The sequence below is a fragment of the Kiloniella sp. EL199 genome, assembly GCF_900313065.1.
Taxonomy (GTDB): Bacteria; Pseudomonadota; Alphaproteobacteria; order Kiloniellales; family Kiloniellaceae; genus Kiloniella.
The window spans coordinates 171441-402126 of the sequence record NZ_OMPU01000006.1 but is presented as its reverse complement, the minus strand read 5'-3'; the positions used below and the strand labels follow the sequence as shown (position 1 = coordinate 402126).

Genomic DNA, 230686 nt, shown 5'->3' with positions numbered 1-230686 from the left:
AGGCTTCACGCCAGCTCAATAAACTCAGCAACCATATCGTCAACAAGGGCAAACTTGCTTCGCCTAGCGAAAGGCCTAACGAGGCAATAGAAATCGCCCGCCCTCTGTTATCGTGAAAGTACCGCGCCATTGCCGTTACAGAGATATGACTCATAAGGCCTTGCCCACATAACCGAACAAGGAAAAACAGTGGTAAAATCAAAAAGGGCAAACCTGAAGGGATGAAAGCCAGACCCAATGCAGCTACACCCAGCCCAATGATTACCAGGTAGCTGTAGAGCCGCAAATCCATATGGTCAATCTGCTTGCCAAACCAGATAACAGCAAAACCACTAATCAAAGTCGCAGCAGAATAAAATGCTCCAAAATCACCATGAGATAAGTTTAGTTCGGTACGAATTTCCTGATTAAATAAAGAAACGTAAAACGTTTGTCCAAAACTTGATGCAAAAGCGATAACAAAACCAAATGCCAGAAACCGTGCATTTGCCAAAATAAAATTGACCATGATTAAGCCTGTGGATTAAGCCTGAAGGAAGACGTTCTTTGCCGACAAGGGAAACCGGCCCAAAAGAATGTTATAGGCCAAAAGGTACATTCTAAATTGAGAATAGCTTGAATTGCTCAATGAGCAAGGTTTTCCGGGCCAAGATAAAAATCAGATCCAAAACGCCGCGAGCTGTTTTGTCAATAAACTGTGAAAGTTAAATTGCTATTATCTCTGATAATAACCTTTGGTTTGCATACAGCGATTGAAGTGAATAGCCTGTCTTTTCTTAACATCTTTTCTGTCGATATTCTGACGTAAAGTTAAAAGAGAAGAAGTTCCCCCACCAAGACTGTCACCAAAGCTGCCACCACGGTCATCTTCAATCCGCGCATCATGTGCAACAAGGCCTCTTGCATAGTAATGACAGGACGCAACATCATTCTCGTGATCTGTTTGAGTTTTGGGTGTTTCTGCAGAGTACAACTTGCCATCAGGTGCCTTGATAATCGGTTGCCCCTGAGGTGCTGCCGGTGCCGGGGCTGGTTCTGCAGAACCATAAGGGTAGCTATTCGTAACCGGCTGGTCACTAATACTCAGGCTATCCCCAGTCTGATTTACTGTGCCTGTCACATTTTGATTAATAACTTCGTTCGAATTACCACTTGGCGGAACAGCCAAAGCAGGAGAAGAAGAATAGGTCTTCGGCTGCTTTGGAGCCGCTTGTTCGCTTTTACCACCAAAAGCACACCCTGAAAGCAGGATTGCAACTGCAGAAGCGGTAAGAACATGGCGGCAATTCATAAAAATTCTCCCGATAACGTAATAGATAAATCAATGGACAAATAAATAGCTGTTATTAAACAGGCTTGGCATAAATAACAGCGTATGAAACGTTAATAACACCTTGTACTGGCTTCCAAGTCTTTGGCAAGTGATATAAATGGTACTTGAGCACCTTTTCGATAACACCGCCCTATCTTACACAACATATGTGAGTTCTTTATTAATTTCCCTTGCTATAAAAAGTTCGAAACGACTAAGGTCATAAAAAAGAGGATCTTATGAAATTTGATACCCCCCTAATTCCCGGCAAACTCGTAAAAAGATATAAACGCTTTTTAGCTGACGTAGAGCTGACAGACGGCACCATTGTGACTGCACATACTACAAACACAGGTTCAATGCTCGGCCTTGTCGAGGCTGGCTCATCTGTATGGCTTTCAGAGTCAGACAATCCGAAACGAAAGCTAAAATACACCTGGGAAATCGGGGCCGCCGGAAAAACACCTGTAGGGGTTAATACAGCCATTCCCAACAAGCTTGTCTTCGAAGAGATCTCTGCGGGGAACATTCCGCTTTTGACAGGCTATACAACAATCAAGCGTGAAGTTAAATACGGTAAGAATTCTCGAATTGATGTTTTTTTGCAAGCCGAAGACAAAGCGGATTGTTATGTTGAAATCAAATCAGTCACTCTGAGCAGAGAACCCGGTGTGGCAGAATTCCCGGACGCTGTCTCTAGCAGAAGCACAAAGCACCTTCAGGAGCTGGGCGACATGGTAGAAGAAGGCCACAGAGCCGTCATGTTCTACCTTACACAACGTGGGGATTGCACCCAATTTGTTCCCGCCAAAGACATTGATCCGGTTTATGCTGACGCCCTGAAAGTTGCAATGTCACGGGGTGTTGAGATTATCGCCTATAGCTGTAATGTAACGCCAGAGGGAATTCACTTGGATAAGCCGCTAGAGCTAGGTATATAGGCGTGCATTATCATATTATAGAATACTGTACGTAATAAACGACGTATTGGTAAGACTCGTAAGAAATGGAAGAGATAACGTGATCGACAATCTGACACGTGAAGAACGACAGTTTGTAACCTACACAGAAGAAGATTTTACTGGTATGCGCAAAGCCGGACGGCTGGCTGCGGAAACCCTGGACTTCATTACACCTTATGTACAGCCAGGCGTGTCCACAGGTAAGCTCAATGATCTCTGTCACGAGTTTATTACCTCACATAATGCAGTTCCAGCACCGCTGAACTACAAAGGTTTTCCAAAATCAATCTGCACTTCAGTCAACCATGTTGTTTGTCACGGAATTCCGGGTGAAGATAAAATCCTGCGTGATGGAGATAGTCTGAACATTGATGTCACGGTTATTTTGGATGAATGGCATGGCGATACCAGCCGCATGTTTTTTGCCGGCAAACCAAACGTGAAAACCAAGCGTCTTAGTGAAGTCACCTACGAATGTTTATTGCGCGGCATTGAAGTGGTTAGGCCCGGTGCAACACTGGGGGACATTGGCCACGCCATTCAAACCTATGCCGAGGCAAATCGCTTTTCAGTCGTCGAAGATTTTTGTGGCCACGGCATTGGTCGTAGCTTCCACACACCACCCAGCGTCTTGCACTATGGCCAAGCTGGAAAAGGGGCACGCCTGTTAGAGGGAATGATCTTTACCATCGAACCCATGATTAACGGGGGTAAATATGCGGTCAAAGTTCTCAATGATGGCTGGACAGCCGTCACCAAGGATAAGTCTCTCTCAATGCAATACGAACACACGCTGGGCGTAACTGCAGATGGATGTGAAATTTTCACCCTCTCCCCCAAAGGCTGGCATAAACCACCTTACGATTAAATATTCTTAATTCTGGTAAATATTCTTAAATTTGGACTTACTCGGGCATTGGTTTGAAAACAGAAAAACCTCATTATCATGGTCATCGCGATAGGTTGCGCCAGCGCCTGTTGGAAAAAGGTGCTGAGAGCCTTGCTGATTATGAGGTGCTTGAGTTTCTCCTTTTTGGTGTTAATCCGCGTGGGGATACAAAACCCCTGGCTAAAAAACTAATCGAAACGTTCGGATCTTTAGCCGAAGTTTTTGCAGCTTCACCAAATGAACTTAAACAAGTGACCGGTGTGGGGGATGCAGCTGCATCACTTCTTAAGCTCATTCCCGAAGCTGCCCGGCGTTTGACTAAAGATGCTATCCTTGATCATCCGGTAATTGATACCTGGGACAGACTGTTAGAATACTGCAAGATCATTATGGCCCGAGAAAAAGTTGAACAGTTTCGGCTTCTTTTTTTGGATCGAAAAAATCGGCTGATTGCTGATGAAATCCAGCAAAAAGGCACAATAGACCACACCCCTGTTTACCCACGCGAAGTCGTGAAAAGAGCTTTAGAACTCAGCGCCTCTGCCTTGATTATGGTTCATAATCACCCCAGCGGAGATCCTTCACCCTCGCCAGCAGATATAACCATGACAAAAGAAATCAAGGAAATTTGTGGAAAGCTTGGCATTGAACTGCATGATCATTTAATCATCAGCAAAACTGGCAACAGCAGCTTCCGACATCTCGGGTTACTGTAAAACAAAGCACCAATAAAAAGGTCACCCATAGACGACCTTTTCCGAGAACAAGTGTTCAATTTACGATGCTCTAGTTTGACGCAAGCGATACCAGAACGAAAAGAGATAGAAAAATAAGAAACAAGCAACATAAAACTCGCTTAGTTCGTTCAAATCCATATCAAAATACATATGCTCATCTAGCCGGGTCCACTTCTGAAAAAGCTGCCTCAGCACACGACTGACAAGGCAATAAATAGTAACTGGCAAGCCAACAACGGTTGGAAACAGCCAGTAAAGAGCACTTCCCATAGCTGGTTTTGCCATATACCCGAACTTGATAATAAGTGGGATAACAATCGTCCCGATCGCCATACCGATCATGATAATTGATTTTATTGTTGTATCATGACCGTTAAGCGTATTGTGGAAATTGGTTTCATTATGATCATTAATGGCAGCCAAGCCTTCTGGTGTTTCCCACTGGAACCAATGTTGCCCCCAACTTGCTTCCTCACCCGCAGCGATAAAGACTGCAATAGTACAAAGCATTAACCAGTAGCCAAGGTATTTTGACGGTAGAGCATCGCGCATGCGCCAAGCCAGGAAACCGAAAATAACTGCTGGTACCAACATAACAAAAGCAGCATTCTCAACAATGCCGCGTCGTTCACTCTCAATATAGTATTCGTACTCTGCCCAGTCCGGGAAAACTGTACGACCGATAACCATAACCACTACCATTAACAATGGTAGCCACTGCCAATAAAGTTTGGAAAAATCAGTTAGGTTATCAGCATTATTTGCTGAATTTTGTGTCACATCCGCCTCAATGAATTTTTCATTAATTTTTTATGGTCGAGGGCTATAGCACAAGAAAGAGGTTGTTAAAAGACAGGAGCATTAGGACATAAAGTTGTATGTATATACAACGCTTATTATCAAACTCAGCCATAGTTAGATAGGCAGAGCGACATTGTCCCAGGGAGAAAGAAGAAGATAAATTCACTATAACAGTTGACAGAAGCTGACAACTTCGCTTGTTTCACCCTGAGATTGTTGGCAATAAAAATTTGCCATAACTTTGTGCACTTTCCCAAAGGAACAAAAGCACCATGATCCCACGTTATAGTCGCCCAGAAATGACTTCAATCTGGGAAGCAGAAAATAAATTTCGTATCTGGTTTGAAATTGAAGCACATGCTTGTGACGCCCAGGCATCTCTGGGTGTTATCCCTAAAGAAGCTGTGGCCATCATCTGGGAAAAAGGTCAAAAGCCTTATACTCCGGAACGCATTGCACGCATTGATGAAATCGAAGTAGAAGTCAAACATGATGTCATTGCCTTCCTGACTGAACTTGCGGAAAACGTGGGTGAAGAATCCAGATTTGTACATCAAGGCATGACATCCTCTGATGTGTTAGATACCTGCCTGTCCGTTCAAATGTCACAGGCTGCAGATATTTTACTTGCCGATATGGATCGTCTGTTGGCTGCACTGGAAAAACGTGCCAAAGAAACAAAACATATGGCTTGTATTGGTCGTTCGCACGGCATTCATGCAGAGCCAGTTACTATGGGCCTTAAGTTTGCTCGTTTCTTTGCGGAAATGGATCGTAACAAAAAACGTCTGCAACAAGCACGTGATGAAATTGCAACCTGCGCGATTTCGGGTGCAGTCGGTACCTTTGCCAATGTTGACCCGTCTGTAGAAGAACATGTAGCCGAAAAAATGGGCCTGACGCCTGAGCCAATTTCAACTCAAGTTATCCCACGTGATCGTCATGCAAATTACTTTGCAGTTCTGGGTATCATCGCTTCTTCTATCGAAAACATTGCCACTGAAATTCGTCATTTACAGCGCACAGAAGTTCGTGAAGCACAGGAATATTTTGCTCCGGGCCAAAAAGGTTCTTCTGCGATGCCTCACAAACGTAACCCAATTCTGACAGAGAACCTGACCGGATTGGCACGTATTGTTCGTTCCGCAGTAACACCTGCGCTGGAAAATGTTGCCCTATGGCACGAGCGAGATATTTCGCACTCTTCCGTCGAACGTATGATCGGTCCAGACGCGACTGTAACGCTTGATTTTGCACTTAATCGTCTGGCTGGCACCATTGAAAAGCTTGTGGTCTATCCGCAAAATATGCTGGACCATATGAACAACTTCGGCGGGATCCACGACGCCCAGCGGGTATTACTTTACCTCACTCAGAATGGCGTCAGCCGCGAAGATGCCTATCGCATTGTTCAACGCAACGCCATGCGTGTATGGAAAAGCTATGGCATTGATCCCGACAACCCGGATTCCCCAGCGGAACTTGATGCCGTGGAAAAAGAGGCACAAGAACACGACAATCGTTTCTTCTTCTTTATGTCTAAAGACGAAGGCTTGATGGAAATTCTGAGTGTTGAAAAACTCAGTAAACTTCTGGATGAAGATTCAATCAGCTATCACACCAAAAATGTTGATCGCATTTTCGAGCGGATTTTTGGAAAATAAGTATGTGAGAGATCACTATATGATCTCAAGTTGCATTACCTAATGAAAAGAAAGCTCTGAAATCGGGGCTTTCTTTATATGCTTCTTCCCCAAAGTTAGTACCTACTCAATTTTTACCAATTCTAAAGCTTGATTCATGAAATCCTGAATTTGTCGCTCAATACGATGTTCGGATTTATGAACTCCATACCGTGTAAAATCGTCAACAATCTTAACCTGCAAACGATCACGTCCAGTATCTTTGATATGTAATTCCACCAGCTCTTCTGCGTACGTCTCGGCGTCACTGGCTGAGAGTTCCATCAATTCAGCAGCCCAAAGCCCGACTAATCTGTTTCGGCGAATTTTGGCCTTAAAGAGGATATCCTGCTCATGTTTGAACTTGTTTTCATGAGCTTCTTTCAATTCCTGTAATGCATCCATGTTCTACATTTCCCTAAATAGAGACTGAAATATAAAAGATCCTGAAACACACTTTTATATTTCAATATAGAGGCAACTTAATAACCAAAAGTTTATACGTTAATTTTAATCAGCCACTGGAGTAAAAGAGATTGAGATCCCTAAAAAGCAAAAAAGGAGCTTCCGTGGGAAGCTCCTTTTGAGTAGTAAAGTACCACAAGCTAACAGCCTGTTATTCACTCATTAGCTGTTTTTTAGCTTCTTCCATCAAGTCAGCCATTTGACGCTCTAACTGATGGATTGATTTATCGATATTACGACTCTGAAAATCCTTCAGAACTTTTTGTTTTACATCCTCGTCACCGGGTTCAATCAAGTCTGCTTTAATAACTGTCTTTGCATATTCCTCAGCAGCATCTCCGGTAAGTCCCATCAAATCAGCGGCCCATAGCCCAAGAAGTTTGTTACGGCGTGCTTCTGTTTTGAACCGCAACTCTTCATCATGCTGGTATTTGTCTTCAAATGCCTTTTCGCGGTCACTAATGTTAATCATAAAACAAAGACTCCTTGCCTGAACTTAATTTTTTACTCTTGAACTTAAAACTGGTGGTTATTTCAGTACGAAATCAGTTTACAAAATTACTGAAAGCCATTCATTGAACCATCTGTTATATATTTTGTCATACCCCTTCACTTCTGCAAGGGAAACTCACTAATTTTATGAATATAATTCCATTTTATAGCAGGAACCCATTTTATAGTAGGAACTATGTGTACCGTTACCCTTCTTTCTCGCCCGGGTCATAAATGGCCCCTTTTATTTGCAGGCAATCGAGATGAAATGAATGATCGTCCCTGGCTTCCCCCTGGGCGACATTGGCATGATCGACCAGAAATTGTGGCTGGCCTGGATGAACTTGCTGGGGGTACCTGGCTGGGGACAAATGATTACGGCCTTCTTTCCTGCGTCTTAAATCGCCGCGGAAGCTTAGGCACTCAAGTAGATAAACGCAGCAGAGGCGAATTGGTTCTGGAGGCTCTGGATCATGCCGATTCTTATGATGCCGCGATGGCACTTGCTGATTTAAATACTGCAGCATACAGAAGCTTCAACTTGATTATTGCAGATTATAAAAAAGCTTTCTGGTTACGTAATGATACAGAAAATGGCCCCGGCGCAGTAGAAGTATTCCCCATCCCCAAAGGAATTTTCATGATCACAGCTGGTGATGGCAACGATGATAGCCCGCGTATTACAACTCACAGACAGGATTTTGCGAACTCTATTCCCGATGTTGACGCAAATGATTGGTCAGGCTGGAAAGAAATTTTGGCTCGGAAAAACCCTTATCCCAAGGCAGCAATGACAGTAGAAACGTCAACAGGTTTTGAGACAACCTCATCCTCTCTTATCGCCCTTCCCGCCCCAAAGGCCATGACAGCGAAAGGGACTCCAGAAAAAATAAAGTGGTGGTTTGCCAATGGTAAACCCAGCGACATACCTTTTGAAGACGTAGAGATATAAAGCCTATTGAAGTTACTCAATCATAAAGCATCAACTAAAAAACAACATATTCAATCAGAATGATCTGTAATATTAAGTAGTTAATCCTGCTAAACCAAAAAGAATTTTTTCTTATAAAATTCTATATAAGTACAAAAGCCAAACTAGGATTGTCTTCTATAGCACAGACTGCTATATGGACCGCGAATGTATAGGAATGGAAACAAGCATCCATCCTTTGTTATCTCTTTCTGGGTAGAAACCCAAGGGACTGAGCGAATGCCGGGCAAGCCGTTTTTCAAAGGCAAACCATTGGCCTCTTTAACGGGCACATTACACTATTGCCTGTCACCCTTGCCTGCTGGCAGTGGATCAGTTCTATCGTATCTATCTATAAGAAATTCCCTCAATAGCCTGATAACTTTTGCTTACGATAAAAGAACAACAGCCATGCAGAAGCTTACGATGTTTCTTCGTACATTGTCGGGCAGAATTGAGAATGAAATCTGAACCTAAAGGTTCATTGTAGCGGGGGCCTTTAAAAGGTCCCCAAGTTGTTTAAACGAAAGTAGCTTATCAGAGGCCATAAAAGCGGTTTCTGTTCGCAACTGAATAATGGAGAATACGGGTGAAAGCGCGCATCCATGTCACTCTGAAAAACGGAGTCCTAGACCCTCAGGGCAAAGCGATTGAACACACACTGGGCTCCTTGGGCTTTGATGGTGTTAACGAGGCACGCCAGGGAAAATTCATCGAACTTGACATCCAAGAGACTGATGAAGCAAAAGCACGCGAAACCGTTACAGCCATGTGCGAAAAGCTTTTGGCAAACACTGTGATCGAAAACTATTCCATCGATCTGGAACAGTAAGTTCGTGCTTTTGCAGAAACACATTTCTGCAATCACGACTGAAAGATCTGTAATGGCTTACTGTAATTTCAAACTACGAGGAACTTGCCAATGAAAGCGGCGGTTATCGTTTTCCCAGGATCCAACTGTGACCGAGATATTCAGGTCGCGTTGCGTCAATCCATGGGATCTGAACCCCAGATGGTCTGGCATAAAGATGCCGACTTTGATGATGTTGATCTGATTTGCCTTCCTGGCGGATTTTCCTACGGCGATTATCTTCGCTGTGGAGCGATGTCAGCGAAATCACCCGTTATGAAAGAAGTTGTCGCCCGTGCCAACAAAGGTGTCCCAGTTTTAGGTATCTGTAATGGTTTTCAAATCCTGACAGAATGTGGTCTGGTGCCCGGCGCACTGATGCGTAACAGCAACCTAAAATTTGTCTGCCGGGATATTCATCTCAAAATAGAACGCAACGACACAGTCTTCACAAAGCAATATCAGGCAGGACAAAACATCCGTATCCCTGTTGCCCATCACGATGGAAACTACTTCGTGGATGCAGAAAGCTTAAAAACCTTGGAAAACAATGGACAAGTTGCCTTTCGCTATAGTGCCGAAGATGGCAGTGTTAGTGATGCAAGCAATCCGAACGGCTCTCTGAATAATATTGCTGGCGTTTATAACGAAAAGGGCAATGTTTTAGGCATGATGCCTCACCCTGAACGCCTTTGCGAGGATGTTCTGGGCGGTACAGATGGACGCCCCATGTTTGATAGCCTTGTTGCGGCACTTTCATAAGGTGATAAAAGAATGAGTGAAATTACCCCTGAAATCGTCGCTGAACACGGGATCAACAAAGAAGAATACGCCCTTGTTCTCGAAATTATGGGTCGTGAACCCAACCTTCTGGAACTGGGTATCTTCTCAGTTATGTGGTCCGAGCACTGCTCTTATAAATCATCAAAAAAGTGGCTTAAAACTCTTCCTACCGAAGGGCCACAAGTCATTATGGGTCCCGGCGAAAACGCTGGTGTCATCGATATTGGTGACGGCAATGCTGCTATCTTCAAGATGGAAAGCCACAATCATCCAAGCTTTATCGAACCCTATCAAGGTGCAGCAACAGGTGTCGGTGGTATTCTGCGTGATGTTTTCACCATGGGTGCCCGTCCAATTGCCAATGTGAACGCACTGCGGTTTGGTGAACCTGATCATCCCAAAACACGTCATCTAGTATCTGGTGTTGTTGCCGGTGTTGGTGGCTATGGTAATTGCGTTGGAGTTCCAACAGTTGCTGGTGAAGTTGAATTTGATCCTTCTTATAACGGCAATATCCTTGTAAATGCCATGACGGTCGGTTTGGCAAAAGCTGATCGTATCTTTACAGCTCAGGCATCTGGCGTTGGTAATCCCGTTGTTTATGTTGGTTCCAAAACAGGCCGCGACGGTATTCATGGTGCTACCATGGCTTCTGCTGAGTTCGATGATGCATCGGATGAAAAGCGCCCTACCGTACAGGTTGGTGATCCCTTTACAGAAAAATTACTCATAGAAGCCTGCCTGGAATTGATGCAGACAGATGCCATCGTGGCTATTCAGGATATGGGTGCTGCTGGCTTAACCTCATCTTCCTTTGAAATGGCTTCTTCCGGGGACATGGGTGTCGAACTGGATCTGGATCAGGTTCCCCAGCGCGAAGAAGGCATGACGCCTTACGAGATGATGCTTTCTGAAAGCCAGGAACGCATGCTGATCATCCTCAAGCCCGGGAAAGAAAATCTTGCACGCTCTATCATGGAGAAATGGGATCTTGATTTTGCTGTTATCGGAAAGTTGACTGATAGCAAGCGCATGGTTCTGAAGTTCCACGGCGATGTCGTTGGTGATCTGCCGATCAAACCATTGGCACATCATTCTCCGGAATATGATCGCCCGTGGGTACCAACACCAGATTCAAAAGACGTACTTGCAAGTGACATCAAAGAAGCAAGTGATACTACAGACGCTTTGAAAACCTTGATGAGTTCCCCGAATATGTCCAGCCGTCGCTGGGTGTGGGAACAGTACGATCACATGGTTATGGGTGATACAATCCAACGCCCGGGTGGTGATGCAGGCGTTGTTCGTGTTCACGGTACCAACCGTGCTCTTGCTGTGACTTCAGACTGTACACCACGCTATTGTAAAGCAAACCCGGTTCGGGGTGGTGCACAGGCTGTTGCCGAAACCTATCGCAATATCACAGCGGTTGGCGCAACACCTTTGGCTATTACCGATAACATGAACTTTGGCAACCCGGAACGCCCGGAAATTATGGGACAGTTTGTAGGCTGTATCGAAGGCATGCGCGATGCTTGCCTTGCGCTGGATTACCCAGTCGTATCCGGTAACGTTTCTCTCTACAACGAAACCAACGGTAAAGGCATTCTGCCAACACCTGTAATCGGTGGTGTCGGTCTGATTAAAAATTCGGACAAAACAGCAACAGTTGCCTTTGGATCCGAAGGGGAAAGTCTGGTTCTCATCGGAGATTCAATCGGACATGTTGGCATGTCCATCTATCTTGATGTGATAGAAGGACGTCGCGAAGGAAATGCACCGATTGTTGACCTTGCCGCCGAACGTAAAAACGGTGAGTTTGTCAGATCACAAATTGAAGGCGGTTTTGTAAAAAGCTGTCACGATTTATCCGATGGCGGCCTTGCTGCTGCTGTTGCCGATATGGCCATTGCATCAAACATGGGCGTAGAAGTAATCAAACCAGCAGAAGTTGAAACACCGACAACGGCTTGGTTATTCGGTGAGGATCAAGGTCGTTACCTGATTTCTATTAGTGATGCCGAGAGCTTTCTTGAAGCAGCCGAAGAAGTAGGCGTTTCCGCCGTTGTCGTTGGTTGTACAGGCGGGAATGGCTTGACGCTACCAGGTGGAAGTACCATATCCGTAACAGAGCTTCGTGCATGCAACGAAGCATGGATGCCAAACTATATGGCCGGATAACTTTATTCACCGTCGGAAAGAAGTTTTGACGCAGGAGAGGATTTAAAATACCTCTCCTGTAGATCTTTTCGAACAAGCTTTGTAGTGTGGTACCTGAAAAGGATTGAGAATCGAGAACAAGCTTCTCAATCTGAACCGGAGAAATGAGAACAAGGACAGTATTTATGCCGATGAACCCTGCAGAGATCGAAGCATTGATTCGGGATGCACTGCCCGAAGCAGATGTAACCATTGAAGATCTTCGTGGTGATGGTGATCACTATGCAGCTTACGTCGTTTCGCCTGCCTTTGAAGGGAAAACCCGCGTGCAACAGCACCAGATGGTTTACCAAGCCCTCCAAGGACGTATGGGCAATGAGTTACACGCGCTGGCTTTACAGACTTCTGCCCCGCAGACCTAAGCCATCTTACTGAATTAATACGATCAAGGAATAAACCTTATGGATAACGTTGTCGCTGAACGCATTCGTCAGGAAGTAAACGAAAACGACGTTGTACTTTTCATGAAAGGTACACCTGTGTTTCCGCAATGTGGGTTTTCCGCAACTGCGGCACAAATATTGACCCATCTTGGTGTTAAATTTACTGGTATTGATGTTTTACAAGACCCAAGCATTAGACAAGGCATCAAAGATTTCAGTAACTGGCCAACCATTCCTCAGCTCTATGTCAAAGGTGAGTTTGTTGGCGGTTGCGATATTCTACGTGAAATGTTCCAGACTGGTGAACTTCAACAGTTCTTCAAAGACAAAGGACTTGAGGCACAGGAACAAGCTTCCTAAGCTTCTGTCATTACAAAAGATCGTCTATTGAAAGGGTCGCCGATGGCGGCCTTTTTTATCGACTCAGCCTGAAAATCTCACATCACTGTGATAGCTTTGAAAACTCAAAGCAGGTGTACATCAATAATACCTATTCTCAGCGAGAAAATTAATTAAGGCATTATATATAAATACTTAGAAAGAATTACATCTACCATATTTGAAAACCGTTCTGAACTTTTTCAACATATAGAGTTCCATATGGTATTTATTAAACTCAAAAAAACATCACAATAAGATGATATTTTTAGTTCCAATCAAACATTTAAATCTCTTTAGCTACAACCACTTATAAATCATCTACCCCCCGACAACGATACCTAAAGAGATGACGATCAATGAAATACTTTACCTTCACAGCTTTCGCTTTGAGTACTACTCTTACTCTGAGTAATACCATAGTGTCGCCTACACATGCGGCAGCGCCAAATCCCTACCCAGATCAGATGCAAGAAGTACTTATCAAGTACAATATTGACCAGAATACCATCAAATCCCAAACCACACTCGAACGTGGTATCAGCAATAGCAGAAGACAGCGTATCCAAGGCTATGACACCTTTATTCGCTTCCATGACTGCAAAGGATATCTAAAAATAGTCCAACATCGCTTTGGTCATGTAAAACAGGTTTTCACAAGAGGCGAATGCACAATTCCAGGGATTGAAAGCTTTTAGCTAAACATCCCGAGGAGCAATATAGACATACTAGAGAATATAAGCTTTGAGTTCACTCAAACAAAAAAGGTTGCCAGTAAAACTGACAACCTTTTTTGATAACCATTTAATGTCAACAAAGCTGCCGACAGAATTTTCGTCCCGATTAGCGGGAGTAAAATTCGATGATCAGGTTTGGTTCCATTTGAACTGGATAAGGAATATCAGCAAGTTCAGGAACGCGAACGAAAGTAGCTTTCATCGCTTTCAGGTCGGAATTTACATATTCTGGAACTTCACGCTCAACAGATTCAACAGCTTCCAGAACCATAGGGATCTGACGGCTTTTCTCTTTAACTTCGATCACATCGCCTTCTTTAACTTGATAGGAAGGAATGTTCACTTTTTTACCATTAACAGTAACGTGCCCGTGGTTCACGAATTGACGCGCAGCAAATACTGTAGGTACGAATTTCGCACGATAAATAACGGCATCCAGACGACTTTCAAGAATGCCAACAAGGTTCTGACCTGTATCGCCTTTACGACGGTTGGCTTCTGCAAAGTAACGACGGAACTGTTTTTCACCGATGTTGCCGTAGTAACCTTTGAGCTTCTGTTTGGCCATAAGCTGTGTACCAAAGTCAGAAGTCTTACCTTTGCGGCGTTGGCCATGCTGACCAGGGCCGTAGTCACGACGGTTTAGGGGGCTTTTTGGGCGACCCCAAAGATTAACGCCAAGACGGCGGTTAATTTTATATTTAGCAGCGATACGCTTGGACATTTCGATATCCTATATATTAAGTTTGGTGTCCCGGTAGTTCCAATCAAGGACGGGGAACAGGCCTGTGGCCGCCCCACTTTCCCGGGAATGCAGGCGCGACTATACGGATACACATCCAAAAGTCAAACCTATTTCTCGCTGTACAGATTGCAAAGCCTGCGTAAGATACATTTCTATATCTTTCCTGCAGGTCAGCAGAACTACCCATTTTACGAGGTTAAGCCAATGGCAATCCACTTTTCCGAAGAAGAACTGGCCCAACGCCGTCAAAAAACTATTGAAGAGATGGTAAAGCGTAACTTGGACGGGATGCTTATTTTCCGTCAAGAATCAATGTTTTACCTAACTGGATATGACACTTTTGGTTATGTTTTCTTCCAGTGTCTTTATCTCGGTTCCGACGGAACAATGACGTTGCTGACCAGATCGGCAGATCTACGACAAGCAAGGCATACATCCATTATCGACGATGTCAGAGTATGGGTTGACGGCCCCGATGCAACACCCGAACTGGACCTTCGAAAGATTCTCGAAGAACATGGTGGGAAAGATAAGACCTTTGGAGTCGAGCTTGAAGCCTATGGATTAACAGCACGAAACGGTCGCCGTCTATATGCTGCACTGGACTGTTTCTGTCGTCTGGAAGATGCTTCTGACTTGATAAGCCAGCTCAGGGTAATAAAAAGCCCTGCAGAGCTAGGATATGTACGTAAAGCGGCTGAGTTGGCTGACAATGCCCTGCGTGAAGCAAATGCACTTTGCGTGCCCGGTGCATTTGAAGGTGACATTCTCGCGGCCATGCAAGGAGCTGTCTTCAAAGGCGGCGGAGATTATCCCGGCAATGAGTTTATCATTGGCTCAGGGCAGGATGCTCTACTCTGTCGTTATTTCACCGGTCGCCGACATCTTGATGCCGAAGATCAGATTACACTGGAATGGGCTGGAGCCTATCGTCACTATCACGCCGCCATGATGCGTACGATCGTAATCGGTACACCAACCGTTCACCAGATTGAAATGCACAAGGTAGCAACGGATGCCATGGCTGCTTGTATGGAAACACTCAAACCCGGCGCTGCTGTCGGTGATGTTTTTGATGCCTACGCGCGGGTCGCCGATGAAGCAGGGATGCAGGAACACCGACTTAACGCCACCGGATATAGTCTTGGGGCAACATTTGCGCCGAACTGGATGGACTGGCCGATGTTCTATCATGGCAATCCCGTGGAAGTGCAGGAGAATATGGTATTCTTTCTCCACATGATCCTGATGGATAGCGAAAACAACACCGCCATGTGCCCCGGTCAGACAGTCGTTGTCACTAAAGACGGCTGTGAAAACCTCTCGAAAATGCCACTTGATCTAATTTCGAACGGGTAAACCTAAAAGCGCGCAAGGCTGAAAGTTTAATCACGTCACCTTGCGCTCTTTTTTCCGAGAAAAAATTACTTTCTCGGCTTTTGCACCCGAGGACCAAGCTGTAACGTCTTGACCACACCGTGCAACGTATTGACTTCCTGATCTGTTAAATGCGCGCGTTGGAAGATATTCCGCAAGTTTCGCACCATGTTTGGACGTTTTTCCGGCGGCCAGAGGAAACCTGATTCATCTAAGGCTGCCTCAAGACGTTTGTAAAAATTTAACAACTCGTCCTTTGTGGCTAATGGTGAACTACCAAGCAAAAGTTCTTCATCCGGGACATCTACCCCCTGTTGAAACCATTCATAGGCTATCAACAAGACAGCCTGCGCCAAATTCAAAGATGAAAACTTGGGATTCAGCGGAACAGAGATCACAGTGTCAGCCAGAACAACATCATCATTATGCAAGCCAGCTTTTTCCGGGCCGAAAAGAACGCCAACCTTCTGATATGATTGATCAAAAACGCGCATTTCCTTGGCCGCATAATGCGGGACTGCAACCGGTTTTGTCATATCCCGTGTTCGGGCCGTCGTGGCATAGACTTTATGCAGATCGGCAATTGCCTCTTCTGTCGTTTCGAAAACCTGTGCTTTTTCCAAGACCTCAATTGCACCTGCCGCTGATGCCTCTGCAGCAGGGTTCGGCCAACCGTCCCTCGGCTTTACAAGGCGCAATTCTGTTAACCCGTTGTTCAACATGGCACGGGTTACCATCCCTATGTTTTCACCAAGTTGAGGCTTGACCAGAATAATCGCCGGACCACCTGTGTTTGAAGGTTGAGCCAAATCCGGTTGCGTGGAATCAGTACCCGCCACTGTATTCTCCATTTTCGAAATCAAACCTTAGACTAAATGCTTTTGGGGTTTAAATGCTTTTGGCTTTTTCATGGAAAAGCTTCCATGTAATGCCATCATTAATCGCATTATAAGACGCATCAATGATATTTGGCGACACACCTACTGTTGTCCACCTACGTCCTGTGCCGTCCCCCGATTCAATCATCACACGGGTCACCGCGCGCGTTCCATCCTGTGGCGTTAGAATGCGCACCTTATAATCAAGCAGGACCATGTCCTCAAGTTCCGGATAGAACGGCAACAACGCTTTCCGTAGGGCACAATCCAACGCGTTTACCGGACCGTTACCAGTCGAGACTTCCATGATTTCATTCCCGCCAACGTCCAGACGGACTGTGGCTTCTGATTCAGTCACAAGGTTATGCTTTGCATCCCAGCGCCGATCATCCATGACCCGAAAGCGCGAAAGAGAGAAATATTTCGGCACTTCACCAAAGGCACGTCGTGCTAATAACTCAAAGCTGGCCTCAGCACCATCATAGGAATAGCCTTCGTATTCCCGATCTTTTACCCGCTGCAGCAAGGTTGTCATCTTGCCGTTATCCTGAACATCAAGATTGATATTCATATCCCTGAACATCGCCAAAACGTTTGAACGGCCTGCTTGATCCGACACGACAATATGACGCCTGTTACCAACATCCTCAGGATTTATGTGTTCGTAGGTCTTCGGGTCTTTCTCAACAGCCGAAACATGTAAACCACCTTTATGGGTGAACGCAGACTGTCCGACATAAGCAGCATTACTGGATGAAGCACGATTCAAGCGTTCATCCAACATATGAGAAACAGAGGTCAAACGCTTGAGCTGTTCATCACTAACACCAATGTCATAAGACGTTTTAAGCTTTAGTGATGGTATCAGCGAGACAAGATTTGCATTGCCACAACGTTCACCCAATCCATTAAGAGTCCCTTGAATTTGACGGGCACCTGCTTCAACCGCGGCCAGAGAGTTCGCCACAGCATTTTCTGTATCATTATGACAATGAATGCCAAGATGCGTGCCGGGAATTTTATCCGTCACCTCGCTGACAATCTGGCGAATTTCCTGCGGCAAAGTTCCGCCGTTGGTATCGCAAAGAACGATCCATCGAGCTCCAGCGTCGTACGCAGATAACAGGCAATCCATAGCGAATTGTGGATTTGCCTTGTAACCATCAAAGAAATGTTCCGCATCAAACATCGCTTCGCTTTTACGCGTTTTCAGAAAGGCAATGGACTCACCAATCATGTCGATGTTTTCTGTTCTTGGAATATCCAGCGCCACATCCACATGGAAATCCCACGTCTTGCCCACAATACAAACAGCATCCGCAGCCGAATTGACCAACGGCGCAAGTCCCGGATCATTTTCAGCGGATCGCCCGGGGCGGCGTGTCATTCCAAAAGCAACGAATTGCGCCGCTTTCAGATCGGGGCGTTCATTAAAAAACTCGTTATCCGTGGGATTGGCACCGGGCCATCCCCCCTCAACGTAATCAACGCCAATCGTATCCAATCCCATCGCAATCGCAATTTTATCAGCAACAGAGAAATCCACTCCCTGTGTCTGCTGACCATCGCGCAGCGTGGAATCAAATAGAAAAACGCGGTTTTCGTTTACGGATCCTGACGACATTTTATTACAAGTTTCTTTGTGAAATTGATTTATATCTGCTTTTGACCATACAGATACGAAAAGGTCAATGTTGCAGCCCTTGTAAACAAAGATCTTTCTTAGTGGTCATACAAATTTTCCAGGATAGAATTACAACTATAAAGATGTTACATATGCACATACTAAAACAGTGTTATTCAGTTAATATACAGAGTTAGGTTTTTATGACAGATTCCATAATTGTAACAGCCACCTGTGGCTTCAAGTAATCAAGAATTCTCCTGGAAATGGTTCTTATTCTCTTCAAAGGGCCGGATTACAAGATCAGATTATTGGTTACGATATTTTTTACCGTACCTTTTTACCTATATTGTACTTATCATTATCGACATTGCTTTAGGGACATTTGACGATGCTTCGGGATATGGCCTTATAAGCAGTATATTCATGCTGGTATTTCTATACTCATCTGTTGTTGTTCAGATCAAGCGATGGCACGATCGAGATAAGAAAGGTTGGTGGATATTTATCAATTTTATCCCTTTTATTGGTACAATTTGGGCTCTTGTCGAAAATGGCATATTAAAAGGAACAAAAGGTCCTAACCGCTTTGGTCCATCACGCTTGCCGGAAGAACAAGATATCAACGAAATTTTTGAATAAAGCCTTCATCGTTACTGCCAAAGCGTACAAAACAATAGAATCACAACTATAATAATGTTATACAAATCGCCAACTTAAATCGTTTTTAAGTTAGCTTATATTTTGTTCAATGAATCTGGGGGGATTTTTTTATGACAGATTCCACAATGACACAGCCACCCGTGGCTTCAGGTAGCCAGGACTTTTCCTGGAAATGGTTTTTACTTTCTCCAAAGGGACGTATTTCGCGGTCTGATTATTGGCTAAGATACGTTTTACCATATTTCATCATCAACATCGTCCTCATCGCTTTGGACTTTATGATTGGCACCTACAGCATCGAAGCTGGCGGTGGTTTATTTAGCACTATATTCGCAATCGTTGGCCTCTATCCTTCTATCGTCGTCCTCATTAAACGTTGGCACGATCGAGATAAAAGCGGCTGGTGGACCCTTATTATTTTTGTTCCAATCATCGGTGCTTTCTGGGTTCTTATTGAATGTGGCTTCTTAAGAGGAACAGCAGGTCCAAATCGTTTTGGCCCATCACGTTTCCCGGAAGAACAGAATATCAACGAAGTTTTTGAATAAAGCTTTTCATTGATCATAAAGCCCGTAGGATAAATGAGATCTTACGGGCTTTTTTTTTATGAGTCATAAACATGCCACAGCTTCTTCCCGACTTGTCATTACTTATTCCCTTCATTCTTGCGGGGATTGCCCTGAACTTAACGCCCGGCGTTGATATGGCCTATGTCCTGGCAAAAACAACTCATCAGGGCAAGAAAGCCGGGCTGTTGGCTGCTTTGGGAATTAGTTTGGGGTCAATGGTGCATGCCACGGCTTCCGCATTGGGAATATCAGCACTGCTCGCCGCCTCTGAAACCGCTTTTCTGACACTAAAAATTGCTGGTGCAATCTATCTTTTTTACATCGCCTATAAAATTCTAACCACCCCATCACAAAGCCCTACCAAAAACGGAAAACAATCACACTCACCCAGATATAAAAATGGTCGTATTATCATGGAAGGTGCTATGACCAACCTTTTAAACCCCAAAATCGGCCTTTTTATGCTCGCCTTTCTTCCTCAATTTATTGATGCAGCGCCTCAGGACGTGGTGTGGCAAACACTCGCCTTAGGACTTCTGTTTAATATCAACGGCTACATTGTTTTTGTTGTGCTTATCCTCTTTACCTCTTTCGCGGCAGCAAAGGTGAAAGCAAGTCAGCGTGTCAAAACATTGCTGCGTTGGGCGACGGCAACAATTTTAGGCGGCATGGCTATTCGTATTGCCTTTACGAATAACTAGCCCCACTCCCAAAAATCGAGATTTTTTCGAACAATTGTTATTCGGCATCTTTTTCCCAGGAATTTATGCTATGTCAGGGAAGTAAATCCCATAGCCTTAATGACCTGAAAAAGATCAATAGCTTGGCATTATTGGCACAAAAAATGCTGCATTATGCATACCTGTTCCTTAAGGAAAAAGCTTATGCATATAAACCTATTTCATAATATAAACAGAGCTAATGCCGCTCCAAGAGTTCCCCCCAAACTCTCGACGTACGATCACCCGCGATCAAGTGAAACGCCACCGACAAACCAGCCTAGATCACCAGACAAGGTTACCCTTTCGCAAGAAGCCTTGAAGGCACTACAAATTGACTATCGTTCTCAAGCAAACAATCCATCTGTAAAAGACAATGATAAAAAGATCAACTCACTGGAAAAATGGGTCCATAAAGCAGTCACAAAGACAGAAGCCAACAACGGAAAAATTCCCTTTGGCATGGAATGGAAACTGGAATACGTGAATAACCGGATCACAAAGGCCCTTAAGACTGATATTGGCCCCAATGGTCACACCTTAAATCTTACCGAAAACCAGCAAGAAAAGCTAAGCCGGATTAACAATATAATTAATGAGCTATTATCACCAACTTCGAATGACGAAAATGTAGCCAAGACAGAAACTTCAGTTGGCGAAAGCTCTTAAACTATCACGCTAGAAGAAAGCCTCTTTTATAAATCTCTTGAGCAGAAACAACATAAGACGTTAATAGAGATTGCACCTGAGGTTATTTTCGTCTCCAGGTCGTTCCTGTGGGGCTATCCAACAACTCAATGCCCTGAGCTGCCAGTTCATCACGAATGGCATCTGCACGGCGAAAATCTTTGGACTTTTTGGCCTCGATACGCTCTGCAATCAATGCCTCAATATTCTGGCTGTCATCACCCTCGCCCTTAAACCAGACGTCCGGGTCTTGCTGAATAATACCCAACAACTTGCCACCCGCCAAAAGCTGCCCTTTGAGCTGAGCGATAATCTTGCGGTTCTTTTTACGGTCGTCCGTGGTTTTATTCAGCTGCGTGGTAATGTCATGCAACACAGACAAGGCCAGTGGCGTATTCAGGTCATCTTTCAGAGCATCGAGAAAAGCGTCTGAAACCTCTTCGGTTGAGGCTTCAATCTTTTCAACGGCCTGTATAGCCCCATAAAAACGATCAAGCTGTGTCTTAAACTCAGCAACTTTTTCACGCGTGATGTCCAACGGCTGGCGATAATGACCAGACAACAGGGTCAAACGCAACGCTTCGCCGTTCAGACCTTCGTCCAGAAGTTGCCGAACGGTAAAGAAATTGCCAAGAGATTTGGACATCTTCTCGCCGTTGACCACTACATAGCCATTATGCATCCAGTAGCGAACATACGGTTTCTCATTGCAGCATTTGGACTGCGCAATTTCATTTTCATGATGCGGAAAGGTAAGATCCAATCCACCACCGTGAAGATCAAAAGTTTCACCCAAGTGAACGCGTGACATGGCAGAGCATTCGATGTGCCAGCCTGGACGACCTTTGCCCCAAGGGCTGTCCCAGCCAGGTTGTTGATCATTACTCGGTTTCCAAAGCACGAAATCAGCAGGGTCTTTTTTATAAGGGGCAACCTCAACACGGGCACCGGCAATCATATCCTCGCGATTGCGACGGGATAGCTTGCCATAATCCGCCATAGACTGAACAGAAAAGAGCACGTGGCCTTCAGCCTCATAGGCATGCCCTTTTTCAATCAGCTTTGCCGTCATGTCGATCATTTCCTGAATATGATCCGTTGCTCGAGGCTCAATATCAGGTGGAAGTGCCCCAAGTGCTGCCATATCATCATGATAGGCCTGCGTTGTGCGTTTGGTAATACTTTCGATCGGATCACCCGATTTCAGAGACGCTTCAATAATTTTGTCTTCAACATCTGTGATGTTACGGGCATAGGTCACATGTTCCGCGCCATATACGTAGCGTAGCAGACGTGCAAAGGTATCAAAGACAACAACAGGGCGGGCATTTCCAACATGCGCCAGATCATAAACGGTCGGCCCACAGACATACATGCGCACATTTTTAGGATCGATTGGCTCGAAATCCTGCTTTTCACGCGCAAGAGTATTGTGGACTTTAATCGTCATCGTCTTTTCCCGAAATCTAGGGGTTGAATATAGTGATTGTATAAAAGAAAGAGATTTATATTAAACCTCTTTCTTGGATATACACCAATAATTTTAAGCAATCGCTATAGCGACGACTATCATCACAGCCGTTATCAGGCTGTTTGCCCATTCAAGCGTGCTTCAGCACGTTCCCGTCCGATAACAGGCAGTAGCTGTGCCAACTCTGGGCCATGTTGCTGACCAGTCAAGGCTTTACGAAGCGGCATAAATAGCTGCTTACCCTTACGGCCAGTTTCATTTTTGAGAAGGGTGGTCAAAGCTTTCCATGTGCCCTGATCCCAATCTCCTGCAGGTAATTTTTTAGCCGCCAGTGTCAGAAATTCAGCATCTTCGTCAGCAATATCAGGTGTCACAGCACCTCGACAGATATCAAACCAGGATTGTGTATCAGACAATTTTTCGAGATTTGGGCGCACAACTTCCCAAAGCTCTTCATCAAAACCATCCTGCAAACGGGATTTGATAGATGCAAAGTCTGCATCATGCAGAACCTTGGCGTTCAAATGTCCCAGTTCAACAGGATCAAAGCGCGGTGTCGCACGACCAAAACGTGCGATATCAAACAGTTCGGTCAACGCCGCAGGCGTCTGACGAACTTCGATCGGATCAGGCGTGCCAAGACGTGCCAAATAGCTATTCAAAGCCATTGGCTCCAGCCCTTCTTCTTCACGAAGAGACCCAAGACTCAAACTACCAAGGCGTTTTGACAGGCCAGAACCGTCAGCACCAACCATCAGCGAAATATGTGCAAATTCTGGGACCTTGCCACCAAGTGCTTCGAATAGCTGAACTTGTACTGCAGTGTTGGACACATGGTCTTCACCACGCAACACATGCGTTACCTCAAGTTCAATATCATCAACACAGGATGTCAGCGTATACAAAGGCCGGCCATCTTCTCTGATAAGTACGGGATCAGTCAGATGTTGCCCTTCAAAATGAACGTCGCCGCGCACAAGATCTGTCCAATCGATATCCTTGTGCTCCAGCTTGAAACGCCAGTGAGCCTGACGTCCTTCAGCTTCGTATTTGGCAATATCTTCGGGTGTTAACTTCAGAGCTTCGCGATCATAGATCGGTGGACGACCAGCCTGTAACGCGATCTTTCGCTTTAGACCAAGCTCATCTGATGTTTCATAGCAAGGATAAAGACGACCATCTGCTTTCAGTTTTTCCGCTGCAAGCTCATAACGATCCATACGATGAGACTGAACAGCAAACTCATCCCACTCAAGACCCAACCACTTTAGGTCAGTTTGAATGGACTGTGCATATTCTTCTGTTGAACGTTCAGTATCCGTATCATCCAGACGAAGCAAAAAGCTTCCACCTGCTTTTTTGGCCATAAGCCAGTTCAATACCGCAATACGGGCGTTTCCAGCATGTAGGCGACCCGTTGGGCTAGGAGCAAAGCGTACTTTCATGAATTCGTCTTTATCTCTAATTTATCTGTTTGTAAGACCGCGAAATGCATTCGTGATCGGATAGCGTCTATCACGGGCAAGGTCGCGAATTGTCACGCGAACACCCGGCGCGGATTGACGGCGTTTATATTCTGCAAGGTCTAACATACGCCAGACCCGACGAACAGTGCTCTCGTCATATCCCCGTGCAAGAATATCTACAAGGGGTAATTCTTCTTCGATGAGGCATTCCAGAATACCATCCAACACATCATATTCTGGCAAACTGTCCTGATCTGTCTGATCAGGTTTTAACTCTGCAGAAGGCGGCTTGGTGATAATCCTGTCCGGCATCACAGCACCATCGGGTCCAAGAACGTCATCCGGCTTGTGTTCATTACGCCAGCGTGAAAGGGCAAAAACCTTGGTTTTATAAACATCTTTCAGGGCGTTATAGCCACCACACATATCACCATAAAGCGTTGCATAGCCAACCGACATTTCTGATTTATTGCCTGTGGAAAGCACCATAAAGCCAAGCTTGTTGGAAATCGCCATTAGCGTTAGACCACGTGATCTCGCTTGAATATTCTCTTCTGTTGTATCCGCCTCGGTACCCGCCATCACCGGAGCCAGCATTTCGTCAAAAGCCTTCATCGCCGGGCCAATGGAAATAGAATCGTACTTCACACCCAGAAGTTCAGTAGCAAGCTTTGCATCTTCCAAGCTTTCCCGAGATGTGTAGGGCGACGGCATCATGATACAACGCACCCGCTCCGGACCAATCGCGTCTACTGCGATTGCGGCAGAAAGCGCGGAATCAATCCCCCCAGACATACCAATGACAATACCGGGGAAACAATTCTTCCGGATATAATCACGAACACCCAGTACCAAGGCACGATAAATAGCGGCAAGTTCTTCTTCGGGGGCAACAGTCTGTGCCGGTTGGCATTCCCACTCCCCATCAGCATTTTTAAGCCATTCGGTCACCATAAAGTGCTCATCGAACATCGGGGCCTGTGCCTTGAGGCTACAATCCGCATTCAGAACAAAAGACCCACCATCAAACACAATGTCATCTTGTCCCCCAACCATGTTCAAATAGGCCAGCGGCAGCTCACATTCCTTGATGCGCTCTATGGCTAAAAGCTGGCGCGTATCTGTTTTTCCTGCGTTGAACTGGGATCCATTGATTCCAATCAACATCTCTGCACCAGCTTCGGCAAGTGTTTCGCAAACATCCGCATCCCACATATCTTCACAGATAAAAACACCAATACGGACACCACGGAATGAAAACGGTCCTGTCAAAGCACCCTGTTTGAAAACACGCTTTTCATCAAAAACACTATAGTCACAGAGAAAATGTTTTCCCTTCCATCCGACAAGGCTACCACCATCCAGAAGAACAGCGGCGTTATAGATTTCTGATCCAGTTGTCGTGAAGGCTTTCTTGAAAGGGTTTTCCTGTAGCTTTACATCGGGCATCGGCGCCCCAACCAGTATTCCCGGTCCACCATCAGCCGTATCTGCCATGAGGCTACGTAGTTCGGCTTGCGCTTCCAGCAAGAGTTCTGGCTTTAGAACAAGATCTTCCGGCGGATACCCCACCAAGCTGAGTTCTGGAGTAACCAGCAAATCTGCCCCGGCATCAGCAGCTTTCTTGCGGGCAGCACGAATTAGATCAGCGTTCCCACGGATATCGCCGACTGTCGGGTTCATTTGCGCAAAGGCAATTGTCAGTTTTTCGCTCATGTCAGCTTATTACCTCTATATATACAGGTATGGTAGCAGAGATACGTGCAGCCTCTTTATCTCAGAGAAGCTATATATACTCTTTATGAGTATATATAGCTTCTCTGAGAGCAAAAACAAGTTACAAGATGATGTAGGCAAATATTTCACTAACAAGATTGTTAATCGCAACAATAGCTCTCAGCTGTTGCCTGAATGCGTTTTACCATCGCGTGCAAACCATTAGCGCGATTTGGGCTAAGATGCTGTGAGAACTCTAGCCGAGCAAGGATATCATCGATATCAATCGACTTGATTTCCTGAGCCGTTTTATTGGAAAAAATCATTAAAAGAACAGCAACAAGCCCTCGTACAATGTGGGCATCACTATCAGCAATAAAGCTCAACTTCGGTGGTGTGTTCTCATCCACATTACAAACAAGCCACACTTGGCTGGTACATCCCTGCACACGTGAAGCTTCTGTCTTGAGAGCATCATCCATTGAGGGAAGCTTTCGCCCCATCTCAATGATATAACGATATCGTTCTTCCCAATCATCAAGGAATTCAAAGCTGTCAATCAGATCTTCGATGGATGTGTCTGATGATGCATCCTGAACCATTTCAGTCATTATTGCCTATTTACTTTCTAATCAGGAATTCGCGTCCAACCTTCACACGGGGGACGTTGTCATATTCTACAATATCAGCCGTTGCATAGGTTTCAGACCAACGATTAGGCAGATAACTTCCCGTGCCAACGACATCAAGTGGCGCCTCGGCCTCGGCCATCAAGCGGCATTTGGCCGGACTAAAGCCAGACGAGGCAACAATCTTGACCTTGGTAAAGCCCTCTTGATCCAATGCTTCACGCATTGTCCAGATTGCCGCAGCTGACACGCCCGGCCCCACCAGATAACGGAGTTCTTCTTCGTTTCGATAGCCACGGATTGCCCGTGGTACATTGCGTTCAAGCACCGCGTAAGAACTTGGCGGATCGAGTGTTTCTACAAAACGACTTCCTGCCGTATCCAGGCGAACAGACAACAAACCTTGGGCAGCACGCTTCGGAAAGCGACGGCAAACCGTCAAGGCATCTGTAATCTCGCGGGCAAAATAGTCCACAAGAACAGTCATAGGATCACCCGGAAAGGTCTCATCGAACATTTCCGCAGCTTTCAAAGTAGAACCCGCATAGCCAATCAAGGCATGTGGCATTGTTCCCATGCCACTATCCTGCCCAAAGTAGTGCGCGGTTGCATCTGTCGCATTACCAATGAAACCAATCGCCCCGTTTTTACGCTTGGCTCGATCAGCACCGACAGAAGCCGCATAGGCCATAATTTCGGCCATGTCTGTTCCGGCACAATGACGGGCATCCATTGCCAGAAAGGCAACAGAATGCAGATCAGAGCACATTGTAAAGGCATTGTAGGCAGCAACACAGGCAGGGCCAAGTCGCTGTAACAGCAAGGTTTCCAGATCAACCAAATGTCTGAGAGATCCGGTCAGGTACATAATGGGTTCACCCGCACCAACCCAGCGCCCTTCGGCATAACGAAGATCTATTTCCAGATCAAAATCACGCTTGCGCGCCATCTCTTCCAGCCACTTGATAACCAGACCGGGCGCGGACACAACAGGGCGGCGCATAAAGATGGCATAGGTCACCTTTTGATCGCCAAACTTTTCAACGACCTTTTTACTTCGGTTGAAATAATGGTCTGTCCAGGCTGTGATGTCTTTATCTTCAACAGGCCAGAGGGAGGATCGCTCCTCCCTCTGGTGCTTGTCCTGCTGATGTTTTTTATGTTCGCGTTTCTCTTGCGTACTATCAGGCATTAAGCTTACCCGCTAATCATCAGAACCTTAAGACGCTTGTGCCACAGGCGAAGATAAACGGCTTTCACGTTCTTCTTTCAGCTGTTCCGCAATCAGGAAGGCCAATTCCAAAGATTGGCTGGCATTCAAACGTGGATCGCAATAGGTGTGATAGCGTGCAGAAAGATCTTCATCTTTAATCGCCTGTGCGCCACCAATACACTCAGTCACATCCTTACCAGTCATTTCAAAATGAACGCCACCAGCATAGGTGCCTTCAGCTTTATGAACGGCAAAGAAATTACGAACCTCGGCCAATACACGATCAAATGGACGTGTTTTGTAGCCACTGGAAGACTTAATGGTATTGCCATGCATCGGATCACATGACCACACCACTTTTTTGCCTTCACGTTCAACAGCACGGATCAGCGCAGGAAGATGCTCTTCGACTTTGTCATGGCCCATACGAACGATCAGGGTCAGACGTCCCGCGTCATTGTTCGGGTTCAAACGATCAATAAGCTTCAGAAGATCATCAGGGTTTGACGTTGGACCACACTTCATACCGATTGGATTGTGAATACCACGCATAAACTCAACATGCGCTTCATCCAGATGCCTTGTACGGTCACCAATCCATAGCATGTGTGCAGAACAATCGTACCAATCACCGGTCAAGCTATCGACACGTGTCAGAGATTCTTCGTAATTAAGAAGAAGAGCCTCATGGCTGGTGTAGAAATCAGTTTCACTGAGCTGAGGTACCTTGTCTTCGGTCAAACCACAGGCTTCCATAAAGCCGATGGCTTCGTCGATACGTTGCGCCAAGGCTTCGTAACGGTCTGACTGTGCAGAGTTGCGAACAAAATCATGGTTCCAGTCGTGAACCTTGCGAAGGTTCGCAAAACCACCCTGAGCAAAAGCCCGTAACAGGTTCAATGTCGAAGCAGACTGATGATAGGCTTTGATCAAGCGCTCTGGATCGGGCACACGCTCTTCTTTGGTAAAGCCGATACCATTGATGATATCACCACGATAGCTTGGTAGCTCGATGCCATCGATTGTTTCTGTCCCGGCTGAACGCGGTTTGGCGAACTGCCCCGCCATACGGCCAACTTTAACAACAGGGCAAGCCGCCCCAAAAGTCAAAGCCACAGCCATCTGTAGCATTACCTTAAAGGTATCGCGGATATTATCGGGATGAAACTCGGCAAATGCCTCTGCACAATCGCCCCCCTGAAGCAGGAAGGCGCGGCCTTCGGCCACTTCACCAAGTTGTTTACGTAGTCTGCGTGCCTCGCCTGCAAAAACCAGTGGCGGTTGGCCCGCCAAGGTTTTCTCCACGGAATCTACAACAGCAGAATCCGGGTATTCGGGCACTTGCCGAATATCCTTGGCGCGCCAGGAATTAGGTGTCCATTTCGCGCTCATTTACTATACCTCTAAATTACACAATATAATTTCACGTTTGACAGTTTTAATCGTCTTTTCTGTCCTTTACCAGCACAAAGCCTTACTTATCTTATATATTCATCAAAAATACATATCTCGGGCATATACGCAGCACAGAAGATACTCTCGATATAGGCATTTATTATTCGAATTTCACCAGAATTTCATTTGCGATAAAGCCTATTGATGGTTAATTGATAGCGATTCGCATTTATAGCTACTGTCATTTGAAACAGTTCAGGCGGCGGGCTATAAACTTGGATCAAACATTTGCCAGATTTAAAAATCACACCGCAATAAATCTACACGAGACATTTACTCAAGTAGTTAGCGGTTAGAAGCTAAGGGTCATTAAATGAGCGAGAAACAGATCCGCAGATTATTACGGGTAATCATTCCGCTGGCGATCCTCCTCTACTTTATCCCTCTCTTGACCATAGCCTTTATCATTATGGGGCTTCTGGATGTCGGACGCCATCATCAGGTTACCGCAGATCTGGCAAAGAAATATTTTACAGGTAATGGCATGCTTACCTGGGCCTTGTCACCAATCAATCTGTTCCTTGATCTCATTTCTGATCGGAACAGATACGTATACAAACTGGATGATTTTCCCGAAGGACACCGCAACGAAATCGCAAGTGTCCTGAAAGAATTTGATGATAATAAAGAAGAAATCATCAACGACATTCGGGCACAGCTAGGTGGTGAGAGCCGTGGCATGCTGTTTTACAAATGGTATGGCAAAAACACCAATGATGCCGTTCCTGCCTTTAACAAGGAATTTACCTATATCAAAACCATTGGCGTGTCTGTTTTTAATAAAAAGAAATCGACGTCACTGCATTTCGGCCCCTTACGCCTGACACTACGTGTTCTTTACAATCTGACACCGATTAAAAGCGATAATATCTATATCGAAGTGGATGGCAAAAAACACTACTGGCATGATGACCCACTTTTTATTTTTGATGACACAATTCAACATCAATCCATCAATGAAGAAGATCACGAACGCTATTGCGTCTTTGTTGACGTTCTGCGTCCTTCAGTCTTCACAGGGCTTCAAAACGTCTTTATGCAAATCATGCAGACAGTCTTTATTAACTTTAATGGCATTTTCTACAAAAACTGGACCTTCCTTAAATAGGTAGAAGGTCCGAAAACTTCATAAAAAAAACCAAACGTAAAGGGCTGCACGAATCTCGCGCAGCCCTTTTTAAGTCAATCACTACCAGCGTAACTTTAAGTTTATTTCTTCACAGGCTCACGCATGGTAACAAATTCTTCCGCAGCCGTTGGATGTATTCCCACCGTTGCGTCAAACATATCTTTCGTCGCCCCGGCTTTAATAGCAACTGCAAAGCCCTGAACTATTTCAGGTGAATCAGCCCCGACCATGTGAAGCCCAACAACCTTCTTGCCATGTTTTTCAACAATCAGCTTCATCAAAGCTCTCTCGTCGCGACCGGATAGAGTGTGTTTCATGGGGCGGAAAGAAGATTGATACACGTCAACATCACTATAACGATCCAATGCCTGTTCTTCGCTCAGGCCAACCGTACAAACCGGAGGATGACTAAAGACAGCTGTTGCAACATTATGGTGATCCATCGCACGTGGCTTGCCCTTGAAGGCTGTATCAACAAAAGCCATTGCTTCTTGAATGGCAACCGGTGTCAGGTTGATCCGGTCAGTTACATCACCAACAGCATAGATATTTTTTGCTGTCGTCAGGGAAAACTCATCAACCCTAATTGCACCCTTGCTGTTTAGCTCAACACCAGCCTTTTCAAGGCCAAGCCCTTCGACATTAGGTTTACGTCCTGTCGCCGCAAAAACAGCATCTACTTCGACCTTGCGACCATCAGAATAGGTAACTTCCAATCCACCGTCTGTTTTTTCTATATTCTCAATCGTCAGATTAAGTTCTAGCGCAATTCCTTTTTTTGTCATCTCGGTGCCGAGAAATTCCCGAACGTCACGGTCAAACCCACGTAAAAGCGCATCACCGCGATAAACTTGTGTTACTTCAGAACCAAGGCCATTGAAAATACCGGCAAACTCGACAGCGATATAACCACCACCATAGACAATCACCCGCTTGGGCAACTCATCCAGATGAAAAGCTTCGTTAGAGCTGATCGCATGTTCCCAGCCTTTTCCTTCCGGGAAAACAACGTGCCCACCAGGCGCCAATAAAATTTTGTTCGCAGTAAAGGTCTGATCGCCAACACGCACCGTATGCCGATCGTCAAGAACAGCACGCCCGTCATACCTTGTCACATTTGCATTCTTTAAAATGCTCTTATAAATGTCCTCAAGGCGATCAATCTCTTTATCTTTATTGGTAATCAACGTTTTCCACTCAAAAGAACTATCACCAACGGACCAGCCAAATCCGGCAGCGTCTTCGAATTCTTCATGGAAATGGCTTGCATAGGAAAAGAGTTTCTTGGGAACACATCCGCGAATAACGCATGTTCCGCCATAGCGATACTCTTCTGCCAAGGCAACTTTAGCCCCTGTGGCTGCGGCCATTCGTGCACCACGAACACCACCGGAACCTCCACCGATCACAAACAGATCGTAATCATATTGAACATCATCATCGTGATAGGTCGGCATGCAACAGGCTCCTGAAAGATAAAGCTATATTATTGATACTATAGTTGTTTAGCATAATTCTTGCTCTAGGCGTGAAGAGTGAAATGTAGATTTCTCTACATGAACGATGAAACAACCCGCGAGATACTAGAGCAGAAAGAGTTTAAGCTAAACGACTATAAATACTTAGGACAGACTAGATAGAAATAAAAGGAACGAATTTAAAGAGTGGGCAATCATGTTATCTATAGAAGGAATAGGTAACTCACCTTACGCCTTCCATAACTCACTAATTTTTATACATATTTCAAATATCACAAGATCGTGACAAGGTAATAGCTTTCGAAAAAGCTATAAACAAATCATCTCAATTATTACTTCTCAGTAAGGTAACCTGCTCATGAGGTTTTATAGATACGCCTTTGTTATTATCCCCCTCTTCTATGTGCCAGCACTTGCACACAGTGAAGAAAGAAAATTATCTGGTGATGAAATAAGGCAATATCTTATGGGTAAAAAAAGTTGTTCATCGCCAAGGTGCTTCCAATGGTTTCGAACAAACGTTCCATGTCTCGGGCATAACCCACTATCAAGCAAGAGGGAGAGAAACCGAGCAAGGGAAATGGAGTATTCAAGCTGATCAGTATTGTTCTCAGTGGGGACCTTTTGGATGGACTTGCTATCCCCAAGGCAACCTCATAACCTGGATATCCAAGGAGGGTACGCTTTATAAAGGCCGGATCACAGAAAAATAAAGGTCACAACAAAGGGCCAATGAAGAGGTAACTATGCAGGAAACGCCTCCCATCTATCGCCAGCACTTCTAAAAAAACCACTACAGCTTGACAATAACCTTACCTTGGTTCGTTCCGGCCAGTAGGCTTTCCAAGCCTTTAGGTGCAGACGATAATCCATCAAAAACCTCTTCGCTAAAGCTCAATTGACCGTTTTTGAATAGGGGCAAAAGTCCTGACACAGCTTCGGAGAGACGGTGCATATGGTCAAAAATCAGGAACCCCTGCATTTTGGCGCGCTTAACTAACATGGTTCGCGATACCCGTGGGCCATTTACTTGATCGGGAGAAATGCCGATTACGCCACACACTGTCATTCTCGCCCCAATATTAAACAGGTTCGTGACAGCATCAGTAATCGGACCACTGACATTATCAAAATAGACATCAACACCATCAGGACAAGCTTTGGCAAGATCACCCGCCAAATCTGTTGTCGTTTTGTAGTTCAATGCAGCATCATAACCAAATTCCTTGAGGCATCGCGCAGCTTTTTCATCACTTCCCGTAATACCAACAGTGCAACAACCTCTGGCTTTGGCAATTTGTCCAACCATCGATCCCACAGCCCCCGCAGCCGTCGAAACGACAACAGTCTCCCCTTTTTTGGGATCACCAATTTCGGTTAATCCAAACCATGCTGTTGCACCTGTCATCCCCAGTACGTGCAGGTTTATAGACAAAGGACCATCCGAGGGATCAACCTTGCGCTCAATATCCGAACCATCACTTACCGCAAATTCCTGCCACCCAAACAGCCCATAGACAAACTCACCAACGGCATAATCAGGATGCTTGCTATCAACTACCTCACCCACTGCAAAACTACGCATCACCGAGCCAATCTCAACCGGGGGAATATAGTTCGGCATATCCGTGACCCACCCACGCATTGCAGGATCAACAGAAAGATAATGATTCTTGATCAGAAATTGACCATCAGACAAAGGCAGAACCTGCCCTTCTTCCAATTGAAAAATATCATCCGAAATTGTTGGGCTTGGACGAGCTGCCAAAACAAGTTTATTATTCTTCATAGGAATACCTTTATCGGGGAATGCCTTTATCGGTTTGTTTCAGCTACTATAAATTTAGAACACAGATATTAAACAAAAAAATAACCTGCCACTGTAAACAACAATGACAGGCTATAAACCAAAACAAGATTGTATCTTTATTTGATCTGCTCAAAAACAAAGCGATAACTGACAGGAATTGCCGTTGAAATTGAGCTCAGCTCCATAATCTCTCGCAAGATTTCAACACCACCTTCCAGATTGAACTCTTCCGCATCAAGCATCACAAGCAAATCCGGCTGCACCATAATCCGTGTCGGGCTAAGGCGTGTCACCACAACTGAACTTGTAATTTCACTCTCAACACCCGCAATTGACACACTGGTATCAACGTCTTCCAAAATCTTCACTTCGCCTGACTTCAAGTTTGACAAAGAAGCCATATCCACATCCATGGCAAGTGATGCCTGCGGCCATGAAGCGATTTTAAAGACATGTTCTTTGAGGCGATCATTTCGAATATCAATACCTGTCTGGACAGAAGCCAATTCAATCTGAATTGTCGCCTTTCCCTCAGCATTCACACCGCCCTTTAAGTCAGAGAAGTAATTACTCTCCCCGACAGATGCCTTCTTGATAGAGCCAAAACTTAATCGCGAACTATCATTATCAAGTTGCCAGTCACTGGCCGTCACCTTCAAAGGCAATAAAATCAAAGCCAAAGTAAATAGAAAATTGATTGTATATTTTAACATTATAAAAGCCTTAAATTTTGTTAGTCCTGATTATAAAACACGCAAGAGCAACTTTTATTCATGACTAAAGAGGTTTTGTTTCAAATTACCCCTCTAACCCCATATTAATATACTTGATCTCCAGATATTCCTGAATGCCGTATTGACCTCCTTCACGACCAATCCCAGACTCTTTAATGCCCCCAAAAGGTGTCGCTTCGGAAGATAAAGTCCCCGAATTAGCCCCAATCATGCCGTAATCCAAAGCTTCTGATACACGCCATACCCGTCCAACATCACGGGAAAAGAAATAGGCCGCCAAGCCATAGCGTGTGGCATTCGCCAGCTCAATAGCTTCGTTCTCATGCTCAAAACAGTAGAGCGGCGCGATCGGGCCAAAAATCTCTTTATGGAAAACCTGCATATTTTCAGTAACACCCGTCAGCACTGTTGGTGCATAGAACTGATCGCCAAGAGCCATTGTCGTCCCTCCGACAAGTGCCTTCGCGCCCTTGGACAAGGCATCACGGACCAAGCCATCAACCTTATCAATGGCTCGGTCGTCAATAAGTGGCCCCAACTCCACGCCTTCGCCCTGGCCAGCACCAACCTTTATTTCTTTGACAGCCTTGGCCAGTTTTTTCGCAAAGGCATCATAAACACCTTTCTGGATCATGATCCGGTTGGCACAGACACAGGTTTGCCCTGCATTGCGAAACTTGCTTGCTAACAGGTGCTTTACCGCAAGATCAAGATTGGCATCATCAAAAACGATAAAAGGCGCATTCCCACCAAGTTCCATAGAAACCTGTTTCACGGTCAAGGCACACTTTTCCATCAGTACCTTGCCAACAACAGTTGACCCGGTAAAAGAGAGTTTGCGAACCGCATGGTGGGATGTCATTTCATCCCCGATTTCACCAGCCTTGCCCGTCACAACGTTAAAGACCCCATCTGGTAAACCAGCTCGCTGGGCAAGAACAGCCAGCGCCAGAGCAGAGTATGGTGTCTGTGGTGCCGGCTTCACAACAACGGTACAGCCCGCAGCCAAGGCGGGTGCACACTTGCGCGCAATCATTTGCGCCGGAAAATTCCATGGTGTAATCGCCGCAACAACACCAATTGCCTGTCGAATGGTCAGAAGCTGTTGATCGCGACGTCCAGCCGGAATTGTTTCGCCATAGATCCGTTTAGCTTCTTCAGCAAACCATTCGATATAGCCAGCAGAGGACTTTATTTCGCCTCTGGCTTCGTCAAGTGGCTTTCCCTGTTCGGCTGTCATAATCCGGGCCAGATCATCCTGATGCTCCAACATCAGATCGTGCCAGCGCCTCAAAACATTAGCGCGCTCTTTTGCTGTTTTAGCCTTCCAGCTTGCAAGTGCTTCTTTCGCACTTTCTATAGCCCTTCGCGTTTCTCCTGCCCCCATCCAGGGCATTTGCCCCAACTCATGTCCTGTTGCCGGATCATATACAGACGCTGTTCTTTTGGAATCCGCATCAACCCATTCCCCTGCAATAAAGGCCTGTTGTTGCAAAAGTGATTTATCCCGCAAAGAAAGAGGCATGACGAATGTCCTAAAGCATGAGGCAAACCCAACATAAATTTCGGTTCAACACCATAATATAGATCTATGAATAAGATTGAACGCTATCCAAGCCATCTGTCAGGTACAAGTACCAATTCTGACTTTCTCTCTTTGTCAGGGGACATTGTTCTTTTTGTTTCAAATGGTTTAAGTCCTGCTTTGGCCTACCACCAATCTGTCGTACATAGACCTTGATGACAGAAATCAAATCGTCAAATAATAAAAGTAGTGATCGGTCTCGCGTTCAAATCCGAAAGATTCGTAAAGTGCCTGCGCTTTCGCGTTAAGAATATCAGTTTCAAGCAAGATACCTTTGGAATTCACCTTTTCCCCGTGATCACGAGCAGCCGTTAACAGCTTTCTGGCAACCCCTTGTCCGCGCGCTTTCTCATGCACAAACAGATCATTCAAGATCAAATCTCGTCTGAGAGAAACAGAAGAAAATGTTGGATAGATCTGAGTGAAACCAAGAATATCACGTTCACTGTCCTGTGCATAAAACACGACAGATTCAGAACTGGCCTGACGCGCGGAAAGAAAATCTTCGCAGGCTTTAAGATCACTTTCCTGCCCATAAAACTGACGGTAAAGATCAAAACATTCCACAACTTTATGAATGGTCTGTGTATCGGCTTGCAAGATCTCTATTGTCATTTTATCGCTCTAGCTTTGTGATGCCAGAGCATTTTATAGAGATATTTTCAAAGGACATCAAAGGCTAAGATAATAATAACGTCGCTCTTTATCATGTTTAAAGCCCAGACCTTTATATAGTTTTTGGTATATAATTTTTGGGCTTTTTATTATCCAACTCTGTCGCAAGCAAAGTTCCTTTGGAATTTAGCCTGACCACGTGTTTTTATGACCCCTAATACGATTATTCAACAGTCACCGACTTCGCAAGATTTCTGGGTTGATCCACATCTGTCCCCTTTAACACAGCCGTATGGTAAGCCAGAAGCTGAATGGGGAGGGCATAGAGGATCGGCGCAACAAAGGGATCAACCCTTGGCAAGACAACGCTGTGTTTGGCGATATCTCCGGCCCGGGCAACGCCCTCTTCGTCAGAGAACAGAATGATTTGTCCGCCACGCGCATGGACTTCCTGAAGGTTGGAAATGGTCTTTTCCATCATCGGGCCGCTCGGGGCACAGGCAATAACCGGAACGTTTTCATCAATCAAAGCAATGGGACCATGCTTCATTTCACCCGCCGCATAACCTTCGGCATGAATGTAGCTGATTTCCTTGAGCTTCAATGCTCCTTCCATCGCCATGGGATAAAGATTACCACGGCCAAGATAAAGCACATCGCGCGCTTCACTGACATCAGCAGAGATTTTACGAATAGCGTCATCCGTATTCAGGATTTCAGTAATCCGTGAAGGAATTTCAGTCAAAGCCGAAGACAGCTCGGCTTCGCGTTCCGGCGAAATGGTTCCTTTGGCACGGCCAATACCAATAGCAAGGCAGGCAAGAACGGTAAGCTGTGTGGTAAAGGCTTTGGTCGATGCCACGCCAATTTCAGGTCCGGCCAAAGTAGGCAACACCATATCTGATTCACGGGCAATGGTCGATTCAGGCACATTGACAACAGAGATGATCTTTTGCCCCTGTTCCTTGGCATAGCGAAGCGCAGCCAGGGTATCAATTGTCTCACCGGATTGAGAAATAAACAGGCTGACACCATTTTCTGGCAAAGGAGCTTCGCGATATCTGAACTCGGACGCAATATCAACTTCGACCAGCTGACGGGCTTCCTGCTCTAGCCAATATTTAGCAACCATCCCCGCCAGAGATGCCGTCCCGCACCCGACAATGGTCAAACGGGAAATATTGGCTAAATCGAACGGAAAATCCGGCAGTTGAATTGAACGCGCCAAGGGATTAAAGAAAGTATGCAGCGTATCCCCAACCACTGCTGGCTGTTCATAGATTTCTTTCTGCATGAAATGGCGATATTGGCCTTTGCCAATCATGGCACCGGACACAGCAGTCTGAACAACTTCACGGTTCAAAAGGTTTCCGGCAAGATCCCGGATGGTCGCGCCATTATTATCCAGAACGACCCAATCCCCTTCTTCAAGATAGCAAATTTGATCGGTCAGGTGAGAAAGCGAAAGAGCATCAGAACCCAAGTACATCTCGCCATCACCATAACCAACAGCCAAAGGGCTACCACGACGGGCGCCAATCATCAGATCCTCACGACCGGCAAAAACAATTGCCAGAGCAAAAGCCCCTTCAAGACGCTTCAAAGTCGTGTGGACAGCATCTTCGGGTGACAAACCATCCTTCAGATAATTTGTGATTAAGTGCACCACAACTTCGGTATCGGTCTCAGTTTGAAAAACTTGCCCCTTGGCATCCAGTTCCGCACGAAGTTCCTGAAAATTTTCGATAATACCATTGTGTACCAGCGATACTTTGTCACTGGCATGAGGATGAGCATTGATTTCATTCGGGCGACCATGTGTTGCCCAACGGGTATGACCAATTCCTGTCATACCGATAATAGGGTCTTCTTCGACACGGTTTTGTAAATTAATCAGTTTACCCTGAGCGCGACGTCTTTCCAGACCGCCATCAACCAGTGTCGCAATACCCGCGGAATCATATCCGCGATATTCCAAACGCTTTAAACCATCTAGTAAGAGAGGGACGACAGGCTTTGTGCCAATAATACCAATAATGCCACACATAATGCTTTAGCCTTTTTTCTCTTCTTTAATCTTTTTGCGACTGGCGCGGAAACTTACCCCGGCACCGGCCTTGTCAATCAATCGTCCCCGTACGACAGCCATGGCATCGTCAGAAACTGATTTTGTAACGGTCGATCCAGCCCCGACAATTGCGCCTGCACCAATATCAACAGGGGCAACCAGCGCCGTGTTCGAACCAATAAAGGCGCCTTCACCAATAGAGGTCTTCCATTTATTGAAACCGTCATAGTTACAGGTAATCGTTCCTGCACCAATATTAGCTTTGTCGCCAACTTCGGCATCACCAATATAGCTCAGATGATTGGCCTTGGCGCCTTTACCAAGAACAGCATTCTTGGTTTCAACAAAGTTACCAACCTTACCGCCTTTTCCGATCACTGTGCCCGGGCGTAATCGTGCGTAAGGGCCAATTGCAGCCCCCTCATCAACAATGGCACCTTCAAGATGACTAAACGCTTTGATGTGACAGTTATCCGCAATAGATACCTTTGGCCCAATAAACACAGATGGTTCTATAATGATATCCCGCCCAAACTCAGTGTCCGTTGAAAGCCATGTCGTATCGGGGTCCATTAAGGTAACCCCCTGTGCCATGGCCTTCACCCGCAAGCGTTGTTGTAAAATACCTTCGGCAACCGCAAGCTCCTGGCGGGAATTAACCCCCATGACTTCTTCTTCGCTTGCCTCAACCGAGCGGGTATCCAAACCTTCCGCATAGGCAAAGTCAAAAATCACCGGAAGATAATATTCACCTTGGGCATTGTTGTTATCCAGCTGATTGATCAACTGATGTACTGTAGATCCCTCGCCCAGCAAAATCCCGGCATTGCACAGATCAATCGCGCGTTCTTCCTCAGTCGCATCAGCATATTCAATAATGCCCATAACGCGGCCATCACTATCCTGCTTAACCCGGCCATACCGCCCGGCATCTTCAGGACGAAAAGCAAGGCCGATAAGCTTGGGTCCATTTTCGGCACATCGTTGCGTTCGCATGATTTGATAGGTTTCTGGTTGAATAAGCGGTGTATCCCCAAAGATCACCATAATATCGGCCTGATCATCCTGATCACAGAAACCATCCAGAGCAGTAAAGGCCTGTTTTACTGCATGCCCTGTTCCCAAGCGATCAACTTGAACGACCGTCTTATGAGGTGCCGCCGCTTTTTCTACAGCCTGAGCATTCGGGCCAACGACAACCACAATGCGGTCAGGGGAAAGCGCCTCAACGCCATCCAAAACATGTGACAACATCGGTTTTTCTGCCAGACAGTGAAGAACCTTTGGCAAATCTGATTTCATTCGAGTGCCCTGGCCAGCAGCCAACACAATCACAGCGAGTTTACGTTTGGTCATCAATCTCTAATATTCATCAACCTCGGGGGTCCCAAGGATCACAGTTGATTAAATGTTTTCACAGTGCTTACCCCCTGCCCCTCTTGGGATCAACCATTAGAATATGTCCTAACAATAAAATCAGGCGAAAATATAGCGAGCAAAAACTGACACAGAAGAAATTACAGCTCAAATCACCTTTTATTTCTGTGTGTTACACAATGTTTCGATTTATTACAGAGTTTCAATTTATTGCAGCACAATAATTTCTATAACTTTCTCAGATTGAGAATGGAGAGTTCTTGTAGAAAAGGATAATCCTGTTTAGCTTTTGCCAGTGAGTTAACCGCATAATATACCAACTATCAAAGCAAACTTAATTATCATGACCAAACGCAATGTCCTTGTCTTCGATCTGGACGGAACACTAATCGAAAGCGCGCCCGATCTTGCTTTATCTTTGCAAATCCTCTTGAAAAGCGAAGGACGTCAAAAACCAAACCTTATCGAAGTTCAGTCAATGATTGGTGACGGCGCAACAAAACTGGTTGAACGCGGTTACGCCGCAACGGGGTCTGCTCTTTCAGAAAATGAACTGAAAGGAAAAGTCAAAAAATTTCTCGAAATCTATTCAGAAAACCTGGTGGTTGAAACTCATCTTTACGAAAACTGTCGTACTGTACTCTCAAACCTGAAAGTAAAGGGCTGGAAACTTTTAATTTGTACAAACAAACCCTATGCACCAACTTTGGAAATTATGAACAAGCTCGACCTTAATCATCTATTCGACAAAGCTGTTGGCGGCGATAGCTATGCTATAAAAAAGCCCGATCCTGATCACATCGTTAAACTTCTGGATGAAACAGGGGCAAGTACAGAACAGGCTATTATGATCGGCGATGGCGTCAATGACGTACTTGCCGCAAAAAACGCACAAATACCGTCAATTCTTTTCACCCATGGTTATGGTACCGAGGCCGCGAAAGCACAAAACCCTGATATTGTCATCGACACTTTTCTTGAACTTGAAGACGCCATTAACAGGCTTGCATAAAACTGCGACATTACCGCACGCACCAACAAAATTACGATGAAAAAACTCGTCAGCAGGATAAAATTGAGCATAATCAATTCTTAAACAGATCTATTGGTCTAAGTTGCAACAAGACAGCTAGCCAAAATTTCTTTAATGTTTAAGGTTCGCTAAGTTATTCTGGACATAGTGTTTAATCGACAGAACTAAACGACGTATACAATTCAGGAGAGAGTAATTATGGCAAAAATCGCCACCATGGCCTTGGGCCTTGTTATTGGATTAGGTCTTAGCCTTAGTGCCGCCCAAGCTGGCGATGCTGCCGCGGGCAAGAAAGTTTTCAAAAAATGTAAAGCTTGCCACACTATCGATGCAGGCGGGAAAAACAAGGTTGGGCCGAATATTCACGGCATCGTTGGCAAAGCCGCCGCATCCGTAGAAGGATATAAATATTCCAAGGCGATGAAGGCATCTGGCATAACATGGACAGAAGAAAATCTCGCAGAGTTCTTTAAAAAACCTAAGAAGTTCATACCAAAAACAAAGATGTCTTTTGGTGGCCTGAAGAAAGACAAACAGATTGAAGATCTTATCGCGTATCTAAAAGAGAACAGCTAAATTTCTCTCGTGCCATTACACACGAAACCCGGGCTTCTGAGCTCGGGTTTTTGTTTATACAGCAATTATAACAATTGCTCGCGCGCTATCACGTGTTCGCGAGACCTTACAGACAAATTAACTTTTCTCTCCCATGATAGCCTTATCAATAGTGCAGGTTTAAACCTCAAATACTCTGAGGCAAGCCATATAACAAATGAAAGCTGCCTAATCAGCTTCAATCAGGAGAGAATAACTTTGTCGATATTTACACGTAACAAATTTTTTGCTCTTGCAATGAGCCTTACCGTAGCCTCATCACTTTATCCGGGACAGGCTGCCGCAGGGGATGCTGCCGCGGGCAAGAAGGTTTTTAACAAATGTAAAGCTTGTCACACGGTAGGAAAAAGCAAAATTGGGCCCGATCTGGCCGGGTTATTTGGCCGTCCTGCCGCCAGTGTCGAAGGGTACAAATATTCCAAAGCCATGAAGGCATCAGGAATTACATGGACGGAGGAAAATCTGGCTAAATTCCTGAAGAAACCAAAGGCATTTGTCCCGAAAACCAAAATGTCTTTCGGCGGCCTGAAAAAAGAAAAACAGATTGAAGACCTACTGGCTTATTTGAAAGAAGCCACTGCTCAGTAATCACGAGAAGCAAGCAATACGACATCCTTCTCGTTGAATTGAAAACTGATACTTTAACAAAGCCAGCTGTATCACTCAGCTGGCTTTGTCATTTTCTTCCTTTTTTCTGCCATTTACTTGTCACGTGACATTCTTTGGCCTTATCTGCGAAGTATGCTATGAAGCCTGTACATTTTTTTGTATTATCGCTTAATTCTTGAAATATTTAAGATTATTTCACTTAAAAACGAAGGATTAAGCGGTCTTACTCAACTATTCGTTAACCTTAAACAGGCAAGCTAAGTTTAACTATTAAGGTCAACAGATAGATCATGTGATTTTACATCAAGGCCCTACACTCCCTTAGGGTCTTGAATACTGTTTTTCGGGGGAAACGGGGATAGAATGAGTTCTGAGAATACAGCGAGCAAACCCAAGAGTGGTAAAAAGGTTTCCGCAAAAGAGAAAAAAGCCGACGAGCAAGCCAAGCAACAAGCTACAGATGCACTGAAAGCTTCGGAAGTGATCGAAGGCGGCGTCCCACCTAAAGCTGAATGGCAAGTTGATCCTGGCTCTGTAAACTTCGAAGATCCACTGCTTGAATGTGTATACATGCTGGCCTCAATGATGCAGAGACCTATCTCGGTCGAAGCATTGAAAGCCGGACTTCCGCATAGCGATGCACATTTCACACCTGATCTGGCAGTGCGCGCCGCAGAACGAGCAGGTTTAACAGCAAGAACCGTTCGCCGGGCAACAATCGAAGACATTCAGCCGGTGACGCTTCCCTGTATTGTCCTGCTTAAACAAGGCGGAGCCTGTATTCTTCTCAACTACACCAAATCCGGCAAGGCTAATATCGCCATTCCTGAAGGGCGCGGTCAGAAAGAAATTACAGTCGCCGAACTGCAGGAACAGTACACTGGCTATGCCATATTCGCCCGAACTGAATACAAGTTTGATTCACGTGCATCGGATATTCAGCTAAAGAAACCCAAAGCATGGTTCTGGGGAACACTACTTAAATTCTGGCCGATCTACAGCCATGTCATGTTGGCATCCATTTTGATCAACCTGTTCGCTATCGCCAGCCCTCTGTTCGTCATGAACGTTTATGATCGCGTTGTACCAAATGGCGCCAGTGCAACCCTTGCCGTTCTGGCAATCGGGGTGACAACTGTCTTCCTCTTTGAATTTGTAATGAAAAACCTGCGAACATATCTGGTTGATGTCGCAGGTAAAAATGCTGATGTTATCATCGCCAGCCGCCTGCTTGAGCAGCTTATGGCAATGAAACTTTCCAGCAAACCCCCATCAACCGGGGCCATGGCAAACAACCTTCGTGAATTTGAATCACTCCGTGACTTCTTTACATCCGGTACTCTGGTTGCGCTGATCGATTTACCTTTTATTTTCCTCTTTATCTGGATTATTTCGGTTGTCGCAGCTCCGCAAGTTGCTGTGATACCATTGATTGTTGTACCGCTGGTCATTCTCGTCGGCGTATTTCTTCAAATTCCCTTGCGGAAAGTTATTGAAAAAACCCACAAGGAATCCAGTCAAAAGCATGCTCTGCTGGTTGAAACAATTGATGGTCTTGAGACGATCAAAACAACAGCAGCAGAAGGGCGCATTCAGCGTTCGTGGGAACGCTTTGTCGGCTTGACAGCAGACTCAGCAGGTAAAGCAAAACTGCTTTCCGGTATTTCAACAACCTTTGCACAATTGGCTATTCAGATGACAACTGTTGTTGTTGTTATCGTGGGTGTCTTTTTGATTATTGAAAAAGAGATGACCATGGGTGCCCTTGTTGCTTCCAGTATGTTGAGCGGGCGTGCTCTTGCGCCTCTTGGTACCATTGCGGGTATGCTCACAAGGCTTCAACAATCACGTGTCGCCTTGAAGTCACTTGATAACATCATGAGCTCGGAAGTAGAGCGTTCCGAAGATAAAACGTATCTTCACCGCCCGCGACTGAGTGGTGAAATTGAACTCAAAAAAGTAACCTTCAATTATCCGGGGCAGGAAATAAAAGCACTGGATAACGTGAGTCTCAAGATCAAACCGGGTGAACGTGTTGGTATTCTCGGGCGTATCGGGTCCGGCAAATCAACCATCGCACGTCTATCACTGGGGCTTTACGATCCAACAGAAGGTTCCGTTCTTGCTGACGGTACTGATATTCGACAGATTGATCCCGCTGATTTACGCAGAAACATCGGGTATGTTTCACAAGATAACTATCTCTTCTTTGGGTCCGTAAAGGAAAACATTTCTTTTGGTGCTCCACACGTAGATGACCAGACAATTCTGCGCGCCGCATCCCTTGCAGGTGTCACCGATTTTCTGAAAACGCATCCACATGGATTTGACCTTCAGGTCGGGGAACGTGGTATGTCCCTTTCAGGTGGCCAGCGTCAAGCCGTTGTTATTGCCAGATCGTTGCTTCTTGATCCACCAATTCTGCTGATGGATGAACCAACAAGTGGTATGGACAACTCGTCAGAAGCTGCGTTCAAACAACGCCTGTCAAAAGCTGTTATTGGTAAAACGCTGGTTCTGGTCACACACCGAAGTTCATTACTTACGCTGGTTGATCGCCTCGTTATTGTCGATAGTGGCCGAATTGTCGCTGACGGACCGAAAGCTGAGGTTCTTGAAGCCTTGAAACAGGGTCAAATCCGCGCCAGCGCCGGATAAAATCCTTGATAAGATAAACCATTGAGAACCATCAGATAAAATAAAGACACAAGGAAAAGGCCCATCATGTCTTCCATGTCTAAAAAAGACGAAGATCTATTATTTACACCGGATCTACATGCCGCAACCCTCAGAAGAGGGCGTCGCATCGCCTATACCCTTACTTTCACAGCATTTTTGTTTTTCCTCGTTTTTGGTGCATGGGCAACCATGGCTGAATTAGACGAAGTAACGCGTGGCGAAGGCACCTTTATACCTGCGCAAAAAACCCAAATCATCCAGAACCTCGAAGGCGGTATCATTACCGAACTTATGGTTCAGGAAGGTGATATCGTTGAAAAGGGAGATATTCTTCTCCGGATTGACAATTCCCAAGCAACATCAACGGTGAAAGATTCTAACGAGCAATTGAAAATTCTCTCTGCTACAGTTAAGCGTCTGACAGCCGAGCTTAACGATACTCCGCTCGAGTACACAGAAGCCGAACGAGAAACTGCACCGGACCAAATTGCAGATCAAACATCCCTTTACAATGCGCGAAAACTGCAACAAGGGGCACAAATCAAAGTTCTTGAAAATCAATCAAGACAACGTCGTCATGAAGTATCTGAAGTAAAAAGCCGCATAGGGCAGCTTAGAAACTCTCTTGCGTTGGCCCGGGAAGAACGCAATATCACCAAACCCCTTGTCGACAAGGGTATTTCTCCTCGGCTAGAGCTTATTCGCATTGATCGCCAGGTTGCCGATCTTGAAGGTGAAATCAAAACGTTGCGTACAAGCTTGCCGCGTCTGGAAGGCGCTGTTCTAGAAGCCAAGCAACGTATTGAAGAAATGGTCCTGACAACAAAAGCCGAAGTATCAGACGAACTCAACAGATCTCGCGCAGAGATGAAGTCTCTCAGTGAACGCGTTGCAGCAGGTGTTGATACTGTTCAGAGAACAGATATCAGGTCGCCTGTACGCGGTACAATTAAAGAGCTCAAGCGTAACACTGTTGGTGGTGTTATCCGCCCGGGTGAAGACATTGTTGAAATTGTGCCGCTTGATGACACTCTTCTTGTTGAAGCTCAAATTCGTCCATCTGACCGTGCTTTTCTTCGCTCGGGTCAAAAAGCTACTATCAAAGTTACGGCCTATGACTTCTCTATCTATGGCGGGTTAGAAGGAAAGCTGGAACGTATTTCAGCCAGTACCATCAAGGATGAAGAGGGAGAAAGCTTCTATCGTGTCTATCTGCGTACTGCTGATAATAAAATTGTCAGTAAGGGCAAGGAACTGGAGATCATTCCCGGTATGACAGCAAATGTGGAGATTCTGACGGGAAAGAAGACCGTTATGGATTATCTGCTAAAACCAATCCTGAAAGCCCGTGATTCTGCCCTTCGGGAAAAGTAATAGTTTATCTTAAATTTGTGATGGTGAGTATCTATTCAGGCACTCACCATCAATACAACGTGAACGCGACAAATTTACCCTTTTCATACTACTAAAATTAAGACTCTGTTAAGCGGTTCTTTGCCATTTTAAAGACTGCATAATTTTACTTTTTTGGCGAACGCGACGCAGCTCTTGACCGAATTCAAGCCGTTACAAGTTATCAAAAAGGCCGCATTAATCGCTTCCTTGGCTTCTGTTCTTGTGAACACGATTCCGATGGATGCTTCGCATGCCCAGTCACTTGGTGATTTAGCCAAGGCTGCCAAGGGCAAGGGAACTGCTCTGTTCAGAACAGTTGAATTCAGGTCCAAGTCATTTAAAGCTCTGCCGCAATGGGCCCGCGTATTAAAGAAATCCAAACCTGAAATCAGATCATTTAACGCCTGCGCCAATAACATTGCCAATTGTAAAACACCCCAGCAAAAATCATGGCGAAAAATAATCCATGCCGCCAAAAACATGTCTCGGCGGCAAAAGCTTGATACAGTGAACAAGTTCTTTAACCGTTGGCCCTATAAACTTGATAGAGAAGTTTACGGTGTTAGCGAATATTGGGCATCACCCAATCAGTTCATGCGAACATCCGGTGACTGTGAAGACTATTCAATTGCCAAATTTTATGCCCTGAAGGAACTTGGTTTTAAAGATAACGAAATGCGTATTGTAATATTAAAGGACAGTATCCGTGGTATTGGGCACGCAGTACTGGCAATATATGAAAAGAACGATATTCTGATACTTGACAGTCTTTCAAACTTGATACTGACACATACAAAATATCGTCATTACATACCTCAGTACTCTATGAATTCGACGACACGTTGGGCACATATTAAATAAGATGATGAAAGACACAAATGCTCCCCGGGGGACAGAGCGGAAAACGATGAAGAAAAACGGTAAAGAGAAATTTGAATTTCACGCCATAAACGATATGGCTGCATCCGAGCGCCCCGCTAATCGGCGAACTGTTATTACCGCCGCTCTTGTTATTGGTGCCCTCGTACTCATGTCGATCATTGTGCCTGGCCTGATCATTAATGACAGGAAATCTACTGTCATAGCCAAGGTTCAGGATAGACAGGAAATTCTCGCCTCAGGCCGTAGCGAACTTGTTCAGACCTGGCTCGATTCTGTCCGGGCACAATCCGACAGGCTTGTCTCCAATGAACTTTTCCGTCTCTTTGCCTATGAAGTAGATCTTGCGGGTGGCGACTTCACCCAGATTGTTCCACCAAAACCGGATGAAGATCCTGATTCAAGCCTTGGAGTTTCCCTCTTTGAACAACTTCCCTTTATGGAACGTGTTCTCACAGATTTTACTATTAACAGTGATTTCACAACCAGTTACCTGTTCGGGAAAACTGGTATTGCCTATCTAACCAGTGGTGGTGCGGACCCTGTAACCGAGCAACAAAAGCAACTCGCCATGTCTGCATTCGGGCGTAAGGAAGTAACGTTTGGTCCTGTGCGTGTTGATTCATCAGGCCTTGTAATGGACTTGCTTTTACCTGTGTTACCAGCTCAGTCAGAAGCGGATCAGGAAGAGCCCGTCGGCTTGATGCTCCTCACCTTCCCGGTAACAACAAAATTCGGTGAATTCCTGTCGCAACGTGCTTTGTCTGAAGAAGGCGAAGTGACCAGAATGGTTCAAATTACCAACAAGGGTTTTCAAGAAATAACGCCACAAGATCCAGAATTCATTCGCGAGGTTACACTGACATCTGACAACGACGACATCTTTGCTTTCGCCCTTCGCCCGACGATCGGGATCGCAGCCAAAGAGGTCTATTCTGTTGGCTCTCCCTTGATCCCTGATCAGTTGTGGATCTTTCAGGAAGTTGACCGCGCAAGCGCAGAAAAAAGCCTGATCGAATTCAGGAACATTGCCTATCTCCTGGCCGGATTTATCGTTCTTATCGTTGCAGCTGTCTTCCTCGCCTTCTGGTGGCGCCTGAACAGCGAACACAACGGTGCGCTGGCAAAACAGTTCAAAGACCTTGCCACCCGTATTCACGCACAGAAACAATTGCTGGACAAAATCAACGGTTCCATTGCCGATTTCATTGGCCTCAAAGCCGTTGATGGTCGTTATCGTTATGTCAACCCTGCCTTTGCCAAAGGTGTGGGGAGAGAGGACGATCAACTTCTTGGCATGGATGATGCCGCTATCTTTGGAACCGGCACCGCAGCAAGAATGTCTATTTCAGATCAACGGGCAGTTTCTTCCGGAGGTGTTGTCACCAACAACGAACGGGTTTTTCTGAACAACAAAGAACATCATCTGCAAATCAGCAAAGTACCTTTTGTTGGCGAAGACAATCAGGTTTCCGGCATTGTCTCTGTTTTCCGGGATGTTACTGAAATCGTCGAAGAACAGCGCAAAAAAGAAAAAGCTGTCAAGCAAATGGTAACTGCACTGGTTCGTGCTGTGGAACTTCGAGACCCTTATCTTGGCGGACACTCTCGTCGAGTGTGTCTCTTTGCCCTTATGGTCGGCAAGCGCATGAATTTAAGCGAACTTGAAATTTCTACGCTTGAGGTTTCTTCAAATCTTTCACAAATTGGCAAACTCGCAATTCCACGTAGCATACTGAACAAACCGGAACGTCTAACGCCCGAAGAGATTGCTGAAATTCAAAAACACCCCGAGCACACACAACAATTACTCCGCGGGATTGATTTTGACTTACCTGTTCTTGAAACCATCATGCAGATGCACGAGCGCCTAGATGGAAAAGGATATCCCAAAGGACTATCCGGTGAAGAAATCCTTATCACTGCCCGTATTCTGGGGGCATGTGATGTCTTTTGTGCACGAATAGAACCTCGCTCTTACCGTCATGGCCTGGAACCTCTGCTCGCGCTGGACATTCTGGAAGAAAATAATGATCGCTATGACATGAATGTCATTAACGCGCTAAGGGATGTTGTTAATTCTGTCGAGGGCGAAAAGCTCATCGCGTCTATTCAACACTAGGATTTGTTGATGCGATTGAGATCCGGGCTGATGAAAACTTTGTGCGTAAAAGCGTGGTTGTTTTTAACAGCCCTAGCCGCCCTTCTCCTTATGAACACCCCAAGCACAGCTTCCCAAAAGCTGGCTGCGCGTGAACGCATTCTTGTCAATGCCATGGAATATCCGTGGAGTACAATTGGCAGACTCAATGCTGCAGGACGTGCCCATTGTACAGGGGCGATGGTCAGCGAGCGTCATGTATTGACCGCCGCCCACTGTATATACGATGCAAAAACAGGGCGATGGCTTGCACCTCAAGAACTACATTTCATTGCTGGCTATCAACATGATCAGTACAAGATACATTCCAAGATTAAATCCTATCGAAAATCTTCGCGCTACAAACCCAAGAACGAAGCTTCAGCCAGGAACACAGAAACTGATTGGGCGCTACTTGAGCTTGTTGATCCAATAGGCACACAGACGGGATGGTTAAAGCTGTCCGTATTGGATAGTGATATCAGGAACAGAATAAATACCAGACAAGCCACCTTGCTCAGTGCTGGCTACCGGGCTGGTGCACCGCATGCACAGACTGTTGATTTTAATTGTAAACCACCCGGAAAATTCAAAAACAATGACGGTATTGCCCATCGGTGTTTTTTGCAAAAAGGAGATAGCGGTTCACCGCTGCTGCTTTATGACAAACAGGGTTTCTCTATTGTCGGTATTAACGTTATTGGATTTGAAACCGATACACGTGGTGTTAATCAATATGTTGGCGCGCTGAATGCCCTGCGGTTTCATCCACAACAGGGAAAAGACGATATAAAACCCGGTATCGGTAAACTCAACTTCCTCTGGGACAAAGGTGCCCTCCCCACCTCGGGAAGTGAAGCTTCAAAGTCTCCGAGGCAAACGATTGCAATCTTGCTTTCCCGCAAGGGTTATCTCGCAGGCAAGCCACAAAACGCAACTCCCGATGCAGTTACAGCAGCAAAAAATCGCTTCAAAAAAGCTCAAAAAATCCCGCCGAACCATACAGATTTAAAACTATTGGGTGACCTGATTCTTTCGTTAAAGTAAAATAAACCGGATCTGCTTTATTTTACAAACAAACAAGATTTTCTGCATAACCTCATCATGTTTGCGCTTCATTTGATCTCTGTCTTGTTATTCTGCGCTTATAAAGTTCAAACGAGAACAGATAGAAACAAACAAAAGACTGTAGAAATAATGTACAAACATATGAACAACTATTGTTAAAGGATTTGAAATCATGGAACATGTATTCACAGATGGCGTTGGCTCCATCACGGTTGTTAACGGTAATGTTCGCATTGAACTACGCCAAATCGTCCGCGATCCGAACAACGTCGGCAAGTTGGTTTCCGAGCCGACAACAACCCTGATCATGCCGCTCTCCGCCCTCAAGGATGCCACCGTTAAGCTTGCCAACACCATGGAAAAAATCCAGGCCGACGAAAAAGCCAAAGCCCAAATGGACAAACAAGAAGACGATGAAGATGCTTTAACGCAGTTGTAAATTGATCAAAACAAGTCAGTCATTCCTTCACAGTAAATATAGAATCCCAAAATAAAACTTCCCAGTCTCAGTGAGGCCGGGGAGTTTTTTTATGCTCAAGACTCTGCATTCAATCTATATAAATCCAAAAAAACAAAGGGCGCCAGAAGCGCCCTTTGTCATCATTCCACAATGAAATGATCCTTCTTAATCAACAACAAGATTGTGATTATCAAGAAGTGTCTTGATCGCATCATGTTCAGAAGCACCACCCAGAAGATCAACATTATTCAGGGTTATAGTTGCCACATCACCAGATCCAGTTCCTTCTTTGTCACTATCAATCGTGATCACAGTATTGGCACCATTCGTCTGAATACGAAGATAATTCTCTAGCGCAGTAGCAAGATCATCATTATTTGCTGCCCCGGCGAGAGATCCATCATCCGTCAACAACTCAGCGAGGTTCAATACATCACCCTCAGAGGTTTTGAAATCAGTAATGGTGTCAAAGTCACCCAGATCCGCTTTTGTAAAGACAAAGGTATCCGCACCAGTACCACCTGTTAGAGTGTCGTTGCCAGCTCCACCAATAAGGATATCATCGCCACCATTGCCAATAAGGATATCATCCTCATCGCCACCGATCAGAATTTCTCCTTCATCCTCACCTTCTATAGTCGCACCAGTAGAATATTCCACACTGACATTTGCAACATCACTACTATTCCCATCATCAGCAGTATAATCAAAATTGCCATCTTCTGGTACTGCAATATCGGTACTGTCTATTGAGAGTTTCAAGCTATAATTTGCATCTGAAATCACTCCCGGCGAGCTTACATCAATATAATAAATTCCATCAACAGTTGCTTCAAATGGACTATCAAGATTAGCGACAAAATTACCATCTTCATCAACAACTCGATAGATAACTCCAGCAGGAACACCTCCAACCCACGCAGCAGACAGGAACTCACCATTTTTGAGTGAAATTGAGATCCTATCATTATCATGATTTTCCCAATTAACATCAGATTTACTTTTCCAACGATTACCCTGCCACTTCCAACGCTTATAACTACCTTGAGCCTCCTCAATCTCACCCGTAATTATCAAAGAATGTATAATACTTCCATCCGTTGTAGCTTCAGGGTTCCAATCCTTACGATCAGTCAGGTTCTCAGCATTATTGTCATTACCGTTATTATTACTACCACTTGGCTTCCAGCCCCAATGATACCAATTATTACCTGCAAAACCATTAAAGAAAGATCTATCGAACCCATCACTTAGATTTTCAGTATGCACTTCGATTGTACTATCGGAACCAAAGCCGAGGTCCACCGGATCAGGCGTAAAGAAGATGTCATCAGATTGAGTAACTTCACCATTAACATCACTATCGGGATCTACTGTCACAGAAGTACCTAAATTGGTCTCATCATTCGCCAACAAAGCCCATTCAGGAATATCAATGTCACCAGAAGTGATATTGGTAAGCACTTTGTCATTTACAGCATTAACAAGGTTATTAACCGTTACGGTCAAGCTCGATACCGCCGTATCGCCATCGCCATCCTGTATAACATAATCGAATGTCTCAACGGTTGTTTCTTCAACGGATGGTGCGGCGTAAGTATAGGCACCCGTTGCAAAGTTAATTGATAACTGTCCACCAGCATCTGTTTTCACTGTTAATGTCGAGCCAACTTTACTCAAGACATCCCCACCAACATCAGATGCATTCGTATAAACATCATCACCAACCTTTATTGATTTTAGTGCCGTATCACCTCTACCATCTGCGCCAAAACTATCATTGGCCAAAAGATTTCCAGACGTTGAACTTGGCAAGGTTGCCAACAATGTTGGTAACAATTCATCGCCAGGAATAACCTGAGCACCACCCGTGTTATCAATTGGTGTAAGATTATCAACTGACAACCCGGTACCAACACCAACAGCGTGAACATCTATTCCTTTAACATCTATTTCTTCTAATCCGGCAAACCAGGCAGCAGAATCCCCAGCATCAATTCCGGCACCAGGAGTTCCAGCAACTTCAGTGTTTCCATTAGAAGAATTTGGCATTCCGTCTGAAAGGAAATAAACAGCCTTCTCGCCAGCAAGCTTGAGAACTTGTTGATTTGTAAGAGTCTGCTTTAAGCCCGCGTCATAGTTAGTAAGCCCACCTGCACCTACACCGTTGAAGTAGGAAGTCACTTCACCAACATTTGTAAGAACACCAGAGATAGACGATGCAGCGCTCAGAGTATCGCCTGAATCAAAGGTGACGATCTGAATATTTACACCCCCCTGTGCTTCGTAGCCTGCAATCAATTGGGTGATCGAATCTTTCGCAAGGTTTAATCTCGTAATAGGGCTTCCATCGTTATTAACAGCCCCTGAAGAACTATTCATACTTCCAGACGTATCCATAATAAATACAAGATTATAAGTCGCTGCTGTTGGTTCATCCAAAGCTACGGTCTCAGGATCACCAACAACGGGTCCATCATCATCAACAGTCACTGTAAATTTACCAGGAACAGAGCTATCATCACCATCCTTCGCTGTAAAAGCAAAGGTCAGGTCAATATTATCTTCTGTATCTGCTGTTGGATGATCCAGTGGTTTTACTTGTGTAAAGTTATAGGACCCACTTCCCGAATTGTTCAATGACGCATGGAAAACCACAGACCCCGCAGTTGTTGATGTCGGAGGCGTATCGCCAGTATAGGCGACAAGAGCACCATTTCCATTATCAAGAACCACAAAGTTGACATCTTCGCCACCAGATTTGAGGCCAGAGAAATCAATTTCTGAAGGATCAAAAGTCACAGCACCAGCCCCGTCAGGGCCAAAGTTGATATCGAGATCTACATTGGATACGGAAGTATCTGAACCATTGGTGTCGCCATCGTATTGATCATCAACATTGCCGTTACTCAAACCTTCTTCATCAACAATACTGTTCACAGGTTTCCCGACGACAGGTCCTGCATCAGTAATTGTTACTTTCAGAGTACTGGTCGATGGCGATCCATCGCTGTCAACAATCGTATAGCTTATCGTATCAACAGGATTGCCGTTTGAATTATCAACATTTGCTGGCGGTGTATATTCATAAGTACCATCAGCATTGATTTTAAACGTGCCGCCTGCAGTTCCAGTGATTGGCTTGCCAATATTGTCACTATCACCATTAACCTTTGATACCTTACCACGACCGTCACTACCAAAGTCATCATTTGCCGTGACATCACCAGTAATCGTAGCTGCCCCTTCGGCAACACTTTCAGTATCTTCAACTGCCAGAGGTCCGGTATCCGATACCTTCACAGTGATATCAGCAGAAACACTGTCCTTGTCAGCATCTGTCAAGGTAACTTTGAAGACAACATTCAAATCAGCAGAATCCGTGTGATCCAACGGGGCCATGCTTACAAATTCGTATTTCCCTGTTGAAGTGTCGAAAACAAGTTCATAGACAACTTTATCCCCGGCTGTACCCGTGACGGTAATAATACCATCATCTGTAGAAGAAGTCGCAACCACATCGGTTTTACCAGATTTTATATTGGTTGGCCCTGTGATTTTGAATGTACCCGGCGTATCGGCCCCGGTATCAAATGTAACCTGACCAAAGGCAGAATTTTCAGTGATATTTACCTGAAGGTTAACATCATCGTAATCTTTATCGCCAACATCAATATTTAAATCTTCCCAATTTTGATTACCTGGCGCTGTAATCAGATCCTGCACATGCAAGCCAGATGGTAGAGGACCAGCCCCATCAGGATCGCCATCGGGGTTAAGTGCCGGATCACTGAAGTAAAGCTTCTCTGCTTGAGAAGAGTTCAGGGTTATTCCATCTTTAACTACAGACCATTTATTAGATCCCGCAGGTGCATCTTCTACAAACGTAACCGGCCCGCTTGTGAGGCCAGTATTTGCTTCCGCACCATTCGGGATCAGGAAGAAGCCAATTGAAACAGCACCCACAGTCGCCGGGTCAACATCAAATGTAACCGGAGAACCAACATCAAGATCTTTTTCGTTTGGTACAATAATCTCACCACCAATTGGCTTTCCATTTGCATCCGCATAGTAGAAACCAAAACTGTTTTTATAATCAGCTTCTGTTTCACCACGGGATGTGACAGTTACAGGTGTAACCCCGTTCAGATCCTCCAATTGATAACCAACAATGGACGTTACATGGGTTTCTGTCAGACAAATAGTACTACCGGTCATGGTTGGACCATCATCCAGAACTTCTACAGTAACATCTGCATCCGCTTTCGTACCGTCACCGTCTGTCAACTCAACGTTGACGGACAAACCAGCCGTTAGATCTTCGTTGTGGTTGGTCGGGTGATCTGGATGTTCCAGTGCTGCATACTGTTTGTATGTATATTTACCGTCTGGGGTAATACCAAAAGTGAAAACTGTCTCGCCCGTGGTCAGATCCGCACCTGTATATCCGTAAAGTACATTACCAACCTGAACCGTATTGACAGGAAGATCGCCATTAGATGTCGTAACGCCAGTTGTATTCAGGCTAAGGGCAATAGACGCAATTCCATCCAGACCGCCACCAAAGGTGCCAAAACTGCCTGTGTCAGTAATGGCGGTGTCATCACTATCCCCATCATTATTGGCATCAGTTCCTTCTGGAAGATGACTTTCGTCGACATTCAGTTTCTCAGGAGTACCAATCTCTGGTCCTGTATCCTTAATATCAACGGTGAAATTATAGACATCAACATCTTCGTTATTTGTAAGCGTAAGATTGCTATCTGTTTCAGTGTCAACAGTTGTTGTCGTTACCTTGACAGCAATTGACGTTGTCTCACCACGATCAGGTAGAACTTTCAAGCCCTCAATCCAGGTATTTACTGCATCAGGCGTCATACCCGATGTATCGAAAGTCCAGATTGTTGTCTCACCAGAACCCGAAACTTCACTTACAAGTTTTGGTTCTGTTGGATTAGCGGTGCCGCCCCCAAAGTTCTGGAGAACGCCATCTGACAGTTCAATAACTATCTGAGTAATACTCTCGGAACCATCAGCATCTGTTCCCCCCTGAGCAGCAGGCTGATCAACATCAGCAGCAGCCCCGGGCGCTTGGCTTGTCATATCTCCACCAAGCCCAATCGTCAGACCAAGAGAGATTGGACCATTATCAGAACCACTCAAGTTACCGTAGCCAAGTTCAGAACCATCAACAACTGCATCAACTGTAATCGGTGTTGCTCCATTCGTACTGATTGCTTCGAGACTGCCATCAATAACAACAGCATTACCGGTAATTCCGATATCCTCATCACTATTTAGCGGAGCCTTCGCATCAAAGGTCACAACAACCTCATCAGTTGTCGCAGTATCAAGTGTGATCGTGGTAAGAGTGCCTGTATGGTCGAAAGTAAAGGCCGTAGTTTCAACGCCATTAACCGTAACAACAAAACTTCCCGCAACAAAACCGCCATCAACAGATACGTCAGCAGGGGTATCGATCAGAACTTTGGATACCTGATCATCACCTACTGAATTTGCTGTGACTTTGATTTCCCCAAAAGTATCCTCGTAAAGACCACCATTAGCGCTGGCCTCGACAGTAACTTTAGGGGGTGAAATCAGATTTCCCAAGTCTATTGTCAGTGTCGCCGTGTCTGTATCACCATCACCATCAGTCAAGGTATAGGTGAAGATCTCTTTTTCCCCGGCAGGAATATTCTTTGCCGTTACTTCGTAAGTATAACTTCCATCGGCGCTAATCGTGATTTTACCGTAAGTACCATTTGCAGTTAATGGTTTAGAATCACCATCATCACTACCTGATCCGGCAATACCCGTTACGGTAGCACCGTCAGCGCCCTCGGTATCTTCTCCACCACCAGCAGTGCCAACTGCGGTCATCACATTACCTGTCGCAGTATTATTACCACTGTCCGGTGTATCATCAACTAGGTCAGTATCATTAACAGCTGTCGGAACATCATCAATAATCTGGATAGCAAGTGTCGCAGAGACTTCATCGCCATCAGTATCTTTGACTGTTAACGCGATATCATCAAACAATTCATCCGCACCCGGCGCATGATTTTCACTATCTTTCAGCTCATAACTATAGCTAACAACACCAGTGGTTGAATTGTACCCGGTAATTGTCAAAATGTTACCGAGTTCAGTCGTAATTGAAACAGGTGTGGTTCCAGAAGCTAATAATTCTGCTTCTGTGACAGTTATGTCTCCAGATTCTCCTTTGATAATAATACAATCAAGACCATCTTCAGCCGTAATCTTGAAATCACCCGTTACTGTAGTTGATTCCGGCGTATCATCACTTCCATCAAGAAGATCATCTTCATCAACACTTGCATCACCACCCAGCAATGCAGGCGTCAGGTCTGTAATATACACACCATTATCATCAACACAGACACAGATATCAGCTGTATCCGTATCTCCATCAGCATCCGACATTGTGTAGGTAAAGACATCTTTACCATGTACATCCGGATTGGTTGTGTACTCGATTGCGCGAACAAAATAATCCGAAGAATCCCGGCCAGAAACGCCACCATTTTCATAGTTGGTTGCTTCAAAAACAAGATACTGGAAATCTGCAGGCGGGTTAATTGAAATAGTGGCAACATTATTATCGGCAAAATCAAGTGACGAACTATCAAGTACGCCAGCACCAACTACATTACCGTCCGAATCATAGGCTTTCCAGGTTCCCTGTTCATGCCCGCCAGAACCACCTTCGTCTTTAAAGATGTTAGACAGCGTAATTGTAGCGCGATCTACACCCTCTTCGAAATCAACCACCAACTTCTGGCTATCATCAGTATTCAGGTCATGATTAATTTGATTCTGGCTTCCGCCACTGGTTTGAGTTCCTTGAATACCAATACCACGACCAGTGAAAGTAATGTCCTGATTTTCCGGTGGTAGAGAATTGAAATTCAAGCTTTCATTGACATCAAAAGCATAAAGCTTCACGTCATTCCAATCGGCAGAAGAACCTGAAGTTCCAACGTTACCAACAGTGTTTGTAACCTCAAAGTGATCTTCTTCGTATGCAGTGTAAGTTCCCTTACCATCTGCCCCGATTTCCAATGAACCAAACTCACTTTTGATAATTTTTGTTCCCGTGGCAGGAACATCATAATCCTGACCATCAAAAGTAACTTTCGTCACTGTCGCAGGATCATCAGCACCAACACTATCGTTGGCAAGAACATCAACATCAACAGAGCTTGTCAGTGTGAGGCAATCGTCACCCTTATTAGTGTAATCATCATCATTCGCTACTGGAATATCATCTTCAATCGTAATACTCAGCTTGCCTGTCGCATCAACATAATCACCATCCGCATCCGTAACACGGAACAGCTTGCCAAAATCAATCGTTGTTGTCTGAGTATCATCATTTCCACCAAGTGGCGTATGATCAATCTGGTCAATAAGCGTGAAGGTATAAGTTCCATCACTCTCAAGCGTTAGGGTAAACACAGAACGTTCTGCACCACTGTTCACATCCGTTGCTGTCGCGGTAAGAACATTACCATCAACATCATACGTAACAGYATCTCCACCTGAGGTCAGAACAGGCAGAGAACCCGTCATACCGTTCAGACTGTAAACACCTTCCTCGTCTGCACCCACAGAGAACAGGCCTGTAACAGAACCCGTCGCAGCTACCTTCTGGGCCGGATCGGTGACTTCATTATTCCCGTCACCCTGGCTGTTATCCAATGCATCTTCATGAACAATGCCACCATCAATATCTGCATCGTCAACAACAACCGGAATATCATCTTCAATCGTAATACTCAGCTTGCCTGTCGCATCAACATAATCACCATCCGCATCCGTAACACGGAACAGCTTGCCAAAATCAATCGTTGTTGTCTGAGTATCATCATTTCCACCAAGTGGCGTATGATCAATCTGGTCAATAAGCGTGAAGGTATAAGTTCCATCACTCTCAAGCGTTAGGGTAAACACAGAACGTTCTGCACCACTGTTCACATCCGTTGCTGTCGCGGTAAGAACATTACCATCAACATCATACGTAACAGYATCTCCACCTGAGGTCAGAACAGGCAGAGAACCCGTCATACCGTTCAGACTGTAAACACCTTCCTCGTCTGCACCCACAGAGAACAGGCCTGTAACAGAACCCGTCGCAGCTACCTTCTGGGCCGGATCGGTGACTTCATTATTCCCGTCACCCTGGCTGTTATCCAATGCATCTTCATGAACAATGCCACCATCAATATCTGCATCGTCAACAACAACCGGGCCATCATCAAGAATATTAATTCTCAATTCGCCTGATGCAGAATCTCCTTCATCATCAGTGATCGTGTACGGCAGATTAAGGGTAATCGGCGTATTCTCTTCTTCGCCTTCATTCAAAAGGCCTTCGTTGTGATCATTTGTGTCAATATGCTCAATAGCCTGATATTGTATAAAGGTAATAGCACCATTGTGTGATCCATCACTTAACGGTCCATCTAGATCAGCCGTGTCTTCTGAAATAATCGCAGCAAAAGCAACGTTACCAGCAGAATCAATACCCCAGACAATGTTGTCATTATTAACATCATTATAAAGTGTAATCGGGCGATCACCCTGAGACGTCATCAGTCCGCTTGATTTTCCATTGATACTGTCGTCAAAAGAAATATTCTCAAGACCATTGTAGGTATCAACCGTGCCACCAGCTTCTGTACCTTTAGAATCAACGCTCTGATTTCCATCAGAGTTGTCACTCTCATCGTTGGAACCATCAGATTTAAGATCGTAAGAAAATGCCGTATTTTGTGCTGTACCAACAATTTTCGTACCTAGGCTAGTTACAGTAATCGTCTCACCAGCTTCGTTCTTAAGGACTGGCGCAGCCCCCACGTCAACCCCGGTCAAAGCAGCAACTTGCTCAGCAGTTAAAGTGACATCATTCGTTCCATCTTGTATTCCACCTGTTTCATCATGAACAAGCTCAACAACACCAGTTATTGTCGGCACATCTTCTTCAATAGAGATATGAACTGTTGCTGTATCTGTAATAGCCTGATTATTTTCATCAACAGGCGTTCCATCTGAATCTGTAAGTTCTAAGCCGGAACCTTCCGGAACAATTTCAGTTGCAACAGCACGAACTTCAATTGTGACACCCGGATTTTTGGGATCAACACTACCGTGCTCATCACCATTAGCAAAACGCGTATTCGTCCAGTCATTGGGATCAAAGGAAATATTCGTGGTCAAGCTTCCATTTCCATCATTGGAAGAGTCCGAATCATTCCCGTTATTTGCACGATCAACAAGCTCGGAAACATCAATGAAGTAGCGAACGAATTCATCCGTTCCAACCTCATCACCAATAGGCTCACCATCAGGGCCTAAGCCTGATGTATTACTTTCCAGAGAAAATTCACCTGCTGCACGAGGAGCACCACTTGCCAGTTCAATCTGATATTGTAGGGAAGCAGGAAGAGCTGATAGATTATCCGTCACATCTTCCAGTAGCTCGCGACCTTCACTATCAAAGGTTACAGCAAAAACTCTATCCCCTTGCATCTGCCAAATCTTTGCAGACACAGAACCATCGCCATTTGTTATAGCTTTGATATCCCAATCTTCGGGAACACCATCAATAATGATTTCATGTGCTTCAGAATCATCTTCATAATCAGCAAATGCAACTTTGACTTCAACAGATACTAGTTGTTCTTCTGATTGTTCGATATTCAAATCAGGCTGTTCATTGCCAGAACTAACGGTTTTAGTAACAGGGCCTGAATTAGTATTATCTGCAGAAAAATCTACGTTATCTACAGAAGAATCCGTAACAGGGGTTCCATCAGAGATCTCCAGCCCAGTTGGGACATCAGCCACAGCATCAACAATAGCAACTGTTGAATAATCGAGTGTCGCAGTTTCACCAGAATCCGGGTCAGAAATTGTTGCAGAACCAGTAATTGTTATATCCGCATCAGAATGTTGCGGAGGGAGAACGTAAATGTCTGCAAAATCAGAAGGAGATACAGTTACAGGGAATCCGCCTGTATATTCATCACCTTCATCACTGCCACCAATAAACAGGCGCACCCCTTCGGGCAGTTCATTAATAACAACAGAATCAAGAGTTTCATTATCAGCAGGAACGAAAGTCAGCACCATACGCATAGGTGCAGCATAGGTTTCAAGAGAACCACCCTCAAAAGGATCACTATCGTCACCAACATCACCATCAGCCAAATGATGGTTAGGAAGCCAATCCTCAAAACCTCCACCAAAGGAACCTGTAATTCCACCTTCAGGGCCTTCTTCAACTTCGGTGACAGCAGTAATAAAGCTGATCAGCAAAGTCCCTTGAGCGGGATCGGTAATGTCTTCTTGACCGCCAAGCAAACCGAACTGGAGCTCTGTCGGGTCAAGAACACCTTGTGCATTCAGGAGATCAATCGCACTACCGAGATCATCACTGTAGACGCTTCCGCCACCGCCTGCAGGGCCAGCACCAGCACCAGCTGCTGTTTCAAGGGTTTCGCCTTCGGCAAGCGCCTGTGCCTGACCGATCAAAAGACCGGCTGACAATTCAACGCCGCCAATAACAAGAACAGGCGCATCCGCGCCCTGAGATTCTTCAACCAAGTTCTGGAAAACAATTCGACTGTCGGCTTCCCCGTCGCCGTTTGTGTCGAATATCAAAACAAAATCATTTCCGTCAACAATTGGCGTTGCAGCAGTTGCATCGAAGTTGAGATTGGCGGTCTGTCCTTTGACCAGAGAAACATTTACTGTTTCCCCTGCACCCGGTGCTGAAACATCAACTGCCCCCGCAGCCTGTCCGACCAGCGCATCACGCCCAGTTCCCCCAACGACATTTACATCATTTGTATCAACCATTGCTTCACCATCGTTACGATTAAGATCATCAGTCATTTGGAATCCCCCTTAAGGTTCCTATGTCTTGTGCCCCTATTAAGTACAATTCCGTACAGCACATATTTTTAGAAGGCGCACTACGCCCATTAATCTTTGAATTAATAGTACTGGGTAGTGAGTTCAACTCAAGCAAATGATTTCAAAAAACTACACTTATATGTATGAGTTTGCCATTTTTGTCACAAATAATAACCTTCGATTCCACATATTTTCTCTATACAGGGCATTTATTAAGATATTTAAACCAAGAAAGAGCTAAAGAATCCTTTCCGAAGCATTACTATCAGGAGATGTGCACCGAATACCGATATAGTGACCCGTCCTGAAATAAGTTGACGGTTTTTAAGTTATAGCCAGGTGTGTATTGCAGCTGGCTTTTTTGTGCACCTGTTCAGGTGTTTTCATACCCAGGCTCAAGTGCGGTCTGAGTTGATTGTATATTGTAATGGAYTGAGCAACCAGCTTCTTCAGTTCAGCCAAGGTTTTGCATTTATAGAGCAGGAACTCTTGTTTGAGGATCCCGTTCACTCTCTCAGCCATTGCATTCTGATAGCAATCATATCCATCTGTCATAGAGGGTGATATCTTTTGTTGGGCTAGGAGTTTTTGATACTCACCAGAACAATATTGCAGTCCGCGATCAGAATGATGAATAGCAGGTTTATCTGTTCTTCTCTGTGTCATTGCCATCTTCAACGCCTTGATCACATCGCTTGTCTTCATTTCATTACTGACTTCATAGCCCATGATCTTTCGAGAATAGGCATCGGTGACCAGAGACAGATAATGTGTTCCCTCATCACTCTGGAGATAGGTGATGTCACTCACAAAGACCTGTTCAATCTGATCCGCTTGACGATCCTTCAAAAGGTTAGGATGTTTTCTGAGCCAGTGCTTACTCTGTGTCGTTTTCTGGTAACTCCTGCGAACAGGAACCAATAAACGCTCGTTCTTCAAATAAGAGAACAGCCCGTCACGCCCCAGCTTGATCCCCTGAGTATCAAGTTCAGACTTGATCAGGTGATAGAGCTTACGCGTCCCAATTCGAGGCATAAAACGACGCCAGTAAAGAACCAGATCTTTGACCGGGGATAAAACACGATGACGTTCTGCAATCCGACCTCTCCATTGATAAACCGACTGACGGCTTCTCTCAAACAAAGGGCACACCCTTGCGAGCTGGATCAGTCCTTTTTCTTTACTGACCCAGAGAGTGTGCTTAAGTACTTTTTTCGCAGATCAATCCCGTATTCTTCGTGAATAACATTCATCATTTCCCCATAAACAATGTTCTTGAGCTGTTCATCCTCAAGAGCCCGTTCAAGGCGTTTGATCTTCTGGGCGGGAGTTTCTTTGTTCTTTGGCATGGCTAAATGGTTCAAAGGTTTCGACCAATCAAGTTTACCATGCTTGCGAAGCCACGTTAAGCAAGTACTCCGGCCTTGAATGCCATAAAGATCCTGAGCTTGCTTATAAGTCAGATCGCCTTTTTCTATCTCATCAACAACTGAAAATTTAAAGCCTAAAGGATAATCCTTTTGACTACGCCTAACCCGCTCTGTCTTTGAATGTCCCATTATAAGTCTCCAATATGTAAACTTATTTCAGGACGGGACAGGTCACACAAAAAAAGCCGCTCAGAAGAGCGGCTTTTCAATAGCACATGCCTATATAAACTTACAGATTAGCAATCCGCGCCAAAGCTTCGTCCAGTTTTATTTTCACTGACATGAACTCTTCCCGGCGGGTTTTCTTTTCCGCAACAACGTGTTCTGGCGCGCGAGAAACAAAATTTTCGTTTGAGAGTTGCTTGTCAATTTTTGCAATCTCTTCCAGCGTTTTTTCCATTTCTTTATTCAGGCGAGCCGTTTCCTGTTCAACATCAATAATGCCTTCCAGCGGTAGCGCAAAGGTCGCATCATCCAGAACAATCTGAATAGCTCCCTGTGGTAGATCTTCGTCTGTAAAATCTACAGATGAAAGCCCAGCCAACCACTTCACAACATCTTTGTATTGATCAACTTTTGCCTTAACGGCCTCAGACCCATCTTTAAGTAAAAGCGGCGCCTTTAAATTTGGCGGCGTATTAAGCTCTGCACGTGTTGCTCGAATATCAGAGATAAGTTTGATAACCCAATCCATCTCTTTTTCAACATTCACATCCGTATGACGCTCATCAAACTTTGGCCAGGACGAAGAAATAAGCGGTGTCGCCCCTTCATTGCCAAGGTTTTCCCAAAGTTCCTCGGTAATGTACGGCATAATCGGGTGTAACAGGTGAAGTGTCTGCGCCAAAACCCAGGCAATTGTTGCTTTAGTCTCAGTATTTGTTGCTTCATTCCCCACAGCCAATACAGGCTTTGTGAATTCTACATACCAGTCACAATATTCGTTCCAGAAGAAACGATAAAGCGCATTGGCCGCATCGTTAAAGCGGTAATCATCCAACGCTTTGTCAACAGCTGCAGTCGCAGCAGCAACACGTCCAACGATCCATTTGTTGATCGGCTCGTTACAGCTAAGTGGATCAAAGTTCGGGTCGTAAACAGCGCCATTCATTTGACTATAAATCGACGCATTCCAGAGCTTGGTTCCGAAATTGCGATATCCTTCAACACGTGAAGACGCCAATTTGATATCACGACCAGGTGCCGCCATTGCCGCCAGCGTAAAACGCAAAGCATCACAACTATATTCAGAAATCACTTCCAATGGATCAATAACATTCCCCTTGGACTTGGACATCTTCTGTCCGTTTTCATCGCGAACAAGAGCGTGGATATAGACAGTTTTGAACGGCACTTCTTTCATAAAGTGCATGCCCATCATCATCATTCTGGCCACCCAGAAGAAGATAATGTCAAATCCGGTAACCAGAACATCACCGGGATAATAGCGTTCCAGTTCTTTCGTTGTCTCTGGCCACCCAATTGTAGAGAAAGGCCAAAGAGCAGATGAGAACCAGGTATCCAGAACATCTGGGTCACGAGTTAATTCAACTTCTTTACCAAAATGTGCAAATGCGGCAGCTTTGGCCTCTTCTGCAGTCTCTTCAACAAAGATTTCGCCATCAGGGCCATACCATGCCGGGATCTGATGTCCCCACCATAGCTGACGGGATACACACCACGGCTGAATGTTGCGCATCCAATCGTAGTAGGTATTTTCCCACTGTTTAGGAACAATTTCGGTTTTGCCAGTTTCAACAGCTTCCAAAGCCGGTTTAGCAAGTGTCGCTGCATCCACATACCATTGATCAGTCAACCAAGGTTCAATTGGAACGTTTGATCTGTCACCATAGGGAACAGAATTCAAATGATCATCAATTTTGTCGAGAAGTCCAAGTTCTTCAAACTTGGCAACAATCTTCTTACGGGCAACAAAACGATCCAGCCCCTGATAATCATCCGGCGCATTTTCGTTAATATGTGCGAACTTATCAAAAACGTTGATCATTGCCAGATTACAGCGACGTCCAACTTCGAAATCGTTGAAGTCATGAGCCGGTGTAATCTTTACCGCACCGGAACCTGTTTCAGGATCAGCATATTCATCTGCAACGATCGGGATTAAACGTCCAACAATTGGTAGCTTCACGTGCTTGCCAACCAAGTCTTTGTAACGATCATCATCAGGATGGACCGCAACACCAGTATCACCCAACATTGTTTCCGGACGCGTGGTTGCAACAACAATGTACTTACCGTCTTCACCATCAATAGGATAACGGAAATGCCAAAGCTTACCGTTACTTTCTTTTTGAACAACTTCAAGGTCAGAAATCGCGGTCAGAAGTTTTGGGTCCCAGTTTACAAGGCGCTTGTCTTTATAAATCAACCCTTCTTTATGAAGCTGAACAAAAACCTTGCGAACGGCCTCAGAAAGCCCTTCATCCATAGTAAAGCGCTCACGTGGCCAATCAGCAGAGGCGCCCAAATGGCGAAGCTGTTTAACAATCGCCCCACCGGACTCTTCTTTCCATTCCCAAACAGAATTCAGGAATTTTTCGCGGCCAAGATCGTGTCTAGAAATTCCCTTTTCAGCCAGTTGGCGCTCAACAACCATTTGTGTCGCAATACCTGCGTGATCAGTACCTGGTTGCCAGAGGACATCGTGACCTTTCATGCGCTTGTACCGCACAAGGATATCTTGCAGGGTAAAGGTCAAGGCATGCCCCATGTGCAGATTTCCCGTGACGTTCGGTGGCGGCATCATAATGGTATAAGGGTCAGACGGGGAATTAGGATCTGCGGAGAAAGCTCCGGACTTTTCCCAACGCTCGTAATGCTTTGCCTCGACTTTTTCAGGGCAATAGGTTTTGTCCAGCATTACTGGGTTCCTCTTAACTAAATATTCTATGTGAAATAATGCTAGCATTTGCTAACAGTTTCGGAAGAAAAAAGAAAGTCCGGGCCTTATAAATCTTCGGCCCGGCGCACCATCTTTTTAATTTCTTCACGGACTATCCGCTCAACCATTGGGCCTAGGCGGACGTCAAGCCACGCTTTGAGCTCGGGAACAAGCGCTTCACGAACGATATCTTCCAGTGTTTTCCCGGTGCCAATGGCAAGGGAACGTTGGACAACAGCTGCACGCGCGATTTCAGATAGTGCAGAAGATGTTGAATCCTGTGTTTCTTCCTGAAGGATACTTTCAGCATCTGGTGCATCCAGATCAATATCATCACCGATATCAATATCAACATCATCTTCAACAACAGCAGCGACTTCGACCTCATCCTCAACTTCATCAAATGAGATATCACCGATGTCATCTTCTTCAACAGCTTCCAGACCAGATTCTGGTTCAGGTTCCTCGGAAACCTCTTCAATTTCGTCTTCTTCGGGCTCCTCCATCGACGACCTGAAATCATCTTCAATCGAATCTTCTTCAGAAACAGCTTCAATAGATTCTTCTTCGACGTCAGATTCTTCAGCCACACCCTCTTCATCTTCAGCAACCTCATCGGTTAACTCAAGTACGTCATCATCGTCTGCTTCAGGTTCTTCCACCTGTGCTTCCCCGCCTTCTGGCGCTTCACCTTCGGGGTCGTCTTCAGAAATAATCCGGCGAATTGACGCCAGAATCTCTTCCATTGATGGTTCACCCTGGGCTTCTTGATCACTCATTGAAATGCTGTCCCACCGCTTCCTTAACTGCGAACATTACCTGTTACCAATACAATTTCGGTAATATAAGTTAGATATTATTGAAAAAGAAGGGCTTTTGCACGTCTAATTTTCAATACCCAACCCAAACCACTTATCTCTTACATTATTATAGTCTTCTGCCGGATCAAAGACATTCACAGGCAAACCAATGTACTGCGCTGTCATTTGGCCCATTGTGCTCAGAACCTGATAAGTCGCAACAACTTCATCTCGCTGGGCACGCACAAGGTTCACCTGTGCATCCAGCAATTCCTGTTCTGCGTCAAGGACATCCAACACGGTTCTTTCACCAACTTCCTCTTCCTGACGAACACCGTCCAGGGCTATTTCTGCGGCATTGACTGAAGAAGTAAAGGATTTGATCTGTGCCTGAGAGCTAACAAGGTTTTCCCAAGATGAGGTTCCCTGCTGTTCAACAGCACGCATCTGCTCAACAATCTGGATTCTACGCTGATTTGCAGTTTGCTTGGCCTGACGAACCCGGCTGCTAACCAACCCCTGTTGATAAAGAGGCACAACAAGTTGCGCAATAATCTCACCAGATGTGCTATCAATGTCTTCACCAGATGTTTCATCAGAACGACTGACACGCCCTACTAGCGATAAATCCGGGTACAGTTCGCCGGTTATCTCTCTGACTTCATTCTTGGAAGCCATTTCGTTATATTTCGCAGCAAGAAGAGCCGGGTTATTTTCCAGAGCAACACCCAACAGTTCATCTTCGCTCGTCGGCAAAATTGCAAAGGGATCTGGACGATCCAATGCTTCATTGGGATATTCGCCAATAACTTCTTCAAAGACGGCCTTTGATGAATTTAACGTTCCTTCAGATGCAATGCGCTGTGCAGTGGAAGTTGAATATCTGGATTCTGCCTGTGCAACATCGGTTCTGGTTAGCTCACCAACATCAAAACGGTCGCGTGTTGCTTCAAACTGTCTGGCCAAAACCTTTTCATTATTAATGTTAAGTTCCAGAATAGCCTGATCCCGCCAAACATCTGCATAGGCCGTTACCGCCCGTAACAAAACATCCTGTTCAACAGACGTGACGGATGCACGTTCTGCCAAGACCAGATTTTCAGCCTGCTCCGTCGCGGCCTGTGTTTGCCCCCCCTGATAGAGAGATTGCGTCACCTGCAACGTCGCATTCAAAGGTTGCGTTGTATCAGTAGAATCACCGGTGGGGGTATCTGTATCAGTTCGACGAACGCCAGCTGAAGATGTAATACGAACATCCGGACGCCATTCAGACAGCGCTTGCGGAACACCTTCGTTAACTGCTTTCAAGCCTGTTTGGGCACTAGTGAATGATGGATTGGTCTCATAGGCCTTAACCAAGGACTCATTCAACGTTTGAGCCATGACACCACCAGAAAAGCCGGTGTAAACTGCAACACTAACAATGGCACATCGACTTAAAAGCGCTTTTTTTGTGTTTCCGATAGATTTGATCATCACGTTGTCCAAAATTAATCCAATGCCAAACTTGATCTAAAGAACGGTCCCGCATTGCGCGGTTACCTAATAGAATAAATTGAAACCGTATATGTGGTTTATATCTGTGTCTTTTAAAGAGCATACAAAAAGTTATTAAACAGGTCACAAGCTATTTACAACTTTTTGTATATAAAAAGGACTGGCACAAATTGCGCCAGTCATCATAAAAACTTTAACGTACGATCCCAGTGCAATCTGTCGCCAATATACTAGAACTTTATATTAAAAACCAAAGCACACTCAGGATTAACAAATCAGAATGAAAATGTTTCTTTGGCCTCAAAGCCAGGTAACAAAGGTGTGTTAGCATCAAAAACCACGCGCCCGGAACAATTTCCTGCATGCTTCTCAATCAACGTGACATGTCCCAACGCCTGTTTATCCTTGGCATTTACGTCTTGAATGACTGCAATCAAACGCCCTTTTTCAGCCAACTGCTTTAACAGTGTGTCTGGTATTTCAGATACAGAACCACCGAAAACGATTAAATCGTAAGGCGCCTGTTTAGAATAACCTTCAGTCAAATCAGCCTTAACCGCTACCGCGTTTTCTGTACCATGTGATGTAAAACGTTCGTTCATCGATTCAACCAGATCCTCTGTATCTTCGATTGCTACGACAACACTGACAAGCTTGGACAACACAGACGCTGTGTAACCAGTTCCAGCACCAACAACCAATGCCGTATCATTTTCCTGCGGATCAATTGACTGAAGCATCCGTGCGAGAACCATCGGTTCCATCAAATAGCGACCATGTTCCAGCGCCAAATCTTCATCCACATAGGCAATAGCTTTTGAAGCTTCCGGTACGTATTCTTCCCGTGCCACATTTTCAAACGCTGACAATACACCATCATGCGTCACCTTATTCGTGCGCAACTGGCAATTAATCATGTTCATGCGGGCTTGTTCAAAGTTGTTCATCGTTAGAAACGCCGATTATCTGTAAAAATTTTATGGGATAATAACCAAGTGACCCCAACCTTTCCAGACAAAGTATCCGCTTTTATTATTTTTATCTGGTTAATATAAAGAATCTGGCTGGATATAGATCTAACAGTGAGCACCCCTTCCCCACTTTTTTAGGCAAATCTTATTAGAGTAAACCAAAGGTAAATATATAAATGAAACTGGAATCGGGATTGATCTCTTGACCTGCGCCATAACCGCTACTATACACTGCGGCACTACCAACGAATGAATATTCGTCAGGATGGCCCGGTGGCAGAGTGGTGATGCAGAGGACTGCAAATCCTTGTACGTCGGTTCGATTCCGGCCCGGGCCTCCATATTTTATCCATCGCAGTAATTTCCAAGCTCCTAAAAAAAGCCAAACAGTTGACCTGAACGCCAGATAGATTTACTGGTAACAACAGTACGCTTGCTGACTTCAATTTATCAGCGACATTAGCATTAAAGATTATCAATAAGTCAGCCACACTAGACCTCCCCCCTCTAACCTTTTACGTAAAAACAAATTCTTTAGCGAATCAAAATACTCCCATGATTCACACCCAAATTCCTATCAGACATAAGAACAAATACCTCCTCTCTTCAGCTTCTTCCTTTTCTCAAAAGCAAGAAATCAAAGACAAGAATCTATTTTTCACCTGCGGCAAAACCAGAGAAGTCATAAACACCACAAGCCTTTGATTTAAAAGGAACAAAAAAAATTAAAAAAAATGCATAAAAGCTATTGCCAGCATGTAACACCGCTGTTATAACCCAACCCGTCGTCAACGAGGCGGCACAAACATTGATCCGCGATAGCTCAGCTGGTAGAGCAGGTGACTGTTAATCACCCTGTCGCAGGTTCGAGTCCTGCTCGCGGAGCCATTACGAAAACCCTAAATCATTGAATATCAATGAGTTAGGGTTTTTTGTTGCCATATTACTTGAAGATTGCACCCATTTTTGGGTAACAAAATACTCTTAATTACCGTAAAGTTTTGACCAAAATTCACGACAAGCAACGAGCATCTTTAGAATTCCCCACTTACACAGCAATAATATAGCTCTATTTGAGAACTATTATGACAGACACAACAAAAAATAACTTCAAGTCAGATGATCACTAATGTATTTGGAATTTTGACGCTTTATCCTTGTTTTGCTGTAACCATTAAACGATTTCACGACAGAGGCAAATCAGGATTCTGGTCAATCCTTGGTATTTTACTACTTATAGGCTGGCTTTGGGTTCTAATAGATTGTGGTTTTCTGAAAGGAACTGAAGGTCCCAATGACTATGGCCCTGATAAAGACAAGGAAAAGCAGATAATTAAAGTGTTTGAGTGAAAAACTAACTCCATCACCATGCCTAACTCCCCAAATCGATTACCCATCTACTTAATTACTACATAAAATTTAGCTCCGTGACGCCCTCTTAGTATAAAACATCACATGTTTGACAAAATTAAGCGTTATTTTTCCCACACCTCTAGTTATATAAAACTTAAATGAGTCCGCCCTAATGTATAATATTCACTCACTATGAAAATTTCAATTTTGCAATCTTCCTATAGAGTTATATAAAGATGAAAATTCGTTAACTATGTTTTCAGAGTCTATGATCAGCGACAGACATATGGTGTTTAAACTCTTCAAAAGCTCTGCCTTGGCTTTCTCTCTTGTGACCACCCTTGCGCATACCGCAGCACTTGCTGACGGCATTCTTTTTGCGCGGGCAGCACAGGAAGAGCAGGATAATGGTAACCTTGAACAGGCAATAGAGTATTACACAGATGCCTTGAACGAAGGCGATCTGTCAAAAAAACATCAGGCTTATGTCCTCAACAATCGCGGAACACTCTTTTTAGATCTGAATGTTCCTCAAGAAGCGGAACAGGATTTTATACAGTCTGTTGAGTTACTGCCGACCTATGGGGATGCCTATTTTAATCTGACGTCTCTCTACATAACACAGGATAAAAACGACAAGGCTTTCTCTTGGCTGAACAAGGCGTTGATTGAAATTCCTGAAGACGCCGAGCTTTTGCTTAAAAGAGGCACTCTCTATAGAGAGCAAAACGAAATTGAAGCTGCTCTTCAGGATGTATCACAAGCTATTTTGATAAAACCCGAGCTTGGGAAAGTTCTGATCAGTGAAAGCAACCCGTATCTCGGCAACTATATAGAATACGCAACAATTGATCATTTTATTACCATTCTATCCGAAGAGCCTCCGTCACTTGATGCCTATATAAAGCGGACAAAAGCCTATCTAAGCACCGGATTTCTGGAACAGGCCCTCATTGATGCAGAATACGTCATTGAATTAGAACCTAAATCTTTCGATGCCTACGAAGCCAAAGCGATTATTCTCTTTTCGCAGGGTGCCTACGATAAAGCCATTCGCGCTTTTGATCTCGCCCTGCATTATGCGCCCAATAACCCGGAGATTTTTTATAACCGGGGGCAACTCTACAAAAGTCTCGGTGATAACAACAATGCTTCGTTTGATTTTCAAATGGCCTATAGCATTAACAGACAAGAGAAAAAGTATCGGAAAGAATTGAAAGAACTGGGCCTAATCAGATAATCGCCATGTCAGATAGCCATTAACCTGATAACTTCAGCGGCTATTATTTTTATCGAAAAGTTTGGCAATACGGCGTTGTTGCGTGACACTGAGCGTCGGCCAAATCTTGTCCATATTCTCTTTGGCTTCTTTGGCTCCAGCCAAATAGGCCCGTCCGTACCAAATATAAGCAGCTTCATTTGGGTCCAGCTCTTTATTGGTTTTTGGCATCATGCCCTGAACATACATCCAGGCCAATAATTCCATAGCTTCTTTATCGCCCGTATTGGCCTGCTTGCTAATGGTTATCAGATCCTGTTTATACAGCTTTCCACCTTGGATATTCCTTGCGGCACCTACTCTTGTTTCCAATACCTTAGCTGCTTTCAGCATTCTTTCAGCTTCAGCTTTTTTATTATTTTCAAGAGTATCGCGATAGTTGGTATAGGACTTATCCAGATCAATTTCTTCTGGCAGATCAGAACACCATTCCGGTGGCGTATAGTCCGCACCACATTGATCCCAATTCTGTAACAATGATGATTTTCCCCAAACTTCAGAATTTGAAGATTCAGACGCGCTCACGTTTCCTGCAAACGCCGAAAGCAAAAGCGCGAAGGACACTGAAGACCAAGTAAAGGTACAAATTTTCATCACATCTAACATAGTTGTTAATTCTATCAGAACCAAAGCTAAGATATTGTAAACGAGAAAACACTTTATACTGAAGTAACGATGGAACACAAAAAAACAATAAGGTTCCGATCAGGTTCTATGATACTTCTGGATTGGTGACATTTATAATTTAGCTCTCGTGATCGCTTTGTATTTATTGTCACCGATGAGAATGTCGTGCAAAAATGTGGAAATTTGAATGAAAGAAGATAACAAGCACAAGCTGGATCGTGTAAATCAGATTTGGGTTGATGAATCTGTGACTTCTCATCGCAACTATCTGGATGGACGGGTTGGCGGTGCACGATTGTTTCTTTCCTTCAAAGATGCAAGAAAGCTCAATTTTTCTGATCTCGTGCTTGATACCGCAGAAATGGTTGGGGCCGACCTTGTGGATAGTAATTTTAATAAATCCAAATTAGAGCGGGTCAATCTTTTTGGGGCAGATTTGTCCGGCGCAGATATGAAAGATTGCTCATTAAGGAAAAGCGATCTACGTGGTGTCTGCCTAGAAAATGCGGACCTTGAAAACGCTACCCTATCCGGTGCAGATATTCGAAATGGTTTTATTCTCATAAGAAAGCCCGATGGCACCTATGTTCCAGTGAAGCATGACGAAGAATCCAACTTTGACGGAATCAACTTGAAAGATGCAGATTTAAGCGATGCCAAGCTTGGCCGCGTCATTGGTCGCAGAACAAATTTGACCAACGTAAATTTCAAAAATGCCGACTTGTCCGGGGCTGTGATGGTCAATTCAGACGTGAGTGGGTCCGTTTTTACAGGTGCAGATTTAACGGACGCAGATTTTAGTGGTTGCGTGTTTCACGGCGCAAACCTAAGCGGTGCTTTACTGAATAACACCAATATGGAAGGTGCCGATCTGACAGCAGCACATTTCAGCAACAGTGATATGACCTACGCCAACACACATCAGGCTAGCCTGCCCAGAAGCATAGAAGATTTGAATCGATCAATTCGGGATATCCTTGAAGACCATCTTGCCTGGATAAACTCTCTCGGGAGGCAGGGGAAGCAAGCAATTTTGACCGAATACGACTTACAAGCCAATGATCTGGCAGGCATCAATCTACAGGCCGCAGAATTGTCTTTAACCAACCTGTCTAACTGCACTTTTCTCGCCAGCCGTCTCAACATGGCCAATATGACTGGTGTCATGGCTTTAAATTCAGACTTTAGTGATGCTGATCTACGCGGTGTAAAGCTGGAAAAAGCAAACCTGACGGGGGCGAGCTTGCGACACTGCCGCCTCTCCCCCATGATGATTTTGGGCACACAAGGCAGTTCAGTTTCAGCAAATCTAAAGAATTGCTGTCTAGATCAAACAGATCTTGAGAACGCCAATCTTCGTCATGCAGATTTAACAGGTGCCCGGGTCCGCTTTGCGAACCTAACCAATGCAGATCTATCAAATGCAAAATGTGTCGATGTCGATTTTACAGGAGCCGATTTAAGGAGTGCTAATCTCGATAAAGCCGATTTACGCGGTTGCAAAGGATTGGTTTTGGAGTAATCACATATATTTTTTGTACAACAAAACAAACCACATTTTCTATTGTAATTTACAAATAAGACCCCTAATTTCTGATCATGGATAGAACAGCACAAAAAATCGGTGAATTGAACGAAACCGGGCAGGTAGAAGTCGTTGAAAAAACAACCTCATTCAAAGGTTATTTTCAGGTTGATTCCTACCGCTTTCGCCACACTCTGTTCGAAGGCGGAATGTCACAGGAAATTCCACGTGAAATTTTTGAACGCGGCCACGCTGCGGCTGTGCTTCCCTTTGATCATGAAACCGGCGATATCATTCTAATCGAACAGTTTAGACCTGGTGCCTTCGCAGCATCTCAGGATCCGTGGCTACTAGAGGTCGTTGCAGGCATTATCGAAGAGAATGAGAACCCGGAAGAACTAAGCCACCGAGAAGCCATGGAAGAAGCTGGCTGTACATTGGGACGCTTGAAAAAAATTGGCACCTTTCTCATGACACCCGGCGGCTGTTCAGAAACAATTACTCTATTCTGCGGTGAAATTCTGAGCCACGAGAAACAAGATTCTTATGGCCTGGATCATGAAGGCGAAGATATTCGCACCCACACAATGAAAGCGGAACAAGGGTTTGAGCTTTTGGCCGAGGGAAAAATTACCAATGCCATTACCGCAATTGCACTTCAATGGTTGGAATTAAACCAGACATCACTTACATCTCTGTGGTCTAATGAAACAAAAAAATATCTGACCACTAAAGAAAAGTAATAGTAAATACGAATTCAACTTATACCTACGGACGACAAAAATGGATATTCGCGACGGATTTATAGACAGCATTGGTAACACGCCTCTCATCCGCCTGAAACGGGCATCAGAGGAAACAGGTTGTGAAATCCTTGGAAAGGCCGAGTTCCTGAACCCCGGCGGATCAATCAAAGACAGAGCCGCGTGGGCCATTGTTAAAGATGCCGAAGAAAAAGGTATACTGAAACCCGGTGGCGTAATCGTTGAAGGCACAGCCGGTAACACCGGTATTGGTCTCGCCCTCGTCGCTCGCGCACGTGGTTATCGCTGCGCCATTGTCATTCCGGAAACGCAATCACAAGAAAAGAAAGATATGCTGCGCCTCAGTGGCGCAGAGCTCTACGAAGTACCCGCGGCACCTTACAAAGATCCGAATAACTATGTTCATTACTCCCAAAGACTGGCACAGGAACTCGCCGGACAAGAACCAAACGGCGTTATCTGGGCTAATCAGTTCGATAACGTAGCCAATCGTCAGGGACACATTGAAACCACAGCCCAGGAAATCTGGAAACAAACCGATGGTAAAGTCGATGGTTATGTCAGCGCCGTTGGTACCGGCGGTACACTGGCGGGTGTTTCAATGGGACTGAAAGAGCATAATAAAAACATTCAAATCGCGTTGGCTGACCCTCATGGTGCGGCTCTCTATAGCTACTACAAACACGGTGAACTGAAATCCGAAGGGTCTTCTATTACAGAAGGTATCGGCCAAGGGCGTATCACTGCTAACCTGAAAGGTGCAGTGATTGACGAGGCGTTTCGTATCAGTGATGAAACAGCTATTCCACTGGTCTTTAACCTCTTTGAAGAAGAGGCACTGTGTCTTGGCGGGTCGAGCGGTGTAAACATTGCCGGCGCAATCGAGCTTGCCAAAAAAATGGGGCCAGGCCACACCATCGTTACCATGCTTTGCGACCTAGGAACACGTTACACCAGCAAACTCTATAACGCAGAGTTTCTAAAAGAACGTGGTCTCCCTGTACCCAAATGGGTTGCATAGAGCGCTTAAAGTTTACAAAACTTCCTCTAAAGGCCGCTCTTTGAGCGGCCTTTAGTGTATCAGGACAATATTTTCCCAAAAATAGCGCCTTAAAGCTACACCTTCATATAAGCTCATGATAACTTCATGAGAAATAAATAACAAAATCTGCCAAACTCCTTTGAGGTACCCCCATGGACTTGCTCTTTTACAAAGACGCGTATCAAAAATCGTGTGAAGCAACTGTAACCTATTCTGAAAATGGTCAAGTTCGTTTGGATCAAACATTGTTTTATCCAACAGGCGGTGGACAGCCTGGGGACAGTGGGTGGTTAGAACTGTCTGATGGCACAAAAAGCAAAGTGATTGAGGCCAGAAAAGGAGAAAATCACGAAGATGTTGTCCTTCACCTTGAAGAAGGTGCTGTTGCTCCACAGGCAGGAGATAGAGTAACCATCTTTCTGGATTGGGATCGCCGATACGCACACATGAAAATACATTCTTGTTTACACCTGCTGTGCGCCTCTGTTGTGGGTGACGTGACTGGCGGACAAATCAGCGATGTAAAAGGGCGTTTGGACTTTAATCTCCCCGATACTGCAATTGATAAAGCCACCCTTGAAGGAAAAATTAATCAGCTGATCGCAGAAAATTACCCGATAACGCAGAACTGGATTTCAGACGAAGAGCTGGATAACAATCCGTCTATGGTACGTACAATGTCGGTAAAACCACCGCGTGGATCAGGGAAAATACGTCTGGTGAAAATTGGTGATGACGTTGATCTGCAACCCTGTGGCGGAACGCATGTAAAATCAACGGGTGAAATTGGCCCAATCAAAATTGGCAAGGTTGAAAACAAAGGCAAACAAAATCGTCGTATCAACCTGACATTTGCATCATAATACAGAGAAAATATTATCTTGGGGGATACTAAGTTGTCTGAAAATTTTAATTCCATCGTATCAACTGAATGGCTTGCTGATCACCTTGATGCCCCGGATGTCAGAGTAGTTGATGGCACTTATTACCTACCCAATGAAAATAAAGATGCACGCACTTTATACGAAGAAGCACACATTAAAAACGCGGTATTCTTTGACATTGATGATATTTCAGATACTGACAATCCTCTTCCCCATATGATTCCCAGTGATATTAAATTCGCATCAAAGGTAAGGAAACTAGGTCTGGGTGATGGCAACAGAATAGTTGTGTACGATCAGCGAGGTTTGTTTTCAGCCGCACGTGTCTGGTGGATGTTTCGGCTATTTGGACACAAAGATATTGCTGTTCTGGATGGGGGCCTTCCAAAATGGCTATCAGAGCATCGTCCGGTTGATGACAACACGGTTCACCCCGGTGAACGACACTTTACACCACGCTTCAACAGTTTTCTCATTCGCGATAAGGAACAACTTCTTCGCAATATTGAAATCGGTAAAGAACAAGTTCTTGATGCACGGGCAAGCGGACGATTTAAAGGCGAAGTACCCGAACCGCGTGCAGGTATTCGTTCAGGCCATATACCTGATTCATATAGTCTTCCCTTCACAAATCTCTTTAAAGAAGATGGCACTTTAAAAGAACTTCATGAACTTAAGAATGCCTTTGAAAAAGCCGGAATTGATTACAACAAACCTGTCGTCACTTCTTGTGGTTCCGGGGTTACGGCTGCTGTATTGAGCCTCGGCCTGGAGCTTACAGGACACAAAAAAACATCACTTTATGATGGATCCTGGTCCGAGTGGGGATTAGAGGGTGATACGCCTGTTGCAACCGGATAAGTATCCTTATTTTTGAAATACTTACCGTCTATATCTGAGACACCTTGATTATTGGATCTTTCTAACATTGGGCGTTGCAAAATTCGCCAATTATGCTTGGCATCAAAATAAAATTATGAAATGAAACCAGATTCCACAAAAAAACAAACCAGTTCAGAGCAACAAGAAGAAACGATAAATGCCCGCTTTGTAACAGGAAGCATCCTTCGACATGTAATCAATATGACAGCAACAACCTCTGTTGGTCTGATGTCGATCTTTTTTGTCGAATTGGTTGATATGTATTTTATCAGCTTGCTGGGTGAAGAATCTCTCGCAGCTGCAATAGGCTTTTCCGGCGCGATAACCTTTTTCATCTTCTCTATCAGTATAGGACTATCAATTGGGTTAGCGGCCGTTGTCGCCAAAGTTATCGGCGCAGGCCAAGGTGATCAAGCCAAGAGGGTCATCTTTAATGGCCTCCTGACCTCATTCGTTATGATGTCCATTATTGCAATTCCGGTTTATCTTTACACCGAACAGCTTTTGTTCCTAGTTGGTGCCGAAGGGAAAACACTGGAATTCGCGGTAAAATACATGAAGATCACCGTGATCTCGTTGCCCATCATTTCCATTGGTATGTCTATGGGAGCTGTTTTACGGGCAGTTGGGGCAGCCAAAGCCTCCATGATTTCAACCGTGTTAGCAGGTGTTGTAAATATCGTACTTGACCCGCTTTTTATTTTTACTCTGGATTTTCATATAGAAGGTGCGGCCTATGCAACCTTGGTTGCTCGCCTGACGATGGCAATTGTCGCCGCATGGGTATTGGCGCGTCAGCTTGGTCTATCTGTGTTCAAGTTTCAGGGTGGATTAAGCGGTGATATCACTTCAATTTCAAAAATCGCCATCCCTGCAGCCCTGACAAGCTTGGCAACGCCCTTTGCCAATTCTTATGTTACAACATCTGTTGCCGGCTTTGGCGCGGATGCGGTTGCCGGCTTGGCAATTATTGGACGGATCACTCCCTTTGCTTTTGCAGCTGTATTTGCATTGTCAGCAGCGATTGGCCCCATTGTTGGCCAAAACATTGGGGCAGCACAAACGACACGAGTTAAATCAGCTCTCAATAGTTCACTTCTTGTCATTTTTGTCGTCGTTTGTGCCACATCACTCATCATGACAATCTTTGCAGACACCATTGCAAAGATCTTTAATGCCTCGGGCCTAAGTGCGGATCTGGTGGTATTCTTTTGTGTTTTCACCTCTTGGAGTTTTATCTTTAGCGGCGCACAATTCATAGCCAATGCTGCTTTTAACAATATGAACAAGGCAACCTGGTCAACCTTTGCCAACTGGGCAAAAGCGACAGTTGGCACAATTCCGTTCATCTGGTTTGGTGGTGAATTGGCGGGGGCAAAAGGTATAATAGCGGGTCAGGCTTTTGGTTCCATTCTTTTTGGCATTATCACTATTATCGTTGCCTACAAAATAGTAAGTAACCCTATCAAACTCACAGAGAAACGGGATGACAGGACACGCTATTTCGGGGCATGGTTGCCTGCAATTTTACCTCAATTCGGGTGGCAAAGATTTATGGAAGAAAGATGGAACGCAGACCAACGTGATGAGAAGAAGAATAGATAGCTTCCAGAAATCAAGTTAGATATAACTAATTAATATGATTAAGTATTGTACACGAGAAAGATTGAGTAGATGACAACAGTTCCACAAATTGAGGTAACGATTTCTTATCTCGAAATGGAAGAGAGGCCGAGCAATTTACTTTTGCACTCTCCAAGAGGAAAGAAAACATCACTCATTCGTGCTTATAAACCAACCGTATCTTTCTATCGGTACATCTATAATACAATCGGTGAACCCTGGTTGTGGTGGGAAAGGCGTGTATTGTCTGACGATGAATTATCCCTGATAATTCAGGATGATAATGTAGAAATCTACGTACTCTATTACGATGGTGTTCCTGCCGGATATGCAGAGCTTGATCGCCGTAAACCGAATGAAATTGACCTTGCTTACATGGGATTAATACCGGATTTTATCGGGCAAAAATTAGGTCCCTATCTTCTGTCAGCCATTATAGATATTGCATGGTCTTACGAACCAACACGCTTAACGGTTAACACCTGTAGCCTTGATCATCCAAAAGCACTGGGCATATATCAAAAATGCGGATTTAATATATATGACAGAAACGTAAAAACGATCGACGATCCAGGACATAACGCCCCATAGAATAGAATGTCAAAAGCATTCCTAACGCAACTCATTAACGACCAAAGCCCCACCTTTTGCCGTCGATTGATTTGATCCTCTTTTCAGCACAATTTCATTGTTGTTAAAGTGACGATTATAAATTTCTTGATAGTTGCCGTAGCTTTGTAACACTCGATAAAACCAATTGTTATCAAGTCCAAAATTTTGCCCAATTGAGCCTTTGACGCCCAGTAATTTCTGAATCTCAGGATTTGCTGTCGACGAAGCAATATAATCAACGTTTTGAGAAGAAATCTCTCTACTCTCACTTTCCAATAAAGCATGACTATAAAGTCCAACAATATTCTTCCATTCTTCATCCTCAGAAGAGACTAGCATTCCGAGGTTATTATCTGCAGATGACGAACTTAAAATTAATGGCACAGGGAAAATACCAGACACCTGTTTCAGAAAAATTGCCTGCTCCACTCTGGGTAAGGCCACTGCCCTGCACCCATGGCTTTTCACAGCATTCAAAAGCTCTTGTTCGGTCCGATAACTCAAGACACCAAAACTGATCTGATGCTTTTGCCCGAATATTGCCAGACTTGTTTTATCCACCCAATCAAGCGAGCAAATTTTCTTACCACCCAAATCCCGGACTTTATAGCCTTTGAACAAAATAGAGATATCGAGATTATTCACAAAAAGGGAGGTTGTATTTACATGATTCAGCTGATGTGATAGCCGTTTTTGATTAGCTAGCGCAATGATATCAACACGATTTTCTGCCAGTGCCTGACCGGCTTCCTGCTCTGTCAGAGAAACAAGTTTAACTGCCTTCGGATCAGGAAACAATGCTAACCCAAGGCCTCGACATAAATCCTCGCCCATCTCTTTGATTGGTGATTTGTTTAAAAAAGCAGTTTGGATAACACCACACCGAAGATAACCTCGATCCTCAACATTATCCCGGACATCACCTGCACTAGCATCCCCAATAAAGTTAAAAAATCCACTCAATGCCAATATAGTCGATCTTATATATTTAAAACATTTCAAAGGCATGCATCAATAAATCATCAAGAGTTTGCAGGAAGGCGTATTAAAAAATTATCGCCAGAATCACTTCTTTTCAATAAGTTCGATTTTATATCCATCAGGATCCTCAATAAAGGCAATTACGGTAGTGCCATGTGCCATTGGGCCAGGCTTGCGAGGAATACTCACACCTTCTTTTTCAAGTAATTCACAAGTTTTATAGATATCCGGTACGCCAAGAGCCAAATGCCCAAACCCGTTCCCGAGTTCATAAGCATCCGCTTGCCCCCAATTATGCGTAAGTTCAATAACAGTATTACTGTTTTCATCGCCATACCCCAAAAATACGAGGGTAAACTTTCCAGATGGATAATCATTTTTCCGAAGAAGCTTCATACCGAGATGACGCGTATAAAAATCAATGGATTTTTCAAGATCCATAACTCTGATCATCGTGTGCAAGAAACGAAAAGACGCATTATCTGACATTTTGCTTCCTCAAAATAAAGACTATGAACATAAAAAACTAATGATTAGCTTTCGCTATTATTCGCTATAACTGATAAAATTGTCTTGGCTGCTTTAGTACTCGGCATGTCATTTCCGGCTTTTAACATAGCAACCGATTGTATGTAGCCAGCAATTTGTTCCTCTCTTTTCCCTTTGTCATGAAAGAGAGATGAGAGGCGCTCAACCAAATTAGGAACGTTACACTTTTCCTGTATCAATTCTGGTTGCACTTCTCGATCCAACAGGATATTTGCAAGACTTGCATATTTTATCTTCAAAAAAAACTTGGCCAAAAAAGCCGTTACTGGAGCAACTTTATAGGCCACAACAGTTGGCACGTGATCAACCGCCAATTCCAAAGCAACGGTACCTGAAGCAGCTAAGGCAACATCTGAACATTTAAATGCTTTGTGTTTGCCAGCAACACCTTCAATAACACGAACCGGTGTTGGCCAGTTCTCTGTCAACTCATCAATGGCTGGGCGAACATTTTTTACCGTGGGGATTACGCATTGTAAATCTGGCAGCACCTTAACCAATTCAGCAACAGTGTCTCTAAAGACAGGTCCAAGTCTTGAAACTTCTCCTCGGCGGCTACCAGGTAATACAGTTAGAGTTGGCGCTGATGGATCAAAGGAAATCTCTGAGCATATTTGATCTCTGCTAATTCCCGCCAACGATTCTCCCTCGAGAACAGGGTGACCAACAAATGTTGTCGCTAACCCATGCTTCTCAAAATATGGAGGTTCAAAAGGAAGAAGTGTCAGCAAATGATCCAGATACCTCGAAATCTTCTCTGCTCTCTTTGGTTTCCACGCCCACACAGACGGCGCAACATAGTGGATAAGAGGAATAGACTGCCCTTTAAGACCTTTGCTTACTTTTAAACTAAAGCCCGGCGCATCAATTGTGACAAGCGCAGATGGTTCTATTTTAAGAACATGCTCTTTTGTTTGTTTAATACGTCGAAGGATATTAGGAATATGTGGCAGCACTTCTGCCAACCCCATCACAGATATCTCGGAAATTGGAAAAAGGCTTTCCAGTCCCTCAACGGACATGCGTTCCCCGCCAACACCTGCAAACCTTACGTTCCCCCCAGTCTCTTCTTTCAGGGCAGTCATAAGACGTGCCCCCAATTGATCGCCCGAAGGTTCTCCGGCAATGAGGTAGATTAAGGGAACGCCTCTGGTTTCAGTCATAATCTGTGGGTTCAATACCGATGAGAAAAAACTCTGCTTCATTAGCAAGTTCAACGACAGCCCCCCGGTCAACAACCAATGCACCGCCGGCCTCAATAGCAATGCCTCTTAATCCTGCCTTAACGGCTCTTTTAACCGTTTCAATACCAATCGTAGGTAAATCAGCTCGTCTTTCCTGTTGCGGTTTTTTTAACTTAACCAACACACCACCCGCAGCATCGCGCTTCAGTGCTGCACAACGATCAATGAGAGCATCTGTTCCCTCAATTGCTTCGACCCCGAGAACAAGTCCCTGCTGAACAACAACTGACTGCCCAACATCAGCCAATCCCATCATACGCGCAACTTCAACACCGCGCTTGATATCTGCTTGCGCCTGCTCATCAGGAGAAAATTTGCCGTAAATTTCTTTGGTAGCCAAAAGGTCGTGCAAAATATCGTCAACTCCCAAAAGGTTAAAACCTTCAGCTTCAAGGGCTGATACAACCGATTTTAAAAGGCCATCATCCCCAAGACTCTTCGCGCCTATCTTTGCAAAAAACTGCAAGGCACGCCAGTCAGGACGCAGTTCTGCCATGGAAGGTCTTTTGACAGGACCTATCATAACAAGGTCTGTCACCCGTTCATCTTTTAACTTGGAAATTATTTCACCAGCGGCCCCCAACCTGGACCAAAGATGATCTACGCCGATGGTTGTTTTTCTATCGGTTTGCCCTTTGAAGGCAATAACATAAAAATCTTGTCCGGTATCTTGGCAAAGTTTAATCAGGCGCCGAGGAAGCTCCCCTCCCCCGGCCAGAATTCCTAATTTCCCAGGCATCTATTTTGGTTGACAAATAGCACGCGAGGAATCTGTACCAATAAAATCCAGGACTTCTCTCGCAGTTGCATTATCAGGATAGGTTTTCTTTGCCCTTTCAAGGCGTTCAGAAAGAGTTCCTTCATCAGAAAAAAGCATCTTGAAAACAGATTGCAGGCTGGAAATATCCTCCCTTGGTAGTCCATGGCGTTTCATGCCAACCAGATTGAGACCGCTCAATCTCGCCCGTTCCCCCATAACCATACCAAAGGGAATAACATCGTTTTCAACACCAGACATACCACCAATCATCGCATTGCGCCCAATGCGCACAAACTGATGTACAGCAGAAAGTCCACCGATGATGGCAAAATCATCAACCGCAACATGCCCCCCCAATGTCGCATTGTTCACCAATATCACGTTGTTACCAATGATACAGTCATGCGCAACATGAGCTGACATCATCAAAAGACAGTTATCACCGACCTTGGTAACCAATCCACCACCAGTCGTTCCGGGATTAATTGTTACGTGTTCACGGATACGGTTATTCTTGCCAATAATCAATTCTGATTTTTCGCCATCGAATTTAAGATCTTGAGGTTGATGCCCGATTGAAGCAAAAGGAAAAACAACAGTTCCCTCGCCAATAGAGGTATTCCCCGCAATCACAACATGGCTGTGCAAAACAACATTTGCATCAAGCTTTACGTTTGAGCCAACAATACAATATGGCCCAATTTCAGCTGTTTTATGAACTGTTGCACCATCTTCAATAATAGCGGTGGAATGAATAGTCACAATCAGTCGTCCATAATCATTGCAGCAAATTTGGCTTCGGCAACAAGTTTTCCATCAACCATCGCCTTACCTTCAAATTTCCAAACTGCGCCACGGCTACGTGTTTTGGTTACATGAATTTTCAACTGGTCACCAGGCGTGACCGGCTTACGAAAGCGAGCTTCATCTACCGTCATAAAATAGACCAGTTTACCTGCTGCCTCACCATCAAGTGTTTCAACAACAAGTACTGCAGCGGTTTGGGCCATTGCTTCAACAATCAAAACACCAGGCATAACAGGTTGCCGGGGAAAGTGCCCTTCAAAGAATGGTTCATTAATGGTCACATTTTTGAGACCAACAGCACCTTCGTCTTTGATAATATTATCAACACGATCAATGAGTAGGAAAGGGTAACGATGGGGAATCATTTCCTTGATTTCAAGGATGCCTACTGAGCGCCCCTCACCCGTTGTTACAGCTTCTTCACTCATTTAATTACCTTTCTTCGTCTTTAGTTGCTTTTGCCAAATGGTGCAAAGCCTGAAAAAGTCTTTTATGGGCATAGCTGGTGCTCCTGCAACAGATTGTCCTGCTTCTACAGATCGCATCACACCGGCTTTACCAGCAATACGGGCACCTGTCTCGACTTTAATATGTCCATTAATCCCGGATTGAGCACCCATTACAACATAGTCTTCAAGAACACTGCTGCCCGCAACACCCGACTGTGCAACGATCACACATTGTTTGCCAATTTGAACGTTATGACCAATTTGTACAAGATTATCGATTTTTGTGCCATCACCAATCACAGTATCTGGCCCGGCCCCTCTATCTATTGTCGAGTTGGCACCAATTTCTACATTGTTGCCGATGATAACACGCCCCAACTGTGGAACATTTACATAGCCATCCGGTTCCATGGCAAAACCAAATCCGCGATTGCCTATGCGAACTCCAGAGTGGATCTCGCAATTATCACCAATAAAAGAGTATTCAACAGTTGCATTTGCCCCAATAGAGGTATTTTCACCAACTCTGCAACCATCATGAATGACAACATTGGGTGCCAACTGACAACCATCGCCAATTTCCACATTATTGCCGACAATAACGCCAGCTGAAAGAACACAATTTTCACCGACGGTTGCTGTTTCCGCAATAACAGCCGTTGCATGAATCGAACTCGATGAAGCAGAAATCGACGGATAGAATTTTTGTGCAATTAAAGCATATGCTTTATAGGGCTTACTGGTCAGAATAAGTGAAATTCCTTTAGGGGCTTTCCCTGCGAATTTCTCTTCCAGAATACACACACCAGCTGATGTATTTGCCAAGGCGGAAACATATTTTTTGTTATCCAAAAAGCTGATCTCATGCCCTTTGGCATCTTCAAGAGATCCAACATCTTTGACAACCAGATCAGGATTTGAATCATCTGAAAGCTTGGCACCGACATGATCACAGAGTTCTTGCAAGGTAAAAGGGCCCGCATTAAGAAAAAACCGAGAATCAGCCATAATGGAAAAGCCTTAAAATTATTTAATTGTCAAAGCAGGTAATGAAGTATTTAAATTTTTAGTAACTTCATCTGTAATATCCAAACTGTTTCCTGAATATACAAGCGATGTTTTTGCCAATATTAAATCAAGCTTCTTTGCTTCCACAATGCGTTTGATAACAACATCAAGGTGTTTCTTGATTTCATTCAAGCCTGAATTTCTAAGCTGAGTAAGTCCTTTATTTCTTTCTTTGGCTTCACTGCGAATCATTGCTGCCTGTTTATCCAAATCCGCTTTTTTCTGTGCAAATGCTTCCGGCGAAAGAATGGACTTTTGACGAACAAGTTCCTGATGCTGAGTTAAAAGCCCTTGCTCTTTTTGCCTGAATTCTTGCTGAAATTGGTTCTTTCTTCCTGTAACAGTCTGGTTCACCTGCTTCATAGCTTGCGATTCTTGCAAAACTTTTTTTGTATCAATCACAGCAATTTTAAGCTGCAAATTTTGTGCACTGGCCCCAGATACGAAGTTCATACCGTTTGCAATAAACGCAAGAACAAAAACGGCTAAGAATATATTTTTGAATCGAGTATGTATCACTTAGAAATTAGTCCCAAAGCTAAAGCTGAAAATTTCGGTTTCGTCATAATCTTCTTTTAATGTGGCAAAACCAAGATCCATCGCAAGTGGTCCAAAAGGAGAATTCCAGGTTACCCCCGTACCAACAGAAACCCTTGGATTTGAGGAATCATCTACCCCGGAATCGTTTCCATCAATATTCCAGGTCGCACCAAAATCTGTAAATACACGACCTTTAAGGCCAAACTCTTCCGGTAAACCAAGAGGGAATGTAAGTTCTAGACCGCCATTATAAAAATGCTTTCCGCCCAAAGCATCATCACTAGCTCTGTCTCGGGGACCAACACCACCACTTTTAAAGCCTCTAAGTTTATCTCCACCAAGGAAGAACCTGTCAACGATCCTCGTATCTTCATCAAGACCAATTATGTTTCCGACTTCAGCGCGTGTTCTCAGTATAAACTCTTCATTAAATGAGTAATAATGAGTTCCACCTAGAGACACTTTCAAATGCTGGACATCACCACCAAGACCAGCAACTTCATTCTCTAATGTAAGAAGATAGCCATCAGTTGGATTGACCCGAGAATCAAGCTTGTCATAGGTAAGAGTTGATGAAATAGCAGACTTGATGGTAGTTCCTTCTTGCTCTTTAACAAGAGACGCAGCATCTCTATCAATATCATCGATCTCAATATGTTCGAAACGATACCGAAGAACCTGTCGCAATTCTTCTGACAAGTCATAACCAACACGCAGTGCACCACCGGTTTTCTTTTCTTCAAAAGAAAGGCTGTCCTCATCCCTTGTCACACGGAAGATATCGAAACCAGCTGCGATCTCTTTATCCAGGAAATAAGGCTCGGTAAAACTAACATCCGCTTCGGAACCAGACCCCGCCAATGCAATATTGAAACGAAGATCTTGTCCTCTTCCAAGTAAATTTCTCTCTCGAATACCAATCGAACCCAAAGGCCCTGATGATGAAGAGAAACCCGCCCCAAATGTAAGTTCACCTGTGGATTGTTCTTCGACATCAACCTTAATAACGGTACGATCTGGTGTGCTACCGGGCTCATTATCAACATTGACCGACTGGAAAAAACCAAGTCTTTGAATACGTGTTCTGGATCGTCTCAGCTTTGAGCTGTTAAAAGCATCGCCTTCGACAAGTCTAAACTCACGACGAATAACTTTATCAAGCGTTCGGCTGTTACCTTCAATGTCAATACGTTCGACATATACCTTTGCACCTTCAGAAATACTGAAGACAAGATCAATAACCTTGTTCTCAGTATCTTTGTCAGGTTGTGGCTTAACATCGACAAAGGCATACCCTAAATTACCGACAGCATCTGTTAAATTATCAACTGTTTTATCAATAAGATCAGCATTAAACCATTCACCTTGCTCAGGCAAAATTTGATCTTCAACAGTTGTTGGATCAAAATCTTTTAACGCACTGTCAACTTCTACTGCACCAAATGTATATCTCTCACCCTCTGAGATAGTGAAGGTAACAACAAAAGACTCTCTATTTGCAGTTAACTCTGCAATGACAGATTGAACCTCAAAATCTGCGTAGCCTTCTTTCAGATAGAATCTGCGAAGAAGTTCCCTGTCAAAAGTCAAGCGATCAGGATCATAGGTATCGCTATCGGTAAGGAAATTCCAAAAAACAGTTTCCGAGGTCGAGACGACATCTTGCAACTTACCGTCAGAGAATTCCCTGTTGCCAATGAAGTTGACAGTTGTCACATAACTACGATCGCCTTCACTGATTTCAAAAGCCAAATCAACCCTGTTTTGGGGTAGTTGGATAACTTTGGGCTCAACAGTCGCAGCAAATCGGCCAGATCGGCGATAAAGCTCGAGTATCTTTTGAGCATCCGCCTGGGCTTTAGTACGTGTAAACACGACTCTTTCACGCAGGGACGTTTCAGATGAGAGTATATCATCTTTAATACGTTGATTACCCTCAAAGGCAATCCTGTTGATAATAGGATTTTCAACGACGACAACAATAAGATCGCCCCCCTGACGTTTCAGAGATACGTCTGCAAAAAGTCCCGTCGCAAAAATACTTTTAAGAGAACGGTTTAAAAGAATCGGATCGAAGGTATCGCCAGGGTTTACTTCCATATAGGAGCGAACAGATTCAGGCTCGATACGCTGCGTTCCCTCGACAATAATATTATCGATGGTTCCACCAGACATAAGCGCCTGCGCGAAAGCTTTTTGGCTATTCCCAGCTTCAACAACCAGAAACAATCCCCCAATTAATAGCAAAAAAAGCGTCTTACGAAACACATTTACCCCCGGGTAACCCGTATGATCTTAACTTCACAAGCAGATTAGAACGACTTACATAATCCATAAATCGTTCCAGGTCACAAATAACATTAAGCTCAATACCAGAGTCAGTCCTATTCGGAAACAATATTCTTGAGCTCGTTCATTTAGCGGTTTACCAGAAACCGCCTCAATTATATAAAACAGCAGATGTCCACCATCCAACATTGGAACAGGCAACAAATTCAAGAGGCCTAAATTAATAGACAACACTGCCATCCAACCAATGTAGTATTCAATCCCGGCTTCGGCTGCCATTCCTGATATTTTAGCAATTTGGATTGGTCCACCAAGTTCTTTAACAGAGCGATGTCCATTAAATATTTGCCCAATTGCTTTGAATGTACCTATAGAAACATCATATGTTTCAACTACTGCTGCACGAAATGCAGATAAAAAATCGTGTGCTTTAACAGATGATTGATCGCTCTGGATACCAATTAACCATCTTTTAGCTTCACGCCCATTATGGTCGGTATAGATATCAACCTTTGGCTTGACCGTCAGATTAATAACACTACTATTCCTCTCAACAACAACATCAATTGGCTCTCCTGATCCTAACTGAACAAGTCGTTGTAATTGCTCAAAGCGGTCTATTTTTGTACCAGCAGCTTCAATAATTTTATCATTGATTTGAAAACCGGCAGCCTCTGCCGCACTGTTTTCCATAACTTTGGCAACTACAGCTGCAGAATAAGGCTGTCCCACAAAACTATACAAGCCCGTAAAAAGAACAATTGCTAAAATGAAGTTAGCAATCGGTCCTGCAGCAACAATAGCAGCACGCTGCCCAACAGATTTATTCTTGAAAGTAGTTTTAAGTTCTTCAGGGGATAATGCAGAATTTTCAGCAGATGTTGAGCTAGTAACATCTGCATCCCCAAACATCTTCACATAACCACCCAAGGGGATAATACTGAACTTCCATCGTGTCTGATTTTTATCATAGAACCCGAACAGTTCAGGGCCAAAACCAACAGAAAAAACATCTACCTTTACGCCATTCTTTCTCGCAATCCAGTAGTGGCCGAGCTCATGAAAGAATACCAAAATTGTCAAAAGTATTAAAAAAGCGGGAATAGACGAAATAATTGTCATTAGATATGTCTTGTTACCGTTGTCATTATAATCATGTTGTTCAAGAGGCACGGCATACTAGCCTTTTGCTCTCCTATTCAAAAGCTTTTTTGCTGCACAAATTCCGCAAAAGGATCAATTTATCTGTATCTTACTCCAGTTGCGAACCTCTTTATCCAGCATTTTAACAGATTCAAGAGTGATCGTGTCAATTGAATCAAAAGAATCAATTGCCTTTCTGACAAGCTCTGGAATGCCCAAGAAAGACAACTTTGCTTGTAAAAATGCTTCCACAGCAACTTCGTTTGCCGCGTTGAAAACAATAGTTTTATGATCTCGCAATGCTTCTCTCGCAATCTCAAGAGCTGGAAATTTATCCTCATCGGGTGTTTCAAAAGTAAGTTTGGATATCTCTGCCAAATCAAGTTTTTTAACAGGCGTATCCATTCTTTCAGGCCAAGACAGCGCACAAGCTATAGGCGTTCTCATATCCGGGTCGCCTAATTGGGCAAGAACCGATCCGTCAATATAGCTCACTGTAGAGTGAATAATCGATTGTGGATGGATAAGAACCTTTATCTTATCCTCAGATAATCCAAACAGATATGCTGCTTCAATTAGTTCTAGCCCTTTGTTCATCATCGTAGCAGAGTCGATTGAAATCTTGGCCCCCATATCCCAGTTAGGATGAGCAAGCGCTTGTTGCGGCGTAACAGCTTCCATTTCTTGCTGTGAAAAACATCGAAATGGACCGCCTGATGCCGTCAAAGTAATGTGATCAACACCAGATTTATGTTCAAAATCAAAAACCTGAAATATAGCGCTATGTTCTGAATCCACTGGCAGAAGAGTCGCGTTATTTTTACGGACTTCCTCAACCATCAAATCCCCGGCACAAACAAGTGCTTCTTTATTTGCCAGTAAAACGGTTGCACCTCTTTGAATTGCGGTCAGCGTCGGTGCTAACCCTGCAAAGCCAACGATAGCAGCCATAACCTGATCAGAAGGACGTGCTGCTGCTTCCAGCAACGCATTTTCACCTGCCGCAACTTCTATATTTCGACCAGATAAAGCAGATTTCAGATCTTTGTATGCTTTCTCGTCGGCCACAACAGCCATTTTTGCACCGAGTTCAACGGCTTGCTGCGCCAGCAAATCGACGTTTCTATTCGCTGTTAAAGCCTGAACATCAAACAACTCTGGCGATCGTTTTAATAAATCAATGGTACTGGAGCCAACTGACCCTGTAGAGCCCATGACAGTTATAGATTTTCTCACCGCAGTACCCTTACCTTAAGACGACTTGTGTTTGATTAACGCACATAACGACGGCTGCTTTAGTACACAAGATGAATAAGAAAAACCAAAAGCGAGCACGCCAAAAGCCCATCGACCCGATCAAACAAACCACCATGCCCAGGAATAAGGTTACTCGAATCTTTTGCGTCAAACCTGCGCTTAATATGAGATTCGAAAAAATCACCCATTTGAGAAACAACAGCCAAACTTGCCCCGAAGATACTTAGGATCAATGGATCATAAAGTTCTGTAAATTCAGCAAAAATATAGCTAATTACAGCAGCAGAAATCATCCCACCGATTAAACCTGCCCATGTTTTCTTTGGACTTATACTTGGCGCTATCTTGGGGCCGCCAATCGATTTTCCAAAAAAATACGCCCCAATATCCGTCAACCAAACAACAAGCAAAATCCAGAGAACAGTTTCAAAACCGTTTCCAGAGCTATTGCGAAGCCAAAGTAAGGCGTATGTTGTTACAGAAAGATAACATAACCCCAACGTCAACCAAAATGCCCGATCAGAGTTCCGAGTGACAAATCGCATATACAAATAGAGAAAAATTGTACAAGACAAAAGGGCCGGGGCAAAAAGACCAACGTACCCAAAAGCACCAAGCATCAACAACCCAGCAATAGAAACGATCAAAAACCACCCCGGCGCTTCAATCCTACGCCGATAACACAGCGCAGCCCATTCCCACGCTAGAATAACCCCGGAAACAATAATCAGCACATCACTATAGGGAGAGCCCAGATAAACAGCAGCAAGAACAGGTGGTCCAAGAACAATAGAAGAAAGCGACCGAACCAGAAGGTCGCTTTTTTTAGGCCGTTTCGGCTGCGGATCCATAACGTCGTTCACGTTTCTGGTACTCCTCAATAGCCAAAATCAAATCTTTTTCAGAAAAATCGGGCCAATATTTTTCAATGAAAACCATTTCGCTATAGGCAAGCTGCCATAGCAAGAAATTACTGATACGCATCTCGCCACTAGTACGTATTAGTAGATCGGGATCAGGAATATCCGACGTATACAACTCCTGCCCAAAGGAGGATTCTGTAATTTCATTACTCTGAAAATCACCGTTTTTAACTTTATTGGCGATCTTTCTTGCAGCGTCGACAATTTCTTGCCGCCCGCCATAACTCAAAGCCATGACAACTGTCATCTTAGTATTGTCGCGGGTTTGCATTTCGGCATCTTCAATCAGACGCACAATGTCCGTTGCAAGCTTGGAGCGATCCCCGATGACCTTTAAACGAATACCCGCTTTATGGAATGTTGCCAATTCACTTTGCAGATACCTGCGCAACAATCCCATGATATCATTGATTTCACTTTCAGGACGATTCCAGTTCTCTGACGAGAAGCTGTAAAAGGTCATATAAGGAATACCAATTTTTATTGCAGATTTAAGGAGTTCACGTAAAGCTTCCGCGCCTTTGCGATGCCCGAATGCTCTGGGCAAATGTCTTGCATTAGCCCAGCGCCCATTGCCATCCATTATGACGGCAATATGCTTTGGTATTCCCTTTGTCATCGCTAGATCAGAATAATCATGCAGCCTTAAACCTGCATGATTTCCTCTTCTTTTTGCGCAGTTGCTTCATCAATTTTCTTGATATGAGCATCTGTTATTTTCTGGATTTCATCGCCCCAGCTATGCATTTCATCCTGAGAGATTTCACCATCTTTTTCCATCTTCTTCAGAGCTTCCATGCCATCACGGCGCACATTCCGTACAGCTACTTTTCCCTGTTCGGAATACTTACCAGCGATTTTTGTAAGTTCTTTACGGCGTTCTTCAGAAAGTGGTGGGATAGGGACACGAACAAGCTGTCCATCAGGAGATGGATTCAAACCAAGACCAGATTCTCTAATTGCCTTTTCAACAGCACCAACCATTGATTTATCCCAGACCTGCACAGCAAGCATACGGGATTCAGGTACAGTTACAGTACCAACCTGATTAAGAGGCATGGAAGCGCCATAGGCATCAACCATAATCGGATCAAGAAGCGCAATAGACGCACGACCTGTCCGCAATCCGGTAAATTCCTTGTTCAGCGCTTCTAGCGCACCATCCATACGACGTGATAAATCTTTAATGAGGGCATCTTGCGACACAGCCTATCCCCTTCTTATTTAATAATAGTAAAACAACCTTCACCGCCAACAGCTTTGGCGAAAGAACCTGTTTCATAAATAGAAAACACAATAATCGGTATATTATTTTCCCGCGTCAGTGCAATAGCAGAATGATCCATAACACCTAAATCATCTGTAAAGACACGCTTATAGGAAAGAGTTTCAAAGCGTTCTGCTGTTGGGTCTTTCACAGGATCAGCTGAATAAACACCATCAACCTTTGTGCCTTTAAGTAAGACCTCACATCCCATTTCCGAGGCGCGCAAAGCAGCAGCCGTATCGGTTGTGAAATAAGGATTACCTGTACCAGCACCAAAAATAACAACCCGCCCTTTTTCCAAATGGCGTTCTGCACGTCTACGAATATAAGGCTCAGCAACGGTATCCATAGGAATAGCTGTTTGAACACGGGTTTCAACACCGACCTGTTCCAGAGCATTCTGCATTGCCAACGAATTCATCACTGTTGCAAGCATTCCCATATAGTCAGCAGTCGAGCGCTCCATACCAGCAGCAGCTCCTGAAAGACCGCGGAAGATATTTCCACCACCAACAACAACACAGACCTCTACGCCCATTGTGACGACTTCTTTAATATCGAGCGCAATCTGATTTACAGTTTCAGGATCAAGCCCGAACTGACCATTCCCCATAAGCGCCTCACCAGAAAGCTTCAAAAGAACACGTTTATATTTGGGTGCGTCTGTCACAGAGATCTCCTTTGTCCACTGCGATACCAAATCATCCTGTTATCTGAACACTATTCTTATCGTAAAAATGTGCTCTAAAAAAGACAATCCTAGTGGAAGCAAGTGATTTTGAATACAAAAATGGCCCCGACCTCTCCCCCTTTGGGTAGAAAAGATCGCGGCCAAATTCGTGATTTACTTAGTTACCGAGTGTCGCAGCAACTTCAGCAGCAAAGTCTTCTTCTTTTTTCTCGATGCCTTCACCAAGCTGGAAACGTACGAAACCAGTTAGTTTTACAGGAACACCAAGTTCTTTAGCAAAAAGCTCTACAGCTTTACCGACAGAATTTTCACCATCGATAACATAACCCTGCTCTAGCAAGCATACTTCTTCGTAATACTTACGAAGACGACCAACGAGCATTTTCTCGATGATTTCTTCTGGCTTACCAGAAGCACGTGCCTGATCAGAAAGAACTTCTTTCTCGCGCTCAAGAGCAGCGACATCAACAGAATCACGATCAAGTGCCTGTGGATTAGCGGCAGCAACATGCATTGCAACCTGCTTACCAAATGCTTCAAGCTTGGCTGCATCACCAGATGATTCAAGCGCAACCAACACACCAATTTTACCAAGACCAGGAGCAGTCTGGTTGTGGATGTAAGAAGCAACAACACCTTCACTAACTTCCAAAGAAGCAGTGCGACGCAGGCTCATATTCTCACCGATAGTAGCGATGTTTTTCGTCAATACGTCAGCAACCGTACCTTCACCACCTGGATAAGCAGAGTTTGCAAGAGCATCGACATCACCGTTAGCAGTCAGAGCTTGCTGAGCAACAGCTTTAACAAAAGACTGGAACTGTTCGTTACGGGAAACAAAGTCTGTTTCAGCGTTAACTTCTACTACAGCACCTTTGGCACCATCAGTAGAAACAGCAACAAGACCTTCTGAAGCTACACGGCCAGCTTTTTTAGCAGCGGCAGCAAGGCCTTTTTTACGAAGCCAATCAACGGCTCCTTCTAAGTCACCATCAGTTTCGGCAAGGGCTTTTTTACAATCCATCATGCCGGCACCGGACTGATCCCGGAGTTCTTTAACCAGAGCAGCAGTAATCTGGGCCATTTTCTATCTCTTTTCAGAAATTAAATATCAAAACATAGACACAAGTACGAGAACGGCGGCATAGGAGCCGCCGTTCCAATCGTTCATTTGCGAACAGCTTAAGCTTCGGCAGCAGCAGCTTCAGCAGTAGGCTTCTCTTCAGAATCAGCTTCAGCGGCTGGCGCTTCAGCAACAGGTGCTTCTTCAGCAGTTTTCTCTTCAGGCAGCTGTTCAGCAGGAGCTTCTTCAGAAGCACCAACATCTACACCAGAAGCAGTCAGCTCTTGCTGTAGACCATCGATAACCGCATCAGCAAAGAGATCACAGTAAAGGCTGATCGCACGGATTGCATCATCGTTACCAGGAATTGGGAACGTGATATCAGCTGGATCAGAATTTGAATCAAGGATACCAACAACAGGAATTTTCAATTTCGCTGCTTCAGCAATTGCAAGGTGTTCCTTGTTTGTGTCGATAACAACGATCACATCAGGAATGCCACCCATTTCCTTAATTCCGCCAAGAGCGCGCTCTAGCTTATCGCGCTGACGAGTAAGATTAAGAAGTTCTTTTTTAGTCAGGCCACCCTGATCGTTCTCAAGACGCTCATCAAGCTCTTTCAGACGACGGATAGAGTTAGAAACTGTTTTCCAGTTAGTGAGCATTCCACCCAACCAACGGTGGTTAACATAGTACTGACCACAGCGTTTTGCTGCTTCAGCCATTTTCTCACTTGCCTGACGCTTTGTTCCAACGAACAGAACGCGACCGCCACCGGCAACAACTTCACGTGTAAAGGCAAGACCTTTGTGGAGCATTGGTACGCTCTGCTCAAGATCAAGAATATGGATGCCGTTACGTGCACCAAAAATGTACTGAGACATTTTCGGGTTCCAACGACGAGTTGTGTGACCGAAGTGAACACCAGCTTCTAGAAGCTGACGCATTGTAAATGTAGGAAGCGCCATAGAATAAAACCTTTTCTCTTCCGGTTAAACTTCCGTAAGCCGTAATCTCCATCCAGAATGGAAACACCAGAAACGACGAACAAATTGCTCTCGTTAGACCTACGTGTTGTCTTAGTGATGTTGCGGGTGATACTCTTCTAGAGCAAAGGATGCAAGTCTTTTCTCACCCATAAATGCATTCATCATAATTATATCATGAAAAGTATCAGATATAGGGAACTAAACCTCTTCCAGATCTATACCCTCGATCGCTTTGATCGCCTGACGAATAGAAGGCGAAACTGTATAGCCTTTTGGGAGTTCCAATTCCAACTCCTGACCGTCTTTCAACCCCAGAACGACTGATATCCGCCCTCGTCCCTTTACCGCATGATTGTCTAGTATCGTTTTGAGCGGCTCCAGAGGTTTGTCAGAGTTAATATACAGTTTCAGGCCCGTATCCGTTAAGGAAGCCGCATCATCAAGTGGCGTGACTGCCTGAAGAAGAAACCTGGGTTCATCATCGTCCGGCTTCACTTCTCCTGTAAGGATCACCAACAAAGGAACGTTGCTTTCCAGAATTTCGCGGCTAGCCATCAGTACATTCGAAAAGACCATTGCCTCAATCGTACCATGTGCGTCAGAAATCTGCACAAAAGCAAATTTAGAGCCCTTCTTGGAAATACGCTCCTGTTTCCCAACAACAATGGCACCAATTTTAAGAGGACCATCCTGCCCTTTGTATTTCTTGGTCTGGTCAATAGCCTCCGCAATATTAACAGCGCGCAAACGCTTTAGAATTTGAGTATAGGTATCAATGGGATGTGCAGAGAGGTAAAAGCCAATAGCATCAAATTCATGTTTCAGCTTTTCCAGATCAGGCCAATCCGGCACCTTCGGCAAAGCCAGATCAATCATGGTCGTGTTATCATCACCACCAAATAGATTAACCTGATCACTCTCTCGCTCCTGTGCTGCCGCAGAAATATTACGAACAATGTTCTCCGCCCCCAGAAAAACCTGTTGCCTGTTAGGTGACAGACTATCAAAAGCTCCGGCTTTAGAGAGGTTTTCAACAAGTCGTTTATTGATCGTCTTTGAATCGACACGACCAACAAAATCAGTCAGGTCTTTAAAGGGACCATTTTCCTTACGCTCGTTTGTGATGTTCTCAATGGCTTGCTCACCGACATTTTTAACCGCAGCCATCGCATAACGAACCGCTTTGTTGCCATCATCCATAGTTTCAACCATGAACTCGGCATAGGACTTGTTGATATCCGGCACCAGCAACGGAATTTCAAGTCGTGACAGTTCTTGCCGGAATATATTCAATTTATCTGTGTTAGAGATATCATAGGTCATGGTTGCCGCCATGAATTCCACAGGATAATTCGCCTTTAGATAAGCCGTATGATACGCAACCAGCGCATAGGCCGCGGCGTGACTTTTGTTAAAACCATAGCCAGCAAACTTATTGACCTGATCAAAGATCTCGTCTGCCTTCTCGGCCTTCACATCGTTCTTAACCGCACCCTCGACAAAGATCTTCCGCTGCGCATCCATTTCAGCCTGGATCTTCTTACCCATGGCACGACGCAAGAGATCCGCACCGCCAAGGGAATAGCCAGAGAGCTTCTGGGCAATCTGCATCACCTGCTCTTGGTAGATCATAATCCCGTAGGTTTCTTTCAGGATATCTTCGATCAAGGGGTGCATGTAATCAGAGGTCTCTTCGCCTTTTTTGCGAAGAATATAACTTGGGATGTTCTCCATCGGTCCTGGACGATAGAGGGCCACGACCGCGATGATATCCTCGAACCTGTCGGGTTTCATGCGCTTGAGAACATCGCGCATACCAGTGGATTCCAGCTGGAAAACACCAACGGTATCTCCACGCCCAAGCAAATCAAAAGAAGCTTTGTCATCCAGTGGTACTTCACTGAGATTAATCGGCGTTCCCGCAGAGCGAATAAATTCGCAAGCGCGCTCCAACACAGTCAGAGTTTTCAAGCCAAGAAAATCAAACTTCACCAACCCGGCTTGCTCAACAAACTTCATGTTGAACTGGGTCACCGGCATATCTGAACGCGGATCGCGATAGAGTGGCACCAACTGATCAAGGGGCCGATCCCCGATCACAACACCCGCAGCGTGGGTTGACGCGTGACGGAACAAACCTTCGATCTTTTGCGCAATGTTCAAAAGATTATCAACGGTTTCATCCGTTCTGGCCATTTCCCTGAGCTGAGGCTCCTGTGCAATCGCTTCTGGCAATGATGTTGGTTTGGCCGGGTTGTTTGGTACAAGCTTACACAAGCGATCTACCTGCGGGTAAGGCATCTGTAAAACTCGCCCGACATCCCGCAATGCCGCCCGAGCTTGCAGTTTACCAAAGGTAATAATTTGCGCGACCTTATCCCGCCCGTATTTATCCTGTACGTAGGTAATAACCTGATCACGCTTGTCCTGACAGAAATCCACATCAAAGTCAGGCATAGACACACGTTCCGGGTTCAAGAACCTCTCGAAAAGCAATCCCCAGCGTAGCGGATCAAGATCGGTAATGGTCAGAACCCAAGCCACCACGGACCCTGCCCCTGATCCACGTCCGGGGCCAACCGGGATATTGTGGTCTTTGGCCCACATAATAAAGTCGGCAACAATAAGAAAGTAGCCGGGAAACCCCATCTGTTCGATAATCCCCAACTCATAATCAAGACGATCGCGATAGGGTTTTGCAATTTCTTCACGCTTTGCCTCGTCCATATCAGACGTAAAGACGTGCTTTTCCAGACGACCTTCCAATCCAACTTCGGATTGATGGCGTAACTCTTCGGTTTCTGAGCGCCCATCCCCCGTATCAAATGGCGGCAGGATCGGGGCAATAGGCTCGACAAACCACGAACAACGCTGCGCAATAACCAGAGTGTTCTGAATAGCCTCTGGTATATCTGCAAAAAGCCGCTTCATCTCATCGGCAGATTTAAACCGATGCTCAGACGTCAGCCGACGACGCTCACTTTGTGAAACATACGCCCCTTCCGCGATACAAATCAGGGCATCATGCGGAAGGTACATATCATCAGCAGCAAAAAAGGCTTCATTTGTTGCGACCAGCGGTACGTCATGTTTGTATGCCAGATCAATCAAACGATCTTCAATTTCTTGCTCTTCTGCTAATCCATGACGCATCAACTCAGTATAAAAACGGCCCTGAAAAATACCTGCCAGTTGCGTAAAAATAGCCTCAGCATCAGCATCCCTGTTTTCGTACAACAGACGTCCGACAGCCCCTTTTGGCCCCGCACTCAGGACAATCAGCCCCTCATTACAGCGTTCCAAATCCACCAGAGTGACCTGTGGCGTCAGACCAGTTTCCGTCTCCATGAAGGCGTGGGAAATCAGGTGCATCAAATTCATATAACCCTTTTGATTTTGGGCAATAAGAACGAGTTGATCTGGCTCGGGGACGATGGCACCCGTTCGTTTGTTCGCATCAGGACGCGCAATCATTAACTGCGTACCGAGAATTGGCTGAACGCCAGCACCCTTGGCCGTCAGCGAAAATTCCAGTGCCCCAAACATGTTACTACTATCCGTAATGGCAGCAGCCGGCATATCATGTTTTTTGCATAGCTCGACAAGTTCCTTGGCTTTAATAGCACCCTCGGAAAGGGAATAAGCTGTATGAACCCGAAGATGAACAAAGTCAGCATACGCCATAAAGAAACTCTCAAACTAAATAAAACTGTAACGCAAAAATTCCAAGCTCAGTCATACTCCAGATTAATCAAAAAAGGCAAAATAAAAACCCGACACCAATCAGCATCGAGCTTTCATTCATATTATCAATTACACTTCAAATACAGACACTTAACGAGCATTCACAAAGTAATATCTCAGGCAAATAATTTAACGAACTTTACCATTTTCAAAATGAAGGACCCGATCCATACGTCCCGCCAATTCATGATTGTGTGTTGCAATCAAGGCTGTAAGTCCCACAGAACGAACAAGTTTTAGAAGTAGTTCAAAAACTCTGTTTGCCGTTTCCGGATCCAGATTACCCGTTGGTTCATCAGCCAGAAGGACAGACGGTGCATTGGCCAAGGCTCTGGCGATCGCAACACGTTGCTGCTCACCACCAGAAAGTTCGGCTGGTCTATGAACCATACGTTCGCCAAGACCGACAGTGTCCAGAAGCTCGCTGGCACGTTTATGTGCTTTTTTACGGGATAATCCGGTAATCATCTGTGGCAGAATAACGTTTTCTACAGCCGAGAACTCGGGGAGCAGATGATGATATTGATAAACAAAGCCAATGGTATCACGGCGCAGTGCTGTTCTGCTTTTATCGTTCAGCGAAGCCGAAGGGGTTCCATTAACCAGAATGTCACCGCTATCAGGTTTTTCCAAAAGCCCTGCGCTATGCAACAAAGTTGACTTACCCGCCCCGGAAGGGCCGATCAGCGCAACCAACTCCCCCGGCTTGATATCAAAGCTGACATCATTAAGCACATGAAGCTCTTTTGCTCCCTGTTTATAAGTCTTATTTACACCGGCAAGGGATAGGCCTTTCATTTCCTTATTCATAACGAATAGCCTCCACAGGATCTAACCGTGCTGCGCGCCATGCCGGGAAAATCGGGGCGAGAAATGAAAAGAACAGAGCCATGCCAACGACCTGAAGAACTTCAGATGTTTCAACAACTGCTGGCAACTTAGAAAGGAAATAGATCTCGGCATCAAAAAGATTGGTCCCGGACAAGCCTTCCAGCCACTGCCGGATTGTTTCGATGTTTTCTGCAAAAGACAAGCCGAGAACAAAACCAGCCAGTGTCCCGATAACGCCAATGGATGCCCCACTCAGGAAGAAAACCCTGAGAATCATTCCCCGGGTTGCCCCCATTGTTCTAAGAATCGCGATATCGCGTCCCTTGTCCTTCACCAGCATAATCTGGCCGGAAACAATATTAAAAACCGCAACGAGGATAATAAGCGACAGGATCAGGAACATAACATTACGTTCGACCTGAATGGCATTAAAGAAACTGGCGTTACTTTGCTGCCAATCCCGTGTGACAATTCCCGTACCAATTTCATTGTGAATATCACGGCGCACAACATTGGTCAGATCAGGATTATCCACAAAGACCTCAATCGTATTTACCATTTCAGGCAATTCAAAAAAGATCTGTGCGGCATCAAGTGTCATGTAAATAAAACTGCTGTCGTACTCATACATGCCAATGTCAAAAAGCGCAGCAATGGTATAGGCTTTGAGACGTGGAATAGAGCCAAATACAGTGACAGAGCTGTTCGGCGATACCAGCGTGATTTTATCTCCGACACCAAGGCGCAAACTTCTGGCAAGGCGCTCGCCAATAACAACATTATCGCCCGTGAAATCATCCAGTGATCCGGCAACAATCTTTTCCGCAATCAGTTTACGTGCCTTGAGATCCTTCGGGGCCATACCTCGGACCAAGCCCCCCGTAGCGGTGCCACTGGCTGTCACCATAACCTGCCCCTGTACCTGGGGGGTTGCACTGGTTACGCCGGACAAGGCACTCACTCGTTCCGCAATGGTTTCATAATCAACCAGATCACCTTGAACACCAACAACGGCCAGATGGCCATTAACACCGAGTATGCGGCCAAGAAGCTCTTGGCGGAACCCGTTCATCACGGCCATGACAATAATCAGGGTCGCAACGCCCAGAGCAATGCCAACAAGAGAAAAGCCCGCAATGACAGAAATAAACCCTTCCTTACGACGGGACCGGAGGTAGCGTAAGGCCACCATGCGCTCAAAAGCACCAAAAACCATCGACTATCTCTCTTCCCGTCTAAATACTAAAGGCCCAATTTAGAAAGCGCAGCTTCCAATGTTAGCTCTTCTTTCTCACCGGTCTTGCGATTTTTCAACTCAACTACGCCATTTTTAAGGCCACGTGGTCCGACAACCATTTGCCACGGCAAACCGATCAGATCCATGTCTTTGAATTTAGCACCAGCAGAAGTATCACGATCATCGTAAAGACAATCAACACCAGCAGCATTGAACTTCTGATAGAGATCATCACAAGCTTTTGCACAGGATTCATCTTTGGCTTTCAGGTTGATCAAGCCAACTTTATAAGGCGCCACCGCTTCCGGCCAGATAATACCGTTCTCATCGTGGCTTGCTTCGATGATTGCGCCCAAGAGACGGGAAACACCGATACCATAGGACCCCATGAAGACAGGAACGTTTTCACCTTCGCTGTTGAGGACATAAGCCCCCATTGGCTCAGAGTATTTTGTACCAAAGTGGAAAATATGTCCGACCTCAATACCGCGACACTGCATTCTCTTATCTTCAGGAACAGAACCTTCGAAGTCTTCTTTCACGTACATCTCATCCGTTGCCGCATAGATGCTTGTCCAGTCATCAACAATCGGCTGTAGATCACCACTATAGTCAACATCAACAGAAGGAGATGCTTTTTCAAGGAAATCAGAATGACAGAACACCTCGGACTCACCCGTGTCGGCAAGAATGATAAACTCGTGACTGAGATCACCACCAATTGGTCCTGTGTCAGCAGCCATTGGAATTGCCCGCAGCCCCAAACGCTCAAAGGTGCGTAGGTAAGAAACAAACATACGGTTGTACGCTGCTTTGGCTGACTCGAAATCAATGTCGAAAGAATAAGCATCTTTCATAAAGAACTCACGACCACGCATCACACCAAAGCGCGGACGAACTTCATCCCGGAATTTCCACTGGATGTGATACAGATTTTTTGGAAGATCTTTATAGCTCTTTACAGCATTGGCAAAGATTTCTGTGACCATCTCTTCGTTGGTTGGTCCATAGAGCATATCACGTCCATGACGATCTTCGATACGCAGCATCTCTTTGCCGTAATCATCATAACGGCCAGACTTACGCCACAGGTCTGCAGGCTGAATAGTTGGCATCAGAATTTCCTGAGCCCCTGCCCGGTTTTGCTCTTCACGGATAATCTGCTCAACCTTGCGAAGGACTTTCAGGCCCATCGGCAACCAAGAATAAATTCCAGATGTTGCCTGACGGATCATGCCCGCACGAAGCATATAACGGTGAGAGACAATCTGTGCCTCGGTTGGGTTTTCCTTCAGTGTTGGAAGGAAATAAGCAGAAAGGCGCATCTGGATATCCTGGAATGCTATGAGATCAATAATAAATAAGGAACAATTCAGTTATAAGGCTGAAATGTATGCGGTCATATATATGGGATGAAATGGCACTTGTCCATGACAGAAAAACAAGCTTTTCCTAAGAAATTTTCCCTTCACAGGATATCAGGGAACAAACAATAAAATTACTCGTGGTCTAATATTTCCTGGCACTTCAGAGATAATTCTCTCTGCTCTTCACTTTGCAACCGCTGCCCATTGAAAAAGGCTTCTCCATTTTTGTGAACTTCAACAACACCAATCTCGGCATTCGCCTCAAAGTTCGCTTTGTTGGCAGGAATATTATAGCGCTCGAACATATCAACGGTTATCGGAATACGAATAACTTCAGGCAGAACAATCGGCTGTGCATTCAAATCTGCCGGAACAACTTTTTTGCCTCTTTTGGTGACCCCCGGTGTATAGGCAACATCATCGTTTGGGTGGTGTAATACCAAACGACGACAATCTTCTTCCTCAATCGTGATCACACCATCTTCCGATGAATTTACTTCCGCATGTACGACAGTAATCATGCCCAGAAAAAACATGAACACCATAGCCAAGACCCGGAAAAAAACTCGCATATAAAAATAATGATAACAAAGCATTACCACACCATATTAAGAAAATGAGTCACAAAAACGGCCTGTTGATGATACTATCAGCAGGCCGTTTATAAATCTATAATGCTTTCTTGCTTGCCATCTATGACTAATAAGCAAGCTCACCAATTGTGATCAATTTGTTGGTAATAACGTAATAGGCAACACCCCACAAAACACCCGCAATGGCACTTGTAATCAGTGCTTTGCGCCAGAGCATGGGATTTTTTGGCGCTGAGGGTTCATGACCAACTTCAGGATTTTCTTCGGCTCGAACTCCAAAGGGAAGCGCCATGAAAAATATCAACCACCAAATAATGACGTAAACAAGAATACCTGTAACCCAGTTCATTTTTAATACTCTCTCGACTTAAGCCTGTTCCAGCTCAACAAGGGTTCCACAAAAATCTTTTGGGTGGAGGAAAAGTACTGGTTTGTTATGCGCACCAATTTTCGGCTCACCGTCTCCAAGAACTCTTGCCCCTTCTGCCTTAAGTTTATCCCGTGCAGTAATAATATCATCCACCTCATAACAGATATGATGAATACCACCTGCGGGGTTCTTTTCCAGAAAATTACTGATCGGCGAATTCTCACCCAGGGGATAAAGAAATTCTATTTTGGTGTTGGGAAGATTGACAAAAACAACCGTTACGCCGTGATCAGGTTGATCAACTGCTTCAGTTACTTCCGCCCCTAACACATCACGATATTGAGCTACTGCTGCATTCAAATCGGGCACTGCAATCGCCACATGATTCAAACGACCAATCATTGTTAAAACCCCTTTTAATCCAGATAGGAAGCCAAGCGAATAATATGAACATCCGTAACAGGCTTCTTGTCATAAATCTTGTTGAAATGACGCCGTACAGCACGAATGGCAACTTCGCGAACAATCGTATCATTTTTCATTTCAGATTTTTTCAGTGAACCAAGAATATCTTTCAGATAGTCGATAACATCTTCAAAGTCCTCAAACTCCTCATCAAGATCAAGAATTCCCTGAACAGTCAGTTGTGGCGTATCTGCTAATCTGTTCGCTTCGTCAATAACCAATGAAATAACCGCCGATCCGTTATACATCATTTTCTGACGCGCTTTGATAATCGGACTATCAATCGGAATAAGACGGCGATCTTCTATAGCCAGAAGACCAGAATCTATTTCTTTAACTTTCTCTGCTTTTCCAGGGGCCAATCGAATAAGGTCACCATTTTTAGCTACGATCTGATTTTGGACACCACATTCAGCAGCCAGTTTGGCATGGGCGCGCAGATGTCGCGCTTCGCCATGAACCGGTACAGAGATTTTTGGTTGTACCCATTCATAAAGCTTGCGAACTTCTTCTTTCCCCGGATGGCCGGATACATGAACATGTTCATCCCGATCAGTAATCACACGCACACCCAATTCAGACAGGTTGTTTTGCAATCTGAAAATTGATGTCTCATTTCCCGGAATTATGCGGGACGAAAAGATAATCGTATCGTCCTCTTCCAGATACACGTGCTTGAAACCATCTTTTGACAAGCGTGAGAGCGCAGACCGTGGTTCACCCTGACTCCCCGTACAAAGAACAAGAACCTCGCTCTTGGGCATATAGGAAAATTCATCCTCGGACAGCAACGGTGCGACATTCTTCAGATAACCGTTTTCACGGGCCGCAGCATATATTCTGTGCATGGAACGCCCAAGCAACACAACCCGACGGCCACAAATTTCAGCAGCCTTCATAACAGATTCAACCCTTGCGACGTTACTGGCAAAACACGTCACGGCAACACGGCCAGTGCATTTTGAAATAACATCAACAAGTCCGTTGCGGACAGATGCTTCGGAACCGGATTCACTGGCTGACATCACATTGGTTGAATCACTGATCATCGCCAAAATATCTTCGTCAGCCAAAGCCTGAAGACGCTTTTTGTCATAGTGCGGTCCGACCAAAGGTTCTGGGTCAAATTTCCAGTCACCTGAATGGAAAACTGTGCCGCACGCAGTTCTGATTAACAGAGAAGCCGGCTCCGGAATGGAATGGGTCATGGAAACCAATTCAATTTCAAATGGCCCTGCGGTAAAGGTACCCGCAACCGGAATAACCGTAATTTCTGCTTCATCTTCAATACCGGCCTCAACCAACTTGGAATAGACCATGGACTTGGTGAAAGGCGTACAATAGATCGGACAACGCAATTCAGACCATAAATGCGGTACAGCACCAATGTGATCTTCGTGCGCATGAGTTAAAACCAGGCCGACAAGATTTTCTCTTTGCTCTTCAATAAAGGTTGGATCCGGCATAATGACATCAATACCCGGATATCGTGCCCCATCGGCAAAGGAAATTCCTAAATCCACCATCAACCATTTACCGTCATGGCCATAGAGGTTCAGGTTCATTCCAATTTCACCTGTACCACCAAGGGGCAGGAAAAAGAGTTCGTCTTTTTTAGCGACAACCGCTTTACGCATTTCTTACCTAACTTAAGTCTTTTGACTATTTAATTCATAGATGGCGATCAAACCACGTAGCGTTACATCTTTATCAATATGATCAATGACATCTGTCGCCGTATCAAACAACTGAGCCAAACCACCAGTTGCAATAACTTTCATCGGGGCGCCATACTCATCACGGATGCGTTGTACCATGCCTTCGACCATAGATATATAGCCCCAAAAGATACCAGATTCCATGGCAGGAACTGTTGCTTTACCAATCACCTGCGAAGGGGCTTTAATATCTATACGGGGAAGTTTTGCAGACGCCATATAAAGCGCCTCAATAGACAGGTTAACACCCGGCGCAATCACGCCACCTTCATAGGCGCCATCGGCACCAACAATGTCAAAAGTCGTCGCGGTCCCAAAGTCAATCAGGATCAGATTTCCACCATAACGTTGATAACCAGCCACAGCATTTACAAGACGGTCAGCGCCCGCTTGTTCCGGTTGATCGATATTTACTTTCAAACCCAGATCAATTTTTCCCAATTCAACCATCAACGGCGTACAGGAAAAATAACTCTGACACAGTGTTTTGAGATTATAGTTTGACGCCGGGACAACGTTGGCCAGAATGGCCCCCGTTATATCTTTGGGTTCCAGACCTTTCAAAGCCATCAACTGGGTTAACCAGACGGCGTATTCATCCGCCGTTTTTTTACTGTCACTGGTCGCGCGCCAATATCCCTTTTGCTCATGCCCGTCATAAACGGCAAAAACCACATTTGTATTACCAGAATCAATAACAAGAAGCATTGTCTGTCTCGGTCTCAAGAAGTAAAAAAGACGTCCCCTGCGGTAACCAAACGCTGTTTGCCATTATCCAGATCCAAATCCAATGCACCATCCTTGTCGATGGTAACAAAGCGTCCGGAAAGCGTTTCACCGGGAAGCCTGACGTAAATTTTTTCACCTAAGCCATGTGCCTGATCCAGCCAAGCTGAACGCACACTATCGAAGCCTTCTTTTTTCCATAGTTTGTATCTGGCGTCAAAACTATTGATAAAGCTTTCCAATAATTTATCAGCCTCAATCTCACTTGAAAGCCCTTGTTCACGTAAACTCGTCGCAGGATAGCGGGCATCATCCGGATAGTGTTCAATGTTAACCCCGATCCCCATGATCAGATAATCGAGCTTGCCTGAACGATCCGCTTTGCTCTCTAGCAGGACACCTGACACCTTTTTTCCAGCAAATAAAACATCGTTTGGCCACTTCAATCCAGGTACGAGTTTTCGATCTAGTTGGCGCATGGCATCGGACAAAGCCAAAGACGCGACAAAACTTAAATTAGCTGCTTCAGCAATGGATTTTTCAGGGCGTAGAAGGGTCGAAAAATAAAGATTACCAACAGGGCTAACCCATGTTCTTCCCTGTCGCCCTCGCCCTGCAGATTGACGAAGGGCCCAGACGATTGTTCCGTCCTGGGCCCCTTGTTCAGCAAGAAGGCGAACCTCATCATTTGTACTGCCGACCTCTTCTTTACAGATCACTGAAAAAGAAGACGGGATTACAAGGGACGAGGTTCCCTCTGTCATATCGTTACCCGGCAAAGAGAGCCGAGGCAGCAACCGCTGCACCATCCATAATTGGTGATGAGAACAGAATGAAGAACACGATAAAGGCAGTTGCCACTGTCAGTACCAATGTCATTTCTGCACCGACAGGTTTGTCAAAAGATGCGCTTGGCTCATCAAAGTACATGACTTTAATAATGCGAAGGTAATAAAACGCGCCGATCACAGAGGTTAGAATACCAATCACAGCCAACGTTGTAAGCCCCGCATCCACAGCAGCAGCAAAAACCACATACTTGGCAAAGAAACCAGCGAGTGGCGGAATACCAGCCATAGAGAACATGAATATCGTCAAGGCCAATGCCATCGCAGGACTGGTTTTACTCAAGCCTTTGAGATCATCAATGCCTTCGACCATGTTACCTTTCTGACGCATGCTCAGAATACAGGCAAAGGTTCCCATATTCATAAAGATGTAAATGGTCATATAGATAACAAGACCTTCAACACCAGCCTGTGTTCCCGCAGCCAAGCCAACCAGCGCATAACCAATATTACCGATGGAGCTATAGGCCATAAGACGCTTGATATTGGTTTGTTTGATCGCAGCAAGAGAGCCCAAAATCATGGACGCAAGCGCTACAAACACAATAATCTGCTGCCATTCAGCAACCAGCGAACCAAATGGATCGCTTAGCAATCTGGCAAACAGTGCAATAGCAGCAACTTTGGGGGCAGAAGCGAAAAAGGCTGTCACAGGTGTTGGGGCACCTTCGTACACATCCGGTGTCCACATGTGGAATGGTACCGCAGAAATCTTGAATGCGATAGCAGCACAAACAAAGACCAAACCAACAACAAGACCAACCTGTGGAGACTGGTCTCCTGCCGCAAGACCGGCAATAACCGTTCCCAGCGTGTCAAAGTCAGTGGTTCCGGTAAATCCATAAACCATGGAACAGCCGTAGAGCAACATTCCGGAAGACAAGGCACCAAGTACAAAGTACTTTAGGCCAGCTTCAGAAGAACGCAGGTTCTCACGGCGAATGGCTGCAATGACATAAAGTGCCAAGCTCTGTAGTTCCAGACCAACATATAGTGACATCAAGTCATTTGATGAGATCATCATCATCATGCCAAGTGTCGCCAGAACCATCAGCACAGGAATTTCAAATCGTGCCATTCCCTCGCGTTCAACAAAGCGTTGGGTCATCAAAATACCAAAACCGGAAGCCGTCAAAGCAACGAGTTTCATATAGTTGGCATAGGCATCAACAACAAAGAGACCGCCAAATGCCACCCCTTGCTTTTGATCTCCGAAGAAAATCAAACCAAACGCGACCGCAATAACCGCAACGGACAAAGCTGATACAAAACCTGCTGTTTTGTTACCTGCGTAAGCTCCGTAAAGCAGTAGTACCGTTGCAGAACATGCCAGGAAAATCTCGGGCAATGCCATTGATAGATCTGTTGTGATCATCTTGATAGCCCCTCTATTGACCAAAGACCTGCGCAAACATCGGCGCGGCGTTCGAGGCTGCGATTGCAGTCTCATAGTTAGTGATTAGATTACTTACAGATGCAGACATGATGTCCAGGAAGCTTGGGGGATAAATACCCATCCAAAGCGTAAGAACAATCAAAGGTGCAAATACAGCCTTCTCTCTCCAGTTCAGATCCAGAAGTGCTTTCACATCGTCCTTTTCCAGTTTCCCGAAGATAACCTTGCGATAGAGGTACAGCATATAGGCAGCGCCCAGAACCATACCTGTCGCAGCCAGTGCGGCAACCCAGGTGTTTGCTTTGAAGGCACCAACCAGTACAAGGAACTCGCCAACAAAACCACCTGTTCCCGGCAAGCCGACAGATGCCAGCATAAAGACCATGAACATCAGGGCATAGACAGGCATCTTGTCCACAACACCACCATAAGCTTCGATCATACGTGTATGCATGCGATCATAGACAACACCGACGCAAAGAAAGAGTGCCGCAGAAACAACACCGTGTGACAGCATCTGATAGATAGCACCTTCAATACCCTGTTGGTTCGCCGCAAAGATACCGATTGTCACATAGCCCATATGCGCCACAGAAGAATAAGCAATCAGTTTTTTCATATCTTCCTGTGCCAATGCCACAAGTGACGTATAGATCACAGCAACAATAGAGAGCGCGTAAACCAGCGGAGTGAAATATACGGAGGCTTCAGGCATCATCGGAATTGAGAAGCGCAAGAAGCCATAAGCCCCCATCTTCAACAGAACCCCGGCCAAAATAACAGACCCGGCTGTTGGCGCTTCCACGTGAGCATCCGGCAACCATGTATGAACAGGCCACATCGGCACTTTCACAGCAAAAGATGCAAAGAAAGCAATCCATAGCCACTTTTGCATTTCTGACGGGAAAGTCTGTGTCATCAACACTGTGATATCCGCGGTACCTGCAACTGAATACATTGCCAGAATGGCAACCAGCATCAGGACGGAACCAGCCAGCGTATAGAGAAACAACTTAAAAGCCGCATACACACGACGTGTACCACCCCAGACACCGATGATCAGGAACATCGGGATCAATACACCTTCGAAGAAGATATAGAAGACAACGATATCCAGTGCACAGAACATGCCAACCATCATGGTTTCAAGGATAAGGAATGAAACCATGTATTCCTTCACACGCTTGGTCACAGCACCCCACGATGAGATGATGCAAATTGGCGTCAGAAGGGTTGAGAGCAGAACAAAGAGAACTGAGATACCATCAACGCCCATCCGGTAAGACAGACCAAGGGATGGCATCCATTCAACTTCTTCCACAAACTGGAACTCGGCAGTTCCACGTTCAAATCCTGTCCAGAGAAGAAGAGAAACCGCAAAAGTCACTCCGGATACCCAAAGGGCAACCCAGCGTGAATTTCTTGCAACAGCCTCTTCACTATCCCCCCGGATAAGAAGAATGATGAGCGCACCCAACAAAGGCGCAAAGGTCACAATTGAGAGAATATGATCTTGCATAGCCCTTAACCTGCGTTGGAGACGATATACCAGGTCACCAGGGCAACAACCCCAATCAACATGGCAAATGCGTAGTGATAAACATATCCGCTTTGCAGACGGCTCGCTTTACCCGCAAGAATGCGTGTAAGGGAACTAACCCCATCTGGCCCATATGCATCGATGACAGCACCATCCCCTGATTTCCAGAGGAAGCGCCCGATCTTGACGGCGGGACGCACAAAAAGGAAGTCATAGAGTTCATCAAACATCCATTTTCTGTAAACAAATGTATGGATTGGCTTGATGATAGACACAAAAGTCGCCGGCAGGCTTGGTACAAACATATAGAATACATATGCCAGTACAATTCCGCTAACTGCAGCCGCGAGTGGTACAAGCTTGACCCATGTTGGAACATGATGCGCAGCCTCGACCGTATCGTTACCAGCGAGAACAAAAATCGCATCGCCCCAGAATTCAGCTTTCACGTCACCGACGAAATAGTTGTATCCCGACATCCCGGCAAAAAGAGCACCAACACCCAAAACAAGTAGCGGGATCATCATTACCATTGGTGACTCGTGAACACCCTTCATTGTATGTTCGTCAGCACGCGGGTTCCCGTGGAAAGTCATGATAAGCAGACGCCAGGAATAGAAGGCCGTCATAAAGGCAGCCGCTGTCCCCGCCCAGAAAGCAAACATGCCCTGGGTAGAGTGATCAGCATAAGCAGCTTCAAGAATAAGGTCTTTGGAATAGAAGCCGGATAGCGGTGGAATACCTGCAAGGGCAATTGAACCGATCCACATTAGAAGATAGGTCGCCGGGATCATTTTCCAGATACCGCCCATCTTGCGCATGTCCTGTTCATGATGCATCGCATGGATCACTGAACCAGCCCCCAAGAACAACAGCGCTTTGAAGAAAGCGTGTGTCATCAGGTGGAAAATTGCCCCACCATAAGCAGATACACCAATCGCAAAGAACATATAGCCAAGCTGTGAACAGGTTGAATAGGCGATCACACGCTTGATATCAAACTGCGTCAGGCCAATGGTTGCCGCAAAGAAGGCTGTCCCGGCACCAACATAGGTCACGACTTCCAGTGCTGCAGGTGCATATTCGAACACAGGCGAGAAACGGCAGAGCATGAAGATACCCGCTGTCACCATTGTCGCCGCATGAATAAGCGCGGAAACAGGTGTTGGGCCTTCCATCGCATCAGGCAACCATGTGTGCAGACCAAGCTGAGCAGATTTTCCCATCGCCCCAATAAAAAGCAACAGGCAAATAATTGTCAGGGCGTGCCCTTCAAAACCAAGGAATGTGAATTGAGCTGTCGAAAGGCCCTCAGCCTGAGGAAAAATCTCAGCAAAGTTAACAGAACCAAAGAGAACAAAGACGCCCATGATGCCAAGAGCAAAGCCAATATCGGCAACACGGTTGACCAGAAATGCTTTCATCGCTGCTGAACAGGCCGAAGCTTTTTCATACCAGAAGCCAATCAACAGATATGACGCCAGACCAACACCTTCCCAACCAAAGAACATCTGCACCAGGTTATCAGACGTAACCAGCATCAGCATGAAGAAGGTGAAAAGGGATAGATACGAGAAGAAGCGTGTAATTGACTTGTCTTCGGACATATAGCCGATTGAATAGAGATGAACCATTGATGAAACAACAGTCACAACAATCAGCATAACGGCTGTAAGCGTATCAATTTTCAACGCCCAGGATAATTGAAAATCCCCAGAATTAATCCATGTAAACAAAGGCGTTGTTCTCGCGTTTCCATCAATGGCAACATCAAAGAAAACAACGAATGATAAAACAGCTGATACAAGCAGTAACCCCGTGGTTACGACTTGTGCTCCGCGATCGCCGATCCACTTGCCAAACAAGCCGGCAATAAACGAACCTAACAGCGGGAGAAAGACTATAAAGTTTTCCATCGTCGGATTAGCCCTTCATCATGTTGATATCTTCAACCGCGATAGACCCGCGATTACGGAAGTAGATAACCAGGATCGCCAGACCGATCGCCGCTTCAGCGGCAGCAACCGTCAAGATAAAGACGGCGAAAACCTGACCAACCAGATCACCCATATGGGTAGAGAAAGCCACAAAATTGATATTCACAGCCAAAAGCATCAGTTCAATAGACATCATGATAACAATGACGTTCTTTCTGTTCAGAAAGATACCAAAGATGCCCAGAGTAAACAGAACAGCCGCAACAACCAGGTAATGGGCTAGACCAATTTCTAACATGGTTAGATTCCACTCCCACTAGATACTTTTTTGATTTCAACGGACTCTTCGCGGCTACGATTAATCTGGTCAGAAATAACCTGTTTACGAACGCCGTCACGCTGACGGAGCGTCAGAACAATTGCCCCAACCATCGCAACCAACAGAATCAGACCACAAGCCTGGAAGAGATATGCGTATTTAGTGTAAAGCACCTGCCCCAAAGCCCGTGTATTATGGACACTATCCATATCCGGAATTGGTACCGCCGCAGTAGCAACTGCATCGGGTGCCGTAAATGTCGAAGACAGGATCAGAACAAGTTCCAGGAAGAGAACCAGACCAATAGAGCCACCAATCAACAGATATTGCTTAAAGCCCTGTCGCGCGCGCTCAATATTGATATCAAGCATCATAACGACAAACAGGAAGAGAACTGCCACAGCCCCGACATAGACAACCACCAGGATCATCGCCAGGAATTCAGCCCCCATCAGGACGAAAAGACCCGCCGCATTAAAGAAGCAAAGAATAAGGAAAAGAACCGAATGAACCGGGTTCTTGGAAGAAATCACCATAACCGCCGAAGCGATCGTGATTGCTGCAAATAGATAGAAGACGAGAGCCTGAATAATCATTTGGCTACCCTTTCTTTATAGGCCTGGTGTTGGCATATGATTTTTTTCATAAACACTTTTTTATCCCAAGCTCTTAGCGGTAAGGAGTATCCAGCGCGATGTTTTGCGCAATTTCGGTTTCCCAACGGTCGCCATTTTCGAGCAGCTTGTCTTTGTTATAGAAAAGCTCTTCACGTGTCTCAGTCGCAAACTCAAAATTTGGTCCCTCAACAATAGCGTCCACCGGGCAAGCCTCTTGGCAAAATCCGCAATAGATACACTTCGTCATATCAATGTCATAGCGTGTTGTACGGCGACTGCCGTCATCACGCGGCTCAGCTTCGATTGTAATCGCTTGTGCCGGGCAGATAGCTTCACATAGTTTACAAGCGATACAACGCTCTTCCCCGTTCGGGTAGCGGCGCAAAGCATGCTCTCCACGAAAACGCGGGCTAATCGGCCCTTTTTCGTATGGGTAGTTCAAGGTAACCTTTGGCTTAAAGAAGTATTTAAGCGTCAAGGCCATACCGGAAAGCAGTTCGGTCAAAAGAAGACTGCGGACTGGGTTTTTCATAAAAGCCATCGTCCTCTATCTCTCCATATTTCTTTTTATTATTTTCTTATCCATTTACCAGATCCCCTATTGAGCAACTGGTAGAAGGTCAAAGCCAACCAGTACACCAGCCGTTAGGAATACCCACAACAGCGAAAACGGCAGGAAGACTTTCCAACCCAGACGCATCAGTTGGTCATAACGGAAGCGTGGGAATGTGGCGCGAACCCAAAGGAAACAGAAAAGAACCATTGCGATCTTCAACGAGAACCACACCGGACCAGGTATCCAGTTCAGCGGCGCAATATCCAACGGCGGTAACCAGCCACCAAGGAAAAGAATTGCAGCCATAGCACTCATCAGGATCATGTTTGCATATTCTCCAAGGAAGAACAGCGCAAAGCTCATGGAAGAATACTCAACCATGAAACCAGCCACGATTTCAGACTCACCCTCGGGCAAATCAAAAGGCGAGCGGTTTGTTTCAGCCAAAATAGAAATGAAGAAGATCACAAACATAGGTAGCAATGGGAATGCATACCAGTTCAAAAGACCGTAATCACCCTTTTGCGCCATCACAATATCTGACAGGTTCAATGATCCCACACACAACAGAACAGTGATGATCACCAAGCCCATGGAAACTTCGTATGACACCATTTGGGCTGCAGAACGAAGTGCACCAATAAAAGGATACTTTGAGTTAGAAGCCCACCCCGCCATGATCACACCGTAAACACCCAGTGAAGAGATCGCAAAGAGGTAGAGAATACCGACGTTGATATCACTAACCACCAGACCTTCACCAAAGGGAATAACAGCCCAGGCAACAAGACTAAGGATAAAGGTGAGCATCGGTGCCATGATAAAGATGATCTTGTTAGATCCAGAAGGAAGAATGGTTTCCTTCATCATCAATTTAACAGCATCAGCAAATGGCTGCAGCGCACCAAAAGGACCAACAACGTTTGGCCCCTTACGAAGCTGCATCGCACCAATTACTTTACGCTCGGCAAGTGTCAGATAGGCAACCGCGATCAACAGAGGACCAACGATAATCATAATTTGCGCAACGATCATGATCGTTGGCAGAGCGTATCCTTCCCAGAATTCAACCATTTGTTCCAGTAGCTCCCTGCTCTTTTCTCAGTACAAATTGCTCTGTACAGGCTGACATCGTTTCGGATGAACGGCTGATCGGATCAGTCATATAGAAGTTTTCGATATTGCTTTTGAAAGGATCAGATGAAAGTTTTGCTCCGTCACTAGCAATATCACCAAGGCCTGTCGTAGAAACCTGATCAATGGCAGCAAACACAGGGTTTACTTCAATCATTCTCTGACGCAGTTGACCAAGGTTGTCATAAGGAAGAGCGTCTCCAACTTGCTCGGAAAGAGCCCGAAGGATTGTCCAGTCTTCTCTTGCTTCTCCCGGTGGGAATGTAGCAAGACGACCAAGTTGAACGCGCCCTTCTGTATTCACATAAGTTCCGTTTTTCTCAGTATAAGCGGCACCCGGTAGAATCACATCAGCAGCAGATGCACCCGCATCACCATGATGACCTTGATAAATCACAAAAGCATTCTTCAGCTTGGATGTATCAATTTCATCTGCACCCAACAGGTAAACCGCTTTGATCGACCCTTTTTCAGCACCATCCAGAATGCCAGCAACATCCGCACCCTTTTTGCCTGGTACGAAGCCCAAATCTAGGCCAGCAACTCGGGAAGCCGCTGTGTGCAGAATGTTGAAACCATTCCAATCGTCCTGAACAAGACCGTATTTATCGGCAATTGCTTTTGCTTCAGCCAGAACCGCAGCACCGTCATCACGGGTCAATGCCCCCATACCAACAATAATCATTGGCTTCTTGGCTTCTTCAAGAACCTTTGCAAAGGCATTTTTACCGGAAGTTACTTCCTTAAGCGTTTCAGGGCCAGCACCGAGGTAATCGTAATCGTAAGTCAGATCAGCTGCTTCGCCGATCATGCCAACCTTGAAACCGCCTTCCAGAAAGCGTTTACGAAGACGTGCATTGACAAGGGCTGCTTCCCAACGTGGATTGCTCCCCACAAGCAAAACTGCATCAGCGTCTTCAATACCAGCAATAGAGCTGTTGAAAAGATACGTGGAACGATCAGAAGCGTTGAGCTTGGCACCATCCTGACGGCAATCAATGTTCTCCGAGCCGAGATTTGCCATGAAATCCTTCAAGGCCAACATTGATTCTGCATCGTTAAGATCACCAGAGATCGCTGCAATTTCATTGCCTTTTAACGGAGAGAGCTTTTCTTTAATAGCAGAGAAAGCTTCATCCCAAGAGGTTGCTTTGAGTTTACCATCGACACGCACATATGGACGGTCAATACGCTGACGGCTTAAACCATCTGTGATGTAACGGGTTTTATCTGTGATCCACTCTTCGTTCACATCTTCATGGATACGCGGAAGAACACGAAGAACTTCACGACCACGAACATCAACACGAATGTTCGATCCAACAGCATCCATCACATCAATCGAATTTACCTTTTTCAATTCCCAAGGACGAGCGTTGAATGCATAAGGCTTGGATGTCAATGCACCAACCGGGCATACATCGACCAGATTACCGGATAATTCAGTATTAACAGCCTTTTCCAAAGTTGTGATCTCAACATGACCACCACGATTTAAAAGGCCAACTTCTTCAATACCCGCAACTTCGGTCGAGAAACGCACGCAACGGGTACACTGAATACAGCGGGTCATGATCGTCTTGATCAAAGGCCCCATGTATTTTTCAGTTACTGCGCGTTTGCTTTCTTTGTAGCGTCCGTGATCCAGCCCAAAGGCCATGGCCTGATCCTGAAGATCGCACTCGCCACCCTGATCGCAAATCGGGCAATCAAGCGGATGGTTGATCAAAAGAAATTCCATCACCCCTTTGCGGGCTTTTTGTACAACCTCGGTATCGGTCTTGATAACCATGCCTTCACCCACCGGCATCGCACAGGATGCAATCGGTTTTGGCGCACGTTCCATTTCGACCAGACACATCCGGCAATTACCGGCAACGGAAAGACGTTCGTGGTAACAGAAACGTGGAATTTCTGCGCCCGCAAGTTCACAAGCCTGAAGAACTGTCAGGCCGTCTGCGACTTCAATCTCTTTACCGTCAATCGTCAACTTTGGCATCAGTCTCTCCTACTCCGCTGCCTGGCGCGATTGCTTGTATTCGTTAATCCGACGCTCGAGTTCCGGACGGAAATTCCGGATCAAGCCCTGGATCGGCCAAGCTGCAGCATCACCAAGCGCACAAATCGTGTGACCTTCTACCTGCTTGGTAACATCCCAAAGCATATCGATTTCTTCAACATCGGCTTCACCGCGAACCATGCGCTGCATAAGGCGGAACATCCATCCCGTTCCTTCGCGACATGGCGTACACTGGCCACAACTTTCGTGTTGATAGAAATGTGAAAGTCGGCAGATCGCTTCGACAACATCGGTGGATTTATCCATGACGATTACCGCCGCGGTTCCCAAACCGGATCCTGCTTCGCGTAACGCGTCAAAATCCATTGTCATGGTATCGCACACATGCTTTGGCAGCATAGGAACCGATGATCCACCCGGAATGACCGCCAGCAGATTATCCCAACCGCCGCGAACACCACCGGCATGCTTTTCGATAAGCTCTCGCAAAGGAATGCTCATCGCTTCCTCGACGTTACACGGCTTGTTCACGTGACCAGAAATAGAGAAAATCTTTGTACCAGTGTTATTTTCACGGCCGAACTGTTTCCACCAATCAGGACCTCTGCGCAAAATGGTCGGCGACACAGCAACTGTTTCCACATTGGTCACAGTTGTTGGGCATCCATACAGACCACAGGCAGCAGGGAATGGTGGTTTCAAACGAGGTTGACCTTTTTTGCCTTCCAGACTTTCCAGAAGCGCCGTTTCCTCACCACAGATATAGGCACCAGCACCACGGTGAACGTGAACATCAAATGCCCAGCCAGAACCGCAGGCATCGTCACCCAGCAACCCATCAGCTCTTGCCTGCTCAATAGCAGCTTCGAGCCGCGTAGATTCCAGATAATACTCACCGCGAATATAAATGTAGGCCGTATGTGCGCCCATTGCGAAACCAGCAATCAGGCAACCTTCAATAAGCGTATGTGGATCATTACGCATGATCTCACGGTCTTTACAGGACCCCGGTTCGGATTCATCGGCATTAACGACCAGATAGCTCGGACGGCTTGGATCTTCTTTCGGCATGAAAGACCATTTAATGCCAGCCGGGAAACCCGCACCACCACGACCACGCAGGCCAGAGTCTTTCATACGATTGACAATCTCTTCGCGCCCAAGAGCAACCAGATCTTTGGTATCTATCCAAATGCCACGTTTCTTGGCACCTTCCAGCCCCCAATCGTCTTGTCCGTAAAGATTTTGGAAAATACGATCTTTATCTTCTAGAAGTGGCATCATTCACCCCCTTTTAGGGTTGTACGCTCACCCTCTGGTGCAGAAGTAAGACGGCCAATTTGTGATCCGATCGGCACGTCTTTGCCTGCGCGAAGTTCTTCAACGATTTCCATCATCCGTTCAGGCGAAAGATCTTCATAATACCAGTCATTGATCTGAACCATTGGCGCGTTACAGCAAGCGCCCATACATTCAACTTCAACAACAGAGAAAAGACCGTCTTCGCTAACATCACCAACTTTACTAACGCCAATTTTATCCATTGCCGCTTTCAAAATGTTGTCTGATCCGTTCAGCCAGCACGGTGTTGTCCGGCAAACCTGAATAAAATACTTACCAACAGGTTTTAGATTAAACATCGTATAGAAGGTTGCAACTTCGTGCGCACGAATTGGTGCAATTTCAAGATATTCGGCAACGTATTCAATTGCCTCTGGCGGTAGCCAGCCGTCATTCTGTTTTTGCGCAATATAGAAAAGACTTATAATCGCGCTGGCCTGACGGCCCTCAGGGTACTTGGCAACAATCTTTTCAGCTTCACGAAGGTTTTCTTCGGTAAACTTAAAGTCGCCAGTTTTGGCTTTTGGAAAACTACTGGTTTTCATCGGTCAACCTCGCCGAAGACGATATCCATTGAACCCAGAATAGCGACACTATCAGCCAGCATGTGCCCGCGGCACATGTAATCCATGGCAGCTAGGTGCGCAAATCCCGGTGCTTTAATTTTACAACGGTATGGTTTATTTGATCCATCAGCGACCAGATAAACACCGAACTCTCCCTTGGGAGCTTCGACCGCAATATAAGTTTCACCGGCAGGAACGTGGAAACCTTCTGTATAAAGTTTGAAGTGGTGGATCAACGCTTCCATAGAGCGTTTCATATCATCACGACGCGGAGGGGTAACTTTATGATTTGGCGCAAGAACAGGCCCTTCAGGCATCTTCTCAATACACTGCTTCATAATATGCAGGGACTGACGCATCTCTTCGACACGAACAAGATATCTGTCGAAACAATCACCGTTTTTCCCAACTGGAATATCAAAATCCAGTTCATCATAACAATCGTAAGGTTGTGATTTACGCAGATCCCATGCAATACCGGAACCACGGATCATAGGACCGGAAAGCCCCCAATCCATCGCTTCGTCAAAATTCATAACACCGATATCAACTGTTCTTTGACGGAAAATTCTGTTTTCAGTCAACAAACCTTCGAGGTCGTCAATAAAGGCCGGGAAGTTATCACAAAATTCTGAAATATCGGACAGCAATCCGGCTGGAAGATCCTGATGCACACCACCCGGACGGAAGTAAGCAGCGTGTAATCTGGCACCACAAGCACGCTCGTAGAATTCCATCAGGATTTCACGTTGTTCAAAGCCCCAGAGGATAGGTGTCATCGCACCAACGTCAATCGCAAAAGTCGTGATATTCAAAAGGTGATTTAGAATACGTCCGATTTCGCAATAGAGAACACGGATGTACTGACCGCGCTTTGGCACTTCGATATCAAGCAGCTTTTCAACAGCAAGAGCAAAAACATGCTCTTGGTTCATCGGTGCCACATAATCAAGGCGGTCAAAATAAGGAATTGCCTGTAAATAGGTCTTATATTCAATCAACTTTTCTGTGCCACGGTGCAGCAGACCAATATGCGGATCTGCCCGTTCGATGATCTCGCCATCCATTTCCATAACGAGACGAAGAACACCGTGCGCAGCCGGATGCTGAGGACCAAAGTTCAGCGTAAGAGGCTTAATCGTTGCTTCAGCCATTTAAGCAGCCCCCTCTTCATTTTCCTGTTCGGCTTTCTCATCACCCGGCAGATTTACAATACCTTCCCACGGGCTGGAGAAATCGAAATTCCGGAATTCCTGTGTCAGTTTCACAGGTTCGTAAACAACACGCTTTTGCGCTTCGTCATATCTGACTTCGACATAACCTGTAAGCGGGAAATCCTTGCGCAGCGGATGACCTTCAAAACCATAGTCAGTCAACATACGGCGCAAATCCGGATGATTGGCAAAGAAAATACCGTACATATCCCACACTTCGCGCTCGTACCAGATAGCAGAACTGAACAGCCCTGTTACAGATTCAACAGGCGTTTCATCACTTGTTGAAAACTTGACCTTAACACGCTGATTGTGAGTAAGAGATAGAAGACAGTAAACGAGTTCAAAACGATCTTCCCGGGCCGGATAATCAACCGCAGTCAATTCCACCAGCTGTCTGAATTGACAGTTTTGATTGTCTCTTAGGAACTTTATAACCTCAAGAAGGGTATCTGACTTTGCCCAGATGACAAGTTCGTCATTTATAAGCTCTGATCCAGTTACCGCCTCTCCCAAGGTAGTGGCGATATAATCGCCCAAGTCCAGTAAAGCCTGATTCATATAGTTCACCAGTATTTAGGAATGCCTGAAATAGGCTACCTGCGGAATTTCGCGGTTCGTTTGATTTTCTTCTGAAGCTGTAGAATACCGTAAATAAGCGCCTCAGCAGTCGGCGGGCATCCCGGTACATAGATATCTACAGGAACGACCCGGTCACAGCCACGAACAACAGAATAGGAATAGTGATAATAGCCACCACCATTAGCACAAGACCCCATTGAGATAACCCAACGAGGCTCTGGCATCTGATCATAAACCTTGCGCAAGGCCGGTGCCATTTTGTTGGTAAGCGTACCGGCAACAATCATCACATCAGACTGACGGGGCGACGGGCGAAAAACCATGCCAAAACGGTCCATGTCATAACGGCTACATGCCGCGTGCATCATTTCGACCGCACAGCAAGCCAAACCAAAAGTCATGGGCCATAGTGATCCCGATTGCGCCCAACCCGTCAGTTGATCCATACGCGCCAACACAAAGCCACGTTCGGCGAGTTCTTCGCCAACATTTTGCAGAACAAGATCCTGTTCCGGCCCCGGTGGCAGCGGTGCCCCTTGCTTGAGAGCTGGATTAGAGATTACTCCCATTCCAATGCCCCTTTCTTCCATTCGTATGCAAAGCCAATCGTCAAAATGACCAGAAAGATCACCATCGACCAGAAACCAAAGAGACCGATATCACCAAGAGATACAGCCCAGGGGAACAGGAAGGCTACTTCAAGATCAAAAATAATGAAGAGGATCGCCACCAGATAGAAGCGCACATCAAAACGGCTTCGCGCATCATCAAACGCTTCGAAACCACACTCATAAGTACTGATTTTCTCTGAATCAGGGTGCTGTTTAGCCATGATTACAGAAGCTAGCATCATTGCGATCGCCAGCCCTACTGCAATTCCGAGAAAGATCAGAATTGGCAGATATTCTGCCAACATCCCATCTAAGCCCATCTCTCCATACAATCTACACGAGGGTTACCGCGCAAATCGCCTTTCATGTCGAATATGACAAGAGGCCTTTTATGGCCCTATTTTTTAAGTATGTACTAAATATCGCCCAAAGGCGACATAAGCAAACATAGAATCGCCACAATCTAGAAAAAAATCGTGTTGTCCCAGTAGCTGAATCAAGTATTACCCGAAGAACAAAAGGAAACACATTCCATTCTATAGGATAAATATTTGCAATGTATTAAAATATACAGGAATATTATAAGGATACGAGGAGTATCAATAAGAAATGATGGCGAGGATGACGAGACTTGAACTCGCGACCTCTGGCGTGACAGGCCAGCGCTCTAACCAACTGAGCTACACCCCCGCAGAAGAGTGCCATCGGTGGACGGTTGAATGGCGAGGATGACGAGACTTGAACTCGCGACCTCTGGCGTGACAGGCCAGCGCTCTAACCAACTGAGCTACACCCCCACAAAACCGTCCCTGCGGACGAGGGTTTGTTTAATGTAGTCCCTCTTCCCTGTCAAGCGACGGAATAGATTTTTGACAGTTTTTTTTTAGTTTTTTCAACAAAGGTAAAGATAAGAAGAAAATCCTTTATCTTCAATGACCTAATTAATCGATTTTATTCAGCACCAGTTGAAAATCTCACCTGATATTCATGACAAAACCACAGAAACAGCAATCTATTTTATCAAGGCTCTATAAGAAATGGCTAATTCAGGATAGAAACTAACTATCTTTCCAGCTCATCACCATAATTCCCACGAGAACGCCAGCTGGAACTTGATAGCTTTTGCACATAGGCGTCGACAAATCTTTTTATTACCAAGAAACAAATCACCTTAAAAAGGGTTAGAGATCACTCTGACCATTTGAAACTTTAATCCTAACCACCGAAATCATCCAACATAATATCCTCGCGGTCGACTCCAAGCTCCAGGAGCATGTTAATCACCGAGGAATTCATTATCGGAGGTCCACACATATAATACTCGCAATCCTCGGGCGCAGTATGATTCTTAAGATACTCATCATAAAGAACGTTATGAATGAATCCAGTATAGCCATCCCAATCATCTTCAGGCAGTGCATCAGATAAAGCAACATGCCAGGTAAAGTTTGGAAACTCGGCTGCCAGTTGATCAAAGTCCTCAACAAAGAACATTTCCCGCTTTGACCGCGCGCCGTACCAGAATGTGATCTTACGATCCTTGTTCTTAAGACGCTTAAGCTGGTCAAAAATGTGACTACGCATTGGCGCCATACCCGCACCGCCGCCGATAAAGACCATTTCCTTATCAGTATCGCGTGCAAAAAACTCGCCGAATGGCCCCGAGATCGTCACCTTATCACCTGGTTTCAAATTAAAGATATAAGACGACATTTGTCCCGGAGGAATACCCTGTGTTCCCGGTGGCGGTGATGCCACACGAACATTGAGCATAATCATGCCCTTTTCTTCCGGGTAGTTTGCCATTGAATAAGCACGTTCAACAGGTTCACTTACTGTCGACTCGTATTGCCAGAGATTGAACTTGTCCCAATCTTCCCGATACTCTTCTTCAACGTCGAAATCTTTGTATTTCAGTTGATGTGCAGGTGCTTCAATCTGAATGTAGCCCCCCGCACGGAAGTTGACATCCTCACCTTCAGGCAGATCAAGTATTAATGCCTTAATGAAAGTTGCCACATTCTCGTTTGAACGAACCGTACATTCCCACTTTTTAACACCGAAAACCTCTTCAGGAACTTCAATTTCCATATCCTGCTTAACCGCGACCTGACAGGACAGACGGTCGCCACAAGAGGCTTCGCGTTTTGTGATATGGCTTTCCTCCGTCGGCAGAATAGAACCACCACCAGAAAAAATCTTAACGCGACATTGCGCACAGGTGCCACCACCACCACAAGCAGAAGGAACAAAAAGTTTCTGTTCGGCCAGTGTTTGCAACAACTTTCCGCCAGCAGGCACAGAAATCGTTTTCTCGCCATTAATGGTAATATCAACGTTTCCGGTAGAAACCAGCTTGGAGCGTGCAGCGAGAATGATCGTAACAAGTGCCAGAACGATCAATGTAAAAAGCAGGATGCCTAATCCAAATGTGATCAATTGAGCCTCCCCTTTACAGTTTCACGCCACTAAAGGACATGAAAGCCATCGCCATAAGGCCGGCAGTGATGAAGGTAATACCAAGGCCCTGAAGGCCGTCAGGTATATCCGAATACTTTAGCTTTTCCCGAACACCAGCCATTGCCGTGATCGCCAAAGCCCAACCAAAACCGGAAGAGATGCCGTAGGTTGTCGCTTCTGCAAAGTTATAGTCACGCTCGACCATAAAGAGCGAACCACCAAGAATAGCACAGTTCACCGTAATCAACGGCAGGAACACACCCAAAGCATTGTAGAGCGGCGGGAAATATTTATCCAAGACCATTTCAAGGATCTGAACCAGCGCAGCAATAACGCCGATATAAGAAATCAAACCGAGAAAAGTCAGATCAACATTACCAAAACCTGCCCAGGAAAGAGCGCCCGGCGCCAGAAGATACGTCAGGATCAGATTGTTTGCCGGCACAGTAATGGCCTGCACAATCATCACGGAAATACCCAGTCCAATAGCAGTCGCAATCTTTTTCGACACAGCAATAAAGGTGCACATGCCAAGGAAAAATGAAAGCGCAAGATTTTCGACGAAAATCGCCTTTACGGCTAAAGAGATCAGCTCTTCCATTAGTGTTCCTCAACCACTTGAATTTTATAATCACGCTCTTCAACTTGCTCTGGCTTCCAGGCGCGGAATGCCCAGATAATCAAACCAATCACAAAGAAGGCAGACGGCGGCAACAACAAGAGACCGTTTGGCACGTACCAACCACCATTATTAACTGTCTCAAGTATCGTCACACCAAAGAGAGAACCGGAACCGAACAGCTCGCGAATCACACCGACGAGCATCAATATCAGGCCGTAGCCTAACCCATTACCAATTCCATCGATGAAAGATGCAATCGGGGGATTCTTCATAGCAAAGGCCTCGGCACGCCCCATCACAATACAGTTGGTAATGATCAAACCGACAAAAACAGACAGTGTTTTGGAAATTTCGAAGGCATAGGCCTTAAGGACTTGATCAACGACAATAACCAGTGACGCAATAATGACCATCTGAACAATAATCCGAATGGAACCAGGGATCTGATTTCGGATCATTGAAATAAACATAGATGCAAAGGCTGTAACCGCCGTCACGGCCAAGGCCATAACAAACGCAACCTGTAGGGAAGATGTTACCGCAAGCGCCGAACAGATACCCAGAACCTGTAGCGTAATCGGGTTGTTATCGACCATTGGGTCAAGGATAAGTTCTTTAGGAGTTTGCGCCATTAGATCTCTCCTGCTTTAACGGATGCAAGGAAGGGAGCATATCCTGCCTTACCCATCCAGAAACGAACCAGATTATCCACACCATTTGACGTTAGTGTCGCCCCAGCCAAAGCATCAACATGGAATTCCTGTCCTGCAGGCGGAGCCGTTTTGGCAACTGTTATCTGTAGCACACCATTCTCATCATAGAGCTTCTGACCACGCCATAATGATTTCCAGCGCGGATTATCAACCTCGGCCCCAAGGCCCGGTGTTTCAGCGTGGCTGTAGAACTGTAAACCAAAGACATCATTGGCATTTTCTTCTACAGCAATAAAGCCATAAAGCGTTGACCAAAGACCATAACCGTGTAGAGGCAAAATTACCTTATCCAGACTGCCATCTTCATTACGCAGAAGATAAACAGTAACAAATTTAGCTTGCCGACCGATAGACGCAGGATCATCAGTCAATTCCACAGATAATTCAAGATCATCCGCAGCAGCGCGATCATCAAATGTGGTCGCATCGAACTGGTCAGTAAATTTACCTGTTGCGAGTTCCAGCACATGTGGTTCGAAAACCTTGAATGCCTCGGTCACATCCGTGTCAGGATTATAAAGTCCAGCCACTTGCAGAATATTAATCTGCTTGTCTTTAAGCTTATTGATTTCCTGTACTGGTCTCAAAGAAACCGCAACAGCCGATACAATCATTGAAGCCACAAGACAGAGCGTAACAGCTACAAATACCGTCTTGCCCACAGAATCTGGTGGCGTGTCGAGAAAACGGCGTAACAGCCCAGTTTTTTTATTTTCGTCAGGCATTACCTTTTGCCCTCCGCTTGATATTGGCCTGCACCACAAAATAATCGATCAATGGCGCAAAGACGTTTCCGAATAGTATGGCGAGCATCATGCCTTCGGGAAAAGCCGGGTTAATCACACGGATCATCACCACCATAAAACCAATCAATGCGCCATAGATATAACGTCCGACGTTGGTATGACTGGCAGAAACAGGCTCAGTAACCATAAAAGCAAGACCAAAAGCAAAACCGCCTGTAACAAGGTGCCAATACCAAGGCATAGCAAACATTGGATTACTGTCAGAACCAATCCAGTTGAGGAGCAATGAAAAGCCGATCATTCCGCCCAGACAGCCAGCAACCAAACGCCAGTTGGCAATCTTGGTAATGAGCAAGAAGCTCAATCCAATTAAACAAGCGAGTGTAGAGGTCTCACCAATAGATCCCTGAATCGTACCAATGAAAGCACTTGTCCAATCAATCCCGCGTGCAGCAAGTTCCACAAAGCCGTCAGAAGCACTTACAGAAAGCATCGTTGCGCCAGAGAAGCCATCCACAGGTGTCCAGATTGTTTCGCCAGACATTTGCGCCGGATAAGCAAAATAAAGAAAAGCCCGTCCAGTCAGTGCTGGATTAAGGAAATTCTTACCCGTTCCACCAAAGACCTCTTTACCAATGACAACGCCAAAGGAAATGCCAAGGGCTACCTGCCACAAGGGAGCACTTGGCGGCAAGATAAGCGCATAAAGCATTGAAGTAACAAGAAAACCTTCGTTAACTTCATGCCCACGAACCGTCGCAAAGATAACTTCCCAAATACCACCGACAACAAGTGTCACAATGTAGATCGGTAAAAAATAAAGCAGCCCATGTAAAAAATTAGCAATGTGATTGTCAGGATTAAAGCCAACACCCAACAAATCAAGCAGCCATACTCGCCAACCTGATGAATTATGAACTTCCATCGCCGTATTGGTCTGCAAACCAATATTATAAAGACCAATTAGAATGCAAGGGATCGTTGCGATGACCACGTAGGTCATAATCCGTTTCATATCCACATAAGATCTTGCATGTGGGGCGACTTTAGTCACCGTTTTTGGTGTGTAGAGAAAGCTCTCAACCATTTCATAAATTGGGAAGAACTTCTCGTATTTTCCACCATTGGTAAAGTGAGGTTCTATGTGATCGAAAAAGTTGCGAATGCCCACGTGATCAGCCCTCCTTTTCGATCTTGTTAAGGCAATCGCGCAGCGCCATGCCATACTCGTATTTGGCTGGGCATGCAAAGCCAACCAGGCCAAGGTCTTCTTCGTCCAGTTCCATCACGCCGAGTGCCTGTGCTTGATCGGTATCCATCACCAAAAGGGCGCGTAACAATTGCGTTGGCAGATAATCCTGCGGCATAAGCTCTTCAAAGGTTCCAAGCGGCACCATGGCTCTACGCCCACCATTAAGGTTTGACGTCAAAGCATAAAGCTTCTTCGAAAAAGCCGATCCTAACACAGGCTGTACGGAAAATTTCGACGGCATTGGCAGTATCCAACCCATTGTGATCTGCTTATGATCTTCTTCAATCAAAGTGATCTGACGAGCATAACGACCAAGATAACCATCCTCACCCTCGCCCATACGACCACTGAGGATTGAACCTGATATCATTCGAACAGGTGTATCACCGGGAATATCCCTTTCAACCAGATCCGCCATTGATGCACCAGCAACTGAACGAACCAAACGAGGATTAGCACAAAGTGGACCAGACAAAGCGACCACCCGACTGGCATCATAACGACCGGTCAATAATAGCTTACCGATAGAAATCACATCTGAATAACCAATCGTCCAGACAGCTTGATCACCCCTCGGGGGTTCCAGAAAATGCACATGCGTACCAGCGAGACCAGCCGGATGTGGACCAGAAAAACTTGCAACAGTTACATCAGAAATATCTGAACCGGGAATATCAGCATCGGGCGATTGGCAAAGATAGGTTTTACCTTCTGTAAGCAGTGTAATCGCTCCGAGCCCTTTTCGGAAAGCTTCGGCTTCATCAGCAATAATTTCTGCCGGATCAGCCGAAAGTGGCTCTGTATCCATAGCAGTCACAAAAATAGCTGATGGCTTGGTATCTGGTGCGGGAACCTTGGAATAAGGTCTGGTGCGAAACGACGTCCAAAGCCCAGAAGCGCAAAGACGCTTAGTTAAACCTTCTGCAGTAAAAACATCACCAACATTAGAAAAATCAACTGGTTCAGCAGCGGCCTCGTCAATGTCAATTACGACACTGATCAAAACACGGCGCGCACCGCGATTAATGGCTCTAACCCGTCCAGAAACTGGTGAGGTAACCCTAACTTCCGGTGTATCTTTATGAGAAAGTATTGGGGCTCCTGCCCCAACGACGTCCCCCTCTTGAACCGCAAGTCGCGGCTTTAGGCCGATATAGTCCGCGCCCAAGATGGCAACGGAACCAACAGTAGCAGGATCTTTGATTCCAGGCTCGGGTGCCCCCAGCACAGGAACATCAAGACCTTTTCGTAACGAGAATTTCGGCACGTTTATGCAGTCCTGTAAAAATTTTTAGCCCTTATGCGACAATTATGCTGCCTCTTAAAGTACTTTTTTGACCGTAAAGACTTAATTTTTTGTTGAATCTGCTATAAAACTCGCCCATAAGCCAATGAAACTAGCTTTTATATTAGCACGGAGGCCTTAATAGTGCCGGACAATTTCCTCATTTCGCGCCGAAACTTCATGATTATGCCAGCTTGCCTAGCCGCTCTAAGCGCTTGCAAATTGGGGTCATCAGCGTCGGTGTTAAAAGTCGCCGGTTTCACCATGGGCACCAACTACTCTGTTGTAGCTATTGATCACACTCGAACTTTGTCAGAAGAAGTACTGCGTAAGGACATTGATAGCGCGTTGTTGCAAGTAAATGCACAGCTATCAAACTGGGATCCGGCCTCAGAAATTTCTCGCTTTAATGCGTCAAATTCTACAGACTCGATATCAGTTTCCCCCGCCTTAGCAGAAGTTATGAATGCTGCTGATGTCGTGCATGCTGCCAGTGATGGTCAATTCGACGTAACACTAGGCCCACTAATTGATCTTTGGGGTTTCGGCTCTGCAAATAACACTGTGCAGACACCGACAGCAGAGGTAATCGAAGCAGCTCTACGTGCATCTGGGCAAAGCCAAACATTACGTATCTCTGATCAATCTCTTCAGAAACAAACACCGGGAACAGAGATTTATCTCTCTGCGATTGGCAAAGGCTATGGGGTTGATGTCATCGCACGTAAACTCGAAAGTCATGGTATCAAAGATTTCATGGTTGAAATCGGCGGCGATCTTTATACAGCCGGCCTCAACCCGGATGGTACACCGTGGCAGATTGGTATCGAAACCCCTGACGCGCACGACCGTACGATGCATGAAGTTGTCGGCCTTTCAAACCTGGGCATGGCGACATCAGGTGACTATCGTAACTATTTCGAAAAAGATGGCGTACGCTATTCACACATCATTGATGCCCAAACAGGTCGCCCAATTACACATACGACAGCATCAGTTACTGTATTGACCGAAAATGCTATGCTTGCTGATGCCTGGGCAACTGCAATGCTTGTGCACGGTAAAGAGCGCGGGCTGGAAATCGCAAATAATCGTGATATGGCAGTATTGTTCATTGAACGCGACACCAATGCGACCCATACTAAGTTTATTACAACACCAAGCGTGCGTTTTAGCGAAATGCAAGCTTAGAGATCGGATAGCAGACCGTGGCAACCTTCTTTTTAGCATTCGGCATCTTGGTCTTACTCGTTCTTGGCATGGCAATTGGTGTCATTATGCAAGGGAAGACGATAAAGGGCAGTTGCGGTGGCCTGAATGCCATCGGTGACGCTGATCACTGTCTGGTTTGCAATAAAGAAGTCGATCCGAATAGCCCGTTACGCGACAGGCTAAGTTGCCCACGTGCTCGTGCAAAACAAAGTGAAGCCAGCTAAATAAAGCTATAGACGTCTCATTTGAATTAATCCCCTCTAACCAAAATGTGAGAGGGGATTTTTTATCTTCCCATTGCGCCATAAAAAGCTGAACGCCAAGAAAACTAAAGCTGAGTATTACTTATAATACAAACTCTTTGAATGTAGTATTTAAATTCCGGTAGACAGAGGTATAAAGCCCAATACCAATAGGCAGCTTGCTGCTATTAGGCCAGAAATCCATAATTGCCATCTTGGCCCCTCAGCCTTCCAAACCCGGCGATACTTATAGCCGGCCAGACAGGCAATTATAAAAATTAACGTCGCGCTCCAGGGAGCCAGATTTATCGTTGTCAAAAAGCAAGACTTCCCCAAATAAATGATTTGCCTTATAGTTATTAAGCACAGTCCATTATGACAATCAAGTCAGGATGCTTTTTATGCCTACAACCTATCAAGGACCAAGGAAAAGCGATAACCGGCAAAAAAAAACGGTTAGTCAATCAACGCAATCCAATTTTGCTACGGGGACGGCTACGGTACAAAATATAATCGCAAATAAAGGTGACGCTGTTTTTTCTATAAGCCCTCAAGACACATTAGGAAAAGCAGTCAAACTACTCAGCGAAAAACGAATAGGAGCCTTGGTCGTATCAAATTCCAACGGCACCCTGCTCGGAATCCTTTCCGAGCGTGATATTGTTCGTAAACTGGCCGAAACACCGGGGCGAACGCTTCCTCATAAAGTTGAACAGGTCATGACAAGTAATGTTGAAGTTTGCACCCGGGCCGAACCACTTGTATCTGTCCTCCGCCGGATGACGGATGGCCGCTTTCGTCATATGCCCGTTATGGAAGACAAAAAGCTTGTTGGTGTTGTTACCATCGGGGATGTCGTGAACTACCGCCTTAATGAGCTTGAGTACGAGGCTTTACAGCTTAAGCAACTTGTCGTTGGTTAAGTTTCTTCTGATTTTATATAGATAACAGTTCTGAGAGTCTTTCATGGATGGCAGAGCGTTTTACTTGATAATCACACTGCCTCCGAATGCTGTTCCCTATTGAGAACAGTATACGCATACAAGCTCTACACTTAAAGCTCAGCAAGTAGCTTGCCCCCTCAAACTCAACCGAAAACAGAATCGTAAGATACTGATCTATAAAAACAAAAACGGCGCTTCAAATAATGAAGCGCCGTTTCAATTAAGACGTCTGGTGGGCGATGACAGGCTCGAACTGCCGACCCTCTCGGTGTAAACGAGATGCTCTACCAACTGAGCTAATCGCCCACCAGACGTCCCGTCTGATGAAGGAGCTTGTAAGGTGATTCGCCGCCCTTGGCAAGAGCAAAATTACACAAAATTGACAATAAACATAAAAAAACCGGTTAGCCAAAAGCTAACCGGTTTTTCGTCAACAACTACAAACAATTATCACTTGTTTACAGCGTCTTTCAAGCCTTTACCGGCTTTAAACTTAGGCTGCTTGGAAGCAGGAATCTGAATAACCTCACCAGTACGTGGGTTACGACCCTGAGAAGCAGCACGTGCAGCTACGCTGAAAGTACCAAAACCAACGAGACGAACTTCGTCGCCACCGGTTAGAGCATCTGTTACAGCTTCAAACACGCCGTCGATAGCTTTACCTGCATCGGCCTTGGATAGACCTGTTTTGTCAGCTACAGCTGCGACCAAATCATTTTTATTCATGGTTGACCCCCCCTCTAATTATACGGGTAAGATTGAAAAAAGTGTCTAATGACTTCTTGATTGTGAGGTGATTGTAGATCGCTAATGGCAGCGACGTCAATGCAAGAAACGACCGAATCCCAAGGGTTTTGGTAGCATTTTATCTATCTTGCCTCACAAAAAGCACAACTAGTGCGTAATTACCCCCTCACGATCGCTTTCATGATGCTTTTCTGCATCACTTCCTTCGCTCCAATCCTCTATAGGTGTTAGATTCTCGGAAAGAGCCTCTTTAAGGACTTCATCCACCGTAGAACAAGGTATTACCTTGAGTCCCTGAAGAACATTCTCAGGAATATCGGCTAAATCTTTTTCATTTTCCTTCGGAATAATGACCGTTTTTATGTTTCCACGAAGCGCAGCCATCATTTTTTCTTTTAAGCCGCCAATCGGAAGCACACGACCACGCAAAGTTACTTCGCCAGTCATGGCAACATCATGTCGAATCGGCGTTCCCGTCAAAACGGAGACAATAGACGTGACCATCGCCACACCAGCAGAAGGGCCATCTTTAGGAGTCGCTCCCTCTGGCACATGCACGTGAATATCTTTTTTATCAAATAAAGACGGTTTGATACCAAATTCCAGGCTACGGCTCTTCACAAAGTATTCTGCAGCCTGGATCGATTCTTTCATCACATCGCCAAGTTTACCTGTCGCAGAAACTTTTCCTTTACCGGAAACAGTAACAGATTCGATCGTCAGCAGCTCACCGCCAACCTCTGTCCAGGCAAGCCCGGTAACAACACCGACAAGATCTTTCTGCTCTGCTTCACCATAGCGATAGCGTTGAATGCCAGCAAAATCACCGAGGTTATCAATAGTCACATGAACAGTAGCCATTGTTCCCATCTCGATTTCTTTGACTGCCTTACGCAATAGCTTGGCAACTTCACGCTCCAGATTACGAACGCCAGCTTCACGGGTATAGTGCTGTATCAGTTTGCGAAGAGCTTCATCATCGATAGACCACTCTTCTTTTTTGACACCATGATCTTTCATTTGTTTTGGAATCAAATGGCGAATCGCAATCTGCAGCTTCTCATCTTCTGTGTAGCCGGGAATCCGAATGATTTCCATACGATCCAGCAAAGGTTGCGGCATGCGCAATGAGTTTGCAGTAGTCACAAACATTACATCAGAGAGATCGTAATCCACTTCGAGATAATGATCATTAAATGTGTTGTTTTGTTCCGGATCCAATACTTCAAGCAAAGCCGAGGAGGGATCACCGCGCCAATCATTCCCCAACTTGTCAATCTCATCCAGCAGAAACAACGGATTAGAAGATTTAGCTTTCTTCATTCCCTGAATAACTTTACCCGGCATAGACCCGATATATGTACGGCGATGACCACGTACTTCAGATTCGTCACGCACACCGCCCAAACTCATGCGGACAAAGTTACGTCCTGTCGCTCGTGCAATCGACTTGCCCAAAGATGTTTTACCAACACCGGGAGGACCAACAAGGCAAAGAATCGGACCTTTGACCTTACGCATACGCTGCTGAACGGCCAAATATTCGAGAATACGTTCTTTGACCTTTTCCAAACCAAAATGCTCTTCATCCAGAACTTTTCCGGCATTAGGAATATCTTTTTTGATTTTACTGCGTTTTTTCCACGGAATAGAAAGCATCCAGTCAAGATAGTTACGAACAACAGTAGCTTCAGCAGACATGGGACTCATGTTGCGTAGTTTCTTCAGTTCCGTCGTGGACTTGTCTCTAGCTTCCTTGGTCAGTTTGGTTTTTGCGATCTTGTCTTCAAGCTCGGCGAGTTCATCCCGACCATCTTCCCCTTCGCCAAGTTCCTTTTGAATAGCTTTTAGCTGCTCATTCAAATAGTACTCGCGCTGAGTTTTTTCCATTTGGCGCTTAACGCGATTTCGAATTCTTTTTTCGACTTGAAGAACGCCAATTTCGCCTTCCATAAAGCCGTAGATTTTTTCCAGACGCTCAGCAATTGTTTCACATTCAAGAAGTTCCTGCTTCTCGGAAATTTTAAGTGAAAGATGAGACGCAACTGTATCTGCAAGTTTACCAGATTCATCGATCTGATTAATTGAAACCAGGACTTCCGGCGGAATTTTTTTGTTCAGCTTGATATATTGCTCGAACTGGGAAACGACGCTTCTTGAAAGAGCATCCAGTTCTCTTTCATCTCCGTCATCATCATCCAACGGTTCTGCCTCTGCCTGGAAGAAGTCTTCATTATCAGAAAATTTGGTAATCTTCGCACGGCGCGCGCCTTCAACCAGAACCTTAACCGTACCATCGGGCAATTTCAGCAACTGAAGAACTGTGCCAATTGTACCTACGGTGTAGATATCCGCAGGGCTAGGGTCATCCTGTGATGCATTTTTCTGTGTCACAAGCAGGATCTGCTTGTCTTCTTTCATCACATCTTCAAGCGCACGAACAGATTTATCACGTCCGACAAATAAGGGAACAATCATATGCGGGAAGACAACTATGTCACGTAAAGGCAGTACGGGATAAACATCACCGTGAGAAATTTCCAACATATATCCTCACAAGCTCGCTGGCTTAAAAACAGAGTCTAGGGGGTGATCACTCACCCCCCGTAAAATAAACAACTATACAGATAAGAACAGGTACATAACCTTCAAGCCATTAAGAAAAAAGAATGGCCTCAAAAAAGTCACGCGTCCGTGCCGGTCTCTTCCTTGCTATCACCATAGATATAGAGAGGTTGTGCCTTACCGGTTACAACTTCGCTATTAATAACAATTTCTTCGACACCTTTAAGGTTTGGCAGTTCGTACATCGTATCAAGAAGAATACCTTCCATTATAGAACGCAGACCGCGTGCACCGGTTTTCCGCTCAATTGCTTTTCCAGCAATTCCCAAAAGAGCACCATCAGTAAAAGTCAGTGAAACATCTTCCATATCAAATAGACGTTTGTACTGCTTAACCAACGCATTCTTTGGTTGGGACAAAATTTCAACCAATGCATCAGCATCAAGATCTTCCAGTGTCGCAACAACTGGTAGACGGCCAACAAATTCAGGTATCAGACCGAATTTCAACAAATCTTCCGGCTCAACTTCGCGAAGGATATCACCCATTCTTCGCTCGTCAGGCCCCTGAACATCAGCCCCAAAACCAATGGATGACCCCTTGCCACGACCAGAGATAATTTTATCCAGTCCTGCAAAAGCACCACCGACAATAAAGAGGATGTTCGTTGTATCGACCTGAAGGAATTCCTGTTGCGGATGTTTCCGCCCCCCCTGTGGCGGTACAGAAGCAACAGTGCCTTCCATAATTTTCAACAATGCCTGCTGAACACCTTCACCTGATACATCACGTGTGATAGACGGGTTATCAGACTTACGGCTGATCTTATCGACCTCGTCAATATAGACGATACCACGTTGAGCACGCTCAACATTGTAATCAGCAGACTGCAGGAGCTTGAGAATTATATTTTCAACATCCTCCCCAACATAGCCGGCTTCGGTCAATGTCGTCGCATCAGCCATGGTAAAGGGAACATCCAGAATTCTCGCCAGAGTTTGTGCCAGAAGTGTTTTACCACAACCAGTTGGTCCAACCAGCATAATGTTGGACTTGGCGAGTTCGACATCACCAGATTTGTTCCCATGTGCCAGACGTTTGTAATGATTATGCACAGCAACAGAGAGAACTTTTTTAGCATGCCCCTGCCCGATGACATAATCGTTTAACACATCACAGATATCCTGAGGCGAAGGTACCCCGTCACCAGATTTCACCAATGATGATTTATGTTCTTCACGAATGATATCCATACATAATTCGACACACTCATCACAAATAAAGACGGTGGGTCCCGCAATCAACTTGCGAACTTCATGCTGGCTCTTGCCGCAGAAGGAACAGTAGAGAGTATTTTTCGAGTCGTTATCGCTCGATTTTGACATTACGTATGAGCCTCGAAATCAATTCCCAATATTAGGTCATGTTGACAGACAGACCCGACCCGCACAATGGGAAATATCCATGTAATAAGCAAAATACCTCGACAAATACCAATTAAAGTACCTGTCATTTGTTATAAAGGTAACAAAGCTTCGTTAATGAACAGTTCCCTGTGCTGGTCAAATTACTAATTATTTAGATGCACCACTCTTATCGCTGGCATCTGCTTCACGATGAGAAATCACCTCATCAATCAAACCAAATTTCTTGGCTTCATCAGGCGTCATAAAGTTATCACGCTCCATTCCCTGTTCGATGACCTCAATCGGCTGACCGCAGTGATCAGCATAGAGACCGTTCAGGCGAGATCTGGTATTAATGATATCTTTTGCATGAATTTCAATATCCGTCACCTGTCCCTGGAAACCGCCAGAAGGTTGATGGATCATGATCTTTGAATTTGGCAAGGCAAAGCGTTTACTCTTTGCACCAGCCATCAACAACAAAGATCCTGCTGATGCAGCCTGACCAACACATACGGTAGATACTTCCGGTTTGATGTATTGCATTGTGTCATACATCGCCAAGCCAGATGTCACCACACCGCCAGGTGAGTTAATGTAGAAAGAGATATCTTTCTTTGGATTATCTGATTCAAGGAACAGCAATTGAGCGCATATAAGGCTTGCTACCTGATCGTTTACCTGACCAGTCAGAAAAATAATTCGCTCTTTTAGAAGCCTTGAGTAGATATCATAAGAACGTTCGCCACGGCTTGTTTGCTCAACAACCATAGGAACGAGAGTATTCATATATATATCGCGTGGATCACTCATAGCTTCCCCTCAACGTAATTCGCGTGTCGCATATTAATTAACAAATTAAGCTCGTTAACTATATCTCACTAGAAAGTAATATGGGTTGCGCGAGAGATTCGCACAACCCATACAACACGTTTAGTTTTATTAAAGCAGATCAGATCTTAAGCATCTGCCTTTTTCGCAGTAGCTTTTTTAGCTGGCTTCTTGGCCGGAGTCTTCTTTGTTGCAGCTTTTTTAGCTGGTTTCTTTTTAGATACAGCTTCGTTTTCAGCTTCAATCTGCTTGCGTAGATCATCAGGAGAAATTGATTTCTCTGTCACTTTTGCAAGATCAACGATGAAATCAACAACCTTGTCTTCAAATACAGGAGCACGAAGGTTAGCAATGGCTTGCGGGTTCTTCTGATAGAACTCAAAAACAGCCTGTTCTTGACCTGGGTAGTTGCGTGCTTCCTGAAGAAGAGCAGCGTTCAATTCTTCTTGAGTAACATCAATTTCGTTCTTGCCACCAACTTCAGAAAGAAGAAGACCAAGGCGAACACGACGTACAGCAATGTCCTGATATTCGGCTTTCAGTTCGTCATCAGACTTTGCAGCATCTTCTTCATCAAGCTTGCCTTGCTCTTTGTCGGCTTCGATCTGTTTCCAGATACCGTCAAATTCAGATTCAACCATTGCTTCTGGAACATCAAAATCGTGGTTATCAGCAAGCTGATCCAGAACTTCACGTTTCAGATGAGAATGTGCAATGCGGTCATATTCCGCCTTAACTTGCTCGGCAACACGCTCTTTAAGTTTTTCGAGGTTTTCTTCACCAAGTTTCTCAGCAAGCGCATCATCGATTTCAGCGGGAACAGTCTCTTCAATGTCTTTTACTTTCACTTCAAAGACAGCATCCTGACCAGATAGTTTTTCGTTACCATACCCTTCAGGGAAAGTAACGTTTACAGTCACATCATCATCGATGTTTGCACCGACAACCTGATCTTCGAAGCCCGGGATGAACTGACCAGAACCGAGTTCCAGTTTGAAATCATCCCCAGCCATACCAGGAAGTGCTTCGCCATCAACAGTGCCTTTGAAGTCGATAGTTACAACATCACCTTCTTTTGCTTTACGCTTACGTTTTAGAGGCTGAGTTGTTTTATGGTTTTCAGCAATACGTCCAAGAGACTCGTCTACTTCTTCTGCAGGAACATCAACAGATAGTTTTTCAAGATTCAATTTGGCGAAATCCATTGGGTTGATATCAGGGATGATTTCGAAAGCAATAGAATATTCGAGATCTTTACCATCATCAAAAGAAGTAACTTCGATTTTTGGCTGCATCGCAGGACGAAGGCTGCGCTCTGAAATCACTTCCTGAGATGTTTCATTGACCAATGCTTCAAGAACTTCGCCCATTACGGATTTACCGAAGCGCTGCTTCATCATTTTCATTGGAATTTTGCCAGGACGGAAGCCCGGGAGCTTGACTTGAGAACTCAGCTCAACCAGACGACTATCGATTTTTGCGTCGATATCATTGGCGGGTACGACCACCGTAAATTCGCGTTTCAGATTTTCCGCGTTAGTCTCAGTTACCTGCATTTGCCGGCGACGCCTTTCATTTCTACGTAAAAAAGACCTGGGAGGACAAAAGCGGGCTGCCCGGGCAGCGCTGGCCTTCCAGGGTCAAAAAAATTAGTTTCGAAATGGTGCGGGTGAGAGGACTTGAACCTCCACGCCTCTCGGCGCCAGAACCTAAATCTGGTGCGTCTACCAATTCCGCCACACCCGCATTTCGTCTCGATTTGGAGGGGTTTAATACATCATTACGGAGTACGCAACTAAGACTTTTCAATTTTGTTATTTTTTTTTGATTTTCTCATCACGTTTTTCTCTCGCGCATCAAAAAACCCCAGAATACTGCCAATCTTGTTTTTTTAATCAATAACCAAAAACATTTTTAAGCATCTCTGTTGTTCGAGCCGCCGGATTCTGACGAATCTGCTCTTCTTCCTTTGCCAGGTAATAAAACACCCCCTCAAGCGTCTTTGAAGCTGTATAGTCAGTCAAATCCGCTTTCACATCAGGTACAAAAGGAATCGTCTTGTAGCTGGAAATTACTTCTTCGTAACTGTTTATCGCACCAACTTCTGAAAGCGTCCGGGCAATAATTGGCTTAAATCTTTCCTTTAGCTCAGGACTCATTTTTTGTTGAAAATATCTCGTCGCTTCATCATTGCGCCCATCATAAATTCGTCGTGCATCTTCCAGCGTCATCTTCGAAATCGTATCAAAGAAAAGTTCACGCGCTTCTACTGATGCTTTTTCAGCGCCGCGATTGAGTTTGAGTTCAAGATCATCTGCCATAGAGGACAAGCCGACAGTACGCAATGCCCCCTGAACTCTCTTTAGGTTCTCAGGCAGAGGAATATGAATGTTGCTATCTTTATTAAAACCGTCTTGCAAGCTAACCTTATCAACGACACGGGAAGAACCAACCCGTAGAGCTTCTTTCAAACCTGTTGATATTTCTTCAACGCTCAGACTACTCTGACTTTGCCCTTTCTGCTTGGTTTCTCCGCCATTGAGAACCTTAAGGCCTTCGCTAAACAAATCTGCCTGTACTGGCAAAGAAAAAAGCGTAACTGATAAAGCAGCAGAAAATGTGATGAACTTCCTGAACATAGAAGAATTCCGAACCTGATGAAAAATTACTGACTGAGTTTGGTAATCACATATAGCAGATTCAGATAACACATATACATACGTAAAAGATTAAACCCAAAGAAATCACACCCTCAGAAGATATACAATATACAAAATACAAAAGGCCTCGAACAGTTCAGTCCAAGGCCCGACACAGGATTTATTATATAACCAAAGTTTAAATAGCTTCGCAGTAACGCTCGGAAAAGCTTGAAAGGCCAAGTGTTCTGAAGTCTTCGAACCCGGTACTGCTGTCACCATCAACTGATATTGAAAAGTGGACGTGCGGGATGCCAAAGATATCCTTTTTTACATTAATAACCTTGGCCGTTTCCACAACCCGATGGGGGTTCACATAACGATATTTGTGACCAACTTTGACTTCATCAGAATCGCGTTTGAACTTATATAGACTATCAACAAATGACATAATTAAACCCTAATATACGAACACTTACTTTACATGACAGTACCAATAATCGCCGATAGCTATTAAATAAAAGTAAATAAATAGATCAAAAACCATATATTTTTTTGTAACTCTAAGGGGTTACAAATTTATCACTCAATCTTTTCATTTTTGAAGGGCACTATAGCCCCGCTAATGCCAGCCAGAAGATCATCAGCAATCATACCACTTCCAGCCCTTTGCGCGGCGTCACCATGTAGCCAAACACCTGCACAAGCCGCTTCAAATACAGATACACTTTGCGCAAGTAATCCTGTAATAATACCCGCGAGAACATCACCTGTTCCGCCTCGCGCTAGCCAATAAGGCGCGTTAGTATTGATCACCGTCCTTCCGTCAGGTGCCGTAATGATCGTATCTGCCCCCTTCAGAACAAGGACACAACCTGCCTTTACCGCAGCTTGACGCGCCCGCTCCAGCCGACTGCCCCGAATCTCGGGAAAAAGCCTCTTAAACTCTCCTTCATGGGGGGTAATAATTACTTGATCATTCAACAAAGATAATAACTGTTCCGGTTTTTCTTCAAAAACACTGATGGCATCAGCATCAAGCACCACAGGAATGGAGCAGCTCTCCAGAATAGTAGAAACAAAGGATTTGAAGTCATCGCTTCGACCACCCCCAGCCCCCAGAACAAAGGAACTTATTTTTCTGTTTTTCAGAAACTCGGCTAACGTCATGGGGTCCTTATGCTCCTCGACAATGAGACTCGGTGACGTTAGCTCATAAAGCAGTCTGTCTGCCTCGGAACATAGGACAGTCACAAGGCCAGAACCAGCCCGCAAGGCAGACATCGCGACCAGACGCCCAGCGCCAGACATCTGGCCACCCCACACAAGACTATGCCCGAAATGATATTTATGCTGATCATACTGATAGCGAGGAATTTGCTTAGACCAAAGATCGGGGTGATTTTCTTGAAATTGCAGATCTAACTTTGCTCTGACTTTTTTCGGAATACCTATATCAGCAACAATAACATCACCGCACCAATCGGCACCGGGATAGAGACAATGTCCTGTCTTTTTCACTAAGAAAGTCACTGTTTTTTCTGCATGAAAAGCAATGCCCCCGACAAGCTCACCAGTATCGCCAGACACACCGCTTGGTATATCGACAGATACAACACACTTTCCTAGCGACCATTCAACATAACTACAGCAAGTGCGATCGAGAGGGCGCGCAAGACCAGCCCCGAAAAGCGCATCAACAATAACATCAGCTTGTCCAAAATCTGCCTCATCAAGCTCGCGAAGGACAATTCCCCGCCACTCCCTCGCAAAATGAAGTGCGTCTCCTTTAAGCTCAGATATAGGCACCATAGAATAGAGCTGAACCTCATACCCCAATTCATCCAACACTACCGCTGCGACAAAACCATCCCCGCCATTATTGCCGGGGCCACAGAGCACAAGCACCCTCCCCTCTGGAACCATGCCGCAAACCGTTTTTGCAACCGCCCGCCCAGCCTTCCCCATCAGTGAAATTCCAGACACACCAGATTCCATCGCCAGACTATCGGCCCGATACATATCGCGAACGCTAAGAAGAGAATGATCAATCCCAGGCATCTATAATCATCACAGTAGTTAGAAAAACATTTCTAATTAATAGCATAGCACGCGCCTAAATCCTGGCTAAGATATAGATGCGTAGAGGGAAGATAAGCGTATAGAAGATATTAGAAGATAAAAAGAGCCAGGAAGCTTCTACAGAGCAAAATATCCTAAAAACCTGCTTATCTTCTCGGATTAGGTTTGGGCTTTGGCACCAATAAACTGCCAATACCAGCATAGCCTCGAGGATTCTTCCTAGGCCTAAAAGCGGGATCATCCTTGAGCGGGCCAATTAGCGCTACAGATTCAGCAAAGGCAGTTTTAACCGGTTTTGACTTTAACTCAGGTTTTGGCTCTGGTTTAGGCACTGTAACTTGTATCTCTGTGACTGGCACTTCTTTAGTATCATCCTGCTTATCACTACTCTCAATCTCAAGAGCAACTAATGTATCAGGGTTTTCGGGAGAAACCTCTTCAACAACAGGCTGTGTTGCCTCTGCCTCAACATTCAATTTGGCAATCTCAGCAAGCCTGTCAGCGGCAGAACGGCTTCCGTTTTTCTCAGCAGCCCTATACCACTTTTCAGCCACCTCATTATCGACAGGAACTGACAAGCCCAACCGATAAACTTCGCCAAGAGCATACTGAGCACCGGAAACATTGTTATTAGCAGATTGGTGGAACCAGAAAACGGCGCGCTCAAAATTTTGTGCGACGCCTTCCCCACGGAAAAGAGCAAGGCCAAGATTATATTGTGCCATTGGATGATTCGATTCCGAGGCCATACGCCAATAACCGACAGCTTTTGCCCGGTCTGCCTTGATACCCTTTCCCTGAGCATACAAACGTCCAAGATTATTTTGAGCAGCAGCAACGCCCTGATTCGCAGCAGCTTCATACCACTTTATAGCCTCAAGATATTTTGGCTTACTACCATATTCTGGTGTTTCGTATAGCTTACCCAGACTGTATTGAGCCTTACCATGTCCATTCTCTGCCAGCGGTAACCAGAATGACAACGCAAGCGCATGATCCCCCTGTTCGAAAGCAGTGACACCATTCAAATAGTCATCTGCTTTTACGATATGTAATGATGAGAGTGTCATTGCGCTGGCAAGAAGGACACTACAAAGGGTCTTACGCATACTATTGAAACCTACGAATCTAAACTACAGTAGTGAACCTACATATTAGATCAATATGGCTCAACAATGACCTTCACATAATGAGCATTTATTTATGTGAAGATTAATTCAGGATCTTATTTGCTCGGGAACATCTTTATCCGGATACAGCGCCAGACAGGTGTATTGGAGCAATTTTTCACGATTTCCAGAAGACATTATAACGCGAACACCAATCTGGTTTTCCCGCTGCCACATCACCTCACCCTGGAATTCACCAGCAATGGAATGCGTCAGTGTGACTTCTTCGCCAACATCAGCCCCAAGATTGCCCTTGAGGCAAAACCCACCAAAAGACAAATCAGCAATGGTTGTCATAACGGCTTGGCCATCTCTATCAACCACTTTTAAGGAAATCGGTTCAGAAGCCGGAAATCTGGGAGCCTGGCGTCTATCTTCACCAGCGATCACGTTATTTTCCATCACACATGCCTTCATTAATGAAACAATTATGTCAAATTAATGATAAATCAAAACAACCTAATCAGTCGTTAATAAAATAAGGTTGGCGATAACTTAGTCATGATCAAAAGGAAGATACAAAAAACGGCTAACCAATCGGTTACCGCATTCTAAATATTCAACATTGACATGGGGTGGCTGAGGGGACTTGAACCCCCGACCCCCGGTACCACAAACCGGTGCTCTAACCAACTGAGCTACAGCCACCACAAGGTCAACTAGGCAACGTACATCCGTTACCGATGAGCGAGCTTTTATACGCATAGATCGAAACCGTCAAGCGCAACTGTACACACAAATCAAATAGTTTTCATTCTTTCCCTGCCAATACGGATCATAACGAATCAGAAAGAGGTATTAAAACCTGAAAAAGCTTTACTTACGACCAACAAACACAACCTCTCAGTCGTAATTGAAGTACCCTTGCCCCAGTAAAGTAAAATCAGATTCCAGATTCGGAGCACAAAAAAAAACGTTAAGACATGAAAATCAGTGCCGAAGCTGACCTCTATTAACCTCACATCAGGTCTTATCTCTCGTGACGCAAATATAATCAAACGACAAACCACCAGCTAAATAATAAGCAGCATGTGATTAAAAATTAGGCACATACATAAATACAGATCTACACATCACTTAATTGCGCCATTTCAGAGTTGGCATACATCATGCAAAACAGGGGCATAACAATGTGGACGAAAGAGCCGCCCCTTACTGATGCTGGAGCATTCGGACAAATGAAAAAGATCGAAGCGATCATTAAACCTTTTAAACTCGATGAAGTGAAAGAAGCCCTCCACGAAGTCGGTATCAAAGGTATTACCGTAACTGAAGCAAAAGGTTTTGGTCGCCAGAAAGGCCATACAGAGCTTTATCGCGGCGCTGAATATGTTGTCGACTTTCTCCCCAAGGTGAAAGTTGAAATCGTTCTTGAAGACGAGTTGGCTGAACGCGCCACCGAGGCAATTCAACAAGCGGCTCAAACTGGCCGTATTGGCGATGGTAAAATCTTTGTCAGCCACATCGAAGAGGTCATTCGAATCAGAACAGGTGAACGCGGCGGCGACGCTATCTAATCAATATCCGGCTAACCAATACCTGAAACCCAATTTACCCAATTCCATAAAAAATACTTTAGTACAGAGGAAAGAGCTTATGGCTGACGTACAGAGCGTCCTTGATATGATCAAGGAGAACGAAGTTGAATTCGTTGATTACCGTTTCACAGATCCACGCGGAAAATGGCACCACATGACAATGTGCGCTTCTGCTGTTGGTGAAGACGAGTTGGAAGACGGTATCTTGTTTGACGGTTCCTCTATCGAAGGTTGGAGAGCTATCAACGAATCAGACATGATCATCAAACCAGATCTTGCATCTGCTGTTATGGACCCTTTCTCTGCTCAGGCGCAAATGATCCTGACCTGTACAGTGTACGAGCCGGATTCAGGCCAACTTTACAATCGTGACCCACGTGCAACCGCAGAACGTGCCGAAGCTTACCTTCAGTCCACAGGCATCGGTGACACCGTTTATTTCGGTCCGGAAGCTGAATTTTTTGTGTTTGATAATGTACAGTTCGATACAAACAGCCACAGCACATTCTTCCAGTTGGATGATGAAGAATCCCCACACATGAACCGTGCTGAAATTGATGGCGGAAACTCTGGCCATCGCCCTCGGATTAAAGGTGGTTACGTACCTGTTGGTCCTGTTGATACCGGTATTGATCTTCGGGCTGAAATGACCACAGTTCTTAAGGCAATGGGTGTTGAAGCAGAAAAGCATCACCACGAAGTTGCCCCATCACAGCATGAATTGGGGGTTAAGTTTAACACACTTGTTCGCGCTGCTGATGAACTACAGATCTACAAATATGTTGTACAAAACGTTGCCCACGCCTATGGCAAAACAGCGACCTTCATGCCTAAACCGGTTGCTGGCGATAACGGCTCTGGCATGCACTGTCACCAGTCAATCTGGAAAGACGGCAAGCCAACTTTTGCTGGCGAAAGCTATGCAGGCCTTTCCGAAACCTGCCTGCACTACATTGGCGGCGTCATCAAACACGCAAAAGCTCTGAACGCTTTCACAAACCCGTCAACAAACAGCTACAAGCGCCTTGTTCCCGGTTTTGAAGCACCTGTGCTTCTTGCTTATTCTGCGCGTAATCGCTCAGCATCTTGCCGTATTCCTCATGGTTCCAACCCAAAAGCAAAACGCGTTGAAGTTCGTTTCCCGGATCCTGTTGCAAACCCATACCTGGCGTTCTCAGCTCTTCTGATGGCTGGCCTTGATGGCATCCGCAACAAAATCCACCCAGGGGACGCCATGGACAAAGATCTTTATGATCTACCAGCAGAAGAACTCAAAGATATCCCGACAGTTTGCGGGTCTCTCAGAGAAGCTCTGGAAGCTCTGGAAGCAGATAATGAGTTCTTGCTTGCAGGTGACGTATTCTCCAAAGATCAGATAGAAGCGTACATCAGCCTGAAGTGGGAAGAAGTCCAGCGCTTTGAAATGACACCTCACCCCGTTGAGTTCGATATGTATTACAGCGCCTAAGACTGTTATCAGAAGCGACTATCCCGATGCCCCCCTTCACCGGGGGCGTCCCTGCAAACAGGGGTAGCGCCTCAAACTAAAAGAGCCTTCATTTTGGGGGCTTTTCTTCTTTTATAAGTAGTGTTACCTACGTAAATCACTCAATTACAAGAGATCGCGCTTATTCTTATCTATTTAGGAAGCTAGATATGCTCCAGCTGCAGAATCACTGTTGCATGGTCGCTTCACATCCCCCGAAGCGACACCCCCTTGCACAGAAATAATCGAGCACGGAGCATATCTAGCACCATTGTGAGCATCGCGGATTACGACAATAAAAGTTTAAGTTACCACGAGGACATTACATTGTCCTTCCCCTCAGCCAACAGACAGAGGCGCACCATTTCCGGCAGGCTTCTCACGTCCAGCTTTTCCATAATTCTGGCGCGATGAACCTCAACAGTTCGGGTGCTGATACCCAACTCGTAAGCAATAACCTTGTTCAACAATCCCAGAACAAGCTTATCGAGAACCTCTTTCTCTCGTGGTGTTAACTTTTCGATGGCAGCAATTGCATGGGTTCTGAGTTCAGCTTCTTCCTGCTGTGCTTCACTTTGCTGAAGGGCCGAGGTCACAACCTCAGTGATTGCAGTGTCAGAAAAAGGTTTTTCGACAAAACTAAAGGCCCCGGCCTTCATTGTTTCGACAGCTTTGGGAATATCCCCATGCCCGGATATCATAACAACAACAAGATTGCTGTCTGCTGCAGTAATTTCCTTTAAAGCTTCAACGCCATCCATTCCTGGCATCCTGATATCCAGCAAGACGCAGCCGGAATGCCCCAGGAGATTTTTAGAAAAAAACTTTTCAGCCGATGAAAAGGTTTGAATGGTAGCATCAAAGGAAGATGTGCTTAACAGTAATTCAGTAGATTCACGTACAGCATCGTCATCATCAATAATGTATATATACATATCGTCTCTCTGCAAAACCCCTGTACTCTACACAACACTACAGCAAAAGGTACTTAATCATCCCAAAGCTTTCCGGCCATTATTTACAACAAATAGAAAGACAACAAGTTCTAGTTTGCTTTCCCAACCACAAGCAGAATAGATTTGATCTCTACAAATTGAATCCGGTTCGCCCTAAATTCCAATAACCTAACTATCAATCACACCAAATGTTAACATTTGCAACCAAGACCTTTTTAAAAACAACCACAATACTGGTGGCTGTTTTGCTTTGTGTGATCATCCTGAAAATTTCAGATCCATGGGCGGTAAGAATTTTACGTCACAATACCTTTGATATTTTTCAAAAGATAAGTCCGAACCAGAAAGAAAATTCGCAAATTATCTTGGTAGAAATCGATGAAAAAAGTCTCAAAACACAAGGTCAATGGCCCTGGCAAAGGAATATTCTTGCCAATCTTGCTGACAAAATCTTGAGGCAATCTCCTCAAGCACTGGCAATAGATATTGTCTTTCCGGAACCAGATAGAACATCACCCAGCCTTATCCTCGACAATAATCCTGCACTTATCCAACAGCTAAAAACTCATGACCATGACTTTCCTTCCTACGATAACATTCTCGCAGACGTGCTCAAAGGGCACCCTGTCATTTTGGGAATGGCGACGGGGTATGGTACAGATCAACGCGCTCCGGTTGAGACAACAACAAGCATAAAAATGTACGGGGACGATGTAAGATCCACCTTGCCAAAGTTTAACTATGTCCTCAGAAACATAGAGCAACTTGAAAAGGTAACAACACAGGGTGTCAATAATCTGGCGCCGGAGCGGGATGGTATTATCCGTCAACTTCCTTTGTTGTATAATGTAAACGGCACCATCATTCCGTCTTTTGAAATCGAAACTCTGCGCATCGCCAATAATGCAGATGAAATTGAATTGACCACAAAGGACAGCAAACTCAAAAGTATCCGACTAGATTCTTTCGATTTGACGATGAGCAATCGCGGTAAACCCTGGATCTATTTTAGCAAAAACTCTGATTACACAAAGGTGTCTGCAAACGATATCCTTACAGACACAATTGACGATACTCTCTTCAAGGATAAAATTGTCATTCTCGGGGTAACAGCTCTTGGTATAGCCAATTACTCACTGACACCCGTTGGGTCAAACCTGTCAGGCTTGGCAATCCATGCCCAGGCGCTGGACAATATGCTCACAGACACCCTTCTAACGCGTCCCTCTTCCTTTTTCTGGATGGAACTGAGCTATTTATTGTTAATTGGCATTCTTTTCCTTGCCGTTCACAAACGACATGGTGCTTTGGAAGTTACAGTTACATTTGCTATTTTATGTTGGATAACCATTCTTTTATCATCCGCTATCTTTACCTTGAGAACAGAGCTTTTTGACCCTTCCCTGCCGTTAATTCTCACATTGATCATGTTTATGATTTCTGTCTCTACGGGCTTTGTAATGGAGCAGACCCGCAGACGGGAAGAAGCAAGGATTGCAGAACAAAAAGAGCGTGAAAAAGAAGCAAGGATCAGAAAATTACAAAATGAGCTGCTACACACCATTGGCAAAAGTTCAGTGCAGAAACTGTCCTCATCCATTGCACACGAGTTAAATCAGCCTCTTGCCGCCATATATAACTTCGCAAACGCCGCCAGGAAAATTTTGGATAGAGACAATATTAATCTGGAAACAGTCAAACCGGTTTTAGAGAAAATCCTGAACCAGGCTGACCGCGGTAATGAAATCTTACGCACGATCAGAGACGCAGCAGAAACTGGCAAGACCAATCTCTCCTCACTTAATATAAACAAAATCATTATCGAAGAAATAGAATTACTTAACGATTCAGGTTTTGGAAGAAAGGTTAATATTAATACCAGTCTTTCCCCAGAGATCACAGATGGCACTGCAAACGAAATTCAACTCCACCAAGTACTCCTTAACCTCATTCGCAACGCCAAACAAGCTACAGAAGAAATAGACAGAACTGATCATGAAATACTGATTTCAACCTGCGAAAACCCCAAAGGAATGATTGAAGTCGCAGTAAGTGATACAGGACCGGGATTAACAGAAGATCAGAAAACAGACCTCTTTAAACCCTTCTTTACCACCAAAGAGCAAGGAACAGGTCTGGGACTGGCCATTAGTCGCTCTATTATTGAAGCATGGGGTGGCAACTTATGGGTAGAGGATAACGATAAAGGGGGGGCAACATTCAAGTTCACCCTCCCCCTTAATAACTAAACCTGTTAATATATTACGTTTTAACGTAACACCATATCTACCCGGCGGTTGAAGGCATTGGCCCCCTGCCCCTCGTCCCCACCTAGCGGATTTTCTTCACCGAGAGATTTGATATCAATTGAACTTGCATTGATTCCGTTTTCAATCAGCTTGTCACGTAAGTTACCCGCCCTTCGAAGACCAAGCTCTTTGTTATAATCCAATGCACCAACGGTATCTGTGTGACCAATCAAGCTGATATCAACTGTTTCTCTGGTTTGAATTTCTGCCAAAACAGATTCAAAAATGACATTTGATTCTTCTGTTAACTCTGCGCTATCAAAACCAAAGAAAAAGAAAAATGAAAGCGGTTTGGGTGGTTGAGCTGCTTCGGTTTCCGCCACTAGCTTTGCCACCAAATCATCAGATAATTCTCTGGGCTTTTTCGGCGCTTTGTCTGTTGGAATTTCAACAACGGTATTAACGGATGAAATTGTCTGAACACCGGCGTCATTTCGCACGCTAACCTCACCAACACTACCATCGTCTTCGGGCAAAAGAATAACATAGTTACCACGAGGTGCCGAACAGCCCGCCAAAACCAATAACAGTAATGGAAGCAAGATTTTAAACATAAATTTTGGCATTAAACCATTCCCCTTTGTCATCGACATTATTCTGCACGTACAAACATTTTAGTACCCCGCACAGAAATCGTCCCGGCAGGCGTTGTTATTTGCAGATCGTCATCGGGGTTCTTTGTCAGCTTGGCAATGATGCCCGAAATATAAAGGAGTGTCCCCTCAAAAAGCTGAACAGCAAATGCCAGCTTCTTGTTGTCAGGATCGAACTCAAAATTGTTCAACTTCAATGAAGAGTTACTCCCCAAAGAAACCAAGGTATTATCCCGAAACGATACACCTAAAGACGATTGATTGCGTGTTTTGACAATATCATCCTTGTACAGAGGATCGCCGACTTGAAGAACTCGCTCAGCTCCACCACTTTCTACATAGCAGACACCGTTCAACACCTTCACATAAGCGATTGCAGTTTCATCTGCCTGCGCGAAAGAACCAACCCCGAAAAAGAGTGATAAAAAAGACAATTTAATAAGAGACGTGCTCAATTTCCTGATCAGAAACATAGTTTCACAACCTTTAATCTACAGAAAGTATCGATATCTGTTATCCCAATCTGGCGTCAAAATCATGACGGCAAATACCCGCAAAACAGTTTTGCTATAACCATACCGCTCTACTCAACTTACATCAGTAATAAATCTCAATCTAGTAGTATAAAAATACACTGTTGTTTTTGGGAAAAAAATATTCACATAAAAATAAACAATAAATTATATAAACATACAAAACTGAAATTCATCAAAAACAGTATTCCGGTTAATACTGACACAATACTGCACATACTTATGCATAATGAGTTCTTTGAATTAAACTAGCCTAAAAAAGTCAGTAAAACCTATATCCACAAAAAATATCAGCTTTTAATGATTTATTATGAATCCGAATGATTCTTTTTCAACAAAGAATGGCAAATCTGCAATTGGGTTCAGGTATGTATTTAGGTCATTTTTAGACTTTTACTGACAATACCCCATCTATAATCAGGCCAGTATAATCCCATGAATAGCTTTACTGAACTTCCAGATATTGAAATTGCCACAGAAGATACAAAAAATTCCAATACCCATACGACAGAAGCTCCTTTCCCAGAAACAACAAATGAAGTTCCTTTTTCATTCGACGAACTGTTTTTCTCCCGAACGAATGAAAAGGGTATCATTCTATCGGGTAACAGCGTTTTTCAAGGTCAGGAACTTGCTGCAGCATCATGCCATAGCCATAGACATTAATCTTATCCCGAAAAGCCCCACCAACGAGCTGATACAAAGGCTGACCAGTGATTTTCCCGGCTATATCCCAAAGCGCAATATCTACACCTGACAGGGCTTGAATTGGCATACCTTTTTGACCGTGATCACGTATATCATTATACACAGTATTCCAAATTACTTCGCGATCACGAGGGTCCATACCAACAATCAGGGGTTGGATTACTTCTTCCACAATTGTTTTGTTTACAAGAGCAACCCCACCCGGGCCAAAACATTCCCCGATACCAGTAACCCCTTCATCCGTCGTCACTTCAACAATATGGGCAGTACGTTTGCGATAATATTTTTGAGAATACCCTAAAGGTTCGTCCAACTCATAAGAAAGAATATAGCTCTTAACCCCTGTAATCTTCATAACCTTACCTATATTTTATCGAAATAATACGGAATATTCGTGTCTTGTTTAACTACCAGATAAGCGTAATTTTTCCCCTGCATCATCAAGCAACACACCCATAGCTTCTTTCGCTTTATACTTATCGTGCCCGGCAATGGCCTGCACAACCTCAAGATGAAACACTAAAGATTTAATATTCTTGTCAGAATCCGGGTTTGTTACCTTGATACTAGAAAGAAGATCAGCGGAAATGAGTCCGCCCAGAGCTATAAGATAATCATTATGCGTGGCACGCAGTATCGCGACATGAAAATCCGCATCGGCCTTCGCAAAGCCTTCGGCATTATTGACATTTACTTCCATACGCTTATACGCCCGCCAGATCTCCTTCACGTCTTCTTCATTGGCACGTTGGCACGCCAACGCAGCGGCCCCGGGTTCCAAAACAGCACGCATTTCGCGTAACTCCAGAAGAACTTCCAAAGAAGGTTTTCCAATACGACACCAATCCATCACGTCCGGATCAAGCAAGCTCCATCGTGTTCTGGAAAGAACACTTGTCCCGAGACGAGGCCTGATTTGAACCAAGCCTTTTGCACTCAAGCGTTTCATTGCTTCACGAACGACTGTTCGACTTACGCCAAATTCTTCACAAAGAATATCTTCGTTTTCAAAACGCTCACCTTCACGAACATCGCCAGATACGATTCTGATCCCGATTGTTCTGGCGAGTTGTTCTGATAATCCTCTGGGTAGCGGCTCGTTCATGTAAACACCTGTAAGACTAATCAACAATTGCATTCATAATATGATTGCATATAAATGTCAATCATATTATGAATGCAATTAAAGGAATGCTATATTGCAGGTGAATTGGATGAAAAGCGTCTTATCAGTTGGCGAAATAATGTTAGAGATGTCAGATCAAGGTAATGATATCTATAAGAAAAGTTACGCAGGAGATACTTTCACGGTCGCTTACTATTTGAATTTGGTTTCAGGGGGCAATTTTCAAGCCGAATATCTGACTGCTCTTGGTAATGATGCCAAAAGTGAAAATTGTTTCCAGTTTATGGAAAGAAAAGGCGTTTTAACATCAAACTGTATTAAAGATTTGGACAGAACTATCGGCCTGTTTATTCTATCCAACGACAAAAAGGGCGAGAAACAATATAACTATTGGCGCAGCCAATCCGCTGCACGTCATATCTTTGATGAAAACAGAGATTTAACCGGGTATGAATACGTCTATTTTTCCGGCATCACGGCTGCCATTACAAAACACAGAGAAAATCTTCTTGAAGACATAAAAACAGCGCATGCTACAGGCTCAAAGATTTACTATGACATCAACCACCGGAAACAACTTTGGTTACCCGATGAAGCACGTAATTTTGCTGAACACATCTTGCCACAACTCGATCTGGTAAAAATATCAGACGAAGAATTACCCATAATTTTCCCTGACAGTACAATTGGTGAACTATCAGCCCTTTATCCAAAGCCGGAATGGGTTTTCACCTGCGGAGGAGAAAAGGCAGAGATTTGGAAAGAAGGTGAATTATTATGTCACAATTCCTTTAAATCAGTCCCTGAAGTTGTTGATAGCTCTGGTGCCGGAGATTCATTTATGGGGGTTTTTCTTGAAGGCAAGCTATCTGGCCGTTCATATGAAGAAATTTTACCGCGCGCACACGAAGTTGCATCACAAGTCGTTTGCTAAAAAGGCTCTATTGTATCCATTGACCTTACAGGATTAGAAACATGACAATAGAACACTATATGTCTTATCTAGAAAAAATGCCGTTGATTGCCATTTTACGTGGCATCCATCCCGAGCAAGCGATTGCTGTCTCAGATCATATCGTTGAAGCAGGTTTTACTTGCATGGAAGTCACTCTGAACACCAAGGGTTGGCAAGCTTCTATTCAGGCAATTCATAAAAGGCACGGCAACAATATCCTTTTAGGTGCTGGCACCGTTCTCTCCCCCAAAGACGTTACAACAATCAAGGATATAGGGGGACGCATTATAATTTCCCCAAACATGGATCCTGCAGTAATTCAACGCACCAAGGAATTGGGATTATTATCAGCACCAGGCTGCTACACGCCCACAGAATGCTTCACGGCATTGAGCCATGGCGCAGATATTTTGAAACTCTTCCCCGCAGAAACACTTGGCCTTCCCTTTATTAAGGCAACGAAATCCGTACTCCCCCCAAATACACATATTTGCCCAACTGGTGGCGTTACCCCAGATAACATGAAAACCTTCCTCGAAGCAGGTGTTTTTGCCCTGGGTATCGGATCAGCCATCTTCAAGCCAGGTAAAACCCTCACAGATATCAGGTCTTCTGCTGATAAATTTGCCAAAAAATTCATCGAATTCTCAGATCAAAACAAAATTTGATTTAATCTGCCCTCGAAAATCACACGCCTTAAAGTAGATTTAGGGATCACAAAACATATCGGTTAATATAAAAAAAATCGACTTTATTAAAGACACAGGCAAAACTACATGATATTTTAGTTAAAATTTAATGACTAAAACCTTGTTCGCAGGTTTCGATGTATATTCCCCCTATTTACACACGGACGGGAACAATCGTTACCCCTGAACCTCAAGCTAATCGAGGTCCAGCCTTTAAGCCTGCAACACAATCCACTGATGAAATAAAGACAATCAAAACTATAAATTCAGAAAACACGACAGGCAAAAAGTTACTCGCGCCCCCAACTGATGGGCGAGGTAGCCGTGTTGATATTTTAGTTTAAAGAAGAGTATTCAAATTCAAAGCGATAAGAATCTAAAAAACGGCCTAGAACAATAAGCCCCACGAATACAGCTCCCCAGTACCACTAAAGTATCACTAATTAAATAATACCCAACCCCACATACAACAAAAGCGCGATCAAATGAACGCGCTTTTGTTGTATGTCATCTTTTGCAATACCGTATTAGGCTGCAATACCTTCCCGCCAAGCGGTAGAAGATTTGCATGTCTTGCAAATGCGTTCACCAGGCCATTCGCTCACGAACTTTTCCCGACACTTCAGACAATTACGTTTTTTCTTCTCATACACCCGGTCAGAAACCGGCTTTGTATTGGACTGATCGCTCATTAATCCCTCCGTAGGACCCGGCAACTTATACCCTCAAGAACCGTAGTCCTAGGTAAATAGATAATTATTTAACTTCTTCCGCAGAAGAAAAAGGTCTCCAAAGCTCGTCAAGAGCCATCGCAACCTGACACTCTTAGTGGGTAAACGTATAGGACGTAGAACTATTCCAAATCATAAAACAGTTCCGCATCTATACGTTTTTTAAAGCGTCTCAAATTGTGGCAATTCCGACAGTCGACTACATAGAGACTTATGCAGAAAGAAACGGAACGGAGACTCAACAAAGGCACTTTGTGCAATGCACAAGTATTAAATAATGTAAGTGAGAAAAAAAATCAACTACCGTCATGTAAAATCTGACGATGTCAACGTATTTTTCTGTCGTTTTTCTGTAATATATTATTCCACAACGAAAGGTTCTACCTGTCCTCCGTAGCCGTGGACGCTATCATGAGCCCGGATAAAAACTTTTTTTACGCCCTTGGGAATCTCAACACCGGATAAAGATCTGGTAAAGGGTTGCTCGTTTTCATGGGGGTGATGAAGCACACGCGTAGCCAGAATAGTCCCGTCCTCAGTAATGATCTCCCAGCGGTTCGCATAGTGATCCCACCCTGTGTCATCATGACGCACCGTCACATTAAAGCGCCAGCCTCGGTCTCCGTCTTTATATCCGTCAACTTTTATAACGTCTGCTTCCCCTGCGATCACTGGATTCAAAGAAGAAAGAAGCAAGGTCAACGGCAACAAGGCATAGCGAACAGAAACAAAAAATCTTTGCATAACTTTCCCTCGAAGGATTCTTTTAATCTAGAATGTTCAGCTATCTATAACAGAGGAAGCCTGACAACACTTCTCACAACACAGTGAGGTACTCCATAACCTTTAATATAAATTACTATATCGGCCCTCAAACAAAGGATGAATGAAACAAATAAATAGAATTCACCACAGCAACCAAACGCAACGACAGATTGCTTTAGAGAATCTCTCCTCTAAGTCTCACAAATATCCATCAGAAATAAAAAATACTCTCGGGGGAAAACAAAACGTGAATTCTGCTTCATCTGAAACTTGCCTTCGCCCGATCATCAACACATAATGTCCCCATGTCAGATCTATTTCAGTCAGCCCCCACAAATGAAACCACGGTTGATTATTCAGCCAAGGATATTCAAGTTCTCGAAGGTCTTGAACCTGTTCGACATCGCCCCGGCATGTATATCGGTGGTAACGATGAACGCGCCATGCATCATCTTGTTGCAGAGGTTCTTGATAACGCCATGGACGAGGCTGTTGCAGGACATGCAACACGAATCGATATCGAGCTTGGCCTAGATAATCAGATAACGATCAAAGATAACGGGCGCGGCATTCCTGTTGATTCTCACCCCAAATACACAGACAAATCTGCATTGGAAGTAATTCTGACAACCCTGCACTCGGGCGCGAAATTTACACAGGATGCCTATGCAACATCCGGTGGTCTTCATGGTGTCGGTGTTTCTGTCGTAAATGCCTTGTCTGATTCCATGTATGTAGAAGTTGCAAGGGACCGTCAGCTTTACCGACAGGAATACAGCAAAGGGCATCCGCTAACCAAACTGGACCTGATTGGCAAAACCAACAATAGACGCGGAACGACGATTTCATTCCATCCAGATGCCGAAATCTTTGAGCCCGGATGTAAATTCCAACCAGCCCGTCTCTACAAGATGACAAGATCAAAGGCCTATCTATTCAAAGGCGTTCAGATCCGCTGGACTTGCGAGCCTTCTCTTGTTGAAGGAAGTAACATTCCCCCAAGCGAAGTCATCCACTTCCCGAACGGTTTGAAGGACTTTATTGATTCACAACTTGGCGAACGCCCGGCACTAACATCAGAATCATTTGCTGGTGAAGCCGAATTTTCCGATGGTCAAGGACGTGCTGAGTGGGCGATTTGCTGGCCTCGTGACGAACAGGGGTTCGTAAACTCCTATTGTAATACCATTCCCACACCTGATGGCGGCAGCCATGAAAGTGGTATGCGCTCTGGTCTTTTAAAAGGCCTCAAGGCATATGGAGAACTCACCGGCATCAAAAAAGCGGCACAAATAACCGGCGATGATCTTTTAAACGGTAGCATTTCGGTTCTCTCTGTCTTTATTAGAGATCCGCAATTTCAGGGACAAACCAAGGACAAACTCGCCACGCCCCTTGCCGCAAAATTAACCGAAGCGACAATTAAAGATCATTTTGATCTGTGGTTGGCTAGTAATCCTGAAAGCTCCAGAATTTTGCTGGAACGTATTATCGAACGCAGCGAAGATCGATTAAGAAGAAGGCAAGATAAAGAAACCAGCCGTAAAACAGCGACACGTAAAGTACGCTTACCCGGAAAACTTGCGGACTGTAGCAGCAACAAATCAAACGACACAGAAATATTTTTGGTCGAGGGTGATTCAGCTGGCGGTTCTGCAAAGCAAGCCCGGGACAGAAAAACACAAGCGATCCTGCCTTTGCGTGGGAAAATTTTGAATGTTGCCTCTGCTACGGCGGATAAAATCAAAGCAAATCAGGAAATTGCTGATATCACCTTGGCATTGGGCTGTGGCACCAAAGGACAGTTCGACAAAGACAAGCTTCGTTACGAGCGGATCATCATCATGACTGATGCTGACGTTGACGGCGCTCATATCGCATCTTTGTTAATGACTTTCTTTTATCAGGAAATGCCCGGTCTGATCGAAAGCGGTCACCTCTATCTCGCCATGCCACCACTTTATCGACTGACGCAAGGCAGTAAAACAGTCTATGCCATGGATGATGAGCATCGTTTAGCACTAGAAGAGACTGAACTGACTGGACGAGGAAAAGTTGAAGTCAGTCGCTTTAAAGGTCTGGGTGAAATGCCACCCAAACAGCTTAAAGAAACAACAATGGATCCAGCAAAAAGAACGCTTCTGCGTGTTACTGTTCATCACAATGATGATTATGATCCTGCCGAAAGTCAGAGAGCCGCAGCCGACAGAGTTAACTGCCTTATGGGCAAAAAACCTGAACTCCGGTTTAACTTTATTCAAGACAACGCGAAGTTCGTTTCAGATATAGATATCTAGATATAAATCAGACCAGCTTATATAAAGCACTGCTATTGGCTTGAATAGCAGTGCTTTTTCATTTGAATTATGGTCAATCCAACGCGCCATCACCGCAACATTGCCCCTTTTTAGTCACAAAGCCTCTCCCTTTCGGCATAAAGCCGCGCGATAAAAATAAAAAGAAACAACTCTTTCTATTCTTGAATGGCAGGGCAGCGGCATGCTGAAAACAATCATAACCGAACAATTCTCCCCTTTTATCAAAACTTCATTTATTACAAGCGTATTAGCTGTCTTTTTTACAGTTATGGCGGGAAATCCTTCTGTCGCAAACAATCTGGTCACGGCCAACGATATGAAAAGAGGCTCGTTGTTATTAAAAACAACAGAAGCCGGTAAAATGGTCGAAGCCATACAGCTTGCTACAAATGTAGAAATAGACATCAACGGACCAATTGCTCGCACAAAAGTTACTCAACGCTTCAGAAACCCGTCAAATGGATGGGTAGAAGGAACCTATGTTTTCCCCCTGCCAGAAACATCAGCTGTTGATACGCTGAAAATGCAAATTGGTGATCGCTTCATCGAGGGCATTATCAAGCCTAAAAAAGAAGCGCGTAAAATTTATGATGACGCAAAAAAGGAAGGCAAGAAAGCTAGCTTGGTCGAACAGTTGCGCCCGAACTTATTTACCAATTCAGTCGCAAATATAGGGCCGCAAGAGATCGTTGTCGTTCAAATTGAATATCAAGAGACTGTCAAACAATCAAACGGCCTTTTTTCTCTCCGGTTTCCAATGGTTGCCGCCCCGCGTTACAATCCCAAACCACGCATTGTTGAAAGTGTAAATTTTGAGAATGATGAACAGTGGGGAACTGTTAAAGATCCTGTTCCTGATCGTGAAGAGATCACTTCTCCAGTTTTAAATCCAGCAAAACAGGCTAAAAGCAATCCAGTATCTCTGAATGTCAACTTGGCCTCGGGCTTTCCCATCGGTGAAATCAAAAGCCCGTTCCACGGCATAACCACAGATTACAAATCCAAAGATAAGGTCAACGTTTCTCTTAGCGATCAAATTGTACCTGCAGATCGCGATTTTGAGCTCAACTGGAAAGCCGAACCCAAGAAATCACCGCGTGTAGCTTTATTTAAAGAAACCATTGGTCAGGACGACTATTTCCTTGCCTTCGTAACACCACCAAAACTCGCGAAATTTTCTCAAAATGAAATCACGACGCCTGACAGAGAAGTCATTTTTGTTATTGATAACTCCGGTTCCATGGCAGGACCATCAATGAGACAGGCAAAGGAAAGTTTGCTTTTAGCACTTGCAAAACTGCGTAATCAGGACCGCTTTAACGTTATAAGGTTCGACGATACCTACGAAGTCCTTTTCCCTTCAGCCCTTGAAGCCAACACCGGAAACCTTGATATCGCAAAAAGATTTGTGTCTTCACTCGAGGCAGATGGCGGAACAGAAATGTTACCGGCGTTAGAAGCCGCATTGGAAGATCAGACACCCCACGACAAATCCACTTTACGGCAGATTGTTTTTCTGACTGACGGTGCCATTGGCAATGAAAAGCAAATGTTTGATACCATTGTCAAAAAGCGGGGACGGTCCAGAATTTTCACTGTTGGTATCGGGTCTGCCCCCAACAGTCACTTTATGAATCGCGCGTCGAGCTATGGTAAAGGCACCTTTACCCATATTGGATCTGAGCAACAGGTCAGATCCCGTATGAATGAACTTTTCACAAAGCTTGAAACCCCTGTATTAACTGACTTACAAGCAAACTGGGATAAAAGAAACAATGTTGAAATGAGCCCAAGCCAATTGCCAGATCTTTATAGCGGAGAACCTGTGGTTATCCTGGCAAAAGCAAAAAACACAACTCAATCAACCCAAGAAACACTGGATGTTTCTGGTCAATTCGCAAATCAGCCCTGGACAATTAAATTACCTCTGCACAAAGCACAGCAAGGAAAAGGCATTGGCAAACTATGGGGCAGAAGGAAAATTGCAGAAATAGAAGGCCAGTACTTCCTGGCCGACAACTGGAATGTTCTTGATCAAGATATACTCAATACTGCCTTGAAATACGGCTTAATCAGTAAAATGACCAGCCTTGTTGCCGTTGACATCACCCCATCAAGACCAACTGGTATAGATTACAACAGTCAGGAAATAGCTTTGAATCTTCCTGCCGGATGGGATTTTGAGAAAGTATTCGGCCCAGATTACATCTCAACGTCAGAATCACTCCAAGATGCCAATATTTCACCGCTGCATACTTTGGCAGCAAGTGATACCCCTATCGCAAGACCGACATCAGCAAAGGCCAAATCAATTCCCTTACCCGCAACAGCAACAACCGCAGAACTTAAAATAATTCTTGGCATCCTTCTCTTGCTTGCCACGGTGTTGTTTATGTTGGTATCGCGTAAAATGCTTCCCAATGGACAGCGTCAATAACTATGGCAATCTCGTATGATACCCAACCTGTTTCACAAAAAGGATGGCTCGCTCAGTATCTGGCAAGAGGAACCAGAAAATTCCTCTTGCTGGCTTTATTTATAACTGGTTTTGCATTAATCGGGGATGGCCTTTACATCAAGCTGAAAGCTGTACTGGCACAACACCTGTTACAACAAGCCTGGCAAGAGACTTTAACAACCCAAACGCCCCAAAAAGCATGGTCTTGGGCTGATACTTATCCTGTTGCAGAAATCAGCCTGCCTGACCTGACTAGTGAGCCTGTAATCGCCTTGCGCGGCAGTAGCGGAGAAGCCTTGGCATTTGCGCCGGGGCATTTAGAAAACACCGCACTGCCCGGACAACAGGGAACAGCCGTTTATGCAGCACATAGAGATACTCATTTTGCTTTTCTTGAAAATATAAAAGCAACTGACACCATCAAGGTAAAAGATCCTCAAGGGCGAGATCATTTGTATAAAGTGGATAACATCAGGATCACCAAATGGGATCAATCAGGCATTACCAATCAAAACACGTCAAAGCGAATAGCTCTGGTCACTTGCTGGCCTTTCGATGCTCAGACACCCGGCCCTCTCCGTTATATCGTAGAAGGTCAGTTGATTGAAAATCTCTCCGCAGATTAGACAAACAATAGCTTTGGAAAAGAGTTAAAAAGACTTGCAAATCTTAACTTCGCTCCAACCAGCTTCGTAGAGATTTATTCACTTCTTCAGGATATTCGATATTAGACAGGTGCCCACAGTCTTCCAAAACCAACAGTTCCGCATTTGGTGTCAAAGAGGCAATTTCTTCAGAACAATCCAAAGGCGTAATCAGGTCATCTCGACCGCAGATCACTTGTACCGGGCACTTTATCTTCGGTAAAATGTCCAGATGGCTTTCACGATCCAAAATCGCAGTTTGTTGTCGAACAAAAGCTTCTTGCCCCACTTCTTCTGCCATCTTGTATATTTCAGGCGTCAAGGACGTATCTTCCATTCGGTCAGGATGAATAAGAAGAGGCATCAAGTGCGGCGTCACTCCCTTAAACTTTCCACGACCAGCCAAAGAAAGTAGACCACGTCTACGTCGTTTTTGTTCGGGACTATCTGCACGTGCTTTTGTATCAATCAACGCCAGACGCTTCACTCGTTCGGGTGCAATCCGCATAATCTCGAGCGCAACATACCCCCCCATAGATAATCCAACGAGATTGAATTTACCGCGTACCTGTTTCAAAGCCTGCAATGCAAGTTCATTTATAGAACTTGCCTGAGTAAGGTCAGGTACTTCACAAAGATATTGATCTTTAAAAAAATTCAACTGTGGTGTCCACAGTCGTTCGTTACATAACAAACCTGGTAAAAAAACCAGACGTTCTTTTTCATTCATGAAATTAATCGTTTTCTTTAAGTAGGTTCGATAGCTTTTTAAATTCCGGCGTTCCGGCCTTTTTCAGCATTTCAAACATCACCATCTCGCTTGAAACTACTTCAGCACCAGATCTGATCATCCGCTCCAGTGCCAGCTTTCTGTTCTCTTCAGCACGCGAGCCAATCGCATCTGCCACCACAAAAATATCAAACCTTTCTGCCAGCAACTCTAAAACAGTTTGCTGAACACAGACATGGGCCTCAATACCTGTCACGATAACCTGCCGTCGTCCTGTTTCCTTTAAAGCAGTCATGAAAGGCGCACAGCCTGCAGAACTAAAAGAAATTTTTTCGAACACATTATTTTCCGTGTAAAAATCACCCAGCGGTTCAACAGTATGGCCAAGTCCCTTTGGATATTGTTCAGTCACCAGAACAGGCACAGATAACTCGGACGCCGTTTTCAAAACCAGTTCATTGGCTTTCAGGATTGATTCGAGCTCAGGGATAGCAGGTGCCAATCTGTCTTGCACATCTATGACAACAACAACCGAATCTTCTGCAGACATCAACATTTTTCAAGCACCTTTATCAAGTTAACTGACACGTATTGACTTAGACAACGCAGGATTAAAATTAAACAATAATATTACTTTATGGCGTAATTTATCGATTTTCAGTACCTAAAACACAGTACAAATTGACTTTTTCAAAGCTTTCCGTATTATGCGCACGTCGCTTCTGGAAAGCACGCGTAAGCTTTTGCGCATTTCTGCTTTTTTTTGACTAACGCTCAAGCGTAACTAAGGAATACATGAGCTTTTCTGATCTTGGATTAAATCCAAAGCTCCTGCAGGCTGTCGAGGATGTTGGCTATACGACACCTACGCCTATTCAGGAACAAGCAATCCCCTACGTGTTAATGGGTCGTGATGTAATGGGCTGTGCTCAAACCGGGACAGGTAAAACTGCCTCGTTTACGCTGCCTATGATCGAAATGCTGTCCAGTGGTCGGGCACGTGCAAGAATGCCACGTTCTTTGATCCTGACACCAACACGTGAACTTGCCCATCAGATTTCGGAAAATTTCGAAAGCTATGGAAAATACAGCAAGCTTAGCAAAGCTCTCCTTATCGGAGGCTCTTCCTTTGCGGAGCAAACAAAGCTCCTCGAACGCGGCGTTGATGTACTAATTGCAACACCTGGTCGCCTTCTTGATCTTTTCGAGAGAGGCAAGATCATGCTTGTTGACACCAAACTCTTGGTGATCGATGAAGCAGACCGAATGTTGGATATGGGTTTCATTCCTGATGTGGAAAAGATTGTCTCTTTACTTCCGCCATTAAGACAGACACTCTTTTTCTCCGCCACGATGGCGCCGGAAATCAAGAAACTGTCTGATAAATTCCTCAGCAATCCAAAAGAAATCTCTGTGACGAAGCAGGCATCGACGGCTGAAACTGTAGAGCAAACAATTATCAAGATTGACGGCACTCCCAAAGATAAACGTGAGGCGCTTCGTCAAATCATGACTGGCGAAGATGAAATTCAATCCGCTATTTTATTCTGTAATAGAAAAAAAGACGTCGACATTCTTAATAAATCTCTAAATGTACACGGATTTTCTGCTGCAGCTCTTCATGGTGACATGGTTCAATCATCCCGGATGGAAACACTGAACGACTTTAAGGACGGCAAAGTTAAGTTGTTGGTATGTTCAGACGTTGCAGCACGTGGTTTGGATATTCCGGCTGTGTCGCACGTCTTTAACTTTGATGTTCCCGTTAATCCTGAAGACTATGTTCACCGTATCGGCAGAACCGGGCGTGCAGGACGTGAAGGTAAAGCATTTACAATTGCGACAATCGAAGATTACAAGGCTTTAAACAACGTGTTAACAACGATCAATAGCGGTATCCCTGTCGTCTCTCTTGAAGGCTTTGAAAGCTGGACAGACGAAGAAGCTGCATCACTAAAAGGCCGCAGACGCCGCCGCCCATCAAAAGCGACAGCAAAAAGCGGTGATGCCAAAGAAGCAAAACCAAGCCGTCGTCGCAAGAAATCAGATGACGTTTCTGAGGATGCTTCTGCCGACGCAACAGCACGAAATGCAGGCAATAATAACGAAGAAAAACGTAGTGCGAAAAAGCCTTCAAGAACAGATCGTCGAAAATCCAAACCGACGGCTGTTATTGGCGAAAGAGAACCGTCATCAGAGCCGAGTAACCCTACCAGCTCTTTTGGTGATCACACGCCAGCCTTTATTCTTCGGGAAGCAAAAGTCGCGTAAACAAGCCATCACTTGCTGTAATTTCTATAAAGGCGGTCTTTAAGGTCGCCTTTATTATTTCCATACAGTCAGGGCAAGTTCACATGGCCCAACATAATGATTGATGCGTAACTATAACATGGTATTTATAAATCTTACCCCGCCTGTATCGTTTTGAATATTTGACAAAGCGATTCCAAGATAGAGCATCAGTATGAACAAAGATTCTGCCATCCGTTTAGGTGTCCCCTATTCACTCTTTTACATCTTTGTCTTCATGACCATGGGCATTATCCTCGTATTTTGGCCTCTATGGCTTTCGGAAAGAGGCCTTAGCAAATCAGAGATTGGAAATATACTCGCAATCCCCCCATTTCTCATGGTGCTTGTTTCCCCAGCCATCGCTTTCATATCAGAGAAAAGCGGCTATAGCAGAGCAACTCTCTTTTCAACAGCACTGATATCTTGCTGTTTCTTCTTCGCTTTTTATTTCGCCGAGGATTTTTACCTTTATCTCCTGCTACAGGCCGGCGCATCCTGCTGCTTCCTTTCTCTCATTCCTTTAAGTGACAATCAAACACTCAAGGCTGTTCGACTGTATGATTTGAATTACGGAAGAATAAGGCTTTGGGGGTCGATTTCATTCATTGCGACAAGTTTTGGGGTGGGATACCTGCTTGATCTGATTGATATCAACTGGACACTCTGGCTCATTTTATGTGCTCTCATTGTTGTTGCTTTCTTCAGCTTGACTCTTCCTCAACTACCAAAAGAGGAAGAAAAGGCAACGGGTAATCCAAGAATATTCCTCAGAAAGCCAAGCTTTCTTTTTTTCATTCTTGGAGCTGGCATGATCATTGGTAGTCACGCCGCATACTATGCCTTTGGTTCTCTTTATTTAACTTCTCTCGGGTACAGTAGAAGTCTGGTTGGATTTATCTGGGCATTCGGGGTTATGGCCGAGGTCCTTTTATTTGCCTTCAGTAACAAGCTGTTTAAAAGTGCGCGCTCCTTACATCTTATCATCATAGGTAGCATTGCCGGTATCATCAGATGGGGAACTCTTGGCTTTAGCGACAGCATGGTTTTAATCATTGGCATACAGGTACTACACGCCCTTACATTCGGCTTAACTCACCTGGGATCTATGTCATTTATTACCAAACACGCCCCCAAAGACGTCTCGGCATCTGCACAAAGCCTTTATTCAAGCATAGCTAATGGCCTGATGATGGGGGTAGCAATTTTCGTTTCCGGTATCCTTTTTGATATTGATTCGTCTTATGCCTTTCTTGCTATGGTTGGCATGGCCGTAATTGGCGGCATGATAATATGGACATTAACAAAAGTAGTGCCACCAAGTAGTGCTCCGCCCCCGAAAGAGTACACACATCAGGAATTTCCCTAAGGTTAATTCTCTAGGCCTGAAGTTATCTCTAAGAAAGTCCGGTTCATGAGCGAATTCTCAATCAAGGCAGCCAGCACATTAAAGATGTTGGCTGATGCTCTTATTTTTATCAGCAAAATAAAGAGGAACCATTTAGCGCTTAATGCACCACCAGAAGATTTATCTCTTGCAATGATTAAGCTTTATGAACAAGAGGACTTTATCCATAAAGATCTCTACATGGTCAAAAATTGACGAGATTTTAATATTACCCGCGTTTAAAATTAATTATTATTTACCGTGTTAACAGATAAATAATAGTATGAAGCCACCTTAAATCTGGAGAAAACCATTTGAAAAAACGCCATGTATTAGTACTTTGGGCAATCCTTCTATTACTGTTTTCAAAGGTAGCCATTGCAGATAAGACACGCCCCGTGACCATGGCATGTAGTTCTTTCCCGCCATATAAGATAGAAAACCCGGGAGCAGGTCCAAAAGGCATTGATGTTGACATCATGCTTGAAGTCTTCGCCCTTGCAGAACGAACTGTTGATTATAAATTTTATCCTTGGAAAAGAGCAGTGAAGCTCGTCGAACAAGGAAAAATTGACGGCCTCTGTGGTTGCTCCTATCACCCTGACAGGAATCAAAACTTCATTTTTTCTGATATTCTCGGTCAATTAAGCCAAGGTGTATTTTTGTCGGACAAAGTAAGTCTAAACGACTTTAAATCTGTGGCTGATTTAAAAGATCTTTCTGTTGCCAGCGTCAGAGGATATGCCGTTCACAAAGAACTCATAGAACATGGCATCAATACACACGAAGCAACCAATGATGATGAACTATTAACTCTACTCGAAAACGGTCGCGTCGATGCGATTTACTCTTATCGGGACACAGTGCTCTTTGCCTTGGCAAATCGAGGGGAAAGTGGCCACGTTACTTATAGAGAGTTTGTCAGCCACCCTTATTATTTTTGCTTTTCAAAAAAATCAGATCAGGCACAAAATATTATTAACGACATAAACCGTGGCCTTCGTATAATTAGACACAATGGCACTTACGAAAAGATCAGGAAAAATTACCAATAAAAAGCCTCTTAATTCGTTTTTTTGAAACTCAACTAGGGTGTGGACTCAATTGATCCATAATTTCATTGAAAAGAGGTATAGCATATTTAAAAAGTTTGCTCCCTTTTTCTCAAATCGTGTTGCCAGCCGCCTCATATCTTTCATTTTACAGAAGAACCGTTCAACAATATTTCTCATAGCATAGAGATTTTTATCATGGGGAACGGGATTTTTGGCATTTCGTTTTGAGGGGATAACCGCCAAAGCACCTTCATCAGCGATATCCAGTCTGATTTTACCACTGCTGTAGGCTTTGTCGGCAACAATAGCCAGAGGCGGTACCTCCCAGTCCAGAAATTCAGGCATTAATTTACTATCGTGAACATGACCACCACTAATGGCAAGACGGACGGACCGGGCGGCCTTTCTGATCTACAGCCACGTGAACTTTGCTTGTGCGACCTCCGCGTGAGCGGCCAATACCTTCCGCCAGTTCCCCTTTTTTGACCCGGCCGCTGCGCGGTGAGCCTTTACAATGGAGCCATCTATAAAAATCAAAGCGTCTTCACATTCTGTTGCCAGCRCATCAAAGATACCTTTCCAGATACCACGCTCACCCCAACGAACRTAACGATTGTAAACCGTTGTGTGAGGGCCATAACGTTCCGGAAGAYCACGCCAGGGTGCACCTGTGCGCAAGATATAGAAGATACCATTCAGAATAACACGGTCATCACGACGGGCTGGCCCGCGACCTTTCTTCGGTAGTAAAGGCTCAATAACCTGCCACTCTTCATCACTTAAATCAAATCGGGCCATGTAAAACTCCCTAAAACGAGAGCTATGAATCACAAAAAGTTATATTCTGCAAGACATTAAAATGGGTTCACACCCTAACCAAAACCAAGGCAGTCATTCTAATGATCTTTTAGTCGCTAATGGATTTATACAAGGAGATTCGACTGATACTAAATACGAAATTTCTTTCTCGCAAAACCTACCATCAACAGGTGTAATACTTTTGCAAGGCCTCCCTGTTGGTACTGTTTTAAATCAAGGAACAATGATTTCTGGAAGTAATGGTACAGAATGGGAAATCAGTTCACCATTTTCATCCCTCGTTTTCACGATTTTGAATACTTCGATATCTGGTCCCTATACAATTATCGCAAGCAGTGGTGGATTAACATCAAAGGTTATTATTACACATACACCAGATGCTTACGGAGATGACTATATAATCGGGGGGGTCTCTGACGATTATATTTTCGGTGATCGCGTCGTTCTATTTAACAAAGAGGGCGGATATGATGTTCTGAATGCCGGGGACGGACATGACAATATCTATGGGGAAGGAAGATCACTCATTAATTCCAATGGCGGTGATGACATTCTAAATGGAGGATCTGGAAATGATACATTATATGGGGACGGAGAAGTCCTTACTAATTCCACTGGTGGAGATGACATCCTAAATGGAGGTTCCGGAGATGACGTTCTAGTCGGTGGTCGCGGAAGTGATACATTATACGGCGGACCCTCTGGTCAAGATCGATTTGTTTTTCGCAAAATTGATATTGATATACATGGTCCTGCTGAAGTCGACGTAATTAAAGATTTTCACTTTGGTGATATTATTGATCTAGGTGACTTATTAGATACGCCTCAAACAGCTTCTAATCTTGACCAATATCTTAGCTTTAACTCGAACTCTTTGGGCGTGATGCTTGAAGTAGATGTAAATCTGGATGGCAACACTAATCACTACATCATTCTCGAAGGTCAAAGCTTGTCATCACTTGGCGGAGGCTTGGGGACATCAGATATTGATATTTTAACCAATATGATCAATCAAAATTCTTTGAATACAATTGCTTAATATTAATCCCAAAATATAAAAATCATTCTAAATATTGAGTTAAAATTTTCTACCTTCGCAAATATGGAAGTCGAATATAATTACCAATAAAAAAAGACCCCGAAAACGGAGCCTTTCTTTTGCACTCTAATAAAAAATTCAGAAATTATTTCGTGCCATAAATACGGTCACCAGCATCACCCAACCCTGGAACAATGTAGCCGTGTTCGTTTAATTTTTGATCAACGGATGCCGTGTACACAGGCACATCCGGATGGCCTTTTTGAAACTCTGCAATTCCTTCTGGTGCAGCAAGCAGACATAGGAACTTAATGTTCTTGGCACCATCTTTCTTCAGACGATCGATTGCTGCCACAGCCGTATGACCCGTTGCTAACATAGGGTCCACAACAATAACTTCACGATCAGACATATCTGTTGGTACTTTGTAGTAATATTCAATCGCCTCTAGCGTTTCATGATCCCGGTATAGTCCGACATGACCAACACGTGCTGATGGCAACAGATCCATCATACCATCCAGAATACCGTTTCCAGCACGGAGGATTGAAATAAAGCAAGGTTCAAGATCACGAAGAACAGGGCACATTGCACGCTCAACCGGCGTCTCAACTTCACGTTCAGTGAGCACGAGATCCCGGGTCACTTCATACGCAAGTAACAGAGATATTTCTTTCAACAACCGACGAAAATCAGGGGTTGCTGTTTCTTTTGAACGCATTTGAGTAAGTTTTACCTGAACCAAAGGATGGTCAACGACGGTCACATTTGCGTTCATGTTAATAGCCTTCATTTTTGATGTTTCATTTTCAACAAATTATCCTTGTTACTTACCCTTTTCAGCTGTTCCTGTCGACCCCCTGTATATGTGACGCAAGCAGACAGAAGATTAAGAATTATATCTCATCATCTTTCAAAAGATGCATTTTAAAGGTGACATTTAGTCGCGACCAAACACACGCCCTTTTCCTAACAGACTGGCTTTATTATATTTTCCGGATATAAAAGCGTAAATTGATTAATTACTGAACCTTACACCATACATTGGAACTGTAAAAAACTGTTAAAAAGAGGTTGCAATTTCGTTTTTTTGAGCTATTTAAAAAATCGGACTGTTTTAGTCCGGTATGGAGAAAAGCTATGTTCCGCCTTACGAGGTTAACAGATTACGCCGTCGTTGTTCTTGGACAGATGTCCTCACAAAAAGAACAGGTAATGACTGCCCCGCAGATTGCAGAAGAAACGGGTTTGCCCCTGCCAACTGTTGCCAAAATCCTTGGTCTGTTATCCCGGCAAAACCTTATCACATCTCTGCGCGGCGCGGGTGGCGGATATATAAGCCACCAAGATGCAGCCTCTATTACTGTAGCAGATATTCTTCAATCTATCGAAGGCCCAATTGCTTTAACGGCTTGTGTCGAAGGTGCTGTTGATAACTGTTCAGTAGAGACCATGTGCCCCATGCGCGGAAATTGGAACAAAGTAAATCAAGTCGTCGCCAATGCCCTGAAAACAGTGACACTCGCCGACATGATTGATTTTCAAGACAGTTTCATTATAGACAAACAAAAATCGGACACGAACTCGGCCGAGCTTACCTGATCAATTCAAATAAAAGTCCGATAGGAGAGTAAGAGAATGGCTGCCACACAAGAAACAGTCGAACAGGTCCAATCCCTGGAGATGGACAAATATAAATATGGCTTTGTTACAGAGATAGAATCTGAAAAAGCCCCAAAAGGTTTAAGTGAAGAGACTGTCCGTTTCATCTCTGCCAAGAAAAATGAGCCAGAGTGGCTTTTGGAATGGCGCCTCAAGGCATTCCGTCTTTGGCTGACAATGCCAGAACCCAAATGGGGAAAGTTGGAAATTCCTGAAATCGATTATCAGGATTCATACTATTACTCTTCACCAAAAAGCATGGAAGATCGCCCACAGAGTTTGGACGAAGTCGATCCAGAGCTTCTTCGTACTTATGAAAAGCTGGGTATTCCAATTAAAGAGCAAGAAGTATTGGCGGGTGTGGCCGTTGATTACGTTTTTGATTCTGTGTCTGTGGCGACCACTTTCCGCGAACAACTCAAAGAAGTCGGCGTTATCTTCTGCCCGATTTCCGAAGCGATTCAGGAATATCCGGAACTCGTCAAAAAATACCTTGGCTCTGTTGTTCCTGCTGGCGATAACAAGCATGCCTGTCTGAACTCAGCCGTTTTTACCGACGGATCATTTGTATACATCCCCAAGGGCGTTCGCTGCCCGATGGAGCTATCAACCTATTTCAGAATCAATGAACTGAATACCGGACAGTTTGAACGTACACTCATTGTGGCTGACGAAGGCTCTTATGTTAGTTATCTGGAAGGCTGTACTGCGCCTCAGCGTGATGAGAATCAACTTCATGCTGCTGTTGTCGAGTTGGTGACAATGGACGATGCCGAAATCAAATACTCCACTGTTCAAAACTGGTATCCCGGCGATGAAGACGGTAAAGGCGGCATCTATAACTTCGTGACCAAGCGCGGTATCTGTAAGGGTAAAAACTCAAAAATCAGCTGGACACAGGTTGAAACAGGCTCAGCAATTACCTGGAAATATCCAAGTTGTATCCTGCAAGGTGATAATTCTGTTGGTGAGTTCTATTCCGTTGCGATTACCAATGGTCGTCAACAGGCCGATACCGGCACCAAGATGATCCACCTGGGTAAAAACACAACATCTCGAATTATTTCCAAGGGTATTTCTGCGGGCAAGTCTCAAAATACCTATCGCGGGTTGGTAAGAGTAGCCGCGAAAGCCGAAGGAGCGCGTAACTTTACCCAGTGTGACTCGCTTCTGGTCGGTGACACCTGTGGGGCGCACACTGTTCCTTATATAGAGAGCAAAAACAGATCAGCAAGACTGGAGCACGAAGCAACCACGTCGAAGATCAGTGAAGATCAGCTCTTTTACTGTCGTCAGCGCGGTATATCCGAAGAAGATGCTGTCGGTCTTGTCGTGAACGGCTTCTGTCGCGAAGTGCTTCAGGAGCTACCAATGGAATTTGCTGTTGAAGCCCAACAGCTTGTCAAAATCAGTCTGGAAGGCAGCGTCGGATAACGAAGCGCCCTATTCCACTTAGACACATAGATAAAGAGAACAGAGTAAAAAGATGTTAGAAATTAAAAACCTTCACGCAGAAGTCGATGGAAAATCCATTCTTCAGGGTATTGACCTGAACATCAACAAAGGCGAAGTCCACGCGATCATGGGACCTAACGGTTCAGGTAAATCAACACTAGCAAACGTGCTTGCCGGTCGTGATGACTATGAAGTAACCGAAGGTGGTATCTTTTTCGACGGCAAAGACATTTCCGATCTAGAACCAGAAGAACGCGCAGGCGAAGGCATCTTCTTAGCATTTCAGTATCCGGTAGAAATTCCTGGCGTCACTAATACAACATTCCTGAAAGAAGCGCTGAACGCCCAACGTCGTTATCGCGGCGAAGAAGAGCTGGACGGCATGGAATTCGTTAAAATGATCCGCGGAAAAACCAAAGAGCTTGGCATTAAGGACGATATGTTGAAACGTGCCGTTAATGTCGGCTTCTCTGGTGGTGAGAAAAAACGTAACGACATTCTGCAGATGGCTGTTCTTAATCCAAAGCTAGCAGTCTTGGATGAAACGGATTCAGGTCTTGATATTGATGCTCTTAAAGTTGTTGCCGAAGGTGTGAACAAACTACGTGCGGAAAACAACGCCATTTTGGTTATCACGCATTACCAACGTCTTCTGAACTACATTGTACCTGATCAGGTTCACGTGTTGGCTCATGGTAAAATTCGTCGTTCCGGTGGCAAAGAACTGGCACTTGAGCTGGAAGAAAAGGGTTATGCTGACTATTCTGGTGAGGCAGCCTAATGGTAACACTTCCATCAGATAAAGAGGCATTCATTGCCCACTACGACCAGACCAAGGACCACTTGCCCGGCCGTAATCTTGCGTGGCTCAATGAAACAAGAGCGAAAAACATCGCGCTGTTCAACGACATCGGATTACCATCGGCAAAAACAGAACTTTGGAAGTTCACCAGCCTTAATCCGCTAAAGAAACAGGCTTTATCTGCGCCAGAAGCATCAGGACAGGCAGCCAACGATGACCTGCCTAGACTTTTTGATGCAACAACCTCTGTTCGCCTTGTTTTCATCGACGGCAAATACTCTGAATCGCTCTCAGACACTTCTTTGCCAAGCGGCGTTACCATGGAAAGTTTGGCGACTGAGCTCGATAACGGGACCAATAGTCTCGACCAAACACGCCTGTCACGTCCCCGCGCAGAAGAGCAGCCGCTCGTAGCCTTGAATACAGCTCTTATGGCCGACGGATATATCTTGTCTGTTGCCAAGGATATTTCTGTAGAAAAAACAATCGAGATACTTCATCTTGGCAGTAACAAAGCTGAAAGTACGCATCACACCAGAAATATCATTTCTGTTGGATCAGGCAGCAAGGCAACGATTGTCGAGCACAATACCGATCATGGCGAGAACGTATATTTCTCTAATACTGCCACAGATATCAGCGTTGATGAAAACGCCACCCTGCACCATTATCGCGTTCAGGAAAGTAACAGATCTGCCTTTCTGATCTCTTCAACAGAAGTAGAAGTAGGCAAAGGCGCGACATATGACAGCTTCCTGCTGAACACTGGCGCACGACTGGCACGCTCTGACATTAATGTCAGTCTGGCAACAGAGAATTCTGCCTGCCATTTGAATGGTACCTATATGGGTACTGACGATCAGCATTGTGATATTACAACACGCGTTGACCATAAAACGCCTCATACTACCTGTGATGAAGTGATCAAAGGTGTTTTGAGCGGTAATGCCAGAGGCGTTTTCCAAGGCAAGATTATTGTTCATGAACAGGCTCAGAAAACTGTCGGCAACCAATCTCACCGGGCCATGCTGCTTTCTGACCGTGCCGAAGTTGATGCAAAACCTGAATTGGAAATCTTTGCAGATGACGTTATCTGTAGTCACGGTTGCACATCGGGACAGATCGACGAAGATGCTCTGTTCTATCTGCGGTCACGCGGCCTCTCACAGGAACAGGCACAAGCTCTTCTTGTGAACGCTTTTCTGGCTGACGCTGTTGAAGCAGTTCAAAATGAAGATCTAAAGGATCTCTTTCTGGTTAGAATATCTGACTGGCTTGAAAACAATCCTAACAAACCAGCCTGATTTGAAGTCAAGGGCATAAGGACAACACAATGAGCATAGGCACAGCAAAGAACGCTGATATGGGAACCATCAAAGCCGGTGACAATTCACTACAGGCGTTTGATGTCCATCGCATTCGCGAAGATTTCCCTATCCTTCAACGTGAAATCTATGGCCGTCCCCTCGTCTATCTGGACAGTGCTGCATCGGCACAAAAACCCCGTCAGGTTCTGGAGCGGATGCAAGAAGCCTATGAAACTTACTATTCCAATGTTCATCGTGGTGTCCACAGCCTGAGTCAGGCCTGTACCGAAGCTTTTGAATCCGGTCGCAATGCTGCCGCACGTTTTATTAATGCAGAAAGCCCGGATCAGTGTATTCTGACCAAAGGCGCCACAGAAGCAATCAATCTGGTCGCACAAAGCTACGGGCGAAACTTCCTAAAGGCGGGTGATGAGATCATCATTTCCCATATGGAACATCATTCCAATATTGTTCCCTGGCAAATTCTCAGAGATCAGATTGGTATTGAAATCAAGGTCGTGCCCATTGATGGTGATGCTAACTTCTTGCTTGAGGAATATGAAAGCCTTTTCAGCCCAAAAACCAAACTGGTTGCTGTTACTCATATCTCTAATGCTGTTGGTACGGTAACACCAATTAAAGACATCATCCGTGTTGCCCACACTCATGGTGCAAAAGTTCTGGTTGATGGTTGTCAGGCTGCCCCACATGCTCATATTGATGTGCAGGATCTAAACCCGGATTTCTACTGCTTCTCTGGCCACAAAGTTTATGGCCCCAGCGGTGTTGGTATCCTTTACGGCAAAGCGGATCTTCTCAATTCAATGCCGCCTTATCAGGGCGGTGGCGAAATGATTGATCTCGTTACCTTTGAAAAAACAACCTACAAAGAAATCCCTCATCGCTTTGAGGCAGGAACGCCTGCCATTGTCGAGGCTATCGGCCTTGGTGCTGCCATTGAATATATAGAAGCACTGGGCAAAGATAATATTGCGGCCCATGAAAACGGCATTCTTGCCTATGCTACAGAACGATTAAGCAGGATACCCGGATTGAATATTATTGGCAGGGCCAAGGAAAAGGCGAGCATTCTGTCTTTCACCATGGAAGAAGCCCACGCCCATGACATAGGAACAATCCTTGATCGCAGAGGAGTTGCCGTCCGGGCTGGTCACCACTGTGCCCAACCATTGATGCAACGCTTTGATCTGCCAGCTACGGCACGTGCCTCCTTTGGTATCTACAACACGCGCGATGAAGTTGATGCACTCGCAGACGCCCTTGAGAAAGTACGGGAACTCTTTAGCTAATGTTTGATGACGGTAAAAGCTTAAGCGATTTTCTTCCCAAGGCAGAAGAAGGTTTTAAAGCCACAGCTGGCAAGCCACTGACTGAGGGAACAGCCTTGGCAGGCAAAAGTGACATTATTGATGCCTTCCAAAGTGTTCACGATCCGGAAATTCCGGTAAATATATATGATCTCGGTCTCATCTATGGTCATGAGATGAATGAAAAAGGTGATGTTAATGTCAGCATGACGTTAACCGCCCCGAACTGTCCGGTCGCAGGGGAGCTTCCCATGCAGGTGGCCGAAGCCGTTGCTGCTGTGGAAGGTGTTGGAGAAGTCACTGTTATTCTGACCTGGTCTCCCCCCTGGAACCAAAATATGATGAGCGAAGATGCACAACTGGCGCTAGGCTTGTTTATGTAAACTTTTAATCTGGGGAATTGCCCCCATATAGTGATATAGTACGATCAGAAACTGGAAATTAAGAGACATAATCCGATGATGCCAAAACTCATCACCCTTACAGATGCTGCCGCGGATCGCGTTAAAATGCTGATGGATCAAAGTCAGGACGAAGCTGTTCTTGGTCTGCGTGTTGGCATCAGTACAAAAGGTTGTTCCGGTCTCAGCTATGTCGTGGAGTACGCCAAAGAACAAAAGAAGTTTGAAGACGTCGTTGAAGACAAGGGCGTCAAGATCTTTATTGAACCGACAGCGGTTATGTACTTGATCGGTAGCGAGATGGACTTTGTTCAGGATAAGTTCCAAAGCTCATTTGTTTTCAACAATCCAAATGAAGCAGGTCGTTGCGGTTGCGGCGAAAGTTTTCATGTTGCGCCTGAAAGCAACAAAGCTGAATTGATTACCTGACTTTTGCCTCTACACTGTCTGCATCTAAAACCTCTGCAAACACCGCACCTCTTTCCGAGTTCTAATTAAGAAATCATGTCTTATACATTTGATCCCGCTCCTGTTGTGACACTCCCCGTTGTAGGATCAGATCTCTTGTTTCCTGTCCGGCGGATATTCTGTGTAGGTCGAAACTATGCCGAACACACCAAAGAAATGGGCGGAGACCCCGATACTGAAACGCCTATGTTTTTTATGAAACCTGCTGAATCTTTAGTGGCGGCAGGTGGCTCCATTCCCTATCCCGGCGCCACAACGGATCTTCATCATGAAGTTGAACTTGTCGTCGCATTAAGAAGTGGAGGCAGTAATATTTCCCCGGAACAGGCTGGCGGACACATTTTTGGCTATGCCACGGGCGTTGACCTGACCAGAAGAGATTTACAGAAAATCTGCAAAGACAAACGCCACCCTTGGGACGTCGCAAAAGGTTTTGAGAACTCGGCTCCTTGTAGTTCGATCACGCCACAGACAAGCGATTTACTCTCGGGAACTTCCTCGATCTCGCTTCGTGTCAACAATGAAGTCCGTCAGCAGGCCACACTTGGGGATATGATCTGGTCAGTAGAACACATTATCTATCACCTAAGTCGCCTGTTTGAGCTTCGCTCAGGCGATATTATTATGACAGGCACGCCAGCAGGTGTCGGTGCGATCAAATCCGGTGATGACGTTACCTGCTCAATAGAAGGTCTTTCAGATCTCAAGTTCCAATTGACCTAAGGCCAATTGTTTAACCTCCTCTCCTCAAGTCTTTATTGATAACCGGCAATAGACAACAACTTATCGAGATCGACATTCTCTTCCATGTGCTGTGCCAGAGCATCAAGGGTTACATCGATCTCTTTTTCAAATGACAAAGCACTGGCTTCTCTTTTTTTAATCCGATTTAAAAAAGCAGCCCGATAGCTATCAGACACAAAAAGACCGTGCAGGTAACAGCCGGATATTTGTCCAGAACCAAGTTGAACTCCCTCTTCTCTTTGACCAATAGAGAGCATCGGCAGAATGTCATTAACTTGAGCCCCAGCAACTTCAGTCACCCCAACATGCATTTCATAACCGGTTATTACTTCTCCGCTACTGATGTCATGCCCCTTAACTTCTGTAAGTTTCTTGTCTCCGGTTAATACAGTTGTCACCGGTAACAGCCCCAAGCCCGAGACGGATGCCACCTCGCCCTCGATACCTTCCGGGTCAGAGATGAGAGTTCCCAACATTTGATATCCTCCGCAGATACCGAGAACCTGACCACCTCTTCTCACATGCGCGAGCAGATCAATGTCCCATCCTTGTGTTCTGAAGAATTCCAAATCACCGATTGTCGCTTTCGACCCCGGCAATATAATCAAATCGGTCTCGGCAGGAATAACATCACCAGGATGAATAAACGTCAGCTCAACATCCTCTTCTGCAATTAAAGGGTCAAAATCATCAAAGTTCGAAATACGCGAAATCAAGGGAACTGCAATGCGAATGGTGTCTCTTTTGTCAAAGGCCTTGGCCTTACCAGCAGACGAAGCACCAGACTGCACAGACACGGCATCTTCATCGGGCAATTTACGGGCATCTTTAAAATAAGGCACAACACCAAGTGAAGAAAAACCACTCTTTTCTTCTATAATAGTTACACCAGATTTAAAAAGACTGAGGTCGCCACGGAACTTGTTAATAATAACACCCTTAACAAGATCCTTTTCTTCTTGTTGTAAAAGCTCACCTGTACCAACGATAGACGCAATCACTCCACCACGATCAATATCACCAATTAGGATTACAGGAACCTGCGCAGCAATCGCAAAACCCATATTAGCAATATCACCAGATCTCAAATTTACTTCTGCAGGACTGCCCGCCCCTTCAACAAGAACAATATCCGCTTCATCAGCCAAACGATGAAAACTTTCAAGCACGGTTGGCATTAGTTCATGCCGACGGCCCCAATAGTTGCCAGTATTGGTATTGCCCCATATCTTCCCCTGCACAATGATTTGAGATCCCATATCCGTTTGTGGCTTAAGTAAAACGGGGTTCATATCAGTGGATGCTTCTACACGACAGGCCTTGGCCTGAAGTGCCTGAGCACGACCAATCTCCCCACCACAAGGCGTAACAGCAGCATTATTAGACATATTTTGAGGTTTGAAAGGTCGAACATTCAGGCCACGATTAGATAAAGCCCTGGCAATCCCGGCAACCAAAAGGGACTTACCAACATCAGATCCTGTACCTTGAAACATGATTGCGACAGTCATTAAGCGTCCTGCTACTCATAAATAAGATTGAATAATAAATAATTTTTTACAGAGAAACGCAGAGACAACCAAGTTTAAAAATGACCGCGGCAACATATAGTAAAAAATTACATAAAATTTTACATTTATTAAAGAAAAATATGAAATCAATTTCTCATTACTTTAAAATTAAACAGTATAAATTAAGTAAAAAAAATCTATTCTTACAATGTCAACAATTAATATTTTTATTTACTTTTTATTAATAGATGAGTGCCATTATGATCTCAAGTTTACGAGGAATAGGAGCCCCGAACATGTTTAACTTTGTAAAAACTTTTCTAACTGATGAATCTGGTGCAACAGCTATCGAATACGGTCTTATCGCAGCGCTTGTATCCGTTGCTGCTATTGGTGCACTCACATCACTTGGCGGGTCACTAGAAGGTATCTTTGGCGTTGCCGATAAACATCTAAAAGATGCAGCAACAGCCGCAGATACTGCAGGTGGTGGTACCGGTGGTACTGGTGGTACATAATAATAAAGTAATAAATAGTATTTAAGAGTAACAAAGGCTTCGTATATACGAAGCCTTTGTTACGTTTTAAAGCAAGTATTAGCCCGCGTATGTTTATCATTTTATTTACAAAGAATTTACCATATTCACCTTAGAATAAGGATATGATCATACGTAAAATTATTCTTATATTTATCGCTCTAATATTGAGTGGGGGTACAGCCTTTTTGGCCAAGTCCTGGCTAGACGCGAACAAGCGTCCTCACCAGTCGGCTCAATCTGTAGCCACATCCCCTCAACGAGAAGTTGAGATTTTAATAGCTAAAGCCGATATTCCATTAGGAAAGTTCGTAACAGAAAGTGATTTTATCTGGCAAGAATGGCCCGAAGATTATGCATCTGACCACCATCTCATTAAAGATAACTTCAAGATAGAAACTTTAAATGGTCAAGTTGCCAGAAAAGAAATTTCAGCAGGAGAGCCTGTTAACATTCAAAAATTTATTCGCCCGGGAGAAAGAGGTTTTCTGGCGGCAGTCTTAAAACCCGGACACAGAGCCTTGTCGATCCCGATTTCAGAAGAAACAGGCATAAATGGTCTCGTTTTCCCAGGGGACCGAGTTGATTTGATCGCCTCGATGACCATCAAAGAAGATGAAGATAAAAAAGCCAGAAAACGACATGCCAGCGAAACAGTCATGACGAATGTACGTGTTTTAGCGCTTGGTACAACGCTTAACACCCCTGAGGGTGAAACCAATAAAGGTTCAAAGACAGTCACCGTCGAATTGAAACCAAATCAAGTTGAAATTATCGCAGTAGCTAAAGTTTACGGAAAGATTTCTCTTTCGCTTCGCCCCCTAGCTAAAAACGAAGATGAATTACAAGAGTTAATCGAAACAGGCAATATTGAAGCAGATGAAAGCCCTGCAAAAGGCGATAGCTTTACTTGGGATTACGAAGCCACCCAAGTATTCCGGTTTGGGGGAGGATCCACAGGAGAATCTTTGGTAATTTCGCGTGGCAACACGTCAGTAAAAGTCGGTGGAGAATAGTGTTGCATTCTAGAATACTCTTCAAACTAGTTTCTAGTATAGTTCTAATAATGAGTTTCTCATCAGCTTATGCTCAATCTTTTCAAGCAATTGATGCGAGTGCTGATCCTTTAGAAATAGAAATCAGTGAAGGTAAACTCTTAAAATTACCCCGCTCAGCATCAAATATATTTATTGCCAATCCAGAGATCGCAGACTTAAACGTAAAGTCATCAACACTCGTTTACGTATTTGGTAAAAAAGCAGGTACGACAAGCATATTTGCCCTTGATACAAATGACAAAATCATGGCGAGTGTTCCCATAAAAGTAAATCATAATTTGAAGGTGTTAAGGGAAACACTGGATACAGCAATACCGGGACACAAAATCGCAGCCTCAACAATAAACAATGCAATTCTATTAACAGGCCAAGTCAACAGCGCCATAGATGCAGACAGTGCAAGACGTATTGCCGAGCGTTTTATCGATCCGGAAACAGAGCAAATTATATCTCAAATGTCTGTTATTGCTGCTGATCAAATTCATCTGCGCGTCCGCATAGCCGAAGTAAGAAATGAAGTCATTGAACAATTCGGGTTCAACTGGAGTGGTACAAACTTTAACGATGGATCAACAGAGATCGGTTTGGGAACCACGACATCAGCAATTCTCGCAACAAGTCCACCCAACTTATTGGGATTAACATCGACCGTAGGAAATTTTAACTTAAATGTTCTTATGGATGCAATGGCACAGGACGAATTAGTCACCATACTTGCTGAGCCTAATTTAACCGCTGTGTCTGGTGAAACTGCAGCATTCCTTGCAGGTGGTGAATTTCCTGTGCCTGTAGGCTCAACCACAGAGGACGGCCGAAGAGTCATTGTCATTGAGTTCAAAGAGTTTGGCGTTAGCCTTGCATTTACACCAACAATTATATCAGAAAACCGTATTTCCCTGCGGGTACGTCCAGAAGTCAGTCAACTTTCTGCAGATGGTGCTGTCGTTATTTCAGGAGTAGAAATTCCTGCTCTCGCAACGCGCCGAGTTGAAACAACAGTAGATTTGGGATCAGGGCAGAGTTTTGCTATTGCGGGCTTAATATTAAACAACCAAACACAAACAGCAAATAAAGTACCAGGCTTAGGTGATATTCCCATCCTTGGAAGATTATTCAAAAGCGAGCGTTTTCAAAACAATGAAAGCGAACTCGTTATCGTTGTCACCCCCTATATTGTCAAACCAACAAATGCCCCAATAGCACTACCTACTGATCCTTATGTTGAACGTACAAATGCTATCACAACTCCTAAAAATATTGATGACCCGAAAACGGCTACAAGTTCAACAACGACGCTTTCTCCAAGTTATGAACCTACCTTTATTGTGGAATAAGTGATGGTAAATTTTTCAAACAAAGTTCCCTTTTTATGGGTAATATTAACACTTGTCCCGGCAATCATGAGCTGTACTTCTCAAGAAGGCTTCAGAACAACGGATCCCAAAGAACAAACAATCTCTGCTGGAAATAATTTTTTAAACACCGGTAGATGGAAACCCATTAGAGGCAGCCAACGAACTCAAGCTTTTGAATATGTTGCAACTGAAGGATTCTACATCCCCGAAAATCAAATTGAAGTTTCCATTTTAGAAAAAGAGCTACAAGATTTTATTAAAAATTATAATATTAGCACAAACGATATAATACTTTTAGACGGAATACGGACAGCTCAAGGAGCTTTAACCAATGATTCCCAAAATGCCATTAACCGCCTGAAATTCTCTCTGCAAGACCTTGGCTATAAAAGCACAATACCAGCCAGGCAAATAGCTATACTAAGCCCCGGAATACACAACTCTGCCGTCATGATTCACAGAAAAATTATCGTAGCACCAGAATGCGAAATAAAATCACATCCCAGAAGCACTCGCCCCACAAAACGTGCACTTGGTTGTGCACAAGAAGTAAATTTAGCCAACATGGTCGTTTCCCCGACAGGGCTTGATGGAACAGCACAAATGACATCTGCTGATTCAACCGCATCTGCTCTTGGAATAGACAGGTACCGTAAAGGTGAAATCACACCGCTTCTCGATACATTGAGTACAAGCGGCATTTCGGAATAGGCACTGTTAACTATGGCTTCTAGTGATATTGATGACATCTTTGGTGATCAGGATACGGATTTGGATACAGTTCCTGAACTTGTTGCATTTGTGAGTGATGGTCAAACACACGACGTAGCACTCTCTGTTTCCAAACACCTGGGGTACGCCGCAGAAGTAAGGGACGGGCAATGCCAGGATGCCATGTCATATTTGGCTGACACCACTTCCTCGCCCCGTTATTTACTTATTGATATAGGAAGCGACGAACTATCCGCTGCTACCTCAATTTTTTCTCTGGTCACTGCACTACCAGAGAACACAAAGCTAATCGCTGTAGGAACAGTTAATGATATTGGTTTTTATAGGGAAATGATTGAGATTGGCGTTTCTGACTATTTGCTAAAACCATTAACAGAAAAAACGCTCCTAACAGCACTGCATAACGCAGATAAATCCAATGTTGTTTACATAACTCAAGAAGACGAATTAACAACGGCACAAAACAATAAGACTATCGTTTTAGGTGCTCGTGGCGGCGTTGGCGCCAGCACGGTCGCTGTAAATTTAGCATGGGCACTTGCAGAAGAAACCAAGATCAAGACAGCCTTATTAGATATGGACATTGAATATGGAACTGTAGCTCTGACCCTTGATGTGGAACCAACTCGTGGCCTGAGAGAAGCGCTTGAAAACCCTGAACGACTGGATAGTCTCTTTATATCCAGCACAACAGCCAAATTATCAGAAAATCTTGCCATTATGGCAACAGAAGAAAATCTAACCGAAGATCTGTCTTTTTCCCATGATGGTATTGCTATCCTAATGGAAGCACTTTCACGTGAATATCAACAGCTTATCGTCGACACGCCCCGTTCCGCTGTAAACCTCAGAAAAAATATCCTGTCAGAAGCTGGGATCGTCGTTCTTGTCACAGAATATAACCTACCCTGCCTGAGAGATACAATTAGAGTCCAAAGTGCAATCAAATCTGCAAATGAAGATTGTGAAATAGTTTTGCTGGCCAATAGGACAGGCCCTCATCATTCAGCAGTCCCTAAAACTGAATTTGAAAAAGCGCTGGGTGTTAAAATCGACTTAGAAATACCGGAAGATGTCAAACTCTGCATCAAAGCAGCAAACAACGGAAAGCCAGCTCTGGCTTTAGAACCAAAATCAAAGTTATCCAAAACTATCGTAACTCTCGCCCAAAAAATATCCCCACAGATATCAACACAATCCAAAACGGCACCTTGGCGTAAATTAATTGGTCTGAAGTGATGCAGCAAGAACAAGTCGTTAATGAAAAACAAAGCGATCAGTTAAAAGAGCTTTTAAAGACAAGCCTAGCTGACAAATCACCTTCTGTAATGTCACGCCCGGAACTAAGTCTGAAAATAGGACAAACAATTACCGAAGAACTTGAGCGGCAAAGCAGCCCATTAAATCTATTACAAAGACGCTCTCTCATCACAGATTTAATTGACTGGTATGTAGAAAACACTTCGCAAGAACAGCAGGACGGATCAGAAGCAGAGGTTGTACCTGTCGCGTCTCTCTCTAAGTTCGAAAACAGGCCCTACCCGATAAACAAACCCAAACAACCAACAGGTACTGAACAACAGGCAAGCTCAGCTTCGGGCACCATTGAAGAAGCAAAAGCCTTGATACAGCCCAAGGTTATGGATCGTCTGGATATTTCAGCGGCCTCAAAACTTCCTAAAGAAGAACTGTCTTCTCAATTAGGAGAAATCGTCGGAGAAATTCTGTTTGAAGACAAGCTGAGGCTGAATGCGCCGGAAAAAGCTGCTGTCATAGAATTGATACTGGCAGATATGCTTGGCCTTGGTCCACTAGAACCATTACTCGCTGACGAAGCCATCACTGATATCATGGTAAATGGCCCCAATCAGGTTTTTGTTGAAAAAGGAGGCAAGCTTCAACTCACTGATGTTACATTCAGAGATAATGATCACGTCATGAATGTCGCCAGAAGAATTGTTGCACATGTTGGGCGGAGAGTAGATGAAACGACCCCACTTTGTGATGCACGCCTTGCTGATGGAAGCCGTGTGAACATAATTATCCCTCCCCTGGCTATCGATGGTTCTTCCATATCTATCCGAAAATTTGCCAAACAAAGCATCACTCTTGATGTCATGAAAAAGCAAAAAAATATCTCTCCCGAGATGGCAACAGTTATGAAAATTGCTTCTCGAAGTCGTCTCAACATTCTCATATCCGGGGGTACAGGCTCAGGAAAGACAACTCTTCTGAATGCCTTATCGCAAATGATTGATCATGGCGAACGTATTGTAACAATTGAAGATGCTGCCGAATTGCAATTACAACAACCCCATGTGGTACGATTGGAAACCCGCCCTCCTAACCTTGAGGGTGAAGGGGCAATTACCATGCGAGATCTTGTCAAAAACTCTCTGCGTATGCGCCCTGATCGCATTATATTAGGTGAGATCCGTGGTTCAGAAGCCGTTGACATGCTCCAGGCCATGAATACCGGGCACGACGGATCACTTGGCACTGTCCACGCCAACCGCCCACGCGAAGCGCTGACTCGTCTTGAGAACATGGTAGGTATGGCAGGTATTAATTTGCCAGCCAAAGCAGTAAGAACCCAGATAGCTGATGCTCTTGATATGATTATTCAAGTCTCAAGAATGAGAGACGGTATGAGACGTATAACCCATGTCACTGAAATTATCGGCATGGAAGGAGATATTGTAACAACACAAGACCTTTTTACTTTTGAATTCAAAGGAGAAGATGAACAGGGCAAGCTTATAGGTGAATTCAAATCAACAGGCCTACGACCTTACTTTTTTCCAAAAGCCGAATATTTTAGTCTGGGCAAACACCTAATGGATGCAATGGGATGATTTCTTTCTTTCGCAATATTGCTTCTGGTCAGGCAAGTGATCTTGAAATAATGACTGCCATAGTCGTTGTTTTATTCCTCTTCTTCATCCTGTTGTATCTGATTCTAAAACCTGACAACAAACAGGTAAAATCAAGAATTAACAGAATTGTTAATAATACTAAGGGTGATTCTTCGTCAAACACGGCACAAATTAGTATACGACGTCAAGCCGAAGGAAGTGGCAACGTTAAGCTGGATGAGCTTATACACCGATTAACACCCAAGCCCGATTTGCTACGAGAAAACATGCAAAAAGCTGGCTTGCATCCCAATTTGGGACACTTATTAATTATCTCTATTTTTATAGGTATCATTTCTTTTGCAAGTTTCCAGTTTACAACAAAATACCCCCCCTTTCTTGGTGTTTTGTTTGGGATCGCTTTTGGCTTGAGTGCACCTCATTTTGGTCTCTATGTTTTAAAAAAAAGGCGACAAAAGAAATTCCTTGCCCTCTTTCCCGATGCAATTGATTTAATGGTGAGAGCCTTGAAAGCAGGCTTGCCAATTACAGAGGCTATCAAAAATTCGGGAGAAGAAATTGCCAATCCTGTAGGTATCGAGCTTTCAAAGGTTACCAATGGTGTCAAAATCGGAGGAAAACTCCCTGATGAACTCCAGAAAGCCCAACATAGATTGGGCCTCCAAGAATTTCAGTTTTTTACAGTTGCCCTATCAATACAAACAGAAACTGGTGGTAATCTTGCTGAAACGCTTGCAAATTTATCTGATATCCTGCGCAAGCGGAAACAAATGCAGTTAAAAATAAAAGCAATGTCTTCTGAAGCCAAAGCTTCAGCTTATATTATTGGCTCACTTCCCTTTATTATGTTCTTTTTGATTTATTTAATGAATCCTGAATATGCCACTGTTTTATTGACAGATCCCAGAGGTCAATTTGCACTTGGCCTAGGATTATTTTCAATCGCTCTGGGCTGCGGTATCATGTATAAGATGGTTAAGTTTGAGATATGAATTTATCTGACTTCATACCTTCGGGATTTACCGAGGAAGAATTCCTTATTCTTAGTGCAAGCTTAACTGTAGTCGCTATATTTTTTGCCATTTGGTATTCGCTACTGGTCAAAGATCCCAGCACAAAAAAAACAGCCGAAATGGCCAAGCTAAGAGATGGATTAAGAAAAGATTATCTTACCCCCAGACATCGTAGAAGCTTGACCCCTGCATCAGCAACCTTCATGAGACGGGTTGTTGATTATTTCAAACTTATGAAGAATGATCAGGCAGAAAAGTATGCCTTCTCACTCTCTCAGGCAGGCAAGCGTACTCCGGAAGACCTTTATCGCTATCTCTTCTTTAAATTAGTCTCGCCTTTAACCGGCGCAGCAATTGCCTATCTTTATATTTACGTATTAAAAGCTGTTGAACTTCCACCATTAGGGCAAGCCTTTGCAACTATTTCAGTAACACTCTTCAGTGCAAAACTGCCAGACATACTTCTAAAAAATACAATAATGAAACGGCACGAGTTGATTAAAAAATCACTTCCCGATGGTCTGGACTTAATGGTTATATGTACAGAAGCTGGCCTGAGCCTTGACGCAGCCTTTGCCAGAGTATCAAAGGAAATGATCAGTGCAGCCCCGGAACTTTCCGATGAACTGTCCTTAACATCTCTGGAGCTGGGCTTCTTACCAGACAGGAAAAAAGCACTGAATAACTTGTCAGCCAGAGTGGATATTCAGATGATGCGAAGCTTGGTCAATGCACTTATTCAGTCTGAAAAATTTGGTACACCGTTATCTCAATCCCTGAGGGTTATGAGTGCAGAACTAAGGCATGAACGCCTCATGAAAGCTGAAGAAAAAGCTGCCAAATTACCAGCAATTATGACAGTCCCAATGATTGTCTTTATTTTACCACCGTTAATTATCGTCTTACTTGGCCCCGCGGTAATACGCGTGATTGATAATTTCATAAACAGATAAAAGCATCTTGTTTGTTCTTTATATATGAAAGAACGACATAAAGCTTATTGTGCTTCTATTTGCACGGATTCAATTGTCTCAACTGGGTTTTGTGCCTCGGCTCTGATTCCAGTATCATTATCGGCCAACGATGACGAATTGAATTTCGTCGGTGTTAGAGAATTAAAATACCTCATCCGCTTTGCCACATCGGCATCATCCATATCTATACGAGATGTTTGCTCTGCGGCATCAAGATCACCAGAAAGAGTATAGGCCATCGCCAATATTTGACGATGCTGTACCGTTGCTTTTGGATTTTTCGACAGAGGGTACAAAACAGCCAAAGCTTCGTCATGTCGTCCCTCGTAGGACATTGACAAACCATAATTACTTTGAAGAGTCAGATTATCCTTATCAATCGCAAGACCTTCTTTGTAATATTTTTGCGCAGTTTGGCGTTGCCCTTTTTTATCGTAGGCAACCCCCATTGCGTTTAATAATTTGGGGGTCTTCTCTATTGCTAATCCTTCGGAAAATTGCTCAATCGCCAGGTCTGTTTGCCCTCTTGCCAGAAAAGAAAGTCCAAGCCCGCGTTTCGCTTCAAGATTAGTTTCATCTACAGCTAGAACTTGTCGATAGGCTTGTCCAGCAGCCAACGGCTCCCCTTTTTTACTGAGGATAGATCCAATTCGTAACATTGGTTCGGGATTATCAGGGTTAAGCTCAAACACACGCTGATAAAGCCCAATAGCAGTCCGATAATCACCCCTATTATACGTTGCTTCTGCAACATCAAAAATTTGTTGAGATTCCTGATCAAGTCCCTGGGTGTCAGTCGGCTCAACACTGCCTTGCGCAACTTCTTTTTTGGGAAGCTTAATACCGACCGCATTTGAAATATTATGCATGACAGAGCAGCCAGATAATACAAAAGATATCCCCCCAAGGATCACAATCCTTTTGGCAAAAAATAAGGACATATCAATTCTCCGTTCAGAAGCATAAAACCAGACTCGTGCTAAAATAGCGGAGATCTACTTAAACTTTAGTTAAGTATTAACCCTAAGACAGTAATCACAGTTATAAAGCTGGATAAAACTCAATAAGAAATATCAAAAAGCTCTTCAGGTTCGAGATAAACAGAGCCAACAAGATGTGTCAGGTTATAGTTCTTATCTATTTCCGGGCTCGGCGCGATGTTCCAAATCCACGTCTGATCAAGATTGTTGAATTCCAGGCCATAAAGCGCATTATCTCTTATGCCCGTCCCTTCCGGCTCTTCAACAGCAGATACGTGGCGCTCCAGATCTGTAATCAAAAGTACAGGCGCGTTACTACGCTCCAACCATCTGAGATGATCAGTAACGATTTTACGGCAACAGCTTTTCAGCTCATCATCGTCCTCATCAACACCTGCCTTTATCAGCCAGTTCTGAATATTTATTGGGAGTTGGGATAAAACATTACAGGAAATAACAAGATCGGCGTCTTTAAGTAGATCACCAGGTGGGATTGATCGGATTTCTTTTACATCAAAACCTGGATTGAGAGGTTCTAGTGAAGTAATAAGGCCAGTTAAATCCACTTCAACCAAAGTTATGCGAGAACTTGTTTGGGCTTTTTTGCGTATGGATTTTAGAAATACAACATCGACCAAAACAACAGATTCAAACTGACGTTCCAAATCATCCAATGGAACATCGTACCCCGCCCCGGCACCGAGAATAATTACTTTCTTATGCTTTGAAGCTTTACTAATGGCAGAAAATATTTCAGATCGGGTATTTTCAAGATGGGATTTCCATGCAGACTGGCATCTTCGATGTCTGGCATCTATTGCAATGGCTTCATGTAGATAACCGAAGCGTTTGAATTTACCCTCGCACTTGGCAAAAAGAAAACTGAACGCTTCGGATAGCATCTATAAACTCTTATAACTGGGCAAATCAGGGATAATCACAACGATCGCCAACAACCTGAACAAAGCCTTTTGCACCAGTCTTCAAAGTAAATCTATATTCAGATCCATTTACGACAATAGATTTATGTAATGGCAACTTACCAGACAACTTGATCGCTTTTCCGCCAAGTGTCGTAAAGACAAAATCCAACGGCTTGGCTGGGTCATACCATGCTTCAACTTTATTTTCAGCATTGTATGCAGACTCACCTTTGGCCGTAATTGTCACACTACCGCGCGCAAAACTGACATTATCATTAACACCTGTATAGATCGGTGTGTTCACATAAAAACGTTTTTCAACAGGATTGTTATCACATACACGTTTGTTTTCTGCGCTTGCAATCAAGAATTTAAGACGATCAAGAGAAACCCCGTTCTCAATTTTTTTCTGTAGATCTGTGACGATAACTTTAAGCTCGCCCGTTGGGACATCTTTTTGATAACGATTTTCCCAACCTGCAGCGGTTTCTTTCGTCGCCTCCAGGTTATTGTTGAGTTCGTCTCTCAACTCCATAAGCTCCTGGACAGTTTGTTCCAACTCTTTATTTTTATCGTTCAGGGTTATGACCTTGCGATTGGCCAGTTCCAGGCCGGCCCGATAGGAATACCAGCCTGCTGCACCAATAAGAATTAACGCTATTGCCCATTTGAAAACCGCCCAACGAAAATTGTTTGAACGACGGCGACGGGTTTCACGAAGACCGAGAGACATCGAAATTTTTATCCATACTTAATTGTGTTAAGGTCAAGCTGCGCCTCTACTACGCGCCTAACCGTTGATATACAACAAACTTACTGAATGGCAACTCTAAATTACAGCTTTTGCCTTGTTGAGCAAAGTAAAAGACGACAATAGAGAATACCAACAGAATAAGATTGTGATTTACCTACCATAATAGATATTTCGAAAAATATACCCTAGTTGTGTCCATTCCATGGCAAAATGGTATAGTATGGCATTAAACTCATAACCGCAGTTTAAGGGAACCGCCAATGGCAGAAGATGATATCAAGGAAAAAGTCCTCAATGATCTAAGATCCCTCCGCGGCAAACTTGACCCTGAAATCTTACGAGAAGTCGAACTTCGAATGAACGGGCAAGTTCCCTATGACAAAGAATCAGCACGGAAAACGGTAGAGCTTTTTCTTCATGCCCGTCACGATCAGGGAGCTTTTGCAGAAAAGGTTCTCAAGGCTCTAAAAGTCAAGGATCAGGAAAAAGATGATAAATAACGCAAGTTTACTAAATTCATTAACACTTTAATGAAGTCCAATTTATCTAGAAACGGATGACAGGCCTTTACCAATTGCCTATATAACTCTTTCTTCAGGAGAGTTATGTGAACGATACATCAAGATTTATTGCTATTATTGGGGGCGGCCCTGCTGGCCTTATGGCCGCGCATAAATTACTGGAAATGGGGTATAGAGTTCACCTCTATGATGCCAAACCCTCTGTTGCCAGAAAGTTTCAACTTGCGGGTCGTGGCGGCCTTAATTTGACGCACAGCGAACCTCTTGATGTATTTGCCACCCGTTATTACGAGAATGAAGCCCGCTTCACCACTCTCTTAAAGAAATTCACGCCAAATGATTTAAGAGATTTCTGCCATGTCCTCGGGCAGGATACTTTTATTGGCTCAAGCGGTCGAGTTTTTCCAACCAAATTTAAGGCTACCGAGCTTTTACGAGCCTGGCTATCTGATCTATCTATTAAAGGCTTAAAACTCTTTACCCGTCATAAATGGATCGGCTTTGATCAACAAAAAAACTTACTCATCGAAGATGCCGAGAACCAGATTATCACTATATCACCCCAAGCAACTCTTCTTGCCCTTGGTGGCGCTAGCTGGGGGAAATTAGGCTCTGACGCGGCATGGGTGCCAACCCTAACCAAAGAAGAAGTCAACATAGAACCGTTAGAAGCGGCGAATTGCGGATACGAAACACGCTGGCCGCAATCTGTACCGGAAAGCTGTTTTGGATCCCCCCTCAAGAATATCACCCTCACGCATGCAGACAAAACAACAAAGGGGGAAATCATGCTTTCCTCGTATGGTCTGGAGGGGGGCGCTGTTTATGCTCTTAGTAAATCAATCCGTGAAGCAATAAATAAAGATTTATCAACAACTGTCCTGATTGATCTGAAACCCAAACACAGCAAAGAACGATTGACAAAAATTCTCGAAGAAAGAGAAAAGCATCTACCACTTGGGAAGTTTCTCAAACAAGAACTGAGATTATCATCATTCAGCCTAAGCCTTCTCAAAGCCCTGACCAGCAAAGAAGAATTTAACTGCCCAAAAGCTCTCTCTGAAAAGATAAAATCTCTACCTGTTAACCTCTATAAAGCAAGACCGATTGACCGGGCTATCTCTACAGCAGGCGGCATTAAGTTTGACGCTTGCACGGACGACTTAATGCTGAAACGTCTGCCGGGTATTTTTGTTGCAGGGGAAATGCTGGATTGGGAAGCACCAACTGGTGGCTATTTACTTCAGGGATGTTTTTCCATGGCAGTACATGTCGCCCAAGGTGTTGATCATTACCTCCGTGAACAGTCTCAAGAAATCTAACACCAGATCTTCAGAAACAAAAAAACCGGGAATGCTTAACATTCCCGGTTTCCAATACCGCTGAATTCTAGGGTATCTTTTCTCTCAGGCCTTATCCAAGATCACCCCGGATCGCCTTAAGAAGAATGGCAGAATATTCTTCAGGTGAGAACTGAATAGGATTCCCGCCAGCGGAAGGGTCCTGTGTCGCAAGGACGCCAATTTCATCAACCTTGCCTTCGTCGATACCAATCGCAGACAGAGCATTTGGAATCTCCAATGTTGTGCGAAGATCCATTACCCACTGCAATAATCCGTCAAAAGAGGCATCTTTCAGATCGAGACAACGCGCCAGATAAGCAGTCCGTTCTTCAATAACAGAACGGTTCGCAATCAACACATATGGCATCAGAATAGCGTTCAGCATACCATGGTGCGCATCGTAAATCCCCCCAAGTGGGTGAGCCAATGCGTGCATGCCTCCAAGGCCTTTTTGGAACGCTGTCGCCCCCATGCTTGATGCGATCATCATATCTGAACGGGCAACAAGATCAGTACCATCTTCAACAGTTTTCACCAAAGATTTCTGGATCAGGCGAATACCTTCAACCGCTATACCGTCAGCCATTGGGTGATATCCCGGTGCACAGAATGCTTCCAGATTGTGAGAAAGAGCGTCCATCCCTGTTGCTGCCGTCAATTTAGCAGGAAGACCCACAGTTAACTCTGGATCATCAATAACAACAGATGGCATCATCTTCGCATGAAAAATGATTTTTTTAACGTGTGTTTCTTCGTGTGTAATTACAGAAGCACGACCAACTTCTGAACCAGTACCAGATGTAGTTGGTACGGCTACGATTGGCGCAATCTTGTCTGCATTGGCGCGTGTCCAGTTATCACCAACATCTTCAAAATCCCAAAGCGGGCGATCCTGCCCAACCATCAGGGCGACAGCTTTTGCAGCGTCCAGGCCTGAACCACCACCAAAAGCAATAACACCATCGTGTTTGCCTGCGTGGTAGTAAGAAACACCATCCATGATGTTTTGACCAATAGGATTCGGTTTGATGTCGCTGAAAACATCACAACCAAGACCAGCTGCCTTACATGTTGCAACAACGTCAGCAACCATTGGCAAGGCAGCAAGGCCTGCATCAGTAATAAGAAGAGGATTGCTCATTCCAAGGCCACTGCAGACATCTGCAATTTCCTTGATGCGACCGACACCAAAACGAACACTCGTCGGGTAATTCCAATTACCCTGCATATTTTCAATTTTATCGTTCACGGTTTTTCTCCGTATGAAGTGGAAGGCGTTACGTTTTTCACGTATTTGCTTATTTACCGAACCCCGGGGGTTCGAACGAAGATATCTATGACAAAAATCGACGAATTACCAACAAATAAATCTTCAAGCATTTTCCATCATCACAAGGCGTACATGATGGCGAAAGAAAACACTTGAAGATCATTTAGTAAGGTACAGTTATTGTTTTATTTTTTCCATCTTGGGGTCAAACAGTGCACCAAAATGAATTTCACATTTATGGCGTACTGTCCCCACTTCCAATTCATACTCACCAGATTCTAGATAGGTTCGATCTACCCCACCCTGATTACGCACATAGCCATAACCAATGTTCTTGTTAACACTGAACCCAAAGCCTGCTGATGTTAACCAACCAACCCGCTCACCATTACGATAGATCGTCTCTCGCCCCAAGAGGATGACATCAGCATCATCAATTGTGAAACAGCACAAACTCTTTTTGACGCCCTCTTCCAGTTGAACTTCTAAAGCTTTTCGACCTTTAAAATCGATGTTCTTTTTCAATTTACAGGCCCAGGCCATGCCTGCTTCTAGCGGGGTATGATCAGGTCCAATATCTGAAGCCCAAGCACGATATCCCTTTTCCAAACGCAAGCTTTCAATCGCCCGATATCCGGCATTGCCAATACCGTATTCCTCACCGGCAGTCATCAAGGCATGATAAACATTAATGGCAAACTCTGTTGGAATATGAAGCTCCCAACCCAGCTCGCCAACATAGGTAACCCTGAGAGCCATAACTGGCGCCCCAGCGACACCGATGGTTTGCATTGTGCCAAAGGAGAAACTTTCGTTTGAAAGATCATCAGAAGAAATCTTCTGCAATACTTTTCTTGCATGAGGTCCCATCACAGAAAGAACGGAATAACCAGACGTTACATCAACAAGCTGAGCATTTAATCCTGAGGGTATATTTTTCCTGATCCAGTCAAAATCATGCGTGGCATAACCTGTGCCCGTCACAATATAAAACTCGTTTTCGGACACACGAGCCACCGTCAAATCACACTCGATACCACCGCGATCATTCAACATTTGTGTATAGATCAAAGCGCCTGTTTCTTTAGAAACATCATTAGCGCATATCCAGCTCAGGGCTTTTTCAGCATCCGGGCCAATCAATTTAAATTTTGCAAATGAAGATTGATCAAAAACAGTTACATTAGAACGAGTTAAATGATGTTCTTGACCAACATTCTCAAACCAGTTTTGACGCTCAAACGAATAAATATCCTTGGATTTCTGTCCTTCTTTGGCAAACCAGTTTGGCCTTTCCCATCCCAGCTTCTCGCCAAAACAGGCGCCTTGGTTTTTGAGCACATCATACAAAGGAGATCTGCGATTTGGTCGACCAGAAGAATGTTCTTCAAAAGGCCACGCCATTGTATAGTGCTTGCCATAGGCTTCTAACGTACGTTTACGCACCCAGTCGGTATCAAAATGAGCACGACCAAACCTTCTGATATCCACAGGCCACAAATCGTATGGCGGTTCGCCATTGACGACCCATTCGGCCAAAGCCATACCCGCCCCACCGCCAGCAGCGATACCAAAGGCGTTAAAGCCAGCGCCAACAAAGTAGTTTTTCAATTCAGGTGCCTCACCCAAAATGAAGTTCCCATCCGGCGTGAAGCTTTCAGGTCCGTTGATAAGCTCGCGAACACCTGCGGTTTCCAAAGCTGGAACACGTCCCAAAGCAAGCTCAATGAGCTGTTCAAAATGATCCCAATTTGAATCCAGCAAGGAGAAATGAAATTTTTCAGGGAAGCCTTTTGTTGCCCAAGGGATACCATTGGGCTCATACCCTCCCATAACCAAGCCACCAACATCTTCTTTGTAGTAAGTTAGACGATCCGGGTCTCGCAATGTCGGTAAATCCGGGGTAATTCCCTCAATTTTCTCAGTAATCATAAACTGATGTTCAACTGATACCAGCGGGACATTCACACCAACTTTCTTGGCTTCCTGACGCGCCCATTGTCCGCAGCAGTTTACAACTTTGTCACAAGCAATACGCCCCTTTGAGGTGACAACGGCAACAACCTTGCCATCTTCGACCTCAACATCAAGAACTTCTGTGTCTTCGAAAATGGAAACGCCGTTCATCCGTGCGCCTTTAGCAAGGGAAAGCGTAATATCCGAAGGATTGGCCTGACCATCTGTTGACAGGAAAGCCGCGCCAACCACATCATCAATTGTCATCATGGGCCACAGTTCCTGCGCCTCCTTCGGCGTAAGCAACTGCATGTCCAAGCCAAAGGAATGTGCTGTTGTTGCCTGTCGCTTCACCTCTGTCCAACGTTCCTGATTACAGGCCAGGCGTAATCCGCCGTTCATCTTCCACCCCGTTGCCTGTTCTGTTTCTTTTTCCAGATTTTTATAGAGATCAACGGAATATCCCAATAACTGGGTAATATTGGCATTGGAACGCAACTGTCCTACCAGTCCTGCGGCATGGAAAGTAGTGCCTGATGTTAGTTTACCACGCTCTATCAGTATCGTGTCGTTATATCCCATCTTTCCAAGATGGTAGGCTGTGGATGTCCCGACTATACCGCCACCAATGATCACGATACGTGCATCTTTAGGCAAGGCATCAGAGTTTAAATCGGTCATTTTAATATCTCACTTTTTTTGGAAGGCCTGAAGCTGTGCTTTAAACTTGTCGAGGTTATCCTCGGTATATTTTTGATAATCAAAATCAATGTCGGAATGTATTTCCGACACCATACTCCACATCGTTTCACGCAAGAGCGAGGCACATTTCATTGCCTCGTATCTATGAAGAAGTTCATCTGTGATCGGTTTATCGAAATAGTTTTCAAGTACCCATTGCTCAGACTGCTTATCCAGTTCTGAATTGGAAACAAGCCCGCCGAGATCAAAGAGCGGCGAATTAAAGCCGGCGTAATCCCAATCAAAAAGCCAAAGGCGTTTGCCATCATCGATGAAATTGGCTGCGAGCAAGTCATTATGCCCAAAACCCAGATCAACTTTGCCGACAGCTTTTTCCAGTTCTTCTGCACTGTTTAAAAGCCACGATAACTCTTTGATCATGCGGCTATCGCCCTCACGCAGGGTAGCAGCATAATCACGGATGACATGAAAAACCCAAAATACGAGCGAAGGACCACGAAGAAACTTAGGTATCTCAGTATGTACTCGTCGCAGAAGAGGAATAATCTTCTTCAAGTTTTCAGGGTCACGCACCATGCTTTCGTTGTAACAGGTTCCTTCGATAAACCGTAAAACCATGATGCCATTTTCAGCAAAAACCACTTCTGGCGATATTCCTGCCTGATAAGCAGCTTCACTTGCCGCAAGCTCATTAAAGCGCATAACATGGTGCACGGGAATATCTTCCCCGAACCGGACAACATATTTTCCCTTGTTATCCTTTACTGTATAATTGTGGTTCGTGATCCCGCCCCCTAAAGGCTCAGGATCAACAGCACCGTCCCAACAGGGGAGCTGTCTTATGATATCTTCTTTGTTCGTCATCGGGTTTCCTATCCCAATTCCCCGCCCAATCCTAGGCGTTGTTTTGCTTTACGAGAACCTGCGGCAATCATGCGATCCGCAATAATGGCTATGAAGGCAATAGAAAGACCTGCAACAAGCCCGCGCCCAGTATCTGCCTTGGCCAGCGCGATATAAACTTCTTGTCCCAAGTCTCGCGTTCCAACCAATGCGGTGATAACCAACATGGAAAGGGCAAGCATTATTGTCTGATTAAGTCCCAACAGGATTTCAGGAAGAGCAAGTGGTAACTTAACCTTCCAGAGCAATTGTCGGCGCGTGCATCCCGATGTTATACCCGCTTCTATCAAGGCTGATGGGATTTGCTGTATTCCGTGGATCGTATAGCGAATAGCAGGTGCAATTGCATAGAAAACTACAGCAACCATTGCCGAAAAATCACCAACACGGAAAAGCATGACCACAGGAATCAGATAAACAAAACTTGGCAAGGTTTGAAGCGTGTCAATCATCACCTGTACAATTCGTCCCAGACGATCATTTTCTGCCGCAGCAATTCCTATTGGAATACCGATCAAACAAGCAATAACCACTGACACACCACAGAGATAAACAGTTATCATCGCCTTTTCCCACATTCCGGTAGCGACAATAAACAGACTTAATAGAAGCGTCAGAAGAAACAATTTCTTGCCCCCTAACTGCCAAGCACCGACACAGAGCAAAAGGATCGTCCAGGCCCAAGGCATCTTCAAGAGTACCAACTTCACAGGTACCATGAAATATACCAAGACAAAGGTTTTATAACTTTCCAAAGCATCAAAGAAGTTGACATTAATCCATGCGACCAGCTCGGCAAGAGATGTACCGACACCTAGCTCCAAAGATTGCGGATAGCTTTGAACGGCTGGAATAAGCAATCCCAATACCAGGGTTAACAAAACAATGACTGATACAGATAAAAACCATGGATGCCGTTTGACGATATTCAGATGTCCGTCCAAGTGAACAGTCTCAGTTCTGGTGGCAAAGGCTTGGCTCAACCGATCCAGAGCGATGGCAAGAACAACAATACCAACCCCAGCTTCCAATCCTCCACCAATGTCTAGGCGACGCAAGGATGACAGAACGTCATAACCCAGTCCGCCTGCCCCGATCATCGACGCAATAATCACCATATTCAACGACAACATGATTACTTGATTGACACCAACCATAAGCCCAGGAGCAGCAGACGGAACAAGGACTTTCCACATTAACTGGCACTTAGTACATCCCGCCATATTTCCAAAATCAACAATCTCGCTCGGCACCCCTCTTAACGACATAATGGCAATACGTGTCATTGGCGGCATGGCATAAATAATTGTCGCAATCATTGCCGCAACAGGACCAAAACCAAATAAAAACAGGATAGGGACCAAATAGGCAAAAACAGGTATTGTTTGCATCAGGTCCAGAACAGGCGAGATTGTTTTCTCGAACCATGGGAAACGATAGGCGCCTATAGCCAATAACAACCCGCCAACAACACCAAAAGGAACGGCAATGACGATAGATGCCAAAGTAACCATTGCGCTGTCCCACTGACCAAAAATAGCCAGATAAAGAAAACAGCCCCCAATAAACCCCGCAAGCTTCCAATCTCGAGCATAATGCCCCATTGCAACCACTGCTGCGATCACAGCAATCCATGACAAGGGAGGAAGAATTTGGATCGCCTGCGATCCCTGCCCTTCCATAAATCCGGTAGAAAAGAGACTGGTGGCAAATGACAAAGGAATATCCAGTAAACCTGATATCCCGCGCGTTAATTCTTTGAAAGTAAAGAAGCCAAAATTCGCCTCTTCTACCAACCAGTCCATAAAGTTTGAGATGTATTTTTTAACCGGAATTTGCGATTTGCGTGGAACCTTGAACATCCACTTTGGAAATAATCCCTTGCCTTCAAGATACAAAAAAACCGTGACAAGCAGTGCCAATAACCAAAATATTTTCGCTGACTTAAAGGGCTGGATATCCAGAACTCTGTTCTTCATTGCGGTGATCACAACGATACCTCGCGCCCCACAAGAACATCCATAACTCTTTTCCGGCTCAAGAGCCCGACAGGTGTGCCCTCAGCCGATGTAACAGTAAACGGTTTATCTGCCTGCTCGATATCATCCGCAATATCAGCAATTACAGTATATTGAGAAACAGACCCCGCTGTGGAGACTGATGCATCAAAGTTATCTTTCAACAAACCTGCGGTCAGAACTTTGGCACGCGGAATATGTTGCGTAAATTCAGCAACATAATCTGTCGCCGGGTTCATAACCAAATCCTCAGGCGTGCCAATTTGTATTACCTTGCCATCTTTCATAATCGCAATTCTGTCGGCGAGGCGAATAGCTTCATCAAAGTCATGGGTGATGAAAACAATCGTTTTCTTTAGAACATTTTGCAGACGGATAAATTCATCCTGCATTTCCCGGCGAATAAGAGGATCCAACGCGGAAAAAGGCTCATCCAGAAACCAAATTTCAGGTTCCACGGCCAGAGAGCGAGCAATACCGACACGTTGCTGTTGCCCACCAGAAAGCTCTCGCGGATAATAACCTTCCCGCCCGGATAAGCCAACGAGCTCAATAATTTCCTTTGCAATTTTCTCACGCTTCTCTCTTGAAACGCCCTGCACCTCCAAGGGGAAAGCAACATTCCCTAAAACAGTCAAATGTGGTAATAAAGCAAAATGTTGAAACACCATCCCCATCTTATGGCGACGGATCTCAATCATCTCATCATCGCTGGCTTTCAATAGATCCTGACCGTCGAACAGTATCTCACCATCTGTCGGCTCAATCAGACGGGACAGACATCGCACAAGTGTCGATTTACCAGATCCTGACAAGCCCATAATGACAAAAATTTCACCAGAGTGAATATCTATATTCACATCCCGAGCGCCACCAACAAGATTGGCTGCCTTCAAATCACGGGATTTCGGCTTATGATTATGTTTGGCGAGAAAGTTCTTTGCGTCGGGGCCAAAAATCTTCCAGACACCACGGCACGACAATTTAACTGACGAGTTCATACCCACAGGACCTACACTTAAATAGTTTCACGTTCTGATATTAAGATCGCAAGTTTACAGACTAAACTGTTAAAGATTACTCAGGGTAGAGAGGTGCAGGAAAGAACCACCTACTCACCCCAAGCAATTGACACCTTACTTAACCCAAGATGCCCAACGATCTTTATTTGCATCAACCCAGCTACTCACGACAGCATCCATATCTTTACCATCAAGGTCGACCTCAATAATCATCTGTGACATTTCATCATTTGAAATGTTAAAGTTTTCAATTGCTTTATGGGCACCAGGCCATTTATCCTTCACGCCAGACCATGCAACTTTCCAAATTGGCCCCGTTGGCTTGCCACAGTCATAAGCAGCATCTTCGTTAGACCCCCAGGACGGATCACTATAACATTCCGCAGTATATTTAGGGAACTCAACCCATTCACCGTCAAATTTTGCAGGCGCCCAGTGAGGGGCATAAACCCACAACAAAACAGGTGCTTTTCTTTGATAAGCAGATTCAAGTTCAGCAAAAAGTGCTGCATCAGTCCCCGCATGAATAACTTCAAAGTCCATTTCGAGAGCTTCAACACGCTCGTCATCAAAGCCGCCCCACGTCACCGGCGCACCGAGATAACGTCCTTTGGGTGCCGTTTCAGGTGTCGCGAAAGCTTCTGCACATTCATTCAAAGCTTCCCAATTCGGCAGACCGGGACATACTTCTTTCATATATGAAGGATACCACCACTCTTCGATAGCCTGCATACCTGTTTCACCCAGGTTTTCGACTTTACCTGTTCCAACAGCATCGTCCATCGCCTCGCGACCGGTCGTTTCCCATATCTCCATGGCCACATGAAGATCGCCTTCTTTAAGGCCTGCAAACTGCGCGATATAATCAGCCTGAACATATTCAATATTATAACCAGCTTTTTGAAGCACCGACCCCATGATTTTGGTGGTCAGGAGCTGCCCCGTCCAATCATGCAATGTCAGTTTAATAGGGTCATTTGACTCAACATCAGCAAAAGAAGCTGTTGTTGCCATGTTTGATAGCGCCAGACTTCCCAATAAAGCCAATGCAAACCGTGATGTTTTAATCATAAACCTACTCCCTGTAAGGATTGCGAGTTCTTTTTTATTGATTTTTATGTATCAAGATTTTTAATATCCAAAAATATCAACATATATCATCAAAAGTCAACACAAAAACAACATCACGAGTAGGAACATTCGTTCTTGTAGGCTCTCTTGTGGATTTTAAGCGGCTGAATCAACGTCATACAAAAAAGGCCACTCGAAAAAATCCAAGCCGCCTTTAAATATAAAATTGATAATTTCCTTAAATAACCTGAACACTTCCGCTCAGATACTATTTAGCCTCATTACCGAGTTACAATAACTTCGACCTCGGCCTCTCGCAAGCAAGCAGTCAATTCCGGATCAGGTTCTCCATCAGTGATCAGGACATCGATAACCTTTAACGGCGCAACCTTAACTAGACGGGATCGATTAAACTTGCTCTGATCGACCACAACAATTGTCTTTTGAGCTTGCTCCATCACCGTGCGCGAAAACTCGGCCTCTTCCAGATGATCAACCATCAACCCCTTAACCGGATCCAATCCACCCAGAGACAAAACAGCATACTTCACATCAAACTGCTTAATAAAAGCAATGGCCGAAGGCCCAAAGGCTGCGGCATCGTCGGCGCGTAATTCGCCCCCGGCAATATAGACCCTGTTCGCATTGCGGGTAGCCAGCGCTCTGGCCGTTTCCACAGAATTGGTAACAACAAGCAGATTTGAATGTTCTTGCAATGCATGCGCCGCAATCGCAGTTGTACTTCCTGTATCCAGAATTAATGAATCACCACTCTGAATGATTTTGGAAAGCTCAAAACCAATGCGTTGTTTGGCTTCGTGGTTTTCGACCATCCTGTACTGAAAAGGTGGTTCATGCCCTTCGTCGGGTACAATAATGCCGCCATGCACTTTTTCAACAAGTCCGGCACTAACCATCGGTTTAACATCTCGTCTAATAGTCTCATCAGAAACTGAAAATTGATCAGCCAACTCAAGGATTGTGCAAAGCCCCTTGTGTCGAACGGCCTTCAAGATCTCTTTTTGTCTTGTTGTTGAATGCATAAAACTGTTTACCCTCTCTCAACTACCTAACAGATAGGGTAATTCCCTTCAAAAATCAAATTTTTGAACCGCAAAATCTTCTATTCTGCGGCCTTCTTACCCAATACTTCATTTCCCCTTAACGCCTTACCTTACTCATATTCTTTTTCGTTTTGGCAGTTGGCTCAGCTATCAAGGGATCATCAGGCCAATAATGACGGGGATATCGCCCCTTCATATCCTTTTTTACATCATGGTAGGTATTGGCCCAAAAACCAGCCAAATCACTTGTAACTTGCAGTGGACGCCTTGCGGGCGATAACAAATGAAGACGCAAAGGAACACGCCCTTCAAAAATCGACGGTGTCACCGATAATCCAAAAAGTTCCTGAAGCCGAACCTCAAGAGTAGGTATTTGAGGATCATCGTAGCTAATCCTTGCTGTATTCCCAGTTGGAAGCCCGATCCGGTCTGGGAAATTATTATCCAGAAACTGTCGCTTGTCCCAATCCAGAGATGAAAGCAGAATACTTTTAAGATTCAAGGCTTGTAATGACTTGAGCGTCGAAACATCATCAAGATAAGGCCGCAACCATGCCTCGAGAATAGAAATTAGTCCGGCTTCAGAAAAATCAGGCCAATCGACCTTCTTTGCCAATACACCAGCAGAAATAACCCGACGACACAAGTGCTCAAGGTCAGAGTCTGGCTTAAGGATCGCCAAGCCTTTACCCCTCACTAAATTGAGGATCTCCTGCTTGATCGCCTCCTGATCAGGTTCTTTAACACGTGTTGCCTTTAGAATAACTTCGCCGATACGTTCAACCTTCTCCCCCAGAAAAATTCCCTTTAAGTCATCAAGTCGTACTCGGTCTTCGGGCACGATGCTTTCAGCATGAAATTTGCGAATTTGATTTTCCGACACCTCAATTGCCTGATAAACGCGGGCAGAAGCCCCCGTACCACCTATATTTGTCATAACGAGGTAAGGTTTTGATGCCAAAGGATCAAGCTCATCCAGCTCTGCCCCCTTTCCTCCAGAGAGCTTAAAACGTCCCACAGTATTTTTACGCAACTTTCCAATACGATCAGGATAGGCAAGGGATACAAGTCCGCCAGCACAGTCCATGCCGAACTCTTTATCAGGATTGACACCCAAAGCTCTGGCATATTGTTCTGCTGTGCGTTTAACCTGCTTCACTCGGTAGGAATCAAACAGGAACCCTTTATCATCTCTATTTGCCGCAAAAGCACCAATACGCACCAAAAGATCGGTCGGCGTTTTATTCGCCCCCTGTTGTAAAACATCTCTTTCGGTTAATAACGCTGCAATAAGACAGGCAACCCACCCAGCGCCCTCTTCCTTGCCTGTAACAAGCATATGAGCAAGCCTGGGGTGAACCGGAAGCCTAGACATCTTTTTACCATGATCCGTGATATGATCACTATGATCAATAGCACCTAAGGATCTTAGCAACTCCATTGCCTGTTTCCAGGATGATTTGGGAGGAACCGTGCACCAGCTTAACTCTTCAGGATCAGTCGCCCCCCAATTCAAAAGCTCAAGAACAAGGGAACAAAGATCTGCTTCTTGGATTTCTGGTCTGTCTTGTAATGACAAAGCCCCGCTTTGAGATTCAGGCCATAAACGATAACAAATACCCGGTTCCAATCGGCCAGCACGACCAGCTCTTTGATCTGCTGATGCCTTTGAAACACGAATGGTTTCCAGTCTTGTTAAACCAGATGAAGGATCAAATCGGGGACTGCGACGAAAACCACAATCAACAATTATTCGAATGCCATCAATGGTTAAGCTTGTCTCTGCAATAGAGGTCGCCAAAACAACTTTACGGTTTCCATTCCCGACAGGTTCAATGGCTTTTCGTTGTTTCGCCATGGGCAAATCGCCATAGAGAGGATAGACTTCAACACCTGCCATCCCTTGCTTTGCCTTTAAGAGACTTTCAACCCGCTTGATTTCCCCAACGCCAGGCAGAAACGCAAGAATACTCCCCTGCTCTTTGTGAAGGACATCGGCTATTTTATCCGCCATATCAAATGAAATATTCCGGCGTTCCGTTTCTCGCCCGTATTTTATATCAACCGGGAAGCTTCGCCCCTCACTGGTCACGACAGGGGCATCACCCATTAGATGAGAAACAGCCTGACCATCCAAAGTAGCTGACATAACCAAAAGCCTGAGATCATCCCGAAGTGCAGACTGAACCTCCAGACAAAGCGCAAGCCCCAGGTCTGCCTGCAAACTGCGCTCGTGAAATTCATCAAAGATAACCAATCCCACACCGGATAATTCGGGATCCTTCTGCAGCATTCGGGTCAAAATCCCCTCAGTGACAACCTCGATTTTGGTTCGGGCACTAACCTTCTTTTCCAAACGGATACGATAGCCAACCGTTTCCCCCAGGTTTTCACCCAACAGCTCGGCCATTCGTATAGCAGCCGTTCTCGCAGCCAGTCGCCTTGGCTCAAGCATGATTATTTTATTATCGCCAAGCCAATCTGACCGAAGAAGATGCAGAGGTACGCCCGTTGTCTTACCAGCACCGGGAGGAGCCTGAAGCACAAGCGAAGGGTTTTCTGCAAGCGTTTGAGCGATTTGAGGAAGAACGGAATCTATAGGTAAGCCAATCATATCAGGCTTATACCATTACTAACTCTGGGATATCTAGAATTTAGACAAGAAAAGAACCATGCGACGACCCTAACCGGAAGTCTCTAGGCAATTAACGGTTCCATTTACTTTGCAATTAAACAGCTTAATAGCCTGATCACCTTTTAAACGCGCTTCATCAGCGATACATTTTGACCAAATATCCAAATTCTCAAGAAAGTAGGTCACTTCCTTCTTACAGCTCTCGAAATCTTTAGCATCTAAAAACTGAATTTCTATGTATTGGTTTGTACACTTAGGTGGATCATAGTTCGGCTTTACACATTCAGCAAAAACGGGTCCCGCCCATAGTGTTCCCGCCAGAATCAGGGGAATAGAAATTGTCTTTACAGTACTTGGCATATCAACAGTTCCGTGGCCTCAACATGACAGGGAAACCACACAGTTCGTACGGCTATCTTCTCTTTGATATCCCAGAATGGTAAAGGAAACGATAATGCTTTATTTCATCCCCTGTTTATCCTTTAGCAGAAATAAAAAAAGGACACCCGAATGGGGATGTCCTTTCAAAAGTATCACTGCTACCCTTAGCCAGCTTTTTTCTCTGCTTCCTGCCCACCGGGGTTAGGACTGAAAAACTTTTCATATTTCCCGGGAACTCCATTGAATTCATCAGCATCAGCAGGTGGTTGCCCCTGCTCTGTAATATTTGGCCAGATCTCAGCATACTTAGTGTTCATCTCCAACCACTTTTCAGCTTCCGGATCTGTGTCAGGCAAGATCGCTTCCGCAGGACATTCCGGTTCGCAAACACCACAATCAATACATTCATCCGGATGAATAACAAGCGTGTTTTCCCCTTCGTAGAAACAATCTACAGGGCAAACTTCAACACAATCCATGTACTTGCATTTAATACAATTATCCGCAACGACATAAGTCATAACGTACTCCAGTGATCAGCCGACAATTAAAATGGCTGACAAATAAAATTAAGACGCTTTGTTATAGCCAAGCTCATTATGGCTTTCAATCAAACGTTTACGCAAAGAAGATGCCGTTGCTTCTCCATCGCCTGTGGGCTGGTAGAATACATTCACATCCGCAGATTTATTTCTGTTCAAAGAACGAAGAGTCGCTTCACTTTCGATGTCAAGAGTATCAAAGCCACAACGCTGCATAAGCTGAATTTGATCATATAAAACATCCCCAACAGCTCTGACTTCCCCCTCAAACCCATAGCGTTCTTTCAGAATACGAGCATAGGAATAGGCTCTGCCATCACCAAATGCCGGAAAATTCAAGGCAACCAAAGAGAGTTTGTTTAAATCATCTTCGATTAACTCAGGAGATTCATTACTTTCGAGCAAAACGCCGAGTTCCAAACCAAGGTCAATCAAAGTCTCTTTTTCATTCTTCCAGCGATCAAGCGATACAATAACAGAGGCCCCGGCAGGAACCTCGGCTTCATCATCCAGCTTGATCCATTTATCAGCAATCTGACGTCCATCTTTTATGAGCGGCATTTTACTTCTCTTTTCTCTTTAATCTGCCTAGCCAGTACGTCCTGATTTAGAACGTGTTCCAGCTTCAGCTAGGGTTAAATTTCATTCAACAAAAGCCACTAGACTTATGCCGTTTTATTTCTTGTAGCGCCTGTATCAAGGAAGTGAATACCGCATTCCGTTTTATCCTGATTTTTCCAGCGCCCGCTGCGTGGATCTTCACCCGGTTCAACCCGGTCTGTACAAGGCATACATCCAACAGAGGGATACCCATCAGCTTCTAAGGGATGACGCGGCAAGTTATGTTTATTGAAATAGGCCGTAATCTCCTCGCGCTCCCAATAGGCAAGCGGATTGATTTTGATCCGGGATCCTTCTGCTTCAACAAGCTCTAATTTAGCGCGCGTAACAGACTGAAACCTCTTACGTCCAGAAATCCAAGCATCAAGATCATCAAGCGCACGGTTCATTGGTTCAACCTTACGCACCCAGCAGCACATATCAGTATCCTGGTTCCAAAGAATACCTTTGGGATCTTTTTCAGAAACCTTTGCTTCTTCGGGCAAGATCTGACGCACATCAGTTAACCCCAAGAACTCTGTCAACTGACGCCGATAGCGGTGGGTTTCTCCAAATAACTTTCCTGTGTCCATAAAGATAACAGGCGTATCCGGATTAACCTGAGCAACCAGATGCAAAAGGATGGCTGACTCTGTCCCAAAAGAAGAGACAAGTGCAACACGGCCTTTAAATTCACCTTCAATCAGGCGGACAAGAGCATCATGGGTCGACAAATTCCGAACACTGTCCAGCAATTCTGCTGCACGGGATTTAGTCGTTTCAAGACGCTCTCGTGCGCTTCCTTCTTTTGGTAACAAGGTCGATGCCTTAAGCATAAAGTCTTTCCTTGAACGGAGACATGCCAACCCGGTTATAAGCATCAAGGAAGCTTTCCTCGGCACTGTCGCGGATTTCGAGATAGGTGTTCACCACAGTTTCCACAGCATCGACAATTTTATCATAGGCAAATGATGGCCCGATAATCTTGCCTATCGCAGCGTTTTCGTTAGCATTTCCACCCAAAGTAATCTGGTAGTATTCTTCACCCTTACGATCAACGCCCAGAATACCAATGTGTCCCACGTGGTGATGGCCACAGGCATTGATACATCCGGAAATCTTTAGCTTCAGCTCACCGATATCGTATTGGCGTTCGATATCGGCAAAACGTTTGCTAATGGCCTGAGCAACCGGAATTGAACGCGCATTTGCAAGGGCACAATAATCCAGTCCCGGGCAGACGATCATATCGGAAATCAACCCCAGATTACCTGTTGCCAAGCCTGCTTCTTGCAAGCCAAGGAAAACATCATACAGGTCATCAAGCTTCACATGTGGCAAAACAAGATTTTGTTCATGTGTCGCCCGAATTTCATCAAAGCTGTACTTCTCGGCCAGATCTGCAACAACTTCCATCTGATCATCAGTGATATCACCCGGCGCTTCGCCTTCTGGCTTCAAAGAGATATTCGCGATGGCATAGCCAAGCTTTTTATGCGCAACAACATTGGCACGCACCCAGGTTGCAAAGCTGCGATCCTCAAAGCGTTTGACTTCAAACGAACGAGATGTCGCATCAAGCGTTTCAAAGGTTGGTGGTGCAAAGTAATTGTTAATACGATCAACTTCTTCCAAAGGCAGATTCAACGCCGTATCTTTAATCCGGTTCCATTCTTCTTCGACCAGACGACGGATTTCATCAATACCTGTTTCATGCACGAGTATTTTGATACGGGCTTTGTATTTGTTATCACGACGACCAATCTGGTTATACACACGCAAAATTGCCTCAAGATAAGATAACAGGTGCTCTTTCGGCAGGAATTCTCGAACGACCTTACCGATCATTGGTGTCCGTCCCTGACCACCACCAACATGGACTTCAAAACCAACATCACCATCATCATTCTTAACAATCGCCAAGCCGATGTCGTGAACACGGATTGCAGCACGGTCGGTTGTTGCGCCCGTCACAGCAACCTTGAATTTGCGAGGCAAGAAGGTAAATTCCGGGTGTAATGAAGACCACTGACGAATGATTTCACAGTATACACGCGGATCTTCGATCTCGTCTGCTGCTGCACCTGCGTATTGATCAGATGTGGTGTTTCTTATGCAGTTACCACTGGTCTGAATCGCATGCATCTCTACTTCGGCAAGTTCCTTGAGGATGGTTGGAACATCCTTAAGCACGGGCCAGTTATATTGAATGTTTTGACGCGTCGTAAAGTGACCATAACCCCGATCATACTTGCGGGCAATATGGGCCAGTTTACGCATCTGCACTGAGTTAAAGGTTCCATAAGGAATAGCAACACGAAGCATATAGGCATGCAGTTGCAGATAAAGACCGTTCATCAAACGCAATGGCTTGAATTGATCTTCGGTCAAATCACCTTCAATACGGCGCTCGACCTGATCCCCAAACTGTGCAACACGCTGTTGAACAAAGTCATAATCAAATTCGTCATAGCGGTACATGTCGTTATTCCTTCGCTTGTCCGTGAGAGTTGGCCTTACTGCCATGACCATACTCAACGGTTGGGCCTTTCGCCCGGATACCTTCCTTAACTGAAAGCGGCTGAAGACCAGCTTCATTACGCTCAACTTTAATCAGGTAGGGACCAACAATTATCTGATTTGCTTCGGCCTTTTCTGCCTCAACCAATAACGCTGCTGCGCCATCCTTATCTTCGACGGCCTTTGCTGATGTAAAATGATCTGTCCATTCTTGATTTTCACCCAAATAGACAACACCACCACCCAGCAGTCTGTTCGCAGTCATAATTTGCAATGACATTTTCTTTACTCTCTCCAAAACGTGCCGTTTATAGACCGGCAACGGCGACTTCATTCAAAAAGGAAGCCGTATTTTTATTTTCCAATGCAGCAGTCGTAATCTTCTGTATATCCGATCTATCGGCATAGGCCGCGACTGATCCCACAACGATCAGTGAAGGGCCTGTAACCTCATGCCGCTTAACCATTTCAGCCGCATCAAAAAGCTGCCCGGGAAGAACCCTTTGATCAATACGCGTACCATTCTCGATAATCGCGATTGGTGTCTTCGGATCCTGTCCATGCTTGATCAATCGATCAGAAATTTGACCGGCATTTTTAAGCCCCATGTAAAAAACCAGCGTTTGGCGGCTGTTGATTAACCCTGACCAATCAGCAGCTGTCATATCATCGCCAGTCTGCCCAGTAACAAACGTAACCATTGATGCATGTTCGCGATGCGTTAAGGGGATGCCAGATGCCGCAGCACACCCCACCGCAGCAGTAATACCCGGGACAACATCAACTTCAATCCCGGCAGATTGCAGCACATCCATTTCTTCCCCTCCACGACCAAATACAAACGGGTCGCCGCCTTTCAGACGAACAACGCGTAGTCCTTTACGTGCTTCGCGAACAAGAATGCCATTAATCTCGTCTTGAGTATGACTGTGGTGCCCTGGTGCTTTACCCACATAAATACGATCTGCATCGCGGCGCACATAATCCAGAATTTCATCACTGATTAATCTGTCATATACAACCACATCAGCTTGCTGCATAAACCTCATCGCGCGAAAGGTCAGAAGATCCGGATCACCGGGGCCTGCACCAACGATGGCAACATGGCCATTGGCATTTTCCTGTTTCCAGTTCCGATTAATCAGGCTGAGCATACTCTCGCGGGCAGAAACCTCACGTCCAGACAAAACAGATTCAGCAATAGGGCCATCAAAGAAATTTTCCCAAAACTTTCTGCGCTCATTACCACTGGATATGGTACCCTTCACTGCCCCGCGAAAACTATCTGCAAACGAGGCAAGACGTCCAAGCGCCGGGGGTAACATTCCTTCAATTTTCTCGCGAAGATTACGGGCAAGAATTGGTGCAGAACCGCCGCTGGAAATACCGATAACAATCGGAGAACGATCAACAATTGCAGGCATAATGAAGTCTGATAACTCAGGGCGATCAACAGCATTAACCTTAATCCCCTGTGCTCGCGCAGCTTTCGCAACTGCAGCATCAATCTCTTCAATATCAGTTGCCGCAAACACAAGGCTTGCACCATTTACATCTTCGTTCAGGAACTTACGTCCAAGGTGGTCAACCTCTGCACTTGCAGCCAACTCTTCAATTTCACTACAGAGCGAAGGTGCGATCACAGTTACTGCAGCATCAGCTTTACGAAGCAAACGCAGTTTCCTGGCAGCTAAGTCGCCGCCGCCAACCAAAACAACTTTCTGTCCCCTAAGAGACAGGAAAATCGGAAAGTGATCCATGACACCCTCACACCTATTTTACACATAATTACGAGAAATTATTTTCTCAATTACATTAACTCACAGTGAATAGATGACATGTTTTGAAAAAATTACAAGTAAAAATGAAATTTTTTAAAATTAAACACTTAAATTTAGTAAAATATAATTTCAACTATATAAATTCATTGTAAAACAAAATACTCACTTCAAACAAAAATAATATTTACAAGTAAAATCAACATTTTGAGTGACACAAAACCTTCAAAAAGATATATTTTCACCATACATAGAAATGGGTTTTTCACCCTTCTCTCTAGAAGATACAGAAATCACGCCGGGGAAAATAATTTTATATTTACACTTTTTTATATGTAGTTACTTGCTTTGAATCGATAATACATTTTTGATGTGTGATTATATCCAGCTCCTTTAAATCAGACATCACTGTATGCTTGATTATGGAATATACGGCATTCAAAGATAAGTTGACCGCAGCCATCTCATCCTGCCCCAGGAGTATTCTGGCAATGAACATTCCCGTAAAAAGATCACCGGTACCCGAAGGCCCATTTTGTAAAAATGGCGTGGAGTACAACGTTGCATCATCAGGACGAACCACCAACGTATGTGTGGTTTCTTCGTGCCCAGAGTCTGCAGAAGTAATCACTACACACCGTAAATTAAAGTTATCCATGAATTTCCGGGCAACGGCAACCATATCACTATGGTTTTGACAACTCGTCGCTGTAAGGTTATCAAACTCAAATTTGTTGGGTGTTATTATATCGGCCAGAGGCAACAATTTCTGCGTAATTAGCTCTGGTATTCCCGCTTGAACAAAAAAACCTTTCCCGACATCCCCCATTACAGGGTCGAGACAATATATTCCTTGCGGGTTACATACTTTAAAACGCTTTACGGCTTGCTCAATAACATATCCATTGTCTAGCGTTGCAAGGTAGCCGCTCTGAAATCCTGCACTTCCATGAAAAGCTCCGCGTTCTTCCAGCCCCAAAAACAGATCTTGCAAAAGCTCACTCTTTATAGCCTGTCCATAAAAACTAGGATGTGCAGGATGGTTAGATAGAATTGTCGTTGGAACAGAATGAACAGAGATCCCAAGCTTTTGCATAGGGAATACCGCTGCAGAATTCCCAACATGCCCATAGCAGACATGAGACTGGGTAGAAATAATTGATGGCATGGCTATTTCCCTTACATCCATTCAACAGTCACACGTTGACTTACTAAAAGTATTTCTCCCAGAGTTCTCTCCAGACACAATCAAGAGAGCGAGACAGAATAACCTTCCGTTAAAGTAGCTGACCTCAGAACCTTTTCTTGATCAATAGTTTGAGACTCTAACTCAATCACATAATCAGGGAAGTATGTGTCAAACCAACTCTTTACAGGTTTTAAAATATCATTTTGTAATGAGATATTCATCAAGCTGCTAACACGCTTTACATGTTTTAAATAAGCATCCTTTTGATCTCGCGAATAGAGACGAGTAAATAACCCGAGTACCTTGGCATGGCGCTGAGCAGAAAGCGCATAATACCACGACATAAACGTCCGCCCCTCGTCGCTTTCTCTGACTATTCCCATTGTCTTGAGATAACGATTGATCATTCTTACCCTCAAGCCATCGTCAATATCACGGCGGGCATCTTCCACCAGCGACATCAGATCATAAGGCGCAGCCCCAAGCACAGCCGTCTGGAAATCCAAAAGACCGCATGATGCAACACCCTCGCGCCCATCCAGAATCATAAGATTATCAATATGAAAATCACGCAAAACCAACGTGATAGGTAACTCTGGAAGGGGCTTAAAAACCTGACACCAGGCAGATACATAAGCTTGTCGCACCTCAGCAAGTAACGCTGTTCCCGTTATGCTCGGCACATACCAATCCGCCATAATAAGCGCTTCTTTGATCAAAAAGGCCAGGTCATAGGGCGGCATATCAATTTGAGCCAGTTTTTCAGATGAATGCATTGTAACCAACACATCAACAGCAAGCTCATAGAGCTTTTCTTCATCCCACCCCGCATTCAAAAGTTTCGCGTAAGTATTATCGCCAAAATCTTCCAGCAATAAAAAGCCCCTTTCAATGTCTTCGTGATGGATAACCGGTGTCGAAACACCACAAGATAATAAATGTCGCCCAACCTTAGCGAACACCGCAACAGGTTCAGCAATACCCGGCGGTGCATCCATGACAATCTTCGTTTTGCCCTCTTTGTTTAATCTGAAATAACATCGTGCAGAAGCATCAACAGGCAAAGCCTCAACAGCAGCACCTTCCCAACCTGCATTATTTATAAAAGCGATTCTCTGCTGTTCTCTTTGATCGGGGATAATGCTCACCAATAACTCCACATACAAAACACACATATTCTCAATAGCTTTTCACCTTATATCCAAAACAGAAAAGGAAAAACAGCAGATGTCATATTCAGGATATTGACAAGATGTATAGACAAGTTATTTTGTATATACATATTCCTGAATTGGAAAGTTGGAAAAATGAAAAAGAACACACGCACAATCCGTGCCCCACACGGCCCGGAACTTTCATGCGAAAGCTGGCTTAGCGAAGCCCCGCTTAGAATGTTGATGAACAACCTTGACCCAGATGTTGCCGAACATCCGGAAGAATTGGTTGTTTATGGCGGGATTGGACGCGCAGCCAGAAACTGGGAGTGTTACGACAAAATCGTTGAGAGTTTGAAAAAGCTCAAAGACGACCAAACGCTTCTCGTTCAATCTGGTAAACCCGTTGGTATTTTCCCAACGCACTCAGATGCTCCGCGTGTTCTTATTGCCAACTCCAATCTGGTTCCAAACTGGGCAAACTGGGATCACTTTAACAAACTGGATAAAGCCGGCCTGATGATGTACGGCCAGATGACTGCAGGGTCATGGATCTACATCGGCAGTCAGGGTATCGTTCAAGGCACTTACGAAACCTTTGTCGAAGCTGGACGCCAACACTATAACGGCGATCTTTCCGGTCGCTGGGTCCTCACTGGCGGTCTTGGTGGCATGGGCGGCGCACAACCACTTTCCGCTACAATGGCTGGCGCTTCTATGTTGGCTGTTGAATGTCAAGAAGATCGCATTGATATGCGTATCCGCACAGGTTATCTGGATAAAAAATGCAATGATCTGGATGAAGCACTCAACATTATTAATGACGCTGTAGCGAATAAAAAAGCAATCTCTGTTGGTTTACTTGGCAATGCCGCTGATGTTTTCCCAGAACTTGTCAAACGTGGTGTTCGCCCGGACATTGTAACGGATCAAACATCCGCACACGACCCCCTGAATGGTTATCTTCCACAGGGTTGGACTTGGGGCGAATATGTCGAACGATCTCAGAAGGATCCCAAAGGAACCACGACTGCGGCAAAGAAATCCATGGCTGTTCAGGTCCAAGCTATGCTTGATTTCCACGCACAGGGCATCCCCACAGTCGACTACGGCAACAACATTCGCCAGATGGCGCTAGAAGAAGGCGTTGAGAACGCATTTGATTTTCCGGGTTTTGTCCCTGCCTATATCCGTCCTCTCTTTTGTCGGGGTATAGGACCCTTCCGTTGGGCTGCGCTTTCCGGTGATCCAGAGGATATTTATAAAACGGATCAGAAAGTCAAAGAACTTATTCCGGATGATCCGCATCTGCACAACTGGCTGGACATGGCGCGTGAACGCATTCATTTCCAAGGCCTGCCATCCCGTATTTGCTGGGTTGGATTGGGACAACGCCATAAACTGGGCCTTGCCTTTAACGAAATGGTTCGCAATGGCGAACTTAAAGCACCAGTTGTAATTGGCCGTGATCATCTGGATTCAGGATCAGTTGCCAGCCCGAACAGAGAAACAGAAAGCATGATGGACGGTTCTGACGCTGTTTCTGACTGGCCATTGCTTAATGCGCTCTTGAACACAGCCGGTGGTGCTACCTGGGTATCTCTTCATCACGGTGGGGGTGTCGGTATAGGCTTCTCACAACATTCTGGCGTAGTCATCTGTGCCGATGGCACAGAAGCTGCTGACAAACGATTAGGGCGTGTTCTCTGGAATGATCCCGCAACAGGTGTTATGCGTCATGCAGATGCCGGATACGAAATTGCTAAAAAATGTGCTCGAGATAACAATCTCGACCTTCCTATGGAGTCAGATAAATGAAATCGCTAGTGCTGACACCTCGTCAATTAACACTTACTACTTTACGCGCCCTTACATTTGATGATGTGAAAATTGAACTGGACCCTGCTTGCAAAGCACAAATTGCAGCGTCGACAGAAACAGTTCGTGATGTACTTAGAGACGGCAGAACCGTTTATGGCATTAATACCGGTTTCGGACGCCTTGCCTCGACACGTATTGATGACGAACAACTGGAAGAATTACAAAGCAATCTTGTGCTGTCCCACGCGACAGGTATGGGTCCCTTGCTTGATGATGAAGTTGTTCGCCTTATTCTAGCACTTAAGGTTACGTCATTAGCTCAAGGTTTCTCAGGTATCAGACAGGAAGTTCTTGATTACTTGATCACCTTCTACAACGAGGGCCTTTACCCTTGCATCCCGTCAAAAGGGTCCGTCGGGGCCTCTGGTGATCTGGCTCCCCTCGCCCACATGTCAGCCCTTATAATCGGAGCAGGAAAAGCCCGTTATAACGGCGAAATAATGCCTGCCAAGGAAGGGTTGGAGCGCATTGGATTAAAACCAATGGTTCTCGGCCCGAAAGAAGGCCTCGCCCTTCTAAACGGAACTCAGGTTTCAACAGCCTTGGCACTTGTTGGACTGTTCAGAGCTGAAAACCTTATGAATGCCAGCACACTTGTTGGCGCCATGAGTGTTGAAGCTGCCAAAGGTTCACATGTTCCTTTTGACCCGCGCATTCAAGAAGCCCGTGGCCAAATCGGGCAAGCTGATATTGCATCCGTTTTCAGAACAGTTCTCGATGGCAGTCCAATCAATGAAAGCCACACAGACTGCTCAAAAGTTCAGGACCCCTACTCTCTTCGCTGCCAACCTCAAGTTCTTGGTGCCTGTCTGGATCACATGCGTTTTGCAGCAAGTATCTTCGAACGTGAAGCCAATGCTGTGTCTGATAACCCGCTGGTTTTCACAAAAGAGGGTGACATTCTTTCAGGTGGTAACTTCCATGCCGAGCCCGTAGCCATGGCATCTGACGTCCTCGCCCTTGCCATTTCAGAAATGGGTGCCCTGTCAGAACGACGTATTGCTCTCTTGATGGACAGTTCAATGTCTGGTCTCCCTCCCTTCCTTGTTGCCGGAAGTGGTCTTAACTCTGGCTTTATGATTGCACAGGTTACCGCTGCGGCCTTGGCATCAGAGAATAAATCCCTTGCCCATCCTGCCTGTGTTGATAGTTTGCCTACATCTGCCAATCAGGAAGATCATGTTTCCATGGCAACTTTTGCCGCAAGACGCTTATCTGATATGGCAAAAAATACAGCCGGTGTTTTGGCTGTGGAACTTTTATCTGCAGCCCAGGGTATTGATTTCCTCAAGCCATTGAAAACATCACCAACCCTTGAAACTGTAATGGAAAGGCTGCGCAAAGACGTAACATTCTTCGAACAGGATCGTTACTTTGCCGACGATCTGGAAGCTGCAGAAGATCTGGTATGGAAAGGAACTTTCAATTCGATTTCCGCCCCCGACTTTCTGCCGAGTTTCAAGTAAACGATCAATCTGGCATATGCTTTCTAATAATTTGAGTTTTCTATTAAAGAAGCTCGTTATAGAGGCTGATTGACACAATTACAGTGTATTTTCAGGTGATTTGTAAGTTTCTACTGGAAATACACTGTAAAACCATGCATCTATTAATTCATTACAAATAATAACAAGAAACGATTAAAACGCCTTAGGCGCGTGGGGATTTATAATGGACGCTGGGAGCTTCGATAAAAAGGTGCCTCTTTACCAAAAGGTGAAGGACCATATTATTGGCCATATTCAATCAGGCGAATGGAAACCTGGTTTTCAAATTCCGTCAGAAAACGAACTGACACAAAGCCAAAATATGTCCCGCATGACTATTCACAGGGCCTTACGAGAGCTCACGACAGACGGATGGTTGATGCGTGTTCAAGGCGCAGGTACCTTTGTCGCAGAACCTCGCCCACAGTCTGCTGTACTTTCAATTAAAAGTATTGCCGAAGAAGTAAGATCCCGTAATAGCGAATATAGCAGCGAAGTCTTATTACTCACTCAGGAACAGACTTCAGCTCATATTGCAGGCGTTATGGAAATTGAACTCCATGCACCTGTTTATCATTCTATTATCATTCACAAAGAAAATGGCATCCCAATCCAGTTAGAGGATCGTTTCATAAATCCAGCTTCGGCCCCTGATTATCTAAAGCAGGATTTTAGTGAAATTACTCCCTATGACTACCTGGTGAAAGCCGCTCCGTTAGATAATGCAGAACATAGTATCTTTGCCATTGCTCCAGAGGAAAAACAGGCTGAACTGCTACAAATTACCAAAGCAACACCCTGCCTATTATTAAGACGGCGAACATGGTCTGAAGGACAAACGGTTACCTATGCCAAACTCATCCATCCCGGTGATCGCTATAGTCTGGGCGGAACCTTTCAGGGTTAGAAGGACGATGAAATACTCGAGTTAACTGGGCAATAAGCTACAACCCTTTTTTGAGATCCCTCATCAAAAACCGGGCGGGATGTATAGCATCTCTGATCGTGGTCGGAATTGGCAGGGCGTCACAGCCACATATTAATTTCATCAGGTAGTTTGCCATCAGAGGTGCCGTTAAAAAACCTCGGGAACCAAACCCCACTGCACAGAACAGGTTTTCGTAATATCCTCCCTGTGGCCAGGAAGACTTGCTTTTCTGACCATTTTTAAGACCAGCATAATCATGGCGATACTGCTCTTCATGATAGATCGGACCAACTAAAGGCAGACGGTCAAATGTTGTTCCCCGGACTGATGTTCGACCACCTAAATCAGATGAATCTATCTGCATCGAAATATTGGGAACAATTTCGCTTAGAAGTGTCAGATTATGATCATGACGTTCTGCCGTAACAGATTTGTTTTCAGCTTCATCATAACAATAGAGCCTCTCGAAAGTGGCACCAAAGACGTGCTGTCCTTTGATCACGGGGGTAATATACCCACTACCATTCACGATGGTTTTTAAATCTGTGCTGACCTTGTTAGGTGGGCAAGTGCTGACTTGTCCCCGGTTCATGATCACAGACAGGCTTTCAGACTGTGTAAAATTCCTGACATTGAAAGCATTGGCAAGAACAACGCTGTCAAATTCCAAATCTTTATCGCTTCCTGAAATCGAAAGATTCCATTTACAGTGCCCTTGATCAGCATAGGGTTCAAGCGATCTCACTTCGCAATTAAGCCGAGTATCAACCTTATCAGTCAAGGCTTGTGCAAGCCTTGTCGTATTGAGGCACCCTGCGTGTGGATACCATACCCCCGACGATGAAAGATCAATGCCCGCAATTTCAGAAGCACGCTGAGCGTTTACAATAGAAAAATGATCTCGCGGAAGAACATTAGAAGGAACAAAAGACTGACGGCGCTGCAGCTCTTTGTCATCACCAATAAGGTCCAACGAACCACACTGATGATGCCAGATTTCTTCGCCCGTTTGTTTTTCCAGCTTTTGGTAAAACTTCAGGGCAAAGAGATAACAGGACGCCAGATACTGCCCCAACACAGTACCATTACGCATTAATTTAGGTTCAAATACTGCAGCCGGGTTTCCCGAAGCCCCTTCGGCAACAGATGATGCCTTGTCAATTAAAGTAACATCAACACCAGCACGCGACAGGCTGTAAGCAATACAATTCCCGACTATTCCAGCACCAATAACTGCCACCTTTTTGGGTTTTCCGGGTACTTTGGGGATATCAAACCAAGGCACAGATCCAAGATGAAATCTTTCTTGATCTCCATCGGCCTTAGTTGGGGAAAAAACGCCCGTAATACGCTCACGCTTAAACGCATACCCCTTACATTTTTCGATCCTAAATCCGGCATCTGTTAACCCTCGCCGGACATGTCCTGCGGCTGTAAAGCTGGCTAACTTTGTGCCTGGTTTCGACTTTGCAGCCAAGAGTTCGTAAACTTCCGCATTCCACATATCAGGATTTTTATTGGGGGCGAAACCGTCCAGAAACCAGGCATCAATTGTTCCGGAAAACTCCGTTAGAACATCCCTTACATCTCCAAAAAGGAGAATAAGCGTAATATTATCTTGCTCAAATTCAAGTGTATGAAAACCAGGGCTTAGATCAGGGTAAGCCTTAACCAGTTTCTCTCGAACATTCCCAAGCTTATCCCATGGGTCCAAGGCTTTCTGTAATTGACCGCGATCGAGAGGAAAGCCTTCGACGGACACAAAGGTTAAATGTTGATCTGATCGAAATGTTTTTTGCCACTCGTTCCAAGTGACCAAAAAATTTAATCCAGTCCCAAACCCGGTTTCCCCGATGATTACATTCTGCTTGTTTTGCCAAAGATCTTTACCACCAACGCCATTCAGAAAAACAAATGCACTTTCCTCTAAACCATTAGCGAGGGAATAATACACATCATCATATCTGGTAGATACCGGAACAAGACTATCCCGCCATTCAAGTTCGGCTTTATTAAATTCAGTCATACAAAAGCTCGTCAAAGGAGATTATGACTTTTAACTTTTTGCAGCATTAAAGAAAAGCACCCTAGCCAGAAAATAAAAAAGCCAGCTACCCTTAAGATAGCTGGCTTGCAAAGTTAAGTGTGATCCTAGTTACCAAAGAGTTTTTGCAAAGTCTCTTTCGGCTTTTCAATAACTTCATCAACGCCACCTGCATCACCATCGCCAAGAGGAAGCTTTAGCCCCTCTTCACCATTCGTGACACCTTCGATGAGCGCTGAAGGATCTTTCAACTGATCAGTTAAGGCACCCGCCAAATCAGGTGCAATCTTTGGATCGCTCCAGGATCCGGTAATCATTAACGGGACAGCCAAACCTTTGGCACCAGTATCACCACCCTGGCCTTCAAGATCTCCAACAAGTTTGGGTTCGATACGATAGTTCAGGGTTTTAGGAGGCATCGGGACGGTTCCTTTGCCAGAAAGCCTGAACAAAGGTGCAATCATGCTCAAATCCTGATTATTTACAACACCTTGCTGAATTGTATAGGTACCAGATAGCTCGGCAAAGTCAGTAGATTGCGCTTCATCAAATGAGTTTTGCAATGCATCTAACGATACGTTACGGATCAAACCGGGGATATTTACCCCCTTAACAGCACCATCTTTAAAAATGAAATCGCCGTTGCCATTTAGGTTTGAGACCATCGCCTTTTGAGAAACCCCCTGTGTTGTCAAACTTGCTTTAGAATTAAGGGTTCCCAAAAGTTTTTCAAAATCAGCACTATCAGACAACAATGGTTCTGCCTGAACCCCCGAAAGGTCAAAATTGATTGCAGTTGTCGGTGTTGCTTTTGAACTATCAAGAATAACTTTACCGCGGGCTTGTCCGTCATACAAAGCAAGCTGTTTCAAATCTGCAGTTAATTTTCCGCCTTGAAGTAAAATACCAAGTTCACTGACTCCAATTGTAATTTTGCGAACCTTTACACCTTCCGACTTCAAAGCTAAGTCTGCATTTACAGCTTTTAATCCAGAGAAATCAATCGGCTCATCGCTCCAACCTTGATCGGCCCTCGCATTCTGTCCCGTAGCTGCCCCACCAGATGTACTTCCAGAAGTGGCATCTGCAGTAGCAGATGATTCAGGTGGTAAATATGGCGTGATATCGAGAACACCAGTAGAAAGCGCCGCTACAATACTTGGTACAGTACCAGAACTATCAATCTTCAAAGCACCTTGAGCAGTCAAAGCATCAAATGCGAGAGATACATCATCGAATGCAATCACTGGACCCTTCAGGTCAAGCTGTCCTTTCACAGACAATGGACCAAAGGTTTCTTCGTTTTGACGCTCAATCGGTGCACCAACCCAATCAGTCAGCCCCTTCACGGATGGAACATCAAGATCAAGCGCCCCGGCCAGAGCAAAAGCACTTGCCTGCTGTGCAGTTCCATTGAAGCTAAAGTTCACTGGTGATGAATTGACAGATGCTTCAAGCGCCGTACTGCCGCCATTCATCAGGCCTTCAAGATTAGCAACATCCGCCTTCAAATTAATTGTTTCTGCCTTCCAGTCCAATCGGCCATCCAAAGACAAGGGTTGATTAAGTGCTTTCAGCGATACTTCAAGGTTTAACGCTTCAATATCTTCTTTCGTTCCAGAAGAAAGATCCGTGAAGTGCAGTTCCCCATTTTCAATACGGACATCCCCCAAAGACAGCCCGCCAAGACTGGAACCGTTACTTCCATCTGAAGCGTCAGAGCTTTCAGATGCAGCAGTATCATCCACTGATGTTTGTGCACCTTCAAGTTCCCAGTTTGGCTTGCCCGCTGCATCAACTTCAAGATTAATTATCGGTTTCACAAGAACGAAGCGATCAATGACGACCTCACTTGATAACAAAGGCATAACCTGTAACTCGAGTGCCATCTGCTCAAGAGTTACCATGTCTTTACTTTGCCCCTGTTCGTAGTTCGACAAAGCCACATCGTTTATTTCAACAGCAACAGTCGGAAACAGGCTGAGAGAAATTTTCCCTCCAATTTTCAAATCGCGTCCCGTCGCCTCTTTCGCTTTTGCCGCAATTTCAGGCTTGTAATCCTCAAGAGAGATAAAGAAGGGAGCAACCAATAGAACAGCAATGACTAGAAGAACCAAGCCGCCGATTGATAAAAATATTTTTTTCATTTTCAGTCTCCATTACACGATTTGATAAAAATCATGCAAATGACACGATTATTGAAGGATTTAGACGAATAACAATTAAGGCGGTACTCGCATTAAGCCAGTACCGCCTTTTAATTCTGGCATCGATCAGCCAGACATGTGAATTACTTCACAAGCGTCACAATAACGCGACGGTTTCTGTATTCAGAGATACCATCACCTGTATCAACCGCAGGAGCATTCTCGCCAACGCCCTGGCTTTGAACGATAGAAGCAGAGACACCATGGCTTTCGAGCGCAGTCACAACCGCAGCAGCACGTCTGTTCGCCAGATTTTGATTGTATTCAGATGAGCCCGCTGTATCTGTGTGGCCTGCAACAATCACTTTAGATGGTGAGTGTTTTTTGACAGCAGCAACAATCACAGAAACTTCTGCCTGTGCATCAACGGTCAAGACATCAGAGTCGAAATCAAAATAAATCGCATAAGGCGCAGGTGCAGCCGCTGGCGCAGGTGCCGGTGCTTTTGGTTTTGGTGCCATGGCAGCATCAACCTTGGCCATTGCAGCGAGGAAACCATCACGACAAGCCGCGATATGATCAGGTTGAATATTTTCTTCCTGTTCCTGGATCCAGCAATCGAACATAACCTGGGCACTTGCCGCAGAAGTCGGTGCAATATCAGCAGCACCATTTGCTAGCGCAGCAGACAGTCGATCATGTGCAGCAGACAGATCATCGACAAACTCTGCACCCAGATCCCAGTTAGCTACTTCTTCAGGAGCAACAACTTTGCCATCAGCAGAGGCCAATGCTTTATCCGCAAACAGATTAGAATCTGTCCAATCTTTTTCAGACTTTTCATCGCCAGAAAGACCGACGTAACCTTTGTAAAGTTCTCTTGTGAACGAAGAGCCTGTTGGCTCTGCATCGCTGGCCATCTGATAACGATCAGCACATGCAGATAAAGTTACAGCCGCAACACCAGCTACCAAAGCAAATTTTAAACCCCGCATGATATTCTCCCTTGAAGGTTTAGATATTCATTGAAAACGAGACAAACTACAAACAGATCCAGGTACTAAATAATAAAGATCAATTCACACTCAATTGTAAAATGTAATCACAAACAAGAATGAACAGATTATCGGTTCTTTCACTAAAATACTAGGGATCACATTCCCAGCCCTATTATTTACACAGAGAAAATAACACAAAATCAGATAGATACCAAAAGGAATCAATACTTGTCGCTGCCTGATGTTCTCCTAAAGTTTGGTTGACACTAGAATAGAACAAACAAAACATCAACCAGAAGTAATTAAAACCTTTGTTTGCTTAACGTCTTGTTAAGAAGAATATAGATTTGGCCTTAAAACACATCTTGGTAAAATTACGTACCAATATAATGTTGTTTTATTAAGCCTTTTAAGGGCGGCCATAAAAGTTCGGAAATATCATCTCTTCCCTCAAACACACAGCACATTAATGTCTCTTTATCAGTATCTCATTAGTCTGACGACTAAACCAATGGACGATATTTAGATAATAACAAAAATAGTCAAATATGATATTATGGAAAAAAATCAGGAGAATATAAATGGAAACCCCTGAAATTACAGACACCACGCCAATAACAATAACACTTGAAAAAGGGAAAACATATTTCTGGTGTGCTTGCGGAAGATCAAAAAAACAACCCTTTTGTGATGGCAGTCACAAAGGAACCAGCTTTCAAGCACTCTCATTTACAGCAGAAAAAACCAAGAAATACTTTCTCTGTCAATGTAAACACAGTTCCAATAAACCCTTTTGCGACGGAAATCACAAACACTTGCTGTAAAAACAAGAACCCATGACATTAAGTGTTTATAGGCTGTAGCATTGATATTTCTGCCAATCAGCCTTATCAATACCAGATAGAAGTTGTTCTTGAGACAACAGGCCGGATTGCGTGTCCATTACTGAAACAACAGAAGCAGAATTAACAGACGCAGCTTTCAGTGCCAGTTCCTCGCCTTTATCAAGACCGATGAAGGAAGCAAATGTTGAAGCAAAAGAATCTCCGGCCCCCGCTGTTCCCATAACCTTGGCTTTTTGTGCCGGACAAAAGATAATTTGCTTATTGGTTCCCAGATAAGCACCCTCTTTACCGTTAGTTACCAATAAACGTTCCGGTCCAAGGCAGCTTATTATTTTGGTGAATTCGCGTAACCCCATCATGGTACCGGAAATACCAACGCCCTTTTTCAATAATTCAGGGAGATTTTTGTCACCTGAATAGGCGCAAGGATTAGTCGCATCAATTTCCGACTTTGCCGAAACAAAAGGCACCAGTTGCCCGGCCTCAACCTCATTCATTACCAACACATCAATATACTGAAGAGAATTCCAGAACGACTGAGTTCGCGAAGATAACTGGCGAATGCCAGGATTGGCAACAACAAGGCTACCAGCAGCCTTCGCTAACTTTACAATCTTTGGGAAACAATCAGCTGATGCACCGCTCAAGCCCGTTACGTATGTAAGACCAACACCTTCGAACATTTCCGGCTTGATTTCATCCAGGGTAAGCAACGTATTGGCCCCACGGGCAACAAAGATTGTCGGGTTTCTGACATGCGACGACACCATTACAGCGCAGCCAGTTGGCAAATCTGCGTTTGATAAAACCCATCGACTACCAATAGATTTTTCTTCCAAACGCTTTAAAACCATCTGACCTTCGATGTCATCAGCCAATTTGACAACACAAGAAACATCTATACCCAATTGAGCCATAGACACAGATGCATTGATGGCACCGCCACCAGTGTGAGTTTCAATGTTTTCTGCATCAACTTTTTTGCCTTCCTCCAAAAGAAGAAAGTTCGTGATCGCATTATGCATTGTCATACGTTCGATCTCATCGTCAGAGACTGAAGCGATAATATCGACAGTAGCCCCACCCAGTGTCAGTGCCTTCATCATTCCGTCCTAATTTATTAATCGTTTGCCAGAGACTTGCCTACAGAACCCAGAACAGAGAAAATCTCGTCCAGTTTCGCGCCCAGTCCCTGCTCTGCCTGACGCACCCATTTACGTGGGTCATATTTGCTCTTTAACGGCTTGCCTGTTTCCGGATCAATCTGAGCAACAAACGCATTCTGATTTGCATTTACATAGACGCCGACAGGCTCGGAATATGCATACTGAAGGTCTGTATCAACGTTCATTTTAAAAACACCATAAGATACAGCTTCTTTAATATCTGACTCTGAAGAACCAGAACCACCATGGAAGACAAGATCAAGTGATTTTTCTTCCAGGCCATAGCGCTCTGACATTAATTTTTGAGAATCTTTAAGGATTACAGGGCGAAGTTTAACATTCCCTGGCTTATAAACACCGTGAACGTTACCAAATGAAGCAGCAACAGAAAAATCACCAAGCGGGTTTAACTGCTCATAAGCATAGGCCACGTCTTCTGGCTGCGTATAGAGTTTCGGATTGTCCGCACCAGTGTGCTCGGATCCAACACCGTCTTCTTCCCCACCAGTAACACCCAGTTCGATTTCCAGGCTCATATCAAGCGGTGCCATTTTTTTCAAATAGTCCGCACAGGTACCAACGTTATCTTCTAAAGACTCTTCGGACAGGTCGATCATATGTGAAGTGTAAAGAGGTTTCCCATTCTTTTTGCAGAACTTTGCGCCCTCTGCCAAGAGCCCATCAATCCATGGCAAAAGTCCGCGATTGGCATGGTCTGTGTGAAGCACAACACAAACACCATATCCTTCGGCAAGAAGGTGTACGTGCTGCGCCAAGGAAACTGCGCCAAGCACTTTGCCCTGAAGACCATCCGGATAAGCTGCACCGGCGTAAAAGCCAGCGCCACCATTAGAAACCTGAATAATCACATCTGATTTGTTGCGTGCTGCCGCTTCCAGAACAGCATTAACAGTACTGCTGCTGGTGACATTCACCGCTGGCAGTGCATAGTTTCCAGCCTTACAAGCCTTTACGAGTTTCTCATATTCCTTACCGGTAACAACACCCGGGCGAAGTTTTTCAGACACCGCCGATCCTCCCTGTTTTTCTATGTCAGAAAACGCATCTTAGCGTTTCAAATGTACAACTTGACCACTTCGAACCGATTCATCCGCAGCCAAAACAATTTTCATACTGTTCACAGCATCCTGCATGTGAGATGTCAAATCTAAATCGTCTATAATGGCTTTTAACAGGAACTCCTGCTCTCTTTGACAGAGGGCATCGTGATCAAGTTCATCATCCATTCGAATTAAATTGTCTTTATGTGCGAACGACTTATCATTATTCAGTTTCGATGAATGACATAATAATGCCGATGTTTTTGTATGCGCATCAATATCATCAGATTCCATTGCCTTGTCTTCTGCCCGGTTCTGATCTTCGGCAACAATAGACACACATCCTTTGGGGCCAATCACATCCTTAACAAAGAATGCCGTTTCACTCATCATTGGTCCCCAGCCCGCTTCGTACCAGCCCACGGAACCATCATCATAGGTAACCTGTAACTGACCATAATTATACATATCAGGGTCAATTTCATCACTTAAACGTACACCAATTGCATGCACTTTAACTGGATGAGCCTGTGTCATCAGACACATCATATCAACATAATGAACACCGCAATCCACAATGGGGGAAATACTTTTCATAAGCTGCTTATGAACTTGCCAGGTTTCACCACTGCTTTGTTGATTGAGGTTCATCCGCATTACCAGAGGCTTTCCCAATTTTTGGGCTTGAGAAACAAATTCCTGCCATGAAGGATGATGACGGAGAATGTAACCAATAACCAGCTTAAGCCCCTTCTTTCGAGCAGCTTCGATTACTCTCTCTGCCCCGGCAACAGTATCTGCAACAGGCTTTTCCAAGAAAACGTGTGCACCGACCTCAAAAGCCTTTAGGGCATAGGATTCATGTGTATCTGGCCAGGTATTGATCGAAACAACATCCGGTTTTAGCCGATCAAGCGCTTCGTCATAATCTGAAAATCGATCATAGCTGGAGATTTCAATGGGCAAAGGTGTATTGTCGTGCAGGCTTCTGCTGCAAAGCCCAACAATCTCATAGCCTTCAAGAAGGTGATAGGCTTTGGCATGGGACTGCCCCATATTCCCCAACCCAACAACAAGAACCCTCTGCTTATTACCCATCACCAAATTCCCTCTATGGAGTCCCCTAAACTTTCAAGCCATCCATTTCCGTGTCACGCCCATCAACCCAGGTATCAAGAACAAGGTCGGCATCATCCAGCAAAACCATTGATGCCCTATAGCCCTTTTCGATACGTCCGAGTTCATTCCCCAAACCAAGAAATTCAGCCGGATACAAAGATGCCATACGCAGAGCTTCGTCATGGGAAAGATCTAGCATCTCGACAGTATTGCGAACCGCTGTTGCCATATCCAGATGTGCACCAGCCAAGACACCTTCGGCAGTTGTACAGCGTCCCTCGCGACTGTAGATTTTTTGCCCGTAAAGTTCAAAAAAATCCTGATCGCTACCCACTGTGGCCATAGCATCTGTAACCAACATCATCTTCCCGCGCTTCTTTGCTTTGATCGCATTTCGTAACGTAGCAGGATGAACATGATATCCATCGACAATTAACCCGCACCAACTGTCATCATGATCCAGCGCAGCACCAACTGCACCAGGCTCTCGGCTATCCATCGGGGTCATGGCATTAAATAAATGTGTAAAGCAACTCAAGCCTTCGGAAAAAGCCGCTTGATAATCATCATAAATGCCTGCGGTATGTCCTGCAGCAACCAAGACACCACATTCAACAAGTTGTCGAATAATTCCAGATGTATTTTTTTCTGGGGCAAGCGTAACCAGTGTCTTGGCACCTTTAAGACCTGTCAAAAGATGCAAGGCATCTGTTTCCATAGGCCTAATCTTATCTTCTTGATGTACCCCTTTTCTTATCTGATTAAGATAAGGACCTTCCAAATGAATCCCCAGTATACCGGGCTCATTGCCATCAACGGCTTGCTGAAGTGCAGAAATGGCAGATTCCATAATGGGGCGATCATCAGTGATCAAGGTCGGAAGCATACCTGTTGTACCATAGCGTCTATGTGCCTGGGCAATAGATTGCAATCCGGTCAAAGATGTATCCTGATTAAACATGACACCACCACCGCCATTGACCTGAACATCAATGAACCCCGGCACCAGCCTTGCACCATTTAAGTTTCTGACACAATCCACATCATCAGGAATTTTAATAGAAGTCCCGACAGCCTCAATGGCGACACCATTGATAATAACTGTCGCTGCATCCACCCACTCTTCCCCGGTGAAAACATGTGCATTGGTCAAAGCAGTTTTCATCAAACTGTCTCCGTTACTTTTTTCAAATGGCGGGGATTATCTGGGTCAAGACTGCGCATCTGAGTAATTTTCTCTGCCATGACATAAAAGCTTTGGATCATCACAGGTAACTGACAAAAGGGATGAATATTCGTTTCAATGGGTAAAACGCCCTTGCTCAAGTTCCCTTCCTGAGCAGTAAAAACAGCTCCGCCCTTTTCACGGAAATTCTCTGCAAGTTCCCCCACAGAATCCCATGACTGATCACGCTGCCTGAACAGCAGAACAGGATAGTTATCAGCCACAAGAGACATTGGCCCATGTTTTACTTCGGCCGCACTAAAAGCTTCAGCATGAATATAGGATGTTTCCTTGAATTTGAGAGCAGATTCCAGAGCAATACCAAACCCGGGTCCTCGGCCAACGGTGAAGAGATTGGACGATGCTGCCAACAGTTCAACGGGTTCAGACCAATCCGCAGATAAACCCCGGTCCAATTGATCGGGGAGTTTTTCCAAAGCTGGTAACAAGCCACTGTCAAAGTTCCAGATTGCGCTCAGTTGAAGCAAAGCCGTCAAAGACGCGATATAGCTTTTCGTGGCCGCAACAGAGTTTTCAGGTCCGGCGTGAAGTGGCAGATAACAATCTCCCAAGGCCACAAGCGGCGATGTCGCATCATTACAAATACAAAGAACAAAAGCGCCCTGATCTTTCGCTTGTTGCGTCGCCTGCACCAGATCGGGACTGCGCCCGGATTGAGATACAGCAATAAACAAACTATCTTGTAACTTTAAGGTTCCGCCATAAAGTGTAGAAACAGACGGCGCAAAAGAAACCACTGGGATACCAGTACCAATTTCCAATACATATTTCGCAAAGGCACAAGCATGGTCAGAACTACCCCGAGCACAGGTGGCTATAAAGCGGAACTTTCTATCACGGATCTGTCTCGACAGATCTTCCAGAACATCCCTGTTGGCTCTGAGTTGTCTTGAAATCACTGCCGGTGTTTCGGCAGTTTCTTTTGCCATAAGGCTCATTGTATTAATCATGATTCGTTTCACTCATATTAATCACGGCTATCCAAATAGAGTTCAGCAATGAAATCATAGCTGTCTCCACGATAATGAGAGCGGGTAAATTCAATAGGACGCATGTCGGGCAAAAAAGAGCGTCTTTCGATATAAAGAGTTGGCCCCCCAACAGGAACTCCCAGCAAGTCAGCTTGCGTCGGTTGCAATAATTCAGCCCTGAGCCTTTGCAAGGCTCTCAAAGGACGTAATCCCGATTTATCCAGCACACTGTAAAGAGAATCTTCGACGACCAAAGGGTCCGGCAAAAATTCCTGTGGAACAGTGGCCAATTCGATGGCTAGTGCCTTGCCGTCTGCACAGCGTATTCGATGTAAACGCGACACCCCAACGCCCGGCGACAAATTCAGCGCCATCGCTTCTTCCGGGGTCGCCAATCCTGTCGCACGCTCAACCCAAACAACAGACGGTTGCATTCCCCGGGCAGTAATATCTTCAGTAAAACTGGTTAGTTTGGAAAGCGGTTGTTCCATGCGTGACGCAACAAAAGTGCCTGCCCCATGACGCTGAACGAGCAAACCATCCCGAACCAGTCCCTGAACTGCTTTGCGAACAGTCACGCGAGATACTTCCAATTCAGTGGCGATATCGCGCTCACTAGGCAACGCATCTTCAACTTTAAATGCGCCACTTTCAATCGCCTGTCTGATTAACGTTTGCAGCTGCTTATAGAGCGGCGTTGGATTACTGCCATCCAATCGGGATTTTACCTTTAACGCGCGAAACGTGCTTACTTTCATTTTAAAGCCTCCTGACCACCAGAAGCCTTTTTTCGAACCATTCTAATGGCACCGTCCATCGCATCACCATGCGGGTCTCTTAGAATTTTTTGATATTTTTCTGGCAATCTGGGAGCAATGCGCTTTGAAACGCCCCCCATAAGACAAATAGTTTCAACACTCTTATCAAGCAAAGCCTGCATCATGCAGCCTGCTTCGTGTACCGATTTAGCGACGATCCGACCCGCCAGTTCATCCCCCTCATCGGCATGATCAAAAATAAGGGGTGCAAAGGAACCATAATGATGAGGTTCGGCTTCTTCAGCCCACTTAACCATCACTTGGCGATCATTTTTAAAATGCGCCATAATTGCTTTTGTCAAAGGAGTTTCCGGTCGACAACCTTCAGCAGCAAAAAGCGAACTGCGAACTGCTGTTAACCCAAGAGCAGCGCCGCTGGCATGATCAGAAATCTCAAACCCCCAACCGCCCACATTGATGACTTCATCCTGAACAATACCCAGCCCACATGAGCCTGTTCCCAAAATAAGAATGCCCCCGTCCTCACCAGCGTGAGCACCTAAACACGCTGTATAGGCATCGGTTGCTCCAGTAACAGATGCAAAAGAATGTGGAAAAGAAAGCATTGCTTGAAGCTCGCTTTCCAATCCGAGACCCGCCAGCCCCAAGCCAACATGCAACGAAGAAAAATCTTCCCTACCTCTACCCGATTGATGCAGAGCTTCAAGACAGGCCTTTTCTATTTCGTAATAAACACGAACAGCTCCGAGTCTTGAATTTGATGGCCCGGCAAACCCTTCGCCAAGAACGTCACGATTCGCATCCTCAATTCGAACACGACAGCTCGTTCCCCCACCATCAACACCTGCGTAGAGCATTTCGTTTATCACTTACCACTCCAGAACCAATAAAAGACCAATATACAAAACCAATTGAATACCAATTTATGGTATTTTTGACTAAAGGTAAATTCAAAAGATTTTATTTTTTTGTACCAAAGTAATTTTATTTGAAATTATTGTTTAATTTCAAAATGTTAAACAAAAACAAAAATAAATATTTTATTAATGAAATGATTTATAAATTACAAAAATAGAAAAAATTGATTTCAAATTGGTTTCTTTTTGGTATTATGAAACCAACTATTCACAAATTAACGGATTAAAAAGCTTGTCGAAAGAGATGCAGGGTACAGAAAAACATAGTCCCCGTTACCACAACCTGGATACTTGGCCTGCCGAGGACATTCTTGAGTCGCTATGGGCGTCTCAACTCAGAGCCATCTCTTGCATACAGCATTCAATCCCGGAAATTTCAGCAAGCGCAGAAGCAATTGCCAATCGCCTGTCAAATGACGGGCGTCTTTTCTATATTGGCGCAGGATCTTCCGGGCATCTCGCCATTCAAGATTGTGTCGAACTCAATCCGACTTATGGTTGGCCTCTGGATAAAATGATTCCACTGATCGCGGGGGGCAAAGACGCTCTTCTTGCGCCCATGGGTGGCGCAGAAGACGATGAAACCATTGCTATCGACGCCCTTAAGCAACATGAAATAAATGCACAGGATGTAATCATCGCCGTCGCGGCAAGTGGATCGACACCTTACACTTTGGCCGCTGCCAAACACGCCCGTTCCCAAGGTAGCTTGGTCGTCAGTATTGCCAATAATAAACATGCGCCAACCTTTGAATATGCAGACCATTCTATTTTCCTGGATAGCGGAAGTGAAGTTATAGCCGGATCAACCAGAATGGCTGCTGGTACAGCACAAAAAGCAGCTTTGAATATGTTGTCCACTCTCACAATGACAAAGCTTGGCCATGTTCATGACGGATTGATGGTATCAATGGTTATCAACAATGAAAAACTGGAAAAGCGTGGTGCCGCAATTATTCAGGAGATTACCGGGACTGACAATCAAACCGCCAAAAGATGCCTGGAAATGGCTGATAAAGACATAAAGCTCGCAGTTCTTTTAGCAATGAATCACTCTAAATCTGATGCAGAAAAAGCACTCACTGATAATCAAGGACACCTACGGTTGGCAATAGAACAACTCAAGTAACTTAAATTAATAATCTTAAAAAAACCGGGAAAAACCCGGGTACTTTCTTAACTCGGAGGATAAGATGAAGAAAAGTAATCTCACACTAGGCACAAGTGTTGCTGCAATTGCTTTGGCAGCTGCTTCACTAACACCAACCGTATCTGCTTTCGCAGATGAACTGGTTATTGAAAGCTGGCGCACAGATGATTTGGACATTTGGGAAAGCCAGATTATTCCTGCATTTAACAAATCACATCCCGATATCAAGGTCCGCTTTGCGCCGTCACCACCAACAGAATATAACGCCAACATGAACGCCAAGCTGACAGCTGGCACAGCTGGCGATCTGATTACCTGTAAGCCTTTTGATGCCTCGCTTGACCTCTACAACAAGGGTCATCTGACAAAAGTTGATGACCTGCCCGGTATGGAGAACTTCTCTGGTGTTGCAAAATCGGCCTGGCAAACAGATGATGGATCCACAACATTCTGCCTGCCAATGGCATCAGTGATCCACGGTTTTATCTACAACAAAGAAGCCTTTAAAGAGCTTGGCCTGGAAATTCCGAAGACAATTCCCGAGTTCATGGCTGCTCTTGAAAAGATCAAGGAAGACGGCACCTATATTCCAATGTCAATGGGTACAGCTGACCAGTGGGAAGCAGCAACTATGGGCTTCCAGAATGTTGGTCCAAACTTCTGGGCTGGTGAAAAAGGCCGTAAAGGTTTGATCGACGGTACAGAAAAGCTGACGGACCCTCAGTATGTAAAAGTATATGAGCATCTTGCCGAATGGGGACCATATCTTGGTAAAGGCTACAAAGGCCAGTCTTATCCGGATAGCCAAAATCTCTTTAGCTTGGGCCGTGCAGCGATCTACCCTGCAGGATCATGGGATATTTCGACATTTAATGGTCAAGCAGACTTTGAATTCGGTGCTTTCCCACCACCTATTCCC

General features: G+C 44.7%; 203 protein-coding genes and 7 tRNA genes (2 of these 210 only partly in view). 76 read left to right on the top strand and 134 right to left on the bottom strand.

Annotation, left to right across the window (positions count from 1 at the left end):
• Together D9A03_RS05220 and D9A03_RS05215 are read right to left on the bottom strand one after the other, a co-directional pair.
• Nucleotides 1-508 carry the beginning of an MFS transporter gene (locus D9A03_RS05220; protein WP_120496141.1) on the bottom strand. Its footprint begins 737 nt before the window's first position, so only the first 508 of its 1245 coding nucleotides appear in the window; its start codon is at nucleotides 506-508; its stop codon lies beyond the left edge, outside the window.
• A 207-nt stretch (nucleotides 509-715) separates the two neighbouring features.
• Entirely contained in the window at nucleotides 716-1291 is a 576-nt protein-coding gene (locus tag D9A03_RS05215) for a hypothetical protein (RefSeq protein WP_120496140.1), read from the bottom strand.
• A gap of 260 nt (nucleotides 1292-1551) precedes the next feature.
• Between D9A03_RS05215 and sfsA the strand changes: the two genes are divergently transcribed.
• From sfsA to radC, 3 genes are all read left to right on the top strand, one after another.
• Nucleotides 1552-2253 carry a DNA/RNA nuclease SfsA gene (gene sfsA, locus D9A03_RS05210; RefSeq protein ID WP_120496139.1) on the top strand — a complete coding sequence of 234 codons (702 nt, stop codon included), beginning with the start codon at nucleotides 1552-1554 and terminating at the stop codon, nucleotides 2251-2253.
• 79 nt (nucleotides 2254-2332) lie between these two features.
• On the top strand, nucleotides 2333-3142 hold the full coding sequence (gene map / locus D9A03_RS05205; RefSeq protein WP_120496138.1) for a type I methionyl aminopeptidase: 810 nt from the start codon (nucleotides 2333-2335) through the stop codon (nucleotides 3140-3142).
• Between the two features lie 53 nt (nucleotides 3143-3195).
• Complete coding sequence (gene radC / locus D9A03_RS05200) at nucleotides 3196-3879, top strand: DNA repair protein RadC (RefSeq protein ID WP_120496137.1); 684 nt, start codon at nucleotides 3196-3198, stop codon at nucleotides 3877-3879.
• Between the two features lie 60 nt (nucleotides 3880-3939).
• Here the strand turns inward: radC and D9A03_RS05195 are convergent, their stop codons facing one another.
• On the bottom strand, nucleotides 3940-4680 hold the full coding sequence (locus D9A03_RS05195) for a hypothetical protein (protein ID WP_120496136.1): 741 nt from the start codon (nucleotides 4678-4680) through the stop codon (nucleotides 3940-3942).
• A 293-nt stretch (nucleotides 4681-4973) separates the two neighbouring features.
• Here D9A03_RS05195 and purB point away from each other — a divergent pair, with 293 nt between their 5' ends.
• Nucleotides 4974-6365: an adenylosuccinate lyase gene (gene purB / locus D9A03_RS05190; protein ID WP_120496135.1), complete on the top strand. Its 1392-nt coding sequence runs from the start codon at nucleotides 4974-4976 to the stop codon at nucleotides 6363-6365.
• 102 nt (nucleotides 6366-6467) lie between these two features.
• Here purB and D9A03_RS05185 read toward each other — a convergent pair whose 3' ends face one another.
• Both D9A03_RS05185 and D9A03_RS05180 read right to left on the bottom strand, forming a co-directional pair.
• Nucleotides 6468-6788: a DUF1476 domain-containing protein gene (locus tag D9A03_RS05185; protein ID WP_120496134.1), complete on the bottom strand. Its 321-nt coding sequence runs from the start codon at nucleotides 6786-6788 to the stop codon at nucleotides 6468-6470.
• A gap of 211 nt (nucleotides 6789-6999) precedes the next feature.
• Complete coding sequence (locus D9A03_RS05180) at nucleotides 7000-7320, bottom strand: DUF1476 domain-containing protein (protein WP_120496133.1); 321 nt, start codon at nucleotides 7318-7320, stop codon at nucleotides 7000-7002.
• A 216-nt stretch (nucleotides 7321-7536) separates the two neighbouring features.
• Between D9A03_RS05180 and D9A03_RS05175 the strand changes: the two genes are divergently transcribed.
• From D9A03_RS05175 to grxD, 6 genes are all read left to right on the top strand, one after another.
• Nucleotides 7537-8292: an NRDE family protein gene (locus D9A03_RS05175; protein ID WP_120496132.1), complete on the top strand. Its 756-nt coding sequence runs from the start codon at nucleotides 7537-7539 to the stop codon at nucleotides 8290-8292.
• A gap of 607 nt (nucleotides 8293-8899) precedes the next feature.
• Complete coding sequence (purS, locus tag D9A03_RS05165; RefSeq protein WP_046508027.1) at nucleotides 8900-9142, top strand: phosphoribosylformylglycinamidine synthase subunit PurS; 243 nt, start codon at nucleotides 8900-8902, stop codon at nucleotides 9140-9142.
• Between the two features lie 90 nt (nucleotides 9143-9232).
• The gene (gene purQ / locus D9A03_RS05160; RefSeq protein ID WP_120496130.1) at nucleotides 9233-9922 is read left to right on the top strand and encodes a phosphoribosylformylglycinamidine synthase subunit PurQ; all 690 of its coding nucleotides are present in this window, start codon (nucleotides 9233-9235) and stop codon (nucleotides 9920-9922) included.
• 12 nt (nucleotides 9923-9934) lie between these two features.
• Nucleotides 9935-12124, top strand: coding sequence for a phosphoribosylformylglycinamidine synthase subunit PurL (gene purL, locus D9A03_RS05155; RefSeq protein WP_120496129.1), 2190 nt, complete (start codon nucleotides 9935-9937; stop codon nucleotides 12122-12124).
• Between the two features lie 164 nt (nucleotides 12125-12288).
• Nucleotides 12289-12525 carry a BolA family protein gene (locus D9A03_RS05150; protein ID WP_120496128.1) on the top strand — a complete coding sequence of 79 codons (237 nt, stop codon included), beginning with the start codon at nucleotides 12289-12291 and terminating at the stop codon, nucleotides 12523-12525.
• A gap of 39 nt (nucleotides 12526-12564) precedes the next feature.
• Nucleotides 12565-12906 carry a Grx4 family monothiol glutaredoxin gene (gene grxD / locus D9A03_RS05145; RefSeq protein WP_046508037.1) on the top strand — a complete coding sequence of 114 codons (342 nt, stop codon included), beginning with the start codon at nucleotides 12565-12567 and terminating at the stop codon, nucleotides 12904-12906.
• A 374-nt stretch (nucleotides 12907-13280) separates the two neighbouring features.
• Here grxD and D9A03_RS19730 read toward each other — a convergent pair whose 3' ends face one another.
• The gene (locus D9A03_RS19730; RefSeq protein ID WP_162937981.1) at nucleotides 13281-13520 is read right to left on the bottom strand and encodes a hypothetical protein; all 240 of its coding nucleotides are present in this window, start codon (nucleotides 13518-13520) and stop codon (nucleotides 13281-13283) included.
• Between the two features lie 247 nt (nucleotides 13521-13767).
• Nucleotides 13768-14385, bottom strand: coding sequence for a 30S ribosomal protein S4 (rpsD, locus tag D9A03_RS05135; RefSeq protein WP_120496126.1), 618 nt, complete (start codon nucleotides 14383-14385; stop codon nucleotides 13768-13770).
• Between the two features lie 225 nt (nucleotides 14386-14610).
• Here rpsD and D9A03_RS05130 point away from each other — a divergent pair, with 225 nt between their 5' ends.
• Entirely contained in the window at nucleotides 14611-15765 is a 1155-nt protein-coding gene (locus tag D9A03_RS05130) for a Xaa-Pro peptidase family protein (RefSeq protein WP_120496125.1), read from the top strand.
• A gap of 65 nt (nucleotides 15766-15830) precedes the next feature.
• Here the strand turns inward: D9A03_RS05130 and D9A03_RS05125 are convergent, their stop codons facing one another.
• Nucleotides 15831-16622, bottom strand: a complete 792-nt coding sequence (locus D9A03_RS05125) for an RNA methyltransferase (protein WP_120496124.1) — start codon at nucleotides 16620-16622, stop codon at nucleotides 15831-15833.
• Nucleotides 16623-16671: 49 nt separating this feature from the next.
• Nucleotides 16672-18285, bottom strand: a complete 1614-nt coding sequence (cimA, locus tag D9A03_RS05120) for a citramalate synthase (RefSeq protein WP_120496123.1) — start codon at nucleotides 18283-18285, stop codon at nucleotides 16672-16674.
• A gap of 234 nt (nucleotides 18286-18519) precedes the next feature.
• Between cimA and D9A03_RS05115 the strand changes: the two genes are divergently transcribed.
• The 4 genes from D9A03_RS05115 to D9A03_RS05100 all read left to right on the top strand — a co-directional run bounded on the left by D9A03_RS05115 (nucleotide 18520) and on the right by D9A03_RS05100 (nucleotide 20905).
• Nucleotides 18520-18927, top strand: coding sequence for a DUF805 domain-containing protein (locus D9A03_RS05115; protein ID WP_120496122.1), 408 nt, complete (start codon nucleotides 18520-18522; stop codon nucleotides 18925-18927).
• A gap of 131 nt (nucleotides 18928-19058) precedes the next feature.
• Nucleotides 19059-19496 carry a DUF805 domain-containing protein gene (locus D9A03_RS05110; RefSeq protein ID WP_120496121.1) on the top strand — a complete coding sequence of 146 codons (438 nt, stop codon included), beginning with the start codon at nucleotides 19059-19061 and terminating at the stop codon, nucleotides 19494-19496.
• Between the two features lie 71 nt (nucleotides 19497-19567).
• Complete coding sequence (locus D9A03_RS05105) at nucleotides 19568-20218, top strand: LysE family translocator (protein ID WP_120496120.1); 651 nt, start codon at nucleotides 19568-19570, stop codon at nucleotides 20216-20218.
• 183 nt (nucleotides 20219-20401) lie between these two features.
• A complete protein-coding gene (locus D9A03_RS05100) occupies nucleotides 20402-20905 on the top strand; it encodes a hypothetical protein (protein ID WP_120496119.1) in 504 nt (167 codons plus the stop codon).
• 82 nt (nucleotides 20906-20987) lie between these two features.
• Here the strand turns inward: D9A03_RS05100 and cysS are convergent, their stop codons facing one another.
• The 6 genes from cysS to D9A03_RS05070 form a co-directional block, all read right to left on the bottom strand.
• A complete protein-coding gene (gene cysS / locus D9A03_RS05095; RefSeq protein WP_120496118.1) occupies nucleotides 20988-22373 on the bottom strand; it encodes a cysteine--tRNA ligase in 1386 nt (461 codons plus the stop codon).
• 134 nt (nucleotides 22374-22507) lie between these two features.
• Nucleotides 22508-23839, bottom strand: coding sequence for a glutamate--tRNA ligase (gene gltX / locus D9A03_RS05090; protein WP_120496117.1), 1332 nt, complete (start codon nucleotides 23837-23839; stop codon nucleotides 22508-22510).
• A gap of 21 nt (nucleotides 23840-23860) precedes the next feature.
• Complete coding sequence (locus D9A03_RS05085) at nucleotides 23861-25576, bottom strand: NAD+ synthase (protein WP_120496116.1); 1716 nt, start codon at nucleotides 25574-25576, stop codon at nucleotides 23861-23863.
• A gap of 161 nt (nucleotides 25577-25737) precedes the next feature.
• The gene (locus tag D9A03_RS05080) at nucleotides 25738-26187 is read right to left on the bottom strand and encodes a SufE family protein (RefSeq protein WP_120496115.1); all 450 of its coding nucleotides are present in this window, start codon (nucleotides 26185-26187) and stop codon (nucleotides 25738-25740) included.
• A 10-nt stretch (nucleotides 26188-26197) separates the two neighbouring features.
• Nucleotides 26198-27397, bottom strand: coding sequence for a nicotinate phosphoribosyltransferase (locus D9A03_RS05075; protein ID WP_254054974.1), 1200 nt, complete (start codon nucleotides 27395-27397; stop codon nucleotides 26198-26200).
• 27 nt (nucleotides 27398-27424) lie between these two features.
• Complete coding sequence (locus D9A03_RS05070) at nucleotides 27425-28810, bottom strand: class II 3-deoxy-7-phosphoheptulonate synthase (RefSeq protein ID WP_120496114.1); 1386 nt, start codon at nucleotides 28808-28810, stop codon at nucleotides 27425-27427.
• A gap of 376 nt (nucleotides 28811-29186) precedes the next feature.
• On the opposite strand from D9A03_RS05070, the gene D9A03_RS05065 reads away from it, so the two are divergent.
• Entirely contained in the window at nucleotides 29187-29981 is a 795-nt protein-coding gene (locus tag D9A03_RS05065; RefSeq protein ID WP_120496113.1) for an aspartyl/asparaginyl beta-hydroxylase domain-containing protein, read from the top strand.
• A gap of 101 nt (nucleotides 29982-30082) precedes the next feature.
• On the opposite strand, the gene gor is transcribed toward D9A03_RS05065, so the two are convergent.
• The 7 genes from gor to glmU form a co-directional block, all read right to left on the bottom strand.
• Entirely contained in the window at nucleotides 30083-31459 is a 1377-nt protein-coding gene (gor, locus tag D9A03_RS05060; RefSeq protein ID WP_120496112.1) for a glutathione-disulfide reductase, read from the bottom strand.
• 814 nt (nucleotides 31460-32273) lie between these two features.
• Nucleotides 32274-33269 (bottom strand): NADP-dependent oxidoreductase, encoded by a 996-nt coding sequence (locus D9A03_RS05055; RefSeq protein WP_120496111.1) that lies wholly within the window; start codon nucleotides 33267-33269, stop codon nucleotides 32274-32276.
• A 137-nt stretch (nucleotides 33270-33406) separates the two neighbouring features.
• Nucleotides 33407-34003 carry a YceI family protein gene (locus D9A03_RS05050; RefSeq protein ID WP_120496110.1) on the bottom strand — a complete coding sequence of 199 codons (597 nt, stop codon included), beginning with the start codon at nucleotides 34001-34003 and terminating at the stop codon, nucleotides 33407-33409.
• Nucleotides 34004-34088: 85 nt separating this feature from the next.
• Complete coding sequence (locus tag D9A03_RS05045) at nucleotides 34089-35549, bottom strand: NAD-dependent succinate-semialdehyde dehydrogenase (protein WP_120496109.1); 1461 nt, start codon at nucleotides 35547-35549, stop codon at nucleotides 34089-34091.
• Between the two features lie 225 nt (nucleotides 35550-35774).
• A complete protein-coding gene (locus D9A03_RS05040) occupies nucleotides 35775-36224 on the bottom strand; it encodes an N-acetyltransferase (RefSeq protein ID WP_216825383.1) in 450 nt (149 codons plus the stop codon).
• A 223-nt stretch (nucleotides 36225-36447) separates the two neighbouring features.
• On the bottom strand, nucleotides 36448-38271 hold the full coding sequence (gene glmS, locus D9A03_RS05035; protein WP_120496108.1) for a glutamine--fructose-6-phosphate transaminase (isomerizing): 1824 nt from the start codon (nucleotides 38269-38271) through the stop codon (nucleotides 36448-36450).
• A gap of 6 nt (nucleotides 38272-38277) precedes the next feature.
• The gene (glmU, locus tag D9A03_RS05030) at nucleotides 38278-39648 is read right to left on the bottom strand and encodes a bifunctional UDP-N-acetylglucosamine diphosphorylase/glucosamine-1-phosphate N-acetyltransferase GlmU (RefSeq protein WP_120496107.1); all 1371 of its coding nucleotides are present in this window, start codon (nucleotides 39646-39648) and stop codon (nucleotides 38278-38280) included.
• Nucleotides 39649-40012: 364 nt separating this feature from the next.
• Between glmU and D9A03_RS05025 the strand changes: the two genes are divergently transcribed.
• The 9 genes from D9A03_RS05025 (at nucleotide 40013) to D9A03_RS04985 (ending at nucleotide 50526) form a co-directional block, all read left to right on the top strand.
• The gene (locus D9A03_RS05025) at nucleotides 40013-40681 is read left to right on the top strand and encodes an HAD-IA family hydrolase (RefSeq protein WP_120496106.1); all 669 of its coding nucleotides are present in this window, start codon (nucleotides 40013-40015) and stop codon (nucleotides 40679-40681) included.
• Nucleotides 40682-40900: 219 nt separating this feature from the next.
• Nucleotides 40901-41278: a cytochrome c family protein gene (locus tag D9A03_RS05020; protein ID WP_120496105.1), complete on the top strand. Its 378-nt coding sequence runs from the start codon at nucleotides 40901-40903 to the stop codon at nucleotides 41276-41278.
• Between the two features lie 237 nt (nucleotides 41279-41515).
• Nucleotides 41516-41905, top strand: coding sequence for a cytochrome c family protein (locus D9A03_RS05015; RefSeq protein WP_371682941.1), 390 nt, complete (start codon nucleotides 41516-41518; stop codon nucleotides 41903-41905).
• 384 nt (nucleotides 41906-42289) lie between these two features.
• Complete coding sequence (locus tag D9A03_RS05010) at nucleotides 42290-44584, top strand: type I secretion system permease/ATPase (RefSeq protein WP_120496104.1); 2295 nt, start codon at nucleotides 42290-42292, stop codon at nucleotides 44582-44584.
• Between the two features lie 66 nt (nucleotides 44585-44650).
• Entirely contained in the window at nucleotides 44651-45979 is a 1329-nt protein-coding gene (locus tag D9A03_RS05005; RefSeq protein WP_120496103.1) for an HlyD family type I secretion periplasmic adaptor subunit, read from the top strand.
• 174 nt (nucleotides 45980-46153) lie between these two features.
• Nucleotides 46154-46861: a transglutaminase-like cysteine peptidase gene (locus tag D9A03_RS05000; protein ID WP_120496102.1), complete on the top strand. Its 708-nt coding sequence runs from the start codon at nucleotides 46154-46156 to the stop codon at nucleotides 46859-46861.
• A 1-nt stretch (nucleotide 46862) separates the two neighbouring features.
• Complete coding sequence (locus tag D9A03_RS04995; protein WP_120496101.1) at nucleotides 46863-49001, top strand: HD-GYP domain-containing protein; 2139 nt, start codon at nucleotides 46863-46865, stop codon at nucleotides 48999-49001.
• A 9-nt stretch (nucleotides 49002-49010) separates the two neighbouring features.
• On the top strand, nucleotides 49011-50066 hold the full coding sequence (locus tag D9A03_RS04990; protein ID WP_120496100.1) for a serine protease: 1056 nt from the start codon (nucleotides 49011-49013) through the stop codon (nucleotides 50064-50066).
• 193 nt (nucleotides 50067-50259) lie between these two features.
• Entirely contained in the window at nucleotides 50260-50526 is a 267-nt protein-coding gene (locus D9A03_RS04985; protein ID WP_120496099.1) for a hypothetical protein, read from the top strand.
• Nucleotides 50527-50712: 186 nt separating this feature from the next.
• Here D9A03_RS04985 and D9A03_RS04980 read toward each other — a convergent pair whose 3' ends face one another.
• The 6 genes from D9A03_RS04980 to D9A03_RS04955 all read right to left on the bottom strand — a co-directional run bounded on the left by D9A03_RS04980 (nucleotide 50713) and on the right by D9A03_RS04955 (nucleotide 69070).
• Nucleotides 50713-61473, bottom strand: coding sequence for a DUF5801 repeats-in-toxin domain-containing protein (locus tag D9A03_RS04980; protein ID WP_120496098.1), 10761 nt, complete (start codon nucleotides 61471-61473; stop codon nucleotides 50713-50715).
• Between the two features lie 345 nt (nucleotides 61474-61818).
• Nucleotides 61819-63053 (bottom strand): IS3 family transposase gene (locus tag D9A03_RS04975; protein ID WP_120496097.1). Its coding sequence is split into 2 segments (ribosomal slippage): nucleotides 61819-62711 and nucleotides 62711-63053, totalling 1236 coding nucleotides; the frame shifts between segments, so codons are not numbered across the junction.
• Nucleotides 63054-63153: 100 nt separating this feature from the next.
• Nucleotides 63154-65805 carry a valine--tRNA ligase gene (locus D9A03_RS04970; protein WP_120496096.1) on the bottom strand — a complete coding sequence of 884 codons (2652 nt, stop codon included), beginning with the start codon at nucleotides 65803-65805 and terminating at the stop codon, nucleotides 63154-63156.
• 86 nt (nucleotides 65806-65891) lie between these two features.
• A complete protein-coding gene (locus D9A03_RS20220; protein WP_120496095.1) occupies nucleotides 65892-66605 on the bottom strand; it encodes a DUF2497 domain-containing protein in 714 nt (237 codons plus the stop codon).
• A 105-nt stretch (nucleotides 66606-66710) separates the two neighbouring features.
• A complete protein-coding gene (locus tag D9A03_RS04960; RefSeq protein WP_120496094.1) occupies nucleotides 66711-68102 on the bottom strand; it encodes a TolC family outer membrane protein in 1392 nt (463 codons plus the stop codon).
• Nucleotides 68103-68398: 296 nt separating this feature from the next.
• Nucleotides 68399-69070, bottom strand: coding sequence for a protein-L-isoaspartate O-methyltransferase (locus D9A03_RS04955; RefSeq protein WP_120496093.1), 672 nt, complete (start codon nucleotides 69068-69070; stop codon nucleotides 68399-68401).
• Between the two features lie 291 nt (nucleotides 69071-69361).
• Between D9A03_RS04955 and D9A03_RS04950 the strand changes: the two genes are divergently transcribed.
• The 4 genes from D9A03_RS04950 (at nucleotide 69362) to D9A03_RS04935 (ending at nucleotide 71687) form a co-directional block, all read left to right on the top strand.
• A tRNA-Cys gene (locus tag D9A03_RS04950) sits at nucleotides 69362-69435 on the top strand.
• 471 nt (nucleotides 69436-69906) lie between these two features.
• Nucleotides 69907-69982 (top strand) — tRNA-Asn (locus D9A03_RS04945).
• A gap of 231 nt (nucleotides 69983-70213) precedes the next feature.
• Nucleotides 70214-70444 (top strand): DUF805 domain-containing protein, encoded by a 231-nt coding sequence (locus D9A03_RS20245; RefSeq protein ID WP_120496092.1) that lies wholly within the window; start codon nucleotides 70214-70216, stop codon nucleotides 70442-70444.
• 289 nt (nucleotides 70445-70733) lie between these two features.
• On the top strand, nucleotides 70734-71687 hold the full coding sequence (locus D9A03_RS04935) for a tetratricopeptide repeat protein (RefSeq protein ID WP_162937979.1): 954 nt from the start codon (nucleotides 70734-70736) through the stop codon (nucleotides 71685-71687).
• 33 nt (nucleotides 71688-71720) lie between these two features.
• On the opposite strand, the gene D9A03_RS04930 is transcribed toward D9A03_RS04935, so the two are convergent.
• Complete coding sequence (locus tag D9A03_RS04930; protein WP_162937978.1) at nucleotides 71721-72251, bottom strand: hypothetical protein; 531 nt, start codon at nucleotides 72249-72251, stop codon at nucleotides 71721-71723.
• Between the two features lie 289 nt (nucleotides 72252-72540).
• Here D9A03_RS04930 and D9A03_RS04925 point away from each other — a divergent pair, with 289 nt between their 5' ends.
• From D9A03_RS04925 to D9A03_RS04895, 7 genes are all read left to right on the top strand, one after another.
• Nucleotides 72541-73875, top strand: coding sequence for a pentapeptide repeat-containing protein (locus D9A03_RS04925; RefSeq protein ID WP_120496089.1), 1335 nt, complete (start codon nucleotides 72541-72543; stop codon nucleotides 73873-73875).
• Nucleotides 73876-73952: 77 nt separating this feature from the next.
• The gene (locus D9A03_RS04920; protein ID WP_120496088.1) at nucleotides 73953-74621 is read left to right on the top strand and encodes an NUDIX domain-containing protein; all 669 of its coding nucleotides are present in this window, start codon (nucleotides 73953-73955) and stop codon (nucleotides 74619-74621) included.
• A gap of 40 nt (nucleotides 74622-74661) precedes the next feature.
• On the top strand, nucleotides 74662-75663 hold the full coding sequence (locus D9A03_RS04915) for a cysteine synthase A (RefSeq protein WP_047763540.1): 1002 nt from the start codon (nucleotides 74662-74664) through the stop codon (nucleotides 75661-75663).
• Nucleotides 75664-75836: 173 nt separating this feature from the next.
• On the top strand, nucleotides 75837-76547 hold the full coding sequence (locus D9A03_RS04910) for an alanyl-tRNA editing protein (protein WP_120496087.1): 711 nt from the start codon (nucleotides 75837-75839) through the stop codon (nucleotides 76545-76547).
• Between the two features lie 33 nt (nucleotides 76548-76580).
• Nucleotides 76581-77429, top strand: a complete 849-nt coding sequence (gene sseA, locus D9A03_RS04905; protein ID WP_120496086.1) for a 3-mercaptopyruvate sulfurtransferase — start codon at nucleotides 76581-76583, stop codon at nucleotides 77427-77429.
• 120 nt (nucleotides 77430-77549) lie between these two features.
• On the top strand, nucleotides 77550-79055 hold the full coding sequence (locus tag D9A03_RS04900) for an MATE family efflux transporter (RefSeq protein WP_120496085.1): 1506 nt from the start codon (nucleotides 77550-77552) through the stop codon (nucleotides 79053-79055).
• Between the two features lie 69 nt (nucleotides 79056-79124).
• A complete protein-coding gene (locus D9A03_RS04895) occupies nucleotides 79125-79664 on the top strand; it encodes a GNAT family N-acetyltransferase (RefSeq protein WP_120496084.1) in 540 nt (179 codons plus the stop codon).
• A gap of 21 nt (nucleotides 79665-79685) precedes the next feature.
• Here the strand turns inward: D9A03_RS04895 and D9A03_RS04890 are convergent, their stop codons facing one another.
• The 49 genes from D9A03_RS04890 to D9A03_RS04650 all read right to left on the bottom strand — a co-directional run bounded on the left by D9A03_RS04890 (nucleotide 79686) and on the right by D9A03_RS04650 (nucleotide 128497).
• Nucleotides 79686-80654 (bottom strand): hypothetical protein, encoded by a 969-nt coding sequence (locus D9A03_RS04890; RefSeq protein ID WP_120496083.1) that lies wholly within the window; start codon nucleotides 80652-80654, stop codon nucleotides 79686-79688.
• 96 nt (nucleotides 80655-80750) lie between these two features.
• Nucleotides 80751-81155, bottom strand: a complete 405-nt coding sequence (gene gloA, locus D9A03_RS04885; RefSeq protein ID WP_120496082.1) for a lactoylglutathione lyase — start codon at nucleotides 81153-81155, stop codon at nucleotides 80751-80753.
• Between the two features lie 44 nt (nucleotides 81156-81199).
• Nucleotides 81200-82378: a lipid-A-disaccharide synthase gene (gene lpxB, locus D9A03_RS04880; protein WP_120496081.1), complete on the bottom strand. Its 1179-nt coding sequence runs from the start codon at nucleotides 82376-82378 to the stop codon at nucleotides 81200-81202.
• A complete protein-coding gene (locus D9A03_RS04875) occupies nucleotides 82371-83198 on the bottom strand; it encodes an LpxI family protein (RefSeq protein ID WP_120496080.1) in 828 nt (275 codons plus the stop codon). The genes lpxB and D9A03_RS04875 overlap by 8 nt, the downstream gene beginning before the upstream one ends.
• Nucleotides 83199-83987 carry an acyl-ACP--UDP-N-acetylglucosamine O-acyltransferase gene (gene lpxA, locus D9A03_RS04870; RefSeq protein ID WP_174233633.1) on the bottom strand — a complete coding sequence of 263 codons (789 nt, stop codon included), beginning with the start codon at nucleotides 83985-83987 and terminating at the stop codon, nucleotides 83199-83201.
• Nucleotides 83984-84454, bottom strand: coding sequence for a 3-hydroxyacyl-ACP dehydratase FabZ (gene fabZ, locus D9A03_RS04865; protein WP_120496078.1), 471 nt, complete (start codon nucleotides 84452-84454; stop codon nucleotides 83984-83986). The genes lpxA and fabZ overlap by 4 nt, the downstream gene beginning before the upstream one ends.
• Nucleotides 84455-85483: a UDP-3-O-(3-hydroxymyristoyl)glucosamine N-acyltransferase gene (lpxD, locus tag D9A03_RS04860; RefSeq protein ID WP_120496077.1), complete on the bottom strand. Its 1029-nt coding sequence runs from the start codon at nucleotides 85481-85483 to the stop codon at nucleotides 84455-84457.
• 18 nt (nucleotides 85484-85501) lie between these two features.
• The gene (locus tag D9A03_RS04855; RefSeq protein ID WP_120496076.1) at nucleotides 85502-86062 is read right to left on the bottom strand and encodes an OmpH family outer membrane protein; all 561 of its coding nucleotides are present in this window, start codon (nucleotides 86060-86062) and stop codon (nucleotides 85502-85504) included.
• On the bottom strand, nucleotides 86063-88351 hold the full coding sequence (bamA, locus tag D9A03_RS04850) for an outer membrane protein assembly factor BamA (protein WP_120496075.1): 2289 nt from the start codon (nucleotides 88349-88351) through the stop codon (nucleotides 86063-86065).
• A 54-nt stretch (nucleotides 88352-88405) separates the two neighbouring features.
• Nucleotides 88406-89494 (bottom strand): RIP metalloprotease RseP, encoded by a 1089-nt coding sequence (gene rseP, locus D9A03_RS04845; RefSeq protein WP_120496387.1) that lies wholly within the window; start codon nucleotides 89492-89494, stop codon nucleotides 88406-88408.
• Nucleotides 89495-89608: 114 nt separating this feature from the next.
• Nucleotides 89609-90730 (bottom strand): 1-deoxy-D-xylulose-5-phosphate reductoisomerase, encoded by a 1122-nt coding sequence (dxr, locus tag D9A03_RS04840; RefSeq protein ID WP_120496074.1) that lies wholly within the window; start codon nucleotides 90728-90730, stop codon nucleotides 89609-89611.
• A gap of 80 nt (nucleotides 90731-90810) precedes the next feature.
• A complete protein-coding gene (locus tag D9A03_RS04835; RefSeq protein ID WP_162937977.1) occupies nucleotides 90811-91635 on the bottom strand; it encodes a phosphatidate cytidylyltransferase in 825 nt (274 codons plus the stop codon).
• Nucleotides 91598-92314, bottom strand: a complete 717-nt coding sequence (locus tag D9A03_RS04830) for an isoprenyl transferase (protein ID WP_120496072.1) — start codon at nucleotides 92312-92314, stop codon at nucleotides 91598-91600. The genes D9A03_RS04835 and D9A03_RS04830 overlap by 38 nt, the downstream gene beginning before the upstream one ends.
• A gap of 26 nt (nucleotides 92315-92340) precedes the next feature.
• Complete coding sequence (gene frr / locus D9A03_RS04825; protein ID WP_254054984.1) at nucleotides 92341-92862, bottom strand: ribosome recycling factor; 522 nt, start codon at nucleotides 92860-92862, stop codon at nucleotides 92341-92343.
• Between the two features lie 53 nt (nucleotides 92863-92915).
• On the bottom strand, nucleotides 92916-93632 hold the full coding sequence (pyrH, locus tag D9A03_RS04820) for a UMP kinase (RefSeq protein ID WP_256386284.1): 717 nt from the start codon (nucleotides 93630-93632) through the stop codon (nucleotides 92916-92918).
• Nucleotides 93633-93810: 178 nt separating this feature from the next.
• Nucleotides 93811-94737 (bottom strand): translation elongation factor Ts, encoded by a 927-nt coding sequence (gene tsf / locus D9A03_RS04815; protein WP_120496071.1) that lies wholly within the window; start codon nucleotides 94735-94737, stop codon nucleotides 93811-93813.
• 98 nt (nucleotides 94738-94835) lie between these two features.
• Nucleotides 94836-95684, bottom strand: coding sequence for a 30S ribosomal protein S2 (rpsB, locus tag D9A03_RS04810; RefSeq protein WP_120496070.1), 849 nt, complete (start codon nucleotides 95682-95684; stop codon nucleotides 94836-94838).
• A 219-nt stretch (nucleotides 95685-95903) separates the two neighbouring features.
• A complete protein-coding gene (dnaE, locus tag D9A03_RS04805) occupies nucleotides 95904-99389 on the bottom strand; it encodes a DNA polymerase III subunit alpha (RefSeq protein ID WP_120496069.1) in 3486 nt (1161 codons plus the stop codon).
• A gap of 189 nt (nucleotides 99390-99578) precedes the next feature.
• On the bottom strand, nucleotides 99579-100259 hold the full coding sequence (locus D9A03_RS04800; protein ID WP_120496068.1) for an ABC transporter ATP-binding protein: 681 nt from the start codon (nucleotides 100257-100259) through the stop codon (nucleotides 99579-99581).
• The gene (locus D9A03_RS04795) at nucleotides 100252-101496 is read right to left on the bottom strand and encodes a lipoprotein-releasing ABC transporter permease subunit (RefSeq protein WP_120496067.1); all 1245 of its coding nucleotides are present in this window, start codon (nucleotides 101494-101496) and stop codon (nucleotides 100252-100254) included. Before D9A03_RS04795 ends, D9A03_RS04800 begins: the two co-directional genes overlap by 8 nt.
• A 26-nt stretch (nucleotides 101497-101522) precedes the next feature.
• The gene (proS, locus tag D9A03_RS04790) at nucleotides 101523-102842 is read right to left on the bottom strand and encodes a proline--tRNA ligase (RefSeq protein WP_120496066.1); all 1320 of its coding nucleotides are present in this window, start codon (nucleotides 102840-102842) and stop codon (nucleotides 101523-101525) included.
• Between the two features lie 173 nt (nucleotides 102843-103015).
• Complete coding sequence (locus tag D9A03_RS04785) at nucleotides 103016-103429, bottom strand: hypothetical protein (RefSeq protein ID WP_120496065.1); 414 nt, start codon at nucleotides 103427-103429, stop codon at nucleotides 103016-103018.
• 154 nt (nucleotides 103430-103583) lie between these two features.
• Entirely contained in the window at nucleotides 103584-103826 is a 243-nt protein-coding gene (locus D9A03_RS04780) for a DUF1467 family protein (protein WP_120496064.1), read from the bottom strand.
• Nucleotides 103827-103844: 18 nt separating this feature from the next.
• Entirely contained in the window at nucleotides 103845-104249 is a 405-nt protein-coding gene (gene mce / locus D9A03_RS04775) for a methylmalonyl-CoA epimerase (RefSeq protein ID WP_120496063.1), read from the bottom strand.
• A 14-nt stretch (nucleotides 104250-104263) separates the two neighbouring features.
• Nucleotides 104264-105949 carry a ribonuclease J gene (locus D9A03_RS04770; RefSeq protein WP_120496062.1) on the bottom strand — a complete coding sequence of 562 codons (1686 nt, stop codon included), beginning with the start codon at nucleotides 105947-105949 and terminating at the stop codon, nucleotides 104264-104266.
• 12 nt (nucleotides 105950-105961) lie between these two features.
• Entirely contained in the window at nucleotides 105962-106738 is a 777-nt protein-coding gene (locus tag D9A03_RS04765; RefSeq protein ID WP_120496061.1) for a type III pantothenate kinase, read from the bottom strand.
• 14 nt (nucleotides 106739-106752) lie between these two features.
• A complete protein-coding gene (locus tag D9A03_RS04760) occupies nucleotides 106753-107520 on the bottom strand; it encodes a biotin--[acetyl-CoA-carboxylase] ligase (RefSeq protein WP_120496060.1) in 768 nt (255 codons plus the stop codon).
• 4 nt (nucleotides 107521-107524) lie between these two features.
• Complete coding sequence (nuoN, locus tag D9A03_RS04755) at nucleotides 107525-108979, bottom strand: NADH-quinone oxidoreductase subunit NuoN (protein WP_120496059.1); 1455 nt, start codon at nucleotides 108977-108979, stop codon at nucleotides 107525-107527.
• A 13-nt stretch (nucleotides 108980-108992) separates the two neighbouring features.
• Nucleotides 108993-110519 carry an NADH-quinone oxidoreductase subunit M gene (locus D9A03_RS04750; RefSeq protein WP_120496058.1) on the bottom strand — a complete coding sequence of 509 codons (1527 nt, stop codon included), beginning with the start codon at nucleotides 110517-110519 and terminating at the stop codon, nucleotides 108993-108995.
• 5 nt (nucleotides 110520-110524) lie between these two features.
• Nucleotides 110525-112456: an NADH-quinone oxidoreductase subunit L gene (nuoL, locus tag D9A03_RS04745; protein ID WP_120496057.1), complete on the bottom strand. Its 1932-nt coding sequence runs from the start codon at nucleotides 112454-112456 to the stop codon at nucleotides 110525-110527.
• Nucleotides 112457-112463: 7 nt separating this feature from the next.
• The gene (gene nuoK / locus D9A03_RS04740; protein ID WP_046505092.1) at nucleotides 112464-112775 is read right to left on the bottom strand and encodes an NADH-quinone oxidoreductase subunit NuoK; all 312 of its coding nucleotides are present in this window, start codon (nucleotides 112773-112775) and stop codon (nucleotides 112464-112466) included.
• 2 nt (nucleotides 112776-112777) lie between these two features.
• Complete coding sequence (locus D9A03_RS04735) at nucleotides 112778-113392, bottom strand: NADH-quinone oxidoreductase subunit J (protein ID WP_120496056.1); 615 nt, start codon at nucleotides 113390-113392, stop codon at nucleotides 112778-112780.
• A gap of 73 nt (nucleotides 113393-113465) precedes the next feature.
• Complete coding sequence (nuoI, locus tag D9A03_RS04730) at nucleotides 113466-113954, bottom strand: NADH-quinone oxidoreductase subunit NuoI (protein ID WP_046505088.1); 489 nt, start codon at nucleotides 113952-113954, stop codon at nucleotides 113466-113468.
• A gap of 57 nt (nucleotides 113955-114011) precedes the next feature.
• Nucleotides 114012-115043, bottom strand: a complete 1032-nt coding sequence (nuoH, locus tag D9A03_RS04725; RefSeq protein ID WP_046505085.1) for an NADH-quinone oxidoreductase subunit NuoH — start codon at nucleotides 115041-115043, stop codon at nucleotides 114012-114014.
• Nucleotides 115036-117102 (bottom strand): NADH-quinone oxidoreductase subunit NuoG, encoded by a 2067-nt coding sequence (gene nuoG, locus D9A03_RS04720; RefSeq protein ID WP_120496055.1) that lies wholly within the window; start codon nucleotides 117100-117102, stop codon nucleotides 115036-115038. The genes nuoH and nuoG overlap by 8 nt, the downstream gene beginning before the upstream one ends.
• Before the next feature lie 9 nt (nucleotides 117103-117111).
• Nucleotides 117112-118404: an NADH-quinone oxidoreductase subunit NuoF gene (nuoF, locus tag D9A03_RS04715; RefSeq protein ID WP_047763577.1), complete on the bottom strand. Its 1293-nt coding sequence runs from the start codon at nucleotides 118402-118404 to the stop codon at nucleotides 117112-117114.
• Nucleotides 118404-119009, bottom strand: a complete 606-nt coding sequence (gene nuoE, locus D9A03_RS04710) for an NADH-quinone oxidoreductase subunit NuoE (RefSeq protein WP_047763578.1) — start codon at nucleotides 119007-119009, stop codon at nucleotides 118404-118406. Before nuoE ends, nuoF begins: the two co-directional genes overlap by 1 nt.
• Nucleotides 119006-120184, bottom strand: coding sequence for an NADH-quinone oxidoreductase subunit D (locus D9A03_RS04705; protein WP_085908223.1), 1179 nt, complete (start codon nucleotides 120182-120184; stop codon nucleotides 119006-119008). Before D9A03_RS04705 ends, nuoE begins: the two co-directional genes overlap by 4 nt.
• Entirely contained in the window at nucleotides 120185-120805 is a 621-nt protein-coding gene (locus tag D9A03_RS04700) for an NADH-quinone oxidoreductase subunit C (protein ID WP_120496054.1), read from the bottom strand.
• A gap of 35 nt (nucleotides 120806-120840) precedes the next feature.
• Nucleotides 120841-121395, bottom strand: a complete 555-nt coding sequence (locus D9A03_RS04695; RefSeq protein ID WP_046505071.1) for an NADH-quinone oxidoreductase subunit B family protein — start codon at nucleotides 121393-121395, stop codon at nucleotides 120841-120843.
• Nucleotides 121386-121757, bottom strand: a complete 372-nt coding sequence (locus D9A03_RS04690) for an NADH-quinone oxidoreductase subunit A (RefSeq protein WP_046505069.1) — start codon at nucleotides 121755-121757, stop codon at nucleotides 121386-121388. Before D9A03_RS04690 ends, D9A03_RS04695 begins: the two co-directional genes overlap by 10 nt.
• 293 nt (nucleotides 121758-122050) lie before the next feature.
• Nucleotides 122051-122127, bottom strand: a tRNA-Asp gene (locus D9A03_RS04685).
• Nucleotides 122128-122157: 30 nt separating this feature from the next.
• Nucleotides 122158-122234: transfer RNA gene (locus D9A03_RS04680), tRNA-Asp, on the bottom strand.
• 418 nt (nucleotides 122235-122652) lie between these two features.
• Complete coding sequence (gene nqrF / locus D9A03_RS04675) at nucleotides 122653-123876, bottom strand: NADH:ubiquinone reductase (Na(+)-transporting) subunit F (protein WP_120496053.1); 1224 nt, start codon at nucleotides 123874-123876, stop codon at nucleotides 122653-122655.
• Between the two features lie 13 nt (nucleotides 123877-123889).
• Nucleotides 123890-124498: an NADH:ubiquinone reductase (Na(+)-transporting) subunit E gene (gene nqrE / locus D9A03_RS04670; protein ID WP_120496052.1), complete on the bottom strand. Its 609-nt coding sequence runs from the start codon at nucleotides 124496-124498 to the stop codon at nucleotides 123890-123892.
• Nucleotides 124498-125151 (bottom strand): NADH:ubiquinone reductase (Na(+)-transporting) subunit D, encoded by a 654-nt coding sequence (locus D9A03_RS04665; protein WP_046505063.1) that lies wholly within the window; start codon nucleotides 125149-125151, stop codon nucleotides 124498-124500. Before D9A03_RS04665 ends, nqrE begins: the two co-directional genes overlap by 1 nt.
• Nucleotides 125151-125957, bottom strand: coding sequence for a Na(+)-translocating NADH-quinone reductase subunit C (locus tag D9A03_RS04660; protein WP_120496051.1), 807 nt, complete (start codon nucleotides 125955-125957; stop codon nucleotides 125151-125153). The genes D9A03_RS04665 and D9A03_RS04660 overlap by 1 nt, the downstream gene beginning before the upstream one ends.
• The gene (locus D9A03_RS04655; RefSeq protein ID WP_120496050.1) at nucleotides 125950-127149 is read right to left on the bottom strand and encodes an NADH:ubiquinone reductase (Na(+)-transporting) subunit B; all 1200 of its coding nucleotides are present in this window, start codon (nucleotides 127147-127149) and stop codon (nucleotides 125950-125952) included. The genes D9A03_RS04660 and D9A03_RS04655 overlap by 8 nt, the downstream gene beginning before the upstream one ends.
• A gap of 4 nt (nucleotides 127150-127153) precedes the next feature.
• Nucleotides 127154-128497: a Na(+)-translocating NADH-quinone reductase subunit A gene (locus D9A03_RS04650; protein WP_120496049.1), complete on the bottom strand. Its 1344-nt coding sequence runs from the start codon at nucleotides 128495-128497 to the stop codon at nucleotides 127154-127156.
• Nucleotides 128498-128659: 162 nt separating this feature from the next.
• Here D9A03_RS04650 and D9A03_RS04645 point away from each other — a divergent pair, with 162 nt between their 5' ends.
• From D9A03_RS04645 to D9A03_RS04630, 3 genes are all read left to right on the top strand, one after another.
• On the top strand, nucleotides 128660-129706 hold the full coding sequence (locus tag D9A03_RS04645; RefSeq protein WP_120496048.1) for an FAD:protein FMN transferase: 1047 nt from the start codon (nucleotides 128660-128662) through the stop codon (nucleotides 129704-129706).
• A gap of 17 nt (nucleotides 129707-129723) precedes the next feature.
• Nucleotides 129724-129951, top strand: coding sequence for a (Na+)-NQR maturation NqrM (nqrM, locus tag D9A03_RS04640; RefSeq protein ID WP_120496047.1), 228 nt, complete (start codon nucleotides 129724-129726; stop codon nucleotides 129949-129951).
• 419 nt (nucleotides 129952-130370) lie between these two features.
• Nucleotides 130371-130892, top strand: coding sequence for a CBS domain-containing protein (locus tag D9A03_RS04630; protein WP_120496045.1), 522 nt, complete (start codon nucleotides 130371-130373; stop codon nucleotides 130890-130892).
• A gap of 251 nt (nucleotides 130893-131143) precedes the next feature.
• Here D9A03_RS04630 and D9A03_RS04625 read toward each other — a convergent pair.
• The 13 genes from D9A03_RS04625 to D9A03_RS04565 all read right to left on the bottom strand — a co-directional run bounded on the left by D9A03_RS04625 (nucleotide 131144) and on the right by D9A03_RS04565 (nucleotide 143000).
• Nucleotides 131144-131219, bottom strand: a tRNA-Val gene (locus D9A03_RS04625).
• 144 nt (nucleotides 131220-131363) lie between these two features.
• Nucleotides 131364-131639, bottom strand: a complete 276-nt coding sequence (locus D9A03_RS04620) for an HU family DNA-binding protein (protein WP_046505047.1) — start codon at nucleotides 131637-131639, stop codon at nucleotides 131364-131366.
• Nucleotides 131640-131807: 168 nt separating this feature from the next.
• Nucleotides 131808-134207, bottom strand: coding sequence for an endopeptidase La (gene lon / locus D9A03_RS04615; RefSeq protein WP_120496044.1), 2400 nt, complete (start codon nucleotides 134205-134207; stop codon nucleotides 131808-131810).
• A 137-nt stretch (nucleotides 134208-134344) separates the two neighbouring features.
• Nucleotides 134345-135610 (bottom strand): ATP-dependent Clp protease ATP-binding subunit ClpX, encoded by a 1266-nt coding sequence (gene clpX, locus D9A03_RS04610; RefSeq protein WP_120496043.1) that lies wholly within the window; start codon nucleotides 135608-135610, stop codon nucleotides 134345-134347.
• A gap of 189 nt (nucleotides 135611-135799) precedes the next feature.
• Nucleotides 135800-136444 carry an ATP-dependent Clp endopeptidase proteolytic subunit ClpP gene (gene clpP, locus D9A03_RS04605; protein ID WP_120496042.1) on the bottom strand — a complete coding sequence of 215 codons (645 nt, stop codon included), beginning with the start codon at nucleotides 136442-136444 and terminating at the stop codon, nucleotides 135800-135802.
• Nucleotides 136445-136590: 146 nt separating this feature from the next.
• Nucleotides 136591-138018 carry a trigger factor gene (gene tig, locus D9A03_RS04600; RefSeq protein ID WP_120496041.1) on the bottom strand — a complete coding sequence of 476 codons (1428 nt, stop codon included), beginning with the start codon at nucleotides 138016-138018 and terminating at the stop codon, nucleotides 136591-136593.
• Between the two features lie 105 nt (nucleotides 138019-138123).
• Nucleotides 138124-138208 (bottom strand) — tRNA-Leu (locus tag D9A03_RS04595).
• Between the two features lie 149 nt (nucleotides 138209-138357).
• Nucleotides 138358-139101, bottom strand: a complete 744-nt coding sequence (locus tag D9A03_RS04590; protein ID WP_120496040.1) for a DUF4197 domain-containing protein — start codon at nucleotides 139099-139101, stop codon at nucleotides 138358-138360.
• A 199-nt stretch (nucleotides 139102-139300) separates the two neighbouring features.
• Entirely contained in the window at nucleotides 139301-139552 is a 252-nt protein-coding gene (locus D9A03_RS04585) for a hypothetical protein (RefSeq protein WP_120496039.1), read from the bottom strand.
• A gap of 131 nt (nucleotides 139553-139683) precedes the next feature.
• Nucleotides 139684-141162 carry an NAD(P)H-hydrate dehydratase gene (locus tag D9A03_RS04580; RefSeq protein WP_120496038.1) on the bottom strand — a complete coding sequence of 493 codons (1479 nt, stop codon included), beginning with the start codon at nucleotides 141160-141162 and terminating at the stop codon, nucleotides 139684-139686.
• Nucleotides 141163-141329: 167 nt separating this feature from the next.
• A complete protein-coding gene (locus D9A03_RS04575; RefSeq protein ID WP_120496037.1) occupies nucleotides 141330-142292 on the bottom strand; it encodes an SEL1-like repeat protein in 963 nt (320 codons plus the stop codon).
• Between the two features lie 108 nt (nucleotides 142293-142400).
• Complete coding sequence (locus D9A03_RS04570; protein WP_162937975.1) at nucleotides 142401-142754, bottom strand: PilZ domain-containing protein; 354 nt, start codon at nucleotides 142752-142754, stop codon at nucleotides 142401-142403.
• Between the two features lie 169 nt (nucleotides 142755-142923).
• Nucleotides 142924-143000: transfer RNA gene (locus tag D9A03_RS04565), tRNA-His, on the bottom strand.
• A 530-nt stretch (nucleotides 143001-143530) separates the two neighbouring features.
• Here D9A03_RS04565 and D9A03_RS04560 point away from each other — a divergent pair.
• Both D9A03_RS04560 and glnA read left to right on the top strand, forming a co-directional pair.
• Nucleotides 143531-143869, top strand: a complete 339-nt coding sequence (locus tag D9A03_RS04560) for a P-II family nitrogen regulator (protein WP_047763637.1) — start codon at nucleotides 143531-143533, stop codon at nucleotides 143867-143869.
• Between the two features lie 79 nt (nucleotides 143870-143948).
• Entirely contained in the window at nucleotides 143949-145358 is a 1410-nt protein-coding gene (gene glnA / locus D9A03_RS04555) for a type I glutamate--ammonia ligase (protein ID WP_120496035.1), read from the top strand.
• Between the two features lie 326 nt (nucleotides 145359-145684).
• Here glnA and D9A03_RS04550 read toward each other — a convergent pair whose 3' ends face one another.
• The gene (locus tag D9A03_RS04550) at nucleotides 145685-146311 is read right to left on the bottom strand and encodes a response regulator transcription factor (RefSeq protein ID WP_120496034.1); all 627 of its coding nucleotides are present in this window, start codon (nucleotides 146309-146311) and stop codon (nucleotides 145685-145687) included.
• A gap of 209 nt (nucleotides 146312-146520) precedes the next feature.
• Here D9A03_RS04550 and D9A03_RS04545 point away from each other — a divergent pair, with 209 nt between their 5' ends.
• Nucleotides 146521-148581, top strand: a complete 2061-nt coding sequence (locus tag D9A03_RS04545; protein WP_120496033.1) for a CHASE2 domain-containing protein — start codon at nucleotides 146521-146523, stop codon at nucleotides 148579-148581.
• A 20-nt stretch (nucleotides 148582-148601) separates the two neighbouring features.
• Here the strand turns inward: D9A03_RS04545 and D9A03_RS04540 are convergent, their stop codons facing one another.
• The 4 genes from D9A03_RS04540 to D9A03_RS04525 all read right to left on the bottom strand — a co-directional run bounded on the left by D9A03_RS04540 (nucleotide 148602) and on the right by D9A03_RS04525 (nucleotide 151580).
• Entirely contained in the window at nucleotides 148602-149207 is a 606-nt protein-coding gene (locus D9A03_RS04540) for an OmpA family protein (RefSeq protein ID WP_162937974.1), read from the bottom strand.
• Between the two features lie 26 nt (nucleotides 149208-149233).
• On the bottom strand, nucleotides 149234-149689 hold the full coding sequence (locus D9A03_RS04535) for a FecR domain-containing protein (RefSeq protein WP_162937973.1): 456 nt from the start codon (nucleotides 149687-149689) through the stop codon (nucleotides 149234-149236).
• A gap of 670 nt (nucleotides 149690-150359) precedes the next feature.
• On the bottom strand, nucleotides 150360-150830 hold the full coding sequence (locus D9A03_RS04530; protein WP_120496030.1) for a hypothetical protein: 471 nt from the start codon (nucleotides 150828-150830) through the stop codon (nucleotides 150360-150362).
• Nucleotides 150831-150878: 48 nt separating this feature from the next.
• Nucleotides 150879-151580 carry a FadR/GntR family transcriptional regulator gene (locus D9A03_RS04525; protein WP_162937972.1) on the bottom strand — a complete coding sequence of 234 codons (702 nt, stop codon included), beginning with the start codon at nucleotides 151578-151580 and terminating at the stop codon, nucleotides 150879-150881.
• Nucleotides 151581-151689: 109 nt separating this feature from the next.
• On the opposite strand from D9A03_RS04525, the gene D9A03_RS04520 reads away from it, so the two are divergent.
• Both D9A03_RS04520 and D9A03_RS04515 read left to right on the top strand, forming a co-directional pair.
• Nucleotides 151690-152535, top strand: coding sequence for a PfkB family carbohydrate kinase (locus D9A03_RS04520; protein ID WP_120496028.1), 846 nt, complete (start codon nucleotides 151690-151692; stop codon nucleotides 152533-152535).
• Nucleotides 152536-152576: 41 nt separating this feature from the next.
• On the top strand, nucleotides 152577-153224 hold the full coding sequence (locus D9A03_RS04515) for a 2-dehydro-3-deoxy-6-phosphogalactonate aldolase (RefSeq protein WP_120496027.1): 648 nt from the start codon (nucleotides 152577-152579) through the stop codon (nucleotides 153222-153224).
• Between the two features lie 548 nt (nucleotides 153225-153772).
• On the opposite strand, the gene D9A03_RS19725 is transcribed toward D9A03_RS04515, so the two are convergent.
• Both D9A03_RS19725 and D9A03_RS04505 read right to left on the bottom strand, forming a co-directional pair.
• Nucleotides 153773-153937 carry a hypothetical protein gene (locus D9A03_RS19725; RefSeq protein ID WP_020593633.1) on the bottom strand — a complete coding sequence of 55 codons (165 nt, stop codon included), beginning with the start codon at nucleotides 153935-153937 and terminating at the stop codon, nucleotides 153773-153775.
• Nucleotides 153938-154336: 399 nt separating this feature from the next.
• On the bottom strand, nucleotides 154337-154720 hold the full coding sequence (locus tag D9A03_RS04505) for a hypothetical protein (protein WP_120496025.1): 384 nt from the start codon (nucleotides 154718-154720) through the stop codon (nucleotides 154337-154339).
• Between the two features lie 326 nt (nucleotides 154721-155046).
• Between D9A03_RS04505 and parE the strand changes: the two genes are divergently transcribed.
• The 3 genes from parE to D9A03_RS04490 all read left to right on the top strand — a co-directional run bounded on the left by parE (nucleotide 155047) and on the right by D9A03_RS04490 (nucleotide 160143).
• On the top strand, nucleotides 155047-157038 hold the full coding sequence (parE, locus tag D9A03_RS04500) for a DNA topoisomerase IV subunit B (protein ID WP_120496024.1): 1992 nt from the start codon (nucleotides 155047-155049) through the stop codon (nucleotides 157036-157038).
• Between the two features lie 202 nt (nucleotides 157039-157240).
• A complete protein-coding gene (locus D9A03_RS04495) occupies nucleotides 157241-159496 on the top strand; it encodes a marine proteobacterial sortase target protein (protein ID WP_120496023.1) in 2256 nt (751 codons plus the stop codon).
• A gap of 2 nt (nucleotides 159497-159498) precedes the next feature.
• Nucleotides 159499-160143: a class GN sortase gene (locus D9A03_RS04490; RefSeq protein ID WP_120496022.1), complete on the top strand. Its 645-nt coding sequence runs from the start codon at nucleotides 159499-159501 to the stop codon at nucleotides 160141-160143.
• A 43-nt stretch (nucleotides 160144-160186) separates the two neighbouring features.
• Here the strand turns inward: D9A03_RS04490 and D9A03_RS04485 are convergent, their stop codons facing one another.
• On the bottom strand, nucleotides 160187-160891 hold the full coding sequence (locus D9A03_RS04485; protein WP_120496021.1) for an alpha/beta fold hydrolase: 705 nt from the start codon (nucleotides 160889-160891) through the stop codon (nucleotides 160187-160189).
• Between the two features lie 4 nt (nucleotides 160892-160895).
• Complete coding sequence (locus D9A03_RS04480) at nucleotides 160896-161447, bottom strand: hydrolase (RefSeq protein ID WP_120496020.1); 552 nt, start codon at nucleotides 161445-161447, stop codon at nucleotides 160896-160898.
• Nucleotides 161448-161686: 239 nt separating this feature from the next.
• Here D9A03_RS04480 and D9A03_RS04475 point away from each other — a divergent pair, with 239 nt between their 5' ends.
• The 4 genes from D9A03_RS04475 (at nucleotide 161687) to D9A03_RS04460 (ending at nucleotide 165622) form a co-directional block, all read left to right on the top strand.
• Nucleotides 161687-163162 carry a DEAD/DEAH box helicase gene (locus D9A03_RS04475; protein WP_120496019.1) on the top strand — a complete coding sequence of 492 codons (1476 nt, stop codon included), beginning with the start codon at nucleotides 161687-161689 and terminating at the stop codon, nucleotides 163160-163162.
• Between the two features lie 193 nt (nucleotides 163163-163355).
• The gene (locus D9A03_RS04470) at nucleotides 163356-164549 is read left to right on the top strand and encodes an MFS transporter (protein WP_120496018.1); all 1194 of its coding nucleotides are present in this window, start codon (nucleotides 163356-163358) and stop codon (nucleotides 164547-164549) included.
• A 45-nt stretch (nucleotides 164550-164594) separates the two neighbouring features.
• A complete protein-coding gene (locus tag D9A03_RS04465) occupies nucleotides 164595-164783 on the top strand; it encodes a hypothetical protein (protein ID WP_120496017.1) in 189 nt (62 codons plus the stop codon).
• Nucleotides 164784-164881: 98 nt separating this feature from the next.
• Complete coding sequence (locus D9A03_RS04460; RefSeq protein ID WP_120496016.1) at nucleotides 164882-165622, top strand: ABC transporter substrate-binding protein; 741 nt, start codon at nucleotides 164882-164884, stop codon at nucleotides 165620-165622.
• Between the two features lie 45 nt (nucleotides 165623-165667).
• Here D9A03_RS04460 and D9A03_RS04455 read toward each other — a convergent pair whose 3' ends face one another.
• Nucleotides 165668-166000: a transposase gene (locus D9A03_RS04455; protein WP_256386289.1), complete on the bottom strand. Its 333-nt coding sequence runs from the start codon at nucleotides 165998-166000 to the stop codon at nucleotides 165668-165670.
• 33 nt (nucleotides 166001-166033) lie between these two features.
• Nucleotides 166034-166420, bottom strand: a complete 387-nt coding sequence (locus D9A03_RS04450; RefSeq protein WP_120496014.1) for an IS5 family transposase — start codon at nucleotides 166418-166420, stop codon at nucleotides 166034-166036.
• Nucleotides 166421-166481: 61 nt separating this feature from the next.
• Here D9A03_RS04450 and D9A03_RS20215 point away from each other — a divergent pair, with 61 nt between their 5' ends.
• Complete coding sequence (locus tag D9A03_RS20215; RefSeq protein ID WP_120496013.1) at nucleotides 166482-167480, top strand: calcium-binding protein; 999 nt, start codon at nucleotides 166482-166484, stop codon at nucleotides 167478-167480.
• 145 nt (nucleotides 167481-167625) lie between these two features.
• Here D9A03_RS20215 and upp read toward each other — a convergent pair whose 3' ends face one another.
• On the bottom strand, nucleotides 167626-168258 hold the full coding sequence (gene upp, locus D9A03_RS04440) for a uracil phosphoribosyltransferase (RefSeq protein ID WP_120496384.1): 633 nt from the start codon (nucleotides 168256-168258) through the stop codon (nucleotides 167626-167628).
• Between the two features lie 362 nt (nucleotides 168259-168620).
• Here upp and D9A03_RS04435 point away from each other — a divergent pair, with 362 nt between their 5' ends.
• From D9A03_RS04435 to D9A03_RS04400, 8 genes are all read left to right on the top strand, one after another.
• A complete protein-coding gene (locus tag D9A03_RS04435; protein ID WP_120496012.1) occupies nucleotides 168621-169082 on the top strand; it encodes an SUF system Fe-S cluster assembly regulator in 462 nt (153 codons plus the stop codon).
• Nucleotides 169083-169118: 36 nt separating this feature from the next.
• A complete protein-coding gene (gene sufB / locus D9A03_RS04430) occupies nucleotides 169119-170576 on the top strand; it encodes a Fe-S cluster assembly protein SufB (protein ID WP_120496011.1) in 1458 nt (485 codons plus the stop codon).
• 52 nt (nucleotides 170577-170628) lie between these two features.
• Nucleotides 170629-171378 (top strand): Fe-S cluster assembly ATPase SufC, encoded by a 750-nt coding sequence (gene sufC / locus D9A03_RS04425; RefSeq protein WP_120496010.1) that lies wholly within the window; start codon nucleotides 170629-170631, stop codon nucleotides 171376-171378.
• The gene (gene sufD, locus D9A03_RS04420) at nucleotides 171378-172703 is read left to right on the top strand and encodes a Fe-S cluster assembly protein SufD (RefSeq protein WP_120496009.1); all 1326 of its coding nucleotides are present in this window, start codon (nucleotides 171378-171380) and stop codon (nucleotides 172701-172703) included. The genes sufC and sufD overlap by 1 nt, the downstream gene beginning before the upstream one ends.
• A gap of 29 nt (nucleotides 172704-172732) precedes the next feature.
• Nucleotides 172733-174016, top strand: a complete 1284-nt coding sequence (locus tag D9A03_RS04415) for an aminotransferase class V-fold PLP-dependent enzyme (protein WP_305778172.1) — start codon at nucleotides 172733-172735, stop codon at nucleotides 174014-174016.
• Nucleotides 174016-174417 (top strand): DUF59 domain-containing protein, encoded by a 402-nt coding sequence (locus D9A03_RS04410; protein WP_120496008.1) that lies wholly within the window; start codon nucleotides 174016-174018, stop codon nucleotides 174415-174417. The genes D9A03_RS04415 and D9A03_RS04410 overlap by 1 nt, the downstream gene beginning before the upstream one ends.
• Before the next feature lie 75 nt (nucleotides 174418-174492).
• The gene (locus D9A03_RS04405; protein ID WP_046504982.1) at nucleotides 174493-174864 is read left to right on the top strand and encodes an iron-sulfur cluster assembly accessory protein; all 372 of its coding nucleotides are present in this window, start codon (nucleotides 174493-174495) and stop codon (nucleotides 174862-174864) included.
• Nucleotides 174865-174939: 75 nt separating this feature from the next.
• On the top strand, nucleotides 174940-175626 hold the full coding sequence (locus D9A03_RS04400) for a fumarylacetoacetate hydrolase family protein (RefSeq protein ID WP_120496007.1): 687 nt from the start codon (nucleotides 174940-174942) through the stop codon (nucleotides 175624-175626).
• 32 nt (nucleotides 175627-175658) lie between these two features.
• Here D9A03_RS04400 and D9A03_RS04395 read toward each other — a convergent pair whose 3' ends face one another.
• The gene (locus tag D9A03_RS04395; protein ID WP_254054973.1) at nucleotides 175659-177158 is read right to left on the bottom strand and encodes a cobyric acid synthase; all 1500 of its coding nucleotides are present in this window, start codon (nucleotides 177156-177158) and stop codon (nucleotides 175659-175661) included.
• A 296-nt stretch (nucleotides 177159-177454) separates the two neighbouring features.
• Between D9A03_RS04395 and D9A03_RS04390 the strand changes: the two genes are divergently transcribed.
• The 8 genes from D9A03_RS04390 to D9A03_RS04355 all read left to right on the top strand — a co-directional run bounded on the left by D9A03_RS04390 (nucleotide 177455) and on the right by D9A03_RS04355 (nucleotide 185681).
• Nucleotides 177455-177676 (top strand): Flp family type IVb pilin, encoded by a 222-nt coding sequence (locus D9A03_RS04390; protein WP_120496006.1) that lies wholly within the window; start codon nucleotides 177455-177457, stop codon nucleotides 177674-177676.
• Nucleotides 177677-177819: 143 nt separating this feature from the next.
• Nucleotides 177820-178710 carry a Flp pilus assembly protein CpaB gene (gene cpaB, locus D9A03_RS04385; protein WP_120496005.1) on the top strand — a complete coding sequence of 297 codons (891 nt, stop codon included), beginning with the start codon at nucleotides 177820-177822 and terminating at the stop codon, nucleotides 178708-178710.
• Between the two features lie 2 nt (nucleotides 178711-178712).
• Entirely contained in the window at nucleotides 178713-180086 is a 1374-nt protein-coding gene (locus D9A03_RS04380; protein WP_162937970.1) for a type II and III secretion system protein family protein, read from the top strand.
• A gap of 3 nt (nucleotides 180087-180089) precedes the next feature.
• Nucleotides 180090-180818, top strand: a complete 729-nt coding sequence (locus D9A03_RS04375) for a CpaD family pilus assembly lipoprotein (RefSeq protein WP_120496003.1) — start codon at nucleotides 180090-180092, stop codon at nucleotides 180816-180818.
• A gap of 12 nt (nucleotides 180819-180830) precedes the next feature.
• Nucleotides 180831-182078: a P-loop NTPase gene (locus D9A03_RS04370; RefSeq protein ID WP_120496002.1), complete on the top strand. Its 1248-nt coding sequence runs from the start codon at nucleotides 180831-180833 to the stop codon at nucleotides 182076-182078.
• Nucleotides 182078-183694, top strand: a complete 1617-nt coding sequence (locus D9A03_RS04365; RefSeq protein WP_120496001.1) for a CpaF family protein — start codon at nucleotides 182078-182080, stop codon at nucleotides 183692-183694. Before D9A03_RS04370 ends, D9A03_RS04365 begins: the two co-directional genes overlap by 1 nt.
• Nucleotides 183691-184707 carry a type II secretion system F family protein gene (locus tag D9A03_RS04360; protein ID WP_120496000.1) on the top strand — a complete coding sequence of 339 codons (1017 nt, stop codon included), beginning with the start codon at nucleotides 183691-183693 and terminating at the stop codon, nucleotides 184705-184707. Before D9A03_RS04365 ends, D9A03_RS04360 begins: the two co-directional genes overlap by 4 nt.
• Complete coding sequence (locus tag D9A03_RS04355; RefSeq protein WP_120495999.1) at nucleotides 184704-185681, top strand: type II secretion system F family protein; 978 nt, start codon at nucleotides 184704-184706, stop codon at nucleotides 185679-185681. The genes D9A03_RS04360 and D9A03_RS04355 overlap by 4 nt, the downstream gene beginning before the upstream one ends.
• 44 nt (nucleotides 185682-185725) lie before the next feature.
• Here D9A03_RS04355 and D9A03_RS04350 read toward each other — a convergent pair whose 3' ends face one another.
• The 3 genes from D9A03_RS04350 to D9A03_RS04340 all read right to left on the bottom strand — a co-directional run bounded on the left by D9A03_RS04350 (nucleotide 185726) and on the right by D9A03_RS04340 (nucleotide 188338).
• Nucleotides 185726-186643 (bottom strand): tetratricopeptide repeat protein, encoded by a 918-nt coding sequence (locus tag D9A03_RS04350; protein WP_120495998.1) that lies wholly within the window; start codon nucleotides 186641-186643, stop codon nucleotides 185726-185728.
• 119 nt (nucleotides 186644-186762) lie between these two features.
• On the bottom strand, nucleotides 186763-187584 hold the full coding sequence (locus D9A03_RS04345; RefSeq protein ID WP_120495997.1) for a hypothetical protein: 822 nt from the start codon (nucleotides 187582-187584) through the stop codon (nucleotides 186763-186765).
• 25 nt (nucleotides 187585-187609) lie between these two features.
• Nucleotides 187610-188338, bottom strand: coding sequence for a hypothetical protein (locus D9A03_RS04340; protein WP_120495996.1), 729 nt, complete (start codon nucleotides 188336-188338; stop codon nucleotides 187610-187612).
• A 281-nt stretch (nucleotides 188339-188619) separates the two neighbouring features.
• Between D9A03_RS04340 and D9A03_RS04335 the strand changes: the two genes are divergently transcribed.
• Together D9A03_RS04335 and D9A03_RS04330 are read left to right on the top strand one after the other, a co-directional pair.
• Entirely contained in the window at nucleotides 188620-188859 is a 240-nt protein-coding gene (locus tag D9A03_RS04335) for a hypothetical protein (RefSeq protein WP_120495995.1), read from the top strand.
• Between the two features lie 107 nt (nucleotides 188860-188966).
• Complete coding sequence (locus D9A03_RS04330) at nucleotides 188967-190202, top strand: TIGR03862 family flavoprotein (RefSeq protein ID WP_216825381.1); 1236 nt, start codon at nucleotides 188967-188969, stop codon at nucleotides 190200-190202.
• A 91-nt stretch (nucleotides 190203-190293) separates the two neighbouring features.
• On the opposite strand, the gene D9A03_RS04325 is transcribed toward D9A03_RS04330, so the two are convergent.
• From D9A03_RS04325 to D9A03_RS04245, 17 genes are all read right to left on the bottom strand, one after another.
• Nucleotides 190294-191472, bottom strand: a complete 1179-nt coding sequence (locus tag D9A03_RS04325) for an iron-containing alcohol dehydrogenase (protein ID WP_216825380.1) — start codon at nucleotides 191470-191472, stop codon at nucleotides 190294-190296.
• Nucleotides 191473-191670: 198 nt separating this feature from the next.
• Nucleotides 191671-194130: an FAD-dependent oxidoreductase gene (locus tag D9A03_RS04320; RefSeq protein WP_120495994.1), complete on the bottom strand. Its 2460-nt coding sequence runs from the start codon at nucleotides 194128-194130 to the stop codon at nucleotides 191671-191673.
• 9 nt (nucleotides 194131-194139) lie between these two features.
• The gene (locus D9A03_RS04315; RefSeq protein ID WP_120495993.1) at nucleotides 194140-195015 is read right to left on the bottom strand and encodes a choline kinase family protein; all 876 of its coding nucleotides are present in this window, start codon (nucleotides 195013-195015) and stop codon (nucleotides 194140-194142) included.
• Nucleotides 195016-195023: 8 nt separating this feature from the next.
• The gene (locus D9A03_RS04310) at nucleotides 195024-197033 is read right to left on the bottom strand and encodes a proline/glycine betaine ABC transporter permease (RefSeq protein WP_120496379.1); all 2010 of its coding nucleotides are present in this window, start codon (nucleotides 197031-197033) and stop codon (nucleotides 195024-195026) included.
• Between the two features lie 8 nt (nucleotides 197034-197041).
• Complete coding sequence (locus D9A03_RS04305; protein WP_120495992.1) at nucleotides 197042-198073, bottom strand: glycine betaine/L-proline ABC transporter ATP-binding protein; 1032 nt, start codon at nucleotides 198071-198073, stop codon at nucleotides 197042-197044.
• 135 nt (nucleotides 198074-198208) lie between these two features.
• Entirely contained in the window at nucleotides 198209-199165 is a 957-nt protein-coding gene (locus tag D9A03_RS04300; protein WP_120495991.1) for an ABC transporter substrate-binding protein, read from the bottom strand.
• A gap of 281 nt (nucleotides 199166-199446) precedes the next feature.
• A complete protein-coding gene (locus D9A03_RS04295) occupies nucleotides 199447-200208 on the bottom strand; it encodes a DeoR/GlpR family DNA-binding transcription regulator (protein ID WP_120495990.1) in 762 nt (253 codons plus the stop codon).
• 118 nt (nucleotides 200209-200326) lie between these two features.
• Nucleotides 200327-202843, bottom strand: a complete 2517-nt coding sequence (gene hrpB, locus D9A03_RS04290) for an ATP-dependent helicase HrpB (RefSeq protein ID WP_120495989.1) — start codon at nucleotides 202841-202843, stop codon at nucleotides 200327-200329.
• Nucleotides 202844-202912: 69 nt separating this feature from the next.
• The gene (locus tag D9A03_RS04285) at nucleotides 202913-203224 is read right to left on the bottom strand and encodes a hypothetical protein (protein ID WP_120495988.1); all 312 of its coding nucleotides are present in this window, start codon (nucleotides 203222-203224) and stop codon (nucleotides 202913-202915) included.
• 185 nt (nucleotides 203225-203409) lie between these two features.
• Nucleotides 203410-203766 (bottom strand): ferredoxin FdxA, encoded by a 357-nt coding sequence (fdxA, locus tag D9A03_RS04280; RefSeq protein ID WP_120495987.1) that lies wholly within the window; start codon nucleotides 203764-203766, stop codon nucleotides 203410-203412.
• Nucleotides 203767-203814: 48 nt separating this feature from the next.
• Nucleotides 203815-204348, bottom strand: coding sequence for a DUF934 domain-containing protein (locus D9A03_RS04275; protein WP_120495986.1), 534 nt, complete (start codon nucleotides 204346-204348; stop codon nucleotides 203815-203817).
• Nucleotides 204349-204452: 104 nt separating this feature from the next.
• Nucleotides 204453-205223, bottom strand: a complete 771-nt coding sequence (locus tag D9A03_RS04270) for a phosphoadenylyl-sulfate reductase (RefSeq protein ID WP_120495985.1) — start codon at nucleotides 205221-205223, stop codon at nucleotides 204453-204455.
• The gene (locus D9A03_RS04265; protein WP_120495984.1) at nucleotides 205216-206868 is read right to left on the bottom strand and encodes a nitrite/sulfite reductase; all 1653 of its coding nucleotides are present in this window, start codon (nucleotides 206866-206868) and stop codon (nucleotides 205216-205218) included. The genes D9A03_RS04270 and D9A03_RS04265 overlap by 8 nt, the downstream gene beginning before the upstream one ends.
• A gap of 4 nt (nucleotides 206869-206872) precedes the next feature.
• Complete coding sequence (locus D9A03_RS04260) at nucleotides 206873-207187, bottom strand: DUF2849 domain-containing protein (RefSeq protein ID WP_162937969.1); 315 nt, start codon at nucleotides 207185-207187, stop codon at nucleotides 206873-206875.
• A 28-nt stretch (nucleotides 207188-207215) separates the two neighbouring features.
• Nucleotides 207216-208667, bottom strand: coding sequence for a siroheme synthase CysG (cysG, locus tag D9A03_RS04255; protein WP_120495982.1), 1452 nt, complete (start codon nucleotides 208665-208667; stop codon nucleotides 207216-207218).
• A 337-nt stretch (nucleotides 208668-209004) separates the two neighbouring features.
• Nucleotides 209005-209853, bottom strand: a complete 849-nt coding sequence (gene pdxY / locus D9A03_RS04250) for a pyridoxal kinase (protein WP_162937968.1) — start codon at nucleotides 209851-209853, stop codon at nucleotides 209005-209007.
• Between the two features lie 80 nt (nucleotides 209854-209933).
• A complete protein-coding gene (locus tag D9A03_RS04245; RefSeq protein WP_162937967.1) occupies nucleotides 209934-211022 on the bottom strand; it encodes an aminoglycoside phosphotransferase family protein in 1089 nt (362 codons plus the stop codon).
• Nucleotides 211023-211181: 159 nt separating this feature from the next.
• Between D9A03_RS04245 and hutU the strand changes: the two genes are divergently transcribed.
• The 3 genes from hutU (at nucleotide 211182) to hutC (ending at nucleotide 215303) form a co-directional block, all read left to right on the top strand.
• Nucleotides 211182-212846, top strand: a complete 1665-nt coding sequence (gene hutU, locus D9A03_RS04240; protein ID WP_120495979.1) for a urocanate hydratase — start codon at nucleotides 211182-211184, stop codon at nucleotides 212844-212846.
• Nucleotides 212843-214375, top strand: coding sequence for a histidine ammonia-lyase (hutH, locus tag D9A03_RS04235; protein WP_120495978.1), 1533 nt, complete (start codon nucleotides 212843-212845; stop codon nucleotides 214373-214375). Before hutU ends, hutH begins: the two co-directional genes overlap by 4 nt.
• A 205-nt stretch (nucleotides 214376-214580) precedes the next feature.
• Nucleotides 214581-215303 (top strand): histidine utilization repressor, encoded by a 723-nt coding sequence (hutC, locus tag D9A03_RS04230; protein WP_120495977.1) that lies wholly within the window; start codon nucleotides 214581-214583, stop codon nucleotides 215301-215303.
• 37 nt (nucleotides 215304-215340) lie between these two features.
• Here the strand turns inward: hutC and mnmC are convergent, their stop codons facing one another.
• The 3 genes from mnmC to D9A03_RS04215 form a co-directional block, all read right to left on the bottom strand.
• Nucleotides 215341-217350: a bifunctional tRNA (5-methylaminomethyl-2-thiouridine)(34)-methyltransferase MnmD/FAD-dependent 5-carboxymethylaminomethyl-2-thiouridine(34) oxidoreductase MnmC gene (gene mnmC / locus D9A03_RS04225; protein ID WP_120495976.1), complete on the bottom strand. Its 2010-nt coding sequence runs from the start codon at nucleotides 217348-217350 to the stop codon at nucleotides 215341-215343.
• Nucleotides 217351-217475: 125 nt separating this feature from the next.
• Nucleotides 217476-219515 carry an AsmA family protein gene (locus D9A03_RS04220; RefSeq protein WP_120495975.1) on the bottom strand — a complete coding sequence of 680 codons (2040 nt, stop codon included), beginning with the start codon at nucleotides 219513-219515 and terminating at the stop codon, nucleotides 217476-217478.
• Between the two features lie 143 nt (nucleotides 219516-219658).
• Nucleotides 219659-220510, bottom strand: a complete 852-nt coding sequence (locus tag D9A03_RS04215; RefSeq protein WP_120495974.1) for an OmpA family protein — start codon at nucleotides 220508-220510, stop codon at nucleotides 219659-219661.
• Between the two features lie 584 nt (nucleotides 220511-221094).
• Between D9A03_RS04215 and D9A03_RS04210 the strand changes: the two genes are divergently transcribed.
• Nucleotides 221095-221337, top strand: coding sequence for a CDGSH iron-sulfur domain-containing protein (locus D9A03_RS04210; RefSeq protein WP_120495973.1), 243 nt, complete (start codon nucleotides 221095-221097; stop codon nucleotides 221335-221337).
• 26 nt (nucleotides 221338-221363) lie between these two features.
• Here the strand turns inward: D9A03_RS04210 and D9A03_RS04205 are convergent, their stop codons facing one another.
• The 7 genes from D9A03_RS04205 to D9A03_RS04175 are packed head-to-tail and all read right to left on the bottom strand — an operon-like array spanning nucleotide 221364 to nucleotide 228569.
• A complete protein-coding gene (locus D9A03_RS04205; protein WP_162937966.1) occupies nucleotides 221364-222461 on the bottom strand; it encodes a carbohydrate kinase family protein in 1098 nt (365 codons plus the stop codon).
• Between the two features lie 17 nt (nucleotides 222462-222478).
• Nucleotides 222479-223552 carry a class II fructose-bisphosphate aldolase gene (gene fbaA, locus D9A03_RS04200; RefSeq protein ID WP_120495971.1) on the bottom strand — a complete coding sequence of 358 codons (1074 nt, stop codon included), beginning with the start codon at nucleotides 223550-223552 and terminating at the stop codon, nucleotides 222479-222481.
• A gap of 39 nt (nucleotides 223553-223591) precedes the next feature.
• On the bottom strand, nucleotides 223592-224683 hold the full coding sequence (locus D9A03_RS04195; RefSeq protein WP_120495970.1) for a Gfo/Idh/MocA family protein: 1092 nt from the start codon (nucleotides 224681-224683) through the stop codon (nucleotides 223592-223594).
• 25 nt (nucleotides 224684-224708) lie between these two features.
• A complete protein-coding gene (nagA, locus tag D9A03_RS04190; RefSeq protein ID WP_120495969.1) occupies nucleotides 224709-225869 on the bottom strand; it encodes an N-acetylglucosamine-6-phosphate deacetylase in 1161 nt (386 codons plus the stop codon).
• Nucleotides 225869-226900, bottom strand: a complete 1032-nt coding sequence (locus tag D9A03_RS04185) for an SIS domain-containing protein (RefSeq protein WP_120495968.1) — start codon at nucleotides 226898-226900, stop codon at nucleotides 225869-225871. Before D9A03_RS04185 ends, nagA begins: the two co-directional genes overlap by 1 nt.
• A 17-nt stretch (nucleotides 226901-226917) precedes the next feature.
• Nucleotides 226918-227679: a GntR family transcriptional regulator gene (locus D9A03_RS04180; RefSeq protein ID WP_120495967.1), complete on the bottom strand. Its 762-nt coding sequence runs from the start codon at nucleotides 227677-227679 to the stop codon at nucleotides 226918-226920.
• A complete protein-coding gene (locus tag D9A03_RS04175; RefSeq protein WP_120495966.1) occupies nucleotides 227676-228569 on the bottom strand; it encodes a BadF/BadG/BcrA/BcrD ATPase family protein in 894 nt (297 codons plus the stop codon). Before D9A03_RS04175 ends, D9A03_RS04180 begins: the two co-directional genes overlap by 4 nt.
• A gap of 280 nt (nucleotides 228570-228849) precedes the next feature.
• Here D9A03_RS04175 and D9A03_RS04170 point away from each other — a divergent pair, with 280 nt between their 5' ends.
• Together D9A03_RS04170 and D9A03_RS04165 are read left to right on the top strand one after the other, a co-directional pair.
• Entirely contained in the window at nucleotides 228850-229746 is an 897-nt protein-coding gene (locus D9A03_RS04170; RefSeq protein ID WP_216825377.1) for an N-acetylmuramic acid 6-phosphate etherase, read from the top strand.
• A gap of 64 nt (nucleotides 229747-229810) precedes the next feature.
• Nucleotides 229811-230686: the 5' portion of an ABC transporter substrate-binding protein gene (locus tag D9A03_RS04165; RefSeq protein WP_120495965.1), read on the top strand. 396 nt of this gene lie beyond the right edge of the window; the window shows 876 of its 1272 coding nt (coding positions 1-876); it begins with the start codon at nucleotides 229811-229813; its stop codon lies beyond the right edge, outside the window.

Coding starts and splice junctions, on each gene's coding strand:
- D9A03_RS05215 (WP_120496140.1), bottom strand. CDS start 1,291: ATGAATTGCCGCCATGTTCTTACCGCTTCTGCAGTTGCAATCCTGCTT.
- sfsA (WP_120496139.1), top strand. CDS start 1,552: ATGAAATTTGATACCCCCCTAATTCCCGGCAAACTCGTAAAAAGATAT.
- purB (WP_120496135.1), top strand. CDS start 4,974: ATGATCCCACGTTATAGTCGCCCAGAAATGACTTCAATCTGGGAAGCA.
- D9A03_RS05185 (WP_120496134.1), bottom strand. CDS start 6,788: ATGGATGCATTACAGGAATTGAAAGAAGCTCATGAAAACAAGTTCAAA.
- D9A03_RS05180 (WP_120496133.1), bottom strand. CDS start 7,320: ATGATTAACATTAGTGACCGCGAAAAGGCATTTGAAGACAAATACCAG.
- D9A03_RS05175 (WP_120496132.1), top strand. CDS start 7,537: ATGTGTACCGTTACCCTTCTTTCTCGCCCGGGTCATAAATGGCCCCTT.
- purQ (WP_120496130.1), top strand. CDS start 9,233: ATGAAAGCGGCGGTTATCGTTTTCCCAGGATCCAACTGTGACCGAGAT.
- purL (WP_120496129.1), top strand. CDS start 9,935: ATGAGTGAAATTACCCCTGAAATCGTCGCTGAACACGGGATCAACAAA.
- D9A03_RS05150 (WP_120496128.1), top strand. CDS start 12,289: ATGCCGATGAACCCTGCAGAGATCGAAGCATTGATTCGGGATGCACTG.
- grxD (WP_046508037.1), top strand. CDS start 12,565: ATGGATAACGTTGTCGCTGAACGCATTCGTCAGGAAGTAAACGAAAAC.
- D9A03_RS19730 (WP_162937981.1), bottom strand. CDS start 13,520: ATGGAAGCGAATAAAGGTGTCATAGCCTTGGATACGCTGTCTTCTGCT.
- rpsD (WP_120496126.1), bottom strand. CDS start 14,385: ATGTCCAAGCGTATCGCTGCTAAATATAAAATTAACCGCCGTCTTGGC.
- D9A03_RS05130 (WP_120496125.1), top strand. CDS start 14,611: ATGGCAATCCACTTTTCCGAAGAAGAACTGGCCCAACGCCGTCAAAAA.
- cimA (WP_120496123.1), bottom strand. CDS start 18,285: ATGTCGTCAGGATCCGTAAACGAAAACCGCGTTTTTCTATTTGATTCC.
- D9A03_RS05110 (WP_120496121.1), top strand. CDS start 19,059: ATGACAGATTCCACAATGACACAGCCACCCGTGGCTTCAGGTAGCCAG.
- D9A03_RS05105 (WP_120496120.1), top strand. CDS start 19,568: ATGCCACAGCTTCTTCCCGACTTGTCATTACTTATTCCCTTCATTCTT.
- D9A03_RS05100 (WP_120496119.1), top strand. CDS start 20,402: ATGCATATAAACCTATTTCATAATATAAACAGAGCTAATGCCGCTCCA.
- cysS (WP_120496118.1), bottom strand. CDS start 22,373: ATGACGATTAAAGTCCACAATACTCTTGCGCGTGAAAAGCAGGATTTC.
- gltX (WP_120496117.1), bottom strand. CDS start 23,839: ATGAAAGTACGCTTTGCTCCTAGCCCAACGGGTCGCCTACATGCTGGA.
- D9A03_RS05085 (WP_120496116.1), bottom strand. CDS start 25,576: ATGAGCGAAAAACTGACAATTGCCTTTGCGCAAATGAACCCGACAGTC.
- D9A03_RS05080 (WP_120496115.1), bottom strand. CDS start 26,187: ATGACTGAAATGGTTCAGGATGCATCATCAGACACATCCATCGAAGAT.
- D9A03_RS05075 (WP_254054974.1), bottom strand. CDS start 27,397: ATGCCTGATAGTACGCAAGAGAAACGCGAACATAAAAAACATCAGCAG.
- D9A03_RS05070 (WP_120496114.1), bottom strand. CDS start 28,810: ATGAGCGCGAAATGGACACCTAATTCCTGGCGCGCCAAGGATATTCGG.
- D9A03_RS05065 (WP_120496113.1), top strand. CDS start 29,187: ATGAGCGAGAAACAGATCCGCAGATTATTACGGGTAATCATTCCGCTG.
- gor (WP_120496112.1), bottom strand. CDS start 31,459: ATGCCGACCTATCACGATGATGATGTTCAATATGATTACGATCTGTTT.
- D9A03_RS05055 (WP_120496111.1), bottom strand. CDS start 33,269: ATGAAGAATAATAAACTTGTTTTGGCAGCTCGTCCAAGCCCAACAATT.
- D9A03_RS05050 (WP_120496110.1), bottom strand. CDS start 34,003: ATGTTAAAATATACAATCAATTTTCTATTTACTTTGGCTTTGATTTTA.
- D9A03_RS05045 (WP_120496109.1), bottom strand. CDS start 35,549: ATGCCTCTTTCTTTGCGGGATAAATCACTTTTGCAACAACAGGCCTTT.
- D9A03_RS05040 (WP_216825383.1), bottom strand. CDS start 36,224: ATGACAATAGAGATCTTGCAAGCCGATACACAGACCATTCATAAAGTT.
- glmS (WP_120496108.1), bottom strand. CDS start 38,271: ATGTGTGGCATTATTGGTATTATTGGCACAAAGCCTGTCGTCCCTCTC.
- glmU (WP_120496107.1), bottom strand. CDS start 39,648: ATGACCAAACGTAAACTCGCTGTGATTGTGTTGGCTGCTGGCCAGGGC.
- D9A03_RS05025 (WP_120496106.1), top strand. CDS start 40,013: ATGACCAAACGCAATGTCCTTGTCTTCGATCTGGACGGAACACTAATC.
- D9A03_RS05020 (WP_120496105.1), top strand. CDS start 40,901: ATGGCAAAAATCGCCACCATGGCCTTGGGCCTTGTTATTGGATTAGGT.
- D9A03_RS05010 (WP_120496104.1), top strand. CDS start 42,290: ATGAGTTCTGAGAATACAGCGAGCAAACCCAAGAGTGGTAAAAAGGTT.
- D9A03_RS05005 (WP_120496103.1), top strand. CDS start 44,651: ATGTCTTCCATGTCTAAAAAAGACGAAGATCTATTATTTACACCGGAT.
- D9A03_RS04995 (WP_120496101.1), top strand. CDS start 46,863: ATGATGAAAGACACAAATGCTCCCCGGGGGACAGAGCGGAAAACGATG.
- D9A03_RS04990 (WP_120496100.1), top strand. CDS start 49,011: ATGCGATTGAGATCCGGGCTGATGAAAACTTTGTGCGTAAAAGCGTGG.
- D9A03_RS04985 (WP_120496099.1), top strand. CDS start 50,260: ATGGAACATGTATTCACAGATGGCGTTGGCTCCATCACGGTTGTTAAC.
- D9A03_RS04970 (WP_120496096.1), bottom strand. CDS start 65,805: ATGCTGGACAAAACCTATTGCCCTGAAAAAGTCGAGGCAAAGCATTAC.
- D9A03_RS20220 (WP_120496095.1), bottom strand. CDS start 66,605: ATGAGTGATCAAGAAGCCCAGGGTGAACCATCAATGGAAGAGATTCTG.
- D9A03_RS04960 (WP_120496094.1), bottom strand. CDS start 68,102: ATGATCAAATCTATCGGAAACACAAAAAAAGCGCTTTTAAGTCGATGT.
- D9A03_RS04955 (WP_120496093.1), bottom strand. CDS start 69,070: ATGAACAACTTTGAACAAGCCCGCATGAACATGATTAATTGCCAGTTG.
- D9A03_RS20245 (WP_120496092.1), top strand. CDS start 70,214: ATGATCACTAATGTATTTGGAATTTTGACGCTTTATCCTTGTTTTGCT.
- D9A03_RS04935 (WP_162937979.1), top strand. CDS start 70,734: ATGGTGTTTAAACTCTTCAAAAGCTCTGCCTTGGCTTTCTCTCTTGTG.
- D9A03_RS04925 (WP_120496089.1), top strand. CDS start 72,541: ATGAAAGAAGATAACAAGCACAAGCTGGATCGTGTAAATCAGATTTGG.
- D9A03_RS04920 (WP_120496088.1), top strand. CDS start 73,953: ATGGATAGAACAGCACAAAAAATCGGTGAATTGAACGAAACCGGGCAG.
- D9A03_RS04915 (WP_047763540.1), top strand. CDS start 74,662: ATGGATATTCGCGACGGATTTATAGACAGCATTGGTAACACGCCTCTC.
- D9A03_RS04910 (WP_120496087.1), top strand. CDS start 75,837: ATGGACTTGCTCTTTTACAAAGACGCGTATCAAAAATCGTGTGAAGCA.
- D9A03_RS04900 (WP_120496085.1), top strand. CDS start 77,550: ATGAAACCAGATTCCACAAAAAAACAAACCAGTTCAGAGCAACAAGAA.
- D9A03_RS04895 (WP_120496084.1), top strand. CDS start 79,125: ATGACAACAGTTCCACAAATTGAGGTAACGATTTCTTATCTCGAAATG.
- gloA (WP_120496082.1), bottom strand. CDS start 81,155: ATGTCAGATAATGCGTCTTTTCGTTTCTTGCACACGATGATCAGAGTT.
- lpxB (WP_120496081.1), bottom strand. CDS start 82,378: ATGACTGAAACCAGAGGCGTTCCCTTAATCTACCTCATTGCCGGAGAA.
- D9A03_RS04875 (WP_120496080.1), bottom strand. CDS start 83,198: ATGCCTGGGAAATTAGGAATTCTGGCCGGGGGAGGGGAGCTTCCTCGG.
- fabZ (WP_120496078.1), bottom strand. CDS start 84,454: ATGAGTGAAGAAGCTGTAACAACGGGTGAGGGGCGCTCAGTAGGCATC.
- lpxD (WP_120496077.1), bottom strand. CDS start 85,483: ATGGCTGATTCTCGGTTTTTTCTTAATGCGGGCCCTTTTACCTTGCAA.
- rseP (WP_120496387.1), bottom strand. CDS start 89,494: ATGACAATTATTTCGTCTATTCCCGCTTTTTTAATACTTTTGACAATT.
- dxr (WP_120496074.1), bottom strand. CDS start 90,730: ATGGGCTCTACAGGGTCAGTTGGCTCCAGTACCATTGATTTATTAAAA.
- D9A03_RS04830 (WP_120496072.1), bottom strand. CDS start 92,314: ATGACAAAGGGAATACCAAAGCATATTGCCGTCATAATGGATGGCAAT.
- frr (WP_254054984.1), bottom strand. CDS start 92,862: ATGGATGGTGCGCTAGAAGCGCTGAACAAGGAATTTACCGGATTGCGG.
- tsf (WP_120496071.1), bottom strand. CDS start 94,737: ATGGCCCAGATTACTGCTGCTCTGGTTAAAGAACTCCGGGATCAGTCC.
- rpsB (WP_120496070.1), bottom strand. CDS start 95,684: ATGGCGCTTCCTACATTTACAATGCGTCAGCTTCTAGAAGCTGGTGTT.
- dnaE (WP_120496069.1), bottom strand. CDS start 99,389: ATGGCGTATGCTGACTTTGTTCATCTTCGGGTTCATACAGCTTATTCC.
- D9A03_RS04800 (WP_120496068.1), bottom strand. CDS start 100,259: ATGAATAAGGAAATGAAAGGCCTATCCCTTGCCGGTGTAAATAAGACT.
- D9A03_RS04795 (WP_120496067.1), bottom strand. CDS start 101,496: ATGGTTTTTGGTGCTTTTGAGCGCATGGTGGCCTTACGCTACCTCCGG.
- proS (WP_120496066.1), bottom strand. CDS start 102,842: ATGCGCCTTTCTGCTTATTTCCTTCCAACACTGAAGGAAAACCCAACC.
- D9A03_RS04785 (WP_120496065.1), bottom strand. CDS start 103,429: ATGGTGTTCATGTTTTTTCTGGGCATGATTACTGTCGTACATGCGGAA.
- D9A03_RS04780 (WP_120496064.1), bottom strand. CDS start 103,826: ATGAACTGGGTTACAGGTATTCTTGTTTACGTCATTATTTGGTGGTTG.
- mce (WP_120496063.1), bottom strand. CDS start 104,249: ATGATTGGTCGTTTGAATCATGTGGCGATTGCAGTGCCCGATTTGAAT.
- D9A03_RS04770 (WP_120496062.1), bottom strand. CDS start 105,949: ATGCGTAAAGCGGTTGTCGCTAAAAAAGACGAACTCTTTTTCCTGCCC.
- D9A03_RS04765 (WP_120496061.1), bottom strand. CDS start 106,738: ATGCTTCTTGTTATTGATTCTGGTAATACAAATGTGGTTTTTGCCGTT.
- D9A03_RS04760 (WP_120496060.1), bottom strand. CDS start 107,520: ATGACAGAGGGAACCTCGTCCCTTGTAATCCCGTCTTCTTTTTCAGTG.
- nuoN (WP_120496059.1), bottom strand. CDS start 108,979: ATGATCACAACAGATCTATCAATGGCATTGCCCGAGATTTTCCTGGCA.
- D9A03_RS04750 (WP_120496058.1), bottom strand. CDS start 110,519: ATGCAAGATCATATTCTCTCAATTGTGACCTTTGCGCCTTTGTTGGGT.
- nuoL (WP_120496057.1), bottom strand. CDS start 112,456: ATGGAAAACTTTATAGTCTTTCTCCCGCTGTTAGGTTCGTTTATTGCC.
- nuoK (WP_046505092.1), bottom strand. CDS start 112,775: ATGTTAGAAATTGGTCTAGCCCATTACCTGGTTGTTGCGGCTGTTCTG.
- D9A03_RS04735 (WP_120496056.1), bottom strand. CDS start 113,392: ATGATTATTCAGGCTCTCGTCTTCTATCTATTTGCAGCAATCACGATC.
- nuoI (WP_046505088.1), bottom strand. CDS start 113,954: ATGGCTTTTATGAAAAACCCAGTCCGCAGTCTTCTTTTGACCGAACTG.
- nuoH (WP_046505085.1), bottom strand. CDS start 115,043: ATGGTTGAATTCTGGGAAGGATACGCTCTGCCAACGATCATGATCGTT.
- nuoG (WP_120496055.1), bottom strand. CDS start 117,102: ATGCCAAAGTTGACGATTGACGGTAAAGAGATTGAAGTCGCAGACGGC.
- nuoF (WP_047763577.1), bottom strand. CDS start 118,404: ATGCCACTTCTAGAAGATAAAGATCGTATTTTCCAAAATCTTTACGGA.
- nuoE (WP_047763578.1), bottom strand. CDS start 119,009: ATGAAAACCAGTAGTTTTCCAAAAGCCAAAACTGGCGACTTTAAGTTT.
- D9A03_RS04705 (WP_085908223.1), bottom strand. CDS start 120,184: ATGGCTGAAGCAACGATTAAGCCTCTTACGCTGAACTTTGGTCCTCAG.
- D9A03_RS04700 (WP_120496054.1), bottom strand. CDS start 120,805: ATGAATCAGGCTTTACTGGACTTGGGCGATTATATCGCCACTACCTTG.
- D9A03_RS04695 (WP_046505071.1), bottom strand. CDS start 121,395: ATGGGAGTAATCTCTAATCCAGCTCTCAAGCAAGGGGCACCGCTGCCA.
- D9A03_RS04690 (WP_046505069.1), bottom strand. CDS start 121,757: ATGGGCTTAGATGGGATGTTGGCAGAATATCTGCCAATTCTGATCTTT.
- nqrE (WP_120496052.1), bottom strand. CDS start 124,498: ATGGAAGAGCTGATCTCTTTAGCCGTAAAGGCGATTTTCGTCGAAAAT.
- D9A03_RS04665 (WP_046505063.1), bottom strand. CDS start 125,151: ATGGCGCAAACTCCTAAAGAACTTATCCTTGACCCAATGGTCGATAAC.
- D9A03_RS04660 (WP_120496051.1), bottom strand. CDS start 125,957: ATGCCTGACGAAAATAAAAAAACTGGGCTGTTACGCCGTTTTCTCGAC.
- D9A03_RS04630 (WP_120496045.1), top strand. CDS start 130,371: ATGCCTACAACCTATCAAGGACCAAGGAAAAGCGATAACCGGCAAAAA.
- D9A03_RS04620 (WP_046505047.1), bottom strand. CDS start 131,639: ATGAATAAAAATGATTTGGTCGCAGCTGTAGCTGACAAAACAGGTCTA.
- lon (WP_120496044.1), bottom strand. CDS start 134,207: ATGTTGGAAATTTCTCACGGTGATGTTTATCCCGTACTGCCTTTACGT.
- clpX (WP_120496043.1), bottom strand. CDS start 135,610: ATGTCAAAATCGAGCGATAACGACTCGAAAAATACTCTCTACTGTTCC.
- clpP (WP_120496042.1), bottom strand. CDS start 136,444: ATGAGTGATCCACGCGATATATATATGAATACTCTCGTTCCTATGGTT.
- tig (WP_120496041.1), bottom strand. CDS start 138,018: ATGCAGGTAACTGAGACTAACGCGGAAAATCTGAAACGCGAATTTACG.
- D9A03_RS04590 (WP_120496040.1), bottom strand. CDS start 139,101: ATGTTCAGGAAGTTCATCACATTTTCTGCTGCTTTATCAGTTACGCTT.
- D9A03_RS04585 (WP_120496039.1), bottom strand. CDS start 139,552: ATGTCATTTGTTGATAGTCTATATAAGTTCAAACGCGATTCTGATGAA.
- D9A03_RS04580 (WP_120496038.1), bottom strand. CDS start 141,162: ATGCCTGGGATTGATCATTCTCTTCTTAGCGTTCGCGATATGTATCGG.
- D9A03_RS04575 (WP_120496037.1), bottom strand. CDS start 142,292: ATGCGTAAGACCCTTTGTAGTGTCCTTCTTGCCAGCGCAATGACACTC.
- D9A03_RS04570 (WP_162937975.1), bottom strand. CDS start 142,754: ATGGAAAATAACGTGATCGCTGGTGAAGATAGACGCCAGGCTCCCAGA.
- D9A03_RS04560 (WP_047763637.1), top strand. CDS start 143,531: ATGAAAAAGATCGAAGCGATCATTAAACCTTTTAAACTCGATGAAGTG.
- glnA (WP_120496035.1), top strand. CDS start 143,949: ATGGCTGACGTACAGAGCGTCCTTGATATGATCAAGGAGAACGAAGTT.
- D9A03_RS04550 (WP_120496034.1), bottom strand. CDS start 146,311: ATGTATATATACATTATTGATGATGACGATGCTGTACGTGAATCTACT.
- D9A03_RS04545 (WP_120496033.1), top strand. CDS start 146,521: ATGTTAACATTTGCAACCAAGACCTTTTTAAAAACAACCACAATACTG.
- D9A03_RS04540 (WP_162937974.1), bottom strand. CDS start 149,207: ATGCCAAAATTTATGTTTAAAATCTTGCTTCCATTACTGTTATTGGTT.
- D9A03_RS04530 (WP_120496030.1), bottom strand. CDS start 150,830: ATGAAGATTACAGGGGTTAAGAGCTATATTCTTTCTTATGAGTTGGAC.
- D9A03_RS04525 (WP_162937972.1), bottom strand. CDS start 151,580: ATGAACGAGCCGCTACCCAGAGGATTATCAGAACAACTCGCCAGAACA.
- D9A03_RS04520 (WP_120496028.1), top strand. CDS start 151,690: ATGAAAAGCGTCTTATCAGTTGGCGAAATAATGTTAGAGATGTCAGAT.
- D9A03_RS04515 (WP_120496027.1), top strand. CDS start 152,577: ATGACAATAGAACACTATATGTCTTATCTAGAAAAAATGCCGTTGATT.
- D9A03_RS19725 (WP_020593633.1), bottom strand. CDS start 153,937: ATGAGCGATCAGTCCAATACAAAGCCGGTTTCTGACCGGGTGTATGAG.
- D9A03_RS04505 (WP_120496025.1), bottom strand. CDS start 154,720: ATGCAAAGATTTTTTGTTTCTGTTCGCTATGCCTTGTTGCCGTTGACC.
- parE (WP_120496024.1), top strand. CDS start 155,047: ATGTCAGATCTATTTCAGTCAGCCCCCACAAATGAAACCACGGTTGAT.
- D9A03_RS04495 (WP_120496023.1), top strand. CDS start 157,241: ATGCTGAAAACAATCATAACCGAACAATTCTCCCCTTTTATCAAAACT.
- D9A03_RS04490 (WP_120496022.1), top strand. CDS start 159,499: ATGGCAATCTCGTATGATACCCAACCTGTTTCACAAAAAGGATGGCTC.
- D9A03_RS04485 (WP_120496021.1), bottom strand. CDS start 160,891: ATGAATGAAAAAGAACGTCTGGTTTTTTTACCAGGTTTGTTATGTAAC.
- D9A03_RS04480 (WP_120496020.1), bottom strand. CDS start 161,447: ATGTTGATGTCTGCAGAAGATTCGGTTGTTGTTGTCATAGATGTGCAA.
- D9A03_RS04475 (WP_120496019.1), top strand. CDS start 161,687: ATGAGCTTTTCTGATCTTGGATTAAATCCAAAGCTCCTGCAGGCTGTC.
- D9A03_RS04470 (WP_120496018.1), top strand. CDS start 163,356: ATGAACAAAGATTCTGCCATCCGTTTAGGTGTCCCCTATTCACTCTTT.
- D9A03_RS04465 (WP_120496017.1), top strand. CDS start 164,595: ATGAGCGAATTCTCAATCAAGGCAGCCAGCACATTAAAGATGTTGGCT.
- D9A03_RS20215 (WP_120496013.1), top strand. CDS start 166,482: ATGGGTTCACACCCTAACCAAAACCAAGGCAGTCATTCTAATGATCTT.
- upp (WP_120496384.1), bottom strand. CDS start 168,258: ATGAACGCAAATGTGACCGTCGTTGACCATCCTTTGGTTCAGGTAAAA.
- D9A03_RS04435 (WP_120496012.1), top strand. CDS start 168,621: ATGTTCCGCCTTACGAGGTTAACAGATTACGCCGTCGTTGTTCTTGGA.
- sufB (WP_120496011.1), top strand. CDS start 169,119: ATGGCTGCCACACAAGAAACAGTCGAACAGGTCCAATCCCTGGAGATG.
- sufC (WP_120496010.1), top strand. CDS start 170,629: ATGTTAGAAATTAAAAACCTTCACGCAGAAGTCGATGGAAAATCCATT.
- sufD (WP_120496009.1), top strand. CDS start 171,378: ATGGTAACACTTCCATCAGATAAAGAGGCATTCATTGCCCACTACGAC.
- D9A03_RS04415 (WP_305778172.1), top strand. CDS start 172,733: ATGAGCATAGGCACAGCAAAGAACGCTGATATGGGAACCATCAAAGCC.
- D9A03_RS04410 (WP_120496008.1), top strand. CDS start 174,016: ATGTTTGATGACGGTAAAAGCTTAAGCGATTTTCTTCCCAAGGCAGAA.
- D9A03_RS04405 (WP_046504982.1), top strand. CDS start 174,493: ATGATGCCAAAACTCATCACCCTTACAGATGCTGCCGCGGATCGCGTT.
- D9A03_RS04400 (WP_120496007.1), top strand. CDS start 174,940: ATGTCTTATACATTTGATCCCGCTCCTGTTGTGACACTCCCCGTTGTA.
- D9A03_RS04395 (WP_254054973.1), bottom strand. CDS start 177,158: ATGACTGTCGCAATCATGTTTCAAGGTACAGGATCTGATGTTGGTAAG.
- D9A03_RS04390 (WP_120496006.1), top strand. CDS start 177,455: ATGTTTAACTTTGTAAAAACTTTTCTAACTGATGAATCTGGTGCAACA.
- cpaB (WP_120496005.1), top strand. CDS start 177,820: ATGATCATACGTAAAATTATTCTTATATTTATCGCTCTAATATTGAGT.
- D9A03_RS04375 (WP_120496003.1), top strand. CDS start 180,090: ATGGTAAATTTTTCAAACAAAGTTCCCTTTTTATGGGTAATATTAACA.
- D9A03_RS04370 (WP_120496002.1), top strand. CDS start 180,831: ATGGCTTCTAGTGATATTGATGACATCTTTGGTGATCAGGATACGGAT.
- D9A03_RS04365 (WP_120496001.1), top strand. CDS start 182,078: ATGCAGCAAGAACAAGTCGTTAATGAAAAACAAAGCGATCAGTTAAAA.
- D9A03_RS04360 (WP_120496000.1), top strand. CDS start 183,691: ATGATTTCTTTCTTTCGCAATATTGCTTCTGGTCAGGCAAGTGATCTT.
- D9A03_RS04355 (WP_120495999.1), top strand. CDS start 184,704: ATGAATTTATCTGACTTCATACCTTCGGGATTTACCGAGGAAGAATTC.
- D9A03_RS04350 (WP_120495998.1), bottom strand. CDS start 186,643: ATGTCCTTATTTTTTGCCAAAAGGATTGTGATCCTTGGGGGGATATCT.
- D9A03_RS04345 (WP_120495997.1), bottom strand. CDS start 187,584: ATGCTATCCGAAGCGTTCAGTTTTCTTTTTGCCAAGTGCGAGGGTAAA.
- D9A03_RS04340 (WP_120495996.1), bottom strand. CDS start 188,338: ATGTCTCTCGGTCTTCGTGAAACCCGTCGCCGTCGTTCAAACAATTTT.
- D9A03_RS04335 (WP_120495995.1), top strand. CDS start 188,620: ATGGCAGAAGATGATATCAAGGAAAAAGTCCTCAATGATCTAAGATCC.
- D9A03_RS04320 (WP_120495994.1), bottom strand. CDS start 194,130: ATGACCGATTTAAACTCTGATGCCTTGCCTAAAGATGCACGTATCGTG.
- D9A03_RS04315 (WP_120495993.1), bottom strand. CDS start 195,015: ATGACGAACAAAGAAGATATCATAAGACAGCTCCCCTGTTGGGACGGT.
- D9A03_RS04310 (WP_120496379.1), bottom strand. CDS start 197,033: ATGAAGAACAGAGTTCTGGATATCCAGCCCTTTAAGTCAGCGAAAATA.
- D9A03_RS04305 (WP_120495992.1), bottom strand. CDS start 198,073: ATGAACTCGTCAGTTAAATTGTCGTGCCGTGGTGTCTGGAAGATTTTT.
- D9A03_RS04300 (WP_120495991.1), bottom strand. CDS start 199,165: ATGATTAAAACATCACGGTTTGCATTGGCTTTATTGGGAAGTCTGGCG.
- D9A03_RS04295 (WP_120495990.1), bottom strand. CDS start 200,208: ATGCATTCAACAACAAGACAAAAAGAGATCTTGAAGGCCGTTCGACAC.
- hrpB (WP_120495989.1), bottom strand. CDS start 202,843: ATGATTGGCTTACCTATAGATTCCGTTCTTCCTCAAATCGCTCAAACG.
- D9A03_RS04285 (WP_120495988.1), bottom strand. CDS start 203,224: ATGCCAAGTACTGTAAAGACAATTTCTATTCCCCTGATTCTGGCGGGA.
- fdxA (WP_120495987.1), bottom strand. CDS start 203,766: ATGACTTATGTCGTTGCGGATAATTGTATTAAATGCAAGTACATGGAT.
- D9A03_RS04275 (WP_120495986.1), bottom strand. CDS start 204,348: ATGCCGCTCATAAAAGATGGACGTCAGATTGCTGATAAATGGATCAAG.
- D9A03_RS04270 (WP_120495985.1), bottom strand. CDS start 205,223: ATGCTTAAGGCATCGACCTTGTTACCAAAAGAAGGAAGCGCACGAGAG.
- D9A03_RS04265 (WP_120495984.1), bottom strand. CDS start 206,868: ATGTACCGCTATGACGAATTTGATTATGACTTTGTTCAACAGCGTGTT.
- D9A03_RS04260 (WP_162937969.1), bottom strand. CDS start 207,187: ATGTCATTGCAAATTATGACTGCGAACAGACTGCTGGGTGGTGGTGTT.
- cysG (WP_120495982.1), bottom strand. CDS start 208,667: ATGGATCACTTTCCGATTTTCCTGTCTCTTAGGGGACAGAAAGTTGTT.
- pdxY (WP_162937968.1), bottom strand. CDS start 209,853: ATGCCATCAATTATTTCTACCCAGTCTCATGTCTGCTATGGGCATGTT.
- hutU (WP_120495979.1), top strand. CDS start 211,182: ATGAAAAAGAACACACGCACAATCCGTGCCCCACACGGCCCGGAACTT.
- hutH (WP_120495978.1), top strand. CDS start 212,843: ATGAAATCGCTAGTGCTGACACCTCGTCAATTAACACTTACTACTTTA.
- hutC (WP_120495977.1), top strand. CDS start 214,581: ATGGACGCTGGGAGCTTCGATAAAAAGGTGCCTCTTTACCAAAAGGTG.
- mnmC (WP_120495976.1), bottom strand. CDS start 217,350: ATGACTGAATTTAATAAAGCCGAACTTGAATGGCGGGATAGTCTTGTT.
- D9A03_RS04220 (WP_120495975.1), bottom strand. CDS start 219,515: ATGAAAAAAATATTTTTATCAATCGGCGGCTTGGTTCTTCTAGTCATT.
- D9A03_RS04215 (WP_120495974.1), bottom strand. CDS start 220,510: ATGCGGGGTTTAAAATTTGCTTTGGTAGCTGGTGTTGCGGCTGTAACT.
- D9A03_RS04210 (WP_120495973.1), top strand. CDS start 221,095: ATGGAAACCCCTGAAATTACAGACACCACGCCAATAACAATAACACTT.
- D9A03_RS04205 (WP_162937966.1), bottom strand. CDS start 222,461: ATGAAGGCACTGACACTGGGTGGGGCTACTGTCGATATTATCGCTTCA.
- D9A03_RS04195 (WP_120495970.1), bottom strand. CDS start 224,683: ATGGGTAATAAGCAGAGGGTTCTTGTTGTTGGGTTGGGGAATATGGGG.
- nagA (WP_120495969.1), bottom strand. CDS start 225,869: ATGAAAACTGCTTTGACCAATGCACATGTTTTCACCGGGGAAGAGTGG.
- D9A03_RS04185 (WP_120495968.1), bottom strand. CDS start 226,900: ATGATTAATACAATGAGCCTTATGGCAAAAGAAACTGCCGAAACACCG.
- D9A03_RS04180 (WP_120495967.1), bottom strand. CDS start 227,679: ATGAAAGTAAGCACGTTTCGCGCGTTAAAGGTAAAATCCCGATTGGAT.